We start from the raw sequence: 228,951 nt of genomic DNA on the forward strand, positions 1-228,951 counted from the left end.
CAGGTACAACTCGGCGCTGTTGAAGCGCAGCACGGTCTTCAGGCCGGTCACGCCATCCTGCCGCGCCAGATAACGGCCGGCAGGATCACCCGTGGCCCACAGATCGATCTGGCCATTGAGCAGCTTTTTAGCGTTGTCCTGATCGCGCAGCACTACTACCGGTTTGAGGCCTTGCTTGGTGAGTGTCTCGGCAATCGCATCCCCTTTGTAGGCGCCGATCTTGTATTTGCGCGCGTCGTTGAGGGTGTCAAGTGTGATCTTGCTGTCAGCCTTGGCCAGCAGGATCCAGTCATCCGGGCCGATCGGGCCGACCCATTTGAACAGTCTTTCGCGATCGGGCAGGCGCGCCATGACGAAGGCGCCGTAACCGGGATTTTCCAGGGCGAGTTTGTAGACACGCTCCCAGGGGAAACGCAGGGTCAGGCTGTAAGTGAGGCCGGCGCGCTGGAACATCTCGCGAACGATGTCAGTGGCAATGCCGTTGATGTTGTCGCCCTGGGCGAAATTCTTGCCGTTCTTCGCCATGTTGTACGGCGGGAAGTTTTCGGTAAGCAGCACCAGGTCGGTGTCGGGACCGTTTTCGGCGCGAGCATTGCTGATCAACAACAATGAGGCGCTGGCGAGAACAACAAGCAGGCGTTTGATCATGTCGGGCTACCGGAATCCATGGCGTGCCCAAGAGTGCCTTGGGCGCGCCATGCTGTCCACTGGCCTGTACGCTTTAGCGCATGACGATGCCGCGATGCGACATGTAGGCCTTGGCTTCCTGCACGGTGTATTCGCCGAAGTGGAAAATACTTGCCGCCAGCACCGCACTGGCATGGCCTTCGAGAATGCCGTCGGCCAGATGCTGCAAATTGCCGACGCCACCGGAAGCGATCACCGGAATGCCCAGCGCGTCGCTGATGGCGCGGGTCACGCCGAGGTCAAAGCCGTTTTTCATGCCGTCCTGATCCATGCTGGTCAGCAGGATCTCGCCGGCACCGAGGCCTTCCATTTTCTTCGCCCACTCGACCGCGTCGAGGCCGGTTGGCTTGCGCCCGCCGTGGGTGAAGATTTCCCAGCGCGGGGTTTCGCCGGGGCCGGAGACTCTCTTGGCGTCGATGGCGACGACGATGCACTGCGAGCCGAAATGCTGCGCGGCTTCGCCAACGAACTCCGGGTTGAACACCGCAGCGGTGTTGATCGACACCTTGTCTGCGCCGGCATTGAGCAGATTGCGGATGTCCTGCACGGTACGCACGCCACCGCCGACGGTCAGCGGAATGAACACCTGGCTGGCCATGCGCTCGACGGTATGCAGCGTGGTGTCACGGCCATCGACGCTGGCGGTGATGTCGAGAAAGGTAATCTCGTCGGCGCCCTGCTCGTCGTAGCGACGGGCGATTTCCACCGGGTCACCGGCGTCGCGGATGTTCTCGAACTTCACACCTTTGACGACCCGGCCGTTGTCCACGTCCAGGCAAGGGATGATGCGCTTGGCTAACGCCATAAGACTTAATCTCCGATTAAGAAGCTTCAAGCTTCAAGCTGCAAGAAAGGGCGGATTGCGGTCGCGCTTCTAACTTGCAGCTCGCAGCTTGTAACTTGAAGCTGCTTTTATCTGGCCGCGTAGCCATCACAAAAAGCTTGAGCCTCTGCAACATCCAAAGTGCCCTCATAGATCGCGCGGCCCGTGATCGCGCCGATGATGCCCGGTGCCTTGGCGTCGAGCAGCGACTTGATGTCACCCAGGTTATGGATGCCGCCGGAAGCGATCACCGGAATCCTGGTGGCAGCGGCCAGCGCAGCGGTGAACGGTACGTTGCAGCCCTGCATCATGCCGTCTTTGGCGATGTCGGTATAAACGATCGAGGACACGCCGTCGGCTTCGAACTGCTTGGCCAGGTCAATGACCTGCACGGTGCTGATCTCAGCCCAACCGTCGGTGGCGACGAAACCGTCTTTCGCATCCAGGCCGACAATGATCTTGCCCGGAAACGCACGGCAGGCTTCAGCAACGAACGCCGGATCTTTCACGGCTTTGGTGCCGATGATCACGTAGCTCACGCCCGCCTTGACGTAATGCTCGATGGTTTCCAGCGAACGGATGCCGCCACCGATCTGGATCGGCAGGGTCGGGTAGCGCTTGGCGATCGCGGTGACCACTTCGCCGTTGACCGGCTGGCCTTCGAACGCGCCGTTCAGGTCGACCAGATGCAGACGACGGCAACCGCCCTCCACCCACTTGGCAGCCATGCGCACCGGGTCATCGGAGAACACCGTGGAATCTTCCATGCGGCCCTGGCGCAGACGTACGCAGGCACCGTCCTTGAGATCGATAGCGGGGATAATCAGCATGCTTTTTCCTTCGTCAAAAGAGCGGCAAGCTGCAAGCCATAAGCTGCAAGCGCGCACGCGCGTCTATCTCTTGCAGCTTGCAGCTTGACGCTTGCCGCTGCTCTTAATTTTTTTCGAGCGCCCACAGGTCGCTTTCGATGCTTTCAAACCGCTCCTTGAGGTGGGTCTGCACATCGAAAATCGCCCTGTTGTAATAGTGCGGAGCAATTTCGCGGGTAAACAGCTCAAGAATTTCCGCCGCCTCGAACGAACCCAGATCCAGTTCGAAACGGTCTTCCATGAACCGCTGAATCTTGCGATTGGCCTCGCTCTCCTGCTCGGGAGTGAGGGTCAGAATCGGCGGTTTGGACTTCTTGACAGCCATTTACCAGCGACCGTCCCACGCAGCGAAGTTCTGCAGCAATTGCAGGCCGTGGGTATGGCTTTTCTCCGGGTGGAACTGCACGGCGAAACGCGAGCCATCGGCCAGCGCTGCGGCGAAGTCGACGCCGTAATGACCGCTGCCCACCACCTGCCGCGCATTGGCGGCGGCGATGTAGTAGCTGTGCACGAAGTAGAATCGCGCCAGATCCGGGATGTCATGCCACAGCGGGTGACTGATGGTCTGCTTCACCTCGTTCCAGCCCATGTGCGGGACTTTCAGGTGCTCGCCGTCTTCGTGCAGATCCTTGCCGAAGAACTTCACCGCGCCCGGAAACAGGCCGATGCAGTCAACGCCTTCGTTCTCTTCGCTGCTGTCGAGCAAGGCTTGCATGCCGACGCAGATGCCGAGGAACGGCCGATCCTGGCTGACCTCACGGACCAGCGAATCGAAGCCGAGGCGACGGATCTCCGCCATGCAATCGCGAATCGCGCCAACGCCCGGGAAGACCACGCGGTCGGCTTCGCGAATCACGTTCGCGTCGCTGGTAATCAGCACCTTGCCGGCGCCGACGTGCTCAAGCGCTTTGGCAACCGAGTGCAGGTTGCCCATGCCGTAGTCGATAACTGCAACCGTCTGCATTACAGAACGCCTTTGGTCGACGGCATTTGCCCGGCCATGCGTTCGTCCAGCTCGACGGCCATGCGCAGCGCGCGGCCGAAAGCCTTGAACACGGTTTCGATCTGGTGGTGAGTGTTGGTGCCGCGCAGGTTGTCGATGTGCACGCTGACCAGCGCGTGGTTGACGAAGCCCTGGAAAAACTCTTGGAACAGGTCAACGTCGAAACCGCCGACGGTGGCACGGGTGTACGGCACGTGCATCTGCAGGCCCGGGCGACCGGAGAAATCGATTACCACACGCGACAGTGCTTCATCGAGCGGCACGTAGGCATGGCCGTAGCGACGGATGCCTTTCTTGTCGCCGATGGCTTTGGCAAAGGCCTGGCCGAGGGTGATACCGACGTCTTCCACCGTATGGTGGTCGTCGATATGCAGATCGCCCTTGCATTCGATATCCAGGTCGATCAACCCGTGACGGGCGATCTGATCCAGCATGTGCTCAAGAAAAGGTACACCGATATCGAATCGGGCCTTTCCGGTGCCATCAAGGTTGATCGAGGCTTTGATCTGGGTTTCCAGAGTGTCGCGCTCGACAGACGCCTTACGTTCGGCCATCACCAGCTCCGCAAAATCATTGGGCGAAAAAGGCAGCCATTATAGGCACGCAGGAGGCAAACAGAAACACGAGAGGTGAGATGCCTGACGGATAGAACGCCCGGCTGTCGCGGGTAGACATGTCCATACAAGCGAGAAGGGATGATGATCGCTCCCACGCCCTGCGTGGGAGTGCAGCCCCGGACGCTCCGCGTTCGCTTCAAATGTGACGCAGAGCGTCACGGGAGGCATTCCCACGCAGAGCGTGGGAACGATCAAATGTAAATGACCTTAGTGAAACAGTACCGCCGTCTTCTGCAGGGTCACCCACACACCCCACGCCAACGGAATACCCACCACCAGCCATGCCGCGATCGCCAGAGGCTTGGTGCCCGGCGCCGCTTTCCACTCCAGAACGGTGCTGGCATCGGCACCCTTGTCGTGGCCCAGCGCCTGTTCGGCAGCCAGTTCGGCGTCGGTCATGAAGTACTTGTCGGCCACCGGGCGCACCATCAGGTTGCACAGGAAGCCCAGCACCAGCAGGCCGGCGAGGATGTACAGAGTGATGTCGTAAGCAGCGGCGCGTTCAACGCCGATGCTCAACTGATATTCACGCAGGTAGTTCACCAGCACCGGACCGAGCACGCCGGCAGCAGCCCAGGCAGTCAGCAGACGACCGTGGATCGCGCCAACCATCTGCGTGCCGAACAGGTCGGCCAGATACGCCGGAACGGTGGCGAAACCACCGCCGTACATCGACAGGATGATGCAGAACGCCGCCACGAACAGCGCAACGTTGCCCAGATGGCCCATGTTCGGAATCAGCGCGTACAGGGCAAAACCCAGCGCGAAGAACACGAAGTAGGTGTTCTTGCGGCCCAGGTAGTCCGAGAACGAGGCCCAGAAGAAGCGACCACCGATGTTGAACAGGCTCAGCAGACCGGTGAAGCCCGCTGCGATTGCCGCGATCGAGGCCAGTTGGCCAGCGTCGAGTTGACCGAACGGCACATCGACGCCCAGCAGTTTGCCGCCGAACACTTCCTGCAACAGTGGCGAAGCCATGCCGAGGATACCGATACCCGCCGACACGTTCAGGCACAGCACCAGCCATACCAGACGGAATTGCGGAGTTTTCCACGCTACATTCACGTGAACGTGACGGTTGGTGATCATCGCGTTGGAAGCTTTCTTCGCCGGAGCGGTCCAGCCTTCAGGTTTCCAGCCGGTTGGCGGCACGCGGTAGGACAGTGCGCCACCGATCATGAACACGAAGTAAATGGCCGCCATGGCCACAAAGCTCTGCCATACGCCCACGCCTTCCGGCGAAGCGAAGTGGCTCATCAGTGCAGTCGCCAATGGTGCGCCGACCATCGCGCCGCCACCGAAGCCCATGATCGCCATGCCGGTCGCCATACCGCGCTTGTCCGGGAACCATTTGATCAGGGTCGACACCGGCGAGATATAGCCCAGGCCCAGACCGATACCGCCGATCACGCCGGAGCCGATCCACATCAGCCAGATCTGGTGGGTATAGATACCCAGCGCGGAAATCAGCAGACCGCCACACCAGCACAAGGCCGATACAACGCCAGCCTTGCGTGGACCGGCGTGTTCCAGCCAGCCGCCCCAGATCGCTGCCGAGCAGCCGAGGAAGATGAAGAACAGCGTGTAGATCCAGCCGAGCATGGAGATCGGCCAGTCGCAGTTCGACGAAAATACCTGTGCGATGAAGCTCATGTCCGGCGCGCAAGCCACCGGCGCGGTAACGCCGAGTGCCTTGGACAGCGGCAACCAGAACACCGAGAAGCCGTAGGCCATGCCGATGCACAGGTGAATGGCCAAAGCGGCCGGTGGAACCAGCCAGCGGTTGAAACCGGGCTTGGCGATGATGCGTTCCTTGGACAGGAACGCAGGCTGGTCGGCTTTGAGGCCGTCCGCCGTGATGCTCGTGCTCATTGTGTATCCCCCAATTGTTAGTATGGTTCGCCAGCCACTGCTCACCCTCGGCCTTATGCACGCAGGCATGACCGTTTTTTAGGTGAAGCTCCTTGAAGGCGCGACGTTAAGTCGCAGACGGGCGGACGAACTGGCGAAGGTTACCATTCTCAGGTGACAGAAAAACCAAACTGATATCACCTTTTTTCAAGTCATCTGTTCTCGTACGACTCGGGAAGCCGCGAACCCCGCGTCTGCAAAGGCACCACGACGTTTGCTACTTGTCCCATTTGTGCGTGCGAAAAATTACCTGTCGCGTTGGAATGGCTGAACCGCCGGTGAACCAAGCGCAGAAAATGGCATCGCAAATGGGGGCCGAATTGCGCTGTCTGGTGCCCGCCGGGCATCCTCAAGCGCAGGGACCAATGGCAAAGTTGCAGGTACCGCTACCGACCCTCGGCGGATGACGCCACACCGAACCGGGTGCTCGCAGCGCTATACTCCCCGGCCATATGACCAATTCGACTAACTACAAGGACTCGCCCATGAAAGCGTTCGGCAAAATCCTGGGTCTGGTACTTCTCGGGCTGTTGCTGATCATTGTGGCGGCAGGTTTTGCCCTGACCCACCTCTTCGATCCCAACGACTACAAAGACGAGATCCGCCAGATAGCCCGCGACAAGGCCCACATCGAGCTGACGCTCAATGGCGATATCGGCTGGAGCCTGTTCCCGTGGCTCGGCCTGGAATTGCACGAGGCCAGCGTCGCCACCCTGGCCAAGCCTGCCGAACCGTTTGCCGACTTGCAGATGCTCGGCCTGTCCGTGCGCGTGCTGCCGCTGTTGCGCCGCGAAGTGCAGATGAGCGACGTGCGCGTCGAGGGCCTCAACCTGCGTCTGAACCGTGACAAGAACGGCCACGGCAACTGGGAAGACATCGGCAAAGTCCCAGCGGCGCCCGGCAGCACTGCGCCCGCCGCACCGGGCGCGACCGCCAGCGAGCCGACCGTCGCCGTGGAAAAACCGGCACAGCCGATCCGCCTCGACATCGATAGCCTGACCGTGAACAACGCCCGCGTTGAATACACCGATGAGCTGACCGGCAAGCAGTTCAGTGCCGAAAGCATTCAACTGAGCACCGGTCCGGTACACGATTCGACCAATATCCCGGTGAAAGCCACCGCGTTCCTCGGCACCAACCAACCGGTGCTGCGCGTGCGCACCGAGCTCAACGGCGAGCTGCGCTTCGAGCGCGCCCTGCAGCGCTACAAGTTCGAGGACCTGAAGCTGACCGGCGAGCTCGCTGGCGATCCGCTGCAAGGCAAGACCATGACCTTCTCCGCTCAGGGCCAGTTATTGCTGGACAAGGCAGCGAACGTCGCCGAATGGACCGGCATCAAGATCTCCGCCAACCAGTTGCGCGCCCTGGGCGAGCTGAAAGCCAACGACCTCGACAAGACGCCACAGATCAGCGGCGGCATTTCCATTGCCCAGTTCGATCTGGCGAAATTCGTCGACAGCATCGGTCAGACACTGCCGGCGATGGGCGAAGGCAGCCTGAGCAAGGTCGAACTGGTCAGCCGCGTTGCGGCCACCCCAACCAGCCTGTCGTTCGACAACATCAACCTGAAACTCGATGACAGCAGCTTCAGCGGCCGCATCGCCGTCGAGGACTTCGCCAAACAGTCGCTGCGCGCGATTCTCAAGGCCGACACGTTCAACGTCGACCGCTACCTGCCACCGAAATCGGCTCAGGCCAATAGCGCGACGCAGACGCGTCAGGCCGAAGTCGCCAGCACTGAGGCCGGTGCCGTCGCAGGCACCACGCCGCTGCCGGACAAACCGAGCAAGACCGCCTGGAGCACCGAGCGTCTGCTGCCGGTCGAACGCCTGGCCAAACTCGACGTGGACGCCGACCTGACCTTCGGCCAACTGACCCTCGACAAACTGCCGATCCAGAACGCCGCGCTCAAAGCCACCGGCCAGGGCGGCCTGCTGACGCTGGCTAACCTGAGCGGTGATCTGTACAACGGCGGCTTCGTCGCCAACGGCACTCTCGACGTGCGCCCGAGCGCGCCGGTGCTGAACCTGCAGACCCGGCTCAATCGCGTCCCGGCGGAAAAAATCATCGAAAGCCAAGGCAAGAATCCGCCGGTCAAAGGTCTGGTAACGCTGACCAGCAGCCTCACCGGCAGCGGCAACAGCCAGCAGGCGCTGATCGATACGCTCAACGGCAACGCCAGTTTCGTCATCAACAATGGTGTGCTGCTCAACGCCAACCTTGAACAGCAATTGTGCAAAGGCATCGCCACCCTCAACCGCAAATCCCTCAGCGGCGAGCCACGGGGCAAGGACACGCCGTTCGAGGAGCTCAAGGGCAACCTGACCGTACACAACGGCGTCGCCAGCAACCCGGACCTGAAAGTGCGCATTCCCGGCATGACCGTCAACGGTGACGGCGACATCGACCTGCGCGTTTTGGGTATGGATTACCGCGTCGGCATCATCGTCGAGGGCGACACCAGCGCCATGCCCGACCCGGCCTGTCAGGTCGGCGAGAAGTTCGTCGGCATCGAGTGGCCGCTGCGCTGCCGTGGCCCGCTGGAACTGGGCGCCAAGGCCTGCCGCATCGACAATGACCGTCTCGGTCAGGTCGCCAGCAAGATGGCCGGCAACAAGCTCAGCGAGAAAATCGACGAAAAACTGGGCGACAAAGTCAGCCCGGAACTGAAAAACGCGTTGAAGGGGCTGTTCAAGCGATGACAGCGGAGCAGTTTTCCACGGCGGTGCTGGAGTGGTTCGACCGACATGGCCGCCACGATTTGCCGTGGCAGCAGGACATCAATCCGTACCGGGTCTGGGTATCCGAGATCATGTTGCAGCAGACTCAGGTCAGCACCGTGCTCAATTACTTCGAGCGCTTCATGGCAGCCCTGCCGACGGTCGAAGCGCTGGCCGCAGCGCCGGAAGACGAGGTGCTGCACCTGTGGACCGGGCTGGGTTATTACACTCGCGCTCGCAATCTGCAGAAGACCGCGAAGATTGTCGTCAGCCAGTACGCTGGCGAATTCCCGCGTGACGTGGAAAAACTCACCGAGCTGCCAGGCATCGGCCTGTCCACCGCCGGCGCGATCGCCAGCATCAGCATGGGCCTGCGCGCGCCGATCCTCGACGGCAACGTCAAACGTGTGCTCGCGCGCTTCACCGCGCAAGAGGGCTACCCCGGCGAACCGAAGGTCGCCAAGCAGCTATGGGCCAACGCCGAGCGCTTCACCCCGCACGATCGGGTCAACGCCTACACCCAGGCGATGATGGATCTCGGCGCCACACTCTGCACGCGCAGCAAGCCGAGCTGCCTGCTGTGTCCGCTCAAGCGTGGCTGTGAAGCGCACATGCTTGGCCTGGAAACCCGCTACCCGATTCCCAAGCCACGCAAAGCCATCCCGCAGAAACGCACGCTGATGCCAATGCTCGCCAACGGCGAAGGTGCGATTCTGCTTTACCGCCGCCCGTCGACGGGACTGTGGGGCGGTTTGTGGAGCCTGCCAGAACTGGATGATCTGGAAGATCTGCAGCATCTGGCCGATCAGCACTCGCTGACCATGGGCCAGCAGCAGGCGCTGCCGAGCCTCGTCCATACGTTCAGCCATTTCCAGTTGTCCATCGAACCGTGGCTGGTTCAGGTGCAGGAAGCCAGCCATCACGTGGCCGAGGCCGACTGGCTCTGGTATAACCTCGCCACCCCGCCGCGCCTGGGCCTTGCTGCCCCGGTCAAGACCTTGCTCGAACGCGCGGCCGCCGTCTTGAATGCAGGAGAATCGCCATGACCCGCACCGTAATGTGCCGCAAGTACAAAGAAGAACTGCCCGCGCTGGAACGCGCCCCGTTCCCGGGTGCCAAGGGCCAGGATATTTTCGACCACGTCTCGGCGAAGGCCTGGGCCGACTGGCAGAAACACCAGACCCTGCTGATCAACGAAAAGCGCCTGAACATGATGAACCCCGAAGATCGCAAATTCCTTCAGGGCGAAATGGACAAGTACTTCTCCGGCGAGGAATACGCCAAGGCCGAAGGCTACGTGCCGCCATCCGAATAACCCGGGGTTTTCGTAAGCGACGGAATTAATTTAAGAAATTTTCAAAAAGTCGTTGACGTAAATCCGAAAAACCCTTTTAATGCGCCCCGTTGCCCAGATAGCTCAGTCGGTAGAGCAGGGGATTGAAAATCCCCGTGTCGGCGGTTCGATTCCGTCTCTGGGCACCAAATACCGAAAACCCTGAATCGCAAGATTCAGGGTTTTTTTATGTCCGGGATTTGATGAACACTGCTTACCCCTTACGGAAAAGGGCCATCACTCGATGAATCAGAAACGAACCCGCGTCCTCCTGCCCCATCCCCCGCCGTATCGGCAAAGCCGCTTGAGTTATTGGCTGACCGTCCTCGCCGGTGTGCTGATTGCCATTGCCGTCTGCCTTTCAATCTACATGCTGATCGAAAGCTGGATCAGCGGCTCCATTACCACCAACAATCGTGGGCCGCGCAGCACCTACACCTTGGCACTGCAACCTCGGCGATACTGGTTCGAGTTCGTTTGGCAGAGCTTCTGGACGGCATTCATGCTGGCCATTGGTGTGTTTGGGTTGTGGATTTATCGCAAAGGGCGAGGTCGTGAGCAGAGGCCGAAGGGCAAGCGCTCGCGATGATGCGATTGACTGGGCAAAAGTACGAAATGGACTACGGACATTTACCCCGTTACGCGCCTTCCGGCGGCAGCGTCCTGCAACGCCAATCCCGCGTTTCCTTCCGAACTCGCAGGTTCGCCCGACATACCTGCGTCGCCATTCCCGGCATGCTTGCGCCTCTGTTTCCAGAATGCGGAAGACCCGATGAGCCAGCTAAAACCTGCTGAAACCCAAGACCCGAAAATCGATTCACTGCTGGGCGAACTGGGCGACCTGATTCGCCAGGCGCGGCAAAAAGTGCTACGCGCGGTCGACACGATCCAAGTGCAGACCTGTTGGCAAATCGGCCGGCATATCGTCGAATTCGAACAAAAAGGCGCTCAGCGTGCGGGTTACGGAAAACAACTGATTGCCCTGTTGGCAAAGGATCTGACTGGGCAGTTCGGGAAAGGGTTCGACGAAACCAACTTGTGGAAGATGCGCCTGTTTTATCAAAAATTTTCAATTCGAGACGCACTGCGTCCCGAATTGAGCTGGACCCACTACCGCCGCCTGCTACGCGTCGAAAGCGAGAAAGCGCGCCTGTGGTACATGAACGAATGCGCCGACCTCAACTGGTCAAGCCGTGCCCTTGATCGTCAGATCCTGACGCTCTACTACGAGCGCCTGCTGATGAGTCAGGACAAAGCCGAGGTGGTCGAGGAAGCCACGACCAACATCGACGCGATGAAATGCAATCCGCGGGAATTCATTCGCGACCCAGTCATGCTCGAATTTCTCGGCCTGCCCTCGGCAGGCAAAGTCAGGGAAAGCGGCCTCGAACAAGCCCTGATCGACCACTTGCAAAGCTTTCTGCTTGAACTTGGCAAAGGCTTTTCCTTTGTTGCCCGCCAACAACGCATCAGCACTGATGGCGTCGACCTCTATATCGACCTGGTCTTCTACAACTACCTGCTCAAGTGCTTCGTGATCATCGACCTGAAACGCGGCAAGCTCAGTGCTCGCGATGTCGGGCAGATGGACATGTATGTGCGCATGTATGACGAGCTCAAACGCAGCGAGGGTGACAAGCCAACCGTCGGCATCATTCTCAGCGCGGAGAGCAATGACTCGGTGGCGCGCTACTCCATGCTCAAAGGCAATGAGCAACTGTTCGCCAGCAGCTACAAGACCATACTGCCGAGCGAAGAAGAGTTACGTGCCGAACTCAACCGCGAACAGGCGTTGATCGAAGAACGCATGCTCACTCAATCCGAATGAACCGGCCGGATTGTTCTTGATCAGCGCGGCGACTAAGGTGGGCAGCTAACCACCGAGGTCAAGCGCCATGGGCAGTCAGCCCCCATTTGAGTTGGAAGACGCAGAGTTGAGCCAACCAGTTTCGACTGCAGCTGAAGACACGTCCTTCAAGGAAACTGCCGACGACGGCTACGCACTCGGCGGCTTCACCTGGCGCCATAGTTCGCACGATCCACAGCGCTCGGTGGTCATCATCAACGCCGCCACCTCCGTGCGCTGTCGCCATTACTCAAGGTTCGCAGCCTATCTGTTCAGTCACGGCTTCGACGTGATGACCTACGACTACCGGGGCATTGGCGAATCACGCCGCGAATCGATCAAAGGGCTACGTGCCACGTGGAGCGACTGGGGCGCGCTGGATTTCGAAGCGATGCTCAAACGGGCGCAGCGGGAGTTTCCCGGTCAGCCAATCGATGTAGTCGCCCATAGTTTCGGCGGCTGCGCGGCAGGCCTGGCAGCGTCGGGCACGGTCATCCGACGGCTGGTTACCGTCGGTGCGCAGTTCGCTTACTGGCGCGATTACGCCCCCGAACAGCGCTGGCGGATGTTCGGCAAGTGGCATGTGGTCATGCCTTTGATGGCGCTGCTCTGCGGCTATTTTCCAGGCAAACGGCTAGGTTGGCTGGAGGACACGCCAACCGGCGTGGTCCGCGACTGGAGCATGCCCACCGCACATTACGAGCAACGCCCAAGCGGTCGCGCGCTGATGAAAAAAACAGGCGCCCTGCCCTTCGCCGACGTCCGCGCGCAGACCCTCGCAATCAGCCTCGCCGATGATCCTTACGGCACAATCCCTGCGATCGAACGCCTGCTCGGCTACTTCAGCAACGCGACAAAAACTCACCTGCGCATCGCGCCGCAGGACATCGGCGAACAACAAGTCGGACATTTCGGCTTTTTTCGCAGCGCATACCAAGCCACACTATGGCCCATCGCTCTGACCTGGCTGCAGAACGGCGCGCTGGCCCCCGACACACCCGGCCGGCAAGTCCCGCGCAGTTGAGCCCTTCTCCACGCACGACGGAACACTCCATGGCCTCCGCCAACAAGCAGCAAAAACGCGCCACCCGAGCCAAAGCCAAGGCCAAGCAGAACCGCACCAAACGCGCCGAAGCGCCGGTCGAGCTGGACCCGAACGATGACCGCATCGATTTCGAATCGGTGGACCTGACCGAACTGTTCAAGAAAATGATCGACGCCGAGAAGATCAGCCAGCAAGCCATGTGCAGCGCGTTCCTCGAAGACCCGCTGCTGGAACTGGTGTACGAGCAGGAAGGCGAAGAAGGCGCGATGGATTTCATCCTCGCCGCGCTGATCGAGTATCGCCAGTGGTCGCAGGAAACCGACGAGGCTGGCGCACTGGCGTGGATCGAATCCCCGGCATTCCAGGCTGACTATGTAGCGGCATCCGACGCGATCGCGGCACAAACCCAACAGAAGAACTGAGCTCCCATGGCATCCCTGAACAAGCAACAGAAACGCGCCAAACGCGCCAAGGCCAAAGCCAAGCAAATCCGCATGGTCGGGCGCAAACCGCTGGATCAGGACGAAGACCTCGGCCACCTCGCCGAGCCGATTCCGGAATACACCCTGGCGATGTTCAGCAAAATGCGCGACGCCGAAGCCGTCAGCCGCAACGAAATGTTGCTGACCCTGCTGCGCGAACTGGCCTTCATCATCGTCGACCATCCTGAACTGCTCGACATGGAAAACGCCGACAACGAAGGCATGGCCGCCACCCACCTCGCCGCCGACATGCTCATCGACTACCGCATGTGGGCCGACGGCATGACCATCGAACAGGCCCAGGCCTGGCTGAGCGAGCCGCAGTTCATCACCGATTTCGGGGTGGCGCTGGATGCTTATGGGAAGTCGGTAGACACCCAGGAAGACAAGAGCGAATAAGCCCTTCTCAGAAACCAAAACGGCCGCTAGTCACCCTGACAGCGGCCGTTTTCACATCACGCGTTGCGACTCAGTTCAACACCACCGCACCACGCTTTTCCATCTTGCGACGACGCGACACCAGCAGACCGGCAGCCACCACCATCAGGCTCAGCAGACCGGTGGCGAGGATTTCCACGCGGTGGGCTTCCTGGAACAGCATGATGGTCAGCGCGGCGACGATGAAGATGATCACCGCCCAGGTCAGCCCGGGGAACAGCCACATGCTGAAGACGATTTTCTCGCCGCGCGCCATGCGCTGCTTGCGCATGCGCAGTTGCGAGAAGGCGATCACCAGGTACACCAGCAGGGCGATGGCGCCAGAGCTGGCCAGCAGGAATTCGAACACCGCGGCCGGAGCGACATAGTTGGCGAAGGTGCAGAGGAACGCTGCGCCGGTCGACAGCATCACCGCCCAGTAAGGCGTGCCGCTCTTGTTGGTGCGGGTCGACATGGCCGGGGCGTCGCCACGCTTGCCGAGCGAGAACAGCATGCGCGAGGAGGTGTACAGCGCCGAGTTCAGGCAACTGGTCACCGCGACCAGCACGACGATATCGACAATCATCTTGGCGTTGGGAATGCCCATGCGCTCAAGCACTGTCTGATAGGAACCGAGGTTGGCCAGGGTAGGATCGTTCCACGGCACCAGCGCCACCACGATGAAAATCGAAACCAGATAGAACAGACCGATCCGCCAGATCACCGAGTTGGTCGCCTTGGAGATCTGCTTGCCTGGGTCCTTCGATTCCGCCGCCGCGATGGTGACGATCTCGGTGCCCATGAACGAGAACATGGTGGTCAGGATCGCGCCCAGTACAGCGCCCATGCCGTTGGGCAGGAAGCCACCGCTGTCGAACAGATGCGACACACCGCTGACCTGACTGGTCGGCAGGAAGCCAAAAATCGCCGCCAGACCGAGGCCGATGAAGCCGATGATCGCCAGCACCTTGATCAGGGCGAACCAGAACTCGAACTCGCCGTAATTCTTCACGCTGAACAGGTTGGTCACGGTCAGCAGCAGGGTGATGACCAGCGCGAAAGCCCAGATATCCACGCCCGGGAACCATGCGTGCAGAATCGTTGCGGCGGCGTTGGCTTCCAGCGGAATCACCAGCACCCAGAACCACCAGTACAACCAGCCGATGGTGAAACCGGCCCAGTGACCGATCGCGCGGTCAGCGTAAGTCGAAAACGAACCGGTGTCCGGCGAAGCCACGGCCATTTCGCCGAGCATGCGCATCACCAACACAACCAGAGTACCGGCGGCGGCGTAAGCCAGCAGCACGGCCGGGCCAGCGGCAGCGATGGCGTGGCCGGAGCCGACGAACAGACCGGCGCCGATCACACCGGCGATCGACAACATGGTCACATGACGCGGTTTGAGCCCCTGTTCGAGGCCTGTGGAGCTTGGGGTACTGCTCATAGAGACTACCTTTGCAAGGAAAGCGAGTGCATCCGGCGCGTCTGAAAATTCTTTCTCGTAAAAAGAATCCAACGGCCTGTTCCTTATTTTGCACGCAATATTTGCGCCAAAATGTTTCAGGTCCTTGAGTGCCGGGGGCCCCGGCATCCGATGCAAGTCCTTGAGTTTAATGGCTATTCGCCAGAACGTTACCCGGCGACTCACTTTCAAGACGAATCCGCGCACCAGAAACACACAGAAAAAGTGTGCGACGCACAGAAAAAGGGCGAATAAGGAACGTTCGGCCGGATAGCGCTTCCAACACCCCGTCAAAGCTGGCAACATCGCGCCTTTTTTTACGCGGCACCCACGGGTTTGCACGATCAAACACCCGTTCGGTTGTTGATGGGGCGACAGTCTGCTGCGCCGATGCGACAACCCGCCACATGCCACCCGTTTACCGCTCGTAGCGCTGTTGGCTGCCATTGAAACGCTATGCTAGCTTGGCCGCCTCGCCAGGAAGGCCCGCCAACAGCAGGAGCGCAACATATATGAGGAACGCACATGGCTGAGGCCACGCCCGCGCTTGAAATCCGCAACTTGCACAAACGCTACGGACAGCTGGAGGTGCTCAAAGGCATCTCGCTGACCGCCCGCGACGGCGACGTGATCTCGATCCTCGGCTCTTCCGGTTCCGGCAAGTCCACGTTCCTGCGTTGCATCAACCTGTTGGAAAACCCGCACCAGGGCCAGATCCTGGTGGCCGGTGAAGAACTCAAGCTCAAAGCCGCGAAGAACGGCGAATTGGTCGCTGCTGACGGCAAGCAGATCAATCGCCTGCGCTCGGAGATTGGTTTTGTATTTCAAAACTTTAATCTGTGGCCGCACATGAGCGTGCTCGACAACGTCATCGAAGCCCCGCGCCGCGTGCTCGGCCAGAGCAAGGCCGAGGCCATCGAAGTCGCCGAAGCGTTGCTGGCCAAGGTCGGCATCGCTGACAAGCGCCACGCCTACCCGGCGCAATTGTCCGGTGGTCAGCAACAACGCGCCGCCATCGCCCGCACGCTGGCGATGCAACCGAAGGTGATCCTGTTCGACGAACCCACCTCCGCCCTTGACCCGGAAATGGTTCAGGAAGTACTTAGTGTCATCCGCGCATTGGCCGAAGAAGGCCGCACTATGCTGCTCGTGACCCACGAAATGGGCTTCGCCCGCCAGGTTTCCAGCGAAGTGGTGTTCCTTCATCAGGGCCTTATAGAAGAGCAAGGATCGCCACAGCAGGTGTTTGATAACCCGCTTTCGGCGCGCTGCAAACAATTCATGTCCAGCAACCGCTAACGGAGCAACATGCATGCAGAATTTCAAAAAGGTCTTCCTGGCTGCCGCCGTCACCTTGGCGTTCAGCGCAGGTGCCATGGCTGAGACCCTGAAAATGGGCATCGAAGCGGCCTATCCGCCGTTCAACAACAAAGACGCCAGCGGCCAGGTTGTCGGCTTCGACAAGGAAATCGGCGACGCCCTGTGCGCGAAGATGAAAGTCGAGTGCACCGTCGTGACGTCCGACTGGGACGGCATCATCCCGGCCCTGAATGCGAAGAAGTTCGACTTCCTGATCTCCTCGCTGTCGATCACCGACGAGCGCAAGGGCGCGGTGGACTTCACCGACCCGTACTACTCGAACAAGCTGCAGTTCATTGCACCGAAAAACGTCGATTTCAAAACCGACAAGGACTCGCTCAAAGGCAAGAAGATCGGTACCCAGCGCGCGACGCTGGCCGGCACCTGGCTGGAAGACACCTACGGCGATGACATCTCGGTCAGCCTCTACGACACCCAGGAAAACGCCTACCTCGACCTGACCTCGGGTCGTGTCGACGCCATCCTCGCCGACAAGTACGCCAACTATGACTGGCTGAAAACCGACGCCGGCAAGAGCTACGAGTTCAAGGGCGACCCGGTAGTGGAAAGCGACAAGATCGGCATCGCCGTGCGCAAGGGTGATCCTCTGCGCGAGAAGCTGAACGCCGCACTGAAGGAAATCGTCGCTGACGGTACCTATAAGAAAATCAACGACAAGTACTTCCCGTTCAGCATCTATTGATCTGACCTGTGGGACTGGCGCTGTGACCAAGCGGCGCCGGCTCCCGACTTTGCCTGCCGCAATTTGAACAGAAACCCATGATTATCGACCTCTACGGATTCGGCCCGGCGCTCGCCGCTGGCGCGCTGATGACCGTCCAACTGGCTCTTACGGCCTTGTGCCTGGGCCTGGTGCTCGGCCTGCTCGGCGCCTTGGCCAAGACTTCCCCGTACAAGCCGCTGCAATGGCTTGGCGGCACTTATTCGACGCTGGTCCGTGGCGTCCCGGAATTGCTCTGGGTGCTGTTGATCTACTTCGGTACGGTCAACCTGATGCGCGCCCTCGGTGAGTATTTCGGCAACCCCGACCTGCAACTCAATGCATTTGCCGCCGGTGTGATCGCACTGGGCCTGTGCTTCGGCGCCTACGCCACGGAAGTGTTTCGCGGCGCGATCCTCGCCATTCCCAAGGGCCATCGTGAGGCCGGCCAGGCCCTGGGCCTGTCGAAATGGCGGATCTTCACCCGCCTGATCATGCCGCAGATGTGGCGCATCGCCCTGCCCGGGCTGGGCAATCTGTTCATGATTTTGATGAAAGATACCGCGCTTGTTTCCGTGATCGGCCTGGAAGAAATCATGCGTCACGCGCAAATCGGCGTGACCGTGTCGAAACAGCCGTTCACCTTCTATATGGTCGCGGCCGTCATGTATCTGGGCCTGACGGTACTGGCGATGACCGGCATGCACTTTCTGGAAAAACGCGCCGCTCGCGGCTTTGCGAGGAGCGCGCAATGAACTGGGAAGTCATTATCAAGTGGCTGCCGAAACTGGCGCAGGGCGCGACCCTGACGCTGGAACTGGTCGCCATTGCGGTCATCGCCGGCCTGCTGCTCGCCATTCCGCTGGGCATCGCGCGGTCTTCGAAGCGCTGGTACGTGCGCTCGCTGCCTTACGCCTACATCTTCTTTTTCCGCGGTACACCGTTACTGGTGCAGCTGTTTCTGGTCTATTACGGCCTGGCGCAGTTCGACGCGGTGCGTGAAAGCGCATTGTGGCCGTACCTGCGCGATCCGTTCTGGTGTGCAACCGTGACCATGACGCTGCATACGGCGGCGTACATCGCTGAAATCCTGCGCGGCGCGATTCAGGCAATTCCACCCGGTGAAATCGAAGCCGCCCGTGCCTTGGGCATGTCCCGGCCCAAAGCGATGTTCTACATCATCCTGCCTCGTGCAGCACGGATCGGCCTGCCGGCCTACAGCAACGAAGTGATCCTGATGCTCAAGGCCAGTGCCCTGGCCAGCACGGTGACCCTGCTGGAACTGACCGGCATGGCGCGCACGATCATCGCGCGCACTTATCTGCCGGTTGAGATCTTCTTTGCCGCGGGCGTGTTATATCTGGTCATGGCTTACGTGCTGGTTCGCGGCTTCAAGCTGCTGGAGCGCTGGCTGCGCGTCGATGCCTGCCAAGGCCGCTGATACTTCCCACGTGCTGACGGGCGAGGCCCTACTCGCCCGCTTCCGCGCGCTGGATGCTTTTTTGATCAAGCATCAGGCGCTTTGGAAACCTCGTCCGTTTACGCATCTTTCGCTTCCTTGGGAAACGTCCTACCCCGAGTTGTCTTCGTGGCTACGCGGGCGGTCACTGGGCGACGCAGAGAACGCTCATAACCAGCCTGCTGATCTTGCCGATGCGCCTGAGCCGTTCGCGTCATTGGCAAAGTTATCGGCAAAATTGAGTGCGGTCGGTTCGCTGCCGGGGCATGCGCTTGAAACCGCCGGCCACCGCTTGAATGTCGATGTGCCGGGGCGCAAATGGCAACAGATCGAGGCGTTTGCCAGCCGTTTGGCTTTTTCATCGCAGCCGACGCATTGGCTGGACTGGTGTTCGGGCAAAGGTCATCTGGGCCGGCGGTTGCTCAACGCAGGACAGCAACTGACGTGTGTCGAGTACGATCCTGCGTTGGTTGCCAGCGGTCAGGCACTGAGTCGGCGCCACCATTTGCATGCTCTGCACATCGAACAGGACGCGCTGGCGGCCGACGCATCCGCCGTGTTGAACGCTGCGCACACCCCCGTCGCGCTCCACGCTTGCGGCGATCTGCATGTCCGCTTGATGCAACTGGCCAGCGCGACCGGGTGCCAGCAGATGGCGATTGCGCCGTGTTGCTACAACCGCACCGTCCACAGCGAATATCAGGCACTGTCCTCCAACGGCCTGCGATCTTGCCTACGGGTATCGCGGGAAGATCTGGCACTGCCGATGAGCGAAACCGTCACCGCCGGTGCACGAGTCCGACGCCAGCGCGACACGTCCATGGCGCGACGACTGGCCTTCGACTTGCTGCAACGGCAGTTGCGTGGCGTTGACGAATACTTGCCCACCCCGTCATTGCCGAGCGCCTGGCTGGATAAACCGTTCGCTGACTACTGCCGCGATCTCGCCGCTCTCAAAGACTTATCCACAACCGGCTCGACGGATTGGGAGCATTTGGAAACCGCCGGTTGGCAACGTCTGGCCGAAGCTCGCAACCTGGAATTGCTGCGCGGGCTATTCCGCCGGCCACTGGAGCTTTGGCTGAATCTGGATCGCGCGCTTTTTCTGGTCGAGCAAGGCTATGCCGTGCGTCTGGGCACATTCTGCGAAACGGCGCTGACGCCGCGTAATCTGCTGCTTTTGGCCGAGCGCGGATAACAGCCCGCCAACCTGTGGATAACTCTGTTGATGAAATTTACGCGGATCCAATATCACCGCCTGTTTCGGCCCTTGTGCTGCTCTGGTCATTTTTTGTTCACATAGATTAAAAACCGGCAAAACAGCGATTTGCATACAAAATGGAGAATGCCTGCTAAAAAACCGGACTAAGTCGGTGACCAAGGCTTCCCGTTGTGCATAAGCCGCCAATCAAACGGCATAACCGCCGAATACCGGGCATCCAAAGTGAATAATTGCGAGCATCCGCCAGCCTTGCTATACAAAGCCTCACCGCCTCGCCGGCACATGCCTGAACAATAAAAAATCGACCGACAGGAAGCGACCGTGACGTTCATCTCCTATGCACAGAACTTCGAAGACGTCCGCCTGTGGCGCGCGCTCAAGCAGTTCGAACACGGATTCTACATCGACGTCGGCGCCAACGACCCGAACCACGACTCGGTCACCAAAGCGTTCTACGATCATGGATGGCACGGAATCAACGTCGAACCGATGCAGGATTATTACGACGCGCTCTGCCAGCAACGCCCGCGCGACACCACCGTGCAATGCATCGCCAGCGACCAGCCCGGCGCCGTAACCTTCTACGGCATCCCGGACACCGGCCTGTCCACCGCCGACCCCGTCGTTGCCCAACAACGCAAAGACCTCGGCATGACCGTGCAGAGCTTTACGGTCGAGGCCCGCACACTCACCTCGCTCTGCGAACAACACGCCCCCGACCGCCCAATCCACTTCCTCAAGATCGACGTCGAAGGCCACGAAGAAACCGTCCTGCGCGGCATGGACTTCAACCGCTTCCGCCCCTGGATCATCCTCATCGAAACCCCATGGCTGCGCGATCACACCTGGGAACACCTGGTCACCGATGCCGGCTACCAATCAATCCTGTTCGATGGCCTCAACACCTGGTTCCTCGCCAACGAACACCTCAACCTCAAACCCGCGTTCGACATCCCGCCCTGCAACCTCGACAACTTCCAGCTCTGCCGCGGCCACGCCCTTGCGCATCCACTCAGCCCCGACGAGCCCGACACCGCCAGACAACTCGCCGACGCCCTGCATCGCGCCGAACAGGTTGAAAGCCAACTGCATGCACTGCAAAACAGCCGCACAGTGCGAGCACTGCGGAAGCTGCGAAACGTACTGCGCAGAGCGTGATATGCGGCAACGCAAAAATAGTCTGAATTCAGGGGTTTACAGGATCTTCCCAATCGCTATAATCGTCGCCCACACGCCGGTATAGCTCAGTTGGTAGAGCAACTGACTTGTAATCAGTAGGTCCCGGGTTCGACTCCTGGTGCCGGCACCATATAAATCAAAGGCTTGCAGCGATGCAGGCCTTTGTTTTTTGCGCTACACGTAACATCGCACGTAACACCAGTGTTTTCGAGACGGCATGTTAGGGATTGACATCAGGTGACGCTATGAAATGGCGAGTTTTCGACTGGAAGTTTATCCTCACCCTTGCCGTGGCGATTCTCGGCATTGTTGTGCCGTTGGTTTGGCAGTCCGACCTGTCCTCTAAGAGTATGGAGCTACGCCTGAGCTCAAGTACCTCACTTGAACCGGCGTCGAAAATTTTGGATTTGCAGGTCGTGTTAGACGGCAAAAAGCTAGAATCTCCTTACTCCTCATCTCTGGAGCTTGTTAATACAGGATCCAAGACTGTGTTGAGCTCCGACTTCGACAAGCCTATTGAAATCCTTATCGGTGATGGCGCAAAGCTAGTCACAGCGCGGATCACAGACACCACTCCCCACGACATTCCTGCAGAAATAACCCTATCGGGGAATGTAATACGGATTGCGCCGCACCTTTCTAATCCCAAGGACTCCATCTCCCTTAGCATCATCACCTCAGGTGAGAAGCCTGTTTACAGCGCCCGGGCACGGATAGCGGGCATTCAACATATTTCCTTTGCAGACCTGACTCTCCCCAAGCCGATCTACATTCGATACCTGAAGCCAGTCTTGAACGGGGTGGCCGGGTGGGGACTTTTGTGCCTGACAGTACTGTTTAGCCTCGTCCACTTCGAAAGGCCAACGTTCGGAGTACCCAAGGTTGTATCCCTTTTCGTAGGACTAGTTTCGTATTTTAGTGCAATGCAACTGGTGGGAAACGCCGTGGGCGAGTTGGTTTTGCGGAATCAATGGGGAATTTTTGTTGCAATCGCGGTTATATCAACCGCAACGGCTGTAGCGACCTGCCTGTTTCTACTTCGGCGCTGGACTCGCCAAGTACGCAGAATTCTCCTGGCTGCTAGCCCAGAGTTGGCAGACTCAAACCCCTCACCTGATCAACGTTGAAGCTCGCGGCTAAGGCTCGATCCGTGCCAATAGCGCTGTGTGATAGCTCAAATTTTTAGAGTCATTGCAATGTTAGCGGGTATGACGAAACGCCCCCTATGCGAGGCGAAAAAAAATAAGGTTGACCCCTCAAAAGCTTGTCAGTTTTGTCAGATTTCTATTCAACTACTCTCTATCCCTTATGATCAAAGGCTTTCAGCGCTTTTCATTAGTGTCAGAACCGTGTCAGTGACCCGTCAAAACCTGACAAAAGAGCAGTGTCAGTTTCAGTAATTTTAAACCATTGATTTATAAGGATTTTATTTTTCTTATGGCAGATCTGACACAAACATCCATCCTCAGTGTCAGAGCTGAAGCCCAGTAAATACGGGGTCTCCAGAGGATCAGCTGACGGATATCCATGATCTGACAGGGTTTTGAGGGTCAACCTAAATAAACTTCAACGAGGTGTCTCGAAGCTATCCTTCCAAATGCCCTAGCGCACACTGATCGAGAAGAATAAACATGCGTAATACAGCATCCCGAGCAGCACTACCTATCATTGAAATCATCAAGAAAAGCGCGGCTTGGGAGGTTCATTGGGATTACCAAGAAGCCCCCGAAAGCTCAATCCTATTCCAACGCGGCGAATACCTGCGCGGCTACATCGACGGCACCATGGACGACCTGGGCATTCATCCCGACAGTGTGTGCTGTGCCAGCGGACAAACCGGGACCGTAAAGAAGCTCAACGAAGACCAGGCTGTGAGGTTGCGCGATGCTTTGAACCGCGTGCTGATCCCGATAGTCACCAGGGAGTTCACGCGCCTTCAGAACATGAGCGACCTGCCCCACCTCAGAATGGTTGAGGCTGAGGAGGCATGAAACCCTATGAAACGCTGCGGCCCATCGGTAACCCTTGCTCCGCTGGGCTTGCAGTGAATTCGATCTCCCCCGCGCACAACAAATCTCCGCCTGAGAAAGAACGTCCGCGTTTTCGAAAACACACATAAATCCACGTTTTAAATATTTCCGCCCAATGAAACCGGGCACTCCAGCGTTATCCCTTTCCGGCGTGCCTATTACGTAGCTGTGCAACCGCACTGCATTTCCCTTCAAAGCTTTGCATCCTGTGAAATAGCCGATCGCCTGCAGAGCCCCACGGCCAGCCTGGGCTGCAGGTTTGTTAGTACTACATCCGCATTTGCACAAAAAAAGGACACAAGGCCCGTTGGCGGGAGGGGGATAAGTGCTTTTTGAGATGTTTTTTACGCGCGGCGGGAGTTTTACGGCTCAATCGGTCGACCGGCTCGATGAATCCCACTCCGTCAGTCGCCGCGCAGATGTGGAGCGCTTTGCCTGCCGATATACTGTTTGCATATACAGTATATCGACAAGGTAGGTATATCCGATGAATAGAGAATCTGCTGAAGCCATAGCTCCGGAGCCACACGGAGTTGCGCAATGGCGGGTGATGCTGCGCGATGAAGTGGCGCTGCTTGCGATGCCCGGCGCCCACCACAAAGCATTGCTCAAGCAAGCGCATGCCCTGCACCAGGGCCGTTTCATTGATGCTGACGAACTGAGTGATTTGCTTGAGTTAGCGGACGCGGCATTGGCCTATGCGGTGGAATCGCTACTAGACCTCGACGCCGACGATTAGGGGGGCAGCATGCAAGTACTGGTCACGCCTATGCGCCTACGTGGTGTCGCCCTAGATCCGAAGGAGCGGCGCCGCTATCGCGCGATCCGGGGTAATGTCATGGTCAACTCCACTAACTGCCATGAATTAGGCCGGGCAGCAAATGTAGCCCGCGTTGACATAGGAATGCCACTCGATCCAGATCCCCTGCCCCCCCTGCTCGACGCTACCCTAGCAGGGATGGCAGTAACCGGTTTCGTGTTGAGTGGAATTGAGTACATCGACGGCTGCGCCTATGCGCAATCTTGGTGGTGCCGACTGGAATAACGCAGACTTAAGGAAATGGGGGCAATGCCCCCAACTTCATTCTTCTTCAGCTTGCCATTCCGCGATACCCGCGATATGGCAAAGGAGCGAAAATGCTTTGAGGCTATTTATCTCACTGGCGTAGTGGATATCGATGCCATGTAAGGTGGTGTTCCTGTTTAGGCCGGTATAAGAATTGTCAATCCGGAGTTTTTGCCCCCAACCAATTGGAAGATCTCCGCTCAGTTGCGCCCAAATTGCATCGTCCGAAAGGTTTAGCCAGTGTTCCCCAGTGGGTATTAGCGCTCTTTGCTGTCTGGCGTATTTTGTTATGGGCGATTTTCTTTCGCTGAATAATTCGCTGAAAGTTATATCCCGCAGTATCCCCTCGGCTTGGGAAAAAAATACCGGAACAGATAGCGCATACTCTCCCCTTTCATGTGCAGCGCCGGCAGGAGCAATTGCAAACGCTCTTGCGGGAAACATAGATACAACTTTGTTGAGTAAGTAAGGAAAAAGCTCTCTGTATTTTTCCGCATAGGCCGCTTCTATCACCTCTTGGCGTTTGTCAGCCTCTACACCGTCAGTTACAAAGGATAATTCCTCGTAGGATCGAAAATCCATCAATACGCTCGCAAACCAGCTGTATGATGCGGCTTCCGCAAGATTGGATGAAAGTGCTGGATATTTCTCGGCGCGTATCTCATTGGCGCGCTTCATATGGCTGAAGGTTTCAGTTAAAAAAGACATTCCGCTTAAATCGGGGGGGAGGAATTGCTGGCTAATTTTGCTGATCTTATCTTGAAAATCTTTGATGGAATCGGACAGTGCTTCCAACGCTGGAATTCTAAACTGCGAATAAATGGAGTACTCTTTTTTTGATTTTTCAAGCACTTCGAAGGCTAACTCTTCTTCAGGGCTTTTGAGGGACTGTAGTTCCTTCGAGTCTTTTTCCATATTTTCCAGCTCCGTTCAGGTTTCCACGGAAACCAAAGTTACTTGTCACATTGTTATAGCTTTAAGATTGGTGAAAAGCAAAGCTGAATGTTTTGCACCGGCGGTGAAGGCTGCTGCGTCTGCTGGCGAAGGCGAAGGGCCGGGCAAATGTGTATGGGCGGCTAATTGCGCATTCATCTTCTCGACAATCTCTAGCAAATCGCACAACACTTTCAAAACATTGAGATCGGTGGAGCCTAGCCACGTTTTGGGCGACTCAAAGCGTTGACTTCTTCCCGAAACACTCCTTTTCAAACCTTCAATCCGTTCCTGCATATCGCCGCCCACCGTGGCGTTGTGCTTTTGCCCCACAACCAGATTCAGATCCCGGCCGGTTGCCTGGTGCAGATCATCCACTGCCGCCAGACTCGCGGTTCCGCCCGACAGAAGTTTGAGCGCGCCCAGGGCTTCGATCTTCTTGATGCCACCCACTGACTCAGTCGAATGATCGTCCACTGTCCTGGTGTGATTCTGGAAGGCCTCGGTGTTGTCCAGGGCTTCAACTTCGCGCTCGATCGCCTTGTCCTGGATCTTCCCATCCGTCTGACGAAACCAGTTGCCATCGGCGTCGACGCGCTGCTGACAGGCTTCGCTGTGTTGCCATACCTGATCACCTTTTGGTACGCGCGGCAGGCTCAGACCGTGTGGCAGGATCTGCGTGATGAACGGCTTGTGTGGCAGGCCGTAGGCGAAGCTGATCACGACGGTGGTGCCCTCTTCCGGAAAGCCAAACATGCCAGCTTCTTGTCCACCCATCGGCGCCGGCAATGGCAGGCCGGTGAGAATCGGCAGATCCGGGTCGGGCTCGCCATCGGCGAGCAGCACTTCGACATCGACGCCGAAGCGCGGCCGGAAGTCGTCACACAGCCCGGGCGCGGCCGGCGCATCCGGTACCGCGACCACGCGGCCAAAACGCGGCAGGTGGTAGCCACCGCTCAGCTCGGGAAATTGGCGCGCTACGCTGCGCTTTATTGCGTCGTCCATTTGATCGCCATTTGATTGCCGGCAAGGGTCACGCTGGTGACCCGCTCGCCCTGGTTGATGGTTGCACCTGGTCGAAGCCCTGGAAGGGGCGCGATCATCGCGCTCTGATTGCCTTGGTAGCCGTCGAAGAGTTCGACGGGCAGTTGCAGCGCAGCGCGGGTCCCGAAAAAGCTGTCGGCCCAACTGCCCACAAACACTTCGCCGTCTCCCTGCTGCTGCCAGATGAAGTCCGGAACGTTGAACACGCTGGCCAGGCTATCCATGGCCAGATAGCCCGCTGCCAGGCTGTAGAAATACGGTGCCTTGACCTTGGCATAAGCCGCGTCCGGAACTCGAAAGCCCAGCCCGGTTTTGTCGCTGATCTCGGCCAACACCGCCTGCAGGTCGACGTGACGCAGATTCAGCGGCATAGGGTTGGCCAAGATCGCGGACAGCTCCCGACAGGCCACCAATTGCTGCGTGCTGTTGGCGGCCGTGGATCGCTCAACGTAGCCAAGAAAATGCCGCTGCAGCGTGCGCTCGTTGTAGCCGATATCCAGTGTCACCAGCCCTGTCAGCGGCGCGCCCGCGTTGACCGTGAACGTCGCTCGGCCGGGGCTTTTGATGTCCAGACGTACTTCGTCTTTGATCAACGGGTAAACTTGGCCAGCGATCGTCAGAACCTTATGCAGCTTCATGCTTGCGGCGCCAGGTAGTCATCGAGCTTCTTAAGCGTCTTTTCAAAACCACTCAGCTCCTGATCGGAACCGGCGGCATTGGCCGACCCTCCCACCGCCTGGCCAGGCGCTGACTGTGCGCTTACACCATTGGCGGCACGGCGTTGCTCCACCTTTTCCGGGTTAGAAGCCTTCTCTGACAACGTGAACTGGACCAACCAGGCGGCTTGCGTGTCGGCCTCACGAGCACTTACGCCGTCCGAGAACTGCACCTCGCGAATGCCAAACGCGGCGGCGGTGTCATTCACGATGCGGTACATCTTGAGCTGGCCACCGCCGGCAGTCGCTTCCGCAAGGCGCATGAGCGTGCGCAACTGCGCGCTATCGACAAAGGGGATCATCAGCGTCACGGCCAAGGTCTTCGGTTTGAAACCCTTGTGTGCGGTGTCGGTGTTACTGGTTTGCCCTGACATGTCATCGGCTTCGATACGAAGATTGGCTGTGATCTTGAGGTTCTTGCCCATGACCTGCTCGCCGTCGAGTAATAGCGTCATAGGCCGACCAGCTCCCGGACAAAGCTCAAGCCTTCCAGCGAACCAACCAGCAACACACCTGCAGACAGCACCCATTCGTGCCCTGGGGCTTCGCCCTCGAGGAGCGATCGACGCAGCTCGTTGACGTCACCTGGACCAACGAGCCGCGCACGCATGCTGCTGTCGGCAGATCCGCCGGCAAGCAATGCTTTCAGAGCATCCAGTTGCTCGTCGCGGCCTTGCTGCTGAGCAGCCTTGCGCGTGGCCAGCGCTGCCAAGTCACTCATTGGCGAGCTGTCGGCCGCATAGCTCTCCAGAACTGCCAACTGACCGGACATCGTCTGCTTCGCCGCCTTCAACAACGTGCAGCGCTCGAGCGGCAGCGATCGCCAGAGCGGCAAAGGGCCGGAACTGGGAATGTCCCATTTCTCAGTTTCCAAGGTCGCCAAGTGCCCGGCCCGACGTTCGGCGCGCACCAGGTCGGGAATGGGCATCAGCGTATTGAAGCGAGAAAGCGTCGCTGCCAACTGGGCAAAGCTCGTGCTGACAAACATCAGTGAAAGCGCGTACTGCTGTCCGGATGGACGCCCGACGTCAGAACCATCAATCAGTTTGCCCGCCAGCTGCTGCAGCAGGTTCGGTGCAGACAGAAAGCGCTGGTTGCCGCGTCCTTGACCAATACCGCTTTGAAACGGTGTCACCACCAGGCACGCGGGCGCCTCTCCCATTTGCTCGGCCAATGCAGCGCGGCCGGCTGCAATGGCATTTTTTGCAGCACCGCCGACCGGGCCCGGGTTGGTGCTGGCCATGCCGTCGAGACTCGCCAGACGTTGCGCCGTGCTGGCCAGCTCGGCGCCGGCCAGATCCTTCGCGGCGGTAAGCTCGCCCATCCATTGCGTGGCTTGCTCGGGCCAGCGCATCGTCACCGGCGACCATGTCATAGCCCGGGTTCCTCCCAGGTCACAGCTTCAATGGTCGCGGTATCGCCAGCGGCCAATGCTTGGTCAAGGCGAGCTTTCAGCGTGTTCGCCTGCTGCAGTCGAGAGAGTCGGAACTGGTTAAAGTCATTGCCCAATTGCCGTACCTGAGCGGCGCTGTGCTGCTGGAATTCTTTTGTGCCGGCGGCACCTCGGCAGGGGTAAACGCTGCCGCCCTCGCCCTGCATCACGCTGATGAGATACAGCTGATCATCAATCGCGCTGTCGTACTGATGTGCCGTCCCCAAGGCCGAGGAGGTGAAACCGCCAGTGATGCTCAGCTCACACGCCCGGTTGATTTCGGCGGTTTTGCGAGCATGAAGATAAGCGGCGCTCTGTACCCATTTCCCGTCTTGCCAGTGGTGTGCCGGTGACGGCTTGGGAGTGTCTGCCAGCCCTTCAGGCAGCGGACCAAGTGCCGTGTGTTGCACCTGACCGCCATCGTCAGTCCGATAGACCAGTCCCCTGTGGTCAGCCATCTGCACGACTGCACCGTCGATCAGAGCCCATACAAAGCCTTCGGCTGGCTCTTTCAGTTCAGCAGGTAACTCGATGGCATTGCTTGGCATCTGCATCCCCAAGCCCGGGATCTCCGCCAGAACAGCAGGTCCCTCAAGGGCTCCAGCGATGTCATAAAGGTAAATAGCTCCCACGTCGGACTCCTTCAAATGAGTTTGATACGGCCGGGATAGGCAATGTTGGTCGGCCGGGTTTCGTTCGAGGTTCGAACGACTCGCGAGGCATCAAAGGTAAAAATATCGGTGCCATAACTGGTCGGCCCCGTCCAATAACCACTGCCAGAAGTGCCGACGGCGAACGCGCCGTAGCCGGTTTGTAGCGACGTGCCGGTCTCGGCGATGCCACCGGTGATGTTTTGCATGGTGTCGACCTGAGAGGAACCAGGTGGACGCCCGTAGTCCATCCCTTTGGCTTCGTCGAGCACTCGAATGAACTGCGCACGCGCCTCAGGACCACGAAAAGTAGAGACCCCGTCCCCCGTCGTCCATCCGCCTTCGTAGCCATACCGATTCGCTTCAAGCGACAACAAACTCGAGAGCGCAGCGTGGTCCCATAACCAAGGCCACTCGGCACGGTTGAACAACCCGCCGTTGAGGGGTCCATAGCCCCCAGGCATAAATAATGTGGTTGACTCGAATACAACACGTCCCAAGGTGGTCGGATCGTGCCGGCCTACCGGCCACCAATAACCCGCGCCGTCACTGCGCAAATGCCACCAGTCGCCGCCGCCCATCAGCACCAGGAAGCGATAGCCCTCAGGATTCAGATGAGTGTGGAATTTGATGCGGTTGTTTCCGGAGGCCTGGACCACAACGCGGTTGCCGGAGTTGTCAGCCCGACGCACGATAAAATCGACGACACCCAATTCAGCATTCGAAACAGGCAGTGTGATCGTTCTGGCATCGGCGCCGGCGTCCACGATGACCAGCCCACGCTCGGCAGCGGTCAACACTCTGTTGGCCGCCGTGTGGGTCACTTGCACGCAGATCGACTTCCACAACCGCGCGACAGCCTTGGAGGTGGCCAAGCTTTCGCTGTCATCCAGTACCAGGCTGTCGCTTTTCGCGTTGGGCAGGCTGCCCAGGTCCACGTCGTCTTTGGTGGTCGCTCTGGCGCGCAAATCCGGATAGTCACCGACACGCGCCGCGAAGTGAGTCACCAGCGGGCCGGTGATCGGCTCCACAGGGCGACGATCAATCACGGAATTGGTATTTGGCAGATCTGCAATCGGAACGCAGTAATGCCGAACGCCGGCGCTGTCGGTGTAATCAGCCCGACTTTCACCGAACACGACAGAACATTGCGCGATGACGTCGCTCAGTTCTCGCTGCAGCGCGATGTCCAGCCAGACCGTAGTCGGGAACCCCGGAGGCACGATCGGCGTAGCACCTGATCGGACCAGACGGATACCTTCAATGTACGCGCCGCCGGGTTTGAGCTGATAGGTGCCGCCGACTTTCTCCACCTGCAGCGCGCTTCCGAAGAAACACGCACGACCGAAGGTATCGCGATTGCTCAGCCGCTCACGCTCATCGATGCCGACCAGGCGCACAGTGAAGTCGTGCTGCCAGGTGCTGGCATCGATGGTGATCCCGGTCAGCGCTTGGGCGCCGTCGAACGCGACGAGAAAGTTACGGGTGAGGTTGTTGCCGATCTGCAACGGCGGAATGTTGCGGCGCTTGATCTGCAGCGGCACGTAGGACACCGCGAACAGCACACCTTCGTCTGTTTCAAGGCCGATCCAGTTGAAATCCCAGTCGCCGACGTCAGACCCGATCTGCGAGCTGTAGACGACCTGGTTCGGATTCACATAGCCGGCATGCTCCTTCGGGATGTCGTAGGCATAGACGATCTGGTTCGCCACCGGCTTGGGGGCAGCGCGGTCGACAGGACCGTTAACGTCCAGATTCGGGACATGGGCGTAGATGAACCGCACAACCTTTAGCGGTTGCAACGCCGCATGTTTCTGCGCGATCAGGCTTTCGCCGGCAAGGGTAATACTGGCTCCCATTGAGGGCGCTCCTAAAGGCTGGCGACCAGGGTCTGCTGGTCATCGTTGAAATCGACCAGGGCGATACCGAACGGCACCGGCGTAATGGTCACGAAGTCGTAACGGCGGCAGGTGCGGCCGTACTGTTGAATCAGCACCCGAAGCAACTCGGGGTTTTGCGACAGTTGGGTGTCGGAGAATCGCAGCAGCACCACGTCCCAATCCCGATCGGGCATGCGCTCCTCGATCTCGACATAACCGACGCCGAGGCGCTGCAGGATGCGTTTCATGCCGGCGGTGCTGCCGGCGTCCACGGCATTGATAAAGGCGTATTTCACGCGCAAGCGGTAAAGCGCCTCTGGCTCCCCCTTGAAGCGGGTGATGTCGCGCTGCCAAGCGAGCAGGTCGAGCATGGTCAGATGGCAGGTGTCAGCATCCATCTGCATCAACGGCCAGTGCAGCCAGCCCTCGACCTTTTCCCACCAGCTCTGGGCCGCGTTCTTGAGCTTGGTCAACTCGGTACCGGCCAGCCAGAATTTCAGATCGAGCTTAATCATTGCTCAGCACCTGCAGGCTCTGGATCCGAGGGATGTTCAGCTCTGAAATGATGTCGTCATTATCGAAGTGCAACGACTCAATGCCAGGGAACTGCTGGTGCAGTTCTTCTCCCAGACGACTGAAGGAAAATCGCGACTGTGGATAAGTCAGAGTCGGCTGGTAATCGCCGGTCGTGCTCTCGCGAAACGCAGCACGAATGAACAGTGCAGTTTCCTCGCGCAGGGTTTCACGCTGGGCGACGGTCAAGGTCGAGCGCGGCCAGAGCGTGATACGCACGTCGTGCTGCGTTTCGGGCATGACCATCACCAGCAGATCGTCACCGTGGCCATGGTTGCCCAGGTCGCGAATGTGAGCATTGATCTGAGCCAGATAGGTCGCCGCCGGCACGTCCGCATCGAACAACACAAATGCATTCGCGCTGCCGGGGCCACGCGGGGCGCCGTGTTCGAAATAGACGCCGTCCGGCCGCACGCCCGGGAAGGCGGAAATCATCGCTCGATACACTGCATCGGTGTGCCATTGGTTGACCGCTGAAAACTGGTTGCGCACGCGCAGGCGCAGCTCGTCGTTGGGTTCTTTGTCCGCGCCTGGCGTCGTCAGCCAGCCGTCAGCGTTGACGACCTGGGCAATACCTGGAATCGGGACCGGCAACACGGCGTAATACCCAGGTGCCAGATTGAAACCACTGCCGACGTCCACCGCTTCGACCGGGATTAGCAGCTGCATCATTCCGTCAGTGAAGGTGCCGACCGCCGTGGTGATCAGTTGATACACATGACCATTGATCGCGGCCGACTGCACAACGGTGCCTTTTGCGACCTCGAGGGCGCCGCCCGGCGCTACGCGAGTGAACAGCAAAAAACCCGTGGCCTTGCTCGCACCCTTGCGCTCGACGTTCACGCCCCAAGCCAGCATATCGAGCCAAGCATCGACGGCGGTTTTCACAAAGAAGTTCGGCAGAACCGTGGCGATCAGAAAGTCCAGGATCCAGATCACCGGCTTGGTCACCAGGGCGGTGACCACGCGCCAAAACGGGGACCAGGTACTGGTGTTGCTCAGTTTGCTGCCCTGGGCGACTACCTCAGCCTCCCACGCTCGGCGTAGGCCATCCTCCGTAGTCGGAATGCCGGCGTCTGCCAACGCTTTTTTGAAATCTACGTCGCTCACAGCGTTACCTCGATCGTGCCGAACTTCAGGGTGGTAGCCGTTACCAGGAACTGCCCTGGCTCCAGCTGGGTGATCAGCGCGGTACCGGGTACCAGGCGTTCGTCCGCTTCCACCAACAGCTCCAACTGCTGAATGCAATCGCGCTGTCTAAGCCGATCGCGCTCGGCGACCAACGTCACCAGCAAGCCGCTGTCGCGGATCATGTGCGCGATGTCCTGGGCGATGCTGGCTCGGTCATCGATCAGTTGCGGCTGGCGGGAGAGATCCAGAACCAGGTCGTTGTCGTGGATCAGCAGGTCGATGTATTCGCTCATCCCGGTACCGCCATGCTCATCATGTTTTCCAGCTCCAGCGGGGTCATCGCTTTGGCAGTGTTGATGTTCAGCGTCTCCACATGAGTGCCCTTGTTCTGGCTGCTGCTGTTGTTGTTCTGAATGCTGGTCAGCAACCCACCGGGCGGCACGGCATTGGGCCGCACCGGCGACATGCTTGGGATGGCCGCGTTAATTGTCTGCTGGGCTTTCTGTGCTGCTGCGGACGCGTCCGCGTTGTTGACGCCGATATCGGTACCCGGCACCTCCGGCATGGCGCCGAACTTTGTCTCGATGTCGACGCCTGGGATCTTGTTCAGCATCTCGATCAGGCTGTTGATCGCCTTGTGAAAGATCGCGACGATGCCGTCCCACGCGGCCTTGGCCATGCCGCTCCAGCCGCCCATCGAGGCAAACCACTCGGACAGCGCGGTGAGCTGGTCGCTGACCCATTTGAACGCTTCGCTGTTCATCAGCGCGGCCGTCCACTCGTCCCAATACACAACGGCGGCGACCACAGCCGCGATCAGGGCCATGACGCCAATGACGAGCCACACGACCGGGTTGGCCAACATGGCCGCGTTGACGAGCCAGATCGCGCCTTGCCACAGCATCATCGCGCCGCGAATCAAAGCCATCGTGGTGTAAAGGATGGTGAGGCCGGCGACATACAGCGCGATGACCGCCACCTGCAGGAGGAAGCCGCCCACGGCTCGAAGATTGAGCAGTTGCACCACTTTCCACACGGTGACCATGGCGAGCCACGCCATACGGCAGGCACCGACGGCAAAGGTCAGCAATGACATGGCAGCGATGAGCGCCAGAATCGTCAGTGACACAATGCCGATCACGCGGGTGATATTCGGGAACATCTGAGTCCAGCGGGTCATGGTGCCGGCAATGCCCGAAAGCTTGGCCATCAGCGGCGTCAGGATCGGGATCAGCGCCTGACCGAAAGCAATGCGCAACGCTTCGACCGCTGCCGCAAATTGTTGCCACGGGTCCACCATGGCTTTGGCCATGTTCTCGGCGTCCTCGAGGCCGCGCACCTTGCCCAGCTTATCCATGCCGTTGCGCAGGCGATCGGTGTCCTTGGCCAAAGACGTGATGACCTGCGCGCCCTCACCGCCAAACGCCTCCATCAGTTTGGTGTTGGCCGACGCACTGGTCAGATCGCCGAGCTTGCCCTGCAGCTTTTCCATGATCTGCAGCATGGGCAACGCCTTGCCGTTGGAGTCGGTGAACTTCATTCCCATTTTTTCGGAGGCGGCGCCCAGGTTCTCGAAGAACGCCTTGTAACGGCCGCCGGCATCGCCGCCTTCCATGGTGCTGCTCAGCGAGCCAATCACCGCGAACTGCTCGGCGATGTCCACGCCGGCGGCGGTAGCGATCGAGCCGACTTCCTTGAAGGCGTCCTTGAGCTGGGCGCCATCGGTTCGGAACAGCTGCACCGCCAACGCGGTCTGGCCGCCAAGCTTTTCAACCCATTCACCTTTGCCCATGGCATCGGCCTGGCCTTTGAACAGGTTGTACATCGTGCCCACGTAGGCACCCATCGTCTCGGCGTCGGATTTGGTCGCCTTGGCCAGCAGGTTGCTGGTGTTGGTGAAGGTGGCCAACTGGCTGCCAGTCAGGCCCTTGATAGCGCCCTCGATGGTGTACGCCGATGAGACAAAGTCCCGGGCGTTCTCGCCATAGTTCACCGAGAAATCCAGGGCCTTCTGATTCAGAGATGTCAGCGCGTCCTCGGCCACGCCCAAGGATTTGACCTCGCCCAGGGCGCGGTTCATTTCCAGCGCTGGCTGCAGCGATTCGTTGATACCGACGAAAGCGCCCGTCACACCGGCCAAGCCCATGCCCATCGTTTTGATGTTCTTTTCGCTTTGGTCGGTTAGTTCGGAAAAGCCCATCTTCACCTTGCCCAGTGGTGCGGTGACCTTGTCGGTCAGGGCCAGGATGAAGTCCAGGCGGGCGCTACGGTCGGCCATGTGTGTCCTATCCGTTCAGCGCATGGGCAATGCCGTTGGCCACGGCAAATTCCATGCGCTTCCAATGTTCGTCTTCCAGCCACTTGGCCGTGCCCATGTTTTCGATGCTGGGCTCGGCACCAGGTAGCCAACGGTTGGTCAGGGCCATCAACTGGCCCAGACCGTCCTCGGTCAGGCGGTCAGCGTGCTCAAGGGCTTTTTTACGATGATCTCGACGTCAGGGGCGTACTCCTCGAGGAGCGCGCCGGCGATCTGCATCGTCATCACCGGGTTGGCCATCAGCTCGCGCAGTTCAGCCTTCTGCGCCGGCAGCACGGTGCTGCTCAGCAGGTTGAAAGACGGCGCCACCTTGTTGTTGGCGGTCATGGCGTTGAAATACTTGGTGACGTCCTGGGGCGAGAGGGTGAAAGCGAATTCTTTGTCGCCGACTTCCAGGGTGATGTCGCGGGATTGCATCTGGCTCATGTTCGTGTCCGTTGTAGTGGTGGGTTGAAGGGGTGAATCAAGTCAGCGCAGGCACACCTGGCCGACGTAGTCCTGCAGGCCCAGGATCATTTGCTTGCTGAGGGCAAGCTGATCTCTGAGGGCGAAATAATCCGATCGAGCGTCTGCTGCGAGTTCGGCGGCGCCTGCATCAGCCACGCCGCCGGCGCCGGTGGCGTTTGGCGTGTTGGTGCTGCAGGTGGCGTTGAAGAGCAACCGCCGACGGCCATCGGCAACATCAAGGCGCAGAGTGTCGATTTGAGCGCGTGCATCGGTCAGTTCCTTAGTGCGGTGACGGTCGATGCCGTCGCGCGCGGCGATCATTTCGCCGCTGATTCGGGCGGCTTCCCGCAGACCGCTGGCTTCGTACTCGGCGGCGTCGCGTTCCGCGCGGGCGGTGTCGCGCTGGCCTTCGAGGATCTGGAAGCCCACGAATGCAGCCAGGCACACCAGCAGCGGGAACAGGATCTCGCGGAGCATCACAGGCCCTCCGCGCACATTGCCGCTTCCGCTCGCCGGCGAGCGTGCAGCCCAGGTACAAATTGCTTGCGGCCGTGGGCATCGGTGACCGACGACCAAACAGGTGTTTTGCCATCTGACGCCCAGGCCAGCGCCTTGCAGCCTTCGGCAATGCGGCCCGTATTGATCAGGCCGACAGCACGACTGGCGCAGGTGCTGGGCACGCCGAAGTTGTGGCTGTGGCTGCTCAAGGCGTCGAAGGTCGATTGTCCGACCGCCGGATTGCTCAGGCAGTCAGCCAGAGCCAGCTGGCCCATCTCGACCACCAGCTGCTCCACCTCGGCGCAACGTACCGACGACCAGTAGTCACCTACGACCAGCGGGTAAGGGCTGGTGTAACGAGTGATGCCCTTGCAGACGGTCGGCAGACCTCGGGCCAGTTTGTCGGCGTAGACAACGTTCTGACCGTTGCCTTCCCACTTGCCGAGGAATGCAAGCAGGGGCGCGCTGGCCAGCACAAGCGCGCCGGCGGCGATCTTGTTGCGCAGGCTCATGGGAACAGGATCCGCAGGAGAGCAGGACCGACCATCTGCGCAACTACGCCCAGTACGGTCAGCACAGCGAGCATCCGGGTGACCTTGATACCGATGTCGGACACGGTCGCGGTCAGCTCACGCTGGCCGTCGTTCAAATCCGAGAGCTGGACGGCCATGTGTTCAAACTCGCCCTCCAACCGCGTGACACGCGTCGGCACAGTTTCATGGCGCTCCTCGAGGTCACCTACACGGTGCTCAAGCACGGCGAAGCGACTTTCCAAACTGGTTTTGGGCTTGGCGCGAAGGGTCATCGGCGCTGTCCTTGTTCGGCGAGGGATTGGCACGGCACACAGCGGGTCATGCCGCCCAGCGCTTGGCGTTTTTCCGGGATTGGTTGGTCGCAGTCTTCACAGTGGGTCAGGCTGGGCCCGATCGGCCGCGTGCGGGCCAGCTGGGCGGCGATCGCCTGTTCGCGCTGGCGTTGCTCCAGGGCTTGGGCGCGGTCGAACGGGCAAACCATCAGCGCAGACCCTCGATCTCGGCCGCAGCCAGGTATGGAACGCCGTTGACGCGGATGAAGTCTGGACTGGTGACCTCGAACGGCACCTTGTGCTTGGACTTCTCGCCGCCTTTCGGGTCGACACTGAGCAGGCTGGACACCTTCAACTTGCAGCCGAAGGCCTCGATGCGCAGCTCTTCCTCGCCGGCCTTGGCGAAGAACACCGAGTCGAAAGGCTCCAGCTGCCGGAAGCTGCCCGCAGAGCGTGCAGCCTCGATCAGCAGGTTGAAGTTGCTGGTGTCGAATTCGAACTCGCCGCTGGCTGCCACGTCGCCATCGACGTGGCCATTCGGGACGCCACGGGTTTGCGCCACGGCGGTGTTGTCGGTGATATCCAGGGTGCAGCTTTCGACATGCACCTGCAGATCGCCGAGGTTGATGTCGAAATTTTTACCGCCAATACGGGACATAGGGGGTTACTCCGAATCGTCGCTGGAAAGATCCAGGGCAATGTTCGCGGTCAGGTCTTTCGGGCAGTTGAGCGGCCGGATCTTGATGTAGATCTCAACCTTGGTTTTGCTGGTCCAGGTCAGGACGATGTCGCCGTCTTTCGGGGACTCGATCTCACCCGGGAACACTTCGCCGGCGAAGGTTGTAGACTTGGCCATCTGGCGCAGCGGTTTCATGAACGCGCTGATCGCAGCGGCCACGCTGTTGGGCGTGTTGTTCAGCCGGCGATCACCGACACGGCGAATCAACAACGGGCGGACTTGGCGAGCCGCCTTGTCGGCCAATCGCAGGTGCTCGACCACTTGAAAGTCACTGGCCGGCGCATCGAGCATGTTGCCGTCGCCCCAGAACACGCCTGGGTAATCGGGGTAGGTTTGGGACACAGAGAAGCGAGCCTTATCCAGCTCGGCGCGGATCGCAGACGGTAGCGGCACCCCATCCTTGTCGACAGGGATCGGGCCGAGCCCCAACACAGCGCCGGAGGCCACTCGCATGGGGCTGTCGGCGATGCTCACAGCGGCGTTGGCCAGTCGACCAGCCAACACGCCCAAGTCATTGCCGTGAAGTTGCGGCACCACCAGGACACGCGGCGCCGCCAAGTCGGCCGTGATCGTCTTCTGCTCGATCAGGTATTCAGCCCACGCCTGTTGAGCGGCAATGCCGGCACTCGCCGCCATGACGAAAGCACGGCGGCCAAAGGTGTTGTTCAGCGCGATCGCCGCGTTATGCATGAGCGACAGCTGCGCGCCCTGCGTTACCGGCTTGGTGATAACCACCGCTTCCACCGAGAACCCTTTTTGCTGGGCGTTTTCCAGCGCTTCGCACCACTCACCGTCTGCTGCGATCGGAGCGGCCAGGCACGCCCAGCGATCGCCGCCATTCAAGCGCGCAGCGGTGATCTGGGTTTTCAGGTCGCTGGAGGGAATTCCCAGCGCGTTGTCCAGGTCGCTGTCAGTGTTGAGAGCGAGCACCTGACCGACGTTTTTGGCGGCGGTGCCGATGAAAAGGAAATAGCGTTCGATCTCGGTCACGGCACCTTGGCCGAGATTGAGGTTGTTAACGCTGACTTTGCCGAGTGCCATGCAGTGCCTCGCTAGCGGGGTGAATTAAGAATTTGTTGGAGCACCTGGTTCAGCAGCAAGCCGGTGTCTCGTTCAGTGCTGACGCCGATGAACTGGCGCTTGGGCAAGGTGATTTCCCAGCTCTGCGCGCCGCTGCCTTCGGCTTTTTCGTCGTCCAAGATGCGGATCAGCAGCCCCGCTTTGGCGTAGTTCACATGCTCCTGAATCCAAGCCACGGACGGCCTGGTCAGCGACTTCTTGCCCTCCTGACGAACCTTGAAACCCAGACGACGCAAACGCTTTGCCTGCTTTTCAGTCGCTGCCAGGCCATCCGGCACCTTGTTCCATCGCTTCATCTGCGCGGCGGTGCGGCGCTCACTGACGCCGTTGTGCTGCTGGGCTGCGACCCAACTGGTCAGGGCGTTCTTCCAACCCAGCACCGCTTCGTCGGGGCTCACGCGGGTGACCTGCATCAGCTTGGCCAGACCCGCCTCCATCTTTTTCTTGCCCTTGCCAGAGCCCTTGCGCGCTTCGAACGGCGACCCGTCCAGGTTCTGCTGATCGCGTACGCGTTTGCGGCTCATCGATCGCACGCGCTTGGAGACGTTGTTCAGCAATCGCCGGCGCAGCTGGGGCGGAAGACTCAGCAGCGCCAACTGCTCACGCACGCCCAGGTAACCCCGGGCATCGAGCTCGAAAGTGCTACGCCCGGCCACGGCTCGACACTTCGCCGTGTTCGGCGATCCACAGGTCAAACGGGACAAACGACCAGGTCTTGCCGTAAGCCTCGATTTCGCCTTCTGGATCCTCTGCCAGGTACTGCGGCTCGATGAACTCCAGGGCGATGTCGACGTCGGCCAGATCGCTGTCGAGCATGGTGATGTCGAACTTCGCTGCCGGCAGTTCGTCGCGATCCTGATCGTTGTTCTCCAGCCAGCTGCCGACCAGTGCCATCAGGCGCCCCGGGTGATCGGCGAAACGCTCCAGCGCGATCGTGGCGCTGTAGCGCATGTCACCCATGCGCATGCCGCCGACGTCGGGTTTCCAGATCAGCTCGAGGTTCACCTGGTCAGTCCAGCTGTCCAGCTGCTCGGGCTCGACCAGGCGGCGCTCGATCAGATGCGTCGTCAAAGCGCGGAGTTTGATCACAGGAGTGCCGCCGTGATGCGGCTACGGCCCTGCAGCGATCGAACTGCTTGCTGGCTGAACTCCAGGAACGTTTCCTTGCGCTCTGGCGCTTCCTTACCCAGGCTCTCGGCACTTTCGCGTCGAATGACCGAGGCAAACTCCGGCAGCAAGCTGGCCTTGGCACGGCAATACACGGCGCGCTTGTACGTCTCAGCTTGAAAGGTGCGCTCCGGCAGGACCGTGGTGTCTGCAGATTCAACGCGTGACACTCCAGCGGCCTGCCAGCGCGCTTTTAAACTGCCCAAGTCACGATTGACCTGGGCCATGGCCGTAGCCAGGTTGATGACCAGCATCTCTACCAGGTGCTCCGCCGGCAGGCGGTACCCCTTCTGAAACTCGGTCACGGAAAGGTCCGGCCAAAAGCCGTCGTTCTCGATCGCCTGTTCCACAAAGGTGGTGGGTTTCCCGGAAAAGCTCATTGCTGGCCACTCGAATAGGGCGGGGAGCCTGTTTTCAGTGGGACGGTCCATAAATGGGCGGCTCACTTCCACAGGTCCCCGCTGGGGGGGTAGTCGATTATTCGGAAGCCGGGTTAGCGGCCGCTTTTTTGGTCAGGGCCTTGCGGACCTTTTCGATGCGTGTGTCATTGCCCGCCTGGGCATACAGCTCGGTCGAACGCTCCAAGTGCTTCAGCGCGATCTCCAGATCGCCAGCCTCGATGGCGCGCATACCGATCAACTTGTGGTACTTGCTCGGGATCTGCTCCGTCAGGTTCCACTTGCCGTCGACCAGCGGGAGCAGGTCAGAGAGGTAGGGTTCTGGACTGCGGTTTGCCTTGTATTCGGCATAGGCCCACTCGCACACAGCGTCAGCCACGAAGGTCGGGATATCGCGACGTTTGAAGCGCTCCGGCATTTCCTGCCCTTGCTCGATCAGGAAGTCCGCCAGTTCCAGGGCGTCATCGAACTGGGCGGTGTCGAACAGCCAGACCATGACTTGCACTGCAACGCGATTGGGGAAATTCAGCCCCGACTCGCAGTAGCGCTGAACGTATTCCTGGTACTTGGGCAGCAACTCCTCGCGCTTCAGCGCCTGGCGACCGGCGAGACCGTTGATGGCACTGATGCGCGCCAAATCCTGATCCAACGCCGCTTCCTGCAGCATCAAATGCTTGCGAGCATTCGCGGGACTGCTCAGCGCGTCGGCCGGTGTGTACGCAATGACCGAGCTCGACAGAGCGGCGGCGGCAGCGGTTACACCCAAAGCCAACGTGCGACGCTTGTGCGCCAGGGCCAGGCTCACGCCACAAGCTCCACGTTCTCGGTCAGCGCGATCTTCTCCAGTTGCTCGATCACGTAACCTTCGTTGCGGCTGTTGTAGTCCTCGACGCGGGAGCGTTTCGGGTTGTCGACCGCCTGCTTGCGCCAGCTGGAGTCCTGGAAGTAGATCGACAAGTTATCCCAGCTGGTGACCAGCACGGCGTTGACCGGGAAGTTCGGCACGCTGAACGAAGGCAAACCGCCGTAGGTCGCGATGACCTGCAGGTTTTCGATTCGCTCTTTCTCGGTCGGGGTGTCGCCCTGCTTGGTGTACAGCTTGGCCTTGTCAGCGGCCAACAGGTCGGAACCGATGATCGCCACCAGGTCGCCGTCCTCGCGCAGGATCTCGTCGACCATTTGCTTGGTGTCATGCACCAGGGCATCGAGATTGGCGTAGTCGCCGCCGGCGCCGAGCGTGACCTTGCCGGCGGCAGCGCCTTCTTTGAGCACTTGCTGCGGGGCCTGCTCACGCAGTTGCTGCAGCCAGCCCTTGTTCACATCCTGCAGCTTGGGGTTCGCCGCCAAATCGGTTTGGGTTGCCGCGTGCGTCCCGTGAAAACCAATCACGATACGGTCCTGAGCGATGCGCTTTTGCACAGCACCCGAATAGCGATCCTGGAAATCCGGAAACTTCGCCCAGGCGTCGATCTTGGCGTACGGCAGACCCACATCGGACTGGGTGTCGCTCAGTTCGTAGGTGGTGTTTTCCAGCGCCGAAGCATCCTTCGCTTCGCGATCGGTCGTCTTGGTGTTGGTTCGGCCGGTCACCGGGCCGTTGACACCGATGAACACCTTCTCACCCTTGATCTCGCTGACCGGAACAACGTTGATTCGCTCCAGGAAGTCGGCCTTGGCGGTGATCGAATCGTTCAGCTCTTGCGCGATCGACGGTTCAACGCTGAAGGTCTTACTGGCGCGTTCAATGCCGTAAGTTTCCGCCATCGCTTCCTGCAGATCGGCATATTGCTTGGCGCCCTTGGCGCTCAGTGGCTGGCCCATGTCAGAGCACCCGCTTTTTGGCAGTGGTTACAGGACCGGGGTTGCGTGGCAGCTGACGGCCGGTTGGGGTGTTCTGCAGCGCGGAGAACTGCTTTTGCAGTTTTTCCAGACTGGCCAAAACAGCCTTGTTGCCGGAATTGCGACTGAGGTTCTTTTCTTCCTCAGCGGTAGCAATGATCACGTCGACAGCGCTTTGCACATCGTCGACAGGCTCCTGCTCGATCTCGGGCACTACTTCAGCGAAACCGTCGACGAGTGCCTGCAGACCAGCAGTCACGATCAACTGCTGCTCAATCAGGGCTTGAATAGCCTTGGCTGTAGCTTCATCCATTGGGGGTTTGCTCTCTGTGAGGGATGGCGGGTTTGCGGGGATTTCTTCGATACCGAAGCGCTTGAACAACCCCGTAAACGCGGTGATCAGCTTCTGCAGTTCGCCTTGCGGCTGGCTGTCACGTAGGGAACCCAACTCAACCGAGGCGGCGTAATACGCGGTCTGGTTGGTTTTTCGGGAAAAGTAGAGTTCCTGGGTGCCGAGGCTGGCTGGCTCGTCAGTGACGGCCAGACCGGTCAGGTAGGCTTTCCCGCTGCCGGCGAAATTCGGGGTGATCTCGATGCTGGTGAACAGTTTCTGGCCCTGGTCATTCAGGTACAGCAACCGATCGTTCGGCTTGAGCTGGGCTTCAAGGGCAATCTGCCCTTCTTCCAGGTCATCGCCCTCTTCCACGAGACGCACCGCGTAAACGGTGCCGTGTGAACCGCTCCAGCGTTCGTGGTCGCACCAGATCACAGCCGTGTATTTGGACGGCTTGTAGGTCTCGGCGATATCGCGCAGTTCCTGGGGAAGGATCTCGCGACCATCGGCGGTGGTGCCGCTGGTGGCGACACGTTTCCAGAATGAAACAAGGGAACGGGGCATGGGCGATGACTGCGCTCAATCGGTGGTTTGAGCCGCCAAGATATGGAGCAAAACGCCCCCTAACAAACGGTTCAATTGCGCGTTTCTCCTAGATGACGAATCTAGGTTTATCGCAGAATTTAACCCCGCGTTTTCGCTGTTTTCGCCGCATAGACTGCGGCCCATGTACTACTCGACCGAAGTTAAAGAAGCCGCCAAACGCCTGTTTCTGCGCCGCTGTAAGGCCAAGGAAATTCAGGCGCAACTCAACCTGCCCAACATCCGGATCGTCTACTACTGGATCCGCCAGGGTGGGTGGGAGGACATGCTGTCGGACGAGGAACCGCTGACCGCTGTTGGCCGGCGTATCACCTTGCTGCTGGACAAGGTCGGCAGCCTTTCCAAGGACGATCTAAACGAACTCGACCGGCTGACCGCCGTGCGTGAACGACTGCTAAAGCAAGCGGCCAAACCGGCACCGGCGGCGGCATCGATCGGAGACGATCCGGGCGGCGCCTCGGAACCTCGCCAGCGACCTCGTGGCGAACGTTCCGGGCGTGGCGAAGACAGGGGCAAGAAGAAAGAGAAGAAGGCCAAGAACGACATCAGCGGGCTGACCGAAGTCGACTTCCTGGATAAGTTCATCAGCAAAATGTACCGCTACCAGCAGGAGCTGTTCGCGGCCAAGCAGAACCCGCTGACCTGCCGGATCCGTAACATCCTCAAAAGCCGGCAGGTGGGCCTGACCTACTACTTCGCCGGCGAAGCGTTCATGGACGCGGTACTGAGCGGCGACAACCAGGTGTTCCTGTCCGCCAGCCGATCGCAATCCGAGATCTTCCGCAGCTACATCATCCAGTTCGCCAAGCAATGGTTCGACATTGAGCTGACCGGCAACCCGATCGTGCTGAGCAACGGTGCCGAACTGCGCTTTCTCAGCACCAACAGCAGCACCGCCCAGGGCTACCACGGTCACGTCTACGTCGACGAATATTTCTGGATTCGCGACTTCGAAAAACTCAGCACTGTGGCCAGCGCCATGGGCACCCACAAAAAATGGCGCAAGACCTATTTCTCGACGCCCAGCGCTGTGTCGCATCAGGCGTACCCGTTCTGGACCGGCGAAGAATTCCGCAACAGCAAGCGCGGGAAAAAAATCGGCGGCACCTGGCCGATCGAGGCGGCGTACACGCAGGGCGCGTTGTGTCCGGATGGTCAGTGGCGCAAGACGATCACCATTCAGGATGCGATCGACGGCGGCTGTGATCTGTTCGACCTCGAGCAGCTGCAGCTCGAGTACGACGAGGACAAATTCCAGCAGCTCTTTTACTGCAAGTTCATCGACAGCACGCAGAGCGCGTTCGGCCTCAAGGATCTGGAGCGCTGCTACTCCGACCTGTCGTTGTGGGAGGACTACAAGCCTGACGAGGACAGACCATTCGGCAACAGCCCGGTCTGGCTGGGTTACGACCCAAGCCGGACCCGCGACGACGCGACGTGCGTTGTCATCGCCCCGCCGCTCGAGCCTGGCGCGAAATTCAGGATCCTGGAGAAGCACAGCTGGCGTGGCCACTCGTTCACCTACCAGGCCGCTCAGGTCAAGAAGCTGACCGAGCGCTTCAACGTCCAGCACATCGGCATCGATGTCACCGGCGTGGGCTACGGCGTATTCGACCTGGTACGCGACTTCTACGCGAAAGCAACGCCGATCCATTACAGCCTCGAGGCGAAGAACGCCCTTGTGCTCAAAGCGCAGGACACGATCCAAGGCAGCCGTATTGAGTGGGATGCCGGCTGGACCGATATCGCCCAGGCGTTCCTGACCATCAAGCGCGGCACCACCAACAGCGGCCAGGTCACCTACAGCGCTTCGCGCACCGACGCGACCGGCCACGCCGACATCGCGTGGGCAGTCATGCACGCCCTGGCCAACGAACCTTTGAACACCAACAAGCGGCGTCGTAGCCGCTACGTCACGAGTGGAAACAATGCCCAAGCATCGACGCAGAAATCGCCCGGTCAACCAGCAGGCGCAACAGCAACAGCCCATGCGGGCGTTTACGTTCGGCGAACCCGAGCAGGTGCTGTCGGGCAACATCGGCGAGTACCTGGGCGTGTTTCTCAGCGACGACGGCGAGATTTACAAGCCGCCGGTGTCGCGGCCGGGTCTGGCCAAACTGTTGCGCGCCAACGCGCACCACGGCGCCATTCCCAAGTTCAAGCGCAACCTGCTGTTGCGTGAGCTGATTCCCTCGGCCGGCTGCAGCGCTCGCACGATGGGCTGTGCTGGGCTGGATTACATGGTGTTCGGCGAAGCCTTCTTCTACCGCGATACCAACGCCTTCGGCCAAGTTCTGGAGCTGCAGCACTTGGCAGCGATCAACATGCGGATCAAGGTCGACGGTGGCTTTCGGATGCTGCTGCCCGACAACAAGTTCATGGACTTCGACCAGGACGAGATCGAGCACGTCCTGGACTACGACGTGGAACAGAACATCTACGGTGTGCCGGACTATCTCGGCGGCATGCAGGCGCTGCTGCTCAACGAAGCTGCCACTCTGTTTCGCCGGCGCTACTACAGCAACGGGGCACACGCCGGTTACATCTTCTACACCAACGACCCAGATCTGACCGAGGAGGACGAGGACAATCTGCGCGCGCAGATCAGCTCCAGCAAGGGCGTGGGCAACTTCCGATCGATGTTCGTCAACATTCCCAACGGCAAAGAGAACGCGATTCAGATCATCCCTGTGGGGGATTTTCAGGCCAAAGACGAGCTGGAAAAAGTGAAGAACATCACCCGCAATGACGTGATCGCTGCCTGGCGTATGAACCCCGCGCTTGCCGGCATCATTCCGGAAAACAGCGGTGGTTTTGGCGACATCGAAAAGATTGACCGGGTTTACACCAGCAACGAGATCCGGCCGATCTGTCAGCTGTTCAATCAGGTCAACGAAACTTTACGACCAGATAGGCGAATCAACTGGCGAGAAGCAATCGAGCCAGTTGATTCTCCCGCATCCGTTGCCTAGCTAAGAGATTGCCACTACAAAATATGGCAAACTGATGGCGATTGGCTTCCTTGGGGAGGGACACAATGAGAGTTGAATGCAAATGCGGGCATAGAGGGCGGATCGCTTCACGGGAGAAGCTATCCACGGAGTTCGCGAAGCTTTACTGCCAATGCCTGGACGCGAAATGCGGGCACACGTGGGTCGCGAATCTCACGTTTTCGCATACGTTAAGCCCATCGGCGCAGTCATTCGAAAGGATGTTGTTTGATCACTTGAGGGATATGCCCAGGGCAAAACAGCGGGAGCTGTTCGAGCAGCTTGGGTCACAGGCGGTGGCGTAATCACGAACCGCCGACGGATAGTGACGGCGGTCTCTTACAAGGGACGGTTAACGGTCGCTAGCAGCGGCTTCTGGTTTGGTGGCTAACACCTCAGAAAGCCGGCGTAACTGATGTTGCTCATGTTCGCTCAACGATCGGTAAAGGCCGATCAGGCGCCGCTCCATCTGGGTTAACCCAAGCCACTCGAATTCACTGAAACCTACACCCAGGCTGTCTTTTTTCGTGCGATCCAACATGCGTACTACTCCATAAAGTGCATTGCTGAATCGACGTTATCGGGGCGGAAGCTAGCAATGATACTGGGGAGCGACGAATGTCCTGTTTGCAGTATTGCTGTTTACTTCTGACCCCGGGCGGCGTCATCGGCCATCGCCTGCAGGAAACGGCGAATTGCCTCTTGGTCGAAGGGCGTGATGCTCCTGTACTGACTGATCAACTTTTCTTCTTCTGGAGAAAACAGCTGACCCAGTGGCGTGGAGCGCCTGCCAGTCAGTACAAATGCAGCATCTACGCCGCACTTTTCCAACGCCGCCACGTAGCGAAGGTCGAGCGAATTCGCGCCCTGCTCATAGTTTTTCTGCGTCCCTCGGCTTACACCAAGTAGCACCCCAAACTCTGTTTGATTCAGGCCTAGGCGCTCGCGCTCTTCCCTTAGGCGTTCACCTACTTGATCCGCAATGAGCATTTTTTTATTCACCACCATTGACTTGGTCATTTTTTTGACCAAGAATCACCACAGACAAACGCAAACAAACACAACTGAACAGAGTGCGCACTATGCCCGCCACAGTTACGCCGGAGCAAGCCCGAGAGGCTTTGGATCGCAGAGGAATGAGCATTGCGGAATTCAGCCGAAAGAATGGACTGAACAAAAATTTAGTCAGCGACCTTTTGAACGGTCGGATCAAAGGTCGCCGTGGGGAGGCACATCGCGCCGCGGTGTTGCTGGGTATCAAAGACGGCGTGATTGAACAGTAATGGCACCGGGCCAGAGGGAAAAGCAGAACATGAAAAGCGCAGTTCTAAAAACTCGGCGTCAGGTAGTCAGCGCGATAATCTGCGCCTATCCAGGCGGGCGCGAATGCGCCGCCGCTCGAATAGGCTTATCGCTCAAAAAGTTCGACAACCACGCCTATGAAAACAACAACAGCCGTCCGCTGACCGATGCTCAGATCCACCAGCTCGAGCTCGAGGCCACCACAACGTTTTTGCCTGAGTACATTGCTGCGATGTATGGCGGCATGTTCGTCCCGGTTGTTGAGCCCGAAACACTCGACAACGTCGAAATGTACGCACGCTGCGTGCACGCCGCAGCCAAGAAAGGCACCGTCGACCACCTCATTGCCGAGGCATTGAAGGACGGCATCATCAGCGAAGCGGAAGCGGATGCGATTCTCCACGCGGACTCTCTGCACCTTGCAGCCAGGCACGCAGAGGTTCTGGCGGTCATCCAACTGCACGCGTCGAAAGCGGGTAAATTCCAATGACTCAGATGCCTGCAGTACAGGAATATCAGGACGTTCTCAAAGCTGCCGCCCTTGTGTTTTTGGAGCGTCATCACTGCGAGCACCTCGGCGACGATCAACAGTTGTTTGATCGCACCGTCCAGCATCTGGTCAGCGACTACGACGTGCTGACACAGACGGCTGAAAAACTGGTGCATCTGGCCTGCAGCGATATGACCGCTGTCCGCGATCGACAACGTCTGGACATCGTCAGCAGTACATCGACCCACACAGTCATCATCGACCCGGCCACCGGCAATGTCTGGGCCGTACCTGTCAGCTTGATCTACGAACGCATCCTCAACGCACCGGACAACGGTCGTTTCCGCGTAGCCGCACCGTAACTCCCAACCAATAAATCCGCCTGCCCCACCCCGTGGGTTTGGGTGAGCTGCGCCCGAAATTGAGGTTTGACGATGGAAAACGCCATGAACATCAACGCAAAACTGACGCCCGACCAGGCTCAAGCGCTCTTGGCCAACCTGCGCGAGCAATACCGTCTCAGCCTCAATGACCTTTGGTACGCAGACGAGTACCGCCTGATTCCCGATGGCCTGCGCCACGGATCGATCCTAGCCAACAGCCCAGTAATGGCCGCTCAGAAACACCTGATCGGCGCTCTCACCCAAAGCCTCGGCCTCAGCCTTAAAGCAGCGAAAAAATCATGATGAATGAAGACATCCGAACTCAAGTACTTCAGCGGCTGGAAGACGACTTCGGCCTGAAGTTACGTGTAGGCACAAACTACATGCGAGGCGGCGTTTGCCCTGCCTGCAACAAGAAAGAGCTGTATGCGCGCCACGACAAGCCGTGGCAGATCCGCTGTGGTCGCCCGGAGCGGTGCGGCCATATCGAGCACGTCAAAGAACTCTATGAGGACCTGTTCGAGGATTGGAGCAAGCGAGCGCCAGCAACGGACAACGATCCTACCGTAACGGCCCGTGCGTATTTGGAATTCGCCCGAGGCTTGAACACCGGAAACATGACCGGTTGGTTCACCCAGGAAAACCACGTCAACCACGAAACAAACGAGTCCAGCGCCACAATTCGATTTACCCTGCCGAACGGTGGCTACTGGGAACGTCTGATCGATCGCCCTTCCCGCTTCGGCAAGATGAAGGCTCGCTTCAAGCCCAAATACAGCGCCCAGGGTGAATGGTGGTGCCCGCCGAGTGTGGACCTGGCCACCGTCAAAGAGCTGTGGATAGTCGAGGGCATCTTTGACGCCATTGCCCTAGTGCAAAACACCGTCGACGCGGTGTCAGCCATGTCGAGCGTGAATTTCCCGATCGAAGCTTTGAAGCACCTGGTCGAGCAGCGGCCGGGCAATCTTCCCACTCTGGTTTGGGCCCTAGATAACGAACCAACCGCACGTGGCTATCTGCTGCGCTGGGTGAAACAGGCCCGCGAGATGGGCTTCACATGCAAGGGTGCGCTCATTCCCCAGCGGGATAAGAAAGTCGACTGGAACGATCTACATCAACGCTGGCAGTTTGAAGAAGAAGGCAAGGCCCGCAACGACAAGCGCAAGCGTGATTTGGATGCCGCACGCCATGAAGGTGACCTGCTGTTGGCTCCCTCGCCGAAAGAGAAGGCGCTACTGATGTACACCTGGGAAGAAGGATTCCCGGAGTTCGCTTTTGATTTCGGCAACCAGACCTACTGGGCCAAGTTCGACCTGTCGAAGCTCGAAGAGGAACAGAAAGCGCTGGCAACCAGCGAAGACCACGAAGACCAGCAGCTCAACGACAAGGCTGCCCGCCGCAAGGTGCTGCAGAACGTTTGCAGCCTGAAGCTTTTGGCTAACTGCCGCTTTGAGGCGCTGTACAAGCAGGTGAACGACGTCACCAACGAGGCGTGGTTTTACTTCCAGGTGTTGGGTATCCACGACGATCAGGGCGAGAATTACACCTTCACTCCAAAACAGATCTCCTCGAGCAGCGAGTTTAAGACCCGTCTGATGTATTCCGGCGCAACTTGGCTCGGCACTCAGAAGCACTTGGACCAGATCATCATTCGGCAGACCGAACGCCTGAAAACCGTCGAGACCATCGACTTTCTGGGCTATAGCCGTGATCACAGGGCGTACATCTTCAATGACATCGCCATTCACGGCGGATCTATCTACAAGGCCAACGACGAGGACTATTTCGAGTTCGGCAAGCAGCGCGTCAAATGCCTCATGAAGTCGGTAAGGCTCAAGATGGCCTTGGACAGCAAGGGCTATCGCGAAGACTGGCTGCCGAACCTCTGGACCGTTTTCGGCGAGAACGGAATTCTGGCCCTCACCTACTGGTTCGGTTCGCTGTTCGCCGAGCAGATCAGGGCAGAGCATGAGAGCTTTCCGTTTCTGGAAATGTCGGGCGAACCCGATTCGGGCAAAACCACGCTGATCAAATTCATCTGGAAGCTCTTCGGGCGGATCTATGAGGGCTTCGACCCGGCCAAAAGTTCGTTCTCAGGCTTGAGCCGGGCGATGGGCCAAGTGGCCAACCTCCCATTGGTACTCCTCGAGGCAGACCGAAACACCAACGAGGACAATACCAAGGCGTTCGAGTGGGACCAGTTCAAGGACTTCTATGGCGGCGGCACCCTGCGTACTCGAGGCGTCAAGTCAAACAGCAACGACACCTACGAGCCGCCGTTTCGTGCATCCATCGTGATCGCTCAGAACGCGATCGTCACCGGCCACGAAGCGATTATCAGTCGGATCGTCCGGCTGCCATTTCTCAAGCCAGTGATTACCGATGCGAGTCGCAAAGCTGCTGATGCCATCGTCCAGACCGAACTGGAACACGTCAGCCACTTCATGGTGAAGGCAATGCGCGCTGAACAGCAGGTGCTCAAGCGCTTCGCGGAGCTGTATCCCAAGTACCGTGCCGAGCTTTGGGCGACCCGTAACCTGGCGTCCGATCGAGTCATCAAGAACCACAGCATGATGCTGGCCTTGCTGGATTGCCTGCAGCTTGTCATCGCGATCCCGGACCACATGATCCAGGCCTGTCGCAAGTACCTTCTGAAAGCAGCCAACGAGCGCCAGGCGGCGATCAGCACCGATCCGAAGGAAGTGAACGAGTTCTGGCAGGTATTTGATTACCTGGAGTCGCTGCCTTCTGCGCCGATGGTCAACCACAGCAAAAAGGCCGGCGTGATTGCCATCAACCTCAACCAGTTCGCCGAGGTCGCCCTGGAACACCGCCAGCGCATCCCAGATCTGGCGGTGTTGCGACGCCTCCTCAAAGACTGCCGTGCTCACCAATGCCTGGATACTCAGAAACGAGTGGAAAGCGCGATCCGTGCCCGGCAGCAAGACATGGCTCCTACCGCCCACATCCCCTCCACCATGCGCTGCTTCATTTTCCGGGAGTAACCGCCATGCAGATTCAGGTGATCAACGATCAGGATCGAGACATCGCAATCGCTGAGATACGCCGGCTGAATGCGGCTATGGAGCAGTTTGGGGAGGAAAGCCGGACGGTTTACGCCGAGGCCTATGCCCTATGCGGGCTGGTAGTTGCTTTGGAGGTCCGGGCCAGCCGTGGCCATCGGGAGATTCTCGTCCTGGACTGCACAACTGCGCAGATCCGAGTCGTTCTGGAATGGCAGACCTTGGACGAAGTCGGGGAGTTTGAGGATTTGGTAATTCACCTGGTGCGGAAGGCTTGAAGCTGGCCGCCAGAAACAATCCCGGCAATAGCTGGCAATGAGTTGGTGTCGAGAGGTTGCAGCCCCTCGACACCGACCACCACTGAGGGCAACACGATGAAAGCACAGCACTGCAGCGGCAGCGACTTAAAGCCTAACACACAGGGCAGCGTCGACCCCCAAGCCGCCCGACACCTAATGGCAATTCGAATAGTCGGCACAGCGTTATTCGATTACCAGGTTACCAAGACTGACGAAGCGCGAATCCGCCTTGAGTGCTTGGCCACCTTCGCGAAGCAGCAGGGCGATATTGATGCAGCCGAAGCCGCCATTGTCGCCCATTTACTGGCCAGCAACGCGTCACCGGGGGCCAGCATATGAGTGATGGCAAAACACTTCGGGAGCGGCCAGCGGTGGCCAGTAAACGATTGGATCTGCGACATCTGCGGCAACGCCCGATCTACCCGTAAACATCAAAAATGCAGCCGTGTTCGTCAGCATCGAAAGACTGAGGAATGGGCCGCTCTAATGGCCGAGAAGGCTGCAATCAGAAAAGCAAAGGAACGCCGTTATGTTTAAACACCGTGAGCAAGCAACACCAGAATCATACCCAGTGGTTTCTACTACGCTTTCAGCGGAACCCGCCTCTACACTGGTCTGTCATCAGGCGCGGGAACACGCAGGTTCGAGGGTTGTACCGTGAGCCAAGCAACAACAGGTGTTTTGACCTTTCAAGACCTGCAGCACATCACCGGTTATCAGCGTCGATCCGATGTTGAGCGCTCGCTGATCGCCCAGGGTGTGCGCTTGTTCCGTGGCCGAACTGGCCCGTGGACAACGCTTGACCTGATTAATCACGCCGGCGGCGTCACGTCGGCCAGCGCTGAAAGGTACGACACCGACATATTATGAGGCGAGCGAGGAAGCGTAAGCACAACCCCCATATCCCTGCCCATATCGATCAGGCCGCCCTCCCAGCGGCCGTTTACTTCGACCATCGCGACAGTGGTGTCTGGTACACCCTTCATCGGGACGAGACCGGAAAGCAGCGCCGCCAAAACGTGGCGCCCGCAGACGTGTCGCTGGCAGAACTCCATCAAATCATGGACGAGGCGTCCAACGTCGATCGAGGAACGCTGCGCTACGTGTGCGAACAGTTCCACCTGAGCGACCGTTACAAAAAGCTCGCTCCCAAAACCCACGACGATTACTGCTACTCCCGCGATGTTCTGCTAAACATTCCCACCAAATTGGGCAAGCCACTGGGCGATCTCACCGTGAGAAAATTCACCGCCGCCCTGGTGCAACGCATTGTCGATCGGATCGCAGACGAGGGCACGCCCTCAAAGGCAGCGCACGCACTGCGTTATCTGCGCCGCGTCCTACAGTGGGGACGCAATCGGGGTTTCCTTGAAGTGAACCCAGCCCTGGGCATCGAAGCGCCCATAGAACGTAAACAACGACGGTTGCCACGGTTGAACGTTATGGACGTACTCATCGATCGCGCAACGGCGCGTGGACGTTTGGCACGTAACGAGCCTGGCGGTTGTCCCGAATACCTGGCCAGCGTGATGGAGCTGGCCTACCTTTGCCGACTTCGCGGCATCGAGGTCGTAACGCTCACGGATGCGAACGAGCTGCAGGAAGGGATTCTGACCAATCGGCGCAAGGGCAGTCGGGACAACATCGTCCGATGGACGCCGCGACTGCGCACCGTTTGGGAAAGCGCGAAGGCTTTGCGCGCAAGGGTTTGGGAACGCCGTAAAACGCCTATCCCGATCGCGGCGTCAAAGCGCTTTATCATCGTGGCCAGCCACGGTGGCCCGCTTCGAAAAACAAGCCTAGACACCGCTTGGCAACGCTTTATCACTTTGGCGATCGCGGACGGAAACATCGATCCGGAGGATCGTTTCGCGCTGCACGATCTGAAACGGCGCGGCATCACTGACACGATCGGAACCAGGGCAGAGAAACAGGAAGCGAGTGGCCACCGTGACGCGAAGATGATGGATGTCTACGATCACAGTGTTCCAATCGTTTCGCCCTCGGCTGATTAGTAGCGTCTTTCCGTACGAGCTTACCGGTTGGTGGAGTGGGCGGGAAGGATCGGCTACATTCGTACGACTGAGCCGGAGGACGTATGGAATGTTTAATTTGCGGAGCATCGGCACGGATGCTTCAACCGACCTCCCACGGGACACTTTTCGAATGTGTTGAATGTGGCAGCTACGTCGTCAGCAAGGAGGTTGTGAAAGACAGCGAAGGACATGGAAAGGTCATAGCCGTTCAAACGACGCGCCTATGGCTCGTTAGCCAAAGGCTAGTCAGCAGCCACGATCCGGTGATTGATGGGAGTACCGTTCGCTGGGAGAAATGATCGAACACCAAGCTTTGGCGAGAGTATTTGCGGGGGCTCAGCACACGTAACAAGCGCTGCGGAGCCCATCGGATACGCGGCTTTTCACGTAATCGCACGTAACAAGAAACGTCGTAACGCATTGTTTTTACTGTTTAAAGCACCTTCCTTGTAATCAGTAGGTCCCGGGTTCGACTCCTGGTGCCGGCACCATACAAAACGAAGCCCCTGCAGAAATGCAGGGGCTTTGTTGTTTCTGGGGTTTTTATTATTTGGCACGCCCCGTTTCTATAAATGAGTTCTGCCCACTCAGTCGAAGCTAACTGTCCTGTCGCAAGCAGTTTTCTGCCTTTATGCTAAATTATGAAATAGCAATAATTATGGCGTATCCATAAAAAGGTGTAATCGCATGAGTAGCATTTTTCAGCGTCCAGAACTGGCCGAGTCCATGGCAAATCAGCTTCTTAACCCGGGAGTGCTCGACGAAGGCCTGCGCTCAGGCTTGTTTCTATCAGGCTTGCGCCGAACAGGTAAAACGACGTTCCTGAGGAATGACCTCATCCCGGCCCTTGAGGAAGCGGGTGCTTTGGTCATCTACGTTGACTTGTGGAGTGACACCCTCGCCAACCCAGCCACGCTCGTGCACAACGCCATTAAAAAAACCCTGAAAGATCTGCAAACGCCGGGTTCCTCGGTTCTGGAAACATTCAGACGCGTCAGCAATGTCGAAATCGGCGCCGCAGGATTCAAGTTCAGCTTCAAACTCGACAGCATTGGCAGCCCCCACGGACCGACACTGGCGCAAGCACTCACAGAAGTCGTGGATCAAGCAAAGACAGATCTGGTATTGATCATCGATGAAGTGCAACACGCCATTTCTTCCGATGACGGCAACCAGTTATTGCTGGCGCTCAAAGCCGCTCGAGACGCAATCAACCCACGCCCACATACACCAGGCTATTTTCTGTTCATCGGGACCGGCTCCCACAGGGCGCAAGTCAGCGAACTGACCGCCAAACGCAACCACGCCTTCTCCGGCGCCACGTCAGCCGCCTACCCGTTGCTGAAAGGCGATTACGTTGAATTCCTGCTCAACCGACTCGCAATGACAGTGAAAAAGGAGAAGCTGCCTTCCCTCGAAGTCGCCATCGATGCGTTCGATACCTTGGGAAACAGACCTGAAGAGATGCTCAAAGCCCTGCGCCAACTTTTGCAGCAAGACGGCGAGCCCGATATTTTCCTACCCGTAATAGCCAGCACATTACGCTCGGCGGCCGCGAGTATTGAGCTGGAAAAAGTTGAGCAACTGGGCAGTCTGGCTCAAGCAATCTTTAACAAAATCGCCTCAACGGAAGGCGATGCTCGCGGGATATTTTCCACTGACGCAGCGGCTGAATATTCAAAATCAGTAGGGCGAGAAGTGCGTGTCGAAGAGATTCAACCGGTGGTGATCGCGCTGGTTGCCGAAAACATCATCATGCGACGCGGGCACGGGATTTATGCGATCACAGATCAGTTTGTTCAAGAGATCTGGCTGGAAGAGCGGGCTCTGATTGAGGGGAGTTAGGTTGCGGGCTCGTCCACATTGTCGTGGTTCGCGCCAATTACGATTGGCGCCCTGCGACTCGCGCGATCAGAGCGATATGATGGAGGCACATGATCGACGCACCAAAAACAAAGGGGTGAGTTTCCCAAAACACCAACGAGTAACTTCAACCAAATAGCATCTTCTGCCAATGGCCCTCACCCACAATGGCAATCGACGCTCCCGCCTCACGCAGCTCGACGGCCTTCATGATCTTCGTTCCATAAGTGCTATGGCGCCACTGCTCGTTACCCACGCTACCAACCACCAGGTAATGCACCTTTTTACTTATGCTGCCCCCAATCAGGCCGCCGCGCTCTTCGACCAGCGCCTGGCAATCCTTACGCGGCCCAAAGGCCATGACGCCGGTAAAGACGAACATTCGGCCGTCCCAAACCAGATCGGGGACTGGTGAATTGAAAGGAAGATCCGTAGGAGTAACGGCAGCAGTACCGCCATCCTTCGGTCTCTCAATGCCCACGCCAGAGAAACTACGCAGAATGTTCAGCAGCTCTTGCGACTCATCCATGTCTAGAGCATTGTCCTGAAGCATGCACGCTAAACGCGAATACAGCAGGTTGATCACCGGATCGTTCAAATGCGCGAGATTGTCCTCCAACCACTGCTTTAGAAAAACCGCCTCAGTGATGTTCACGATACCGTCGGCTGTAATCCCAGCGGCCAACCCGACCAAAGCATCGGCGGCGCGACGATCGATACGGGATCGGTGGAAAAATTGGCTGTCCTCGAACTCATGGTGTAGATCCATTACGCGCTTTCCTTGAATAGTGCACTGGCTCGATACCGAAGCATATGCAAGCAAGTTGATGTGGTATTCAAAGCTAGCATCACTGGGCGCAGATACCGCTTTCGAAACAAGAAAAGATAGGTCTGCCCCGCTCCTGCTTGCCCTACAAAGCGAAGCTCCTACGGAAATGCAGAGGCTTTGTTAATTCTCGGGTGCGGATACTTCACCCATCTTATCTGGCGTGCCGACTGGTGGTGAAAGGGTCCCTTCGGTGACGCGTGCAGCTTTTCCAGCATTCATTTGCCGTACAGAGTCCAGCAAATCCTGCTGAAATTGTTCCTTCTCACGATCCATCGTTTATCCCTCTTACAAGTCGCTTTGGAAGGTTGCCGCCGAGCCGCTGAACTCTGCCTGTTTATCAGTAGCGAAGGCTCGAAAACGACGCAGATACCGCGTCATATTTAGACGCTGCGCGCTGAACCGCCTCATAGGGTGATCTTTCTAACGTTCAATGCTGAACTACGCCGCCTCCACCGATAAAGAAATCCGCCGCCCTAACTGCTGCAATGCGCGCTCGACATTCTCGATTTTGGAGTGGTGCAGGAAATCAACTAGTCGATCGACCTGGGGCCGTTGCACGCCGAGACGACGCGCCAGTTCGGCTTTGCTGACACCTGACTCCAATAGCGTATTCCAAAGCGCAACTTTAGCGGCAGTCAGTGCAGGGAGGCGCAACACAACATCGTTTTCCGGCTCTCCTGTGTGAGCAGTTGGGATCAACCGGCGATCATCCACATAGATGGAAAATGCCGTCTCAATCGCATCGATGGCGGTAGCCAATGCCTCCCCCAGAGTGTCGCCGACAGCGTGCATCTCTGGAATAGCAGCACAAGTCAGCCAGACGCTGCCCGGCTCTTCGTGAACATCCAAGGTGTATTCGAACATCACGCTTCCTCTCATGGGTACAGCTGGGCCTCAATCCTTTAGGCCCAGCTGTTTTATTATCGTTTTTCTCAACCCTTCGCCCATTTCCTTGGCTCCGTGATCGGGAAACACAGTTGATTTGCCATTCAAGGAAACCTTGAAATGGCTGCCCTTGCCGGCTTGGAACTCAACGCCATGGGCTTTCAACCATCGCCGAAACTCGCTGTACTTCATGTGCATCACTCGCTGTTTCGGTAGAGCGAATGTGCAACATATCTGATGCATGCGCAACAAAATTGTTGCACGTGTAAATAACCGCTCAAGGCCAGCACTCGGCCATGATTGCGCACTTGCTCGTGTCGAGCTACCGTCAATCCCGTCGCTGCCAATTCAGCGACCGGGCCTGAGAACCCGCGTAAGATGCAGGCGCACCAGCGCCCCAACCCACGATTGCCGGCGCTTTTTTGTGTCCGTCTTAACGTGCAATGGCGGCTGTGCGTGGGAGACCTTCGGGTCTGCCGGGTTCCTGTATCTCCGGTTTCTCAGCCTGCGCATAGCTGCCACCCTTTCGCCTGAGAACGAAATGGCAGCTCTCATTTGAAACAGGGAGTTTCACAGATGAATGCCATCGATCCATCCGCCATCCGCCGTTTCGCGAACCCGCTCACTTCGCTTCACTTTCGTTCAAACGGTGAAGCGAAATGACCAATCTCCTCGATCTGAAATTACCCGGCCTCACGCATTTTTCCTTTCAGTCCAACCAGGCGATGTTCCGTACCAACCGAGGCGTACCGGTGGTTGCCGCTCTGTCACATGCCTCGCACTTGCTCCACATTTCAAAGCTTCTCACTGCGGACTCCACGATTTCTCGAGATCCTGATCTCCACGCCTACGCCTCGCAGTATTTGCAGGAGTTGAGCAAGGCGCTGATCGATGATGTTGTGAAGGTGCTGGATGCGCCGCCAGTCAGCCATTGACGTAAATCGTCCCACTAAGCCCTCTCGTCAATGCGAGGGCTTTTGGGCTCAAACCCGATTAATCTCAAACACAATCGAAATCTTGCGCTCGCTCGCACTCCACACATACCGCAAATGCTTCCCCTGCTTCGGAATCGAAACCGCCGGCGGCCGAAGCGCTGCAACACACTCATGCCCAGCCAATCGCACGCTGTTATAGAGCAAGCCCCACGATTCAGCGTCGCGCAGTTGCCGCGCGAATGCCTGCGAAGGGCCATAAGCTTCCGGGTCAGGCTGATGCAGGCTTTCAAAGCCATGGCGAACATCATGTAGCGGCTTAACCACTCGATTGACGTAAGTACGCATGGTCAATTCAAGATCGGCTTCCTGAGTCGCAGCAAGGAAACGCTCCTGATGAAAACAGGTCTCGGCAATCGCCGCTGCCTGGCTGCTCGCGGCGTAGTAGACGCCGAAGGTGCCGTCGCTGAAACGGCTGCGTTTGCCGACGTGGGTGAAGGCGGCCATCACCGGGCTGGAGCCGGGGCCGGACAGTCGATCTTCAGGGCGTACGCGGGCGAGTACGCCGGCCTGTTCGATCAGGCGATCGTTGGTCAGCGCTTCGATGGCGTAGGCGATTTCGAGGTCTTCGGGGTCGAGCACGTCTTCGAACAGGGCAATCGGCGGGAAGCTGCTGTTGACAATGCGATACGCCCGCGGCCATGGCACATCGACCAGCGCCGGGGTTTTCAACCGCGCACTCCGTCGAGGTAGCGGCGCACGTCGGCGATGTCGATCACCCTCCCCGCCAGCATGTAATCCAGCGCCGTTTGGCCATTGAACGGTGCTGCGGTGTTCGGGCTGCTGACCCAGGTGTAGGCGCGTTCGCGGCTGTTGCTGAAGATGATGCTCAACGCCTTGTGAATGCCCATCAGGTACGAGATGCGCTCAAGGGTGTCGTGAGGTAAACGGATGTTGGGCGGCAGGTGCTTGTATTTGTAGAACGTGGTGTTGCCGACGCCGCCAAGTAAGGTGCGTTGCTGCTCGGCGCTGCAGCCCCAGTGCTCCATGAGATTGAAGAAAAACTTCAGCGCAACGCGGCCGGCTTCGGGGGCGTCGAGTTGTTCGCGTGGGTTTAACGCAGTAGATGAAGTTGGCATTTGGCCGCCTCCAGAGAAATCATCATGCCTTGAGGTTAGTACATATCTGTACATTTACTCAAAACTAATACACTTAGGAACAACCGTGCAGAGTGAAAAATCCATACTGCTTGCACACATTTTTTGATCTCCATCACCCCCATCCCAGCAAAAACCCCGATCCTCTGTCAGCCTCCAGCCATCGGCGGGGAAATCAATTCGCTACCAAGTCCGCGACAACTATGCTCAGGTACGGGAATATAGCCAGCATATGGCGCCGGTTCAGTCGTCTCGTAAACAACAATACCAGCCCACTTCAGAGGGCATTACCCATGGATAGCAGAACCTTACGCAACCTGATGCGCATCGTGCAGACTGGCTCGCTGTCGGCTGCAGCCGAGCATTCGTGCCTGACCGTGCAGGCATTGGCCGCACAGTTGAACAAGGTCGAAGAGCAGTTCGGTTTCCGCTTGTTTCGCCGTTCCAACAAGGGACTGACGCTGACGCCGCAAGGCACGGAGCTCACGCCCTACATCGACAAAGTGTTGATCGCCACGCGACAGATGGAAGAAAAGGTCGAGGCGCTGAAGGTGCCCGGGCAGCGGACGTTGAAGGTGGCGTTGAACAACACCCTGTCGCCTGATTTCAACCGACGCATGATCGGACGCCTGATCGAGGTGTTTCCGGATTATCAGATGGAGTTCAGCTACGCCGAGTCGATGGAAAATCTGAGTAAGCTGAAGAACGAAGATTTCGACCTCGCCGTGCTGATCGGTCCGCAGCGCCCGGGCTTGCCGAGCATTGTGCTGCCGGACGTGCAGGTTCAGGTGGTTGGTGCGCATTGTGGGCAGGAAAACGATCCGCTGACGTTGCTGGGCAACAAGTTTCAGGTGCGTCCTGCGGAAGATTGTCCATATTCCCACAGCTTTTTGCGCTTTCTCGACGCCGGGCTGGGCAATCACGAGAACGGTCAGCGCATGGTCTATTCCTGCAGCGAAACCCTGACGCTGTCGTTGATCACGCAGATGGACGCGGTGGGTATGGTCTCGCGTGAGGCCGCGCAGAAACACGGCCTGACGATATTCCCCGGCTTCGAGGATTTCCTCGAAGTGCGCCTGGCGGTGAACAATCCTGAATTGTCCCACCAGGCCCTGAACGATGTCGTCGATATGCCGCTACATGAACGAGCCGAGCGCAATGTACGCAGCCGTCCCCACCGCCACACTGAGAAAGAGGTTTTTGCTGAAATACGCACATAGCAACGTCGGAATCGCGGCATAGAATTCCGGGCGATCGAGCTGTATCTGCCGGTCCTTGATCAACAAGGGGGTCAGGCTGATCGCGGCGACGATCGCCACCGGCAAGTATTCCAGTGCCCGCGCGATAAATGGCGGCCAATGTTCGGTGTTGATTTGCAGCGGCAGTGCCCGTGGCAGGAACGTCACGGCCATCATCAGCACCACCACCAGAATCAGGAACGTTTGGTCAGGCATACACCCACTCCGCAGCCCACAAACGTGGCGATAAATACGTTGAAGGGCGAACTGCCGATCAGGCTCAGCGCGCCCATGCAGATCACGGCGGCAGCAGCGGCGATCAGTTTGTTGCGCGTGTTGCACAGCGACACCAGCACGTAGAGCATCATCGCCGTCAGCGCGTAGTCGAGCTGATACTTGATCAAGTGCGCCGCGTACTGCGCGCAGACCGCGCCGAGCAAACCTCCGAGCACCCACGAGGTGTGGCAGAACAGGTTGAAACCGATCAGATAACGCACGTTGACCGGTGCGCCGGTACCGAGCTTGACGCTGTGGAAAGCGAAGGACTCATCGGTCAGGCCACCGGCGTAAGCCCAACGCTCCATGCGGCTCAAACCCAGCGCGCGCAGGGCCTTGGCCATGTACACCGACATCAGCATGTGCCGCGCATTGATCAGGAAAGTGGTCAGCACAATGGTGGTCAGTGATGCGCCGCTGGAGATCAGCGCCAGCGCGGCGAATTGCGAAGCGCCGGCATAGACAAACAAGCACATCGCCACCGGCAGCCACATCGGCAGGCCGGCGTTGACCGCCATCAACCCGAAGACAAACGACACGGTGAAATACCCGGCGACCACCGGGCTGGCTTCGGCAAACGTGCGCGACGGCTGATGAGTCGCCATCAGCGGTGCGCTGCCGGACCTTTCATTCATAGATCCCTCTCAAATGTCCGTTCGCCGTGAGGCTCGCAAAAACCCTGGGCAGTCCAGAATCGCTTGCCCGCGAGGTTAGCATCGTCGACGAACAGAAACATCCGCAGCACCCCGACCCGCTTCATGTCGGACGATGCAGCTTCGACAAGGCGCTGTCCCACGCCTTGGCTGCGGTAGCGCGGGCTGACCGCCAGATGGTTGATCGTGCCACGACTGCCGAGCATGCCACCAAGCACCGCGCCGACGATTTCACCCTCCACATCGAACGCCAGATACGCCGTGGTGGTTTTCTGGATCAACACGCCACGCAGGCATTTGGCGTCCTGCCATTCGCAGAACGACACTTCGTCGAACTGGCGGAAGAAGCGCTCCATGCGTTGCGCATCCTTGGCGGTGGCGCGGCGCAGGACCACTGGCGTCGAGCACTCGACGCCGTCGATTGGGGTGATCTGATTAGCGAACAATGTCGAAAGCGGTCCCGGGCCGCGAGAAGGAAATCGCCAGAATCTGACGGTACGCCATGGCATGGGTGTGGGTGTTGCGCGCCGGGGTCACGTAATGGCGCATGTCGCGATCGAGGAAGTAGGTGGTGTCGAGAATTTCCTCGTAGGTGGTCGCCGCCAATTGATGCTCGTGGATGTCGTACAAACGGCTCTCCGCGCCATCGACGTTATTACGCCCCCAGAAGTGCACGCCGCTGAACGGATAGCCGTCGCAGTGAATGCCTTCAGGCGTGATTTCCAACTGTTTACCGGGTTTGATTTCGATGCGGATCTGATGGATCTGGCACTGCCAGATCTCATCGTGCAACTCTTCCGGCAATACACTTTTGTACACTTCGAAATCAGTGTCGATCAGGCTGCGCATCACCGGGGAAGAGATCACTTCTTCGGAAAAATCCTGAAAGTGCCGTACCACGCCACCGACGTAAGCGTTGTTCTCTTTCGATTGCACATAAGCGCGATGCTCAAGTTGCTTGAGCTCACGGGTTTTCGGGTTGTATTCAAAGTCGCTGTAACGACGGTAACGCATGCCGGCCTCGGCCTGACCGTAGTAGCTGTCAGGCTCCATGTTTTCCCAACTTTTGGTCAGTCTGACGAAGTCGGCAAAATGACCGTAGAGATTGAAGTCACCACCCTGGACGTTGACAAACTTGTCGCGCCGTAGCGATTCGCCCACTTCTCTGTTCAAAACGATCATTACCCAATTCTCCGCTGCGTTGAACGCCCTAATCTATTAGGTGGAGAATTTGCGTCCATGAGAAAGAATTTCAGGCATTTGAAGCACTGCTTGAAACGAAATCTGCAGCGCCTGAAAAACAACTTTTACATGACAAAAACATCGGTTATTTCCGGTTTCCGCTGAAAAACCGTCGAAAAAAAACCCCGAACGAATCGGGGTTTTCTCATTTTCCTTACAACGTATCGATCATCAGAAGATGTTGATCGGATAGTCCACGAATACCCGCAGCTCGTTACCGCTGACGTTGTATTCGCTGGATTTCTGCGATACGCGCAGGATCGAGCTGCGCAACTTCACGCTCAGGTCTTTGGCCGGGCCACTTTGCACGACGTACTTGAACTGGTTGAAGATCTCGCGCTCGGTACCGCCTTCGCTGGTGGAGGTGGTGATGTTATCGCCACGCACGTAAGCGAAGTTGTAGCTCAGACCCGGAACGCCGAATGCGCCGAAGTCCAGGCCGTAGCCCAGTTGCCAGCTGCGTTCGTCTTCGGCGTTAAAATCCGACCAGTAGGAGTTGGCCAGGTAGATGGTGTTACCACCGTCACCGACACGACCCTGATCTTTCTGATAACCGCCGTAGGCATAACCCAGGTTGCTGTCACCGGTGGAACGCTGATGCGCCACGGTGAACGAGTGCGGGCCGGTGGCGAAAGTGGCTGCCAGGCTCCAGATCTTGTTGTCGTCACCGGTTACACCGTTTTCGCGGACATAGGAATTGTCCAGCTTGGTGCGGTAGCCGTTGAAGTCCAGGGTCAGGGACTGATCCTTGTTGAACGGGATCACGTAGTTGGCGTTCACGTACTGTTTCTTCAAGACGTCTTCAACGTCGGACGCGTACAGCGCGCCTTTGAAGTGTTCGGTGAACTGATAGCTACCGCCCAACACGTTGATCGCCTTCAGACCGCCGCTGTCACGACCTTCATCGCTCTTGCGCGACTCGGCGGTGAAACGACCGGCGTTCAGTTCCAGGCCTTGGATTTCACGGGAAGTGATCAACGTACCGGTATAGCTTTCCGGCAGCAGACGCACGTTGTCGTAACTCAGCACCGGCAGGGCCGGCATCTGGTCGCCGTAGGTCAACACGGTGTTGGAAACACGGAATTTGACCGCTGCGCCGCCCTTGGCGATGTCGTGGTTCGCGCGACCGTCGTTTTCCTGTCTGAAGAAGTCGATGCCTTGCGCGCCGGTGCGGCCTTTGCCGCCGTCCAGACGCAGCGCGTACAGACCAAAGGCGTCAACACCGACACCTACGGTGCCTTGGGTGAAACCGGAAGAGAACGTTCCGATTGCCGCCTGGCCCCATTCGGCTTTGTCCGGGCGACCGTCTTTGTAATCACGATTGATGTAGGCGTTGCGCAACAGCACTTTGAGGCTGCTGTCTTCAACGAAACCCTTGGATTCGGCCTGGTCGTTAGCCATGGCCTGTGTAGCACTCAACATCCCCAGTGCGATCAGGCTGATTCGCTTGTTCAACATTTTGTTTTCCTTATTACGGGTTGAAACGCGCTGTGTCGAACGGCTGAAACGGCGCTTTTGCACTCTTGTATTCACCCCGAAACAAAAAGACCCGCCGACGCAAACGTCATGGCGGGCCTGCTCCTTGTTTTGAGTCATGGCGGTTAGCCACAGGCGTTGGGCCGAATCGTAGCCGCGCCCTGAACAGTGTGTCAATTTCAAGAATCGTCTTTAAATAGGCGAAAAACGTCTAAGAAACGTAAATTCTTAGCTGGGCGATTGCAAAAAAATGAAGTTAAGCAGGGAGTTTTGGTCTGTGTGCGAGCCTGCTCGCGAAAGCGGTGGCCAGTCAACAAGGCAGTGACAGTGCTGACGCCTTCGCGAGCAGGCTCGCTCCCACATTGAACCGAAGTGCACTAATGTCAGTGCAAAAAAAAGCGCCGCCATCCCGGCAGCGCTTTTTGATCAATCCATGTTGAATCTATCCTTCCATCACATCCCATAACGCTTCCAGTTCAGCATCGCTGAACAGGCCAGCGGGGTAGCGCTCGATCATCATCCGGCGCGGATCAGGTTGTCTGATCTGACGCGTTCCATTGGACTTCAACCAGTGCGCAACCAGCTGGAGCGATTCGCCGTTAACGGCCATGGGATGCACAGTCCGCTCGCTGACTACGTTCACTTCGGCGTTCATTTCAGCGCTCTCTCCCCGTTCATGAGCGGCTACGTTATCCAAGGTTTGTGACAGAACTGTTGAAGTTCCCCTCCCTCCCTAGTGCACCAGAAGCAATACAAGAGGTATGCCAAGGCGCGCAGATTCCCGACCAGCGCGCATGAAAAAGCCCGCGGTCCTGATGGGCCGCGGGCTTGCTTTCATGCCTGGCGAGCTAAACGTTGTGTCGCTGTTTTGCTAACCGACTCAAGCTGTTACGACTCAACTCACTCTTTGTGCGGCGCTGGCTGCTGTTGGGTAAGGCAGTGAATATTGCCGCCGCCCAGTAACAATTCGCGGCCCGGCACCATCACCACTTCATGCTGCGGGAACAGCTTCTGCAGGATTTCCCTGGCCGGCGCGTCCATCGGGTCGTCGAAGCTCGGCGCGATGATTCCGCCGTTGACGATCAGGAAGTTCACGTAGGAACCGGCCAGGCGCACGGATGGATTGCGCTCCTGCGAACCGTCCACCGCATCGACTCCGGAGCATTCTTCTTCGGTCGCATACAGCGGCCCCGGAATCGGCATTTTGTGCACCGTGAACGGGCGGCCCTTGGCGTCGGTGCTGTTTTGCAGCACTTGCATTGCGGCCTGGCAGCGCGGGTAGTTCGGATCCTGCGGATCATCGGTCCATGCCAGCAGCACTTCGCCCGGACGCACATAGCAGCAGAAGTTATCCACATGGCCGTCGGTTTCATCGTTGAACAAGCCATCTGGCAACCAGATGATCTTGTCCACCGACAGGTTGTCACGGAGCACCGCTTCGATTTCTTCGCGGCTCAGGTGCGGATTGCGATTGCGGTTGAGCAGGCACTCTTCGGTGGTAATCAGCGTGCCTTCGCCGTCGACGTGTATCGAACCGCCTTCAAGCACGAAACCTTCGGTGCGGTAGCGCGGGCTGCGTTCGAGTTCGAGAATCTTGCCACCGACCTGCGAATCACGGTTCCACGGCGCATACAGGCCGCCATCGAAACCGCCCCAGGCATTGAAATCCCAGTTCACACCGCGCACTTCGCCATGGTTGTTGATGACGAAGGTCGGGCCGCTGTCGCGAACCCAGGCGTCGTCGCTGGACATTTCCACCACGCGGATATTCGGCACGTCGAGGCGCGCGCGGGCGTTTTCGTATTGGCCGGCGGAGACGGCAACGGTCACCGGCTCGAAGCGGGCGATGGCTTTGGCCACTGCGGCGTGCGCGGCCTGCGCCGGTTTGCCGCCCAGACGCCAGTTGTCCGGGCGCTCGGGCCAGATCATCCAAGTCTGGGTTTGTGGCGCCCACTCGGCCGGCATGTAGAAGCCGTCGGCGCGCGGGGTACTTTTCAATGTGGTCATCAGGACTCCAGGGAACCGTCGAGGGTTTTCAACGCGCCGTACAGATTCGGCCGGCGGTCACGGAATGAACCCCACGCGCTGCGAATATGTTCCAGCTCGTCGAGGTTGAACGTGTGCACAAGAATACCTTCTTCGGTTTTATTCAGCTCCTGCACTTTTTCGCCGAACTGGTTGGCGATGAACGACGAGCCGTAAAAGGTGATGTCATAGCCGTCCTGCTCTTCGTTGCCGATGCGGTTGCTGGCGATCAGCGGCATCAGATTGGCGCCGGCATGGCCCTGCTGCACCCGCTGCCAGTGATCGCGTGAAGAAATGGTCTTGTCGTGGGGCTCGCTGCCAATCGCGGTCGGATAAAAAAGGATTTCCGCACCTTGCAGCGCCATGCTGCGTGCCGCTTCCGGGAACCACTGGTCCCAGCAGATGCCGACGCCGATTTTCGCGTATCGGGTGTTCCATACCTTGAAGCCAGTGTCCCCCGGGTTGAAGTAATACTTCTCGTGATAGCCCGGGCCGTCGGGGATGTGGCTCTTACGATAAATCCCGAGGTTGCTGCCATCGGCGTCGATAATCGCGATGCTGTTGAAGCGCGCACGCCCCGCCAGTTCGTAGAAGCTGATCGGCAGCACCACCTGCAGCTCCTTGGCGATTTTCTGGAAATGCTTGATGGCGACGTTGTCTTCCACCGTCGTTGCCAGTTGCAGGTAATCCGGATTGGGCTTCTGGCAGAAATACGGCGCCTCGAACAGTTCCTGGATGAGGATGATCTGCGCGCCTTTGCCGGCGGCTTCGCGGACCAGTCTTTCAGCGGTTTCGAGGTTGGCTTCCAAGTCCCACGAACAGGCCATCTGCGTGGCGGCGACGGTAACGATACGGCTCATGAATCATCTCCGGGCTAGTGCTTTGACGGTCGAAGAATTCAACCGAAAAGAAAACGCGCGCACCGGACAAGAGATCGCCATGCCGGGGCAATGGCGACTTTATAACCGATAAATATCGGCTTTAAAAGCTATAATACGGGGACCTCTCATTTTAAACGCTAAATAAGCCGATACAAATCGAACTTAAAACCGAAAAAAAAATGTGGGAGCGAGCCTGCTAGCGAATGCGCTGTGTCAGTCACCGCATGTGGCGGCTGATACACAGCTTTCGCGAGCAGGCTCGCTCCCACAGGGAATGTGCCTTGCTTACAGGCCTTCGCTCAACACCCGGTCCAGCATATCGACAAAGAAATCCACACTCTGGCGCGACGTCACCATCGGTGGCTTGATCTTGAGGATGTTCAAGTCATCGCCGGTCGGCTGCATGAAAATCCCCAGCTCACGCAGCCGATCACACAGCCACGCAGTCTCGGCGGTTGCGGGTTCCAGCGTCTCGCGATTGCGGATCAGTTCCAGCCCGAGGTAGAAACCGGAGCCGTGCACCGCGCCGACCAGCGGATGTTTATCGATCAACGCCTCAAGGCGCTCTTTGAAGTGGGCGCCGACCACCTGGGCGTTTTCCCAGAGCTTTTCTTCGTCCATCACATCGAGCACCGCCATGCCGATCTGGCAACTGACCGGACTGCCGCCCGCCGATGAGAAGAAATAACCCTCGGCCTCCAGCGCCTCGGCGATTTCCCGGCGAGTGATCACCGCGCCCAGTGGCTGGCCGTTACCCATGCCTTTGGCCATGGTGATGATGTCCGGCACCACGCCCTGCTCTTCGAAGCCCCAGAAAAAATGGCCCATGCGCCCGTAACCGACCTGCACTTCGTCAGCGATGCACACCCCGCCCTGCGCGCGGACCCTTTCATACACCTGCGGCAAATAGCCCGGCGGTAAAGAAATCCCCCCGGCATTGCCGTAGACCGGCTCGCAGATGAAACCCGCCAGTTGGCGCTTCTGCTCGGCGAGTTTCTGCAGATGATGTTCGACGCTGCGCACGTAATCCGGCGCTGAGTCGACGCCACGGAATTCGCCACGATAAGTGTTCGGCGCCGGCACTGGGTGCACCCAGTCCGGGCGACTTTCCAGCGCCTTCGGGTTGTCGGCAATTGACGTCGATACCGCATCGGCACCGACCGTCCAGCCGTGATACGCCTCGAGCACGCTGATCATGTCGCGCCCGCCGCTGAAGGCCCAGGCCAGACGAATCGCCAGGTCATTGGCCTCGCTGCCGCTGTTGACCAGAAACACCCGATCCATGCCCTTTGGCGCCAGTTTCAGCAAGCGTTCGGAAAACTCGGCGACTGCCGCATAGTTGAAGCGCGAATTGGTATTGAGCAACGACCACTGCCGTGCTGCGACCGCCGCCATCCGAGGGTGACCATGACCGAGCACGGCGACGTTGTTGAGCATGTCCAGATACGAACGGCCGTGCATGTCGATCAGGTGGTTGCGCCAGCCGCGTTCAATGCGCGGCGGGTCGACGTAATAGTGTTTTTGCGTGCGGGCAAAACTGGCGTCGCGGCGCTCGAGCAGCGTTTTCGCGTCCAGCTCCGGCTCGGCGTCGCAGGCCAACCCGAGCAAGGTCGCCGGTGACGGACACAACGCCTGCCAGGCCGGCGCACGGGACGGCGTGCAAAACAGCGGCGCGTCGAGTTCTGCTTCTCGGCACAACTGCACCAGCAGCGGCCCCGTGACCGCACCGAGTTTCTGGCCTCGATCCACTGCCGCGCCATGGTCAAGAACTGGCGTCACGCCCCACAGGCAAACGCTGAACTGTGGGCCATCGAGTTGCAGCGCACCGTTTGCCGCTTGCTTCAGAACGCCGGCGAACGGCGTTTGCACTTCGGCTCCAGCCGGCACACGCAATTCGACATGCAACGGGAACGTATCCGGCTCAGTCGCGCTGTCCGGCCGAGTACGTGACAAGCGGTACTGACCATAACGCGTCGCCGCCAGCCCATGCACCGCTGCGGCTTCGGTCAGCAAGCGCTGATCGATGCCCGGCTGCTCCCAATTGCCCGCCTCGAAGTGCGGACTCAACACGCCCAGATCGATCAGCGCAAATTCGCGCCCGACCAGTCCGGGCAACAGCGGCGCAAATTCTGCGTGTTCGTTCCTCGGTAAGGTCTGGCCCACGGCAGTGAGAATCGCCGCCTCCATCAGCGCCAATGGCACCGAAGTCGCGACGCGGAAGATCTCCCACTCATGATTGAGATTGTCGCGGCTGTAGGTGTTGCCCGGATCGATGCTGACCTGCTGCTCGCCACTGAGCACCAGCACCGCCGCTCGCGCGACGATCAACGGCCAGAGCGCTTGCAGTTCTGCATAGTGCAACGGATTGACCGCGTGATAAGCCTTGATCGCCGGCAGGATGACAAACGGATCGCCATCGGCGTGATGCAGCAATGCCGCGCAGGTCACCGACAGATCGGTGATACGCCAGGTGCGCACCAGATCACCGAAATCGATCACGCCCTGCAACTGCCAATGCCGCTGGGCATCCCGCGCCCAGACGACGTTGTCATCGGTGATATCCATGTGAATCGCCTGCACCGGCAGTTTGTCCAGCAACGGCTGCAAACGGCGCTCGGCCTGATCGGCAGCTGTGCTAATCACCGTACGCTGCTGCTCATCCTTGATCACTGGCAACAGATGACTGATCAACGCGCTGGCGTGACGCGCGTCCCACTGCAATGTGCGCTCAAGGCCCGGATGATCGAAACCTTCCAGGGCCAGATCCATCTCGCCACAGAGCCGGCCAAACCCGGCGACCACGTCCTGGCCAAGATGATCGAAATCGGTCAACGGCTGCCCGTCGATGTATTCCAGCAATCGCACATGAACCGCTTCGCCATTGGCTTGCAGCGACAACAGGTCTTCACCATTATTGGCGGCGATCACCTGCGGCACCTTGATCGCCGAGTGCTCGGCCAGGTATTTGAGACCTGCGTGCTGGGCTTGCAGCTCCACCAGCGCGTAATCGCCACGACAGATTTTCAACACGAAGCGCCCACGCGCACTGTCAACGCGATAATTCAGATCCTGCTGGCTGCCCAGCGCCTGCAACGTGCCGCTGAGCCCGTAATGCTCGGCCAGCCATTGCAGCGCCTGCGCCTCTGAAACCTGCGGAGCGGGCAAACTGGCGCGATGAATCAACGTGGCGAGCGGCATGAGACGACCCCTGAAGTATTATTAGGCGCTTATATCGCCATTGCGTTGCTCGATACGCAACCCCCGTCCGACATTGACTACGGTATTTGCATCGGTACTCGCACCCGGTAGCACTTTGCGCAAGAATACCGGCCGTTCGCCTCGAATCTATGGAAATACTCATGAATGTAATCACCACCGACCTACCCGGTGTTCTGATCATCGAACCGAAGGTGTTTGGTGACGAGCGCGGTTTTTTCTACGAGAGTTTCAATGCCAAGGCGTTTCTGGAAGCAACCAGCCTGGATGTGCAATTTGTGCAGGACAACCATTCGCGCTCACAAAGAGGCGTATTGCGTGGCTTGCATTACCAGTTGCAGCAAACCCAGGGAAAACTGGTGCGCGTGACCGCCGGTGAGGTGCTCGATGTTGCTGTGGACATCCGCCGCAGCTCGGCGAACTTTGGTAAATGGGTGGCCGTGCGGCTGTCCGACGAGAACCATCGGCAGATGTGGGTACCCGAGGGTTTTGCCCATGGCTTTGTAGTGCTGAGCGATTACGCCGATTTTCTCTACAAGACCACCGATTACTACTCCCCGTCAGACGAACGCGCCATTCGCTGGGACGACCCGGCAATTGGCATCGACTGGCAACTGGACGAAGCACCGACGCTATCGGCCAAGGATCAGGCGGCCGCGCTGCTCAAGGACGCTGACGTCTTCGCCTGAGGCCGGGCATAATGCGCCAGTTACCTCAGGCGCATCCGGCTCATGAAACCATCGCTTCCCCGCAGACCCCGCTGGCGCAGCCTCGCGCTGTTGGCCCTGTGCCTGGCGCCACTGCTGTGGCCGTTGGAACATCTTGCCGAACGCTATTACCGCAGCGAGCTCGCCGGGCAGAATCGCCAGACCCTCGATCTGTACGTCGCCAACCTGCTCGGCACCCTTCATCGCTATGAAGTGTTGCCGCAGATTCTCGGCGATCTGCCGGCCCTGCGCGCGGTGCTCGGTGCGCCGGATGACGGCGTCACCCAAGGCAACGCCAATCGCCTGCTGAACAACATCGCCGCGCAGACCGGCGCTGAAGTCATGTACCTGATGGACACGTCCGGCCAGACGCTGGCGGCGTCGAACTGGGACAAACGCGACAGCTTCGTCGGCCGCAATTTCGCCTTCCGCCCGTATTTCAGTGAAGCCATGGCCGGGCGCCTCGGACGCTTCTTCGGCCTCGGCACCACGTCGGCCAAACGCGGATACTTCTTCGCCGCGGCTGTGCGCAACGGCGAGAAAATCATCGGTGTGCTGGTCATCAAGGTCGACCTCGACCACACCGAAAGCCTGTGGGGCAAGACGCCGGAACAACTGCTGGTGACCGACCATAACGGCGTGGTCATCCTGACGTCGCGCCCGGAATGGCGTTTTCGCGCCACCCGTGAGCTGAGTGAAACCGAGCGCGCTGCAATCACCGCGATCCAGCCCTACCCGACCCGCGAACCCCGGCCGCTTAACCTGAGCGCCGACGCCTGGCTGACGCAGACCCACGACATCGCCGAAACCGGCTGGAGCGTCAGCATCCTCGCCCCGCGTACACTGATCGATCGCCCGGTGCGCACGGTGGTCGCGATCGGCGGTGCCACACTGTTGGTGGTCATGTTGCTGGTGGGTTTGATGATGCAGCGCCGCCGCCATTATCTAGAGCGCATCGCCTTCGAGGCCAAGGCACGCCGCGAGTTGGAGGGCCGCGTCGCCGAACGGACCAGCGATCTGGAAGGCCTCAACCGCCGTTTGAAGCAGGAAGTGCTTGAGCGCGAGCACGCCCAGCAGGAGCTGGTGCGCGCTCAGGACGATCTGGTTCAGGCCGGCAAACTGTCGGCGCTGGGGACCATGTCGGCGAGCATCAGTCACGAACTCAATCAACCGCTGGCGGCGATTCGCAGCTATGCGGAAAACGCCGAAGTGCTGCTCGATCATCAGCGCACCGAGGATGCGCGCGGCAACCTCAAGCTGATCAGCGAACTGACCGGGCGCATGGCCTCGATCATCGCCCATCTGCGCGCCTTCGCTCGGCGCGATCGCCACGCACCGGAAAGCGTCGCTCTGCAACCGGCGCTGGACGATGCGCTGGCATTACTCGCCAAACGTCGGCGCAGCATGGAAGTCGAATTGATCCGCGACTTGCCCGCCGCCACGCTGTGGGTCGAGGCAGGCGAAACCCGTTTGCGCCAAGTGCTGGGCAATCTGCTGGCCAATGCTCTCGATGCCCTGACCGAAAAAGGTCCGCCGCGCAAATTGTGGCTGAGTGCCGAAGCCACCGCCGACGGCGTCAATCTGTACATTCGCGACAACGGTCCCGGGTTCTGCATGGAAGCCCTTGGCCGCGCCAGCGAGCCCTTTTACACCACCAAGACCCGCACCCAGGGTCTGGGCCTGGGGCTGGCGATTTGTGAAACGCTGATGCGCGCCTTTGGTGGCGAGCTGTCGTTCGCCAACCACAAGCAAGGCGGCGCCCTGATCACCCTGCGCCTGCGCGCCGGCGCGCCCGGAGTCAGCCTGCAACCGTCCGAGGACCGAAGTGCATGACCATCGACAATCGCATCCAGGTAGTGTTGATCGACGACGATCCGCACCTGCGCCAAGCCCTCGGCCAAACGCTGGATCTGGCCGGCCTGAAAATCCTGCCGCTGTCCGAAGCCAAGGGCCTGGCCGCGCAACTTGAGCGTGACTGGCCCGGCGTGGTGGTCAGCGACATCCGTATGCCGGGCATGGACGGCCTCGAACTGTTGAGCGAGTTGCATGCACAGGATCCGGAGCTGCCGGTGCTGCTGATCACCGGCCATGGCGACGTACCGCTGGCGGTGCAGGCGATGCGCGCCGGTGCTTACGATTTTCTGGAAAAACCCTTTGCCAGCGATGCGCTGCTCGACAGCGTCCGTCGCGCCCTCTCGCTACGGCGTCTGGTGCTGGACAACCGCAGCCTGCGTCTGGCCTTGAGCGACCGCAACGAACTGAGCGCGCGACTGGTCGGCCATTCGACGCCAATGCTGCGCCTGCGTGAGCAGATCGGTGCGCTGGCGGCGACCAAGGCCGATGTGCTGATCCTCGGCGAAACCGGTGCCGGCAAAGAAGTCGTGGCCCGCGCGCTGCACGACTTGTCGAGCCGCCGCAACGGTCCGTTCGTGGCGATCAACGCCGGCGCCCTGGCGGAGTCGGTGGTGGAAAGCGAGCTGTTCGGTCACGAACCCGGCGCCTTCACCGGCGCGCAGAAACGCCGCATCGGCAAATTCGAATTCGCCAACGGCGGCACGCTGTTTCTCGACGAAATCGAAAGCATGAGCATGGACGTGCAAGTGAAACTGCTGCGCATGCTGCAGGAGCGGGTCGTCGAACGTCTGGGCGGCAATCAGTTGATCCCACTGGACATCCGCGTCATCGCCGCGACCAAGGAAGACCTGCGTCAGGCGGCGGATCAGGGACGCTTCCGCGCCGACTTGTATTACCGCCTCAACGTCGCGCCGCTGCGCATCCCGCCGCTGCGCGAAAGGGGCGAAGACGCACTGGTGCTGTTCCAGCACTACGCCGATGAAGCCAGCGCCCGCCACGGCTTGCCCCCCCACGAACTGCAACCGGCACACCGCGCCTTGCTGCTGCGCCACACCTGGCCGGGCAACGTGCGCGAACTGCAAAATGCTGCCGAACGCTTCGCCCTTGGGCTTGAGCTGGCACTGGACAACAGCGCTGATGGCAGCGGCGGCACGCCTGTCGAAGTGGTCAGTGGCGGCCTCAGCGAGCAAGTGGAAAACTTCGAGAAATCGCTGATCGCCGCCGAATTGGCGCGCTCGCACAGCTCGGTGCGCAGCCTTGCCGAAGCCTTGGGCATTCCGCGCAAGACCCTGCATGACAAACTGCGCAAACACGGTCTGAATTTCGGCGACAGCAGCCACGGGGAAGACAACGAATGAGCAGCGTAAGCGCATACCTGCAAACGGTGCTGCATCACGACATTCCGCTGACTGCCGAGATGGGACTTGAAGTTCTCGAATGGCGGGATCAGCAACTGCGCCTGCACCTGCCGCTCGCGCCCAACGTCAATCACAAGAGCACCATGTTTGGCGGCAGCCTGTACTGTGGCGCGGTGCTGGCCGGTTGGGGCTGGTTGCATCTGCGGTTGAAGGAAGAAGGGATTACCGACGGACACATCGTCATTCAGGAAGGGCAGATCAGTTATCCGCTGCCGGTAACCGGGGACGCCGTGGCTATTTGCCCGGCGCCGGATGCGGCGATTTGGAAACGCTTTGTGGCGATGTATCGGCGTTATGGGCGAGCTCGGTTGACGCTGGATACGCGGATCCTGAATGCGGGAAGTGAGGACGTTGCGGTGAGATTTACCGGCCAGTACGTTTTGCACCGTTGAAGATCAAAAGCCCCCTCACCCTAGCCCTCTCCCGAGGGAGAGGGAACCGATACGGAGGTGCTGCAGATTTACGTCGACCTGAAACCGCTTCGCCGAATCCACAATCGACTCGACTCTCCAGGTCCATGCATAGCGCCAGACAACTCGGTCGGCTCCCTCTCCTGGGGGAGAGGGCTGGGGTGAGGGGGATTCCGGATCAGAACATTAACCTCGGGCCAACTCCAACAACCGAGCTCGCCACGCAGCCTTCGCCGGCAGCGCCAGAAAGAACTCGTTCAACAGCGATTCCCGCGCCGGATAACAAAACGCTTCACCGCGCAGATCGAGCACTTCGCCACCAGCCCCTTCCAGCACGCCCTGCGCTGCCGCCGTGTCCCACTGCGAAGTCGGCGCCAGGCGTGGATAGCAATCGGCAGCACCTTCGGCCAATAGACAGAACTTCAAGGAACTGCCGATATTGGCCAGTTGCAGCTCACCGAGACTGGCGCTCAACCCGGCCAGCAAACGCTCTTGCTCGGGACTGGAATGTCGACGGCTGGCGACCACGGTAAACCCCTCGCCCGGTGCAGGCACATCGCGCACCTGAATCGCCGTCGGCGTACCACTCTTGTCGCCACGCCAGGCACCGAGTCCGGCACCGCCGACGTAAAAGCGACCGTTGGTCGGCATCGTCACCACGCCAAACACCACCCGGCCATTTTCAATCAGCGCGATGTTCACGGTGAATTCCTCACTGCCACTGATGAATTCCTTGGTACCGTCCAGCGGATCCACCAGCCACCAGCGCTGCCAACTGGCGCGCACGCTCTGCGGGATATCGGCGTCCTCTTCCGAGAGCACCGGAATGCTCGGATCCAGCGCCGTCAGCCCGGCGACGATAAGATGATGCGCAGCCAGATCGGCGGCCGTCACCGGCGAATCATCGGACTTGGCGGTGACTTCAACGCCGGCGCGCCAGAACGGCAGAATTGCCTCGCCAGCCTGTAAAGCCAACTCAATTACCGGTGCCATCAGCGGATGGGGAAAATTCATCGAGGTCTCACTCATAGCTGAACATCCCGCGCTGGCGCAGCAGATCACGGGTCAAATACAGCGCCGCCAATGCGCGGCCTTCGGTAAATTGCGGATTCAGCGCCAGCGCCGACAATTCGCGCAGGTTGACCCTGTCGACCCGCATCGGCTCCGGTTCATCGCCTTCCAGCCGTTCTTCGTAGAGATCGGTGGCCAGCACCACTTGGATCTTCTGGCTCATGTAACCGGGTGACAGCGACAGTTCGGTCAAATGTTCAAGTTGGCGCGCGCCATAACCGGCTTCTTCCTTGAGCTCCCGCTCGGCCGCCGCCAGCACGTCTTCGCCCGGCTCAATCAAGCCTTTGGGCAGAGACAATTCGTACTCGTCGGTGCCGCCGCAATATTCCTCGATCAACACCGCGTGTTCGGCATCAAGCATCGCGACGATCATCACCGCGCCGTAGCCCGCACCCTTGCCGACCAGACGCTCATAGGTGCGCTCCACGCCATTGGAAAATCGCAGCTTGAGTTCTTCGACGCGAAACAGGCGACTGGTGGCGACAATCTCGCGGGCAAGTACGGTGGGTTTCTGGCGCATGCAAAGCTCCTTGGCGTGAACGCGCTACTATAACGCGGCTTTCCCGATTGTTTGCGTCGGATATCCTTTCACCGTTCGAGACGTTGCCATGCCTTCTTTACCGTGGTCCGACATCGATACCGTTCTGCTCGACATGGACGGCACGCTGCTGGATCTGCACTTCGACAACCACTTCTGGCTCGAGCACCTGCCCCAGCGCTACGCCGAACTGCACGGCATCAGCCGGGCCATGGCCGAGCTGGAATTGCAGCCGCTGTTCGAACGCCACGCCGGCCAGTTGCAGTGGTACTGCCTGGATTTCTGGAGCGCGGAACTGAAACTGTCGGTGCGCGAACTGAAACAGGAAACCGCCCACTTGATCGCCCTGCGCACGGATGCCGACACCTTTCTCGACGCGATCAAACGCGCCGGCAAACGGGTGATCATGATCACCAATGCGCACCGCGATTCGCTGTCGTTGAAACTGGAACGGATCGAACTCGCACCATACTTCGAGCGGCTGATCAGCTCGCACGACTATGGTTATCCCAAGGAGAACCCGCAGTTCTGGGATGCCTTGCAAGCGGACATCGGGTTTGATCCAGCGCGCAGCCTGTTTATCGACGACACCTTGCCGATCCTGCGCAGTGCGCGGGATTTTGGCGTAGCGCATCTGCTCGCGGTGAAAGAACCGGACAGCCGCAAAGGGCCCAAGGACACGGCCGAGTTTGCCGCAGTCGAGGACTACCGCGATTTGATTGCAGGACTCTGACCCCTGTAGGAGCTGCCGCAGGCTGCGATCTTTTGATTTGCTTTTTTTAAAGTCAAAGTCAAAAGATCGTCCGATCGCGGCCGGAGCCTTCGGCAGCGCCTACATGGACAGCGCGTTATTTTGGAATGCGCAGCTTTTGCCCCGGATAAATCTTGTTCACATCCTTGAGCATCGGTTTGTTGGCTTCGAAAATCTTCTCGTACTGGTTGGCATTGCCATAGACACGCAGGGAAATCGCACTGAGCGTGTCACCTGCCTTGACCTCGACAAATTCGGCAGCCACGACGACCGGTCCGGTCACCGTGATCTGATCATCGACACTGCCTACGCCCGCAATGTTGCCCACCGCGAGCAGAATCTTTTCCTTCTCTTCCTGGCTTGCCACCTCACCGGTGATTGTCACCTTGTCGCCATCCACGGTCGCCTGCACGTTGGGATTGCCCAGCCCGACCTTGCTGATATGTTCCTTCAACTGCTCGCTGGCATTGGCGTTTCCGGGAGTCAACAGATCAAGCAGTTTCTCACCGGCTTCTTTGACAAAACTCAAAAGGCTCATTGCATTCACTCCATGGAATAAAGGGTCAGTCGTCCAAGCCTAGACCACCCCAGCCAAACCCGGTTCCAGTCCGACCAATGACGCTGCCGCGCCGCAGGCGGTAGAATCGCCACACCCCGCCAACCGCCCGGAGCGAAGATGGACATCAAGCAGCTGAAATTCCTCATCGCCCTCGACGAAACCCGCCATTTCGGCCAGGCCGCCGCGCGCTGCCACATTACCCAGCCGACCCTGTCGATGCGTTTGCGCAGCCTCGAAGAAGAACTTGATCTGCCATTGGTCAACCGTGGCCAGCGCTTCGAAGGCTTCACCGCACCGGGCGAACGCGTGCTGGCGTGGGCGCGTACGGTGCTGGCGGCTTACGATGGCCTGCAGGCGGAAGCGGCGGCCTGTCGCGGCAACCTGATCGGTACGCTGCGCCTGGGTGTGGTGCCGCTGTCGAGTTTCGATCCGTTGCCGCTGATGCAACGTCTGCACGCGGCGCATCCGGAACTGCGCTTCGAGCTGTCGTCGCTGAGCTCGGAGCAGGTGCTCGAACACCTGGCGAACAACCGCATCGACATCGGCGTGTCGTATCTGGAACGTCTGGACAGCGAGCGCTTCGATTCGCTGGCCTTCAACGAAACGCGCATGGGCCTGCTCTACGACGAGCGCTCGTTCAGCTTCGGCGAAGCACCGCTGAGCTGGGAATCGCTGATCGAACTGCCGCTGTGCATGCTCACCAGCGGCATGCATTTTCGCCAGTCCATCGACCACAACTTCCACAGCCGTGGCCTGACGCCGCAACCGCTGCTGCAAACCGATGCCGTGCATCAATTGCTGCAAGCGGTCCACGGCGGTTTTTGCTGCGCGATCATGCCCCTCGACGGCGGCGCGGAAACCCTCGCCGATCATCTGCGTCTGCAACCGATCGAAAATGCCCACACCCTCGCGCCGCTGGGGCTGATCATGCGACGAGGGGCACCCCGCTCAGCGCTGGCGGAAGCCTGTTTCGCGCTCTATCAAAAATCACCAAACGACGCTTGATCGACGGCATCTATCGGTAGATCGGTAATAGCGATTAGACGCGACAACTTGCCGCGCCTAGTCTTGACCTAGATCAAACCGTCGGTGATGCCATGAACGCCAAGCGCCCAGCCTGCGCGGCGCCAGCAATCGAAACGCCCGCGCCTGCCGCCAGCCAGACCTACAGCTACAGCGATTTACCCCTTGAGGCATCGGCCAGCACCGCGCTGGCCGAGGAAGTCGCGTTGGCGATCGCCTACAACGGCATCAGCCAGGCAGTGATGCTGGTCACCCCGACCGACCTCGAAGATTTCATCGTCGGTTTCAGCCTCGGCAGCGGCATCATCGAAGACGCCAGCGATATCTACGATCTGCAACTGACGGGTGCAGGCTCGGCGCAATACGCGCAGGTGACCATCGCCAATCGCGCATTCTGGAACCTCAAGCAACAGCGTCGGCAGTTGGCCGGCACCAGCGGTTGCGGATTGTGCGGCGTCGAAGCGGTTGAACAGGCGTTGCCTGATCTCAAGGTATTGCCTGGCGCAGCCTTGCCACCGATCGAATGGCTCGACGGCTTGCGCCAGCGCATCGGCGCGTTCCAGCCGCTCGGCCAGCACTGCGGCGCGGTGCATGCGGCGGTGTTCATGAATGCCAGCGGTGACTTACTGCTCGGCCGCGAAGACATCGGCCGCCATAACGCGCTGGACAAGCTGATCGGCGGACTGATCCGCCAGAAGATATCCACAGAGGGCGGGCTGGCGATCGTCACCAGCCGTTGCAGCCTCGAATTGATCCAGAAAGTCTTGCGTGCCGGCATCCAGACCCTGGTCAGCCTGTCGGCACCCACCGGCCTGGCCGTGCAATGGGCCCGGCGCCACAACCTCAATCTCATCCACCTGCCGCAGAAAAGTGCGCCGCGGGTGTACAGCCCCGCGATGGAGAATCAAGCGTGAGCCAACATCATCAAGCCGACCAGAAACCTGTCCCGCGTTACAAGCCTTACAAAGGTGCCGCCGGCGGCTGGGGCGCCCTGATCAGTGTGGCCCAGGCGTGGCTGACCAGCGACAACGCCCTGAAAAACCTGCGCATGATGCTCAAGACCAACCAGAACGGCGGTTTCGACTGCCCGGGTTGCGCCTGGGGTGATTCGCCGGAAAGCGGCATGGTCAAGTTCTGTGAGAACGGCGCCAAAGCGGTGAACTGGGAAGCGACCAAGCGTCGCGTCGATGCGAAATTCTTCGCCAAGCACAGCGTCACTTCCCTGCTGGAACAAAGCGATTACTGGCTGGAATATCAGGGTCGCCTGACCGAGCCGATGGTCTACGACGCCGAGTCCGATCGCTACAAGCCGATCAGTTGGGAAGATGCCTTTGCCCTGATCGGCAAGCACCTGCGCAATCTGCCAAGCCCGGATCAGGCCGAGTTCTACACCTCGGGCCGCGCCAGCAATGAAGCGGCGTATCTGTATCAGCTGTTCGTGCGGGCTTACGGCACCAACAATTTCCCTGACTGCTCGAACATGTGCCACGAGGCCAGCGGCGTGGCGTTGGCGCAGAGTGTCGGGGTCGGCAAAGGCACCGTGACTTTCGACGACTTCGAGCACGCCGACGCGATTTTCGTCTGGGGCCAGAACCCCGGCACCAACCATCCGCGCATGCTCGAACCGTTGCGTGAAGCGGTGAAACGCGGCGCCCAAGTGGTATGCATCAACCCGCTGAAAGAGCGCGGTCTGGAGCGTTTCCAGCATCCCCAGCACCCGATCGAAATGCTCACCAACGGCGACAAGCCGACCAACACCGCGTACTTCCGCCCGGCACTCGGCGGCGACATGGCGGTGCTGCGCGGCATGGCCAAGTTCCTCCTGCAATGGGAACGCGATGCACAGAAGGCTGGCGAGCCGGCGGTGTTCGACCATGATTTTCTCAATGCCCACAGCGCCAACGTGCTGGAGTACCTCGCCATCGTCGACGACACCTCGTGGGAGCAGATCGTCGAGCAGTCCGGCCTGACGCTGGTCGAGATCGAGCAAGCCGCGCGCATGTACGCCAAAGGCAAGAACGTGATCATGTGCTGGGCCATGGGCATCACCCAGCACCGTCATTCGGTGCCGACCATCCAGGAAATCGCCAACCTGATGCTGCTGCGCGGCAACATCGGCAAACCGGGCGCCGGTCTGTGCCCGGTGCGCGGCCACAGCAATGTGCAGGGCGACCGCACCATGGGCATCAACGAGCGTCCGCCGGTGGCGTTCCTCGATTCGCTGGAGCGTCGCTTCCAGTTCAAGGTGCCGCGTCATAACGGTCACAACGTGGTCGAGGCAATCCATGCGATGGCCGAAGGTCGCGCCAAGGTGTTCATCGGCTTGGGCGGCAACTTTGCCCAGGCCACGCCGGACAGCTCGCGCACCTTCGAAGCGCTGCGCAACTGTGACCTGACCGTACAGATCAGCACCAAACTCAACCGCAGCCACCTCGCTCACGGTAAAGATGCGTTGATCCTGCCGTGCCTGGGCCGCACGGACATCGATATCCAGACCGAAGGGCCGCAAGCGGTCACCGTGGAAGACTCGTTCAGCATGGTCCACGCCTCCAACGGGCAACTGCAGCCGCTGTCGAACCAGATGCGCTCGGAGCCGTCGATCATCGCTGGCATCGCTGCCGCGACACTGGGCAGCCAACCGGTGGACTGGAACTGGCTGGTGGCCGATTACGGGCGCATTCGCGAACTGATCGCCGATACCATCCCGAACTTCAAGGACTTCAACGACAAGATCAAGAACCCGGGCGGTTTCTATCTGGGCAACTCCGCTGGCGCTCGCAAGTGGAACACGCCGTCGGGCCGTGCCAATTTCCGCGCGAACCAGTTGCCGAAGGATCTGGTCCACGAGCGCACCCGTGCCACTGGGCAAGTGCCGGATCTGATCCTGCAATCGATGCGTTCCCACGATCAGTACAACACGACGATCTATGGTCTCGACGACCGTTATCGCGGCGTGAAGGGCCAGCGTGACGTGCTGTTCGCCAACGAGGCCGACATCATTCGTCTGGGCTTCCGTCCGGGACAGAAGGCCGACATCGTGTCGATCTGGGACGATGGTCGTGAGCGCCGGGTGAAAGGTTTTACATTGTTGGCGTTCGATATTCCTGCGGGGCAGGCGGCGGCGTACTATCCGGAGGTCAATCCGCTGGTGCCGCTGGAAAGTACGGGCGATGGCAGCCACACGCCGACGTCGAAGTTCATTGCGATACGGTTGGAAGCGGCGAGTGAAACGGGGTTGATCATGGCTAAATCGGCCTGAAGGGGTGTCAGTACCGGCCTATTCGCGAGCAAGCTCGCTCCCACATTGGAATGCGTTTCAAATGTGGGAGCGAGCTTGCTCGCGAAGGCGCTGGGACATTCAATACATTTCTTCCTGCCTGCAAGTTTTGAACGTCCACAAAAAAAGGCCGTTTTTGCATAAAAACGGCCTGTCCGAAGTAGCTAAAGACCGGCGAAAATCGGTTAAGTTCCGGTGAAAAAACAGTAACTTGCAATCTTGTATACAAGTCGTGTTATTCGTCGGATTTCGATTGTCACGCCCATTGCAGAGCCTCAGGATCGGCGCCGTCATCCCTTTGAGGCTCATCCTCTATGAAGTTCTCCTCGATTCTCTTGTTGTCCCTTGGCCTGGTCAGTGGCTTCGCTTCTGCCGGAGGCACCACCGAAGCAGGTGTGGGCGGCGCATTGGGCGGGGTTCTTGGCTCGGTCGTCGGTCAATCGCTAGGCGGCAATACAGGTTCCACCATCGGCGCAGCCCTGGGCGGCGCGGGTGGTAGCGCAGTCGGCGCAGACAAACGCAGCCGCGGCGAAGCGGCCATCGGTGGTGCACTGGGTGCAGCCGGCGGTAACGTGGTTGGTCGCAGCCTCGGCGGCACCACCGGCAGCCTGATTGGCTCCGCCGCAGGTGGCGGCGCGGGCGGCGCGCTGGGTAACTACATGGGCAACAAGAGCGACGACGATGATCGTCGTTACGACCGTCGCCATGATGACCGTCGCTACTACCGCGACCGTGGTCATCCAGGTCGCGGCCATGCCTACGGCCACCGCAAGCATCACAAGTACTATCGCCACCACTAAGGCGAAGGCTTGAACGAAAATCGCAGCCCTTGTGGCTGCGATTTTTTTTGCGCCTTTAGATGACCAACTGCTCCAGAGCTCCGCGCAAACCGGCAGGAATCGGCACCGGCTGATTGCTCGCCCGATCGACAAACACATGCACGAATCGCCCCGCCGCACACGCCTCGCTTTCGCCGACCTTGAACACAGCCAGTTCGTATTGCACTGAACTGTTGCCCAGCTTGCCGACCCGCAGCCCGATCTCGATCAGATCCGGAAAAGCGATCGAGGCAAAATAATCGCAGGCCGAACTGACCACGAAACCCACCACCTCGCCGTCATGGATATCCAGGCCACCGACCTGGATCAGATAAGTGTTCACCGCTGTGTCGAAGAAGCTGTAGTAGGTGACGTTGTTGACGTGACCGTAGGCGTCGTTGTCGTGCCAGCGTGTGGTGATGGGCTGGAAGTGGGGGTAGTCGCAGCGTTGCGGTGTCGGGTTGGGCATTGATCAGGGATTCCTTCGGATTTTTCGGCGAGTCTAATTCAAACCGTGGCAGGCCCTTCGCGAGCAGGCTCGCTCCCACATTGGATCGCGCTCTTCTGTGGGAGCGAGCCTGCTCGCGAAAGTCAGCACAGCCGACCGGTGTCAACGCTCAGCAAACCCCTTCCCCTGCGCCGCCAGTTCGCCAATCAAGCGCGCCGGCTTCCACTGATCGCCCTGTCGCGTCTCCAGCGCCAGCAAGCGCTGATGAATGTCCGCCAGCCCTTGCTGATCCGCCCAGGCCATCGGCCCGCCCTTCTCCGCTGGAAAGCCATAGCCATTCAAGTACACCAGGTCGATGTCATGGGCTGAGCCGGCTATGCCTTCCTGCAGGATCTTCGCGCCTTCGTTAACCAGCGCCAGCACACAGCGCTCAAGGATTTCTTCAGGGCCGATGTCGCGACGCTGGAAACCCAGCTCCTCGCTGACCCGCAGCACCAGCGCATCCACTTCAGGATCATGCTCGGCCTGGCGGCTGCCCGGCTCATAGTGGTAGTAACCGTTACCGGACTTCTGCCCGAACCGGCCCAGTTCGCACAAGCGGTTATCCACCTGAACTTCCGGCGCATCCTGCCCTTTGCCAGCCAGTTCGCGGGCACGCCACTCCAGATCAATGCCAACCACGTCGTACATGCGAAACGGTCCCATGGCGAAACCGAAGCCCTGTAGCGCGGCATCCACCTGCTGTGGATACGCGCCTTCGAGGAGCATTTTGCGCGCTTCCAGTACATACGGATGCAGCATGCGGTTGCCGATAAAACCGTGACAGTTGCCCGACACCACGCTGACCTTGCCCATGCGCTTGCCGAGCGCCAGCGCTGCCTCCAGCGCCGCCGGCGATGTTTGCGCACCGCGCACGATTTCCAGCAGTTTCATGATATGGGCCGGGCTGAAGAAGTGCAGACCCAGCACCTGTTCCGGGCGCCGGGTTGCGGCGGCAATCGCGTCGATATCCAGCGCCGAGGTGTTGCTCGCCAGCAGAGCCTCGGGCTTGAGCAGTCCGTCGAGTTCGCGAAAGATCTTCTGTTTCAGCTCGAGGTTTTCGTACACCGCTTCGATCACCAGGTCGACATTGCGAATCGCCGCGTAATCCGCCGCCGCAGAGACGCGAACAATGCGCGCGTCCGCCTCGCCCTGATCGATGCGGCCCTGACGCACGTTGTGTGCATAGGTTTCGGCGACCGCTGTCAGCGCTTGCTCGAGCATCTGTGGATTGTTATCTACCCACTGCACGTTCACGCCAGCATTGGCCAGGCACATGACAATGCCACGGCCCATGGTGCCCGCGCCGATCACGGCAGCCTGCTGAATATCGAAGAGTGTCTGGCTCATGTTGTTCTCTTGTTGGCGATCCGAAGACAGATTCCAACCTTAGTCAGGCAACGGCGCTTTTTGAAGTTTATTAGCGTGATGATCGACATTCAGCGGATGGATGCAGCGCCCACAGACTCTCTGCTAATCGAGCAAGTGACTGTCCGCCCAATCGCGGACCTCTGCGTAGGGATACTCTTCCAACGTAGCAAAACCCGGTATCGCCCGCGCCTTGAGTTTGGTGAACAACGGCACGCTGATTCCGCACAGGAATCGCGTCAGGCGTTCGGCCGAGGGAACACCGCCTGTGTGCTGCTCATGCCTGTGGATAAATTCACCACACAGTTCTGCGAAGTTTTTATCCACAAGCGGCGGCAATGGCGGCGGCTCGGGCAACCGCGCGATCTGGCCGTAACATACCGAACAATGGCAGCAATGCTCAGGGGCATTGTGATCACCGAAATACTCGGCCAAGCGATAACCCAGGCAGCGTTCGGTGGCGAACAGGTCAAGCATGGCGTGAATCCGCGCCACTTCGGTCTGCTCGTGGCGAGTGAAGTACTCGTGCAGCTCAGCGCTCAGGGCATCGCTGTGAAAATCGCTGTGCAGCAGGCTGTAAACCTCGGTCATCTGCTTGCTTTCAAGCTCGACCCAGCCCTTTTCCTGGAAATAATCCAGCGCCGTCACCACCCGATTGCGCTCGGCCGAATACTGCGAGTACATCGCCTCGAAATTCACCGTGGCCCAAGTGCGTGCGCGAGTTGACGTCTGGATGATCGCCGCAACGAAATCCCTGCGCTCACCTTCGAAGCGCTGGAGCAGTGCTTCAGGCTCAAGCAGGTATTTGAAGCGGTACTCGGCGTAATAGGCGTAACGCGGTGCGATCAGACCTCGCAGTTCCAGCTGCACCAGCAAAGTCTTCAACGGCAACGAACGAATATTGCTCTGATCGGCCAGTGGCCCAAGCAGAAACTCCCACTGTCCTTCCGGTACCGAGGCTTTGAGCTCGTCGAGTACATAACGAATCCCGTCGCGTTCGGGCGTGTCGCCATAAACAAAATTTTCCAGCACGTTGAGGCTGTCGCGATTGGCCAGTACCAGGCAATCCGAAGGCTGCCCGTCACGCCCGGCGCGGCCGATCTCCTGACTATAGTTTTCGATGGATTTGGGCAGATCGAAATGCACCACGTTACGGATGTCGCTCTTGTCGATGCCCATGCCGAAAGCGATGGTGGCGACAATGCAGTTGGACTGCCCGGCCATGAAGCGGCGTTGAATGCCTTCACGCTGATCATGCGGCAAACCTGCGTGGTAAGCCTCGGCCTGGATTCCATTGCGTTGAAGGTGCTCGGCGATGTGCTCGGCGGTCTTCTGCAACGTCACGTAGACAATGCTCGGTTGCCCTGGGCGTTCGGTCATCCATTCGACCAGACGCCGGCGCTTGTCCTGACCGCGTACAGGCTCGACCAACAGGTTGAGGTTGGGCCGATAGAAACCGGTGGTGACCACATCGTCCGGAGCAATGGTGAATTTGGCCTGCATGTCGGCGATGACTTTCGGCGTGGCTGTGGCGGTTAGCAGCAGTGCCTGCGGGATGTTGAACTGACGCTGGTAGTCGGGCAGTTTCAGGTAATCCGGCCGAAAGTTGTGGCCCCATTCAGAAATGCAGTGCGCCTCGTCGACCACCAGTAACGAGATCGGCACCTGCTGCAGGAAATTGCGGAAGCGCTCATTTTTCAGGCGCTCGACGGAAATCATCAAAATCTTCAATTCACCCGAACGCGCACGGGCCATGACATCGCTGGCATCCTCGCGGCTCTGCGCCGAATCGATGCTTCCGGCCGAAATGCCGTGGCGCTTGAGAAACGCCAGTTGATCCTGCATCAACGCCAGCAACGGCGAAACCACCAAAGTCAGGTGTGGCAGTAAAAGTGCCGGCAGTTGGTAGCAAAGGGACTTGCCGGAGCCGGTGGGAAAGATCGCCGCCGCCGAACGCCCCGCCAGCACCGCGCTGACAGCGGCTTCCTGACCGGGTCGAAACTGGGGATAACCAAAAACCTGTTTCAGGGTGTCGTGCATTTGCTGTCACTCCTTTGACTGCTGCCATGTCCAAAGACTAGCGGGCGATTGCAGCGAGTCGAGAAAAGGTTGGAGGTAAAATCGATACCGAATAATACAGGGTATCAAGCGCAGACGAGGGTTCATCAGGTAGATGAAGTCTCCAGACAACTAAAAATTGTGGTAATAAAAATTTCATTACAGACCAAACAACAATGGATTTATTCAAACTACAAGAATCGAAACAACGAAAAACTTTATCAATCCAATCAACCCCAACTAGATTGCTTGCTCTTCCAAATAGAACGAGAGCAACAAAATGACAACTTTGACGATATTTTTCTGCGGCACCGGCTCCAACAAGTTTGATGACAAACATAAAAGCTTCTGGGATGGCGAAATCGTTTCTACGCTTGCTGCGCACCACAGCGGACGGGAATTTGCCGAGTGGATCGTCGTCGACGGCCCGGGCAGCGGCAATCTGCAAGCCGATGACCTGTTCACCAAGACCTCTGAATACGGCTTGTCCGGTACTCTGTTCGGTAAAGGCTGGGACGAAAACGTGCAACACGCCGTGAACATTATCAAAGGCAAATGCGACTGGCAGCGAAAACAACTGACTGAGACAGAATATAACCGCCTGAAAGCCGCAGGCATTCCGATTGACGATGTGAAAGTTGAAGGCTCCTGGTTCTGGCGCCAGTATAACTATGGCGATCGTAGTATTACCCAACAGAAATTACAGGAACAAATCATCAAGACTTTCCGCAAGGACGGCGTTATTCCGACACGAGTCAATCTGGTCGGCTGGAGCCGTGGCGGTATCAGTTGCCATATGCTCGCCAACGCAATGTTCAAGGACGCTGCACTCAAACATATTCCCGTGAATATCTTTGCGGTTGACCCGGTTCCGGGAATCGGCAACTTCCAGGAAAACCGCGTGAAACTCGAATCCAACGTCAAGGAATACATCGCCTTCTATGCCCGCGATGAGCGTTCGAAGGGCTTCAGCTGCGTGATTCCGCAAACCGCAACCGGCACAAAAACCTCGATCTATCCAATGGCCGGTCGCCACGCCACCCTCGCCGGCAACGCCACGGCACTCGGCGGCGAGCCGAGCAGCAGCAGCGATCTCAACGCGCTGATCGAACCCGGCCGTATCGTTCGCCATCTTGCCGAGACCTGCCTCAAGCGCTGGGGCGTGCCATTGAGCAAGACCCTTAACCTGAGCGATGCCGACCTGCTTCGTTTCACCGGCGCCATCGTCAGCGACGAAGCCCGCTACAAGAAGATGCACAGCCAGTCCTACACCTATTTCACCGAACTGGATAAAGGCGAGCGCTATGTCTCGCTGGGCAGCAAAGGCGTGCCGTTCTCGGCAGTCAAAGGCACGATTTACCGCCCGGCAACCGGACTGACCACGAGCCTGCTGGATATTTCCGGTTACCAGCATCTGCGTTGAAAGGGGTTGAAGCGACAGTAGTGACTGTCTGACACATTGTTCGTCCCGTTCCTACTTCACGCGATGCCTTGTCGGCTATCGCGAGCGGGTGGTGCGAACCTATAGTCGTGGTGTCGCTGCTTTGGTCAGCGACACCCACATCACCCACACCCTGTATCCGCTGACAGGTCGACTGCGACCTGCTGCAAGTCGCACAGACACAAATGCTCAACTGGAAAGCGCCGGCCTAAGCCGAGCAGCCTTATCACCGCCGATCTCTGTCGGCGATCAAGCACCAATCATCCTCATCAACACTTCAGCATTGCCTGAAAGTAAGTCACTGGCGTACATTGACCATGATTTTTATTGAGACTTCAGTCTTTACCCGCCGAGTAAGAGAGTTACTGGACGACGATGCCTACGCCACCTTTCAAACGCAATTGGTCGCAAACCCGTCTATTGGCGATGTAATCGAAGGAACCGGCGGGGTGCGCAAAGCACGAGTCGCCTCCAAAGGACATGGCAAACGGGGTGGCGCAAGGGTTATCTACTACCACTTCGTTTCAGCATCACAGATCGCGTTGTTGATGATTTATCCAAAAAACGAGCAGCAGGATCTTACCCCTGACGAACGGAAAGCACTGAAGGCCATGATTGGAAACTGGAGGTAACCATGAGCAAATTTTTTGATGAGCTGATGGAAAGCGTGCAGGAAATGGATGAGATTCTTCGGGGTGAAAAAAAGCCGTCCCGCGAATTCTATGTGGATGCATTACAGGTTAAACAGATTCGCAAAGCTACAGGAATGACGCAGGCAAAGTTCGCAGCCTTGATCGATGTTCAGTTGGGAACGTTACGTAATTGGGAGCAAGGTCGTCGTCAGCCGACGGGGCCGGCCAAAGCACTACTCAAGGCCATTCATAACGATCCTGTCCATGTACTGAGTGCACTGGCTGATTGACAGATAGCCAGGGCAAGCCAAGTCTTTGAGTCCAACCAAGCTGCATTTCAGATCGGAAATAAAAAACCGCCCCAAAGGGCGGTTTTTTATTCAGTGCAAACCATTACTTACAACTTCGGCCCAGCAGCCTTGATCGCGTCGCTCACTTCGAACTTCTTGAAGTTCTCGATGAACAGACCGGCCAATGCTTTCGCTGCCTCGTCGTATGCTGCCTTGTCAGCCCAGGTGTTGCGTGGGTTGAGCAGGTTGGTGTCGACGCCCGGAACGGCCAGTGGCACGTCGAGGTTGATGGTGTCGAGGTGTTCGGTGGCAGCACCGATCAGTGCGCCGCTCTGGATCGCTGCGATCACTGCGCGGGTGGTCGGGATGTTGAAGCGTTGGCCGACGCCGTAGCCGCCGCCGGTCCAGCCGGTGTTGACCAGGTAGACCTTGGAGCCGAAACCGCGAATGCGCTTGATCAGCAGTTCGGCGTATTCGCCAGCCGGACGCGGGAAGAACGGTGCGCCGAAGCAGGTGGAGAAGGTCGACTTGATGCCGCTGCCCGAACCCATTTCAGTCGAGCCCACCAGTGCGGTGTAGCCGGACAGGAAGTGGTAGGCCGCTTGCTCTTCATTGAGGATCGACACTGGCGGCAGCACGCCGGTCAGGTCGCAGGTCAGGAAAATCACCGCGTTTGGCTCGCCACCGAGGTTCTTCTCGGAACGCTTGGCAACGTGCTCCAGCGGGTAGGCGGCGCGACTGTTCTGGGTCAGGCTGACATCGGCGTAGTCGGCGTGCTTGGCGTCGTCGATAACGACGTTTTCCAGCACTGCGCCGTGCTTGATGGCTTTCCAGATGACCGGCTCGTTCTTCTCGGAGAGGTCGATGCACTTGGCATAGCAACCGCCTTCGATGTTGAACACCACGCCTTCGCCCCAGCCGTGTTCGTCGTCACCGATCAGGTAACGGCTTTCGTCCGCCGACAGGGTGGTTTTACCGGTGCCCGACAGACCGAAGAACAGGGTCACGTCGCCGTCTTCGCCGATGTTGGCAGCGCAGTGCATTGGCAGCACGTCAGCGGCCGGCAGCAGGAAGTTCTGCACCGAGAACATGGCTTTCTTCATCTCACCGGCGTAACGCATGCCAGCGATCAGCACTTTCTTCTGCGCGAAGTTGATGATCACGCAACCATCGGAGTTGGTGCCGTCACGCTCAGGCACGCACTCGAAGTTGGCGACGTTGAGCACTTGCCATTCTTCACGGCCAGCCGGGTTGTACTGGGCCGGATTGATGAACAGGCAACGACCGAACAGGTTCTGCCAGGCAGTCTGGGTGGTCATTTTCACGGCCAGGTAGTGATCTTCCGCCGCGCCTACATGGACGTGGGAAACGAAGTGCTCTTGCGCGTTGTTGAAAGCCTCGACGCGAGCCCACAGGGCATCGAACTTGTCGGCCGGGAACTTGCGGTTGATCGGGCCCCAGGCGATAGCGGCCTGGGTGGAAGGCTCTTCAACGATGAAACGGTCGACTGGCGAACGGCCGGTGCGGTGACCGGTGCGAACAACCAAGGCGCCGGTATCGGCAAGCTCGCCTTCACCGCGATTCAGGGCTTCTTTTACCAGATCATCAACACTCAGATCGGTGTACACGGCGTTATTGGCTTGCGTCATGAGGTTCCCCGTCGGCCAGTGGCCGAGTGTGCTCCAAACGTTTTGTAGTAGAAAGTCGTGCACTACTACCGCGAAAAAAGTGGGCCGGATTATGCCAGAAAAGCCCAAAAAGAGTAGGGTCCTCCCGTCGTAACGGCGATATTCCGTCATTGCGCAGTGAATTTACCTGCGCTGAACCGTTTTAGTGACGGGTATCTGACGGCGTATCGACGCCCGCGCCAGCGAACAATTGAGTGATATCAGCCGCGTCGAACAGGTACTGCTGATTGCAGAACTGGCAATCGATCTCGACTTTGCCACCCTGCTCGGCGGCCAGCGCCAGCGCATCCTCCAGCCCAAGACTGACCAGCGCATTGCCGGAGCGTTCCCGCGAGCAGCTGCAGCTGAAGCGCAGATGCTGCACATCGAACAGACGTACCTGCTCCTCGTGATACAGCCGATGCAGCACGGTTTCGTTGTCGAGGCTGAGCAGTTCATCGGCGCTCAGAGTGCTGGCCAACGCGGTGAGATGCTGCCAGCTAGCAGCGCGGTCCTCTTCGTCTTTCAAGCGATCGGCAGGGAGTTGTTGCAGCAGCATGCCGCGTGCACGACGACCATCGGCGAACAGCTTGAAGCGTGTGCCGACCTGCTGCGACATGACGAAATAGTTGGTGAAGCAATCGGACAGGGTTTCGCCGTCGAGATCGACAATGCCCTGATAGCGCTGGCCCACAGTCGGATCGACAGTCAGGGCCAGAACGCCGTTCGGCATCAGGTCGCTGAGGGTAGCGTCGGCCGCGATCTGCTCGGCGTCATAGCGCGCCAGGCCACGGATTTCGCGCTCGCTGGAGCACTCGATCATCAGCAGCGGAATCGGCCCTTCCGAGCGCGCCTGCAAAATCAACAGGCCATCGAACTTGAGCGTGCCGACCAGCAACGAAGCGGCCGCCATCAGTTCGCCGAGCAACTGTGCGACCGGCTCCGGGTACGGGTGTTTGGCGAGGACTTCGGCGTAGCTGCGCTCCAGCGCTACCAGTTCGCCGCGAGTGTCGCTGTCATCGAAGATGAAGCGTTGAGTGAAATCGGTATCCGCTAGGTCGGTCATAGGTCTGGGTATCTGAATGTGATGACAAAATGATTACAAAACGTGAAAATTTGCGCTTGCTGGCACTTTTTTTGGTGCCGGCGCTTTTTCGCCATGGGAGGCATTTTATGAACAATCCGGGTTTGTTCCAATCAAGGTGGAACCTCGGCCGGCTGGTTCTGTGTAACGTAGTGCCGTTGGCGCTACTGGCTTTCTGGTTATGGCCTACCGGTCAGATGCTGTGTGTGATTTTCGACGAGTGGCTGTTCCGCTCACTGAATGCACCGCTGGCCAGCAACCCGATATGGCTCCACATCTGGGCAATTGCAAGTCTGCGCCCGTTCGACATCGTCGTCGGACTGATTCTGCTGACGCTGCTGATCAAGGGCGACTGGGTCTTCAGGGCGATCGACGTGCGCCGCGCATTCTTCGGTTTTTTCTCCATCCTGCTGTTGATGGTGGTGATTCGCGCGCTGTTTTCCAAATTCGCCGACCATATGGGCTGGCAGCACAGCAGCCCGTCGATGGTGCTTGAGGGCGCCGTACACATCAGTGATTACTTTCCGCACCTGGAAAAAACCTGGGAGCTGAAGGATCGCTCGGGCCAGAGCTTCCCGGGTGATCACGCTTCGGTGCTGTTGATCTGGGCACTGTTCATGGGCGTGTTCAGCCGCACGGTCGGGCAATTTCTGACGGTCTGGGGTCTGGCAGTGTTGTTCATGCTGCCGCGTCTGGTGGCCGGCGCGCATTGGGGCCAGGACGATTACATCGGTGGCGTACTGCTGGCGGTATGGGCGTTGGGCTGGGGCTACTACACGCCGTTTGCCTTTCACGCCGCGAACTTCTGGTTGAAGCTGACCGCCCCGGTTTTCGCATTGCTGGCCAAGTTGCCGCTGGTGTCGCGGATGAGTGTGGTGCGTAGCGCCTGATTCCGCGTCGTAGTCGATTCGCAAGCATGCTCGCTGCCACAGACGACTCGATCAAATGTGGGAGCGAGCCCGCTCGCGAAGAGGCCGGCATAACGTTTCAATCTTCGTTGCTGCTACCGCGAAACTTGAACAAATCACGCCGCTGCTTTTTGCTCGGCTTGCCATCGGTGCTCACGCCCAACGACCCTGCCTTGCGCATCGCCGCAGCTGCTTCGCGCTTGGCGATACTCGCTTCGGTCTCGGCATACAGGGTCTGCGCCTCGGGTGCGCCCCGACGCACGATCGACAACGCCTCGACCCTCACCGTGCGCACTTCGAAGCCGGTGCGAATCTCGAACTCGTCACCGATGCGTGGTTCCTTGCCCGGTTTGCAGCGCTCGCCACGGCAATGCACCTTGCCACTTTCAATGGCTGCTTTGGCCAGCGCACGGGTCTTGTAGAAACGCGCCGCCCACAGCCATTTATCGAGACGGACCTTGTCGTCCTCTTCCTGCTTCTGTCCCATATGAATTCCTCGCTCAGCCAGTAGTCGGAACTGTACTACCGTTTCTGTCGGGCGCAAGAACTCGGCCCACCAGATAGACTGTGATCTTCGCCGCCTGACCGGCCTGGAGTGATCGAGTGACAAAATTTCCGACTTCATTGACCTCGCCAAAGGGCGGTTGCCAGGGCTGCCAGCAGAGCGAGCCGCTGGACTTCGATTTTGCCTTCGCCTACCAGCCGATCGTCGATCTGCGCGACCAATCGGTATTCGCCCATGAAGCGCTGGTGCGCGGTGTGGCCGGTGAGGGCGCGCTGTCCGTGTTAAATCAGGTTACAGAAGACAACCGCTACCGCTTCGACCAGCTCTGCCGGACTCGCGCCATCGAAGGCGCGGCCAGTCTTAATATGCAGACACACTTGTCGATCAACTTTTTGCCCAACGCCGTCTACCGTCCAGAGTTATGCATTCGCAGCACACTGGAGGCCGCACGAAAACACAACTTTCCGATCGACCGGCTGATTTTCGAAACCCTGGAAATCGAGCACGTAGATAATTATCGCCATTTGACCAATATTCTGCGTGAATACCGCGAATTCGGCTTCAAGACCGCCATCGACGATTTCGGTGCCGGTTATTCGGGGCTCAATCTGCTGGCTGATTTCCAACCGGACCTGATCAAACTCGACATGGCGCTGATCCGCGATATCGATCAAGACCGTGTCCGTCAGGTAATCGTGCGGGGGATTGTCACAATGTGTGCGGAGTTGAACGTTACAGTCATTGCCGAGGGCATCGAGAGCGCCGGGGAACGGGACTTCCTCGCGGACTGTGGAATATTTCTGATGCAGGGCTACTGGTTCGCCAAACCTGCTTTCAAAGCGTTGCCCCAGGTGCCAGACGAAGCCTGGAAGCGTTAACCCTTGGTTTTTTTCTTTGAAGACATTTGATCATTTGACCGTTGTCGGTCTGCGCGAGTGGGTAGCGCTCCCAGGCCTGGGAGTCGCCGGTTTGCGCGCAAAAATCGACACCGGCGCCAGCACCTCCAGTTTGCACGCCACCGATATCGAACCGTTCGAACGTGACGGCGAGAAATGGGTGCGTTTCACCGCGCACCTCGGCACGGTGGTACAGCTGCGTCACCGGCGCTGCGAAGCGCCGCTGGTCACGCGCAAAACCATCAAGAGCTCCAACGGCCATGCGCAGGTGCGCTACGTGATCAGTACCACGCTGGCTTTGGGCGATCGGGTCTGGCCAGTGGAATTCACTTTGGCCTGCCGCAAGTCCATGCGTTATCGCCTGTTGCTCGGTTCCAAAGCCCTGATCGATGGCCAACTGGTGGTCAATCCGGGCATCAAGTATGTACAAGACAAGCCGGTGTTCCCGGTATCTACCTCCTCCACAGGTGTTGCATGAAGATCGCTGTGCTGTCGCGTAATCCGCGTCTGTATTCCACCCGCCGTCTGGTCGAAGCCGGAATCGAGCGCGGGCATGAAATGGTGGTGATCGACACCTTGCGCGCCTACATGAACATTGCCAGCCACAAGCCGCAGATCCATTACCGCGGCAAACCGCTGGAAGGTTTTGATGCGGTGATCCCGCGGATCGGCGCGTCGGTGACGTTCTACGGCTGCGCGGTGTTGCGTCAGTTCGAAATGATGGGCGTGTTCCCGCTCAACGAGTCGGTGGCCATTGCCCGCTCGCGGGATAAATTGCGTTCCCTGCAGCTGCTGTCGCGGCGCGGAATCGGTTTGCCGGTCACCGGTTTTGCCCACTCGCCGGACGACATTCCCGATCTGATCGCCATGGTCAACGGCGCACCGCTGGTGATCAAGGTACTCGAAGGCACACAGGGCATCGGCGTGGTACTGTGCGAAACCGCGACGGCGGCAGAGTCGGTGATCGAAGCATTCATGGGCCTGAAGCAGAACATCATGGTTCAGGAATACATCAAGGAAGCCGGCGGCGCGGATATCCGCTGCTTCGTGGTCGGCGACAAGGTGATCGCGGCAATGAAGCGTCAGGCCAAGCCGGGCGAGTTTCGTTCCAACCTGCATCGCGGCGGCAGCGCCAGCCTGATCAAGATCACCCCGGAAGAACGCATGACCGCGTTGCGCGCGGCCAAGGTAATGGGCCTGGCAGTGGCGGGTGTGGATATCCTGCGCTCCAATCACGGGCCGCTGGTGATGGAAGTCAATTCGTCGCCGGGACTGGAAGGGATCGAGACCACCACCGGCAAGAATGTCGCCGGGATCATCATCGAGCATCTGGAAAAGAATGGCGGGCCGAATATGACCCGCACCAAGGGCAAGGGCTAGAAAAGCAGGTGCTAGCGGCAAGCTTCAAGCGGCAAGTGAACAGCGCTTTGCTTGCAACTTGCAACTTGCAACTTGCAACTTGCAACTTGCAGCTTGCAGCTGCTTCTAGACCGCATCTCGGGGCAACATCAATCCAAGCGGCAATCTCACCCGCGCCTCCAGTCCACCCCCGGACCGGTTGCGCAATTCGACATTGCCGCCATGCATCGCCGCAATCCTTTTCACGATCGCCAGTCCCAGCCCGGTACCTTTGCCACCGCGAGCCCGATCACCTCGGGTAAACGGGTTGAAGATTGCTTCAAGCTCGGACGGATCGATACCGGCGCCACGGTCCATCACACTCAGGACCACATACGGCGCGCTGGTATCTCCTGACACATAAGCCGCGACCTCAACACCCGTGCCGGCATGGTTCAAGGCGTTGCCGATCAGGTTATTAAGCAGGCGTTTCATCGATACTCGACGTAGCGGAAACGGCTGGATCGGTTCCAGGCGCAAACGTACCTTCTCTTCATTCTGGTTGTATGGCGCGGCAACTTCGCGCACCAGATCGCTGAGGTCGACTTCTTCTACAGACTCATCGCGACCGTCGCGGATGAACGCGAGGAACTGGTCGAGAATCGCATCCATGTCTTCGATGTCGCGAACCATGTCGTCGGTGAGGTCGGTGTGATCGCCCATCAGTTCCAGCGACAGGCGCAAGCGCGTCAGCGGTGTGCGCAAGTCATGGGAGACGCCGGCGAGCATCAGCTCACGCTCACGCCCGGCCTGTTCGACGTCCTCGGCCATCTGATTGAAGGCGCGGTAAACCTCGGTCATTTCGCTGGGCGTGTCGCTGATCGGCAGGCGCACGCTGCGGCCCTGGCCGAGTTGTCGCGCGGCATACACCAGACGCTTCAGCGGCTGGTTGAGCTGGCTGACGAAAATCCATGCCGACGCCGTCGATAGCAGGCCGATGGCGAGGAACCAGCCGAGCACGTTCCAGATTTTCTGGCCGCGCAGCGGATGCGGATACAGCGGTACTTTCAGCCAGCCATCGCCCAGGCTCGGCGCCCTCACCCATAATGCCGGCGGCGAGTGCATGCGCAAGCGCACCTCAGTGTCGGCCCCCAGTTCGGCCTGCATTTGGCGCTGATAGATTTCGCTGTACGGCCAGTGTTGTTCGCCTTCCGGCACACCGGCGCCAACCACGCGGATCAGGGTCGCGGCATCGGCGATTTTTGCGCGGTTTTCTTCGTCGGCGGCCCAATAGGCGCGCAGCGTCAGAGCGACGCCATGGCTGTATTGGCGATCCACCAGCACGTCCTCGTTCATCAACAGATAAACCAGGGTCAGCGCCTTGGAAAACAGCACGACGATCAGCACCAGCCAGAGGGTGCGGGAGAAAAAACTTTGGGGGAACCAGACGGGGGTTTTCATCTTTAACCGCTACACACTTGCAGGAGCGAGCAATGCTCGCATATTGCGGATTGCGAGTCTGTGGCAATGGCCGTGCGACCAGAGCCTTGCAGACCCGCTCCTACAAATCACCGATCACTTGGTGGCGGTGCCATCCGGTACGAACACGTAACCCACGCCCCAGACGGTCTGGATGTAACGCGGTTTCGACGGATCGGGTTCGATCATCCGGCGCAGACGCGAAATCTGAACGTCGATGGAACGCTCCAGCGCATCCCACTCACGGCCACGGGCGAGATTCATCAGCTTGTCACGGGTCAGTGGCTGACGAGCGTTCATCACCAGCGCCTTGAGTACCGCGAACTCACCGGTGGTGAGCATGTGCACTTCATCGCCACGCTTGAGTTCGCGGGTGGCCAGCGACAACACGTAATCACCGAAGGTGACGTTTTCGTCTTCGCTGCCCGGTGCGCCCGGTACCGGTGCGGCCTGACGGCGCAACACCGCTTTGACCCGCGCCATAAGCTCGTCCGGGTTGAACGGCTTGGCCAGGTAATCGTCGGCGCCCAGTTCAAGGCCCTTGATGCGGCTCAGCTCATCGCCCTTGGCGGTGAGCATGATGATCGGAATCTGGTTGTTCGCGCCGCGCAGGCGGCGGCACGCGGTCAGGCCGTCTTCGCCTGGCAGCATCAGGTCGAGGACGACCAGATTGAACACTTCACGCGCCAGCAGACGGTCCATCTGCTCGGTGTTCGGAACGGTACGGGCACGGTAGCCCTTGCTGACGAAGAAACGCTCCAGCAGGCTGCTCAGCCCCGGATCGTCATCAACGATTAGAATTTTTTCGCCTTCAGCCGTTTGTGCAGTGCTGCTCATTGGATGCTCCTTTTAGCTCGGCGCGCATTATGGCGTAGCTGCCGTTATACGCACCGTGTGCATTGTTAGCAGATTTTTCCTTCACTGCCAGAAAACTGGGGTTTATGCCTACAGGCTGCAACGCCCCCGAATGACAGAACGCTGGTTATAATGCGCGGCGTTTTGCGCCAGGCAACGTCTGAATCGTTACCGTAAGTGGCCGGTATTTTTTCCGGCCCTGTGCAGCAACTGTTCGATTTTACGGGTCAATGGGCTGCCTCTTGATCCAGGCAGCGGCAATCTACTAGCCGCTCAATCAGCCTCCAGGCCTTTATCTGCGTGCCTGAGAGCCTGCTTTCAAACTATGTCAGGTGGTTTTATGGACAGCATCAACAGCCGCATTGCCGAGGAACTCGGCGTACGCCCACAACAGGTCGAAGCGGCCGTCGCGCTACTCGATGAAGGTTCTACCGTTCCCTTCATCGCCCGTTACCGGAAAGAAGTCACCGGCAGCCTCGATGACACCCAGTTGCGTCATCTGGAAGAGCGCCTGCGCTACCTGCGAGAACTCGACGAACGGCGCATCAGCATCCTCGCCAGCATCGAAGAGCAAGGCAAACTCACTCCTGCCCTCGAGCGCGACATCAAGCTCGCCGACACCAAAACCCGTCTCGAAGACTTGTACCTGCCGTACAAGCAGAAGCGCCGCACCAAGGGCCAGATCGCCCTCGAGGCCGGCCTCGGCGAACTGGCCGACGGCTTGTTCAACGACCCGAACCTGTCGCCGGAAACCGAAGCCGCGCGCTTCGTCGACGCCGAAAAAGGCGTGGCCGATGTCAAGGCTGCACTGGAAGGCGCCAAGTACATCCTGATGGAGCGCTTCGCCGAGGACGCCAGCCTGCTGGAAAAGCTGCGCAATTTCCTCAAGCAGGAAGCGATCCTCAGTGCCCGCGTCATCGCCGGCAAGGAAGAGGAAGGCGCCAAATTCCGCGATTATTTCGAGCACGACGAGCCGCTGAAAAGCATGCCGTCGCACCGCGCCCTCGCCATTTTCCGCGGCCGCAATGAAGGCATTCTCAGCTCCGCGCTGAAAGTCGGCGATGAGCTGCCCGGCACCATGCACCCGTGCGAAGGCATGATCGGCCAGCAGTTCGGCATCCAGAACCAGAACCGCCCGGCGGACAAGTGGCTGGGCGAAGTGGTGCGCTGGACCTGGAAGGTCAAGCTCTACACCCACTTGGAAACCGACCTGCTGGGCGAGTTGCGCGACGGTGCCGAAACCGAAGCGATCAACGTCTTCGCGCACAACCTGCACGACCTGCTGCTGGCCGCTCCGGCCGGCCCGCGCGCGACCCTGGGCCTCGACCCGGGCCTGCGTACCGGCTGCAAGGTGGCCGTGGTCGACTCGACCGGCAAGCTGCTCGATCACGCCACGGTTTACCCGCATGTACCGCATAACAAGTGGGATCAGACCATCGCCATTCTCGCTGCGCTGTGCGCCAAACATTCGGTGGACCTGATCGCCATCGGCAATGGCACTGCCAGCCGTGAGACCGACAAGCTGGCGATCGAGCTGATCAAAAAATACCCAGCGATGAAAATGACCAAGGTCATGGTGTCCGAAGCCGGCGCCTCGGTGTACTCGGCCTCGGAACTGGCGGCCAAGGAATTCCCGGACCTCGACGTGTCGATCCGTGGCGCCGTGTCGATCGCCCGTCGCTTGCAGGATCCGCTGGCCGAACTGGTGAAAATCGATCCGAAATCCATTGGTGTCGGCCAATACCAGCACGACGTCTCGCAACTGAAACTGGCGCGCGGTCTGGATGCTGTGGTCGAGGATTGCGTGAACGCCGTGGGCGTGGATGTGAATACCGCCTCCGTGGCTTTGCTGGCACGGATCTCCGGGCTCAACGCAACGCTGGCGCAGAACATCGTTGCTCACCGTGACGAACATGGCGCATTCAAAACCCGTGCAGCACTGAAGAAAGTCGCGCGCCTGGGCGAAAAAACCTTCGAACAGGCCGCCGGTTTCTTGCGCGTAATGAACGGCGACAACCCGCTGGATTCCTCGGCGGTGCACCCGGAAGCCTATCCGCTGGTGCAGCGCATTGCCGCTGAAACCGACCGCGACATCCGCTCGCTGATCGGCGATGCCGCGTTTCTCAAGCGTCTGGATCCGAAGAAATTCACCGATGAAACCTTCGGTCTGCCCACCGTGACCGACATCCTGCAAGAACTGGAAAAACCCGGTCGCGATCCACGTCCGGAGTTCAAGACTGCCGAGTTCCAGGAAGGCGTCGAAGACCTCAAGGACCTGCAACTGGGGATGATCCTTGAAGGCGTGGTGACCAACGTTACGGCGTTCGGTGCGTTCGTTGACATCGGCGTGCATCAGGATGGTCTGGTGCACATCTCGGCGCTCTCGGAGAAGTTCATCAAGGACCCACGCGAAGCGGTCAAGGCCGGTGACGTGGTGAAAGTGAAGGTCATGGAAGTCGACATTCCGCGCAAACGCGTCGGCCTGTCGATGCGCATGAGCGACACGCCGGGCGAGAAGGTCGACGGCGCCCGTGGCTCGCGTCCGGGCTCGGCACCGCGCCAGTCTTCGGGCAACGCGCCACGCAAGGAAACTGCGACCGCCGCACCGGTGAACAACGCGATGGCCTCGCTGTTCGCCAACGCCAAGCAGTTGAAGAAACGCTGATGGACATGCCGGCCGGGCTCGTCGAGAGCGCGTTTTTCAAGCTGTTGGGCTGCCGCCTGCACAGCCTCGACACCGGGGTGGCGCAAGTCGCCCTGGTGCTTGAGCCCGAACTGCGCAACCGTGGCGGCAAATTGCACGGCGGCGCGCTGTTCAGCCTGGTCGACATTGCCATGGGCCTGGCTTGCTCCAGCAGCCATGGCTTCGATCAGCAGAGCGCGACCATCGAATGCAAGATCAACTACATCCGCGCCGTTTCCGAGGGCGAGGTGCTGTGCACGGCGCGGGTGATCCACCCGGGCCGGCGCACGCTGGTGGTCGAAGCCGAGGTGATGCAGGGCGACAAACTGGTCGCAAAAGCGCAAGGCACCTTCGCTGTCCTGTAGATGTTGCTCATCATTTTGAGTTAATTTCGGCGCAACGAATCCTGCAGGAGCTGCCGCAGGCTGCGATCTTTTGATCTTGGTGTTAAAAAACAAAATCAAAAGATCGCAGCCTTCGGCAGCTCCTACGGGTTATGTGTGCGGCTGACAGGCTAGAAAACCAGGCGATAACGCCAGTTTCAACTTCACCCTTGTAGACCGTCCTGCCCACCCCCATATTGGGGCGACTGACGCGTGAAGGAATCCAAATTGAGCGAACTTCTCAACCGCCGCCTGGCTCTGCTTGGCGAGCGCGCTAACCTCTCTCTGCTCAAGCAGTGCCTGCACGGTATCGAACGTGAATGCCTGCGCGTGACCAGTGAAGGTCGCCTGGCGCAAACGCCGCACCCCGAAGCCCTGGGTTCCGCGCTGACCAACGAACAGATCACCACCGACTACTCCGAGTCGCTGCTGGAATTCATCACGCCTGCCCTGCCGGATCCTGCCGACACGCTGGCGAGCCTGGACAAGATTCATCGTTTTGCCTACAGCAAACTCGGCAACGAGTACCTGTGGAGTCCATCGATGCCGTGCCCGTTGCCGGCCGAGGAAGACATCCCGATTGCCTATTACGGCACCTCTAACATCGGTCAGCTCAAATACGTCTATCGCAAGGGCCTGGCCCTGCGTTACGGCAAGACCATGCAATGCATTGCCGGGATTCACTACAACTTCTCCCTGCCGGAACAGCTTTGGCCATTGCTGCGCGAGGCCGAAGGTTTCGTCGGCACTGACCGCGATTTCCAGTCAGTGTCCTATATCGCCCTGATCCGCAACTTCCGTCGCTACAGCTGGCTGCTGATGTACCTGTTCGGTGCTTCGCCGGCGCTGGACGCCGGTTTCCTGCGCGGGCGTTCGCATCAGCTCGAACAACTCGATCCGGACACCCTCTATCTGCCGTACGCCACCAGCCTGCGCATGAGCGATCTCGGTTATCAGAGCAACGCCCAGGCCGGCCTGACACCGTGCTACAACGATCTGGCGAGCTATACCGACAGCCTGCGCGAAGCCGTGGCCACGCCGTACGCGCCGTATGTGGAAGTCGGCACGCACAAGGATGGCGAGTGGGTGCAGCTCAACACCAACATCCTGCAGATCGAAAACGAGTACTACTCCAACATCCGCCCGAAACGCGTGACCTACACCGGCGAGCGGCCGATCCAGGCGCTGATGGCGCGCGGCATTCAGTACGTCGAAGTGCGCTGCCTGGACATCAACCCGTTCCTGCCGATGGGCATCGATATCACCGAATCGCGCTTCATCGACGCCTTCCTGCTGTATTGCGCGCTGAACGACAGCCCGCTGCTGACCAACACTTCGTGCGGCAACGCCACCTCGAACTTCCTCAGCGTGGTCAAGGAAGGTCGCCGTCCGGGCCTGCAATTGCAGCGTGACGGTCAGCCGGTCGAGATGAAGCAGTGGGCGGCCGAGCTGCTTGAGCAGATTGCTCCGCTGGCGGCGATGCTTGATCAGAGCGTTGGCGGTGATGCCCACAGCAAGGCGCTGGATGCGCAACTGGCCAAGGTCAACGACCCGTCGTTGACGCCATCGGCGCAGGTGTTGGCCGCCATGGCCGAGCACAAGGAAAGCTTTGCGCAGTTCTCCCTGCGTCAGAGCCAGGCCCATGCCGAGTTCTTCCGCAGCGAGCCGTTGGCAGCTGACGAGCAAGCGAAGTTTGAAGAACTGGCGCGCGCGTCGCTGGCGCAGCAGACCGAGCTTGAGCAGAACGAAGTCGGCGATTTCGACGTGTTTGTTGGTGCGTATCAGGCGAGTATCCTCGCCATCAGCAACTGATATAGAAGGTCCTTTGATCGTTCCCACGCTCTGCGTGGGAATGCAGCCTGTGACGCTCCGCGTCGCTTTGGACGCAGAGCGTCCCTTGAGGCGTTACCACGCAGAGCGTGGGAACGATCAGTCAATGGCTCACATCCTCGCCTGTCTTAGATTTTTCCGCTCATAAGCTCATTCGAAAAAGTTATTTATTTTTGAATTCTTAGATCATTTAGTCTCCGTTCACGCCGACATTCGGTCGCCTGATCTGGAGCTCTCAATTGAAACTGAATTTCCCGCTTCGCCTGCTCGCCGCCGCCTCGCTGGCCGCTGCAAGCTTCCTGGCCCAGGCGGCCGACCTCACCGTTGCCTACCAGACTACCGTCGACCCGGCCAAAGTCGCTCAGGCCGACGGCGCCTACGAGAAAGCTACCAAGGCCGATATCAGCTGGCGCAAGTTCGATAACGGCGCCGACATTATCGCCGCCATCGCGTCCGGCGATGTGCAGATCGGCTACCTCGGTTCGAGTCCACTGACCGCCGCGATCACCCGCAAGGTACCGGTAGAAACCTTCCTGATTGCCACGCAGATCGGCGCCGCTGAAGCACTGGTCGCGCGCGACGGCTCCGGCATCAAGACTCCGCAGGATCTGATCGGCAAGAAAATCGCCGTGCCGTTCGTGTCCACCGGGCACTACAGCCTGCTCGCCGCGCTCAAGCACTGGAACATCGACCCGTCGAAAGTCACCGTGCTCAACCTCGCGCCGCCAGCGATCATCGCGGCGTGGAAGCGCGGCGACATCGACGCCACTTACGTGTGGGATCCGGCACTGGGCGTCGCCAAGGAAAACGGCAAAGTGCTGATCACCTCCGGCGAGTTGGCCAAGTTCGGCGCACCAACCTTCGATGCGTGGATCGTGCGCAAGGACTTCGCCGCCAAGCACCCGGAAATCGTCACCGCATTCGCCAAGGTCACCCTCGACGCCTACGCCGATTACCGCAAGGATCCGCAGGCCTGGCTGGCCAACCAGAGCAACGTCGACAAACTGGTCAAACTCTCCGGCGCCAAGGCCAGCGACATTCCATTGCTGCTGCAGGGCAACGTCTACCCATTGGCGGCGGATCAGGTGAGCGACCTCGGCGCGCCGACCACCAAAGCCATCACCGACACCGCCGCGTTCCTCAAGGAGCAAGGCAAGGTCGAAGCCGTGCTGCCGGACTACGCGCCGTACGTCAGCGCCAAATACATCACCAACTGATCGGGAGATAACAGCGATGGCCTTGCTACAGCTGGAGCGCATCAGCGCACAGTACCCGGGCAGCCCGGAGCCGGTGCTGGCGGATATTTCTCTGACCCTGGGGCCGCAGCAATTGCTGGTTGCCCTCGGCCCGTCCGGCAGTGGCAAGACTTCGCTGTTGAACCTGATTGCCGGTTTCGTCGAACCGAGCGCCGGACGCATCACTCTCGACAGCGTGCCGGTCAAAGGTCCGAGCGCCGAACGTGGCGTGGTGTTCCAGGATGACGCGTTACTGCCTTGGCAGGATGTATTGGCCAACGTCGCCTTCGGCCTCGAACTGGCCGGTGTCGCCAAGGACAAACGCGAACAGCGCGCCCGGGAAATGCTCGCGCTGGTCGATCTCGCCGGTTTCGAAGACCGGCGCATCTGGCAATTGTCCGGTGGCCAGAAACAACGCGTCGGCCTCGCCCGCGCCCTTGCCGCCGACCCGCGCGTGTTGCTGATGGACGAGCCGTTCGGTGCGCTTGATGCATTCACTCGCGAGCAGATGCAGGAGCTGTTGCTGCAAGTCTGGCAGCGCACTGCCAAACCGGTTTTTCTTATTACCCACGACATTGAAGAAGCGGTGTTCCTCGCCACGGACCTGATTCTGTTGGCACCGAATCCGGGGCAGATCGTTGAGCGGCTGCAATTGGATTTCGGTCATCGTTACGCCGCTGGCGAGTCGGCCCGTGCGATCAAATCCGATCCGCGTTTTATCGAAACCCGCGAGCACGTGCTGAGCAAAGTCTTCTCGCAACGCAGCGCCGTACCCCGGCAGGAGCGCGCATGAGCAGTTACGACGTTTCCGCTGCGGCGGTGAAAACACCTTCGGTGAGCATCCCGGTGCGCCGCAGCCTCAGCACTCGCTGGATCAGCCTGCTGACCCTGTTCGGCCTCTTGGCGATCTGGTGGGCGGTGACCGCGACCGGCCTGATCGAACCGTTGTTCTTGCCACCGCCTTCTGCCGTGCTGCAAAAGGGTTGGCTGCTGGCGACCTCGGGATACATGGATTCGACGCTGTGGCAGCACCTGGGCGCCAGCCTCAGCCGCATCGGTCTGGGCCTCGCTTTTGCGATTCTGACCGCCGTGCCGGTGGGCATTGCCATCGGCGCCAACCGCATCGCCCGTGGTGTCCTCGATCCGCTGATCGAGTTCTACCGCCCGATCCCGCCGCTGGCGTATCTGCCGCTGATCGTGATCTGGTGCGGGATCGGCGAGTTGTCGAAAGTGCTACTGATCTATCTGGCGATTTTCGCGCCGATTGCCATCGCCACTGCAACGGGTGTGCGTACCGTTGATCCGGCAAAACTGCGCGCGGCGCAGTCGTTGGGCGCAACGCGCCTGCAGTTGATTCGTCATGTAATTTTGCCGAGCGCTCTGCCGGACATTCTCACCGGCGTGCGCATTGGTCTGGGCGTCGGCTGGTCGACCCTGGTCGCCGCTGAACTGATCGCGGCCACCAGTGGCCTGGGTTTCATGGTGCAGTCGGCCGCGCAATTCCTGGTCACCGATGTGGTGGTGCTGGGAATTCTGGTCATCGCCCTGATCGCCTTCGCCATGGAAATGGGCTTGCGTGCCCTGCAGCGCAAACTCGTGCCATGGCATGGCCAGGCGCACTAAATCGCCTTGTGAAAATTCCCCTGCTCGCGAAAGCGTCAGATCAGTCACTGCACTGTCGCCTGACACTCTGCATTCGCGAGCAGGCTCGCTCCCACAAAAGCATGACACTCCGAATTCGAAGAGAACGACCATGAGCACCCTCAACATCACCCCGTTAAGCTCGGCCCTCGGTGCGCAGATCAGCGGCGTCGACATCAGCCAGCCGCTGAGCCTGGAGCACCGCGACGCCATCGAGCAGGCGTTGCTCAAATACCAGGTGCTGTTCTTTCGCAACCAGCCGATCGAGCCGGCACAGCAGGCACGCTTCGCGCATTATTTCGGCGACCTGCACATTCATCCGATCTACCCGAACGTGCCGGAACAACCGGAAGTGCTGATCCTCGACACCGCCGTCACCGACGTGCGCGACAACGCAATCTGGCACACCGACGTGACCTTCCTGCCGACGCCGGCAATGGGCGCGGTGCTCAGCGCCAAGTTGCTACCGGAGTTCGGTGGCGACACGCTGTGGGCCAGCGGGATTGCTGCGTATGAAGCGTTGTCGGCGCCGATGAAAAGCCTGCTCGAAGGCCTCACCGCCACCCACGATTTCACTCGTTCGTTTCCGCTCGAGCGCTACGGCAACACGCCTGAAGCGCTGGCGCAGTGGGAAGAGGCACGACGCAAGAATCCACCGCTGTCGCACCCGGTGATTCGCACCCATCCGGTCAGCGGACGGCGCTCGCTGTTCGTCAGTGAAGGGTTCACCTCGAAAATCAACGAGCTCTCGGAAACCGAGAGCGAGGCGATCCTGAAGTTTCTGTTCGCCCACGCGACCCGGCCGGAATTCACCATTCGCTGGCGCTGGCAGAAAGACGATATTGCCTTCTGGGACAACCGCGTGACGCAGCATTACGCGGTGGACGATTACCGCCCGGCGCGGCGGGTGATGCAGCGGGCGACAGTGTTGGGGGATGTGCCGTTCTTCAAGTGATAGCTGATGATCGTTCCCTCGCTCTGCGTGGGAATGCATCAACGGACGCTCCGCGTTCGGCTTTAGATGGGACGCGGAGCGTCCCGGGCGGCATTCCCACGCAGAGCGTGGGAACGATCCTCTCAGCGGCTTATTCGGCTGTCGAAGGCTTCTCCCAAAGATTGATCCCGCCCTCCTGGGCAAACCGGTCGATCTCCGCCAGCTCTTCAGCGCTGAAATCCAGATTCTTCAACGCCCCCACGTTCTCGATGATCTGCTCCGGCCGGCTCGCGCCGATCAACGCCGAGGTCACTCGTGGATCACGCAGCGTCCACGCCAGTGCCAGTTGCGCCAGACTCTGGCCGCGACGCTGGGCGATCTCGTTCAACGCTCGCACGTGAGCAATGTTTTCTTCGGACAAGTGCGAAGCCTGCAACGAACCGCCGCCCGGGCGATTGACTCGCGCATCCGCCGGCACGCCGTTGAGGTACTTGTCGGTAAGCAGACCTTGCGCCAGCGGAGTGAAAGCGATCACGCCCGTGCCGAGCTCATCGGTGGTATCGAGCAGATCCTTTTCCACCCAGCGATTGAGCAGGTTGTACGCCGGTTGATGGATCAACAGCGGCACCTTCCACTCTTTCAGCAGCGCGGCCATTTCGCGGGTTTTCACTCCGGAATAGGACGAGATGCCGATGTACAGCGCCTTGCCCTGCTGCACAGCGGTGGCGAGGGCGCTGGCGGTTTCTTCCAGCGGGGTGTCCGGGTCGAAGCGGTGCGAATAGAAGATATCCACATAGTCGAGGCCGAGGCGTTGCAGGCTCTGGTCGAGGCTGGCCAGCACGTATTTACGCGAACCGCCGCCCTGGCCGTAAGGGCCGGGCCACATGTCCCAACCGGCCTTGCTGGAGATGATCAGCTCGTCGCGATATTGCTTGAAGTCCTCGCGCAGCAGGCGACCGAAATTGATCTCGGCGCTGCCGTAGGGCGGGCCATAGTTGTTGGCCAGATCGAAATGGTTGATGCCCAGATCGAACGCCGTGCGCAGCAAGGCGCGCTGGGTGTCGATCGGTGTGCTGTCACCAAAGTTGTGCCACAGCCCCAGTGACAAGGCCGGCAGCACCAGACCGCTGCGGCCGACGCGGCGGTAAGGAATGGAGTCGTAGCGGTTTTCGGCAGCGGTGTAAGTCATCGAATCCTCTCTTGTCTGTCTTTTAGTCATCAGAAACCGGACACCTTTCTGGCGAGGGGATTTATCCCCGATGGGTGGCAAAGCCGCCCCAAAACCTGAAACCTAGGTGAATCAGGTGTACCGAGTGCGCTGGTTTTACGACTGCTTCGCAGCCGAACGGGGATGAATCCCCTCACCACAAAGGCCCCATCAATCATGCGAAGCGGTTTACCGGTCGGGCGAGCCCCAGGTTCTGCCGCAACGTGCGGCCTTCATATTCAGTTCTGAACAACCCGCCCAGCATACGCCCAAGCAGCGCGACGCCCACCTCGGGTTCGACCAATTGCTGAAACGTTTCACATTTTTTTGCCGAGATGTTATTGCCCAGCCTGAGCACGATAAAACCGCCAGCGCTGGAGATTGGCGTACTGGCGGCAACACGGATGCTGGAAAGCCTTGGGGTATTGCCGAGCGATGAAGTGCAGCGGCTGAATCTGCTGCGATGCCAAGTGATCGAGCGCGAAAGCACCTGACTGCGGGAGCGAGCAGGCTCGTTCCCACAGAATCTGCGTCATACCGACAATTCGCGCAGCGCAGCGGCCGCCAGAAATCCGGACCGGGAACGGTAGCGCCGGTCTCGACGGACAGTCTGGTCAATACGTTCCAGCAACTGCTCGGGCAATGTGGCATTGAAGCGCACTGATTTGCCGAAGTAAGGCGTGATGTCAAAGTCGACCACGCCCCAGATCCCGCCCGCGTAATCCGGGTTATCAAGATGGGCATCGATGTCGCGCACCTGTGGCAACGGCGCGCCATCGGCTACCAACCCTTCGTAGTGCAGCGCCAGTGCTTCCTGCGTGTTTTCAAAAGCTTCGGCTACCGTGGCGCCTGCGGAATAACACCCCGGTACGTCGGGGATAATCACGCCATAGTCTGAGTCGGCATCCTTGTGCAGAACGACCGGGAATTTCATAAAGGTGAACCCTTCCTCTGGCAAGTCCATGATGGGCGTTTCGTCTTCGGATACGGGTCTCATTTCAAACCCGCCTGTTTCAAAATGCTGTTGATCGTACCCTTGGGCAGATCCGAATCAGGATGCTTGATTGTCACCCTTCCCTGCTTGAACGAATGCTTGTACTGGTGGTGACTGCCTTTTACCGCGACCAGGCACCAACCATCGTCCTCGATCATCCTGATCATTTCCCGACTGCGCATGTCCTTCGCCCTTATCTACAGCAACAGCTACAACTCTAGGGGCTAAAGCGCGCAGCGATACACACCATACACACTTGGATAAATAATAGTCTGTTTTGTGATCATCACAGATGGACGGATCACCGGCGGGGCGCAAGATTGCGGTGGGCAGTGCGATATTCGGTGTACAGCGGGGCAATGGTGTTGTTCATGGTGCTGAGCGCCGAGGCGTAAAAAACAGTCTCGGCGCTCAGCCGTTGGATCAACGCACCAGATGCAGGAACTGCATGTGCCGTTCGTACTGGTCGAGGATGTCGTTGATGATCTGCTCTTTGGTGTAGCCGACCAGATCGTAGTCCTGACTGCCCTCGCTCAAGTGCACTTCGGCGCGGTAGTAGCGACGATTGTTGAGTTGCTTGGAACCCATGCCGCCGCGCGCGAACGATGGCGTGAAGTAGCCGCGCATCTGTACCTGATAGATGAACGGATGCTGCTCGCCGTGGCCGATTTCCAGGCTGACGTTGTCATGCGCCGGATCCGGCTGAGTGACCACGTGCAGGCCTTTTTCGACGAACACGGCGGTCACTTCCTCGATCGCCGGACGCACCGTGCTTTCCATGAAGCGGTACACCTCGTCGCGGGACGGGAAGTGCACGGCCTGACTCAGGCGCTGGCGCCAGCCGCCGGTGCCACGCCGCGAACCGGAGACCGGCGCCAGCGAATGCAGCTGCGCGATCTGCTTCTGCGATTCCAGATAGAACGCCTTGTGCAGGCCCCACATCATCAGCAGCAGAATCAACGAGAACGGCAACGAGGTCAGCACCACCGCCGACTTCAGCGCATCGATGCTGCCGGAGAACAGCAGCGCACTGGTGATCAGCGCGGTCATCGCGCCCCAGAACACCCGCAGCCATTTCGGCCCGTCTTCATCCGGGTTGCCGCCCTTCGCCGACAGGGTCGAGAGCACCACGGTGCCAGAGTCCGCAGACGTCACGAAGAACACGAAGCTGATGAACACCGTCACGGCGATGACGGTCTTGCTCCATGGGTAGGTTTCCAGCAGCAGATAAATGCTCATCGACGGATTGTCGATGGCCGACATGCCCAGCGCACTCATGCCGTGATTGAGCACCTGGTCCAAGGCGCTGTTGCCGAAGATCGACATCCACGCCAGGGTGAAACCGAGCGGGATCAACAGCACGCCGAAGACGAATTCACGGATAGTGCGGCCACGGGAGATCCGCGCGATGAACAGGCCCACGAACGGCGACCATGCAATCCACCAGGCCCAGTAGAACACGGTCCAGCCACCCAGCCAGTCACTCGGTTTGTCGTAGGCGTAGAGGTCGAAACTCTTCATCGGCAGGGCGCCGAGGTAGTCGCCGACGTTCTGGATCAGCGTGTTGAGCAGGTGCTGTGTCGGCCCGGCAAACAACACGAACAGCAGCAGCCCGCAGGCCAGCAGCATGTTGATGTCGGACATCACCCGCACGCCTTTATCGACACCGGAGACCGCAACGATGATCGCCGCGCCCATCATCAGCGTGATCAGGCCGACCTGAATCCACTGGGTGTGGGCGATGCCGAACAGATAATCCAGGCCCGAGTTGAGGTGCAACACGCCGAAGCCCATGTCGGCACCAAGACCGAACACCGTGGCGATGATGCCGAAGCCGTCCACCGCATAGCCGATCGGGCCGTTGATGCGTTTGCCGATCAGCGGATACAGCGCCGAACGCAGGGCCAGCGGCAGATTGTGCCGATAAGCGAAATAGGCCAGTGCCATGCCGACGAAGGCGAACACGCCCCAACCATGCAGGCCCCAGTGCAGAAACAGAATCTGCATGGCCTGGCGCGCCGCGTCCGCCGTGCCGGCCTCGCCTTGCGGCGGCTGCAGCATGTGGGTCAGCGGTTCGGAAACGCAGAAGAAAAACAGCGTGATGCTGATCCCGGCGGCGAACAGCATGCCGGCCCAGGACAGGTAACTGAATTCGGGCTCGTCGTGGTCGGCACCGAGTTTTATCTTGCCGTAGCCGGATAAGGCGGTGACCACCACGAAGACCAGATACAGGGTCATCGCGAGCATGTAGTACCAGCCGACCGTGTTGGCCGCCCAGTTTTGCGCTTCCAGCAACCAGGCGCCGGCCTGCTCAGGGATGGCGATGACGACAAGACCAAACAGCAGAATGACCGTCGCGGCGAAGTAGAACACCGGCGGATTCATGCGTACCAGACCGCTGGCGGGGGTAGACGATGCACTCATGAAAGGTGCACCTCGAAGGTTTGAAGCGTGGCTGAAATGATCGGACTCAGCAAAGGCAAGCCTCCTGTTGTGAGCGGGCAGCGAACCACCGGTTTAACTTGAATGAACGTTCAAGTTAAACATGAATGGGGTGGTAAGGACTAATCGCAGGGCTGGGCGGTAGGTTTCCTACAGCGCCCAAAGAGGGGTATGACGCGGGTTTGGAGAGATTCGTTCACTGATGAATTGGCTTAAGGCCACTACCTTGATCCGGCCTGGAAATCTCGCGAGCAGGCTCGCTCCCACATCTGAAACGCATTCCAATGTGGGAGCGAGCCTGCTCGCGAAGAGGCCCGATACAACAACACAGATTCAAGACTTACTTCTGCGTCCCGTCATCATGCTGCAGATTCGCCTGCGTCAGATTCGCCCCCGCCGGCACGCTACGTGTCAGCCAGACGTTGCCGCCAATGGTCGAGCCCTTGCCGATGGTGATCCGTCCGAGAATCGTCGCCCCGGCGTAAATCACCACGTCATCCTCAACGATCGGGTGACGCGGATGGCCCTTCTGCAATTGGCCGTCCTCATCCGCCGGGAAGCGCTTGGCCCCCAGGGTCACCGCCTGATAAATCCGCACTCGCTCACCAATGATCGCGGTTTCGCCAATCACTACACCGGTGCCGTGATCGATAAAGAAGCTGCGGCCGATCTGCGCGCCCGGGTGGATATCGATGCCGGTCGCCGAGTGCGCGATTTCCGCGCTGATCCGCGCCAGCAGCGGCAGCCCTGCACGGTATAAATGGTGCGCCAGGCGATGGTGAATCACCGCAAGAATGCCCGGATAGCACAGCAGCACTTCATCAACGCTGCGTGCCGCCGGGTCGCCGTGATAGGCCGCGAGCACATCGGTGTCGAGCAGCGTGCGCAGGCCCGGCAAGGCCAAGGCGAAATCCTGCACGATCTGGATGGCGCGGGTTTCGACTTCACTGTCGTCCTGCGCGCTGTGGCGGGCAACGTAACGCAACTCCAGGCGCGTCTGCGCCAGCAAGGCATTCAGCGCTACATCAAGCGTGTGGCCGACGTAGAAATCTTCACTTTCTTCACGCAGATCGACCGGCCCCAGACGCATCGGGAACAGCGCGCCACACAGCGCCTCGAGGATTTCCGCCATCGCCGCTCGCGATGGCAATTCGCGGCCGCCCTGCTCCCCTGAAGCCCGGCCATTCAGTGCGCGCCACTGATCCCGCGCGCTGCGCAGCTGGCTGACGATGGTCTGCAATTGCCAATGGCTGGAACGCTCGCTCACGGTAAAGACTCCTCACGGGCGGCCGGACTGTCTGGCCGCGTCATCGGCGCCTACTTTACGGCATGCCTTTGCCGACGAATTAAGAACCGATAGTGCTGGCCTCAGTCCATTTGGCTATAAGCGATTGGCGGTTGCCCGGGCAAAAACGCGTGCCTATAGTCCTTTCATTCTTCTGCGCCAGTACGAACCCATGATCAAACAACAGCTGCAACGCTTCCCCCGTCTCGAACTGCTGAGCCCCCCCACGCCGCTGGAAAAACTCGAACGCCTGTCCACCTGGCTCGGTCGCGAGGTGTACATCAAGCGCGATGACCTGACGCCGCTGGCGATGGGTGGCAACAAGCTGCGCAAACTCGAATACCTCGCCGCCGACGCGCTCGCGCAAGGTGCTGACACGCTGATCACTGCCGGTGCGCTGCAATCGAACCACGTGCGCCAGACCGCCGCACTGGCGGCGAAACTCGGCCTCGGTTGTGTGGCGCTGCTGGAAAACCCGCTGGGCACGGACGACGGAAATTACACCGGCAACGGCAACCGCTTGCTGCTCGATCTGTTCGACACCAAGGTCGAGCTGGTCGACAACCTCGATAATGCCGACGAACAACTGGCCGCACTGGCCGTGCGCCTGCGCAGCAACGGCAAGAAGCCGTATCTGGTGCCGATCGGCGGCTCCAACGCCCTTGGTGCTCTGGGTTATGTGCGCGCCGGTCTGGAACTGGCCGAGCAGATCAAGGACACCGGACTTGAATTCGCCGCGGTGGTTTTGGCCTCGGGCAGTGCCGGCACTCACAGCGGTCTGGCATTGGCATCGAGCGAAGTGCTGCCGCAACTGCCGGTGATCGGCGTGACCGTTTCGCGCAGTGAAGAAGATCAGCGCCCGAAGGTGCAGGGTTTGGCCGAACGCACGGCAGAGCTGCTGGGCGTCGAGTTGCCGGCCAGCTTCAAGGTCGAGCTGTGGGACGAATATTTCGCCCCGCGTTATGGCGAGCCGAATGCCGGAACGCTGGCGGCGGTGAAACTGTTGGCCGCACAGGAAGGTCTGTTGCTTGACCCGGTCTACACCGGCAAGGCCATGGCCGGTCTGCTCGACGGGATCGGCCGGCAGCGCTTCGATGACGGCCCGATCATCTTCCTGCACACCGGTGGCGCGCCGGCGTTGTTTGCCTACAAGGATTTTCTGACAAGATGATCACTCCAGATTGCAGATACCTGTGGCGAGGGGATTTATCCCCGTTGGGTCGCGGAGCGGCCCTTGCTTTCGCAGGAGAGTACAACGCCGCAGAACTTTGCAACTTTGGTGCAGCCGAACGGGGATAAATCCCCTCGTCACAACTGGACGGGCATATTCCAAAAAACTCTAAAAGAAAAATAATCTAGTATTTTCAAGTCTAAAACAGACATCTTATAGTCTCGCCGCAGGCGAATTTCGGGCGAGACGCTTAAGCTGCTTTAAGGCAGGATAGCGCTGTCGTTCAAATCACCAATTTGCCTACATTCCTTAAGCGTCTTCCATAAGAAAACACAGGGGCTTGTCATGAATTTTTCCGCACTACGTCGCACTCTGCTGGTCGGTTCGCTGGGTCTTGCGCTGAGCGCCGGCCTGATTGGCCAGGCAGTGGCCGGTGAGCAGTTGCAACAGATCAAGGACAAAGGCGTTCTCAACGTCGGCCTGGAAGGCACTTATCCTCCGTTCAGCTTCGTCGACGAGAATGGCAAGCTGTCCGGTTTCGAAGTCGAGCTGTCCGAAGCGCTGGCGCAAAAACTCGGCGTCAAGGCCAAGATTCAGCCAACCAAATGGGACGGCATCCTCGCTGCCCTGGAATCCAAACGTCTGGATCTGGTGGTCAATCAAGTGACCATCTCTGACGAGCGCAAGAAGAAGTATGACTTCTCCGAACCGTACACTGTCTCCGGCATTCAGGCCCTCGTGCTGAAGAGCAAAGAGTCGGCGCTGAACATCAAGACTGCTGCTGACCTGTCGGGCAAGAAGGTCGGTGTTGGCCTGGGTACCAACTACGAGCAGTGGGTCCGCGCCAACGTGCCGGGTGCCGACGTGCGCACCTACGATGATGATCCGACCAAGTTCGCCGACCTCAACAACGGTCGTACCGATGCCATCCTGATCGACCGTCTGGCTGCGCTCGAATATGCCAAGAAAGCCCCGAAAACCGTGGCTGCCGGTGAGGCGTTCTCCCGTCAGGAATCCGGTATCGCCCTGCGCAAAGGCGAGCCGGAACTGCTGGCTGCGGTGAACAAGGCGCTCGACGAACTGCGTACCGACGGCACTCTTGAGAAACTGTCGAAGAAATACTTCAACGCAGACGTCACTAAATAATGGAAGAGGCTTTCCAACTCGCGCTGGATTCCGCGCCCTTTCTGTTAAAGGGCGCGTACTACACGGTAGTCCTCAGCCTTGGCGGGATGTTCTTCGGTCTGCTGCTGGGCTTCGGCCTCGCGCTGATGCGCCTGTCGCGCTTCAAATCAGTCAGTTGGCTGGCACGCATCTATGTGTCGTTCTTTCGTGGCACGCCGTTGCTGGTGCAGCTTTTCGTGATCTATTACGGCTTGCCGCAACTGGGCATGGAGCTTGATCCGCTGCCAGCAGCGCTGATCGGTTTCTCGCTGAACATGGCCGCCTACGCCTGTGAAATCCTCCGCGCTGCAATCGGTTCGATCGAACGTGGTCAGTGGGAAGCCGCCGCGAGTATCGGCATGACCCGCGCGCAGACCCTGCGCCGGGCCATCCTGCCGCAGGCGATGCGCACGGCTTTGCCGCCGCTGGGCAACAGCTTCATTTCGCTGGTCAAGGACACGGCGCTGGCCGCGACCATTCAGGTGCCGGAGCTGTTCCGTCAGGCGCAGCTGATTACCGCCCGGACTTTCGAAGTCTTCACCATGTATCTTGCCGCCGCACTGATCTACTGGATTCTGGCCACGGTGCTTTCGCACTTGCAGAACAAGTTGGAAGAGCGGGTCAATCGGCACGACCAGGAGTCCTGACGCGATGATTGTCGTGGAAAAACTGACCAAGCAATTCAAGGGTCAGGTCGTGCTCAACGGCATCGACCTTGAGGTAAAGGAAGGCGAAGTCGTCGCGATCATCGGCCCCAGCGGCTCGGGAAAAACGACGTTCCTGCGCTGCCTGAATTTCCTCGAAGAACCCACCAGCGGCCGGATCAAGGTCGGCGATATCGAAATCGATACCCGCCGCCCGCTGAACCAGCAGCAGAGCCTGGTGCGCAATCTGCGCCAGCACGTCGGCTTCGTGTTCCAGAACTTCAACCTGTTCCCCCATCGCACCGCCTTGGAAAACGTCATCGAAGGTCCGATCGTGGTCAAGAAGATGCCGCGCGACCAAGCAATTGCCCTGGGCAAAAAGCTGCTGACCAAAGTGGGGCTTGCCGGCAAGGAGGACGCTTATCCGCGTCGTCTCTCCGGTGGTCAGCAACAGCGCGTGGCGATCGCCCGGGCGCTGGCGATGGAGCCGGAAGTGATTCTGTTCGACGAACCGACCTCCGCCCTCGACCCGGAACTGGTCGGTGAAGTGCTGGCGACCATTCGCGGTCTTGCCGAAGAAAATCGCACCATGGTGATTGTCACCCATGAGATGGGTTTTGCCCGTGACGTGGCCAATCGCGTGGTGTTTTTCGACAAGGGCGTAATTGTTGAACAGGGTGAAGCCAAGGAACTGTTTGCCAACCCGAAAGAAGAACGCACCCAACAGTTTCTCAGCAAGTTTCTGAATCACGCCTGAGAACTTACTTTGCAAGACCTCTCAACTTCCACGGATGGAAGTCACCTCTCCCGTCATTTCAATTTTTCTACTTTGTTACTTGCGGGCGCAAATATTACATTGCGCAACGGTCACTCACATCCTCGATGTCGTCATATTTCCATACGTTTGCCCGCGAGCAAACCCTCACCAAACGCTGGGGAATAGGCGTTTATCTGTAGCTGGTTTCGCGCCAAAGCCTAGGCATAGTGCTTCGATGACGTAGGAGCTTTCTGATTAACTTGTAATTCACGGATTAACTAAGCCCCGCTATTGACACCCCTCTCCGCAGACTTTTATCTAGTCGGCAACCGGCGCCCCTTAGTTCAAAAAACCCGCACTAAAACCGAACAAATAGTTGTCGCTTTTATTGCCAGTTGATTCGCGCCTTTTGTTTTCCAGAAACGGATTTCGCTGCAAGACTTCAAGGAGAGAAACCGATGACCCGCACTTCGCACACCCCCGAACTTGCAGCGCCAACACTGGCATGCGCACAGAAGACCGGCATCAACCTGACAACAGCAGCTCACCTGTTGATCGATGTGCCGCCCTACCCTGGCATGGATGATGGTGATCTGATCGAACTGTTCTGGAACAAATGCTATGTCGCCTCAAAAGTCCTCGGCACGGCCGATGTCGGTAAGTCAGTCAGCCTGCGGGTGCCGGAAAGTTTCGTTGCCAACGGTACCGCGCGCATTCACTACCGCGTGATGCAGGTTGGCCAGGGTCCGGCGTTATCGCCAGCCACCCGTGTGCAGGTCAAACTCGATTGCCCCGGAGGCCAGCCAACTGCGCAGTGCGAAGACGAAAATCAGCAACTGGCGCCGGTGATCATCCCTGACACGATTCGCCGTCAGGGAGTAAATCCCAACCAGATCAAACGCGGCGTGCCGCTGACCATCGAGCCGTACCTGAACATGGCCGAGGACGATGCCATCACCCTGCGCTGGGGCGACGTGCGCATGGATCTGGCGCCCGTTACAGCAGCGGATGTCGGACTGCCGATTCAGGTCTGGGTACCACCGGCAGTCATCGTCGAAGCGGGCGAGGATCTGCGGCTGGACGTGACGTATTGCATCCTCGACCGGGTCGGCAACAACTCGCGCTGGGCGCCGCCGCGCACGTTGAAAATCGGTTGCGTGAATCCGTATGTGAAAGTCCCCTTGAAGCCCGAATTCAGGGCCGCTGAATCGCGCACCAAGTGAGACCTGCTCAGGATGGGAGGTCCGTTACCTCTCACCTGAAACTCACTAACCAATGCTGACACCCCCTTCTATACATATTCCTAAAAGTTAGTTTATTTAATTTTTATACACGCTTAGGGTATATGCACCGGACCACCGGACATTCTTTCAATCGTCGCACTTCGCGGCGTTTTTCATGAGATGTGAGGTAGGTATGGTCCGGAACACAATCACCCCAGTGCAGATCGCCAGGGCATTGCGTGCAGCCAGGGAGCGGCACTGATGTCCAGTCTGGCAGATGCGAATCTGCAGTCCGATCAGGACATCGCCCCGCTGTTGTTGCCCGCGCAAGTGTTGCGCAACGATGCTCAAGCCATCAAGGCCGCCCATGAGCTGGCGCAAGTCGCCCGCGTGCAGGCGGCCAAACGCGACCGCCAACGCAAACTGCCATGGTCGGAAATCGAACAGTTCACCCGCAGCGGCCTCGGCAGCATTGCGATCCCGCGTGAGTACGGCGGCCCGCAGGTTTCCTTCGTCACGCTGGCCGAAGTCTTCGCGATCATTTCCGCCGCCGACCCGGCGCTCGGGCAGATTCCGCAGAACCAGTTCGGCATCATCAATCTGGTGCTCGGCAGCGCCACCGAAGCGCAGAAAAAGCAATTGTTCCAGAGTGTTCTGGAAGGCTGGCGCATCGGTAATGCCGGCCCGGAACGCGGCACAAAAAATACTCTGCAACTGAAAGCGCGAATCACCGCCGACGGCGATGACTACGTGATCAACGGCCAGAAGTTCTACTCCACCGGCGCGCTGTTTGCGCATTGGGTCGCGGTGAAAGCGCTCAATGATGACGGCAAGCAAGTACTGGCCTTCGTCCGTCGCGGCACGCCGGGTTTGCGCATCGTCGATGACTGGTCGGGCTTCGGCCAGCGCACTACTGCCAGCGGCACGATCCTGCTGAACAACGTACGCGTCGAGTCGAGCCTGGTCATCGACAACTGGAAGATCAACGACAAGCCGAACACCCAAGGTGCAGTGTCGCAGCTGATTCAAGCGGCGATCGACGCCGGCATCGCCCGTGGTGCTATCGACGACGCCATCGACTTCGTCAAAACCCGCGCGCGGCCATGGATCGACGCCAAGGTCGAGCGCGCCAGCGATGACCTCTACGTGATCGCCGATATCGGCAAATTGAAAATCGAACTGCACGCCGCCGAAGCGCTGCTGCGCAAGGCAGGGCAAGTGCTCGATCAGGTCCACGCCGCACCGCTGACTGCCGAAGCCGCCGCCCGCGCTTCGATCGCCGTGGCCGAAGCAAAAGTGCTGACCACCGAGATTTCGCTGCTGGCCAGCGAAAAGCTCTTCGAACTGGCCGGCAGCCGCGCGACCCTCGCCGAATTCAATCTCGACCGTCACTGGCGCAACGCCCGCGTGCACACCCTGCACGACCCGGTGCGCTGGAAGTATCACGCGGTCGGCGCCTATCGCCTCAACGGCACTTTACCGGCTCGCCATTCCTGGATCTGAGACGACCAGACATCTGGAGGAAAAACATGACGCTTTCCCATCACGTCGCGGTCATCACCAGCGATGAGCAAGCCCTGATCGTTGCCAGCGATCTGGCCGAAGACTTCAAACGCGACAGCGCGATCCGCGACCGCGAACGCCGCCTGCCATTGGCAGAGCTGGAAGTGTTTTCCCGCTCCGGCCTGTGGGGCATCAGCGTGCCGAAAGAATACGGCGGCGCGGGCGTATCCAATGTCACCCTGGCCAAAGTCATCGCGCTGATCGCCCAGGCCGACGGCTCGCTCGGGCAGATTCCGCAGAACCATTTCTACGCACTGGAAGTGCTGCGCGTGAATGGCAGCGACGAACAGAAACAGCGGCTGTACGCCGAGGTGCTCGCAGGCCAACGCTTCGGCAATGCGCTGGCGGAACTGGGCACCAAAACCGCTCACGACCGCGTCACTAGTCTCAAACGCGACGGCGCTGGTTATCGCATCAACGGTCGCAAGTTCTACTCGACCGGGGCGATTTACGCGCAGCGCATTCCAACGTCGGTGGTCGATGAAAACGGCGTACAGCAACTGGCCTTCGTCCCGCGCGAAAGCAAGGGCCTGACGGTGATCGACGACTGGAGCGGCTTCGGCCAGCGCACCACCGGCAGCGGCTCGGTAGTGTTCGAAGATGTGTATGTAGCGGCGGAAGACGTGATGCCGTTCCAGAGCGCTTTCGAGCGCCCGACCCCGGTCGGCCCGCTGGCGCAGATTCTCCACGCCGCCATCGACACCGGCATCGCCCGCGCCGCTTACGAAGACGCCCTGCATTTCGTGCGCAGCAAGACCCGCCCATGGATCGATTCCGGCAACGACAAAGCCACCGAAGACCCGCTGACGTTGAAAAGCTTCGGCCACCTGAGCATCCGCCTGCATGCCACCGAAGCCTTGCTCGAACGTGCCGGCGAATTTCTTGATGCCGCGCAAGCCGAAACCAACGCCGAAACCGTCGCCGCCGCCTCGATCGCGGTCGCCGAAGCGCGAGCGATCAGCACAGAAATCTCCCTCGCCGCTGGCAGCACGCTGTTCGAACTCGCCGGCAGCCAGGCCACCCTGAGCGAGCACGGCCTCGACCGCCACTGGCGCAACGCTCGCGTGCACACCCTGCACGACCCGGTGCGCTGGAAATATCACGCAGTAGGCAATTACTACCTCAACAATGAAAACCCTCCGCTGCGGGGGACGATCTGATGAGCGCTGCGAAAAAGAAGATTCTGCTCAACGCGTTCAACATGAACTGCATCGGCCATATCAATCATGGCCTGTGGACGCATCCGCGCGACACCTCGACCCGCTACAACACGATCGAGTACTGGACCGAACTGGCGCAGTTGCTTGAGCGCGGTCTGTTCGATGGCTTGTTCATCGCTGATATCGTCGGCGTCTACGACGTCTACCAGAACTCGGTGGACGTCACGCTGAAAGAGTCAATTCAGTTGCCGGTCAACGATCCGCTGCTGCTGGTTTCAGCAATGGCCGCTGTCACCAAAAACCTCGGCTTTGGCCTGACGGCCAATCTCACTTACGAACCGCCGTATCTGTTCGCCCGGCGCATGTCGACGCTCGATCATCTGAGTCGCGGACGAGTCGGCTGGAACATCGTCACCGGATACCTGGACAGCGCCGCCAAGGCCATGGGTCTGCGCGAACAGGTCGAACATGACCGCCGCTACGACCAGGCCGAAGAGTATCTGCAGGTGTTGTACAAGCTTTGGGAAGGCAGTTGGGAGAACGACGCGGTGCTCAACGACCGCGAGCGGCGCATCTATGCGCAACCGGAAAAAGTGCACAAGGTCGAGCACCAGGGCGAGTTCTATCAGGTCGAGGGCTACCACCTCTGCGAACCTTCGCCACAGCGTACGCCGGTGCTGTTTCAAGCCGGCAGTTCCGACCGCGGCTTGATATTCGCCGGGCGTCATGCCGAGTGCGTATTCATCAGTGGCCAGAACAAACCGTCGACCAAAGTACAGGTCGACAAGGTCCGCGCCAGTGCCGTCGAGGCCGGGCGTAACCCTGAAGACATCAAGGTGTTCATGGGCCTCAACGTCATCGTCGGCGCCACTGAAGAGGCGGCGTGGGCCAAGCATGCCGAGTACCTCAGCTACGCCAGTGCCGAGGCCGGCGTGGCGCATTTTTCCGCCTCCACCGGCATCGACTTTGCCCAGTACGAAATCGATGAGCCGATCCAGTACGTGAAGAGCAACGCCATTCAATCGGCAACGAAAAACCTGCAGAACAACGACTGGACCCGACGCAAATTGCTTGACCAGCACGCCCTCGGTGGCCGTTACATCACCGTGGTTGGCTCGCCCGAGCAAGTGGCGAATGAGCTGGAAGCGTGGATCGCCGAAACCGGTCTGGACGGCTTCAACCTGACCCGCATCGTTACCCCGGAAAGCTATGTCGATTTCATCGAACTGGTGATTCCCGAACTGCAGCGACGCGGCTCGTACAAGACCGCATATGACGGCGGCACGCTGCGCGAGAAGCTGTTTCACGCTGGGCCACAGCTGCCTGAGCAACACAGTGGATCTTCGTACAGGCATCAGAAGCTTCGCGAGCAGGCTCGCTCCCACATTTGAAATGCGTACCCCTGTGGGAGCGAGCCTGCTCGCGAAGAGGCCCTCCCCGGCACCACAAACTCATGCACTGACTGGAAAAACCATCATGACCAAAAAAATCCTGTCCCACCCAGTCAAAGCACTGGCCCTGGCCTTCGGCCTGTTCAGCTCGGCAGTGTTCGCTGCCGATGCGCCGCTGAAAATCGGCACCACTGCCGCGTTTGCGATTCCGCTGGAAGCCGCCGTCGATGAGGCCTCCAAACAGGGCTTGAAAGTCGAGCTGGTGGAATTCACCGACTGGATCGCGCCCAACGTCAGCCTCGCCGCTGGCGACATCGACGTGAATTACTTCCAGCACATTCCGTTTCTGGAAAACGCCAAGGCCGCCTCCGGTTTCGACCTGGTGCCGTTCGCCCCGGGAATCATCAACAACGTCGGTCTGTATTCGAAGAAATACAAAAGCTTCGATGAACTGCCCGAAGGCGCCAGCGTGGCCATCGCCAATGACCCGATCAACAGCGGTCGCGGTCTGCAATTGCTCGCCAAGGCCGGGTTGATCACCCTGAAACCGGGCGTCGGCTACAAAGCCACCGAGGACGATATCGTCGCCAATCCGAAGAAGATCAAGATCCTGCAGGTCGAAGCCGTGCAGCTGGTGCGCGCCTATGACGACGCCGATCTGGTCCAGGGTTATCCAGCTTATATTCGCTTGGCGAAGACCTTCGATGCCGGCTCGGCGCTGCTGTTTGACGGTCTCGATCACAAGGAATACGTGATCCAGTTCGTCATCCAGCCGAAGAGCAAAACCGACCCGCGCCTGATCAAGTTCGTCGACATCTATCAGCATTCGCCGGCCGTTCGCGCGGCACTGGACAAGGCCCACGGCAAGCTCTATCAGGCCGGTTGGGAGAGCTGAGCATGACTGCGGCGATCCAACGGCGACTGGAGCTTCCAGAGCCACACACTGCTGAAAAAACCGAGCTGCATCCCGGGTTGAATCGCGCTCACGTACGCTTTATTGGCGTGGGCAAAACCTACAACGGTCGGCAAGGTCCGGTCGCGGCTTTGCAGGGCATCGACCTGGCGATTCAGCGTGGTGAAGTGTTTGGCATCATCGGCCGCAGCGGCGCCGGCAAGTCGTCGTTGATTCGTACGATCAATCGCTTGGAACAGCCAACGTCGGGGCGGGTGTTGATCGATCAGGTCGATATCGGCGAGTTCGATGAAAACCGCCTCGTCGCTCTGCGCCGGCGTATCGGCATGATCTTCCAGCACTTCAATCTGATGTCGGCCAAGACCGTCTGGCAGAACGTCGAGTTGCCGCTGAAAGTCGCCGGCGTGCCCAAGGAACAGCGCGACAACAAGGTTCGCGAACTGCTCGAACTGGTCGGCCTGCAAGGCAAGCACAAGGCGTACCCGGCGCAACTCTCCGGCGGACAGAAACAGCGTGTCGGCATCGCCCGCGCGCTGGTGCATGACCCAGACATCCTGCTCTGCGATGAAGCGACATCGGCGCTCGACCCGGAAACCACGCAGTCGATCCTCGGCCTGCTGCGCGAGATCAACAAACGCCTGGGCCTGACCATTGTGCTGATCACTCACGAAATGGCGGTGATTCGCGAGATCTGCGATCGCGTCGTCGTGCTCGAACACGGCCATGTGGTCGAGCAAGGCCCGGTGTGGCAAGTGTTCGGCAATCCGCAACACGCAGTCAGCCAGACCCTGCTCGCACCGCTGCAACACGCCTTGCCGGAAGAATTGCAAAGCCGTTTGCAGGCGCAATCCACGGCGTCAGATGCCGCTGTGGTGTTGCGTTTGCAGTTCACCGGCAGTGCCGCTGATGAGCCGGATCTGGCCGCATTGTTTGCGGCGTTGGGTGGCCGAGTGAAGCTGCTTCAGGGCGGCGTGGAAAGGATTCAGGGGCATGCGCTGGGGCAGCTTTTACTGGCCGTCAGCGGCTCGGCGTTCAGCGCCGAGCAATTGCTCGAACGCGCCGGGCAATGGGCGCAACGAGTGGAGGTATTGGGCTATGTGGTTTGATCGCTTGCTGCAGGGTTTTATCGACACCTTCCTGATGGTGGGCGTGTCGTCGCTGATCGCGCTGCTGGTGGGGATTCCCATGGCGGTGATTCTGGTCACCAGCGACAAGGGCGGGATCTACGAAGCGCCGCTGTTGAACCGTGCGCTGGGCGCCTTCGTCAATCTGTTCCGCTCGATCCCGTTCCTGATTCTGATGGTCGCGCTGATTCCGTTCACCCGCCTGATCGTCGGCACCACCTACGGCGTGTGGGCCGCGGTGGTTCCGCTGACAATCGCCGCAACACCCTTCTTCGCGCGGATCGCCGAAGTGAGTTTGCGTGAGGTCGATCATGGCCTGATCGAAGCCGCGCAGGCCATGGGCTGCCGGCGCTGGCATATCGTCTGGCATGTGCTGTTGCCCGAGGCGCTGCCGGGAATTGTCGGGGGTTTCACCATTACGCTGGTGACAATGATCAATTCGTCGGCGATGGCTGGCGCGATTGGTGCCGGTGGGTTGGGGGATATCGCTTATCGCTACGGCTATCAGCGTTTCGACAGCCAGATCATGTTGACGGTGATTGTCTTGCTGGTGGCGTTGGTGGCGGTGATTCAGTTGGGTGGCGACAGGCTGGCGCGAGGGCTGAATAAGCGCTAAGGTCGATAGCGGCAGGTGGCCATCAACCAGCCCCATGTGATCGCACTATTTTCGGCATCGCCCTTAGTGAAAATCAGATGTCTCCTACACGGTTTTTAGCGTTTCGCCAGCCCGAACCACGCGGGTTTGCAGGACGATTCCTAGAATAATTTGCCTGCTTGTACCCGAAATATCCGGTAGCTAATCTCCGGTCGTCACTGTTTTGCGGTGACCGGATTCAGTTGTCCGGATTCGCTGGGCGTACAGTCAGGCCTGACCTCGGCAGAGGCTTTAGCTGTCCGATGTTGGCTGTGTGCAGGGCACTTTCGGGTGCATCGATAACCGGCGGCCGGCGACTGATCTGCGTGCAGCCGCCGTCCTGCTCGTTTAGTCGCGAAATGGTTGGCTCCCACTTGATGTCAGGAGTTTACCCATGGAAAAAAATCTCACCGATCCGCCACTCAGCCTTACTTCCAGCAAGCGGTTCACCGAGGATTTGCTCAAGGATCGCTCTGCATTGTGCCGCGCCGTTGACTCGCATCTGGCCGGCACTCAGGTCACGTTGGCGGGACAGAAACGCGTCTACAGCATCAGCGAAGATGTGACGCTGGAGGACGCCCAATTATATGTCGCCGACCTGTTGCGCTGCGCATCGGTGACCGTCCATCAATGCGGTGACCAGCTCGGGGGCGCGGATCGGGCCATGGTGTTCTCGGTCTGGCACCTGCTGGAAATGGCCAAGGCGATGATGGACCGTTCGATCGATTGCCTGGGGGCGAAGCAGCACTGACGCCCCGGCACCCATCGCCGCCTGCGCTGGCGCCAGCGCAGGCGGCGTTTTTTTGCCGGTGAAAAAGCTTATAGTCCGACCTCACATTGCCAATACAGCATCGATCATGAAGCAGACGCCCAGCGACCTCGAACAGATCACCGCCACTACCCTCGGTCACTACAACTCGGTGGCCGAGGATTTCCGTGAAGGCACTCGCGACCACGATGTCAGCCAGAACATCGGGGCCCTGCTACGGCACATTCACGGTGAAGCGCCTTTCACGATTCTTGATTTCGGCTGCGGGCCGGGCCGGGATTTGCAAACCTTCACGCGCATGGGCCACGTCGCGATCGGCCTCGATGGCTCACAGGAATTCGCGCGCATGGCCCGCGAGGACAGCGGTTGCGAAGTCTGGCAGCAGGACTTTCTCAAGCTTGATCTGCCGGCCGAGCGCTTCGACGGGGTCTTTGCCAATGCGGTGCTGTTTCATGTGCCGTTGCAGGTGTTGCCGCAAGTGCTACGGCAACTGCACGGCACCTTGAAACCAGGTGGCGTGCTGTTCAGTTCCAATCCGCGCGGGGACAACCGTGAAGGCTGGAACGGGCCGCGATACGGCTCGTATCACGATCTGGAAGCCTGGCGCGGGTTGCTGACGGCGGCAGGTTTTGTCGAACTTGAGCATTACTACCGCCCCGCCGGGTTGCCGCGTGAGCAGCAGCCATGGCTGGCGAGCGTGTGGCGTCGAGTTGATTGAAGATCAAAAGATCGCAGCCTTCGGCAGCTCCTACGCTGGAATGCGTTTCCCTGTAGGGGCTGCCGTTGGCTGCGATCTCTGGTTCTTGCTTCAGGAAGATTCTTTTTCAGGCTCGCGAATCTTGTACCAGGCCACATACAGCGCCGGCAGAAACAGCAGCGTCAACAGCGTCGCCACCACGATGCCGCCAATCATTGCGTAGGCCATCGGCCCCCAGAACACTTCGCGGGCAATCGGGATCATGCCCATGCTCGCCGCCGCTGCGGTCAGCAGGATCGGCCGGCGTCGGTGTTCGGTGGCTTCGACCACCGCGTCCCATGGCGCGTAGCCTTTCTGCTCGAACTCATCAATCTGCGTCACCAGAATCACCGAGTTGCGGATGATGATACCGATCAGCGCGAGAATCCCGAGGATCGCCACAAAGCCCATCGGCGTGCCGGTCGGCACCAGCGCCAGGACCACGCCGATCAGCCCCAGCGGCGCGACACTGGCGACCAGGAACATCTTCTGCACGCTGTGCAACTGGATCATCAGGAACGTCGCCATGAGGAACAGCATCAGCGGCAGCACCTTGGCAATCGGCCCCTGGGCCTTGCCGCTTTCCTCGACCGTACCGCCGGTGGCGACCTTGTAGCCGACCGGCAGTTTCGAGGCAAAAGCATCGATTGAGGGCTTGAGCAGTTTCACCAGATCGGTCGGCTGAATCTCGTCGCGCACCGAGGCCTTGATGGTGATGGTCGGCAAGCGATCGCGACGCCACACCAGCGGCTGCTCCAGTTCATAGCGCACGGTGGCGAACGCCAGCAGCGGAATCGAGGTGCCGCTCGGCGTAACGATCTGCAGGTTCTGCAGGGTTTCCGGGGTGCCGCGTTCGGAGTCCACCGCGCGACCGACCACATTGATGAGGTAGATGTCGTCATCGACCTGGGTCAACGGCGAACCGCTGACAATGCTGTTCATCAAATTCGCCACGTCTTCGGAGGACAACCCGAGTTGCCGCGCCTTGTCCTGAGCGATGTCGATGCGCAGGACTTTGCCGGGCTCGTTCCAGTCGTAAATGATCTCGCCGATGTGCGGGTTCTTGTCCAGCTCGGTTGCCAGATCGATGGCGTGTTTGCGTACCTGATCGACATCTTTGCCGCTGACCCGATACTGAATCGGACGCCCCACTGGCGGGCCCATTTCCAGGGCCTGCACGTAGCTGCCGATGCCGACGAAGTCTTTGTGCAGGCGCTCGCGCAAGCGCTGACTCAGGGCCTCGCGGGCTTCGAAATCCTTACTGACGATCACCAGTTGCGCGTAGTACGGGTTTTGCAATTGCTGGTCCAGCGGCAGGTAGAAACGGATCGCGCCCTGACCGATATAGGTGCTCCAGCGCACGATGTCCGGATCGCCCTTGAGGGTCGCTTCGAGCTTGTCCACCGCTTTGCGGGTTTCATCGATCGAGGCGTTTTGTGGCAGGTTCAGGTCGACCAGGATTTCCGGGCGGTCGGATGCCGGGAAGAACTGGTTCTGCACGAAACGCATGCAGAACACCGCCAGCACGAACAACAGCACGGTGACGCCGATCGCCCACCAGCGATTGCGCATGGCCCATAGAAGCCCGCCGTTGAACGCCCGGCCGACGCGACCCGGCTCGGCGTCATGGGCCTTCACCTTGTCGCTGAGGATGTGTACGCCAATCACCGGCGCGAAGAACACCGCCACCACCCACGAGACGATCATCGCCACGGCGATCACTGCAAACAGCGTGAAGGTGTATTCACCCGCCGAACTGGCGTTGAGGCCGATAGGCACGAAACCGGCGACGGTCACCAGCGTACCGGTGAGCATCGGGAACGCCGTCGAGGTGTAGGCGAACGTCGCCGCCTGCTCCTTGCTCTCGCCCATTTCCAGGCGCGTAACCATCATTTCCACGGTGATCATCGCGTCGTCCACCAGCAGACCGAGGGCGATGATCAGCGCGCCGAGGGAAATCCGCTGCATGGTGATGCCGCTGTATTCCATGAACACAAAGACCATCGCCAGCACCAGCGGAATCGAGCAGGCCACCACCAGACCAGCGCGCACGCCGAGGCTGATGAAACTCACCACCAGCACGATGATGACCGCTTCGAACAGCGCGCTGGTGAAACCGCCGACGGCCTCTTCCACCACCACCGCCTGATCGGAAACCGTATGCACACCGACCCCAACCGGCAAGTCAGCGGTGAGCTGGTCGATGCGCTCGTGCAGTGCTTTGCCGAATTCCTGAACGTTGCCGCCCTTCTGCATGGCAATCGCCAGGCCGATTGCCGGTTTGCCGTCGAAACGGAATTCCGGCGTCGCCGGGTCGACGTAGCCACGGCTGATGTCAGCAATGTCGGCGAGGCGATAGAAACGGTCATTGAGTTTGAGATTGACCTCAGCCAGGTCTTTCTCCGAAGCGAATTGCCCCGATGTGCGCACGGAAATCCGTTCAGGTCCCGCCTCGATCACCCCGGCCGGGGTCACGGCGTTCTGCGATTGCAGGCTCTGCACCACCTGACGCTGATCGATGCCCAGCGCGGCCAGTTTGCGGGTGGAGAAATTCAGGTAAATCGTTTCGTCCTGCTGGCCGACCATTTCGATCTTGCCCAGCCCCGGCACGTTGCGGATTTCTGCGCGCGCCTGCTCCACATAATCGCGCAACTGGCGCATGGTCAGGCCGTCGGCGGTGAAGGCGTAGACCGAGCCGTACACGTCGCCGAATTCATCGTTGAATCCCGGCCCCTGAATGCCCTGGGGAAACTGGCCGCGAATGTCGTCGATCTTCTTGCGCACCTGGTACCAGATTTCCGGGATGTCCTTGGCGCTGGTGGTGTCGCGCAGATACACGTACACCGTCGATTCGCCGGGGCGCGTGTAGCTTTTCACGTAGTCGAGGGAATCGAGCTCTTCGAGTTTTTTCTCGATGCGGTCGGTGACCTGCTTGAGGGTTTCTTCCTGGGTCGCGCCCGGCCATTTGGTCTGGATCACCATGGTTTTGATGGTGAACGACGGGTCTTCTTCGCGGCCCAGATTGAAGTAGGAGAAAACACCCATCAGCAACCCGACAAACATCAGGTACCACACGAAAGACTGGTGCTTGAGGGCCCATTCGGAGAGGTTGAAAGAGCCTTTCATTGACTGTCCTCGTCAAGTTTTACCGATTGTCCGGGTTTGAGACTGTTGACGCCGGCGCTGACCACGCGCTCGCCGTTTTGCACACCGCCGGCCAGCACCACGCTGTTGTCGCCACGGCTGACCACGCTGACGTCGCGGGGGTTTACGGTTTTGTTCTGCGTGTCGATCACCCAGATTCGGGTTTTGCCATCGACTTCCTGCAACGCAGTCAGCGGCAGTTCGATGCGCGGCTTGATTGCCGAGCTGAGGGTCACGCTAATCGCGGTGCCGAGGCGGAAACCGTCCGGCGTATCCGACAGGGTCAGGCGTGCGCGGCGGGTGCGCGTGGCGCTTTGAGCCTGGGGTTCGATCTCGCGGATGATTGCCGTGGTGTTGATGCTCGGGTCGAGTTGCGCAGCCACCGAGAACACCACGTCGCTGGGCAACTGATCGACCAGGGTATCGGGCAAATCGATCACCGCTTCCTTGATGTCCGGTTGCGCCAGCGTCACCACTTGTTGCCCGGCCGTCACCACTTGCCCGGCCTCGGCGTTCCACGCGGTGACCACGGCTTTGTGATCAGAGCGTAGCTCGGTGTAGCTCAACTGATCCTTGCTCTGGCTGACCGCTGCACGGGCCTGATCGAGCGAAGCCTGGGTGGTTTTCAGGTCCGTGTTGGCAACGTCCAGTTGCGCCTGCGCACCGACGCCGCGATCAAACAGCGCTTGCTGCCGACGTGCATTGGCCTGGGCGTTGATCAGTTGCGCCTGGATCCTCGCCAGATCGCCCTGGGCCGAACGCAACTGGTTCTGCTGATCGGACGGATCGAGGGTGGCGAGCAGGGTGCCCTTCTGCACCTCGGCGCCGACATCGACGTTACGGCTGGCGATGCGTCCGCCGACGCGGAAACCGGTGTTGCTTTCATAGCGCGCCTGAATGCTCCCCGCAAAGCGCCCGAGGCTTTCTTCATTCAGCGCTTTGACCGTGACCGACAGCACCGGCCGTACCGGTTCCGGCGGCGTTTCCTTTTCCGAGCAGGCGCCCAGCAGCAGCGCCATGCACAACAGTCCCAGGCGCTTCATGGCTGCGCTCCCGGCTGCAGATCCTTGTAGGTGTTTTCGGCAATCTCGACTTTCATGCCGGGGTGCAGCAACTGACCGCCAGCGACGATGACTTTCTCACCGCCCTTGAGGCCTTCGCTGATGATCACTTTGCCGGTCAGGTAACGACCGACCGTGACGGTATGCAACTGCGCCTCACCCTTGTCATCGACCAGCCACACCGCCGGGTCGCTGATGTTTTTCGTCAGCGCCGACCAGGGCAATTCCACCGCCGATTTGCCGGTGCCCTTGGCGGTGGCACTGACCACCGAACCGAGCTGCATGCCCGGCGGCAGCTTGTCGAGGCTGACCTTGACCTGCACGGTGCCCGATTGCGCCGACACCGATGGCGTGATCTCACGCACGGTGCCGGTGGTTTTGATCTCGGGGTTGTCGAGCAGGCTGACCACGATCGAGCGATCGGACGGCCGCTCGGCCAGCAGCGATTCGTAGACATTGAACACCGCGTCGCGGTCGCCGTCGCGGGCGAGGCTGAAAATCGGCGCGGTGGCCTGCACCACCTGGCCGACTTCGGCCTGGCGTTCGGTGATCACGCCCGGCGCATCGGCGATCAGCGAGGTGTAGCTGAGCTGGTCCCTGGCGTTGGCCAATTGCGCCTGCGCCGCGCTCAATGCGCTCTGGCTGCTGCGTAGCGCCGCTTGCGCCGAATCGTATTCGCTCTGGCTGGTGTAGCCCTTGGGCAAGAGTTTTTGCTGACGCACGAAAGCGGCCGCCGCTTGTTTTACGCGGGCCTGTTCAGCGACGACCTGGGCTTGAGCGGAATCGACGTTGGTTTGCAGATCTTTCGGATCGAGTTTGGCCAGCACCTGTTTGGCGGTTACGCGGTCGCCGACATCGACCATGCGCTGGATGATCTTGCCGCCGACGCGGAACGACAATTGCGTCTGCACTCGCGCCTGCACATCACCGGTAAGGGTCACCGCGGCGGCGTAGTTGGCCGGCTCGACCTCTTGGACAAAAACCCGCGGCAGGTATTCCTGAGCAGGTTTCTTGTCGCCGCAAGCGGTGAGCAAAGTGAACAGACTCAGCATGACCGCTGTTTTCATTCCGGGACTTGCCATGCAGACTCCTTCCTGTGTACGAACGTGCAAGTGACGATACGACTGTGAGCTTAGAACAGGGTTCAACGTTCGCCTGAGCGATCACAACATTTCCGTGTGGAAGCTGCCGAAGAGAGGGAATTCCATGCTTCATACCTTGGCCGTGGCCAATTACCGCTCGATCAACAAACTGGTGATTCCGCTCGGGCGCCTGAACCTGATTACCGGGCCCAACGGCAGCGGCAAGTCCAACCTCTACCGCGCCTTGCGCCTGCTGGCCGAAACCGCGCAGGGCGGCGTGGTCAACGCGTTAGCGCGTGAAGGCGGGCTGGACTCCACGTTCTGGGCCGGACCGGAAACCATCAGTCGACGCATGCGCAACGGTGAGGTGGCGATCGAGCCGACCGTGCGCCATGGCGTGAAAAGGTTGCGCCTGGGATTCGCCGGCGAGAACTTCAGCTACGCCATCGGCCTGGGCCTGCCGGAGCCGAGCACTTCATGCTTTGCCCTCGACCCGGAAATCAAGCGTGAGTGCATCTGGGCCGGCCCGGTGTTTCGCCCGGCGAGCCTGCTGGTCGACCGCAACGGCCCGATGATCCGCGCCCGCGAAGGTCGCGCGTGGGATGTGCTGGCGCAACACACGCCGAACTTCGACAGCCTGTTCGATCAGGTCGGCAATCTGCGCAGCTCGCCGGAAGTGTTCCAGATGCGCGAATTCATCCGGCGCTGGCGCTTTTATGATCACTTTCGCAGCGATGCCGACGCGCCGGTGCGTCAGCCGCAACTGGGCACACGCACCCCCGTGCTGCACCACGACGGCCGCGATCTGGCGGCAGCCTTGCAAACGATTATCGAGATTGGCGATCCGCAAGCACTCACCGCAGCGGTCAGCGATGCCTTTCCCGGCGCGCGCCTGAACATTGCGCCGTTGGCCGGCGGCCGTTTCGCTATCGAGTTTTATCAGGAAGGCTTGTTGCGACCGCTGTCAGCGGCAGAACTGTCGGACGGCACCTTGCGTTATCTGCTGCTGATCGCCGCCCTGCTGACCCCACGACCGCCATCGCTGATGGTGCTCAACGAACCGGAAACCAGCCTGCACCCGGACCTGCTGCCGGCGCTGGCACGGCTGATCATCCGCGCTTCGGAGCAGTGTCAGGTGTGGGTGGTGTCGCACGCGCGGCGATTGATCTCGGCGTTGCAGGAAGACCCGGAATGCAATTGCATCGTGCTGGAGAAGACGCTGGGGCAGACCGGCATTGTCGGGCAGCGGGTGCTGGATGAGCCGGCGTGGCATTGGCCAGACTAGCCCATTCGATCGTTCCCACGCCCTGCGTGGGAACGATCAACAGGCAATCACCCCTGCCACTTGCCCCCTTCAACAATCACACTCTCAGGGCGGGTGTCATCGCTCAGCTCTTTGCGCACATATTGGTCATACAGCTTGAGCAGGTATTTCTCCTCGCCCAATTTGGCCAGCTCGCTGTTGACCCAGTCACGCAACTCGAGATTGCCCTTTTTCACGGCCGGCGCAATCGGCGCCTCGGCTCCGAGCTTTTCTTCAAGCACGCGATACCCCGGGTTCTGCTTGGCCCAGCTGAACAGCACCAGATTGTCCTGCGCATAGGCATCGCCACGACCATTGGCCAAGGCTTGCAGCGACTCGGAGTTCTTTTCGAACTTGAGCAGTTTCCAGTCCGGATGGTTTTTGGTCAGCCAGATATCCGCGGTGGTGCCGGTGGTGACAATCGTGGTGCGCGTCGCCAGATCATTGAGTTTCTTCACCGAACTGCCCTGCGGCACCAGTGCCTGCACGGCGACCTTGAGGTTCGGGTTGGTGAATTCCACCGCTTCCTTGCGCTCCGGGGTGACGGTCATGTTGGCGAGGATCAGGTCGACCTTGTCGCTCTGCAAAAACGGAATGCGACTGGCCGGCTCGACGGCAACAAACTCGACCTTGTTTTCATCGCCGAGCAGATCTTTGGCGAAGCGCCGGCCAATGTCGGTGTCGAAGCCAACGTAGCGCCCGGCCTCATCGACGAAACCGAACGGGGGCTTGTCGGTAAATACACCAACGATCAATTTGTCGCGGGCCTTGATCTTGTCCAGATAACCGGCGGGTGCGGCGCTTTCGCTGGCGACCTTCGGCTTTGGTGGCTCTTCGGTTTTACCGCAACCGGCAAGCAAGGCGAGGCTAAGCAGGGGCAATAACAAAGCGGCAGTTTTCATAGCAGTTCCAGTTCCTTTTTCGGATTCGTTTCTGGCGATGTGGCAACGAAGGAGAACTTCTCCAGAAACTGCTGCGCGCGTGCGGTTTGCGGGTTCGTAAAGAAAATCTCGGGTGGGGACTGTTCGAGGATGCGTCCGGCATCCATGAACACGATGCGGTCGGCCACCGCGCGGGCGAAGGCCATTTCGTGGGTGACGATCAATAAGGTCATGCCTTCGCGGGCCAGACCCTGAATGACTTGCAGTACTTCCTTGACCATTTCCGGGTCGAGGGCGGCGGTGACTTCGTCGAAGAGCATGACGCGGGGGTTCATGCACAGCGACCGAACAATGGCGATGCGTTGCTGCTGGCCGCCGGAGAGCTGACGCGGAAAGGCATCGCGCTTGTCCAGCAGGCCGACACGCTCAAGCAAGGCTTCGGCCTGCTGTTGTGCTTCGCGACGCTGGCGCTTCTGCACCTTGAGCGGGCCGAGCAGCAGATTGTCCAGGACGCTCATGTGCGGGAACAGGTGATAGCTCTGGAAGACCATGCCGATCTGCTGACGGATTTCGCGCCAGTCAGTGGCCTTGTCCAACAGCTCTCGGTCGAGGAATTTCAGGCTGCCGCTGTGGGCCTCTTCCAGACCATTGAGGCAACGCAGCAAAGTACTTTTGCCGCAACCGCTGGGTCCGAGAATGACCACCACTTCGCCGCTCTGTACTTGCAGATCGACGCCATTGAGCACCTGCTGGGCGCCATAGAATTTGTTGAAACCGTGAAACTCGATCAGTGCACTCATGCTTGCGTCCAGCGTCGCTCCAGCACGCGCGAAGCGGCCGAGAGCGGGTAGCAAATGAAAAAGAAAAACAGGAACAGCGCACCGTAAATCAGTACTGATTCGTAGGTGCGCTCGATGATCTGTTGGCCGACCTTGATCACATCGACGACGCCGATCAGCACCGCCAGCGAACTGGTCTTGATGATCCGCGTGTAGACGTTGATGGTCGGCGGCGTCATGCGCTTGAGTGCTTGCGGCAGCAGCACGTAGCCATACAGTTGCGCTGCATTGAGGCCGATCGACAGCCCCGCTTCACGCTGTCCGCGCGGCAACGAATGCAGCGCACCACGCGCTACCTCGCCAACCTCGCTGGCGCCCCACAGCGACAGCACCAGCACCGCGCACCAGAAACTTGGCAGGCTGAGTCCAAAGAAAATCGGCAGACCGAAGAACAGCAGGTACAACCAGACCAGTACCGGTATCGCCCGGAACAGCTCCAGATAGATGCGCAAAATCGCGTTCAGCCACGTTACGTTCAACGTGCGCAGGACACCGTAGAGCACACCGCCGACGGTGCTGATGGCGATGCTCAGAAATGAGATCGACAAGGTCTGACCGGCGCCTTTCGCCAGTTGCGGCAACGACACCCAAAGCAATTCAAGACCCGAACTGGCCATGCTGGAGCCTCCTTTCCAGACGGCTGAGCAACAGCGATAGCGGCAAGAACAGCAGCACGCAGATCAGCGTCAGCACGGCGAGCATTTCGTAGGTTTTGTAGTAGAGCGCGATATAGCTCTTGGTGGTGTAGAGGATTTCCGGCACCGCTACCGCCGAGACCACGGTGGTTTCCTTGAGCAGGAAAATGAAATTGGCGAACAGCGACGGCAAGCTGAGGATCCCCGCCTGCGGCAGGATCACGTAGCGCAGCAACTGGCCGTGAGACAGGCCAATCGACCGTCCGGATTCCAGTTGCGCCTGGGGTACCGCATCGACGCCGGCGCGCAGCACTTCGGTGAGATAGGCGCCGCCAAGGAAAGTCATGGTGATGATTGCCGCAGTGAAACCGGAAACCTGGATCGCCACTGCCGGCAACGCGAAGTAGACGAAGAACAGCTGAATCAGCAACGGCGTGTTGCGCGCCAGCTCTACATAAAGGCCGACCATTTTCTGTAGGTATGGCGTGCGAAACACCAGAATCGTCGCGTTGAGCAGCGCGACCAGCAGCGAAGTGCCGATGGCGATCAGTCCGACCTGCAGCGTCACGCCGACGGCTTTAAGAAAGGCCGGCAGAGTGCTGAGGATAAAGGCGTAGTCGAAAGTCATGAAGCGTCCTGACGCCGCAGGGTAAGCGGCGGTGATGCAATCCATGGACAGCGGGTACCTGTCCGGCAGGCACTGACTTTATAGGTATAAAAACAAGAATTTAAATACCGTTAAAGCATATTGATATCACCCAAAAAACTATCCTGTGGGTTTGCCGGGAAGGAATAAGACGGCTATTTTTCTTTGCGCTGTAGGACGGATCTTTTTTTCACGAAAGACCTCCAAGGAACCGCAGCTTTTGGCCAGACTCTCCGGCCCATTCATCACAAGGAAGAAAGACATGGACGTAAAACTGCCGCAGCGGCTGGATCCGCAGGACATCGTGAAATTGCTCAGGGCGTTGCGCCGGGCGTTGAAAGCGCAGGTGGCCTGAGGTAACGGCAAGATTGATGGTTCCCACGCTCCGCGTGGGAATGCAGCCCGGGACGCTCCGCGTCCCATTAAGGGCCGAACGCGGAGCGTCCGATGAGGCATTCCCACGCAGAGCGTGGGAACGATCTTTTCAACGGCTTGAAACGCACGCACAAAAACGCCGATGCCCATCACTGGCCATCGGCGTTTTTACCTTTGAAGCAGGTTCACTCAAGTCAGATCAGAATGCCGGCAGCACCGCGCCGCTGTACTTCTTCTCGATGAACGCTTTGACTTCCGGGCTGGTCAGGGCCTTGGCCAGTTTCTGGATCGCGTCGCTGTTCTTGTTGTCCTCACGGGCCACCAGGAAGTTCACGTACGGCGAGTCGGCGCCTTCGATCACCAGCGCATCCTTGGTCGGGTTCAGCTTGGCTTCCAGCGCGTAGTTGGTGTTGATCATGTCCAGATCAACTTCTTTCAGCACGCGCGGCAGCAGGGCCGATTCCAGTTCCTTGAACTTGAAGTTGTGCGGGTTCTTGGCGATGTCTTTCGGCGTTGCCAGAGCGTTCTTCGGATCTTTCAGTTCGATCAGGCCGGCCTTTTGCAGCAGGATCAGGGCGCGGCCGCTGTTGCTGCCTTCGTTGGGGATGGCGATGGTCGCGCCGTCCGGCAGTTCAGCCAGAGTCTTGTACTTGCTCGAGTAGCCACCGAACGGTTCAACGTGAACGCCCTGCACGGTCACCAGATACTTCGCCTTGTCGTCCTTGTATTTACCCTGGTTGAAGCTGTCCAGATACGGCTTGGTCTGGAAGTAGTTGGCGTCCAGACGCTTCTCGCCAACCTGTACGTTCGGCTGCACGTAGTCGGTGAAGACTTTGATTTCCAGATCCACGCCTTCTTTGGCCAGGGTCGGCTTGATCAGCTCGAGGATTTCGGCGTGAGGCACCGGCGTTGCGGCAACCACCAGTTTCTCGCCGGCGTTGGCGAAAGAAGCCGTGAGCGCAGCCGCCAATGCGGTAAACAACAGAACCTTTTTCATGCAGTGTCCTTATCGAAAATCACGGTCGTCATCGACGACGGCATTAATACGTGTGCCAGTGAAGTGATATCGCTGGCGTGAGGCGGACAATACCCGGATTTTTTATTCCCGGACAATAACGTTTATTCAGCTTCATATTCCATTTTGTTCATGTTGAGGAAAACGGCTCACACCGCCTCGCTCAACTGAATCAGCCATTCTTTCAATGCCTTACGCTCTGCACCGCTGCCGCCGATGTGCGTCTGCCTTACCAGACGTTCGATCTGAACCTGCGGCGCAGACGCGTCGGGCAGGTTCAGGTGTTCCGGCAGAATCTCGTCACCGGTGCTGACCAGCAGGGCGAAGTGAATGACGTTTTCCAGCTCGCGGGTGTTGCCAGGCCAGCTGTGCTGTTCGAGTACATGCTGCGCGGCTTCGCTGATCAGCGGCACGGGCAGGTCGAGACGCTGGCTGTAGATGCCAAGGAAATACTCGGCCAGCGAGAGGATGTCGCCGGTGCGCGCGCGCAACGCCGGCAACTCCAGATGACCCTCGCTGAGGTAGTGATAGAGCCGCTCGTGGAATTTTCCGGCATCCACGGCCTGGGCCAGATCAATACTGGTTGCGGCGACCAGGCGCACATCCACCGGGCTTGGCTGATGCGCTCCGACACGGGTGACTTCGTGGTTTTCCAGCGCGGCGAGCAATTTGATCTGGATCGGCAGCGGCAGGTCGCCGATCTCATCCAGGTACAAGGTGCCGCCGTTGGCCGAACCGAACCAGCCGGCGCGGCTGCTGGCCGAACCGCTGTAGCTGCCGGCGGCGTAGCCGAACAGTTCGGCGTCGGCGTAGGTCGGGCTGATCGCGCCGCAGTTCACCGAAACGAACAGACCGCTGCGGTCACTGGCGCGATGGATATGCCGGGCGAGCAGCTCTTTACCGGTGCCCGTCTCACCGCGAATCAACACTGAAATCGAACGCGGTGCCAGTTGCTCGAGTTCTTCGCGCAATTGCCGTGAACGCGGATCGACAAATACCAGCGCCTTGGCGCGAATGCTCAGGGGGCTTTTTTCCGCATCGGGAAAGGTCAGCAAGGGCTGACCGAAAGTTTCGAAACTCATGGCAGGCTCCCGCCCAAAACCGCCAGCCGACGGGGGCGTTGAATAAAAAGGTCAGGCGCGACGGCGGGCGTGGTGTTCCAAGCGGTTTTGCAGGCGATAGAGGTAGGCAAACCCCTGCTCCCAGCGCTGATGCCCGGACTTGACGTTGATGTGCCCGGCCCCGGCAAGAATCCCCGCCTCCGCGCCCCAGTTGCGCGCCAGTTCCAATGCGCGCGGCGCGCTGACGGCGGCGTCGTTGTCGGAACTGACCACTTGACTGGGGAATGGCAACAGATCCGTCGGAATCGGTGCGAAGTTGCGCAGTGCCGGCGCGCAGGCAGGACGCTCGACGTCGGCCGGCGCGACCAGCAACGCCCCGCGCACCTGACGCAGGTATTGCAGCGGCGCAGTTGCCGCCCAGTGAGCAACGGTGATGCAGCCCAGGCTGTGAGCGATGAGGATCACCGGTGTGCTGTCGGCGGCAATCGCTTCGGCGAGCGCGGCGACCCAGTCCTCACGGCGCGGCGTCAGCCAATCGGCCTGCTCGACCCGCGCGCTGTTCGGCAGGCTGTTCTGCCAATGGCTTTGCCAATGATCTTCTGGCGATCCCTGCCAGCCCGGCACAATCAGGTAACGGATTGATTCATTGCGCATGGGGAAGCTCTCCTGCGGCGTGTCTGTTCCGGGTCGAGTATAAGGATGAGAGTTATATTCGTTAAGGAATAAGAAGCTATTTATTAATACCCATAATGCATATGAGGCGCGAATCCTGTGGGAGCGAGCCTGCTCGCGAATGCGGTGCATCAGTCGACGCTGATGTTGTGGAGAATGCCGCCTTCGCGAGCAGGCTCGCTCCCACATTGGAGAGTGTCGTGGGCAAAAAACGAATAAAAAAAGGGCCGCACCCTGCCAAGGAGACGGCCCCGGAAAAACGAAAATCTGTCACCGCGCGGTGATCACCGACAATTTGGTAATCCCTGCCCGTTCGATCGAAGCCATGGCTCGCGCCACTTCGCCGTAATTCACCCCGTCATCGGCCTGCAATTGCACGCGCACTTCCGGGTCCTTGGCCTTGGCCGACTTGAGGTTGAATTCCAGCAAGTCCGGCTGAATCTCGTCCTTGTTGATAAACAGCTTGCCGGCGCCGTCGATGCTCACCACCAGTGGATCCTTCTGCTCGACCGGCGCCACCGCTTCAGTCTTCGGCAGGTTGATCGGTATCGCATTGGTCAGCAGCGGCGCGGTGACGATAAACACCACCAGCAGCACCAGCATCACATCCACCAGCGGCGTCACGTTGATCTCGCTGAGCACCTCATCCGTGTCTTGCGTGGAGAAGGCCATATCAGGACGCCTCCTTCACTTTTGCTGCGTTGCCGGGCGCTGCCACCTTGTGCGCGGTCGGGTGGATCAGCACGCGGAACGCGCTCTTCTGCGCCAGGCTGTAAAAGTCGTGGGCAAAATCGTCGAGATCCGCCGCCGTCAGTTTCAGACGGCGCAAAAAGTAGTTGTAAACCAGCACCGCCGGCACCGCGACGGCGATCCCCACGCCAGTCGCGACGAGTGCCGCACCGATCGGGCCGGCCACTGTCTCCAGGCTTGCCGAACCGGCAGCGCTGATGCCTTTCAAGGCCTCCATGATTCCCCATACCGTGCCGAACAGACCAATGAACGGCGAGGTGCTGCCGATACTCGCGACAACCGCCAGACCGGTTTCCAGCGAACGCCGTTCGCGGACGATCTGCTGGCGCAAGGCACGCTCAAGGCGATCCTGATGATTGATCGCCTGGCTCAGATCGTTGGCCTGCGGCGCCTCGCCCACCTGGATCGCCGCGTAACCGGCCTGCGCCACCCGCGCTGCGGCGCCGGGCTGGGTTTCGCTCAACTCGGCGGCGGCATCCAGGCTCGACGCCGCCCAGAAGCGTTTATGAAAGCGCCGATCCTGCGCCTTCAAACGACCGAACTGCACGGCCTTGAGCAACGCCAGGCCCCAGGTGGCGACGGAAAAAACCACCAGCAGCCAGATCACCGCGCTTTCGATGGATTCCAGTGGAGATGCCAGTAACGTCATGATGTGTTCCCTCGTGTAAACATTTCGCGCGAATTTGGTTTCGGTTTAATGAATCTTGAAATCGATAGGCACGCTGACCCAGCCGTCCTGGGCGACATCACCCTGCTTGGCCGGGACGAAGCTCCAGCGCTTCACAGCGTTGAGCGCGGCGTCGTCGAGCTGCTGGCGGCCACTGCTTTTGGCAATCTGAATCTCGCCCGGTTTGCCGCTGGCCAACACATGCACGCGCAACAACACCGTGCCTTCCCAACCGCGACGCTGAGCCAGCGACGGATATTCCGGAGCCGGGTTTTTCAGATACGCAGCGTTAGCTGAAGCCGGCGTAACGGGCGCCGGTGCTGGTGGCGCAGGAGGCGCTGGCGCGGCGACCGGGGCTGCCGGTTTCGCTGGCGCAGGCGGTTGCTCTACTGCCTTCGGCGCCGGTTTGGGCGGCGGTTTCACCACTGGTTTGGGTTTGGCGATCGGCTTGGGCGGCGGCGGTTTTACCGCCAATTCCTCTTCCACCGGCGCTGGCGGTTCGACCACCGGTGCCGGTGGTGGCGGCGCAACAACCGGCGGCGCTGGCGGAGCCGGACGCGAAAACTCGATGGTCATCGGCGGAATTTCCGGCGGCACGACCGGCAGCACCGGCGTCGGTTTCTGGCTGACCCAGTAAATCACCGCGCCATGCACCAACAGCGCGAGCACACCGAGCAGAAGGGTTTCGCGCCGACTCAGAATACCCTTGGGCGCTCGCTGCAAACGCAACTGCCCCAACGGCACCCGGTGCGGCCGGCCAAGATCGACCAGTTCGCCACTCGGCGTATGCCGCCACAGCAAATCCCCTGCGCTGGCGGCGGTCTGGACATTGCCCATTGTTCAACTCCCTGCGGTCTCTTTCGTTCTACAAGCCAAAGCGATCAACCCGCCCTTCTTGAAGCCCCCACGGCGTAGTCGATGGGGTTAATCATTGGGCTTGCACGCTTATCACTGAAAGTAATCTTTGACGTTATGCATAGGCCTTCAAGGAATAAGCAAATCGCCCGTTTTCACCGAAGCCGCGCGCCACAAGGGCTGCAGCGATCGACGAAAAATCGCATGCTTTTACGGCATGAAAAGTATTCGTTCACGGCATTCATCCGCGCTCGGTTAACGACTGGCATTGGTTTGCTGGACGCCTACGGCAGGCGCGATCACTGCAGTTTCCGAGCGCGGCGTACCGGCCGGCACCCAGTCGTAGCTCACCGGCAGCGCTCGGTACACCCAATTGCTGATCGCGTCCCCACCCGGCGCTTTGCCCAGATACGGACTGACGTATTCCCAAACGTTTTCACCGTTGGCGGTTACCTGGAAAAACCGCCCGTTCATGCCTTCGTCGATCAAGGTGTTGCCGTTGGGCAAACGCCGCGCGCTGCTGATGAACGAGCTGTAGAACGCCCAGCCTGGCTGCTTCGAATTGGCCGCGCTGTACTGCCAGACGATCTGGTTTTTCTGCGGGTCGATTTCCAGCACCCGTGAACCGGATATCAAGCCAAGGGTGACGTTCGGATAGCCCGCCGAACCCTGGTTATCGAACACCAGCAGATTGCCGGCGCCAGGCAGTCCGGCGGGGATGATGTGTGCGTCGTGCTGACCGACGAACTGATCGACCGGGCGCGGCAGTTTCTGCGCGGTTTTCGGATTGATCAGCGGCAGGTTCGGCCCCAGCCGCCAGACCACTTTGCCGCTGGTTTTATCGATGATGGCGATGAAGTTGGCGTTGCGTGAATCGATCAACAGATTGTCCGGGCTGAAGCGCTTGTCACCGGCGTCGAACCACTTGTTCGGCCCAACCAGACTGAGATTGTTGATGTGCAGGTAATCCGGGTTGTCACTGGCGCGCACCAGTTTCAACTGCTCGGCGCTGAAGCCGAATTCGCCCAGATGTTCCGAGGCCAGCCACTGCCATTTCACTGCGCCGTCGGGGCTGACTTCGTAGATCACATCGTCGATGACTTCGGGCGCCTTGAAGCCGTTGACCTTGTGCACCTTGTTCGCCAGCACCACGGTGTTGCCATTGCTCAAGCGACGCTGATCGTGATGCTGCTGCGCCGCGCCATCGGGCGCTTTGTCGCCCCACTGCCAGACGACTTTGCCGTCCCAGTCGAGTTCGCCGACGCTCTGATTGCCCAGGCCATTGCCTGCCGAGCCGAGCTTGCCGGGATCCTTGTCACTCAATTGCAGCAGTACGTGGCCGCGTTTACCGCCGACCAATTGCGGGTCGATGATGGCTGAAGGGAAACCGGCCTGCGCCCAGGCTTTCACTTCGTTGCCGTTCATGTCGATCAGGTGCGTCCGCTTGTCGGCGCCGCTGAAGATCACGTACTGGTTGAACGCCCTGTCCGGGTCATAACGAGTGACGCCGGTCGGGTACACGCTGGGCGCGGCGAAGGCGCTGCTGCTCAGGACTGCGCCGGATAACAGCAGAGGTAAAGCGCTTTTGATGGGCAACATGGTGCAGCTCCTTGAAAGCTCAATCAGAAGTCGTAGCGACCGGTAACGCCGAGGGTCCGTGGCGTGCCGAGCAGGCCTTCATAGCCGCCGTTGCCGCCGGTCCACAAGGTCGTGTAGTAGGTCTTGTCGAAGGCGTTCTTCAGCCACAGCGAGACATCCCACTGGCCCTGATTGAAATCGCCGCGCAGGCCAGTGGAGAGGTTGACCACCGCGTAACTGGGGATCTGCCCATAATCGGAATCCTCCACCGTGCCTACCGCTTTTGAGCGGAACGCATAGCTGCCGGTGACGTAGGGTTCGAAGCCGTTAGCCAGATTCCATTTGTATTCGCCGTTGGCGTTGCCGATCCATTTCGACGCGCCGACGACTTGATGGCCGCTGAGGTCGCAGGAGGCCGGTGCGCCTGGGGCCTGGCTGACTTCCGGCGGGCACGGCGCATCCTTGTACGAGAGGTAGCTGACATCGTTGTACGAGCCGTTGAAGTTCAGCGTCAGGCCACGCAGCGGCACCACGGTGCTTTCGAACTCGATGCCGCGCGAGCGCACGGAACCGGCGTTGGTCAGGTATTGCACGCGGTTGGCGGCGTCATAGGCGTTGGTCTGGTAGGCGTTGACCTGGGTCCAGAACACGTTGGCGTTGAGTTGCAGGCGGCGGTCCCAAAGGGTGCTTTTGAAACCGAGTTCGGCGTTGTTCGCTCGCTCGGTGCCGATCAATAGCGAGTCGGCGCCAGCGGTAGGCGCTGAGCCGACCGCGAGGTTGACCCCGCCGGATTTTTCGCCGTGGGACAGCGTGGCGTAACCGAGCACGTCATCGGTGATTCGATAGCTCAGGTTGAGCAGTCCGGAGGGGCTGGAGCTGTACTGATTCAAGTCTCCGGAATCGTAGGCGCCGGCACGCCCGCGGCGCGCAGTGGCTGCCGCGCCCGCCACGGCCACACCGCCGAGCGGCGCGTTGCGGCTGACCGAGGCGTTTTTCTCTTCGTAGGTGCCACGCACCCCGGCGGTGAAATCCAGACGCTCGCTGAGGTGCCAGGTGCCTTGGGCAAACAGGGCGAAACTGTCGGTCTTGATATGGCCCTTGCCGACGCTGGTGACGTTGGCCAGGGCCCCGGCCGGCGTGCCGTTCCAGATGTCCGCTTGCGGGCCGTAATAGGCGAAGGATTTGTTGTCCAGGTCCGAGCCGAAATAGTAGGCACCGACCACGTAATCGAAGAACTCGCCCTTGGGCGAGGCCAGGCGAAATTCCTGCGAGTACTGTTTGTCTTCCACCGACACGCCGGCGTTGTAACTGGCCGGCACGTTGAGGCCGTCGTCGTTGCGCGGGGTGAAATTCCAGAAGCGGTACGAGCTGACCGACGTCAGGGTAAAGTCGCTCGGCAACGTCCAATTGGCCTCCACCGAAGTGCCGCCCTGATGCACGGTTACGTGTTGGTCGTTGTCGAGATTGACCTTGCGGTGCCGACCGTTGACCAGCGTCGCCCCGGCCGCGCTGGCCCGCGATTCATACAGATTGACGCCGTTGATGGTCGGCCCGGTGTTGTAGAGCACGCGGGTGCCGGCGCTGGAATCTTCTTCGTTGTAATCGCCGATCCAGCGCAGACTGAAATCTTCATTGGGCTTGAACAACAGCTGCGCGCGAAAGCCCTCGCGCGAACCACCGTTGAGGTCGTGGCCGTCGTATTCGTTCTTGATGTCGCCGTCGCTGCGCGTGCGATAAGCGGAAAAGCGCCCGGCCAGTTGGTCATTGAGCGGCCCGGAAATCGTGCCCTTGGTCTGGAAGTAACCGTCCTCGCCGACCGAGGTTTCGATGCTGCGCTCCGGCGTGAATGACGGTGCGCGGGTACTGATGTTGATGACCCCGGCGGTGGTGTTCTTGCCGAACAGCGTGCCCTGCGGCCCACGCAGGACTTCGAGCTGCTCGATGTCCATCAGATCGAACACCGCCATCCCCGGACGGCCCAGATAAACGTTGTCGATGTACAGGCCAACGCTGCCTTCCAGGCCATCACTGGCCGGGTTGTTGCCCAGGCCACGGATGGACACGCTGGACTGGCGCGCATGCATATAGGCGACGTTGACGCTGGGCACCAGTTGCTGCAAATCCTGAATCCGATAGACCCGCTGCGTCTCCAGATTCTGCCCGCTGACCACGCTCATTGGCGTCGGCACATCTTGCGAGCTTTCTTCGCGGCGGCGGGTGGTGACGGTCACGGTTTCCAGCTGCGAACCATTGGCCGCCGCTGTGCCTGCGGGGACAGGCGGAGGGGTTTCGGCTTCGGCGGCATAGCCGTGAGTCCAGCTGGCGCTGCCTGCCAGCAACAGCGCCAAAGGCAGGCGTTTGAGCCGTCGGGGAGATGGGGGTAACGCGAGATTCAACGGACTCATGGCGCGGCTCCTGGTTAAAAAACACACAGACATCTTCACTGCTGCATATTCTTTTCAGTTATTTATTTATGGATTTACAAATATTTACTGCATAAGAGATTGCCTTTATAAGGAGTCGACCTAATGCATATCCAATGCATTTCCCGGATATTTTTTATGTGAAAAATGCATATCGACTTGCGCCAATTGCGTCACTTCATCGCTCTGGTTGAGCAACGCAGCTTCGTCGCCGGCGCGCAGGCGGTGAACCTGTCGCAGTCGGCGTTCAGCCGCAGCATCCAAGCCCTGGAACACAGCGTCGGCTGCCAGTTGGTCGATCGTGGACGCAAGGAATTGCCGCCGACCAAACAGGGCCAGGTGCTGCTCGAACATGCGCGGCGCCTGGTCAGCGGTGCGCAGCAGATGGCTAATGAGATCAGCCAGTTCAATGGCCTCGAAGCCGGGGAATTACGCTTTGGTTGCGGGCCGGCGCCAGCCGCCGGATTGATCCCGCGCGCGATCGGCGCCTTCATTGGTCGCTACCCGAAAGCGCGGGTGCAGTTTCAGGTCGATGACTGGCAGAGCCTGAGCAAACGCCTGCTCAGCGAAGAGTTCGAATTCTTCGTCGCCGATACCAGGCAATTCGAGGCGGATCCGGATTACCAGACCCACCGCCTGCGAGCGCGCAAATGGCATTTCTGCTGCCGCGCCGGGCATCCGTTGACGGCGTTCGCACGCATCACCGCTGAGCAGTTGCTGAGTTATCCACTGGCGGTCAGCATCCGTCCGCCGAACCTGCGCAAGGTCATCGTCGACCTCAGCGGTCGTCCGGATTTCACCCCGAATGTGGAATGCGAAAACGGCTCGAGTCTGTTGAGTGTGGTGTTGCGCTCGGAGGCGATCGGAATTGTCGGCGCGTATTCCGATGCGCTGCATCTGGCCAAGGGTGAGCTGGTCTGTTTGAAGATCGAAGGCCTGGCCGATGATCTGGAGGAGCTGTACACCCGCTATGGCATTGTCAGCCGCGCCGGGTATCGGTTGTCGCCACTGGCCGAAGCGATGATCGAGCAGATCAAGGCGATTGATGCGCTGGATGAAGAGGTGTGTTCGCTGGAGAATTTTGCTGTCTGAGCTGGCCCCTTCGCGAGCAGGCTCGCTCCCACAGGAATACGCATTTCAAATGTGGGAGCGAGCCTGCTCGCGAAGAGGCTGATGCAATCCCTGCATGATCTTCATTCCCCAAATGCACTTGCCGAACCCCCCTACCGACAGCGAAAACCCTCACCTGTCCCACTGACCGGTGAACCCCATGCCTACCCCATCCAACCCCGTGCGCAACGTGTTGTACATCATGTGCGATCAACTGCGCCGCGATTACCTGTCCTGCTACGGACACCCGCATCTGCACACGCCAAACATCGATCGCCTCGCTGCCCAAGGCGTGCGTTTCAGCCGCGCCTACACCCAAGGCACGATCTGCGGCCCATCGCGAATGTCGGCCTACACCGGGCGCTATGTCAGCAGCCATCAAGTGGCCTGGAACGCCGTGCCGTTGCCGCTGGATGAATTGACGATCGGCGATTACCTGCGACCTCACGGCATCCGCACCGCGCTGGTCGGCAAGACCCATGCGACGGCCAATGTCGACGCCTTGCAGCGCCTGGCGATCAACCCGGAAAGCGCGCAAACCGAGTTGCTCAATGAGGTCGGCTTCGAACCGTACCTGCGCCACGACGGTATCTACCCCGACGATCCGTCATTCGACGACAAGCGCGAATCCGCGCCCTATACCCAATACCTGCGCGCGCAGGGCTTCGATGGCAAGAATCCCTGGCACGACTGGGCGAATGCCGCCGAAGGCGAGAACGGTGAAATCCTCAGCGGCTGGAAAATGCGTCATGCGAATTTGCCAGCACGAATTCCCGAGCAACACTCAGAGACTGTCTACACTACAAATCGCGCCATCGACTTCATCGCTGAGCAAGGCGAGAAACCCTGGTGTTTACACCTCTCGTACATCAAACCCCACTGGCCCTACATCGTACCGGCGCCATACCACGCTTTGTACAGTACGAAATCGATCCTGAAACCGGTCCGCGCGACGCCCTCTGAGGCCAGCAAACACCCCGTATACACTGCCTTTCGTCAACATGAGGAAAGCCTCAACTTCGCCCGCGATTCAGTACGGTTGAATGTAATCCCCACCTACATGGGCCTGATCAGGCAAGTGGATGATCAGTTGGGGCGGCTGTTCGATTTTCTGCAGGGCAATGGGCGTTGGGATGACACGCTGATTATGTTCACCAGCGATCACGGCGACTTCCTTGGCGATCATTGGCTGGGCGAGAAGGAGTTTTTGCTCGAGCAGGCGGTAGGCGTGCCGTTGATCGTGCGCGATCCTCGAGCGGCGGCGGATGTCACGCGTGGCACTGTCGATGATCGACTGGCGGAAACCATCGATGCATTGCCGACGTTTCTTCAAGCGCTTGGATTACCGAGTGCGGAACATCGACTGGAAGGACGCTCATTGATCCCGTTGCTGCACGGGGAAACTCCCGATTGGCGCCGCTATGCAATCAGCGAATACGACTACGCCTTTCAGGCCCCGGCGCGTGAACGACTGGGCCAGCCGATCGACCGTTGCCGCATGACCATGGTGCGTAGCGAGCGCTGGAAATACCTGGCGTACGACGACTTTCGACCGCAGCTGTTTGATCTGTTGAATGATCCGCAGGAGCTGAATGACCTGGGTGACGACCCGACGTACGCAGCGGTGCGCGAGGAGCATGCGGGGTATCTGTTTGAATGGGTACGCGGACTGAAGCGGCGGACCACGATCAGCCATGAGGAGATCGATTCGCGCGGGCAGCGGTTTCGTTATGGAGAGCCGGAGACCGAGAAGGTCGTTCAGATCGGAGTGTGGTAGCTGTGATCAAATGATCGTTCCCAAGCTCCGCGTGGGAATGCAGCCCGGGACGCTCCGCGTCCCAAAACCGGACGCAGAGCGTCCGTTGAGGCATTCCCACGCAGAGCGTGGGAACGATCAATGTGGGAGCGAGCCTGCTCGCGAAGAGGCCCGGTCAGACGCCGACGATATCAGAACCTTTGATGGTCTGACTCCGCTGCCCACTCACCCCCACCGGCACTTCGCCTTTGAGCGTCACCCGGCGCACCACCCGATCCTGGGTGCCGTAATCATCAATCGCGTAATGCTGCGTCGAGCGGTTGTCCCAGATCGCCACATCACCGGCCTGCCAGCGCCAGCGCACGGTGTTTTCCTGGCGGATCACATGGCTCTGCAGCAAGCCGAACAGGTGCGCCGAATCCGCCTGCGAATAACCCTTGATGCGTTTGACGAAATGCCCCAGCAGCAAGCTTTTCTCGCCGCTGATCGGGTGCACGCGCACCACCGGATGCTCGGTCTCGTAAACGGTCGAGGTGAAGACTTTGCGGTAGCGCTCCAGCTTCTCTGCCGAGACGTCCGGCTTCGCACCGGCGTAGTCGTACTCGTTGCTGTGCACCGCGGTGAGTTTGTCGGCGAGTTCACGCAGCTCGCTCGGCAAGCCGCTGTATGCCGTTGCGGTATTGGCCCAGAGCGTATCGCCGCCGAAGGCCGGGGCGACCACCGAGCGCAGGATCGAGGCTTTTGGGTACGCGTCGACGAAAGTCACGTCGGTGTGCCAGGAGTTGGCGCGCTGACCTTCGGCTCCGTCCAGCTCGAGCAGGTAACGGGTGCCTTCGCGCGATGGCACGGTCGGGTGCGCCACCGGCTCGCCGAGCAGATGGGCGAAGGCTTCCTGACGCTGATCGTCGAGCTGCGTCTGCTCGCGGAAGAACAGCACTTTGTATTCGACCAAGGCTTGCTGGATCGCTTCGACCGTGGCGGCGTCCAGCTCACCGGACAGGTGCACGCCGCGGATTTCGGCGCCGATACGACCGGCTACCGGGTGAATTTCCAGCGCGTGAGAAACAGGTTTTACGGCAAGTGCGGCATTGCTCATGGGAAGACCCTCATCGACGGTTTGCGGTTTTGGCGGCAGCGAAACAACGCTCTATATATATTCCATTTACATCTAACAGATTTTCACATGCTTCGTTGACGGAATAAGAGCTTGCATTTAAAACCTCAAACAACCCTCGTCGCAAATGCCTTCGAGCTATTTTTAGGATGCCGGAAAAGCATATGGATCTTCGCCAGTTGCGCTACTTCATCGCCCTCAACGAACACCGAAGTTTTGTCCGTGCGGCCGACGCCATGGGCATCACTCAACCGGCGTTCAGCCGCAGTATTCAGGGGCTGGAGCAGGAGTTCGGTTGCGTGTTGGTTGATCGCGGCAACAAGGATCTGCGCCCGACGCCCGAGGGCCAAGTGGTGCTGCAACATGCCTTGAGCCTGGTGCAGGGCGCAGCGTTGCTCAACGCTGAAGTGACGCAAATGACCAAGCTCGACGCCGGCGAAGTGCACTTCGGCTGCGGGCCGGCGCCGGCGGTGAAACTGGTGCCGGACGCGGTGGCGCAATTCATCAATGCGCACCCGAAAGTGCGCACCTGTTTCCAGGTGGATAACTGGGAAAAACTCAGCCGCGCGCTGAGCCGCGAAGAGATCGAATTCTTCATCGCCGACATCCGCCATTTCGAGTCCGATCCGAATTTCCAGACGCAACCGCTGACGCCCAAGCGCGGGGTATTTTTCTGCCGGCCAGGGCATCCGTTGCTGGCCAAGGAAAGCCTGTCGACCAACGACATGTTCGACTACCCGCTGGCCGCCACACTGATCCCGCCGGGCATTCGCAAGCTGCTGGCGAACCTCAGCGGGCGCATCGATTTTTCGCCGACCATCGAGACCGAGCACTTTCCGGCGCTGGTCAAAGTGGTGCTGCAATCCAACGCGATCGGCGTCGGCACGGAGGAAGCGTTTGTCGAGGATGTCGCCAAGGGTTCGCTCGCGCTGCTGCACTGGCGCAACCTGCCGCAGAACCTTGAAAGCATGAACGCCCGCTGCGGCATCGTCAGCCGTACCGGGTTTCGGCTGTCGCCGGCGGCGAGGGCCATGATCGAGACGTTGGTCGCGGTGGATCGGCAGGACGTCAGCGTCGCAGTCTGAACCTTTTCGTGAGCAGGCTCGCTCCCACATTTGGATATGAACCCGGTTCCAGTGTGGGAGCGAGCCTGCTCGCGAAGCGGTCAGTGCAGACGCTGGAGGTCTAAAGCCTGGCAGCAGAAAGCTCTGGCGCCACCCAATCACTGACCTTGAACGGCTTGCGAATCAGCTTCTGCTGCGCCGCCAGGTCGACCTTGTCCTGCAGGCCGCTCAAGAACACCGGGTCCAGCGTCGACGGGAAAATTTCGCTCAAATTCTGATCCTTCAGATCCTGAGCAAGAATCACCGGCGGATAACTGGCCAGCCCCGACACCAACTGCACATAGGCTTCTTTGTTGCTGTCCTGAGTCAGCCACTCGACTGCTTGCTGCTGTGCCTTAAGCAGTTTCGCAATGACCTCAGGATGGGCGTCGACAAATTTGCCATTACCCAGCAACACCGCCTGCACGCTGCCAGCGCCGCCGAGGCCCTTGGTGTTGAGCGGCAACTCCGCCAGGCCTTTGGCTTGCAAGGCACTCAGCGCGGAGCTGCCCCACGAGGCATCGATCTGCTTGGCCGCGAGTGCCGAGACTGCTGCGTTGAAGTCCAGGTTGATGACCTTCACGTCCTTCTCGCTGAGGCCCTGACTGGCCAGCGCCGCATCGAACGACAGCTGCGTCGCCGTACCGCGGAAGATCGCCACACGCTTGCCCTTGAGATCCTGCAGGGTCTTGATCCCCGAGCCCGGCACCACGCCGAGGTATTGCTTGACCCCGCGCGCCGTAGCGCTGAGCAGGCGCGTGTCCAGACCGTTGGACTTGCCAATGATCGCGGCGAGGTCGCCGAGATAGGCCAGATCGACCTGGCCATTGGCAAACGCCTCGTTGATCACCGGCCCGGCGCCCTTGAAGAAACTCCACTGGATCTTGATGCCCTGCTCGGCGAAGGCCTTCTCAAAGATCTGCTGATCGCGAAGCACATCGACGATGCCGCCGCCGCTGTGTTGAGTGCCGGCGCTGAGGTCGGGCACGGCGATGCGGATTTCCTTGAGCTCCTCGGCTTGGGCGCTGAGCGTGAGAAAGCCTGCAAGCGCCGGGGCGGCCAGCAGGCTGATGATTCGTTTGAAGGGAAGGTTCATGGGCACGGCTCCTTGATCGCTGAGGAGCCGAAAGTAGGCTGAATGCGCACCTTCACTTAAATACTATAAATTCACATTTTTATATCCATATGAACTAAGCGAGCGTGCGTGCGGCTTGCAGCGCTATATGCATTAACAGCATCGAAAATATTCTTCGAATGCATTGGATGCGCGTAAGCAGGCAAGCCTTAAATGGATTCGCTTATCTCCCGATAGCCACTAACCCAGTCTTGTTAGATCAGTTTCATATATGACGAAACCCAATATGGGAGCGAGCCTGCTCGCGAAGAGGCCATGCCAGCCGCCATCAATGCTGACTGAAACAGCCATTTCGCGAGCAGGCTCGCTCCCACATGAAAAGCGGTTCGCCATGCAACCCGACAACGGAGGTCACCCATGGCCCGTCAATCTCTGCTCAGCCTGCCGCTGGCCGCGCCGCCGCTGAAAAGCCGCCGCTCCTGGCCAAGTCTGAACCAACGTCTGCTGCCCTGGTTATTGCCCGTCAGCCTGTTCGTCCTATGGTGGCTGGCCGCGCGCAATCAGTGGATGAGCGAGCAGATCCTGCCGGCGCCATCACTGGTGTGGAGCAGCGCTGTGGAACTGGCGCAAGGCGAGTTGTGGAGTCATATGTGGATCAGCCTGCAACGGTTGTTCTGGGGCTTGTTGGCAGGCGTTTCGACCGGTGCGGTGCTTGGCGCCGCGCTGGGTTTCAGCCGACGTCTGGAGCGCCTGGTTTTTCCGACATTCGCCGGGTTGGCGCAGGTGCCGACGCTGGCGTGGATTCCGCTGTTCATGGTGTTCTTCGGCATCGGTGAAGTGCTGAAACTGGTGGTACTGATCAAGGCCATTGTGGTGCCGGTGACTTTGCACACACTGGTCGGCGTGCGCGATGCGCAACCGAAACTGCGCGAAGCCGCCGCCGTGTTGCGCCTGCCGCCGCGTCTGTTGATTCGGCGCCTGGTGCTTCCCGCTGCGCTGCCGGCGTTCATGGCCGGTGTACGGCTGGCCCTGGCCGCTGGCTGGACCTCGTTGCTGGCGGTCGAGCTGCTGGCCTCCAGTGAAGGCATCGGTTACCTGATGGTCTGGGCGCGACAGTTGTTCATGCTCGACATCGTGTTCGTGTGCATTGTGGTCATCGGTCTGATCGGCGTGGCGATGGATCGCGGCATTGGTCTGCTCGACCGCAAACTGGTGCACTGGCCGCACCCGGCCACCGCACACATTACTCGCGGCCCGCGCTATCAGGGCTGGCAGCGCCTGCAACCGTGGCTGCTGCCGCTGGGCTTGTTGGCGCTTTGGCAAATGGCCAATGATCAGCAATGGGTCGACGCGAATATTCTGGTCAGCCCGGCGGCTGTGCTGAGCACGGCATGGGATGGACTGCTCGACGGCACGCTGGTCCACGGCATGGCGCTGAGCCTGAGCCGCACCCTCGGCGGCTTGCTGATCGGTGGCGGCCTCGGCTTCGCCTTGGGCCTGCTGCTCGGCCTGTCGCGTCTCAGTGAGCGGTTGCTCGGCCCGACACTCGCCGCATTGCGGCAGATTGCGATTTTCGCCTGGGTTCCGCTGCTCACCGCGTGGTTCGGTCTCGGCGAACTGGCCAAGTGGGTGTTCGTCGCCCTCGCCGCATTCTTCCCGCTGTTCATTGCTACCCAGCGCAGCGTCGCCAACCTGTCGCCGCAACTCAACGAAGCCGCGCAAGTGCTGCGCCTGCGCCTCGGCCAGCGCCTGCGTCGACTGGCGCTACCGGGCGCTGCGCCGGGGATTTTCGCCGGGCTGCGATTGAGCCTCATCTACGCCTGGCTCGGCACCATCGGCGCTGAATATTTCATGCCGTCCAATGGCGGCATCGGCAGTCAGATGATCGGCGCGCAGCAGCTGCTGCGCATGGATCTGATCATGGCCGGCATGCTGCTGGTCGGCCTCACCGGCGCCCTGCTCAACCTGATCGGCCAACGCCTGGAAATTCGCGCGACCCGCTGGAGACACGCATGAACGCACCGATTGTCAGCTTCAATCACGTAGGCAAATCCTTCGCCGTCAAGGGCTTCGAACTGGAGGCGATTCGCGAATTCAACCTCGACATCGCCGAGGGCGAATTCGTCGCCATCGTCGGATCCAGCGGCTGCGGCAAATCCACTTTGCTGCGTTTGCTGGTCGGCCTCGACACCGAGTTTCGCGGGCACATCAGTGTCGATGGCAAGGCCGTCAGCGGCATCGGCGGCGAGCGCGGTATCGTCTTTCAGGAACATCGTCTGTTTCCGTGGCTGACAGTCGCCGACAACATCGGCCTGGGCCTGGTCAATGAACCGCTGAGCGGAGCGCAGAAACAACAGCGCATCAAGGATTTCATCGAGCTGGTCGGCCTCAGCGATTTCACCGAGGCCTATCCGCATCAGCTTTCTGGCGGCATGGCGCAGCGCGTGGCAATTGCTCGTGGCCTCGTCGCCAGTCCGCGAATCCTGCTGCTCGACGAACCTTTCGGTGCCCTCGACGCACTGACCCGCCAGCAAATGCAGGACGAGCTGTTGGCAATCCGAGAACGGGCAAAGATCACCACGATTCTGGTCACCCATGATGTCGAGGAAGCGATTTTTCTCGCTGACCGCGTGGTGGTGATGGAGCCGCGTCCGGGGCGGATCAAGCAAGTGGTCGACATCGCCCTGCCGCACCCGCGCCAGCGCAGCAGTTACGACTTCCATCAGCTGCGTGAAGAACTGCTGCACGAGTTGACCAGTGACGACCATTACCAACCGAGCGCAGCGGTGCAGATCCGCGATCTGCCGCTGACGTTCATTGCCTGCTGAACAGGAGTTTCGCGATGCCGCAACGTTCCAACTTTCTGGTGATACTGGCCGACGACCTAGGCTTTTCCGACATCGGTGCGTTCGGCGGCGAAATCGCCACGCCGAACCTCGATGCGCTGGCCAACAACGGCCTGCGCCTGACCGATTTCCACACCGCACCGACCTGCTCGCCGACGCGTTCGATGCTGCTGACCGGCACCGATCACCACATCGCCGGCATCGGCACCATGGCCGAAGCATTGACCCCGGAACTGATCGGCAAACCCGGATACGAGGGCTACCTCAACGACCGCGTCGTCGCTCTGCCCGAGCTGCTGCGCGAGGCCGGTTACCAAACCTTGATGAGCGGCAAATGGCATCTCGGCCTGAAGGCCGAACTGGCGCCCCATGCGCGTGGTTTCGAGCGTTCGTTTTCACTGTTGCCGGGCGCTGCCAACCACTATGGTTTCGAGCCGACCTACGATGAGCAAACACCGGGCCTGCTGAAATCCACCCCGGCGCTGTACATCGAGGACGATCAGTTTGTTGACAAGTTGCCGAAAGATTTCTACTCCTCCGACGCGTTCGGCGACAAGCTGCTGCAGTACCTCAAGGAACGCGATCAGACCCGGCCGTTCTTCGCTTACCTGCCCTTCTCCGCGCCGCACTGGCCGCTGCAGGCACCGGCCGGGATCGTCGCGAAGTACCGTGGCCGCTATGACGCCGGGCCCGAGGTGCTGCGCCTCGAACGCCTGGAAAAGCTCAAGGCGCTGGGCCTGATCGAAGCAGACGTCGAGCCGCATCCACTAATACAACTCAGCACACAATGGGACGCGTTGAGCGATGAACAAAAGCAAATTTCCGCACGCGCCATGGAGGTCTACGCGGCGATGGTCGAGCGCATGGACTGGAACATCGGCCGGGTCGTCGATTACCTGCGCCAGCAGGGCCAGCTCGACAACACGTTCATCCTGTTCATGTCCGACAACGGTGCCGAAGGCGCGCTGCTGGAAGCGTTCCCCAAGTTCGGCCCGGAGCTGATGACCTACCTCAACCAGCATTACGACAACAGTCTCGACAACATCGGCCGGGCCAATTCCTACGTCTGGTACGGGCCGAATTGGGCGCAAGTGGCGACCGCGCCGTCGCGCTTGTTCAAGGCATTCACCACCGAGGGCGGGATTCGCGTGCCGGCCCTGCTGCACTATCCGCAATTGCCGCTCAAAGGGCAGATCAGCCATGGTTTCGGCACAGTGATGGACATCACCCCGACCATTCTCGATCTGGCTGGCGTGCGGCATCCGGGCAAACAGTGGAAAGGCAAAGCCGTGGCGCCACTGCGCGGTAAATCATGGCTGGGCTTTTTGTCCGGCGAGACCGCGCAGGTGCATGACCAGCATACGGTCACCGGTTGGGAATTGTTCGGACGTCGGGCGATTCGTCAGGGGTCGTGGAAAGCGGTGTGGATCCCCGGGCCGGTGGGGCCAGCGACCTGGCAACTTTATGATCTGGCGAATGATCCGGGGGAGATTCATGATCTGGCGTTGAGTCAGCCGCAGAAACTCACTGACTTGATCGGGCATTGGCAGCGGTATGTGGAAGAGACCGGAGTGATCCTCAGTGCTTCGCCGTTTCAGCCGGATTGATAGGGTCTGACAGATCGTATTCGCGAGCAGGCTCGCTCCCACAGGAAACCGGATTCCAACTGTGGGAGCGAGCCTGCTCGCGAAGGGGCCTTTGAGCACAACCCATCAAGCCCGGGCTGAACTCACCTCTTCATGCACCATTCCAGCCGGACGCACAAACCGGTTCGCCCGGCCAAACGTGCCGAAATCATTAAAGCGCACGCCCATCTCGCGCATCACCTTGTGCGCCACCGGCACGGTCATCTGACGAATGTAAAACGGCTCCTTGACCACGAAGTGATGAATCCCGTGACTGCTGCCGAAGTTGAAGCAGAACGCTTGCAACGGCCACAGCCACCACGGGTTCAGCACCTGGCATTGCTGCAGCACATTGCCCGGTTCGACGTCGCCGTAGTAATGCATGTTCGAGCTGATGAAGTGCAGGCAAAAAGTGCGCAACACATTCGGGCCGATGATCACCACGGCGGCGATATCGATCACCTGCATCACCGAAAGCGTGGTGGCCGACCACTCGATGGGCGAGCCGAGCAAATGCGCGATGCCATTGGCCGCGTGAAAGCCGAGAAACACATACCATGCGCCCCAATGCAGCAGCGCCAGCGGTGCGTAGACCTTGAGCACGCGTTTGCCGATGCTCCACTTGTGTGCCCAGGTCTTGGCGCGGAGCAGGCGGATAAACGCCGACATGACGTTATCGCCAACCATCAGCAGACGGGCAAACCCCCACGGCTCGCCGTTGGTGATTGCGCGCTCTTCCATGTCGGCTTCAGTGCCGGACACCTTGTGATGGTTGAGGTGCAGATGACGACGGATCCACGGATTGATCGTGCTCGGCCGCGCCAGCCAGACCAGGCCCATCATCAGGTTGTGCGGCACGCGTTGTTTGCGGAAGTACATGCTGTGGATCAAGTCATGTTCCAGCTCATGGGTCAGCGAGGCGAAAAAAGCATTGAGCAGCAGGCACACCCACCAAGCCATATGGCCAGTGATGTAAAGCGCCGCCGTACCGATCATCCCGGCCAGCGCAAACGCCAGAATCCCCGCACCGAGGGCATCCTGGTGCCGAAGAATCGGGTAGCGCTCACGCAATTCCCCTCCTTTTGCCAGCACCACCTGGCGAATATATGCCGAACGCTGCGCCGCATTCAGTCGTTCAGGGCTTGCAGAAGTACCGTCCATGCTTCCATCCTCGGGTCTAAGATGAATGCATCGTGCCTTGCCGGGGTTCGATCCGCGCTAGCCAAGAACGCCAACCTGTTGACCGGACGCGCCAATCCGCATGAAGGAACCGACCTCCCTCGCCAGCTGGACCCGCGCCTTGCGCAAACAACTCGATGCGCTCGGGCTGGACAGCCTTGCCTTGTGCCAACAGGCCGGGCTCGACCCAGCGCTGATGGACGACCCCAACGCACGCTATCCGCTGTCCGGTACCACGCGCCTGTGGGCGCTCGCCGTTGAAGCCAGCGGCGACCCGGCGCTGGGCTTGCGCGTGTCGCGCTTCGTCAGCCCGACCACGTTCCACGCGCTCGGTTATGCACTGGTGGCGAGCGGCAGCTTGCGCGAGGTGTTCGAGCGCATCGTGCGCTATCACCCGGTGGTCAGCGATGCGCTGGAACTGGAGCTGAGCCGCAGCGAAGACCGCTATCAATTCCGCCTGAAAATTCCGCCCGGCAACCCGGCGCCGGCCGTCGAAGCCATCGACGCCTTCGCGGCGATCTACGTGCGCACCTGCCGCAATCGCCTCGGCCGTGACTACGCACCATTGGCGGTGTACTTGCGCCGCCCCGAACCGAGCGATGCCCAGCAATGGCACAAAGTCTTCCGCGCGCCGGTGCATTTTTGCGCCACCGAAGACCGCCTGGAATTCGCCCTCAGCGACTTCGACAGCCACCTCGATGACGCCAACCCGGAACTGGCCGAACACAACGAAGCCGTACTCAAACGCACCCTCGCCCAGCTCAAGCCGCTGACCTGGGAGCGCAAGGTGCGCGATGCCATTGAAGAACAATTGCCCGAAGGCGAACCCAGCGCCGAACGCATTGCCCAGGCCTTGCACCTGAGCCTGCGCAGCCTGCAACGGCATCTGGCGGATGAAGGTTGCCGTTTCGACACGCTGCTCAACGAAAGCCGTGAAAATCTCGCGCTGTTGCACCTGCGTGACCCGCAGTGTTCGTTGAGCGAGGTGAGTTATCTGCTGGGCTTCGCCGACACCAGCAGCTTCAGCCGCGCGTTCAAGCGCTGGACGGGAATGACGCCGGGGCAGTTTCGCGATGGGTTGCGTTGAGTTTCAACTGGTGAGCAGGCTGCGCGCCAGACCCGCAGACCATTGTTCGATCATCGCAGCGCCCACCTCAGCGAAGGCAGGATGATTGGCGCTGTACTCCGCCATTTCATCCATCGCTTCCCGTACACCGTGCGCGACCATTTGCAGCAACTGGTTGCAACGCGCTTCACTCAGATTGCAGGCCGTACGGCCAAACTTCGTTAGCATTTTATGCTTGGGCCACGCCTTCGAACCGCCCAACAGCAGTGCCATGCTATCGCTCTTGATGTACACCGACGTGGTGATGATGTCGTACGCCGGAGCCAGCCTGACCAATGAGTGTTCGCCACAATCGTCATACAGCACGCCAAAATTTTTCAAATGAGCATCGCCGTTTTTCAATACCGCTGATAAGGCGACAATCTTGAAGAAAGCTTCCAATGCATCCTTAAGCAACGAGGGCGAAACAAACGCCTTGATCTGCCGTGCGACTCCTTCGTAAGAACCATCGTATTTGGCCTTCGACGGCCAGCCGTTGAGCACGCAAAAGTCTTCGAAACCGAGGTATCCGGTCTCGCTCAAGTCAAAACGCTCGATGACGAGAAATTTGCCATGCTCGCTGAGTTCGAAATGCGGCACGTCGAGGCCACAAAGTTGCGCAGCGCGCATGCAGAAATATTCGTTGGTTGCCAGCTCGGGATACTCTTCGGCACGGAAGGCTTTGACCAGATGAGTCGAGCCTCGATGCGTCAGTCGGTCTATTGCAGCGGAACTGTCACGCACCAACACTTTGGGCTGCACGCCTGAAACCCCGGAATACTGCCCGTAGGTCTGCAAAAGATCCTCGAACAATCCTTGCGCACCGTCATGAACCAATAACTCAGCGAGCGAGGTTTCAGGTGGACGATCAGTTGTCGATGCGCTCGCGATCGAAAGACGCCCGAGTTGATGCGGGCCGACGATGCCCAGCAAAGCGAAGTCATCGAAGCCGCGCACGGCTTTGCTGAACCGCCGCATCAACTCATCGCGCAACGCACCCTCAGGCAGGTTCATCTCGAATATCGGATGGATGCCGCGTTCACAACCATAACTTTCCAGGCGTGTGGGCATGGTCAGCGAAACGGCATTTTCATCAATCGCATCGTTCCGATAGCTGAACACGCTGTCGACACCTGCGTGCCCGCGCCCCAATCTTCCAACCTCATGGCCGCCGACGCAGACCTGCAAGCGGTCCAATGCCTCAGTCATGGAAGTTCACCTTGCGCAGCGTGTCGAGTGTCGGACGTCGAGAGGCGCGGGGGATTGCGGCCAATTCGTAGCCGAATCCGTTAAGAATCGCTTCGACTTTGCGCAAACCGATTTCCGAGATTGTGTTGTTTTCAATCCCCGAGATTGTTGCACGGCTCATGCCGTACTGCTGTGCCAAAGCCTGTTGCGACATTTTTTGAGCCTTGCGCAAGCTTCTGATCAATGCGCCAATCTTTTCCATAACCGCCTCTGATGCATTGCTTACGATGCAAACGATGCTTTAACCGAAATAATGCATCTTAAATGATGCAATTCGCGAAGCTTAGCGTAGATGGCCAATCATCGCTAACGCCTTAGCACCGCATCACAAACCCCAACTCAAACACCGTCCCCGCCACATCACTACTCACCCGCACCTGCCCGCCGTGCAACTGCATGATCGACTGCACGATCGCCAACCCCAGCCCACCCGAATCTCCCGGCTCCGCACGTGAAGGATCGACGCGGTAGAAACGGTCGAACAGTCTGCCCAGATGCTCAGGCGCGATGAGCGGGCCGTGGTTGTGCACTTGCAGCCAGCACATATCCGGTTCATCGCGGCGTTGCAGGCTGATCAGGGTGCCGGGGTCAGCATGGCGTACGGCGTTGGCCAACAGGTTGCCGAGGGCGCGTTGCAGCAGTTGCTGGTCGGCGAGCAACTCGCCGTGCATGCGGTTTTCAAGTCGAAGGCCGCGGTCATCGGCCAGGGCTTCGAAGTAATCGCAGAGTTCGTCGCCGACGTTGCGCAAATCCAGTGTGTGCAGATTGAGCGCGCGTTCGGCCTGTTCGGCGCGGGCGAGGAACATCAGGTTCTCGGCCATGCGCTTGAGCCGTTCGAACTCTTCCATGTTCGAGGCCAGCACTTCCTGATAGTCGGCCGTGCTGCGCGGGTGGTTCAGGGCCTGGCCGTTGCTGGCGAGCAAGGTGTGCAGCGGCGTGCGGATTTCGTGGGCGAGGTCGGCGGAGAATTGCGACAGGCGCTGCACGCTGTCGTCCAGCCGCGCGAGCATGGTGTTGAGCGCGTGCACCGGCTCGCGCAGTTCGCTCGGCGTGCCCTCGATGGGCAGGCGTCGATCGAGGCTGCGCAGATCGATGCTGCGCACCGCTTCGCTCAACTGACGCAAAGGTTGCAGTCCCCGACGCAGCAACAACAGGCCCAGCGCAAACGCGAGCAACGCGCCGAGGCCGACGGACAGATACAGACGCAGGCGATAACTGCCGAGCATCTGCTCGCGCTCGCTGAGCACTTTGCCGGCGATCACCGTCAGGGTTTCACCGTTGGGACCCTGCGCCTGGCCGGACAGCAGGGCCAGCTCGGCGCCGTCACTGGCCTGCCAGCTGAGCACGTCACGGCGCTGCGGCATTTGCTCTCGCGCTAATGCATTGAGCGCCGGCAATTCACGTTGGCGCGGGTTGATCGCGATCACGCTGGAGCCGTCGGCCCGGCGCACCAGCAACAGACTGTCGAGATTGCCGAGCATGTTCTGATACAACCGGGGCCGTGCCTGCAGGGCGTCGAGGCTGTCGCTGTCGGCGAGCAAGGCGCGCACTTGTTCTAGGCGCCCGAGCAGGGCCATGTCGTCCCGAAAGGCCAGTTCCGAGGCCAGCGAGCGGTAGAGAAACACGCCGATTGCGCTCAGCACCAGCGCGCAGACCATGGCGAAGGCCAGCGCCAATCGCCAGGCGATCGACTTACTCCACATCGTCCGGCGCTTCCAGTTGATAACCGACGCCGCGCACGGTGTGGATAAGTTTCGGCATGTACGGGTCGTCGACCTTGGCGCGCAGGCGACGCACGGCGACTTCGACCATGTTGGTGTCGCTGTCGAAATTCAGGTTCCACACCTGCGAAGCGATCAGCGTGCGCGAGAGCACTTCGCCCTGGCGGCTGGCGAGCAACTGCAACAGGGCGAACTCTTTGTTGGTCAGGGCAATGCGCTGGCCGCCGCGACTGACCCGGCGGCGCAGCACGTCGATTTCCAGATCGGCGATGGTGTACGACTCGGCTTCGCGCATCGGCCCACGTCGCAGCAGCGTGCGCACGCGCGCGAGCAACTCGGCGAAGGCGAAGGGTTTGAGCAGGTAGTCGTCGGCGCCCAGCTCAAGACCACGCACGCGGTCTTCGATGGCGTCCTTGGCGGTGAGAAACAGCACCGGTGTGGCGCCGCGCTGGCGGATCAGTTGCAACAATTGCCAGCCGTTCAGACCCGGGAGCATCACGTCGAGGATGATCAGGTCGTATTCCTGCTGCTCGATAAAATAGCGGCCGTCGAGGCCATTGAGCGCCACATCCACGGCGAAACCCGACTCGCCCAGGCCCTTGGCGAGGAAATTGGCGGTTTTGGCTTCATCTTCTACGACCAGCAAACGCATGGCACACCTCGATTGATCAGGCACACAGGCTAGGCGTGTTCGGCGCCGTTGCCCATTACAAACTTGTAATCCGCCTGACGGGGTTCTGACGAAGTGCGCCGGTTAAGGTGCAGACCTTCTCAATCGGAGCCTGCACATGACCGTCAAATACCTTGTCGCCAGCCTGATCCTCGGCCTCAGCGGCGTTGCCAGCGCCACGCCAGAACTGCCGCGCCACGCCGATCTCGACCTGAAAACCGCACGCTGGCTGGCGGACAAGGCGATGAGCAGCTGCACCGGCACGGTGTCGGTACTCGACCGTGGCGGCAACCTGCTGGTGACGCTGCGTGGTGACGGCGTTGGCCCGCACAACACCGCCGCCAGCCAGCGCAAGGCCTACACCGCGCTGTCGACCAAGACGCCGACGCGGCTGTTCGCCGAGCGCGCCCGCAGCAACCCGGAAACCGCCAACCTCAACACCCTCAATGAATTGCTCTTGCTCGGCGGCGGCATTCCGCTGTTCGCCGGCAGCGAACTGGTCGGCGCCATGGGCGTGGCCGGTTCCGGCGGCGGTGAGCAAGACGAAAACTGCGCCCGCGCCGCCGCCGACAAGGCCGGCCTGACCATCACCCGTTCCCACTAAGGAGATCCACCATGACCACCCTGCGCATGACCCTCGCCGCGCTCGGCCTGAGCGCTGTTTCCAGCCTGGCGCTGGCCGCCGGCAATCCGCTGAGCGTGCACGTGCTCAATCTGGAAAACGGCCTGCCGTCACCGGGCATCAACGTCACCCTGGAAAAACACGTCGGCGAAAACTGGCAGCCACTGGCTCAAGGCACCACTAACGAGCAAGGGCGGATCGCCGAACTGTTCCCGGCCAAACAGCCATTCGAAGCCGGTGAATACCGCGTGGTGTTCAAGACCGGCGAGTATTACCAGAAGATCAAGCATGAGACGTTCTTCCCGGAAATTCCGGTGATCTTCCAGGTCAAGCAGACTGATCAGCACTACCACATCCCGCTGCTGCTGAGCCCGTACGGTTTCTCGACCTATCGCGGGTCGTAAGATAAACACAGATCCTTTGTTGGAACTGGTCTCTGTGGCGAGGGGATTTATCCCCGTTGGACTGCGCAGCGGTCCCATTTTTTCAGGGCCGCTGCGCGCCCCAGCGGGGATAAATCCCCTCGCCACAGGTGCCAGTTCCGACATTGGATCGGTTTCAGTTTTCAGATCGTGGCCAGGGCACGCAGTCTTGCGGCATCGAGGATTTCGATTTCGCCGTAAGCCAACCCGATAATCCCCTGCCCCTGCAGATCCTTAAGGATCTGATTAGTGGTCTGCCGCGACAGCGACAGCATCGCCGCCAACTGCTCCTGCGGCAGTTGCAGCACCCGACGCGGTGCGTCGAGTTCGCCGTAGCCTTCGGCGATCATCAGCAAGCGATGCGCCAGACGTGCCGGGGCTGGCAGCAGGCTCAGCTGTTCGAGGTTGATGAAGGCCAGGCGCAATTTGTGGCTCATCAACAGCGCCAGATGCCGCCAGTACTCCGGCTGTTCGTCGAGCAATTTGAACATCGTCGCCTGCGGGATATTCAGCAAGGTACACGGCCCGACCGCATAGGCGTCATGGGTGCGTGGCTGACCATCGAACAGGCAGATTTCGCCGAACCAGTGCGGCGCCTCCACCAGACTCAGCAACGCCTCCTTGCCCTGCTCGCTCACCGCGCCGATACGCACTGTGCCATCGAGCACTGCATACAGACCGCACGGCGCATCGCCGCGCTGGAACAGCCGTTGCCCCGCCGTCAGCCGCCGCTCTCGGGCCAATGCCAGCAGGCTATCCTGAAAAGATCCAGGCAGATGGCTGAACCACTGACCGCTGAGCAACCGTGCACGAATTTGCATAACCACTCCTGGAGTGTCGCCTGCCCGACAGAACGAATGCGGATCCCGAGGGACGATGCATTCAACCCCACTGGAGGAACAACAATGAAAAGCCTCGTCGACCACCTCAGTCAATACGCCGCCTACCACCGCGACCCGCGCAACATCGCCAGCCACTTCATCGGCATTCCGCTGATCGTGGTGGCGGTGGCTGTCCTGCTGTCACGGCCGCAATGGACGCTGAGCGGGTTATGGATATCTCCAGCGGTTGTGGTGGCGCTGGCTTCGGCTTGGTTTTACCTGCGTCTGGAGTTGAAGCTCGGCGTGTTGATGACCGTGCTGATGGGGCTGTCGGTGTGGGCCGGGCATGCACTGGCGCAGCAGAGCACTATGGTCTGGCTGAGCAGCGGCCTGGCGATGTTCGTGATCGGCTGGGTAATCCAGTTTGTCGGGCATCACTATGAAGGGCGCAAACCGGCGTTCGTCGATGACATCAGCGGGCTGATAGTCGGGCCGTTGTTTGTCGTGGCCGAGCTGGCGTTTCTGCTCGGGCTGCGGCAGGAATTGAAACAAGAGATCGAGTTGCGGGCGGGGGTGGTACGGGTCAATCCGAATCGCGCTGCTGTATAGATCGCATTCGCGAGCAGGCTCGCTCCCACATTTGGAATAAGTTTTCCCTGTGGGAGCGAGCCTGCTCGCGAAGCTTTTGCCTTTAAATATTGGCGACTTTCTGCCAGACCTTCGGCTTGAAGAACAACGTCTCGCCCTTGGCCAGGCCGATCAGGCTGTCGTGATCCTTGACCACTTCCGCTTCGATCAGATCGGTTTGCCCTTCCACCTTCAGCGTCACTCGCGTCGTCGCGCCCAGCGGGCGGATATCGCGCACTTCAGCGGCATGGTGATCTTCCAGCTCATGCCTGGACAACGACACCTCATGCGGTCGGAACAGCACGTGATTGTCGTCGCTGAGCAGCAATCGGTTCGAGTCGCCGAGGAAGTGATAAACGAAGTCGCTGGCCGGGTTTTCGTAGACGTCGCCCGGTGAGCCGATCTGCTCGATCACGCCTTTGTTCATCACCACGATGCGGTCGGCGACTTCCATCGCTTCTTCCTGGTCGTGGGTCACGAACACCGAAGTCAGGTTGATGTCTTCGTGCAGCCGCGCCAACCAGCGGCGCAGTTCCTTGCGCACCTTGGCGTCGAGGGCGCCGAACGGTTCATCCAGCAGCAGCACTTTCGGCTCCACCGCCAAAGCACGGGCCAGGGCGATACGCTGACGCTGGCCACCGGATAACTGCTCCGGGTAGCGATCCGACAGCCAGTCCAGTTGCACCATATTCAGCAGTTCGTGAACCTTGGTGGCGATCTGGCTTTCGCTCGGGCGCTGGTTTTTCGGTTTCATGCGCAGGCCGAACGCGACGTTGTCGAACACCGTCATATGGCGGAACAAGGCGTAGTGCTGAAACACGAAACCGACGTTGCGATCACGCACGTCGTGGCCGGAGACGTCTTCACCGTGGAAGACGATGTTGCCCTGATCCGGGGTTTCCAGACCGGCAATGATCCGCAGCAAAGTGGTTTTGCCACAGCCCGAAGGCCCCAGCAGCGCCACCAGCTCGCCGCTCTGGATGTCCAGGCTGATGTTGTCCAGCGCTTTGAACGCGTTGAAATTCTTGCTGACGTTACGCACTTCGATCGACATGAATTATTCCTCCGCGGCGCTGGCGCGCAGGCGGTTGATACGGTTTTCGCTCCACTGCTTGAGCAGCAGGATGAAGAGCGCCAGGATCAGCAACAGGCTCGCCACGGCGAACGCGGCCACGTGGTTGTATTCGTTGTAGAGGATCTCGACGTGCAGCGGCAAGGTGTTGGTCACCCCGCGAATGTGCCCGGAAACCACCGACACCGCACCGAATTCACCCATGGCCCGCGCCGTACACAGCACCACGCCGTAAATCAGGCCCCACTTGATGTTGGGCACGGTGACGTGCCAGAACATCTGCCAGCCATTGGCCCCGAGCAGGCGCGCCGCCTCTTCTTCCTGGGTGCCTTGTTCCTGCATCAGCGGAATCAGCTCACGGGCCACGAACGGCACGGTGACGAAAATCGTCGCCAGCACAATGCCCGGCAGGGCGAAGACGATCTGGATGTCGTGATCCTGCAACCACGGCCCGAACAGGCCCTGCGCGCCGAACATCAGCACGTAGACCAGACCGGCAATCACCGGCGACACCGAGAACGGCAGGTCGATCAGCGTCACCAGCATGCTCTTGCCACGAAACGAGTATTTGCTCACGCACCACGCCGCGCTGACGCCGAACACCAGGTTCAGCGGCACCGAGATCAGCACCGCGAACACGGTGAGTTTCAGTGCCGACAGTGCGTCCGGTTCAAAGATCGCGGTGAAGAACGCACAGAGGCCATTCTTCAAACCCTGCGATACGACGATGAACAACGGCAGCAGCAGAAACAGGAAAAAGATCAGCCAGCCAAGACCGATCAGGATTCTGCGTGAAGTGGCACTGCCACGCCGCGCAGCGTTGGCCGAGGACGCGGCCGCAATAGACGATTGGGACATGTTCGCGCCTCCTTATGGGGTTTCGATGCGCCGCTGCAGCAAGTTGATCAGCAGCAACAGGACGAAGGAAACCACCAGCATCAGCACGCCGATGGAGGTGGCGCCGGTGTAATCGTACTGGTCGAGTTTGACCATGATCAGCAGCGGCAGGATTTCGGTTTTCATCGGCATGTTGCCGGCGATGAAAATCACCGAACCGTACTCGCCGACACCACGCGCAAACGCCAGGGCGAAACCGGTCAGCCAGGCAGGCAGCAGCGCTGGCAGCAGAATGTGCCGGAACACCTGCAACGGCTTGGCACCGAGGCAGGCGGCCGCTTCTTCGACTTCACGGGGAATATCGGCCAGCACCGGCTGCACCGTGCGCACCACGAAGGGCAAGGTCACGAAGGTCAGCGCGAGGGTAATGCCCAGCGGCGTGTAGGCAATCTTGAAACCGAGGTCGGCGGCGAACTGGCCGACCAGCCCGGTCGGCGTGTACAGCGCCGTCAGCGCGATACCGGCCACGGCGGTGGGCAGGGCAAATGGCAGATCGATCATCGCGTCGATCACCTTGCGCCCGGGGAAGGTGTAGCGCACCAGCACCCACGCCAGCAACGTGCCGATGATGCCGTTGATGATCGCCGCACACAGCGCGGTACCGAAGCTCAGCTTCAACGCCGCCAGCACCCGCGGTGCGGAGATGATCGTCCAGAACTGATCCCAGGTGAGTTGCGCGGCGTGGACGAACATCGCCGCCAGCGGGATAAGCACAATCAGACTGAGGTACACCAAGGTGTAACCCAGCGTCAGCCCGAAGCCGGGTATGACGGGGGAGATACGACGCGACATAAAAGTCCCTGGTTAAAAGCATTCCGCTGAACGCATCAATGTGGGAGCGAGCTTGCTCGCGAAGAGGGAGTATCAATCAACTCGAGGTCGTCTGACACTGCGCTTTCGCGAGCAGGCTCGCTCCCACATTTTCCGCGCCTGGCTTCAGGCTAGATGTGTGGCTGAAGTCAGATTACTGCGCCTGATAAATCTGGTCGAACACGCCGCCGTCGTTGAAGAATTTCGGCTGCGCGGATTTCCAGCCGCCGAAGTCCTTGTCGATGGTCACCAGCTCCAGTTTCGGGAACTGCTGGGCGTACTTGGCCGCTACGTCCTTGTCACGTGGACGATAGAAGTTCTTCGCGGCGATTTCCTGGCCGGCCGGGCTGTACAGGTGCTTGAGGTAGGCTTCGGCGATCTGCGCGTTGCCCTTCTTTTCGGCATTCTTGTCGACCACCGCCACGGGTGGTTCGGCGAGGATCGACAGCGACGGCACGACGATGTCGAACTTGTCCGCACCGCCGTCCTCTTTCAGCGCCAGGAACGCTTCGTTTTCCCAGGCCAGCAATACGTCGCCCTGACCGTTGTTGACGAAGGTGATGGTCGAACCACGGGCGCCGGTGTCGAGGATCGGCACATGCTTGAACAGGGTTTGTACGTATTGCTTGGCCTTGGCTTCGTCACCGCCGTTGGCTTTCAGGCCATAGGCCCATGCGGCGAGGAAGTTCCAGCGCGCGCCACCCGAGGTTTTCGGGTTCGGCGTGATCACCGAAACGTCGTTCTTGACCAGATCGCCCCAGTCCTTGATGCCTTTCGGGTTGCCCTTGCGCACCAGAAAGACAATGGTCGAGGTGTACGGCGTGCTCGCTTCCGGCAGACGCTTCTGCCAGTCGGCCGGCAGGCTCTTGCCGAGCTTGGCGATTTCGTCGATGTCACCGGCCAGGGCCAGGGTCACCACGTCAGCACGCAGACCGTCAATCACCGCACGGCCCTGCTTGCCCGAACCGCCATGGGATTGCTGGATTTTCACCGTGTCGCCGGCATGATCCTGCTGCCAGAACTTGATGAATTCGGCGTTGTATTCCTGATACAGCTCGCGCGTCGGGTCATACGACACGTTGAGCAGCTCGTAATCCTTGGCAACAGCGGAACCGGCAAACACGGCGCTGGCCAGCGCGGCCAGAGCGTAACGGCGAATCGACGACATGGTGAAAGCTCCTGAAATTCCTGGTGGTGGCTTTTTCTTGTGTATTGCTGGAATCGGTCCCGCTTCAAAGATCGCCGCCTTCGCCAGCTCCTGCACACAGCCCCCTGTAGGAGCCGCCGAAGGCTGCAATCTTTTGATCTCAGCCCGGTTGTTTACCGGGTTGCTGCAAACGGAATTTCTCTTTGCGTTCGATCTGTACGACCTGCGCGTTGTGCACAGTGATTTCCACCGCGCCGAACCGCAGATCGCGCAGGGCGCTCTGGATTTCACGCAAGATGGTGCTTTCGTCCTGACCGTCAACGCTGCGAAGGGATGCGCTCATGGTGCTGCTCCTTTGAAGGGGTTTTGCCTGGCAGTGGGCGGCACTGCGTTCGGCGTGGGAGCAATATAAGAGAGGCACGGATATTCTTAAAAAGACTATTTAAGAATGTTTATATAACCAGAAAATAATAGGAGGAAGGGCAAGGGGTTTGCGCTGATTTGAACTCGTCAAGAGAACTTGTGGCGAGGGGATTTATCCCCGTTGGACTGCGTAGCAGTCCCATTTCTTGGGGCCGCTACGCGACCCAACGGGGATAAATCCCCTCACCACAAGGTCGGTGATAGCCAGATAGGTCTTTTCAGCCAATCCATGGCGTTTTCGCCCAATCAAGCCGATCCGCAGACACCGGCCGCCCAAACCAGTAGCCCTGCCCCAGATCGCATTCTTGCGCCAACAGAAATGTTGCCTGCTCAACCTGCTCGATCCCCTCGGCGTGCACCTGCATGCCCATGCTCCGCGCCAGCGCGATGATCACCCGGACAATCGCCACGTCATCTTCGTCCCACGGCAACCCAGCGACGAAGCCTTGATCGATCTTGAGTTTCTGCACAGGAAGACGCTTGAGCCGCAGCAGCGACGAATAGCCGGTGCCAAAATCATCGATGGCCAGGCGCACGCCGAGTTCGCGCAAGCGATGCATCTGTTCCAGCGCCACTTCCGGATCGTCCATCACCGCGCTTTCGGTGACTTCCAGTTCCAGATACGCCGGATCCAGCCCGGTGTCTTGCAGCACCTGCGCCACCTGCTGGTACAACTCGCGCCGGGCAAACAGCCGCGACGAAACATTCACCGCGACGAACGCCAGCACCACGCCGCTCTGCTGCCATTGGCACATCTGCCGGCACGCCTGCTGCATCACCCAGGCATCGATGTCGGCGATCAGCCCGGTGCGCTCGGCAATCGGAATGAATTCCGCCGGCGACACCAGCCCGCGCTGCGGATGCTGCCAGCGCACCAGTGCCTCGACGCCGATCAGACGGCTGCTGTGCAAGTCATGCACCGGTTGGTAGTAAACGCGCAGCTCGTCCTGCTCCAGTGCGCGGCGCAGCTCGAAGGCGATTTCGACCCGTTGCTGGGCATGGGCGGTCAGCTCTTCGGTATACAGCGCGTAGCCATTGCGCCCGCTGCTTTTGGCCTTGAACAGCGCACTGTCGGCATTGCGCAACAACTGCTCGGCACTCAAGGCATCGCTGGGAAACAGGCTGATGCCGATGCTGGCGTTGATGAACAGTTGATTGCCATCAATCAGCAGCGGCTCTTTCAACGCATCCAGAATCCGTTGCGCCAATGCCGCCGCCTGCGCAGGCTGTGGACAACTTTCCGCGAGCACCGCGAACTCATCGCCGCCCAACCGTGCGAGGGTGATGCCGGGGCCGAACAGTGCCTGCAAACGCGTCGCTACGGCTTTGAGCAAGCGGTCGCCGACGTTATGCCCGAGGCTATCGTTGATCAGCTTGAAGTGATCCAGATCGAGCATCAGCAGCGCGCAGCCACGCTTGTGCGTCTGCGCCGACGCCAGCGCCTGCTCGGCGCGGTCGCTGAACAGCAGGCGATTGGGCAGATCGGTCAACGGATCGTGATGCGCCAGGTGTTTGAGCTCGGACTCGGAATCTTTGATTGCGCTGATGTCGGAGAACACCGCCACGTAATGGCTGAGCCGGCCGAAATCATCGTGAATCACCCGGATGGTCTGCCACTGAGGATAAATCTCGCCGGTCTTGCGCCGGTTCCAGATCTCGCCGCTCCATTCACCTTCGGCCTCGAGGGTGGCGAACATCGCCTGATAGAAGCCCGGCGGATGATGGCCAGACTTGAACAGGCTGGGCTGCTGGCCAATCACTTCATCGCGCCGATAACCGGTGATCTCGATAAAGGCGCGGTTGACGTGAACGATCAGGCCCCGGTGATCGGTAACCAGCACGCCTTCGCGGGTGCAATCGAACACAGCGGCCGCCTGACGCAGACGCTCACGGTCGGTGTGGCGCTCGCGCAGGCGGGCACCGATGCCGAGAAACCGACCCAGCCGCGCCCGCGCGAGGAAAATCAGCGCGGCGCTGACCCCGGCCAGCAGGTAACCGTTGATCAGTTGCCAGTGGGCCAGCGCACTGGAGTCATCGAAGAATTTGCTTAATAAGTGATCAGAAACCTGCAGCCATAGGGCGGCCAGTACCAGGTAGAGCAGCGCTGCACGCAAGGCATCGCGGTAAGTCGCAGACATTCGGTCGTCCATGTCCCTACAAAAAGGTTGGAATTATAGGTGAAGAAACATTCAGCGACTTCTTATCTGAAAGGGCGACTGGTTTTATCTGTGTGCTTAGTGATAATGCAACGGCTGTTTTTATCTTTATCGAGGGCCCTATAGCCTATGTGGTACGAAGGTTTTCTTGGCTTGTCGGCCTGGTCACTGGTCGCGGTCACCCTGTTGATGACCCATGTGACGATTGTTGCCGTCACGGTCTATCTGCACCGTTACTCGGCCCACCGCTCGCTCGAGCTGAATGCGGGTCTCAAGCACTTTTTCCGTTTCTGGCTGTGGCTGACCACGGCGCAGAACACCCGCGAGTGGACCGCCATCCACCGCAAACACCACGCCAAATGCGAAACCGAGGATGACCCGCACAGCCCGTTCATCAAGGGCCTGTCCACGGTGCTGCGCACCGGTGCCGAGCTGTACCGCAGCGAAGCGCAGAACCCGGAAACCCTGCGCATCTACGGCAAGAACTGCCCGGAAGACTGGATCGAACGCAACGTCTACAGCCGCTATCCGCTGCTGGGCGTGGCGATCATGGGCGTGATCGACCTGCTGCTGTTCGGCACCATCGGCATCACCATCTGGGCCATCCAGATGATGTGGATTCCAGTGTGGGCCGCGGGCGTGATCAACGGTCTGGGCCATGCCGTCGGCTACCGCAACTTCGAATGCCGTGACGCGGCCACCAATCTGGTGCCGTGGGGCATCCTGATCGGCGGCGAAGAACTGCACAACAACCATCACACCTACCCCAACTCGGCCAAGCTGTCGGTCAAGAAGTGGGAATTCGATCTCGGCTGGGCATGGATCAAAGTGTTCTGCTTCCTGCGTCTGGCCAAGGTGCAGCGGGTCGCACCGATTGCCCACCGCGTCGAAGGCAAGGGCAGCCTGGACATGGACACCGCCATGGCGATCCTGAACAACCGTTTCCAGATCATGGCCCAGTACCGCAAATTGGTAATCGGCCCACTGGTCAAACAAGAGCTGGCCAAGGTCGATCATTCGGTGCGGCACCAGTTCCACCGGGCCAAACGCCTGCTGTCTCGGGAAACCAGCCTGCTGGAAGACCGTCATCACTTGCGCATTCAAACCATGCTCGAACACAGCCAGGCGCTGAAAGTGATTTACGAAAAGCGCCTGGCGCTGCAGCAGATCTGGGTCAAGACCAGCTCCAATGGCCACGACATGCTCGCCGCTATCAAGGAATGGATTCACGAGGCCGAGGCGAGTGGCATCCAGTCGTTGCGTGATTTTGCCGATCAGCTGAAAACCTACTCGCTGCGTCCTGCGGCGGTCTGACCTGCACTGAGGCTGTGATCTGAAAGAAATCGCAGCCTCGTTGCACTCGGCAGCTCCTACGGCTCACCGCCCGGCGGGACTCGGTACTGGCCGGGAACTTCGCCGAAAATCCCCTATCTCAATGACACTTCGCCATCCCGGCGGGTTGTCCTGTGGCCGTCGTCGACATTGCGGCGCGCCCTTTGAGATTTGTGCCGATGGTCAACAACAACCAGAAAGACACATCCTTCACCCAATGGCCCGAGGCCGCGCAAACGCTGATGGCGCTGATGCACGCGCAAGGCGAAGTTGCGCGCCTGAGCGAGCGCGAACAGTTGATCAGTTCGCTGCTGGTCAGCGTCAACGCCGTGCTCTGGGCCTTCAACTGGGAAACCCGCCAGGTGTTGTACGTCAGTCCGGCCTATGAACGGATCTTTGGCCGTTCCGCCGCGCTTCTGCTGGCTGACTACAACCAGTGGCGCGACAGCATTTACCCCGATGATCTGGAGTACGCCGAACAAAGCCTGGCCGAAGTCCTGCACCGAGGTGCGGTGGAAGATCGCGAGTACCGCATCATTGCCGCCGACGGCCAGGTGCGCTGGCTCAGCGACAAATGCTTTATCAATCGCCAGGACGAGCCCGGGCAGCCGGTGATCATCGTCGGCATCGCCGAAGACATCACCGACAAAAAGCACATGGAAACCGAGCTGCAACGCTTGGCCACCACCGATGTGCTGACGCAAAGCAGCAACCGCCGTCACTTCTTCGAATGCGCCCACCGCGAGTTCGCCGAGGCCCGCCGCCAAGGCACACCGCTGGCCTTCCTGCTGCTGGACATCGACGATTTCAAAGTAATTAACGACAGCTACGGCCACCCCGAGGGCGACAACGTGCTGCAGCGAATCGCCGAATGCGGCCGCGGCTCATTGCGCCGCGGTGACCTGTTCGGACGAATTGGCGGTGAGGAGTTCGCCGCGGTGTTCCCCGGCTGTGCACCGGAAATGGCGGTGCAAGTGGCGGAGCGCCTGCAGCAGGAGATCCAGCGACTGCGCTTCAACCATGACGGCCAAGCATTCAGCATCACCGTGAGCCAGGGCCTGACCAACCTCACCGACGAAGACAAGAGCCTGGACAGCCTGTTCGCCCGCGCGGATGCCGCGATGTATGAGGCGAAACGGCAGGGCAAGAACCGGATTATTGCGGCCTGATCCGTATTTTATGGCTGCCGCAATTTCTGTGGGAGCGGGCTTGCCCGCGATGAGGCCTGCACCTTCAACAAAAATGTTGCCTGCGCTGGCGCCTTCGCGAGCAGGCTCGCTCCCACATGGGAATGTGATGATCTGTCATTTGCGCATCCGCAGCAACTCCGGCAGCCCGATCTTGAGCAACCGCGCCGTCCGGCTCTTCGCCAGTTCCTCAACGCCTTCATGCTCGGTCAGCTGCGCCATCTGCGCCGCCATGTTCATCACCAATGCCTCGCGGGAATACACGCCGCCGCCCAACTGATAGACCGAAGCAATCAACTCGCGCAACTCTAGCGGCAGACGCCAGCGGGTGCGCAACGCCGAGCCATAAGAAGCGCCAAACTTCGCCAGCGCTTCACCGACCTCCTCCAGCTCGTCCAGCTCGCCGCCGGCCTGCTGCCATTCCTGCAGGCAGCGCAGCAGCGCCAGATCGCCGAGCCGATGCAACATGCCCGCGCAGTAGCAGCGCTCTTGGTCCAGATCGAGCAAGCGCGCCAGCGTCCGCGCATATTCCGCCGTGTGCAGTGACAGCCCCCAATAACGCTCAGCATAATCTGCCAGGCACGCATTGCTGAGCCGGGCGCTGCGTTTCAGCGCCAGCCCGAGGATCAGGTTCATGCTTTGCCCGGTGCCGAGTCGATGCAGCGCCTGAGCGAGGGTCTGCACGGGCGCTCCGTGATGCTGCGCAGCGCTGTTGGCAGCCGCGATCAGCACGGCGGTAATCTGCGGATCGGTGCGCACTTCCTGTTCCAGCAGCTTCAGATCCAGCCCCTCGGGATTGAGGCTACGCTTGACCGCCACTTGCACGTCAGTCATCAGCGGCGCGCCATCGGCCTGCTCACGACGCCGCTCAAGGAACACCGACAGGGTCATGCCCGGTGCCAGCGCTGGCACTTCGCAAACCACTGCTTCGCCAGCGTTGAGCAGCAACCCCTGCAAACGCTCGGTCAGGCCTTCCATGTTCAACGGTTTGGTCAGGTACGCCGTCGGCGCCAGCGGAATCGCTTCGCGCACGCTGGCGCTGTCGTTACGGCTGCTCATCAAAATGAACGGCAGCGGCGGATTGCGTTTGCGCTGACGCACGCTGCGCAGCACATGCAGTCCATCGATGCCGGGCAGTTCCCAATCAACGATGGCCAGGTCATAAGGCACCTCGCCAAGCAACGACATTGCCTGCTGGCCATCGGCGCAAAGATCCAGCCGCGCGTCACAGCGCACGTTGAGCAGCACTTGTTTGAGCAGGTCGCGGGACCAGGGGTCGGCCTCGGCAATCAACACTTGAGGTACGGCGGGTAAATCAACGGCAGTCATGCGCGCTCTCCTTGCAATGCCTGAACCTTAGCCAATGCTGGCGATTCGATACAGCGCAAACAGGTCCGATGTGTTTCTACAGGCATAAAAAAACCCGCCGAAGCGGGTTTTTGTCGAGCAGGTCACACCAATGGATCAGAGCTCGGAGAAGCACTCTTCGATGATCGCCAGGCCTTTGTCCAGTTGCTCATCCGGCGACGTCAGCGGAACCAGCACGCGCAGCACGTTACCGTAAGTGCCGCAGGACAGCAGGATCAGGCCCTTGTCACGCGCCTTGGCCACCACGGCAGCCACGGCAGTCGGGTTCGGCTTGTGGCTGTCGCCGTTTTCGAACAGCTCGACCGCGATCATCGCGCCCAGCGCACGCACTTCACCGATCACCGGGTACTTGGCCTGAATGGCCTTAAGGCCCGTGACCAGTCGCTCGCCGACAGCCTTGCAGCGGTCCAGCAGTTGCTCTTCTTCGAACACTTCCATCACTGCCAGTGCAGCGGCGCAAGCGATCGGGCTACCGGCGTAGGTGCCGCCCAGGCCGCCCGGAGCGATGGCGTCCATGTATTCGGCCTTGCCGCACACGCCGGCCAGCGGGAAGCCGCCAGCGATGGACTTGGCGAAGGTGGTCAGGTCGGCGGCAACGCCCATCTGTTCCATGGCGAAGAAGGTGCCGGTGCGGCCAGCGCCGGTCTGCACTTCGTCAGCGATCAGGAGGATGCCGTGCTGGTCGCACAGCGCGCGCAGACGCTTCATGAATTCCTTCGGCGCAACGTAGAAACCACCTTCGCCCTGCACCGGCTCGATGATGATCGCAGCGATGTCTTTCGGCTCGGCGTCGTTCTTGAAGATGCGCTCGATGGAAGCGATCGAATCGTCGATGCTCACGCCGTGCAGTTCGTTCGGGTACAGCGCGCGAAAGATGCCGCCTGGCATCAGGCCCATGCCCGCCGAATACGGCACGACTTTACCGGTCAGACCCAGGGTCATCATGGTGCGGCCGTGGTAAGCGCCGGTGAAAGCGATCACGCCGGCGCGGCCAGTGGCGGCACGGGCGATTTTCACGGCGTTTTCCACGGCTTCGGAACCGGTGGTAACCAGCAGGGTTTTCTTGGAGAAATCACCCGGCACCTTGGCGTTGATTTTTTCGCACAGCTCAACGTACGGCTCGTAAGCCAGCACCTGGAAGCAGGTGTGGGTCAGCTTGTTCAGCTGTTCGGTCACGGCGGCGATGATTTTCGGGTGCACATGGCCGGTGTTCAGTACAGCGATACCGCCGGCGAAGTCGATGAACTCACGACCTTCAACGTCGGTTACGGTGGCGTTCTTTGCCGACTCGGCGAAGATCGGGTGAATCTGGCCGACACCACGAGGTACGGCATTGGTACGGCGGGCCATCAGTTCAGCGTTAGTCTTGCTCATTACAGTCCTCATTCGCCGCTCATCGGGCGGCGTGGTTCAAGGATGAAGCGGGAGGAATCAGCGGTGGCAGCATGCGATGATCGACTGCCACGGCGTTCCCGGCCGCAGAGAAATTTTCTGTTTGAAACCACGCAAAGGGACAGCGCTCTCGTGCCCTTTGCGTTTGCAGCGATCCCTTACTCGGCTCAGATGCCCAGGCAGAGGTATTTGATTTCCAGGTAATCCTCGATGCCGTACTTGGAGCCTTCACGGCCCAGACCCGAGGCCTTGATGCCGCCGAACGGCGCGACTTCGTTGGAGATCAGCCCGGTGTTGACGCCGACCATGCCGTATTCCAGCGCTTCGGCGACACGGAACACACGGCCTAGGTCACGTGCATAGAAATACGAGGCCAGACCGAATTCGGTGTCGTTGGACATGGCGATCACTTCGGCTTCGTCTTTGAAGCGGAACAGCGGCGCCAGCGGACCGAAGGTTTCTTCCTTGGCCACGGCCGCGTTTTTCGGCACGTTGGTCAGGATGGTCGGCTCGAAGAAGTTGCCTTCCATCGCCTTGCCGCCAGCCAGTACGGTGGCGCCTTTGCTTACGGCATCAGCGATGTGTTCCTGAACCTTGGCCACGGCTTTCTCGTCGATCAGCGGGCCGGTGGTGGTGCCGTCTTCCAGACCGTTGCCGATCTTCAGTTTGGCCACCGCCACTTTCAGCTTCTCGGCGAACGCATCGTAGACCGCGTCCTGAATGTACAAGCGGTTGGCGCAGACGCAGGTCTGGCCGTTGTTGCGGTACTTGGAGATGATCGCGCCTTCGACGGCCTTATCCAGGTCGGCGTCATCGAACACGATGAACGGCGCATTGCCGCCCAGTTCCAGCGAGACTTTCTTGATGTCCTTGGCGCATTCGGCCATTAGCTGGCGACCGATCTCGGTCGAGCCGGTGAAGGACAGTTTGCGCACGATCGGGTTGCTGGTCAGCTCGCTGCCGATGTCGCCGGCGCTGCCGGACACTACGCTGAACACGCCCGCCGGAATGCCCGCGCGCTGAGCCAGTTCGGCCAGGGCGAAAGCGGAGAAAGGAGTTTGCGAAGCCGGCTTGAGCACCATGGTGCAACCGGCAGCCAGCGCTGGGCCGGCTTTACGGGTGATCATTGCCGCCGGGAAGTTCCACGGGGTGATCGCGGCGGTGACGCCGATCGGCTGCTTGATCACGATCAGGCGCTTGTCCGGCTGATGACCCGGAATCACGTCACCGTAGATGCGCTTGGCTTCTTCGGCGAACCACTCGATGAACGATGCGGCGTAAACGATTTCGCCCTTGGCTTCGGCCAGCGGCTTGCCCTGCTCAAGGGTCATCAGGCGCGCGAGGTCGTCCTGGTTCTCGATCATCAGTTCGAACCAGCGACGCAGCTTGCCGGCACGCTCTTTGGCGGTCAGTGCACGCCAGGCCGGCAGCGCCTTGTCGGCGGCCTCGATGGCACGGCGGGTTTCAGCGGCGCCCATCTTCGGCACGGTGCCGAGGATTTCGCCAGTGGCCGGGTTGTTGACCTTGATCGTCTGACCGTTGTCGGCATCGACCCAAGCGCCATCGATGAAGGCTTGCTGGCGGAACAACTGGGTGTCTTTAAGCTGCATGTCGGCTTTCCTTAACAGCACCGCGGCCTGCGCGGAGCAAATTATGATTGTAGAAAGGCGCCTCGCAAGGCTGCCGTCAGGGAAATCAGTGAGCGGATTGTGGCGCATCTACAGTGCACGACCGGGCGCACCTGCGCTGCAACATCCCGCCAAAGAGCGTTTGAAATCTCAAACGGATCGTAGGTTCAAAGGGGGTAAAGGACAATAGGTCGTTCGAAAAAAAGAACAAAAATGGCGCTTTTCAGATCAACGTATCGAAAATCCGTGCCGCAGGAAAAACCTTAGATCAACCCCGGCAAAGCGCCAAGCGAGGGTTTTGCAGGACGTTACCGCTTTAAGGAATGCAGCGATTTCGCGCCGACACGCACACTGACAAAACCCGCCAAACCCGGCATGGACGCCCCGAGCCGACCTAGGTATGATGTCGCCCGCTGCACCAGTAGCTCAGCTGGATAGAGTACTGCCCTCCGAAGGCAGGGGTCGTGGGTTCGAATCCCGCCTGGTGCACCATGAATCAAACGAGAAAGCCCCGGACTGTGATGGTCCGGGGCTTTTTTGTGGGCGATGACAAGATCGCTGGAAGGCCGTCACTCCGTCGTCCAGTCAAACTCGTCATATTCATCGTCGTCATCCCCCTCCTCCTCAGCTTCGTCAAACACCTCGTCGTCTTCAACGAGGTCTTCTTCCGGCTGATTCAGCAGAAATTCCTTACGTGTCTCGGTTACTGCACGCCGCATTTGTTCGCCCTTTTCCGGGCAGTTGAGTAGCTGGGCGATGCGGTCGATTTTTGCTGCCACGGTGTCCTCCAGCGCATTGGCAATGGCTCGATAGTGCGCGTTTTCGCGGGGCAATGCCAAATGGCTGGGGAATCAGAGCAGTCAGCCGCCCGTGAGCGGCCGAAAACCTCAGCGGTGATAGCGCCGCACCGCGCTGCTGTTGCGCAGCACATGGCCTTTGATCTTTTCCATCAGCTCGGCACGGGTCAGGCCGGCAGGCAGGGCGTCCGGGGCGAGGTCGAGGGCGTAGATCTGGATGATGTAGTGATGCGCGCTGTCGCCCACTGGCGGGCATGGGCCCATGTAGTGGGTGTTGCCTTTGCTGTTGGTGCCGCCGACGCCTTCGAGGGCGGATTTGGCGCCGACGCCGGCCGCGATCTGGTGGGTGGTGGGTTTGATGCCGTAGTGAATCCAGTGATCGACGCCCAGACCCTTCTGGCCATCCGGGTCGTGCATGACGATGGCGTAGCTCTGGGTACCGGCCGGGCCGGCGTTCCAGCTCAGCGCCGGCGACTGGTTTTTGCCGCCGCAGCCGGGTGCGTCGCTAGCCGCTGCCGAGGTGAACAGGCGGTTATCCGACACGCCGGGGATGCTCAGGGTGAAGCGCTCCTGGGCTTGCGCCGGGAACTGCACGCAGAGGGTCACGGCGATGGCCGCCAGCCATGGGTTGAGAGAGGTCAATCGGGTCATTCCGGGAGCACCTTGTGCAATGAGGCCGTCGTCGGCCCGCAAACTATAGCCGTACCGTTCATGCCTTGGCAGTAGCAAATGGCTGAACCTCACGCCGCAGCACCAACTCACAAGAAAAAGCCTGCGAGGAAGCCAAGATGTCCCTGCACCGTGTCGCCCGTTTTACCGATGTCCCGCAAGACCGTGGCCTGCAAGTCGAAATCGGCGACTGCAAGATTGTCCTGCTGCGTGCCAACGGCGAGTTGCGGGCGTTTCAGGGACTTTGCCCGCATGCAGGTGCGCCGTTGGCCGAAGGCGCGTTGTGCCACGGCAGGTTGATCTGCCCGTGGCACAAAGCCGCGTACCGGGCCGAGGACGGTGGCCTGTGCGAGCCGCCGTCGCTGGACAGTCTCAAGCGCTATCCGCTGGAGTTGCGCGGCGATGACGTCTGGGTCGATGACCAGCCCCTGCCCGATCCGCACACCCCGCCCGCCGACGATCCAAGAACATTCGTGGTGGTCGGCGCCGGGGCGGCGGGCACGGCTTGCGCAGCGGCCCTGCGCGAGAAAGGTTTCGGCGGGCGCATTGTGCTGGTCGACGGCGAACCGGATGCCGGCTACGACCGCACGGTGTTGAGCAAATTTGTTCTCGCCGGGGAGATGGCGCCGAAAGAAGTCCCGCCCCTGCGCGATGCAGCGTTCTATGAAGCGCAACGCATCGAACGCGTGCAAGGCGAAGTCAGCGCAGTCGACGCCCAGGGCAAAACGCTTCATCTGAACAACGGTGGCATCCTGCGCTACGACGCCGCCGTGCTCGCCACCGGTGGCGCGCCCAACCCGCTGAAACTGCCCGGCGCCGAGCTGGCCAATGTCTTCGTCCTGCGCTCCAAGGTCCAGGCCGAACAGATTATCAACGCCGCGCAACCGGGTCAGCGCGCGGTGATCATCGGTGACAGCTTCATCGCCCTTGAATGCGCATCCGCCCTGCGCGAGTACGGCCTCGATGTCACAGTTCTCGCTCGCCACGCAATCCCGTTCGCCAAGCAATTCGGCGACGCCGTGGGCAAAGCGATTCGCGCGTTGCACGAAGAGCACGGGGTGAAGTTCATCAGCGAGCACGAGGCGAGTGAGATCTTTGGCGAAAAAAAGGTCGAGGGCGTGCTGCTCGACAACGGTCTGCGTCTGGCGGCGGATCTGGTTCTCGCCGGCGTTGGTGTTCACCCGGCCACTGAGCCGTTCGAATCACTGCCCAGCGCAGAAGACCAATCGTTGCGCGTCGATGGCGGCATGCGCGTGACTGATGGCTTGTGGGCCATCGGCGATATCGCGACGTTTCCGCTGAGCGGCCAGCCAACCCGCATCGAGCATTGGCGCCTGGCCCAGCAACACGCGCGCATCGCCGCCGCCAACATGCTCGGTGGCGAGGAGCATTATCTGGATGTGCCGTTCTTCTGGACTTACCACTTCGGCAAGAACTACGACTATCTCGGACACGCGCAAGAATGGGACGAGGTCGAGTTCAGCGGCGAGCCGGAGAAGCCGCCATTCATTGGCCTGTTCGCAAAAGACGGCATCGTTGTTGCGGCGGTGGCCTGCGACAAGCAACGCGCGATGGCCCTGCTGGCCGAGCGGATGAAGCAACCGTTGCGGATGAAAGAGGCGTGGACGCTGATTCAGGCCTGACACCGGTCCGGAGCTGCGTTGGAGCTGACGAGTGCAACGAGGCTGCGATCTCTTGATCTTGTTTTTACATAAGCAAAATCAAAAGATCGCAGCCTTCGGCAGCTCCTACAGTGAAGATCAGGTCAGGCGGTTAACCGGCTCGCGATTGCCATCTTCTTCGGCATGCAGAAAGATCACCCGCTGTTGCTCCAGCGGCGCCGGCAAGGCCTGCTGTTGTACCGGCCAGAAATGCGTTTCGACGTGGCTGATGTCGCCGTCCTGGTCGTTGTGGATGGTCATGACCCCGGGCGTGCGCAGTTTCTGGAAACGCTCCTCGCACAGCTTGAAGCTTTTGCTCAGCCCTTCATCACCAATCACCGGCGAGGGCAAACGGCGCTGGGCGAAGCTGCGGCTTTTGCTTTGCTGGTACCGCGCCCAACCAATCAGGATCACCGCGTTGACCAGCGCCACCCACATATAAACCTGCAGAGTGCCCAAGGCATCGAATGCCGAGTGCTCGATACGCGGGCCGCCGGTGGTTTCGATCAACGGCCATAAGCCGCGTATCAACAGGAACAACAGACCAACCCAGGCCAGCACCGTGAGGATGACGTCGATCACCACCAGAAAGGGCCGTTGGCGAGTCCGGATAATTTTCATTTGATGACTTCCTCCTGGTCGTCGCCCAGCGGTTTGATACCCCGATCAGGACTGACCCAGCGCGCGCGTTTTTTGTGTTGGCTGAACAACACCTTGGGGAAACTGACCAGGGTGGTCAGCAGACTGACGAGCCAGAACACCAGCGGATACCAGACCACCCAGAACATGGTCTTGCCCAGACCCGGTTCATAGCGCCGATCGATGATGATGCTGACAGCGAACTGCACCAGGCAGACGAACGCCAGCAACAGACCGGTGAAGGCCGGCGGCATCAGGTGATCGACGGCGATCGCGTCGGGCATGACCATGAACTTGCCCATGCCCCAGAAAATCACCGACAGCAGGAAAGTGAAGGCCCAACCGGTGGACAGGCAGTATTCGAACAGCAGCGGCCACAGGTAGCGATGGCGGTACTGCCAGATGCCGCGAATGTTCTTGAACAGCACTTCGGCGCCGCCCTGAGCCCAGCGCAGACGCTGCTTCCACAGGCCGCCGAGGGTTTCCGGCATGAGAATCCAGCACAGCGCACGCGGTTCGTAGAAGATGCTCCAGTGATCGAGTTGCAGCTTCCAGCTGATGTCGATGTCTTCGGTGATCATGTCCGGGCTCCAGTAGCCGACCCGGTTCAGCGCAGTACGACGGAACGCGACGATCACACCGGAGACGGTAAAGATGCGCCCGAATACCCGCTGCGTACGCTTGATCAGACCGATGATCGAGGAGAACTCGCCGACCTGCACCCGCCCGATCAAGGTCGAACGTGTGCGGATGCGCGGGTTGCCGGTCACCGCGCCAAGACGCGCGTTATCCAGCATCGGCGCGACCAGATAGGCCGCCGTGTTCGGCGCCAGCAAGGCGTCGCCATCGATGCACACCAGATACTCGCTGCGCGCAGCGATCGCACCCATGCGCAGGGCCACAGCCTTGCCCTGGTTTTCCGCCAGATGCAGGACCCGCAAACGAGGATCTTCCTTGGCCAGTGCGTCGAGCACTTCAGCCGTGTTGTCCTTTGAGCCGTCATTGATCGCGATCACTTCAATGTTCGGGTAGTGCTGGGCCAGTGCCGCGTGAATCGTATCGGCCGCATTATCGCCTTCGTTGTAGCAAGGGATCAGGATCGAAATCAGTGGCTCGCCTTCCAGTGGCGGCGGCAGCGTGTCGTCCTGCCACGGCCAGTGGCGCTCCCAGTGCAGCCAGAAATACAGACCGCCAGCGATCCACAACCCGGACATGAACAGCGGGTAGAAGAACACGAACGACATCAGGAACTGGCCGGTCACCACGAAGATCAGCCCCAGCGGAACGCCTAGGACAATCGCCAGAACAAGCAGGGCTAACAGTCTATCCAGCATGTTATGGATTCCATTTGTTGGAGAGTGCAGGCCTTACGGTTTTCAGGTCTGGCAGGTTGTCGAGGAAGTTGTCCGGGTAGTAACCGAAACTGGTCGCGCCCTGACGCTTGAGCCGGCCCATCCAGTCCGCCAGATGCACGGCATCGATATCGGCCTGATCCTTCTGGTTCCAGTCGCGCGCCTGCAATTCGAACACCGTGCGGTTGAGCGCGCCGGGACGTTTTTTCACCGTGGCGACCAGTTCTTCCAGCCACGGGCCGGACTCGGCCAACGTCTGTTTTTCCATCAACGGCATGGCCATCGGCGCCGTCCAGTCGTAGGTAGCGAGGAAGTCATCGAGGTTCTGTGCGAACCACGCTTCGCTGTCGGGATTGAGCATCGGCTCGGCGAAGATATTGCGCGCGGTCAGCACCTGCGGGCCACGAATCGCACGGACCTTGGCGGTGAGTTCGTTGGTGAAGTCGATCAGGTAGCGGCTCTTGAAACGCGTCCAGCGCTGCATCGCCGCCGGGTCGTCGCGCAGTGTGGCAATCGAACCCGGCAAGCCTTGTGCGGCGTAGGCCTTCAACGCGTCTGGAGTGGCATCTTCGAAATCCGACAGCACCGCGTCGTCATGGTAAAGAACGCCATCGATCGAGGTCAGACTCGCCAGGTCTTCGTAGATTTCCCCGATGATCCTGCGCACCTCGGGATTGAACGGTGACAGGCGTTTGTACTGCTTCGGATCGACCGATGTGGTACCGGTTTTCGGGTCCCAGCGGGTCACGCGCGGCAGCTTCGAATCCAGCTCGAAACTCAGCACTGGCATCCACGCATAGACCTTCACATGAGCGCGGGTACGCAGTTGCCAGGCGACGCGGTCGAAGAGGTCGGCGCGCACGGGCAAGTGGCGGTTGGGGAAGTACAGCGAGTGCACCAGACCATCGCCCTTGGGGTCGGCAAAAGCTTGCAGAAACACCGTAGTGGGGCCCAGGTCAGAAATGCGCTGCACCAGTTTGCCGAGGTTGATGTCCTGTTGCGCCGGGTCCGGATCGTAGACGTTATCCAGATCGACATGCACCACGCGCATCGCCAACTCTTCCTGCACGCCGACGATGCTGTTGGCAAAATGCTCGCCGTCAGGATCGGACGTCACGAGAAAGCGCGGTCCGCTCATCAGGTTGTCGAGGGTGTCGAGACCGTCGTCCAGCGTCAGGGCCATTTCATAGCCCTCGTCCCCCACCACGCTCAGCGACGTGCCGTCAGCGGCACCGTACGGCCAGACCCAGACTCGCGGTTTGTAGCCAGTGACCTTGCGGATCTTCTCCGAAATAGTCTTCACGTCGGTACGAATGCGTGCCTGGAAGTCGGCTTCGGATTCGTAGCGCTTGGTGACGGGGTCATAGCGCCGCGTCGCCGCCGCCGGCTGCAGGTTGCCCTGCGGGTTGGCAAGGATGCCCTTGTGGCTGGCGTCTGTATGGGCGGCGATTTCCACCAGCCCCGATCGGGAAATCTCGCGCACCTGCTCCCAGGTCAGAAAGTCCGAACGCTTGCGCGGCGTGCCGGCAAAGTCCACGGGCTGATTCAGCGGTGTGTCGATCCAGGTGCCGACCGGCGCCAGCAAGGCGTGCCAGTTGTAGGCGCGCAACACCGGCAGCACGCGGGTATAGAAACTGGCGTAACCGTCATCGAAGCTGAGCAGCACCGCTTTCGCCGGCAGCTCGGGGCCACCCTTGCGCGCGGCCATGATCTGGTCGACGGTCACTGGTTTGTAGCCGTTTTCACGCAGCCAGGCGAGCTGCTCGATCATGCGCTCGGTGCGCACCGCCACCACGGCCTGATCGGGATCACGGTCTTCAACGTCGTGGTAGGCAATGCCGAGCACATGATTTTTCGGCCACGGTTTTTCACTGGCCGCGACCGGGCGCTCGGAGGGCGGCGCGAAGGCCGGGGCTTGCTGGGCGCAGGCGCTGATCAGCAGCGCTCCCAGCAGAAGGATGAAACGCGAGATAAAAGGCATCTTCAAACTCTTCTAGAAGCGGAAAGTGAGGTCGACGAGCAGACGCAGATCAGTTTCCCGATCACCGTCATAAGGCCGGTTGATCACACTGAACATGCCGCCCACATCGAACACGTCGTTCCAGGCGTACCGTTGGCCATAACCGAGCAACGCCATACCGCCGGTGCCGTGATCGCGTTGGCTGTAGGTGCCGGCGCCGGCCTGGAATTGCTGGCTCCAGGAAGTTTCGTAGCGGTGGTAGAGCACGTGGTTGATGTTGACCAGCGGCATCACGCTGAAGTCCGACTTCGGGTTGAAGTACGGCACGTCGTCAGATTTCGAGTTGTGGCTGGTGCCGACTTCCAGACCGGCGTCGACCTGGATGTTCGGCGCGCTGTAGAGACCTTCGCGCCCGGTGACCAACGCTTCGACACGGTTGTTGCCATCGCTGAAATGCGACGGGCTGACCGACACGCGCCACTCGCGGCTTTCGTTGGCGCGCCAGCGCAAGAACGCACTGCCGCCGTTGGCTTTGATGTCGCTGTTGAGCGCGCGCAGCGGCGTTTCCGCCGAGAGGTATTCGAGGCTGCCGCCGTATTGCCAGTGATCGTTGATGTCGCGGGCAATCGCCAGGCGCGCGCCCTGTTTGTCACCGAAGCCGTAATCGTGATTCGACACCTCGGCTTCGAGGGTCATGTCACGGGTGCGCCGCTCCAGGCCGACACGCTGGAAGCGATGGTGACCGGTGCCTTCGGCGAAATCGCCGGTGGCATAACCGGCGCCGGCAAACACGCGCCAGTCTTCATTGATCGGCGGGCTGTACAGCGTGCTCTGGATACCGAAATCACGGCTGCCGCTGACCGCACCGGCGTCGCCACTGCCGCCACCGTTGGCTTTGCCGCCGTAGGCTTCGACGCGCAGTTCGGCCATGTCATGCACTTCCCGTTCGCGGGCCAGACGCTGCACCTGACGGTTGTCCGGATAGCGCGCGACCACATCGTCGACCAGCGCATCGTTCTGCCGCCACTCCTGCAATTCCATTGCGGTGCGCGCCTGAGCGACCTCCAGACCGGCATCGCGCGGTGCCGCGCTCTCGGCTTCCTTGAGTTGGCTTTCCGCGCGGCGTGGCCATTGGCGGGCGAGGTAGAGATCGGCCTGGGCCAGACGCAAGCCAAGGTTGCCCGGTGCCTGCTCGACCAGAGTCTGCAGGCGCTCCTCGCCGTGGGGCAGGTCGGAACCGTAGGTGCCGGCCTGCGCCGCGAGCTGCTGCGCGTCCATCCATTCGTCGTTAGGGTTGCCGATCGGCAAGCCCTTGAGCTCGACGCGCGGTCGCTGGGCTTTCGCTGCGTCTTCGGCGACCTTGCGCGCCTCATCGGCGCGGTCGCTTTCCAGCAGCGAGTAGTACAGCGCAGTGGTGTCTTCGAGGCGATCACCGACATCGGCGTCCGGCGCCGAAAGCACCTGGCGATACAGATCGGTAGCAATCTCAGGCTCGCGCTGATCCAGATAAGACGCCGCTACCCAGCGCAGGGCGTAGGTCGGAATCTCCACGCCTTCGGCTTGCAGTTTCTGGTATTCGCTGATCACGTCGGCGGTGCGCGCGCGGGCCTTGAGCGCGCCCATGCGGTCGATGCGCCAGCGCGTCACGTCGTCGTGGGCAGTGGCGTCGGGCGTCCAGGTCGCGAGCAATTTGTCGTAATCGGCCAGCGCGCGATCGGCGATAACGTAGCGTTCCTTTTCATTGCGGGTGGCCAGTTCGGCGAGGCGCACGCGTTCGGCGGCGAGATCGCCTTCGAGACGGCGCAAAGTCACCGGATCAATCAGACCGGGACGTTGACTGGCCAGACGCAGCGCCGGTTCAGGCAGACGGGCCTTTTGCAGGGCGACCACGTACTCGCGGGCCACTTCCGGTTTGTTGCCGGCGCGGATGAAGGCCTGATCGAATTCGAACAATGCGTCGTACTGTTTGCCGGCGCGACCGAGTGCGTAGCCCAAGGCGAGACGGCGTGACGGATCGTCGGGTTTGGCGGCGACCAACGCCTGCGCGCGAGTGACGGCCTGATCGGGTTTGCCGGCATCGGCCTGGGTCAGCGCCAGGCCCAATTGCAGGTCGGCGTTGTCCGGCTCCAGCGCCAGCGCCTTGTTGTAGACCTGAGTGGCCTGATCCCAGCGCTTGAGGTTGCGATAGGCACGCGCGGCGGCGGTCAGCGCCTGCACCGGCAGAACGCGGTCGCGGCCTTGGGTTTCATAGACTTTGACCACTTCGGCATCAAGACCGGCCCAACTGGCGATTTGCAGGTGATCGCTGACCTGACCGTCGCTGGCCTGGCCCGGCGGCACCTGACGCAACACCGTCAGCGCAGGCGTGTAGTGCCCGGCACGGGCATCGCGCACCATTTCGTCGTAGGGTGTGTCGGCCAACGCCAACAGCGGCCAGAGCAACTGGCTGCAGAGGGCGAATCGGAACAAAGGGCGCAAACCACGATGTAATACAGGGCCATCAATACGCGGCATTTGTCAGCATCCTTACATGGCCAGCCGGGTCGCAATGCCCTCCTTGCCCATTCGTAACGGTGGCCGACAAAACAGCCTTCGGCCAAGCTTGGTGAGGCAGTCTGCACGCAAGCGTAGTCGAATTTTCACAACGCAATAATTGTTCAGAATCGGCCCGCCTGTACAAAAAACGTACAGCAAAACGCCCGGCGCCTGTTCACACAGGGGTCGGGCGTCTGGAGGGCGCGCGGTTGGGTTTATTGCTCTTGGGTGACGCCGGCAAACTTGCTCATGAGGAAGCCAATGAATTGCTCAACGGACATCTTCTGGCCGTTGAATTCGACCTGATTGGCCGCGTAATGCAGTTTGGTCACTACGTTGGTGCCATCGACGACAGCCAATTGCGAGCCGACCGCCATGCCGGCGAACATGTCCGCCGCTTCCCTGGACTGATCGACGATGGCTTTGGCGTCAGTCTGGCCATCGAGTTGCGCCTGCACGCTGAGCAGATCGACCAGCATCGGCTTGGACACCTGAATGTTCAGGTCGAGCAGCGCGATCAGTTGCTTGCCGAGCTGATCCGGCGGCAGATCCATCGATTGCGGCTTGGTCAGGTCGATCACCAGATTGGCGCGACTTTCACCATTGGCGGTGTTGAACGACAGGTTTTCCAGCGCCAGTTGCGGGCCGGCCGCCAGCAGCTTCTGCAGATCGGCTTTGACCTGGGCGTTTTCCGCATCGGTCAGATTCAGCTCCGGTGCCGGCAACCCCTGGGCGGCGGCTTCGGCAGCGGCTTTTTCGTATGGTTGCAACTTGGTCTGGTAGATCTGCATCAGCGACATGGTCGACGGAATATCGAGATTCTTCAGGCTCATGGCCATGGCAGCCGAACCGACTTTTTTGTCGTTGAGCGTCACTTCGCCGATTTTGTAGTCGGCACGCCCCGAGGCGTTGCTGCCGCTTTCTTCGGTGCGGTTCTTCATTTCGAAGTTCTTCACGCCCAGCACCATCGGCTTGGCGCCGAAAGTGGTTTTACTGCTGGTCACTTCCAGGGTGTTTTCCCCGGTGTAGTAGCCGTAGCTGCTCTTGGCGAGGTTGCTGGCCAGGGTCAGGCCATTGAGCTCGACCTGCACCGGCGCCTGGTCTTCCGACACGGTGACCAGTTTCAGATTGTCCATGTAACCGTCGGCCTTGACCTTCTGCGCCTGGGCGCTGGCGGCGATGTCCATGCTCAGCCCGGAAAACTTCAGGCTCGACTGCTCATCCAGCGCGGTTTCGAACGGCACCAGGTTCAGGGTGCTGGTGGTCGATTCGTCGTAGCCGATGTTAGTCACGCCCTTGAGCGGCGCGGCGCCGTTGGCGGCGGCGAACCATTTTTCCGTGGACGGGCTCTTTTCCAGTTCATAGTTGCTGGTGGCCATGACCGGCAGCCACTTCAGCGACACCAGACGCGAGAACGGCAGCGGGCCGTGTTCGATGTGGTCAACGAACAGCAACTCGACCGGCGCGTCACCGAACATCTCGCCTTCGCCCTTGAGGCGATAGTGCGCGATGCTGGTGAAGGTGTGGCGTTCCAGCGATACCAGTTCCAGCGACGCGGTGCCGTTGGAGCCGGCCATGGCGGTCTGCAACTCTTTGTTGGCGTTGGTCACGGCGTTGTTCAGTACGCCTTCGATCTTGGTCCCGGTGTACCAGGCCCCGCCTGCGCTGATCGCGCCGATGGCAACAACAATTCCGAGAAGCACGCCTGCTGATTTATTCATGAATGACCTGATCGGTTTCCGTGGCTGTGGATGAAGTCGTCTTCCTTGAACCCGGGATCGGGTCGCGGCTCGACTGTGCGCAATTAAGCGGTGGAGATTAGCACCGGGCGCGGGCGACGGCCCAATGTTTAAAGGTTAAAGAGTGTCTATGGACACTTGGGAGAGCAAAAAGATCGCGGCCTTCGGCAGCTCCTACATTTGGAATGCGATTCTCCTGTAGGAGCTGCCGAAGGCTGCGATCTTTTGATTTCAGGAATACTGGACTTCGATTTCATCCAGTTGATGATCAAAACTCTTCAGCCGCGCCGTCCAGGTATACACCAGCACTTCGAAGTCACGATCGATCACCGCTCCGCCGGTGGTATCCGCCCGGACATCGCAGAAATCCAGCTGATAGCGCTCGCGGGCCATGGCCGTGGCGACGTCGGACAGCTCGCGTGCGTTGTTCAGCCAGTGCCAGCCGTCATCGGCGATCTGCTTGTCGAGTTCCAGGCATTGCTTCTTTGTATCTCGACTAACGCTCCGTCAGGAGCGATAGTTCTCGACTGATCATCGAGGGAGGGACTTGGAAGCCGCGCAGCTCCTTAGGCTTTTTGCCTGTGACGTAGATCGTGCTCCAGCCCTCCACACTCACTCGTACAGTTCGCACGGTATCTTGGGCCCGCCTGCGGCGAGAGCCCGCATTCGCAAGGTTGGACAGAGTGACGTGATGATCGCAACAGGGAACAAGTGGAGAAACGATCATGTCCGGTTTCGTTGGCGTCGACATCGCAAAGAACACCTTTGATATCGCTACACACCAGCCCAACGGCAAGCACAAAACCAAGGCCAAGCTGGCCAACGATCCAAAGGGCTTTAAAGAGTTTGAGGCGTGGCTAGAAAAAAACGCCGAGCGTTCGGCCCTGATCGTGATGGAAGCCACGAGCGTTTACCACTTGGAACTCGCGGAGTTCGTTTACAACAAAGGCTTCCGGGTCTGCGTCGTGAACCCGGCTACGACCAAAGCGTACGCTGACAGCGAACTGCGCCGCATCAAGACTGATAAAAGTGATGCCAAACTGATCGCCGACTTTGCCCGGGAAAAAGATCAAAAACTTCACCCATGGGCGCCTGAGCCGCTGAAATACCGCCAGTTGAAAGCAATGGTGCGCCGCTTGGATGACCTTCAGGAAATGGAACAAATGGAGCTTAATCGTCTGGACGTTTCCGACGAAAAGGTCAAAGACTCGATCAACTCCGTTCTGCGCCATATTGAAAAAGAGATCGTAGAAACGCACAAGGCGATCAAAAAACACATCGATGACGACCCGGATATGCGTCAGATGCGGGATCTCATCGTCACCATCGACGGCATCGGACAAAAAACGCTTGAACGATTGCTGGCCGAACTGGGTGACTTGCGCAAATACAGTGATCCTCGCCAACTGGTCGCTGCTGCAGGGCTCAATCCAAAGCTGCAGGAATCAGGAAAGCTCAAAGGTCATACCCTGATCTCAAGAGTAGGGTCGGCACGGCTGCGTGCAGGCCTCTACATGCCTGGCATGGTGGCGCTGAAACACAATAAGGCGATCAAGGCGATGAAAGAACGCCTGGAGGCCAACGGCAAGGCCCCCAAGCAGATCATCTGCGCAGCAATGCGCAAGCTGCTGCACTTCGTTTACGGAGTGCTCAAGTCTGGACTGCCATATGACCCGAAACTTGCGCTTGCCCGGTGAGGCTCAAGACGGTATCTACATTTGGAATGCGATTCTCCTGTAGGAGCTGCCGAAGGCTGCGATCTTTTGATTTCAGGAATACTGGACTTCGATTTCATCCAGTTGATGATCAAAACTCTTCAGCCGCGCCGTCCAGGTATACACCAGCACTTCGAAGTCACGATCGATCACCGCTCCGCCGGTGGTATCCGCCCGGACATCGCAGAAATCCAGCTGATAGCGCTCGCGGGCCATGGCCGTGGCGACGTCGGACAGCTCGCGTGCGTTGTTCAGCCAGTGCCAGCCGTCATCGGCGATCTGCTTGTCGAGTTCCAGGCATTGCTTCTTCAGGGCTTCGAGGCTTTTTTCCAGCGGCGTGCCGGTGAGCTCGCCCATGACTTCGGCGAAGGTTCGCCCGGGCTGCCAGTAGCTGCCCCAGAAATAGCGGTCGAACACGGTTTCGACCCGGCGCAGGGCGACTTTGGTGTCCCAGATCAGCACGAGCATCTTGCCCCGTTCGAGCTGACGCTTCTTGACCCGTTGCAGTTGAATCGAGGTCCACGCGACGACGACGATCGCCATCACCGCGATCAGCGCAACGGCGCTGTCGAGGAAAATCATCGCCGTATCGATCTGGTGGGCCAGCATGATCCCGTAGAAATACGTGGCCGAGAGCAGCACCAGTGCCACCAGAGCGCACCAGAAGCCGAGAGCGTAAGGGTTTTTCATTATTGTTTCCCCTGGGCCAGCACTAGCAATGTGCATTGCAGGAGCGCTTGGCATGGGGCGCCCCTCCAACACTTCAAAGCATAGCAACGGCCTCAGGGTTTGCTGACGCTCGAGGTGTTCGTTCGTCCGCTTTCCCAGCCACCGCCCAGGGCGAGGAACAAATCGATCTGGCTCATTGCGACCTGGGTGTTGGCGGCGGCCAGTTGCGCGGTGACATCGGTGTAGGTACGGGTTGCTTGCAGGTCGGCAAGGAACGACTCGCGGCCGGCCTGGAAGAAGCGGTGCGTCTGCTCGGCGGCGAGCTTGGCCGACTGCTCGGCTTCGGCCAGCGCATCGCGGCGTTGCAGCAGCGCGCTGTACTGGGCCAGACCGGTCTGCGTTTCGCGGATGGCGTTGAGCACCACGCCGTCGAAATGCGCCAGCGCGCCTTGAGTGTTGGCCTCGGCTTCACGAATGCGCGCACGGGCGCCGTTGGTCGGTACTTTCCAGCTCAGCGACGGGCCAAAGCCCCAGCGGTTGGTCGACGGGTCGCCAAGGTCATCAATGATGCCGACGGTGCCGATGGTCGCGCCGATACTGATGTCCGGGTACAGCTCGCCAGTGGCGATACCGATGCCGGCGGTTGCCGCCGCAAGACGCCGCTCGGCCTGACGAATATCCGGACGGCGCTTGAGCAGCGCAGCGCCGTCACCGACCGGCACCAGTTGGGCGATTTTCGGCAGCTCGGCGCAACTGGCCGTGCCCGCCGGCAACTGTTCGACGGGTTTGGCCAGCAGCATCGACAGACGGAACAGCCCGGCCTGACGCGCCGCTTCATAGCGCGGCAAGTCGGCGCGCAGGGATTTGAATTGGGTCTGCGAACGGGTGACCTGAGTCTCGTCGCCCCGCCCGGCGTCACGCAGACGCTGGATCAGCGTGGTGCTTTGCGATTGCAGATCGAGGGAGTGCTCGGCGATCTCGCGTTCTTCGTTGGCGGCGCAGACCTGGGTGTAAGCACGAACCACGTCCGCCACCAAGGTGATACGCGCAGTGTCGGCTGCGGCCTGTGTCGCATCGGCATTGGCTTTGGCCGCTTCGATGCCGCGTTGCAAGGTGCCCCACAGGTCGAACTGGTACGAAGCGCTGATACCGATATCGGCGATATTGGCCACCGGGACTTTTTCCGGCAGCAGGAACGCCTGACCGGATTCCTGCAGGCGTTGGGCGCCCATTTTCACCCCGCCGCTCCAGCCACCAGCGGCCTCGGCTTCATCCACCTGAGCGCGCGCCCGCGACAGGTTCGCCGCCGCTACACGCAAGTCGGTGTTGGACGCCATGGCCTGCTGCACCAGTTGATCGAGGCGCGGGTCTTTATACAGTCGCCACCAGTCGGTCGGCACCGGCGCCGAGACCACCGGTTTGCCGGCGACTGCCAGCTCACCCTGAATGTCCTTGCGCTGCACCGCCGCGTCGGCGGGCACCTGATAATCCGGACCGACCATCTGACAGGCCGAGAGCATCACGCCCAACCCGGCGATCAACCAGGCCCTGCTCATGGCTGCGACTCCTGCGCCTGATCGTCGATGATCGACACGGTGGCGGTACGCCCGGCGATCATGCGGAAGTCGGCCGGTACATCATCGAAAGCGATACGCACCGGAATCCGCTGCGCCAGGCGCACCCAACTGAACGCCGGATTGACGTTGGGCAGCAGGTTGCTGCCGCTGGTGCGGTCGCGATCTTCGATGCCGGCGACGATGCTTTCGACATGCCCGCGCAATCGCGCGCTGTCGCCGATCACGCGGATATCCACCGATTGCCCAACATGAATACCGTCAAGTTTGGTTTCTTCGAAATAGCCGTCGATGTGGAAGGAGTTGCTGTCGACCACCGACAACACCGGACGCCCGGCGGTGACGAACTCCTGCGGACGCGGCGCGCGGTCATTGACGTAACCGTCGACCGGGCTGCGGATTACCGAGCGATCGAGGTTGAGCTGTGCACTGTCGACCGCTACCAACGCTTCGGCCAGCGCCGATTGCGCTCGCGCCACCCGCGACTGGCTTTCTTCCAGTTGCTCGGCCGGCACCAGATTGCCGAGGCCACGGTTACGCTTGGCTTCACGCTGGGCCTGGGCGAGGGTTTCTTCGCGATCGGCAACGGCGGCCTTGGCTTGGCGCAGGGCCAGTTTGAAGCGGTCCTGATCGATGCTGAACAGCACCTGGCCGCGCTTGATCAACTGGTTGTCCTTTACCTCGACCTGCTGGATCAACCCGGACACGTCCGGGGCGATCTGGATGATGTCGGCGCGAATGTGGCCGTCACGGGTCCATGGCGCGAACATGTAATACATCACCATGCGCCAGACGAGGACAACGGCAAAAGTCACGATCAGCAAGGTCAGGACCACACGACCGATGGTCAGAAACGGTTTTTTCATGTCATCAGGTATCGACTGAGTGAGTCCACGCCGTACAGCAGCACGGCGTAGAGCGCCACGTTGAACAATGCCCGGTGCCAGACCAGACGGTAAAAGTGCAGGCGTTGCAGCACGCCATGCACCAACAAAAACAGCACGTAAGTAATGCCCATCAGCACCAGCAGGGTCGGCAGGAAAATGCCGCTGATATCCAGATCACCGATCATAGGGGCGCTCCATCGGGCAGCGGTTCTTCGGGTTCAGCGCTGGAGACGAACTCAACGCCGGGCAGCAAGGCCAGACGCAGACCGCTCAGAGCGTGCAACAGGTGTCGACGGGTTTCATCGTCGCCCTCGCCGTTCAGCGCACGGCGGGTACGATCAAGTGTCATCAGCAGACCGCTCGGTGCCGGCAAGCGTTCGTCGGCTTTGAGGCAGGCGCGAAAATACTCGCCGACCTCGCCCACCACCTGTCGCAACAGGGCGTTTGGCACGCCGGTGACGCGCGGGGTGTAGGCAAGCAGATCGAGCATGTTCAGACCGACACGTACTTCACGCATGGCAATGCCGGTGTCCTGACCGGTCAAGGCCAGACGCGGCAGGTGCTGCATCAGCCGATCAAGCAACTGCACGCCCAAATGACGATGCTCGGCGAGGCTGGCCGGTTCGGTCATGCTGACGATGTCTTTCCAGCTGAACCGGGTCAGACGCTTGGCCGCCAGCTCGGCACCGAACGGTCGCGCCACCAGCGTCCAGATGAAAGCGAACAACAGCCCCAGCGGCCCGGCGAGGTTGGAGTTGGCAAAGGCAAAAAAGTCAGCGTCGTAGGCGCCCTGAATACTGATGAACGAGGAAGTGTTGACCAGCGTCAGCAGCATGCCGAGGTAGAAACGCGGCTGCACCGTCAGCGTGCCGATGCAAATGAACGGCACGGCGAACGCCAGCACCAGCATCGGGAAATCATGCAGGTTGGGCAGAATCAGAAATAGATAAAGGCTGGCGAACAGCACTGACATCCCGGTCCAGAAAAAGAACCGGTAAATCTGCGGCGCCGGATCGTCCATCGAGGCGAAGAAGCTGCACGCCACCGCCGCCAGAATCACTGCGCTGCCGCCATCCGGCCAGCCGAGCAGGATCCACAGCACCGAAGCGACGATGATCGCCAGAATGGTCGAGGTCACCGAGTACAGCATCAGCCCGCGATCGATGAACGGCGTCAAGCGGCCGAGGCGCCAGTGCCGATAGACCGCACGCCAGCTGTCCTGGCGCTCGCACAGGATCGCATCCTGCAGGCTGCGGCAGTCCTGCCATAGATCGATGAATTCACCGAGGCGGTAGATCGCGTTGGAGAACAGCAACTGTTTGCGGTCCTCCAGTGCTTCGGCGCTCGGTTGCAGCGCGTCGAGTTGATCGCGCAGTGCTTGCCAGCGCTCGAGATTGGCGTCTGCGTGGCCCAACCACTCACGGGTCGACGTCAGCAACGGCTGGAATTTTTCCACCAGTTCCGGCGTGCGACGTTCGAGTGCGTACAGCGAATCCTCAAGGGCATCAATCACCGGCAACAGATGAATCATCCGCCCGCGCAGTTCCTTGGTATTACGCACGGTCTGTGGCCGCGCGCCTTCGTGAGGCAACTGGCCGATCATCAATTCGAGGCTGTTGAAATTGGCGACCATCGCCATGCGCAGCGCGGTGACTTCTTCCGGCTGCACATCGCGGCTGAGAAACTTCAGGCTGTAGCTCGTCGTATCGGCGAACCACTTGCTTACCGCATCGTTGAACACCGGCGCCAGCCGACGCGGCCAGAACATCGCACCGACCACCGCAGCGACGGCGATGCCAAGGAAAATCTCTTCGGTACGCGCCTCGGCCACGTCCCACACCGCCAGCGGATTATCCACCACGGGCAGGGCAATCAGCGGCAAGGTGTAGCCGGCCAGCATCAGCGCATAGCTGTTGGCGGTGCGCAGATGCAGGGACATGAACAGCAGAATGCCGGTCCACAACGCGATCACCACCACCAGCACATAGGGACTCTGTACGAACATCGGCACGAAGAGCACCGCCGCCGCCGCGCCCAGGAAAGTGCCCGCCGCGCGGTACAGCGCTTTGGAACTGGTCGGGCCGAGAAACGGGCTGGAGACGATGTACACCGTGGCCATCGCCCAATACGGACGCGGCATTTGCATGAGCAAGGCGATGTACAGCGCAATCATCGACGCTGCAAAAGTACGAACCCCGTAAAACCAGTCACGGGCCGGCGGCATGCCAGTGAAAAAACCGTTCAAGAATTGACCACCACAGGCGAACTCGCCGCCTCAAAAGCCCTCAGTACCCGAAGCGTAGCTTCCAGATCGCTGCGCTCGATGCCTTCCAGCACTTCGTGGCGCAAGCGCACCAGCTCGGCTTCGACCGCTTGCACCAGCTCGCGGCCGGTATCGGTCAGGCTCAGGCACTTGGCGCGGCGATCCTGGGCATCTTCGGTGCGACAGACGTAACCGGCATGGCACAGCTGATCGAGCAAGCGCACCAGCGAAGGACTTTCCATCCCCGCAGCCTGGGCGACTTGCACCTGGCGCACGCCTTCGCCCAAGCGGCCGATCATCAACAAAGGCACGGCGCAGGCTTCGGAAATTCCGTAGTTGACCAGCGTGGTCTGGCAGATCTTCCGCCAATGCCGGGCGGCCACCACCATGGCGCTGCTGATGTTCATCTGGAGACTGTCGAGGGAATCGGACACGGGATAACGGATACTGTTAGTTTGCTAACTATCAATATCGCATTGGAGGGGAATTTCAGTCAAGTTTTGAAACAAATCTCCCCACGCTTGGCCGAGGCGTACCACGAGTTGGATGTGTAATTTTTCGAAGAAAAAATCTAATGCGACGGACAAAACGAAATTTTTTTTACAGAAAGGAGGTTTTTTTTACATCTGAGCCTTTTCGCGCATTTTTTTTACATGCTGCGCCTCATGCCAGACGATACATCAACTAATCCCACACTTTGGTGGCCCAGTCCGGTCACTCAAGAATCTCATCGACAAACATCGGCCACTTGAATAAAGCGGGGGCTCGTTCAACGGTTCCTGGCAGTATCGTAAACACTGCTGCGTTCGCGCTTGCCAACCGCTAGCACGGAAACTACGACTCGTTCGTCGATGACTTGGTAAACCAATCGATACCCCGAGGCTTTGAGTTTGATTTTGTAGCAGTCGGGCATGCTGTGGAGGGCGTCAGCCGGGATTCTGGGAAGCTTCAGCCTCTCACCCAGCTTCTTTTTGAACTGCTCCCGCAACGTATGACCCAGCTTGTTCCACTCTTTGTGCGCAGACGGCAGAAACTCAAGCTTATAAGTCATCCAGGCTTACCGAAATGGGCGTTTCGTGGAGGCGCGAACGAACGATGTCAGCCAGCTCAAGATCATCAAGCCGCTCCATCATCGCTTCGTAAACTTCGGCCGGCACCATATAACCCATGACGCGATTGTGGTTGAGGACAGCGACGGCCCCCCCATGTGCACCGTTCAGCACGGCAGTAGGATTTTTCTTCAGTTCAGAGACACTGACAGCCATATCGGCGAGAACGCTTTGCATAATAAGAACCTCAAATTAGGACGTGATTTTGGTCTATTTATGCCATGTGGACAACTGTGGCGTTCAACGAGGATACAACTTCGCGATGATCACCCCACCCGCCCCTTACGCAACATCACATTCAACTGATCCACCACTTCCGCCCAATCCGCATCGTCGAGAATCTCCTCGCGCAGAAACTGCGCCTGACCTGTTGTCCAGAAAAACGCGTCAGCCAGATGCAATTCCGGCTTGAGCGGCGAATGGCTGGCGATGAATTGGTCGATGCCGGTCGGATCGTCATCAAGGCCGAGTTGTTTGAACAGGGCCGGTAGACTGTGCTGCGGATTTTCCATGATGCAACTCCTCTGCAATTCAGGTCCGGCGTTAGGCCGTTCGCTGCAATGGAGTTGATCATAGCTGTCGCGGCGGGTTCAGGGTCTGGCGACGTCAGGTGAGCCTGCGGCCAGTTGCGCTGCCGGATAGACCGACTGCCATCCGCCGCCCAGCGCCTTGTACAAACCGACCATCGCCCGGGAAACGCCGGTCGAGCTTTCCACCCATTGTTCCTGCGTGGCGAGCAAGGCGCTTTGCACGGTGAGGACGTTGACGAAATCGACCACGCCTTCGACGTATTGCTGTTGCGCGGTGCGCAAGGCGATCTGGTTCTGGCGCACGGCTTCGGCGAGGCTGTCACGACGGCGCTGACTGGCGTTGTAGGCGGTCAGTTGATCATCGATTTCATGCCAGGCGCGCAGCACGGTTTGCTGGTAGGCGATGGCTGCTTCCTGCTGCTGAGCTTCACGCAATTGCAGCATCCCGCGCAGGCGACCGCCGTCGAATAACGGCAGGCTGAATTGCGGGCCGATGCCGAAGGCACGCGAGCCCCATGAACCGAAATCGCTCAGCTGCATGGCCTGTGAACCGAGGTTGCCGGACAGGGTAATGCGCGGATAGAAATCGCCCTTGGCCACGCCGATGTTGGCGGTGGCGGCGTGCAGACGCGCTTCGGCCTGGCGGATATCCGGACGACGTTCGGCCAATTGCGACGGCAGACCGATGGCGACTTGCAGTGGCGACTGCGGCACTGCCGCGTCTGTGGATAACGCTTGAGCGAGGGCCTGCGGTGGTTCGCCCATCAACAGACTGATCGCGTTGATCAGTTGCGACTGACGCTGCTCCAGCGCTGGCAGGCGTGCTTCGATGGCGGCGACTTGCGCGGCGGCTTCGGCGACTTCGAGATCGGTCGCCACGCCATCGGCCAGCCGCAGCTGCGAAAGCTTCAGGCTGTGCCGGGCGACGTCGAGGTTCTGCTCGGTGACGGCACGGGTGTTCTGCACCCCGCGCAGCTGAATGTAGTTTTGCGCGGTGTCGGCGAGTACTGTCAGCAGCACACCACGACGATCATTTTCCGCCACTTCGAGATTGGCATCGGCGGCTTCAGTTTCACGGCGCACGCGCCCCCAGAAGTCCAGCTCCCATGAGGCGGAGAAACCGGCATCCCACAGGTTGAAGGCCTCGTCGCCGTTATTGCCCGATGGATCGTTCAAGCCTTTGCCACTGTTGCGTTTGCGCCCGTAACTGCCGGTAGCAGAGCTGTTCGGATAACGCTCGGCGGTGATCACCTGGCGCGCGGCGCGGCTTTGTTGCAGGCGGCTGCTGGCCAGTTGCAGGTCGAGGTTGCTGTTCAGCGCGCGCTGGGTAAGCGCGGACAGCTGCGGGTCGTGGAAGGTTTCCCACCAGCGTTCGTTCAAGGGTGCGCTGACGGCCTGGCTTGGCGCGGATTGACTCGGTTTGGCCCAGTCGGCAGGCTGAGGGGCTTCGGGTTTCTGGAAGTCTGGGCCGACGGTGCACGCGCTGAGGCTGACTGCAAGCAAGGCACTCAGAGTGAGTTGCTGCCAATGCCCCCGTCGCTGGCAAGCCAGCTCCCACAAAGATTGTGCAGGTTGTGCAAAATGGTTCAGCCTGCCAATGCCCCCTGTGGGAGCTGGCTTGCCAGCGATGAGGCCAGCCGATTCAACACCGATCATCGCTGCGTCACCTCGCGCCCGGACGCCTTTGAGCTGGCGGTATCAATACTCGCCTCGACCGACATCCCCACCCGCAACCGCTCGGCCAGTGGCTGGCCCGGCTCCAGCACGATCTTCACCGGAATCCGCTGCACAACCTTGGTGAAGTTGCCCGTCGCGTTGTCCGGTTTCACCGCCGCAAAGGTCACGCCAGTTGCCGGCGCAATGCTCTCGACGCGGCCGGTCAGGGCTTCGCCGCCGAGACTGTCCACTCGGACTTGCACATCCTGCCCGGGCTGCACATCGGTCAACTGGGTTTCCTGAAAATTGGCCACCACATAGGCCTGCTGCAATGGCACCACCGCCAACAGTTTGCTGCCCGGCGTGACGTAAGCCCCGACACGCACCGCACGCTCGCCGATCATGCCGTCCTGCGGCGCGGTGATGCGCGTGTAGGACAAGTTGAAACTGGCAATCTCCAGCGCCGCATGCGCGTGTTTCAGATTGCCTTCGGCGGCGTTGCGCTGGGCGGTGAGAATCTCGACCTGCTTGCGTTCGGCCGCCAGTTTCGCGGTCGCGGTGTCGAGGCGCGCCGACGCCTGATCGATGCGCGTGCGCGCCTGCTGCGCGTTCTGCACGGTGCCGGCGCCGACACCGGCGAGGTGGTTGTAGCGGTTCAGTTCCTGTTGCGCGAAGGCCATTTCCGCTTTGGCCGAGACCACTGCGGCCTGCGCTTGAGCAATCAGCGAAGCCTGACGCTCCAGGGTCGCGTTGGCGTTCTGCAACTGCGCACGCGCGACCAGGGTTTGCGCATCCGCTGCTTCCGCCGCTGCGCGCAAATCACGGTCATCGATCAGCGCCAGCAACTGCCCGGCCTTGACCTGTTGGTTGTCTTCGACCAGCACCTGCTTGATGAACCCGGCCACGCGCGGCACCACCAGCGTGTAGTCGGCCGAGACAAACGCGTCATTGGTGGTTTGCTCGGTGCGGTGGCCGAAAAGCCCGGGCATCGCCAGGTACACCAGCACGCCCACCGCCAGCGCGGCAGCCACGGCCACCGCGAGTTTTTGCTTGGATTGAGTCATAAAAAACCTTCAGTTTCAGTGCAGCAATCAGGACGGCGCGCGCGGCGGATAAATCCGCGTCGGCAGCCAGAAAATCAGCAGAATCAACGCCACGGCGACGCCAGCCATGCACAGGTACAAATCGGACGAAGTCAGCACCACGGCCTGCTCGTGCAAGCGGTGGGCGAGGCCCGGATCGCTGTGATCGGCCAGCGGCGAATTGCCGAGGCTGTCGACCAACATGCTCGAATGAAAATGCAGGCGCGATGTGGTCAGCGCTTCGATGACGCCGGTGGCAACCACCGCGGCCAGGCCTTTGACGGTGTTGAACCACGCCGACGCGAACGGCCCTTCCATCGGCGTGATACTACCGGTCGACAACATCAACAGCGGCAACACCGCCATCGGCTGGCCGAAAATCTGCAGCCATTGCAGCACGTAGAAATCGTCGCGAATCCACGCCGAAGTCAGGTGCGAACCGCCCAGGCAGGACAGCGCAAGCATGCTCAGACCAATGCCGAGCACCCAGCGGCAATCGACCCAGCGCAAATTGCACAGCGCGGCCACCAGCGGCAGCGCGATCAATTGCGGCAGCGCGGCAATGAGCATGATCGGCGCGGTTTGCGCCGGACGATAGCCCTGCACCTGGGCCAGATAACTCGACGGAATCAGCACCACCGCCAGCAGCACGATCAGCACCCCTGCAAGGGTGATCAGGGCGAACAACAGGTTGCGGATGCCGAGCATCTGCAGTTTGAAAAACGGAATCGGCTGCGACCATTCATTGATCATAAAAGCCACCAGCAGCAGCGAACCGGCACCGAGTAATCCACAGATCAGATTCGACTCGAACCAGTCCAGTCGATTGCCCTGCAACAGACCGATCACCAGCATGCAGATCGCCGGAAAGCCCAGCAGCAGGCCTTTCCAGTTGAACGCCCTGAGACGTTCCAGCCGCAGCGGATCCTGCGGCAAGCCGTAGGCAACGGCGGCCATGGCGATCAGGCACGGCACGATGATCTGCCAGAAGGTCCATTGCCAGCCGACGTATTCAGTCCACAGACCGGCCAGCGGCGTGCCGAGTCCCGGGCCGAAAGTCGCGGTCAGTGCGTAGCCGGCCAGTCCGTACAGTTTGATGTTCGCCGGGAGGAAGCGCAGCGCAACGGTCATCAACATCGGCGGCAATGCGCCGCCCGCGAGGCCTTGGAGGATGCGCATCAGCAGCAGACTTTCGTAGCTCGGGGCGAACGGGCACAGCACGCCGAGCAAGGTAAACAGACCGATCGCGCAGAGGGTGAAGCGACGCAGCGAGAAGGTCACCGAGCACCATGGCGCGAAAGCCATGGCCGCGACCGACGTGGCGGTGTAGCTGGCGACCAGCCAGGTGCCTTCGTCGTAACCGATGTGCAGCGCACCGCGAATATCGGCGAGTGCGACTTTGGTGACCATCTCGTTGAGGCCCGAGACCAGCACGGCCAACAGCACGCCGACCAGACCAATGATGATCCGCGCCCCGAACACCGGTGGCGCAGCCGCCGTCGCCGGGCTGGTCGCGGCGAGAGGCGCCGTGACCGTCAGGGATGTCATGAATGAAAACTCCGGGGGTGAAAATACCGGAGCATTTTAGTGGGGCTTGATGCTGACGAAAATTGACTTATCGGCAGGTTATAAGTGCATCTGGTGCAGCAATGAACTCCCTGTGGGAGCGAGCTTGCTCGCGAAGGCGTCGTGCCAGCCAACTTCATCTGTGACTGATCTACCGCTTTCGCGAGCAAGCTCGCTCCCACAAGGTTTTGTGTCGGTCCGAAGGCTAGGGCTGTGCCGCCAGCCACGTTTCATCGCAGCAGGTCTTGAGGGTTTCGCGCAGCCAGCGGTGGGCCGGGTCCTTGTCGAAACGCGGGTGCCAGGCCTGGGTCAGCATCAGCATGGGCAGTGGAATCGGCAGGTCGAATGAACGCAGTTTCAGGCCCAGCCGCCGCACGCTGAGCAGGGCTTCTTTGGGCACCGGCAGGATCAGGTCGGAGTCGGGCAAGGCAAACATCGCAGCATGGAAACTTGGCGCGATCACCGCGACCCGGCGCTCCAGCCCCAACGCATTCAACGCCGTGTCGATCGGGCCGCGAGCGATACCACGCCGCGACATGCTGATGTGGGAAAAACCGGCGTAGCGCTCGGCAGTGATTTCGCCATCGAGCAACGGATGATTTTCGCGCACCAGGCCGACGAAATGGGTGGAAAACAGGTTCTGCACCTTCACTTCTGGCGTGAGCGGACGGGTGTTGCTGACGCTCAGATCGATGCGTCCTTCGCGCAGCGCCTCATCGTCGCCATCGCCTTCCGGGACGAAGCGCAATTCGCAATGCGGGGCGAGTTGGTCGAGGGTGTCGAACAGCTTGCCGCCGTAAACGCCGACGAAGAAATCATTGGCGCGAATGCTGAAGCGTCGACGCAAGCTACCCAGCTCGACGCTGTCGGCGGAGCGAAACAGCAGCGCCGCCTGCTCGACCACATCGCGCACCTGTTCGCGCAGCTCGAGAGCCTTGGGTGTCGGCACCAGGCCACGCCCGGCGCGCACCAGAATCGGATCGCCGATGGCTTCGCGGATCCGCGTCAGCGTCCGACTCATGGCCGCCGGGCTGAGGTTCATCCGCCGTGCCGCACCGACCACACTGCCCTCGTCGAGCAAGGCATCGAGAGCGACCAGAAGGTTCATGTCCGGGAGTTGCATGCTGAGCACTCTTGGCTGATCTGGATTGATCTATGCGCAATGCTAACAAACATCCTTAAAGAGCGGCGGTGCCGAAGCGGACGCCATCGCTGGCAAGCCAGCTCCCACACTGGTTGAGGGAACTCACAGAATTTTTGACCTGCCGCAAAACCTGTGGGAGCTGGCTTGCCAGCGATCGGGCCAGCCCTGCCACCACAGGACTCAGCGTTGCATTCCCCAGCGCTTGACGGTCACGCGCTCAAGGGTGGCAAACACCAGATTCTCCACCAGCAAGCCAATCAGGATCACCACCGCCAACCCGGCGAATACCTTGTCGGTGTACAGCTCATTGCGATTCTGGAAGATGTACCAGCCCAGCCCGCCCTTGCCACTGGTTGCGCCAAACACCAATTCGGCTGCGATCAAGGTGCGCCAGGCGAACGCCCAGCCAATTTTCAAACCGGCGAGAATCGACGGCAGTGCCGCCGGGATCAGGATGAACAAGACCAGGCGCAATCCCCTGAGGCCATAGTTACGCCCGGCCATGCGCAGCGTCTCGGACACACCGAGAAATCCGGCATAGGTGTTCAGCGCCAGCGCCCACAGCACCGAATGCACCAGCACGAAAATCAGACTGTTCTGGCCCAAGCCAAACCAGAGCAGCGCCAACGGCAGCAGGGCAATCGCCGGCAACGGGTTGAACATCGAAGTCATCGTGCTGAGCAGATCACGTCCCAACTGGGTCGAGACCGCCAATGTCGTCAGGGCGAACGCGAGGACGATGCCGATCAGGTAGCCCTTGATCAGCACCACCAGCGAGATCCACACCTTGGCCAGCAGCTCACCACTGAGCAGCCCGTCGAACAGGGCCTGCGCGGTTTGCAGAAAACTCGGCAGCATCAGGTCGTTGTTCTGAATCCGCGCGACCACTTCCCAGATGATCGCCAGCACGATCAGGATCAGGCTTTTACGCAGCCAGCCCTGTTGCCACAGGCGCGTGCCAAGCGGCAATTCGCGCTCGACCGGCACGGCGGTCAGCGGCTCGAGCACGGTTTCGAATTCTTCACGCACGGATGATGAATGGCTCATCGGGTAGTCCTCCTGGCCGCTCAATAGGCGATGCGAATGTCGTTGAAGTGGTGATCACGTTCGGTCTCCGGCGCCTGGCCCTCATCGAACAGCAGACGATGAATGCGCCGCGCCGATTCCTGAAACGCCACGCCGCCGAGGCTGTGCAGGTCGTATTGATGGCTGTGCACTTCGGCGCGCACCCGCCCCGGATGCGGCGACAGCAAGAGGATGCGATTGCCGACCACCAAGGCTTCTTCGATCGAATGAGTGACGAACAGCAGGGTGAAACGAACCTCTTCCCAGAGCAGCAGCAATTCCTCCTGCATCTTGCGGCGAGTCAACGCATCGAGTGCAGCGAAGGGTTCGTCCATCAAGAGGATTTTCGGTTGCATGGCCAAGGCCCGGGCGATCGCCACCCGCGCTTTCATCCCGCCGGACAAGGTGTGTGGATAGGCGTCGGCGAATGCTGCGAGGCCGACCTTTTCCAGATAATGCAACGCACGCTCTTCGGCGTCTTTCTTGTTCAAGGTGCGCGAGGCGAGCAGCGGGAACATCACGTTCTGCTTCACGGTTTTCCATGGCGGCAACTGATCGAATTCCTGAAACACCACAATGCGGTCCGGCCCCGGCGCATCGATCCGCTGCCCCTGCAGACTAATCTCGCCTTCGCAGGGCTGGATGAACCCGGCGACGGCTTTGAGCAGGGTCGATTTACCGCACCCGGACGGGCCGAGCAAAACGAAACGATCAGCCGGGTCGACGGCGAAACTGACTTGGTGGGTGGCGCGCACCACGCGTTGCGGCGTGCGGTATTCGAGGCTGACGTGATCGACGGCCAGCAACGCTTCGCTGCGGGCGATCGGGTTGCTGGCCGCGTGGCCTGGCAAAGGGGCGTTCATGGTCGATCTCCGGCAAATCAGAAAGGCGCGTCGCCCTGGATAGTCGTGCGATACAGCTTGCGGCGCAGATGCGCAGGGCAGCCGGCGGCGAGGTGGATCAGCGAACGGTTGTCCCAGAACACCAGATCGTGCGGTTCCCACTGATGGCGGTAGATGTTTTGCGGCAGCACGCTGTGAGCGAAGAGTTCGCCGAGCAACTGGCGGCTCTCGTCTTCCGGCAGACCGACGATGCGCGTGGTGAAGCCTTCGCTGACGAACAAGGCCTTGCGGCCGTTTTCCGGATGGGTGCGCACCACCGGATGCACTACTTCAGCGACCTGAGCCAACTGTTCTGGGGTCAGGGTCGGGCGCCAGTTGCCTTCGAATTTGGTTTCACTGTAGCGCGCTGTGTAGGAATGCGCGGCAGAGCGTCCTTCGACCGCAGTGCGCAACGCAGCGGGCAAATCGTCCCAGGCTTTGTGCATGTCGGCAAACAGCGTGTCGCCGCCCTCGGCGGGCAGCTCCTGAGCGTGCAGCATCGAGCCGAGGCTCGGCAGCTCTTTATAGGAAAGATCGGAATGCCAGAACTTGCCGGCATCACCGAGACCGATGTTCTGGCCATTCTCGATGATGTTGGAAACGATGAGAATTTCCGGGTGGTTGGCCAGCAGGAATTGCTTGAGCACATGGATCTGCAACACGCCGAAGCGGCGGCTGAAATCGATTTGCTGTTGCGGGGTGATCTGCTGATCGCGAAAGACCACGACATGGTGATCCAGGTGCGCGCGGTGAATGCGCGCGAAGTCCTGATCATTGATCGGCCGGCTGAGGTCGAGGCCAACGATCTCGGCGCCGACGGCACCGCTGAAGGGACGAATTTCGAAGATTTGCGGCGCGGCAATTGCGGCGCTTTCGGTGGCAGTAGCGGCGGACATCAATCATCTCCCACGCACGGCGCGCTCACGGACGCGCTCGTCGATCAGACACTCACGCTGGATTGCGTGTCGGTTCAGGTCGTGCGGCGCGCCGATTGGTCGGCAGGTACGCAGGCGGGTGACTTTATAGCTATAAGAATTGGAAATTAAATACCGTTAATGAATAACGATATGGCGATTGGTGAGGGGGTGGGTGACCATTTTTGTCACTTACCGACGGATATGTAGCGCTTCGGAAGACGCCTTCGCGAGCAAGCCCGCTCCCACAGGGTTCGCATATGGACTCCAGATATTTGTTGAAAACAGATAACTGTGGGAGCTGGCTTGCCAGCGATGAGGCCAGCGAGGCCACTGGGGATCAACGCTCGTGCAACGCTTCAGCCCGTGCGCGGATGATCGGCTTGAGCAAATAGCTCAACACCGATTTCTTGCCAGTGATGATATCCACCGAAGCGACCATCCCCGGAATGATTAGCAGTGGCTTTTCATCCGTGCCCAAGTGGCTGCGCTCGGTGCGCACTTTGATCACGTAGTAAGTGGTTTTCTTGTCTTCGTCGGTGATGGTGTCGGCGCCGATCTGCTCCAGCTGCGCCTTCAGCCCGCCGTAGATGGTGTAGTCATACGCGGTGAATTTGACGATCGCTTCCTGCCCCGGATGCAGAAAGGCAATGTCCTGGGGGCGGATCTTCGCTTCGACCAGCAGGGTGTCGTCCAGCGGCACGATTTCGACCATGTCGCTGCCCGGCTGGATCACGCCGCCAATGGTGTTGACCAGCAATTTATTGACAATGCCCCGCACGGGCGAGGTAACCAGCGTACGGCTGACGCGGTCTTCCAGGGCTTTGCCGGTGGCCTGGGCCTTGTTCAGATCGGTGCGCGCTTCGTTGAGCTGGGTCAGCGCTTCGCTGCGGAATTTGCCACGGGTTTCGTCGATCTTGCGCTGCACTTCCTTGATCGCCGATTCCGCGCGCGGAATGGCCAACGTGGTCGCATCGAGCTGGCCACGGGTTTCCACTTCGGCACGCTTGAGGCGCAACACTTCCACCGGCGAGACCGCGCCCTGCGCCACCAGCGGCTCGGACATGTTGATTTCCTGACGCTGCAAGCCGAGTTGCTGACGGTACTGCGCCTGCTTGGAGCTGAACTCACGCAGCTCTTGCTGACGCTGGATCAACTGCTCCTGCAAGCCGCCGATTTCATCGTGTAACTGCTGACGGCGGCTGATGTACAGCGACTCTTCGCTTTTCGCTTGGCCCGGCACGGCTTTGAGCACGTCCTCGGGGAAATTCAGCGGACGGTCATCGACTTCCGCGCTCAAACGCTCGACCCGCAGCAACATCGACAGGCGATCGGCCTCGGTTTCGCCGACGTTGGAGGCAAAACGTGTGTCATCGAGACGAATCAGCGGCGCGCCGGCCTCGACGATCTGGCCTTCCTTGACGAACAGCTCGGAGACGATACCGCCCTCCAGGTTCTGGATTTTCTGGATCTTCGACGACGGAATCGCCTTGCCGTCGCCCTTGGTCACTTCGTCGATCACGGCGAAGTTGGCCCAGAGCATGAGGAATACGAAGAAGCCGATGATCGCCCAGATGGTCAGGCGCACGACGCGCGGGGCGTCTTCGATCAGCGCCTTGTTGACCTCCGGCAGCGGCTGGCCCTGCAGCGAGGCAGAGCCCTTGAAGTAGCGACGGATCGACTCCTTGACACCGGACTTAAGCAACACTGATCTGCCCCTTCTTCAACGCTTCCATCACGGCGGCTTTCGGGCCGTCGGCGAGAATCTGCCCGCGATCGATCACCAGCAGGCGATCGACCAGCGACAACAGCGATGCCCGGTGCGTGACCAGCACCACGGTCTTGTTTTCAATCACTGCTGCGAGGCGTTGCTTGAGGCGTTCTTCGCCGGTGTTGTCCATCGCACTGGTTGGCTCATCCATCAACAGAATCGGCGGATTGAGCAACAGCGCCCGAGCCAGGGCGACGTTCTGCCGTTGGCCGCCGGAAAGGTTCTGCCCGCGCTCACCGACTTGCAGCTCGTAGCCTTGCGGGTGCAGACGGGCGAATTCGTGGACGCCGGCCAGTTCGGCGGCTTGCAGCACCAGCTCGTCTTCGACATAACGCGCGCCGGACACCAGGTTGTCACGCAGGGTACCGGACAGCAGTTGAATGTCCTGCGGCACGTAGCCGATGTTGTAGCGCAGTTCGCTGACATCGATCTGGCGGATGTCCACGCCGTCGACCAGCAAGGCACCGTCGTCCGGTTGGTAGAGGCCGACCAGCAGTTTAGCCAGCGAACTCTTGCCCGAACCGCTGCGGCCGATGATGCCGATTTTTTCGCCGGGACGGATGACCAGGTTAATGTTCTTCAGCGCCGGGTTCTGCTGGTCCGGGTAGGTGAAGCTGAGTTGGCGGCATTCAATAGCACCCTGCAAGACCTTGCGGCTCAGCGGACGCTCTTCGAAATTGCGCTCCTGAGGCAGCTCCATCATCTGGTCGACCGAGGTCATGGTCACCCGCGCCTGTTGATAGCGCGTGAGCAGACCGGACAGCGACGCCAGCGGGCTCAGCGCGCGACCACTGAGCATGTAACAGGCGATCAGCCCGCCCATGCTCAGGTTGCCGGCGATGATCTGGTACACGCCGAAGACGATCATGATCACCCCGGCCAGTTGCTGGATCAGCAAGGTGATGTTCATCGCCAGACCGGAGAGCATTTTCACTCGCAGCTCGAGACGGCTGAGGGTGCCGATGGTCTGCTCCCATTGATACTGGCGCTCGCTTTCGGCGTTGTTGACCTTGACCGCGTCCAGCCCGGCGAGGGTTTCGATCAGGCTCGACTGGCGCTCGGCGCCCAGCGCCATGGTGCGCTCCATGGTCGCGATCAGCGGCTTCTGCAAGGCGTAGCCGATCAGCAGGGCAATCGGGAAGGCCAGCACCGGAATCCATACCAGATGCCCGCCGAGAATGGCGATGACGATGAAAATCAGAATGGTAAACGGCAGGTCGATCAGACTGGTCAGGGTCAGCGAGGCGAGGAAGTCGCGCAGGCTCTGAAACTCGTGGATGTTCTGCGCAAAACTGCCGACCCGCGCCGGGCGGTATTTCATCGCCATGCCGACGATGCGCTCGAACAGCGTGGCGGAGATGATCAGGTCGGTTTTCTTCCCGGCCAGATCCAGGCACAGGCTGCGCAGGCTCTTGAGGATCAGGTCGAAGATGTAAGCTCCGGTGATACCGAGCGCCAGCACCCACAGGGTTGCTTCGGCCTGGTTCGGTACCACGCGGTCGTAGACGTTCATCACGAACAGCGGCGCGGCCATGGCGATGATGTTGATCAGGAAACTGGCGGCGATCGCATCGGCGTACAGCCAGCGCGAACGCTTGAGGGTGTCACGGAACCACGAGCGTGCACGCGGGATCAGCGTGCCGTGGTTGACGTCGAATTTGTGCTGCGGCTGGGCGAAGAACACTTTGCCGGTGTAATCGTCGCTCAGCAGTTCACGGCTGACCACCGACTCGCCGCCGTCGCTTTCGCTGAGCAGCACGCGTGCTTCGTCGTCGCCCTGCCAGCCGAGCAGGACGGCACTGCGGCCATCCTTGAGCAGCAACAGCGCGGGCATGGCGATCGCCGGAATTTCTTCTAGCTTGCGCTGCAACACCCGACCCTGCAGGCCGGCGCGAGCCGCTGCGCGCGGCAGCAACTCGATACTCAAACGTTGTTTGGGCAGCGGCAGGCCGGTGGTCAGCATCGCCGCGCTGGCGGGCTTCTGGTGGAGCATGCACAGGGCGAGCAGACCATCCAGCAACGGATCGTCATGCAACGCGCGCGGATCATGGCTGAGTTGAACTCGACTGACTTCTGATTCCACGCTCGACACTCTTTAACAGTTGAAAGGGATAACTCAGTTCATCCCAGGCAGCTGGACCTTGGGCTTCACGTCGTTCTGCACAACGGATGCCAACGGCGCGACCACTCCCTGGCTTTTGAGCAATTGGCCCATGGTCGCCTTGATTCGATACTGAGTAAATAACTGAATGTTCTTGATTTCCGCCAGACGCCGCGAAGCAGTGAACAGTTCGTTTTCGCTGTCGAGCAAGTCCAGCAGAGTGCGTTCACCGAGACTGAATTGACGCTGGTAAGCGGTGCGCACCGAAGTGCTGTGATCGACGTATTGCTGAGCGATCGGTACCTGAGCGTTGGCGTTGTTCAGCGCGTTCCAGGCCAGGCCGAGCTCTTCGTTCAACTGCCGCAGGGCGTTGTTGCGGATGTCCAGCGCCTGGTTGGCCAGGTACGACTTGGATTCCAGATCGGCTTTGTTGCTGCCACCGGAATACAGGTTGAAACGCATGCGCAGCATGGCCTGCCATTCGTTGTTGTGGCCATTCTGGCCATCGAGATCGTTGTCGGCGGTACGCCCCAGCTCAGCGTCGAAGCGCGGGTAGAAGGTCGATTTGGCGGTGGCGAACTGCTTCTCGGCAGCGGCGATGTCCGACTCGGCGGAACGCAGGATCGGGCTGTTTTCCAGCATTTGCGCGCGGGCTTCATTGAGGTTGGCCGGCATCATCGCCATGAACGGCGCCGGACGCTCGAGCTGGTCGGGCATCTGGCCGACAGCGCTGAGGAAGTTGGTTTCCGCGTCGGCGAGGTTGGTCTGTTCGGTGATCAGGTTGTTGCGGGCTTGCGCCATACGGGCTTCGGCCTGATCAAGATCGGCACCGCTGCCGACGCCGCGCTGGGTGCGCAATTGGATCTGGTCGTAGATACGCTGGTGGCTCTTGAGGTTTTCCTCGGCCAGGCGGACGAATTCGCGACGCGTCAGCACATCCAGATAGACCTGGGCGACGGTCAGCGCGGTGCGCTCGGAAGTGCCCAGCAACGAGTAAGCACGGGAGCTGACGTTGGCTTGTTGACGCGCAACTTCGTTGGACGTCGCAAAACCGTCAAAAACCATTTGGGAGAGACGTAAACTTGACTCACTGCGGTTCAACGTTTCCCAGTGATTGCCGCCACCGTTGGCTCGGGTGGTCACGCTATCAGTACCTTCACGGCCATAACCGCCCAGCAGATCGACCTTGGGCAGGTATCCCCCTTTCGCAGCCTTCAATTGATAATCCGCCGCCAAACGACTGTTGACCCCTGCCTGAATCTCCGGATGGACATCCAGCGCCTGTTGCATGGCTTCTGGTAAGGATTGTGCTTGTACAAAAGAGGCGGCGAGAGCGAAGGGAGCGGCAAGGAGCAAAAGCGAACGCATGGTTGGAATTTTCCCGGAACTTCTTGTCTTGAATCACAGCAAAAACGTGGCGCTGCGTCGGATGATGGCAACCCGAAAGACCGTATGTCGGAAAGTCCAAAAAAGGAACTGGATGACAGGCTGAAGGACAGGTCGCCGCGGAAATATCAATGTGACATTAGTGGGGCGATTGTTTAGGATGGCTCCCATAAGGTCAATAGTTTGGCATAAAGTTAATCGCGATAATTTATAGCCAGATTATTGACGGAAATCCAGCGTCAATAAGTTATCCATTTATAGAAAGTACGTCCAGACTGAAGTGGCGCCGACGCCCGTCAGGCCCATGGAAGTCAACTGAATGTGACACCCCGGAGAGTCTTCAATGAGCAGTGTTGTTGCCGTCGTCAAAAGCATTGTCGGTCAGGTTTTCGTGGTGTCCCCAGAGGGCGTGCGTCGCGTACTCGTTGAAGGCGATCGCCTGTATGTCGGCGACCAGATCGATACCGGTCTGTCCGGCGCGGTGTCGCTGGAACTGGCCGATGGCCGCATGCTCGATCTGGGCCGCGACACCCAGTGGAGTGCCAGCTCGCCTGACTCCAGCACTGACCTGGCCGAAGCCACGGCGCAGGCTGCGCCTTCTGTAGAAGAACTGCAGCAAGCCATTGCCGCTGGTGTCGACCCGACCACCGCACTTGAATCCACTGCGGCCGGCCCGACCGCCGCAGGTACCGGTGGCGCCGCCGGTGGTGGTCACAGTTTTGTCATGCTCGACGCCACCGCTGGCCGCGTCGATCCGACCATTGGCTTTCCGACGGCGGGCATCAATTCTGCCGGCCAAGTCGCGCAGGACACCACCGGCGGCCTGACCACCGACACCACCACCAACGCGCTGCGTGACTCGACCCTGAGCCTCAGCGCCACGCCGACCATCACCGAAGCCGGCGGCGTGCTGGTGTACACCGCGACCCTGACCCAGGCGCCGCTGACCGACCTGACCATCACCCTGTCCAATGGCGCAGTGATCGTCATCCCGGCCGGCGCCACCACCGGCACCGTAAACGTGCCGCTGGCGCCGAACGACACGGTCTACAACGACCCGACCCAAATCGACGTGACCGTCACCGGCACCAGCGGCGGCAACGGAATTACCGTGACCCCGCCGACCGTCCCGGCGACCACGCAAGTGACTGACACCGTCGACACCACCACTGTTACATTGACGGCTGGCTCAAGCGTGACTGAGGGCGGTCAGATTACCTATACGGCGACGTTGACCAACCCGGCACAAACCCCGGTAACCGTCACCCTGTCGAACGGTTCGACCATTACCATCGGCGCGGGCCAGACTACCGGCACCGTCAACGTGACGACGCCGGCCAATGACGTCTATAACAATGGCAGCACTGTCAGCACCAGCATCACTGGCGCTACCGGTGGCAACTTTGAAAACCTGGTGCCGAACCCGACGCCAGTCGTTACCACGATCACCGATTCGGTCGACAACACCGGCCTGACGTTGACCGCGACCAACAACATTATTGAAGGCGGTCAGATCACCTACACCGCAACCCTGACCAACCCGGCGCAAACCCCGGTAACCGTCACCCTGTCGAACGGTTCGACCATCACCATTGCGGCTGGCGAAACCGTTGGCACCATGAACGTGCCGACGCCGGCCAATGACGTCTACAACAATGGCAGCACTGTCAGCACCACCATCACTGGCGCTACCGGTGGCAACTTCGAAAATCTGGTGCCGAACCCGACGCCAGCCGTTACCACCATCACAGATTCGGTCGACAACACCGGCCTGACCCTGACCGCGACCAACAACATCGTTGAAGGCGGTCAGATCACTTACACCGCGACCTTGACCAACCCGGCGCAAACCCCGGTAACCGTCACCCTGTCGAACGGCTCGACCATCACCATTGCGGCCGGCGAGACCGTTGGCACCGTCAACGTGCCGACTGCGGCCAATGACGTATACAACAATGGCAGCACCGTCAGCACAACGATCACTGGCGCTACCGGTGGCAATTTCGAAAACCTAGTGCCAAACACCACGCCAGCCGTTACCACGATCACTGATTCGGTCGACAACACCGGCCTGACGTTGACCGCGACCAACAACATTATTGAAGGCGGTCAGATCACCTACACCGCAACCCTGACCAACCCGGCACAAACCCCGGTAACCGTCACCCTGTCGAACGGTTCGACCATCACTATTGCTGCGGGCGAAACCGTTGGCACCGTGAACGTGCCGACTGCGGCCAACGACGTTTACAACAACGGCAGCACCGTCAGCACCACGATCACTGGCGCTACCGGTGGCAACTTTGAAAACCTGGTGCCAAACACCACGCCAGCCGTTACCACGATCACTGATTCGGTTGATAACACCGGCCTGACCCTCACTGCGACCAACAATATCGTCGAAGGCGGTCAGATCACCTACACCGCAACCCTGACCAACCCGGCGCAAACCCCGGTAACGGTCACCCTGTCGAACGGCTCGACCATCACCATTGCGGCCGGCGAGACCGTTGGCACCGTCAACGTGCCGACTGCGGCCAATGACGTTTACAACAATGGCAGCACCGTCAGCACAACGATCACTGGCGCTACCGGTGGCAATTTCGAAAACCTGGTGCCGAACGCGACGCCAGCGGTCACCACGATTACCGATTCGGTCGACAGCACCGGCCTGACCCTGACCGCGACCAACAACATCGTTGAAGGCGGTCAGATCACCTACACCGCGACCTTGACCAACCCAGCGCAAACCCCGGTAACCGTCACCCTGTCGAACGGCTCGACCATCACCATTGCGGCCGGCGAGACCGTTGGCACCGTCAACGTGCCGACTGCGGCCAATGACGTATACAACAATGGCAGCACCGTCAGCACAACGATCACTGGCGCTACCGGTGGTAATTTCGAAAACCTGGTGCCGAACGCGACGCCTGCGGTCACCACGATTACCGATTCGGTCGACAACACCGGCCTGACCCTGACCGCGACCAACAACATCGTTGAAGGCGGTCAGATCACTTACACCGCGACCTTGACCAACCCGGCGCAAACCCCGGTAACCGTCACCCTGTCGAACGGCTCGACCATCACCATTGCGGCTGGCGAAACCGTTGGCACCGTCAACGTGCCGACTGCGGCCAATGACGTGTACAACAATGGCAGCACCGTCAGCACAACGATCACTGGCGCTACCGGTGGTAATTTCGAAAACCTGGTGCCGAACACCACGCCTGCGGTGACCACCATCACCGACTCGATCGATGACACCGGACTGAGCCTCAGCGCCAGCGGTTCCGTGGCCGAAGGCGGCCAGATCACTTACACCGCGACGCTGACAAACGCAGCTGGCTCGCCAGTGACCGTGACCTTGTCGAACGGCGCTGTGATCACCATCAAAGCAGGCGAAACCACCGGCACAGCAACCGTTGCTGCACCGTCCGATGACGTCTATAAAGATGCCGGTTCCGTGCAGGCGACGATCACCAGCGCTACCGGTGGCAATTTCGAGAACCTGGTTCCAAGCACTGCGCCAGCCGTGACAACAGTCACCGACACCATCGACACTTCGACGGTCAAGCTGACCGCCGATACTTCGGTCGCTGAAGGCGGCACCGTGACTTACACCGCCACGGTTGGCGCTCCGGTCACCGGCTCGCCTGTGGTCGTGACTCTGGCTAACGGTCAGAACATCACCATCGCTGTCGGCCAGACCACTGGCTCCGTGACCTACACCGCGCCGAACGATGCCTTGACCGGCAACGCTCCGCTGACCAACTCGATCACTGGCGTAAGCGGTGGCAACTACGAAGATCTGGTGGCGGACAAAACTCCAGTGTCGACCTCCGTCACCGACGTTGCCGACACCACCAATCTGTCGCTGAGCGCGACCGCTTCCGTGGCTGAAGGCGGCCAGATTACTTACACCGCGACTTTGACCAATGCTGCTGGCTCGCCAGTGACGGTAACCTTGTCAAACGGCGCCGTCATCACCATCAAGGCAGGCGAAACCAGCGGTAATGTGACCTTCCCGGCTCCGTCCGACGACGTCTACAAAGACGCCGGTTCCGTGCAGGCCACAATCACCAGTGCCACCGGCGGCAACTTCGAGAACCTCGTCCCGAGCACCACCCCAGCGGTCACTCAAGTCACCGACACCATCGATACTTCGACGGTCAAACTGACCGCCGACACCTCGGTCGCTGAAGGCGGCACCGTCACCTACACCGCCACTGTCGGCGCACCCGTCACCGGCACGCCGGTTGTCGTGACCCTGGCCAACGGCCAGAACATCACCATCGCCGTCGGCCAGACCACCGGCAGCGTTACCGCCCCGGTATCGAATGACGTGCAGATCGGTCACGCACCGCTGACCAACTCGATCACCAACGTCAGCGGCGGCAACTACGAAAATCTAATCGCCGACAAGACTCCGGTCAGCACCACCGTGACCGACACCGTCGACACCACCAGCGTTGCGCTGACTGCCACCGGCAATGTCAACGAAGGCGGGCAGATCACCTACACCGCGACGCTGAGCAATCCGGCCGGTACGCCTGTGACCGTGAATCTGAGCAACGGCTCGGTCATCACCATTGAAGCCGGCAAGACCACCGGCACCGTGACCGTTCCGGCGCCGGCCGATGACGTCTACAAAGACGCCGGCAAAGTCGAAGTGACGATCAAGGACGCCACCGGTGGCAACTTCGAAAGCCTGGTACCCAACCCGACGCCGGCGGTGACCAATGTTGCCGACACGGTCAACACCACGCACCTGACCCTCAGCGCGGAAAGCTACGTGCTCGAAGGCTCTTCGATCACTTACACCGCAACGTTGACCAACGCCGCGCAGACGCCGGTAACCGTCAACCTGAGCAATGGCCAGACCATTACCATCGAAGCCGGCAAGACCAGCGGTTCGGTGACGATTGCCGCACCGAGCGATGACGTCTACAAGGACGTCAGCAAGCTCACCGTAACCATGACCGACGCCAGCGGCGGTAACTTCGAAAAACTCGACGTCAGCAAGACCCCGGTCAGCACGACGGTCAACGACACGGTCGACACAACCGCACTGACCCTGACCGCCAGCGATACCGTCAGCGAAGGTGGCCAGATCACCTACACCGCGACCTTGAGCAACCCGGCCGGCACTGCGATGACCGTGACCCTGGCCAACGGCGCGGTGATCAACATCGCGGCCGGTGCTACCAGCGGCTCGGTGAATTTCCCGGCGCCCGCCAACACCCCGTACATCGATGGCAGCAACGTGCGGACGGCGATCGCCAGCCACAGCGGCGGCAATTTCGAGCGCGTCGAGGCCGATCGTTCGGCTGTGGTGACCAAAGTCACCGACGCCGTCGACACCACCAACATCAGCCTCAGCGCCAGCGGTTCCGTGGCCGAAGGCGGCTCGATCGTCTACACGGCGACCCTGAGCAATCCGGCCGGCACCGCCATGAGCGTGACCCTGAGCAACGGCGCGGTAATCAACATTGCCAAGGGTGCGAGCACTGGCACTGCGACCGTCGCCGCGCCTGGCGATGACGTGTACAAGGACGCCGGCAAGGTCGATGCGAGCATCACCAAAACCAGCGGCGGTAATTTTGAAAATCTGCTGATCGACAAGACTCCTGCGGTAACTGATGTCACCGACACCGTCGACACCAGCACTGTTTCGCTGACTGCCAGCGCCAGCGCGGTAGAAGGCGGCGTGGTTGTCTACACCGCGTCGGTGACCGCACCGGTCACTGGCTCGCCAGTGCTGGTGACCCTGTCCAACGGCCAGACCATCACCATTCCGGTTGGCGCCAGCAGTGCCAGCGTCAACTTCACCGCGCCGAACGATGCACAGGCCGGCGGCAACACCCTGAGCGTGAAAATCGACGGCGCCAGCGGTGGCAATTACGAAAATCTCGTGGCTGACCAGACCCCGGCGGTGACCTCGGTGACTGACGTCGCCGACACCACCAACCTGTCGCTGTCCGCGACCGGCTCTGTGGCCGAGGGCGGTTCGATTGTCTACACCGCGACTCTGAGCAACCCGGCCGGCACGCCGGTCACCGTGAATCTGAGCAACGGCGCGGTGATCACTATCGAGGCCGGCAAAACCAGCGGCACCGTCACCGTTCCGGCACCTGCCGATGACGTCTACAAAGACGCCGGAAAAGTTGAAGTCACAATCAAGGATGCCACCGGCGGCAACTTTGAAAACCTGGTGCCGAGCACCACGCCAGCGGTTACTGATGTCACCGACACCGTCGACACCTCGACGGTCAAACTGACCGCCACCGAAACCGCGGCCGAAGGTGGCACCGTCACCTACACCGCCACCGTGGGCGCTCCGGTTACCGGTTCGCCTGTGGTCGTGACCCTGGCCAACGGTCAGAACATCACCATCGAAGTCGGCAAGACCAGCGGCAGCGTGAGCACTACCGCGCCGAACGACGTCCTCGCCGGCCACGCGCCGCTGACCAACTCGATCACCAACGTCAGCGGCGGTAACTTCGAAAACCTTGTTGCCGACCAGACCCCGGTCAGCACCACCGTGACCGACACCGTCGACACCACCAACCTGTCGCTCAGCGCGACCGGCGCGGTGAACGAAGGCGGCCAGATTACCTACACCGCAACCCTGAGCAACGCCGCCGGCACACCGGTCACCGTGACTCTTTCGAACGGTGCGACCATCCTCATCGAGGCCGGCAAAACCAGCGGCAGCGTGACGGTCGATGCTCCGAAAGACGACGTCTACAAAGACGCCGGCAGCGTTGAAGCGACCATCCAGAGCGCAACCGGCGGCAACTTCGAAAACCTCGTCACCAGCAAAGAGCCGGTGGTGACCACGGTCAACGACACCATCGACACTTCCACCGTGTCGCTGAGCGCAACCGCGAACGTTGCCGAAGGCGAAACCGTGGTCTACACCGCCACCGTGGGCGCGCCAGTGACCGGTTCGCCGGTGGTCGTGAGCCTTTCCAACGGCCAGACCATCACCATCGCTGTTGGCGAAACCACCGGCAGCGTCAACTACGTCGCGCCGAACAGCCCGCTGGCGGGCGGCAGCTCGCTGAGCGTAACCATCGACGGCGCCACCGGTGGCAACTACGAAAAACTCGTGGTCGACGGCAAGCCCGCCGACACCGTGGTATCGGACACCACCGACACCACCAACCTGAACCTGACCGCCAGCGATTCGGTCGCCGAAGGCGGCCAGATTACCTACACCGCAACGCTGACCAACCCGGCCGGCACACCGGTGACTGTGACCCTGTCGAACGGCGCCACGATCACCATCGACGCGGGTAAAACTACCGGCACCGTGACCGTCGACGCACCGAAAGACGACGTCTATAAAGATGCCGGTAAAGTAGAAGTGACCATCGAGGGTGCGACCGGCGGCAACTTCGAGAACCTTGTTCCGAGCGCGGTTCCAGCGGTGACGAATGTCACCGATACCATCGACACTTCGACGGTCAAACTGACCGCCGATACTTCGGTGGCTGAGGGCGGCACTGTCACCTACACCGCCACCGTCGGCGCTCCGGTTACCGGCTCACCAGTTGTCGTTACGCTTGCCAACGGTCAGACCATCACCATCGGCGTCGGCCAGACCACTGGCACTGCAACTGCTGTTGCTGCGAACGATGCGTTGGCCGGTAATGCTCCGATCACCAACTCGATCACTGGCGTGACCGGTGGCAATTTCGAAGATCTGGTGGCGGATAAAACTCCGGTAGCGACCGCAGTTACCGATGTTGCCGACACTACAAATCTGTCCTTGAGCGCCAGCAACTCGGTGGCTGAAGGTGGCCAGATTACGTACACCGCGACATTGACCAACGCCGCTGGTTCGCCTGTAACCGTGACTTTGTCGAACGGCGCCGTGATCACCATCAAGGCTGGCGAAACCACCGGCACCGCAACCGTTCCAGCACCGTCGGATAACATCTATAAAGACGCCGGTTCCGTACAGGCGACGATCACCAGCGCTACCGGTGGCAACTTCGAGAACCTGGTACCGAGCACTGCTCCAGCCGTGACGACTGTCACCGACACCATCGATACCTCGACCGTCAAACTGACTGCTGATACTTCGGTGGCTGAAGGCGGCACCGTGACTTACACCGCCACCGTCGGCGCGCCAGTCACCGGCTCGCCTGTGGTTGTGACTCTGGCCAATGGTCAGAACATCACTATCGCTGTTGGCCAGACTTCCGGGACTGCGACTTTCACCGCGCCGAATGATGCGTTGGCTGGTAATGCTCCACTGACCAACTCGATCACTGGCGTGACCGGCGGCAACTTCGAAGATCTGGTGGCGGACAAAACACCTGTCTCGACTTCTGTCACCGACGTTGCCGACACCACTAACCTGTCGCTGAGTGCGACCGGTTCCGTGGCCGAAGGTGGTTCGATTGTTTACACCGCTACACTGACCAACGCCGCTGGCTCGCCAGTGACCGTGACCCTGTCGAACGGTGCGGTGATCACCATCAAAGCGGGCGAAACCACCGGCACCGCAACCGTTCCTGCACCGTCCGATGACGTCTACAAAGACGCCGGTTCCGTCCAGTCGACGATCACCAGTGCCACCGGTGGTAACTTCGAAAATCTCGTGCCGAGCACCACTCCAGCGATCACTCAGGTCACTGACACCATCGACACTTCGACCGTCAAACTGACTGCTGATGCTTCGGTGGCTGAAGGCGGCACCGTGACTTACACCGCCACCGTTGGTGCTCCGGTTACCGGCTCACCAGTTGTGGTAACTCTGGCCAACGGCCAGACCATCACCATCGGCGTCGGTCAGACCACTGGCACTGCAACCGCTGTTGCTTCGAACGATGCACTGACCGGCCACGCGCCGATCACCAACGCGATCACCAACGTAACCGGCGGCAATTTCGAAAATCTGGTGGCGGATAAAACTCCGGTTTCGACTTCTGTCACTGACGTTGCCGACACCACTAACCTGTCGCTGAGTGCGACTGGCTCCGTGGCCGAAGGTGGGCAGATTACTTACACCGCGACACTGACCAACGCCGCCGGCTCACCAGTAACCGTGACCCTGTCGAACGGTGCCGTGATCACCATCAAGGCTGGCGAAACCACCGGTACTGCCACCGTTCCGGCACCGTCCGATGACGTCTACAAAGACGCCGGTTCCGTCCAGGCGACGATCACCAGCGCTACCGGTGGCAACTTCGAGAACCTTGTTCCGAGCACTGCTCCGGCCGTAACGACGGTTACCGACACCATCGACACCTCGACGGTCAAACTGACCGCCGATACTTCGGTGGCTGAAGGCGGCACCGTGACTTACACCGCCACCGTCGGCGCACCGGTTACCGGCTCGCCGGTCGTCGTGACTTTGGCCAACGGCCAGACAATCACCATCGGCGTCGGTCAGACCACTGGCACTGCTACCGCTGTTGCTGCGAACGATGCGCTGACCGGCAACGCGCCGATCACCAACTCGATCACTAACGTAACCGGCGGCAATTTCGAAAATCTGGTGGCGGATAAAACGCCTGTATCGACCGCAGTTACGGATGTTGCCGATACAACCAACCTGTCCCTGAGCGCCAGCAATTCGGTGGCTGAAGGTGGCCAAATCACCTACACCGCGACACTGACCAACGCCGCAGGCTCGCCTGTGACCGTCACCTTGTCGAACGGCGCTGTGATCACCATCAAGGCCGGTGAAACCACTGGCACCGCCACCGTTCCGGCACCGTCCGATGACGTCTACAAAGATGCCGGCTCGGTGCAGGCAACGATTAAAACCGCGACCGGTGGCAACTTCGAGAACCTCGTTCCGAGCACTACGCCAGCGATCACCCAAGTCACCGACACCATCGACACTTCGACGGTCAAACTGACCGCCGATACTTCGGTGGCTGAAGGCGGCACCGTGACTTACACCGCCACCGTCGGCGCACCGGTTACCGGCTCGCCGGTCGTCGTGACTCTGGCCAACGGCCAGACCATCACCATCGGCGTCGGTCAGACCACTGGCACTGCAACCGCTGTTGCTTCGAACGATGCACTGACCGGCCACGCGCCGATCACCAACGCGATCACCAACGTCAGCGGCGGCAACTTCGAAAATCTGGTGGCGGACAAAACGCCTGTATCGACCGCAGTTACGGATGTTGCCGACACAACCAACCTGTCCCTGAGCGCCAGCAATTCGGTGGCTGAAGGTGGCCAGATTACGTACACCGCGACATTGACCAACGCCGCTGGTTCGCCAGTGACAGTCACCTTGTCGAACGGCGCCGTGATCACCATCAAGGCCGGTGAAACCACTGGCACCGCAACCGTTCCAGCACCGTCCGATGACGTCTACAAAGATGCCGGCTCGGTGCAGGCAACGATTAAAACCGCTACCGGTGGCAACTTCGAGAACCTGGTACCAAGCACTACGCCAGCGGTTACCCAGGTCACCGACACCATCGATACTTCGACAGTCAAACTGACCGCCGATACCTCGGTGGCCGAAGGCGGTACCGTGACTTACACCGCAACCGTGGGCGCACCGGTTACCGGCTCGCCAGTGGTGGTCACTTTGGCCAACGGCCAGACCATCACCATCGGCGTCGGTCAGACCACTGGCACTGCAACCGCTGTTGCTCAGAACGATGCGCTGACCGGCAACGCGCCGATCACCAACTCGATCACTAACGTAACCGGCGGCAATTTCGAAAATCTGGTGGCGGATAAAACGCCTGTATCGACCGCAGTTACGGATGTTGCCGACACAACCAACCTGTCCCTGAGCGCCAGCAATTCGGTGGCTGAAGGTGGCCAGATTACGTACACCGCGACCCTGACCAACGCCGCTGGCTCGCCAGTGACCGTGACCCTGTCGAACGGTGCAGTGATCACCATCAAGGCTGGCGAAACCACCGGCACCGCAACCATTGCGGCACCGTCCGATGACGTCTACAAAGATGCCGGTTCCGTGCAGGCGACGATCACCAGCGCCACCGGTGGCAATTTCGAGAACCTTGTTCCGAGCACAGCTCCGGCCGTCACGACGGTCACCGACACCATCGACACTTCGACCGTCAAACTGACGGCCGATACTTCGGTAGCCGAAGGCGGCACCGTGACTTACACCGCCACCGTCGGCGCGCCGGTAACCGGTTCGCCTGTCGTGGTGACTCTGACTAACGGCCAGACCATCACCATCGGCGTCGGTCAGACCACTGGCACTGCAACCGCTGTTGCTTCGAACGATGCACTGACCGGCCACGCGCCGATCACCAATGCGATCACCAACGTCAGCGGCGGCAATTTCGAAAACCTCGTCGCCGATAAGACCCCAGTCAGCACCACCGTGACTGACACCGTCGACACCACCAATCTGACCTTGAGCGCCACCAATTCGGTTGCCGAGGGTGGCCAGATCACCTACACCGCGACATTGACCAACGCCGCTGGTTCGCCAGTGACCGTGACCTTGTCGAACGGCGCCGTCATCACCATCAAGGCTGGCGAAACCACCGGCACCGCAACCGTTGCGGCACCGTCCGATGACGTCTACAAAGATGCCGGTTCCGTGCAGGCGACGATCACCAGCGCTACCGGTGGCAACTTCGAAAACCTTGTTCCGAGCACTGCTCCGGCCGTCACGACGGTTACCGACACCATCGATACCTCGACCGTCAAACTGACCGCCGATACTTCGGTGGCTGAAGGCGGTACGGTGACTTACACCGCCAAGGTCGGTGCGCCAGTTACCGGTTCGCCGGTCGTCGTGACTTTGGCCAACGGCCAGACCATCACCATCGGCGTCGGTCAGACCACTGGCACTGCAACCGCTGTTGCTCAGAACGATGCGCTGACCGGCAACGCGCCGATCACCAACTCGATCACTAACGTAACCGGCGGCAATTTCGAAAATCTGGTGGCGGATAAAACGCCTGTATCGACCGCAGTTACGGATGTTGCCGATACAACCAACCTGTCCCTGAGCGCCAGCAATTCGGTGTCTGAAGGTGGCCAGATAACCTACACCGCGACATTGACCAACGCCGCTGGCTCGCCTGTAACCGTGACCTTGTCGAACGGCGCCGTGATCACCATCAAGGCCGGTGAAACCACTGGCACCGCAACCGTTCCAGCACCGTCCGATGACGTCTACAAAGATGCCGGCTCGGTGCAGGCAACGATTAAAACCGCGACCGGTGGCAACTTCGAGAACCTCGTTCCGAGCACTACGCCAGCGGTTACCCAGGTCACCGACACCATCGACACCTCGACCGTCAAACTGACCGCCGATACTTCGGTAGCCGAAGGCGGTACCGTGACTTACACCGCAACCGTGGGCGCACCGGTTACCGGCTCGCCAGTGGTGGTCACTTTGGCCAACGGCCAGACCATCACCATCGGCGTCGGTCAGACCACTGGCACTGCAACCGCTGTTGCTTCGAACGATGCACTTACCGGCCACGCGCCGATCACCAACGCGATCACCAACGTCAGCGGCGGCAACTTCGAAAATCTGGTTGCGGACAACACTCCGGTTTCGACTTCTGTCACCGACGTTACCGACACTACAAATCTGTCCTTGAGCGCCAGCAACTCGGTGGCTGAAGGTGGCCAGATTACGTACACCGCGACATTGACCAACGCCGCTGGTTCGCCAGTGACAGTCACCTTGTCGAACGGCGCCGTGATCACCATCAAGGCCGGTGAAACCACTGGCACCGCAACCGTTCCAGCACCGTCCGATGACGTCTACAAAGATGCCGGCTCGGTGCAGGCAACGATTAAAACCGCTACCGGTGGCAACTTCGAGAACCTGGTACCAAGCACTACGCCAGCGGTTACTCAGGTCACTGACACCATCGACACTTCGACCGTCAAATTGACCGCCGATACCTCGGTGGCCGAAGGCGGCACCGTGACTTACACCGCAACCGTGGGCGCACCGGTTACCGGCTCGCCAGTGGTGGTCACTTTGGCCAACGGCCAGACCATCACCATCGGCGTCGGTCAGACCACTGGCACTGCAACCGCTGTTGCTTCGAACGATGCACTGACCGGCCACGCGCCGATCACCAACGCGATCACCAACGTCAGCGGCGGCAACTTCGAAAATCTGGTTGCGGACAAAACTCCGGTTTCGACCGCAGTTACCGATGTTGCCGACACTACTAACCTGTCGCTGAGTGCGACTGGCTCCGTGGCCGAAGGTGGTCAGATCACTTACACCGCGACACTGACCAACGCCGCTGGCTCACCAGTGACCGTGACCCTGTCGAACGGCGCCGTGATCACCATCAAGGCTGGCGAAACCACCGGCACCGTGAACGTGGCAGCCCCGTCCGACGACGTCTACAAAGACGCCGGTTCCGTACAGGCGACGATCACCAGCGCTACCGGTGGCAACTTCGAGAGCCTGGTACCAAGCACTACGCCAGCGGTTACTCAGGTCACTGACACCATCGACACCTCGACCGTCAAACTGACCGCCGATACTTCGGTAGCCGAAGGCGGTACCGTGACTTACACCGCAACCGTCGGCGCGCCAGTTACCGGTTCGCCTGTCGTGGTGACTCTGACTAACGGCCAGACCATCACCATCGGCGTCGGTCAGACTACTGGCACGGCAACCGCTGTTGCCTCGAATGATGCACTGACCGGCCACGCGCCGATCACCAATACGATCACCAACGTCAGCGGCGGCAATTTCGAAAACCTCGTCGCCGATAAGACCCCAGTCAGCACCACCGTGACTGACACCGTCGACACCACTAACCTTTCGCTGAGTGCGACTGGTTCCGTGGCCGAAGGTGGCCAGATCACTTACACCGCGACCCTGACCAACGCCGCTGGCTCGCCTGTGACCGTGACCCTGTCGAACGGCGCCGTGATCACCATCAAGGCCGGTGAAACCACTGGCACCGCCACCGTTCCGGCACCATCCGACGACGTCTATAAAGATGCCGGTTCCGTGCAGGCAACCATCAGCAAAGCCACTGGCGGCAACTTCGAAAACCTGGTGACCAGCAGCACGCCTGCCGTGACCAGTGTTACGGACACCATCGACACCACCACCGTAAAACTGAGCGCAACCGCCACAGCGGCAGAAGGCGGCAATGTCGTCTACACCGCAACCGTCGGCGCCCCCGTCACCGGTTCGCCAGTTGTCGTAACGTTGGCCAACGGCCAGAACATCACGATCGCGGTCGGCCAGACCACCGGCACCGTAACGGCCATCGCACCGAACGATGCGCTGACCGGCAACGCGCCGATCACCAATTCGATCACTAACGTAACCGGCGGCAATTTCGAAAATCTGGTGGCGGACAAAACGCCAGTCAGCACCACCGTGACCGACACCGTCGACACCACCAGCCTGTCGCTGTCGGCAACAAACTCGGTGGCTGAAGGTGGCCAGATCACTTACACCGCGACCTTGACCAACGCCGCTGGCTCGCCAGTGACCGTAACCTTGTCTAATGGTGCCGTGATCACCATCAAGGCAGGCGAAACCACCGGCACCGTGAACGTTCCAGCGCCAGCTGACGACGTCTACAAAGACGCCGGCACCGTGCAGGCGACCATCAGCAGCGCCACCGGAGGCAGCTTCGAAAAACTGGTACCGAGCACCACGCCAGCGGTGACCAGCGTCACCGACACCGTCGACACCACCACCGTCAGCATCACCGGCAGCAGTTCGGTGACCGAAGGCCAGACCGCCAGCTATACCGTCAGCCTCAATCACCCGGCGCAGACCGAAGTGACCCTGAAAATCGTCTACAGCGGCACCGCCGCCGACGGTTCGGACTTCACTGGCGTGTACACCGTGAAGATCCCGGCGGGCGCCAGCAGCGCGCAGTTCAACGTCGCCACCCTCGATGACAAGATCACCGAAGGCACCGAGAACTTCGTGGTCAAGATCGATTCGGCTACCGGTGGCAACTTCGAGAACCTCGCGGTCAGCAGCACCAATGGCAGCGTCAGCACCTCGATCATCGATAACGATGCACCTCCGGTACTCGATCTGGATGCCAACAACTCCAGCGGTGCGACCGGTGCCGATTACAAAGTGACGTTCACCGAGAACACCCCGGGCGCCGGCGTGTCGATCGCTGACACCGACATCAGCATCACCGACCCGGACAGCACGATGCTGACCGGGGCCACCGTGGTGCTGACCAACCGTCAGGACGGCGATGCGCTGAATCTGGGCAACAGCGTCAATGGCATCACCATCAATGCCAACAGCACCAACGGCACGGTGACCCTGACCCTCTCGGGTAACGCGACCCTGGCCGACTACATGCAGGCCATCAAGAACATCAGCTTCACCAACAGCAGCGAAAACCCGAGCACCGTGCCACGCATCATCACCGTGACGGTGACCGATGGCGGCAACTACTCGAACACCGCGACGACCACGGTCAACGTGGTGGCGGTCAACGATGCACCGGTCGCCGCGCCGAGCAATGTCACCGGCACTGAAGACACGCCGCTGGTACTCGGCTGGTCGACCTTTGGCGTCAGCGATGTCGACAGCCCGGCGAGCAGCCTCGGAATCAAGATCACGCAGCTGCCGGGCGAGGGCAAACTGCAGTATCTGGACGGTTCTACCTGGAAGGATGTGGCCAACAACCAGACCTTCAGCAAGGCTGACATCGACGCTGGCAAGCTGCGTTTCCTGCCGGATGCCAACGAGTCGGGCAGCAACGGTTACGGCGGCACCGGTCTGGGCAACAATCAGGCGGATTACGCACAGATCAAGTTCCAGCCTACCGACGGCCAGGCGCTGGGCAGCACCGGCACAGTGAAGATCGACATCACGCCAGTGGCGGATGCGCCGACCGTAGCCGTGGCTGACAACAGTGTGAAATCCACCGGCCTGATCAAGGAAGTCTGGACCGGTCTGTCGGGCCTGGGCACCGACGGCAGCGGCGCGAACTCGACCACTCTGAAAAGTGTGATCGATGCGGCCGGCAAGCCGAACTCCAGCGGTAACATCACCAATGTGCAGTCCGATGGCAGCGTCGCGGCCGGTACGGCTTCGAAGACCTCTGGCCTGATCTATCTGGAAGCCGGCAAGACCTACAGCTTCAGCGGCGTGGCCGATGACAGCCTGCTGATCACCATCGGCGGCAAGAACGTGGCTTCCGGTACCTGGGGCGCGGGCGGTGCGATCAATGGTTCGTTCACCCCGACCACCAGCGGTTACTACACACTCAACATCTACCATCACAACCAGAGCGGCCCGGGCAGCTACGACGTCAACCTGTCGGTCAACGGCGGCACGCCGATCGATCTGAGCAACGCCGGCGTGCCGATCTACACCGGTGTGCAGGACCTGATCAACTCGGGCGTGACCGTCTCCGATCTGCACGGCACTAATGGCGAAGGCTATTACGACGGCTACAAGCTCAACACCGGCGCCGAAGGCACCACGGTGAAACTGTCGGCGATCAGCACCGCGCTGACCGACACCGACGGCTCGGAAACCCTGAGCGTGAAAATCAGCGGCGCGCCGGTCGGCTCGGTGCTCAGCGATGGCGCGGGTCATACCTTCACCGTTACCGCGAACAATGGCGAAGCCAACGTCACCGGCTGGAACCTCGGCTCTCTGACCGTGACTCCGCCGACCTACTACAACGGCCAGTTCAACCTGACCGTGACTTCGACGTCCACCGAACAGGTCGGCGGCTCGGCAAGCAGCAGCGCGACCATTCCGGTCACGGTAGTGCCTGCGGTGTACAACGCGGTCACCGCCACCTCGGGTGACGACAACGTCACCGGCACCGACGCCAACGACATCATCGTCGCAGACATCGGCGGCCTGACCGTGGTCCCGGGCACCAATTACAACATCGCATTCATGGTCGACAGCTCGGGCAGCATGAGCGCCTCGTCGCTGAACGCTGCGAAAGACTCGCTGACCTCGGTGTTCAACAGCCTCAAGCAAAGTCTGGGCGGCAGCAATTCGGGCACGGTGAATATCTTCCTGGTGGACTTCGATACCCAGGTCAACAAGTCGGTGTCGGTGAATCTCAACGACCCGAATGCGCTGGCGCAACTCAAAGCCGTGCTGGATTCGATGGGCTCCGGTGGCGGCACTAACTACGAGGACGTGTTCAAGACCACGGCCAACTGGTTCCAGAGTGCCGACGCGGTGGCCAACAGCGGCGCGAAAAACCTGACGTACTTCATCACTGATGGCCAGCCGACCTATTACCAGACCGGCGAGCAAACCAATCCGACGCTGTATGGCAATGTGAAGCTCGACGACGTGGTGAAAACCAGCAACTACAAGCCGGGCGACACCTTCAGCACCTACATCGACAACACTCACGCATTGACGATCAACAGTGCCGGCACCGTGACTCTGCAGACCTACAGTTCGTGGTGGGGCTGGAGCAGCAGCAATCTGGGCACCATTCACGCTCAGGGTGACGGCACTTACGAGCTGTCGAACCTGGCCGGTACCGGTAACAGCACCAACTCGTCGACCACCAGCAACTCGACCAGCGGCTTTGCCTTGTTGAGCGGATTGTCGAACGTCGAAGCCATTGGCCTGAACAACGACGTCAGCCTCAACGACCTCAAGCCGTACGACTCGGACAAAACGCCGCAAACCAACATCGATCCGAAGGATCTGGCCAACTCGATCATCGGCCATACCGAAGCGACGATGCCAGGTAACGACACCGTCAACGGCGGCGAAGGCAACGACATCCTGTTCGGCGATCTGGTCAGCTTCAACGGCATTGCCGGCGAGGGTTACCAGGCGATGCAGGCGTTCGTCGCCAAGGAAACCGGCGTCGATGTCAGCAAAGTCAGCACTAGCAACGTGCACCAGTACATCACCGAGCACTATCAGGCGTTCGATGTGTCCGGTGCGCACGATGGCAACGACACGCTGCTGGGTGGCGCAGGCAATGACATCCTGTTCGGCTCGGGTGGCACCGACCTGCTCGACGGCGGCAAAGGCAATGACATCCTGCTCGGCGGCACTGGCAACGACACGCTGATTGGCGGTCAGGGCAACGACATCCTGATTGGCGGTTCCGGTGGCGACACCTTCGTCTGGAAATCGGGCGACACCGGTAACGACGTGATCAAGGATTTCAAAGCCAGCGAAGGCGACCGCATCGACCTGCGCGACCTGTTGCAGGGCGAAACCGGCAGCACGATCGACAACTTCCTGAAGATCACCACGGTCGATGGCACGTCGTCGCTGCAAGTCAGCTCGGCGGGCAAATTCAACTCGGGCGATGCCGCTGCGGCCACGCCGGACGTGACGATCAAACTGGAAGGCAACAACTGGGCGAGCGCCAACCTGCACAACCTGATTGCCGGCAGCGATCCGACCATCAAGGTCGACCACAACAACAGCTGAGGCTGAAACCAAAACGGCCGCCTCCTGTGAGGCGGCCGTCGCGTTTGCGGGCGATGCAGCGGTGACGATTTGATCGTCGCCCCGCATACTGGCGCGCAGTTGGCTATGCTG

Annotated in this window: 207 protein-coding genes, 3 tRNA genes and 3 pseudogenes (1 of these 213 only partly in view); 88 read left to right on the forward strand and 125 right to left on the reverse strand. The window is 60.0% G+C overall.

The annotated features are described in order from the left end of the window. The 7 genes from ACMYUN_RS12925 to ACMYUN_RS12955 all read right to left on the reverse strand — a co-directional run. Positions 1–648, reverse strand: the 5' portion of a protein-coding gene (locus tag ACMYUN_RS12925) for a substrate-binding periplasmic protein (protein WP_415763898.1). The gene continues 108 nt to the left of window position 1, outside the view; the window shows 648 of its 756 coding nt (coding positions 1–648); it begins with the start codon at positions 646–648; the stop codon falls past the left edge of the window. A gap of 73 nt (positions 649–721) precedes the next feature. Then, positions 722–1,492, reverse strand: a complete 771-nt coding sequence (gene hisF / locus ACMYUN_RS12930; RefSeq protein WP_415763899.1) for an imidazole glycerol phosphate synthase subunit HisF — start codon at positions 1,490–1,492, stop codon at positions 722–724. 107 nt (positions 1,493–1,599) lie between these two features. Continuing rightward, positions 1,600–2,340, reverse strand: coding sequence for a 1-(5-phosphoribosyl)-5-[(5-phosphoribosylamino)methylideneamino]imidazole-4-carboxamide isomerase (gene hisA, locus ACMYUN_RS12935; protein WP_415763900.1), 741 nt, complete (start codon positions 2,338–2,340; stop codon positions 1,600–1,602). Between the two features lie 103 nt (positions 2,341–2,443). Next, on the reverse strand, positions 2,444–2,704 hold the full coding sequence (locus ACMYUN_RS12940) for a DUF2164 domain-containing protein (RefSeq protein ID WP_011332018.1): 261 nt from the start codon (positions 2,702–2,704) through the stop codon (positions 2,444–2,446). Next, positions 2,705–3,343 (reverse strand): imidazole glycerol phosphate synthase subunit HisH, encoded by a 639-nt coding sequence (hisH, locus tag ACMYUN_RS12945; RefSeq protein WP_039756584.1) that lies wholly within the window; start codon positions 3,341–3,343, stop codon positions 2,705–2,707. After that, positions 3,343–3,936 (reverse strand): imidazoleglycerol-phosphate dehydratase HisB, encoded by a 594-nt coding sequence (gene hisB, locus ACMYUN_RS12950; protein WP_016772125.1) that lies wholly within the window; start codon positions 3,934–3,936, stop codon positions 3,343–3,345. Before hisB ends, hisH begins: the two co-directional genes overlap by 1 nt. A gap of 270 nt (positions 3,937–4,206) precedes the next feature. Further along, positions 4,207–5,871: an OFA family MFS transporter gene (locus tag ACMYUN_RS12955; RefSeq protein WP_016772126.1), complete on the reverse strand. Its 1,665-nt coding sequence runs from the start codon at positions 5,869–5,871 to the stop codon at positions 4,207–4,209. 524 nt (positions 5,872–6,395) lie between these two features. On the opposite strand from ACMYUN_RS12955, the gene ACMYUN_RS12960 reads away from it, so the two are divergent. The 9 genes from ACMYUN_RS12960 (at position 6,396) to ACMYUN_RS13000 (ending at position 13,735) form a co-directional block, all read left to right on the forward strand. Beyond that, positions 6,396–8,612, forward strand: a complete 2,217-nt coding sequence (locus ACMYUN_RS12960; RefSeq protein WP_415763901.1) for an AsmA family protein — start codon at positions 6,396–6,398, stop codon at positions 8,610–8,612. Beyond that, the gene (mutY, locus tag ACMYUN_RS12965; protein ID WP_039756580.1) at positions 8,609–9,676 is read left to right on the forward strand and encodes an A/G-specific adenine glycosylase; all 1,068 of its coding nucleotides are present in this window, start codon (positions 8,609–8,611) and stop codon (positions 9,674–9,676) included. The genes ACMYUN_RS12960 and mutY overlap by 4 nt, the downstream gene beginning before the upstream one ends. Further along, positions 9,673–9,945, forward strand: a complete 273-nt coding sequence (locus ACMYUN_RS12970; RefSeq protein WP_415763902.1) for an oxidative damage protection protein — start codon at positions 9,673–9,675, stop codon at positions 9,943–9,945. The genes mutY and ACMYUN_RS12970 overlap by 4 nt, the downstream gene beginning before the upstream one ends. A gap of 91 nt (positions 9,946–10,036) precedes the next feature. After that, positions 10,037–10,112 (forward strand) — tRNA-Phe (locus tag ACMYUN_RS12975). A 95-nt stretch (positions 10,113–10,207) separates the two neighbouring features. Beyond that, positions 10,208–10,552, forward strand: coding sequence for a hypothetical protein (locus ACMYUN_RS12980; protein ID WP_415763903.1), 345 nt, complete (start codon positions 10,208–10,210; stop codon positions 10,550–10,552). A gap of 183 nt (positions 10,553–10,735) precedes the next feature. After that, the gene (locus tag ACMYUN_RS12985) at positions 10,736–11,791 is read left to right on the forward strand and encodes a PDDEXK nuclease domain-containing protein (RefSeq protein WP_310404261.1); all 1,056 of its coding nucleotides are present in this window, start codon (positions 10,736–10,738) and stop codon (positions 11,789–11,791) included. A gap of 106 nt (positions 11,792–11,897) precedes the next feature. Next, positions 11,898–12,833 carry an alpha/beta fold hydrolase gene (locus ACMYUN_RS12990; protein WP_415763904.1) on the forward strand — a complete coding sequence of 312 codons (936 nt, stop codon included), beginning with the start codon at positions 11,898–11,900 and terminating at the stop codon, positions 12,831–12,833. 29 nt (positions 12,834–12,862) lie between these two features. Then, positions 12,863–13,276, forward strand: a complete 414-nt coding sequence (locus tag ACMYUN_RS12995; RefSeq protein WP_236168218.1) for a hypothetical protein — start codon at positions 12,863–12,865, stop codon at positions 13,274–13,276. Positions 13,277–13,282: 6 nt separating this feature from the next. After that, positions 13,283–13,735 carry a hypothetical protein gene (locus ACMYUN_RS13000; protein WP_129998312.1) on the forward strand — a complete coding sequence of 151 codons (453 nt, stop codon included), beginning with the start codon at positions 13,283–13,285 and terminating at the stop codon, positions 13,733–13,735. A 70-nt stretch (positions 13,736–13,805) separates the two neighbouring features. Here the strand turns inward: ACMYUN_RS13000 and gabP are convergent, their stop codons facing one another. Beyond that, on the reverse strand, positions 13,806–15,197 hold the full coding sequence (gene gabP, locus ACMYUN_RS13005; protein ID WP_129998313.1) for a GABA permease: 1,392 nt from the start codon (positions 15,195–15,197) through the stop codon (positions 13,806–13,808). A gap of 543 nt (positions 15,198–15,740) precedes the next feature. On the opposite strand from gabP, the gene ACMYUN_RS13010 reads away from it, so the two are divergent. The 11 genes from ACMYUN_RS13010 (at position 15,741) to ACMYUN_RS13060 (ending at position 24,230) form a co-directional block, all read left to right on the forward strand. After that, positions 15,741–16,514, forward strand: a complete 774-nt coding sequence (locus tag ACMYUN_RS13010) for an ABC transporter ATP-binding protein (RefSeq protein WP_024011209.1) — start codon at positions 15,741–15,743, stop codon at positions 16,512–16,514. A gap of 13 nt (positions 16,515–16,527) precedes the next feature. Further along, positions 16,528–17,277 carry an ABC transporter substrate-binding protein gene (locus tag ACMYUN_RS13015; protein ID WP_039756562.1) on the forward strand — a complete coding sequence of 250 codons (750 nt, stop codon included), beginning with the start codon at positions 16,528–16,530 and terminating at the stop codon, positions 17,275–17,277. Between the two features lie 77 nt (positions 17,278–17,354). Next, positions 17,355–18,050 (forward strand): ABC transporter permease, encoded by a 696-nt coding sequence (locus ACMYUN_RS13020; RefSeq protein ID WP_090288376.1) that lies wholly within the window; start codon positions 17,355–17,357, stop codon positions 18,048–18,050. Continuing rightward, on the forward strand, positions 18,047–18,736 hold the full coding sequence (locus ACMYUN_RS13025) for an ABC transporter permease (protein ID WP_415763905.1): 690 nt from the start codon (positions 18,047–18,049) through the stop codon (positions 18,734–18,736). Before ACMYUN_RS13020 ends, ACMYUN_RS13025 begins: the two co-directional genes overlap by 4 nt. After that, on the forward strand, positions 18,717–19,952 hold the full coding sequence (locus ACMYUN_RS13030) for a methyltransferase (RefSeq protein WP_415763906.1): 1,236 nt from the start codon (positions 18,717–18,719) through the stop codon (positions 19,950–19,952). The genes ACMYUN_RS13025 and ACMYUN_RS13030 overlap by 20 nt, the downstream gene beginning before the upstream one ends. 345 nt (positions 19,953–20,297) lie before the next feature. Continuing rightward, a complete protein-coding gene (locus ACMYUN_RS13035) occupies positions 20,298–21,134 on the forward strand; it encodes an FkbM family methyltransferase (RefSeq protein WP_415763907.1) in 837 nt (278 codons plus the stop codon). A gap of 75 nt (positions 21,135–21,209) precedes the next feature. Then, a tRNA-Thr gene (locus ACMYUN_RS13040) sits at positions 21,210–21,285 on the forward strand. 115 nt (positions 21,286–21,400) lie between these two features. Beyond that, the gene (locus ACMYUN_RS13045; RefSeq protein WP_415763908.1) at positions 21,401–22,282 is read left to right on the forward strand and encodes a hypothetical protein; all 882 of its coding nucleotides are present in this window, start codon (positions 21,401–21,403) and stop codon (positions 22,280–22,282) included. 504 nt (positions 22,283–22,786) lie between these two features. Then, the gene (locus tag ACMYUN_RS13050) at positions 22,787–23,146 is read left to right on the forward strand and encodes a hypothetical protein (RefSeq protein ID WP_415763909.1); all 360 of its coding nucleotides are present in this window, start codon (positions 22,787–22,789) and stop codon (positions 23,144–23,146) included. Between the two features lie 526 nt (positions 23,147–23,672). Continuing rightward, entirely contained in the window at positions 23,673–23,924 is a 252-nt protein-coding gene (locus ACMYUN_RS13055; RefSeq protein ID WP_415763910.1) for a hypothetical protein, read from the forward strand. Positions 23,925–23,933: 9 nt separating this feature from the next. Then, on the forward strand, positions 23,934–24,230 hold the full coding sequence (locus ACMYUN_RS13060; RefSeq protein WP_415763911.1) for a hypothetical protein: 297 nt from the start codon (positions 23,934–23,936) through the stop codon (positions 24,228–24,230). A 36-nt stretch (positions 24,231–24,266) separates the two neighbouring features. On the opposite strand, the gene ACMYUN_RS13065 is transcribed toward ACMYUN_RS13060, so the two are convergent. The 25 genes from ACMYUN_RS13065 to ACMYUN_RS13185 form a co-directional block, all read right to left on the reverse strand. After that, a complete protein-coding gene (locus tag ACMYUN_RS13065) occupies positions 24,267–25,166 on the reverse strand; it encodes a hypothetical protein (protein WP_415763912.1) in 900 nt (299 codons plus the stop codon). A 45-nt stretch (positions 25,167–25,211) separates the two neighbouring features. Then, a complete protein-coding gene (locus ACMYUN_RS13070; protein ID WP_415763913.1) occupies positions 25,212–26,189 on the reverse strand; it encodes a hypothetical protein in 978 nt (325 codons plus the stop codon). Beyond that, entirely contained in the window at positions 26,174–26,866 is a 693-nt protein-coding gene (locus tag ACMYUN_RS13075) for a hypothetical protein (protein WP_415763914.1), read from the reverse strand. Before ACMYUN_RS13075 ends, ACMYUN_RS13070 begins: the two co-directional genes overlap by 16 nt. Beyond that, entirely contained in the window at positions 26,863–27,399 is a 537-nt protein-coding gene (locus tag ACMYUN_RS13080; RefSeq protein ID WP_415763915.1) for a DNA-binding protein, read from the reverse strand. Before ACMYUN_RS13080 ends, ACMYUN_RS13075 begins: the two co-directional genes overlap by 4 nt. Further along, positions 27,396–28,319 carry a hypothetical protein gene (locus ACMYUN_RS13085; RefSeq protein ID WP_415763916.1) on the reverse strand — a complete coding sequence of 308 codons (924 nt, stop codon included), beginning with the start codon at positions 28,317–28,319 and terminating at the stop codon, positions 27,396–27,398. Before ACMYUN_RS13085 ends, ACMYUN_RS13080 begins: the two co-directional genes overlap by 4 nt. Next, positions 28,316–29,008: a hypothetical protein gene (locus ACMYUN_RS13090; protein ID WP_415763917.1), complete on the reverse strand. Its 693-nt coding sequence runs from the start codon at positions 29,006–29,008 to the stop codon at positions 28,316–28,318. The genes ACMYUN_RS13085 and ACMYUN_RS13090 overlap by 4 nt, the downstream gene beginning before the upstream one ends. A gap of 11 nt (positions 29,009–29,019) precedes the next feature. Beyond that, entirely contained in the window at positions 29,020–30,885 is a 1,866-nt protein-coding gene (locus tag ACMYUN_RS13095; protein WP_415763918.1) for a phage tail protein, read from the reverse strand. An 11-nt stretch (positions 30,886–30,896) separates the two neighbouring features. Further along, positions 30,897–31,421 carry a phage tail protein gene (locus tag ACMYUN_RS13100; RefSeq protein ID WP_123462068.1) on the reverse strand — a complete coding sequence of 175 codons (525 nt, stop codon included), beginning with the start codon at positions 31,419–31,421 and terminating at the stop codon, positions 30,897–30,899. Then, positions 31,414–32,589 carry a baseplate J/gp47 family protein gene (locus ACMYUN_RS13105; RefSeq protein ID WP_415763919.1) on the reverse strand — a complete coding sequence of 392 codons (1,176 nt, stop codon included), beginning with the start codon at positions 32,587–32,589 and terminating at the stop codon, positions 31,414–31,416. Before ACMYUN_RS13105 ends, ACMYUN_RS13100 begins: the two co-directional genes overlap by 8 nt. Then, on the reverse strand, positions 32,586–32,903 hold the full coding sequence (locus ACMYUN_RS13110; RefSeq protein WP_123462064.1) for a DUF2590 family protein: 318 nt from the start codon (positions 32,901–32,903) through the stop codon (positions 32,586–32,588). The genes ACMYUN_RS13105 and ACMYUN_RS13110 overlap by 4 nt, the downstream gene beginning before the upstream one ends. Then, positions 32,900–34,888 carry a phage tail tape measure protein gene (locus ACMYUN_RS13115; protein WP_415763920.1) on the reverse strand — a complete coding sequence of 663 codons (1,989 nt, stop codon included), beginning with the start codon at positions 34,886–34,888 and terminating at the stop codon, positions 32,900–32,902. The genes ACMYUN_RS13110 and ACMYUN_RS13115 overlap by 4 nt, the downstream gene beginning before the upstream one ends. 7 nt (positions 34,889–34,895) lie before the next feature. Beyond that, positions 34,896–35,036 (reverse strand): DUF6890 family protein, encoded by a 141-nt coding sequence (locus ACMYUN_RS13120; protein WP_018929247.1) that lies wholly within the window; start codon positions 35,034–35,036, stop codon positions 34,896–34,898. A 23-nt stretch (positions 35,037–35,059) separates the two neighbouring features. Continuing rightward, positions 35,060–35,353 (reverse strand): putative phage tail assembly chaperone, encoded by a 294-nt coding sequence (locus tag ACMYUN_RS13125; protein ID WP_415763921.1) that lies wholly within the window; start codon positions 35,351–35,353, stop codon positions 35,060–35,062. A 42-nt stretch (positions 35,354–35,395) separates the two neighbouring features. After that, positions 35,396–35,851: a lysis system i-spanin subunit Rz gene (locus ACMYUN_RS13130; protein ID WP_415763922.1), complete on the reverse strand. Its 456-nt coding sequence runs from the start codon at positions 35,849–35,851 to the stop codon at positions 35,396–35,398. After that, the gene (locus ACMYUN_RS13135) at positions 35,851–36,384 is read right to left on the reverse strand and encodes a lysozyme (protein ID WP_415763923.1); all 534 of its coding nucleotides are present in this window, start codon (positions 36,382–36,384) and stop codon (positions 35,851–35,853) included. The genes ACMYUN_RS13130 and ACMYUN_RS13135 overlap by 1 nt, the downstream gene beginning before the upstream one ends. Next, a complete protein-coding gene (locus tag ACMYUN_RS13140; protein ID WP_415763924.1) occupies positions 36,381–36,677 on the reverse strand; it encodes a hypothetical protein in 297 nt (98 codons plus the stop codon). The genes ACMYUN_RS13135 and ACMYUN_RS13140 overlap by 4 nt, the downstream gene beginning before the upstream one ends. Further along, positions 36,674–36,886: a TraR/DksA family transcriptional regulator gene (locus ACMYUN_RS13145; RefSeq protein WP_415763925.1), complete on the reverse strand. Its 213-nt coding sequence runs from the start codon at positions 36,884–36,886 to the stop codon at positions 36,674–36,676. The genes ACMYUN_RS13140 and ACMYUN_RS13145 overlap by 4 nt, the downstream gene beginning before the upstream one ends. Next, positions 36,886–37,335: a DUF2597 family protein gene (locus ACMYUN_RS13150; protein ID WP_105339661.1), complete on the reverse strand. Its 450-nt coding sequence runs from the start codon at positions 37,333–37,335 to the stop codon at positions 36,886–36,888. The genes ACMYUN_RS13145 and ACMYUN_RS13150 overlap by 1 nt, the downstream gene beginning before the upstream one ends. Positions 37,336–37,341: 6 nt before the next feature. Next, positions 37,342–38,457, reverse strand: a complete 1,116-nt coding sequence (locus ACMYUN_RS13155; protein WP_415763926.1) for a DUF2586 domain-containing protein — start codon at positions 38,455–38,457, stop codon at positions 37,342–37,344. Between the two features lie 11 nt (positions 38,458–38,468). Next, positions 38,469–39,152, reverse strand: coding sequence for a phage virion morphogenesis protein (locus ACMYUN_RS13160; protein WP_052966994.1), 684 nt, complete (start codon positions 39,150–39,152; stop codon positions 38,469–38,471). Then, the gene (locus ACMYUN_RS13165) at positions 39,139–39,585 is read right to left on the reverse strand and encodes a phage tail protein (RefSeq protein WP_415763927.1); all 447 of its coding nucleotides are present in this window, start codon (positions 39,583–39,585) and stop codon (positions 39,139–39,141) included. The genes ACMYUN_RS13160 and ACMYUN_RS13165 overlap by 14 nt, the downstream gene beginning before the upstream one ends. Next, positions 39,582–40,043, reverse strand: a complete 462-nt coding sequence (locus tag ACMYUN_RS13170; protein WP_415763972.1) for a head completion/stabilization protein — start codon at positions 40,041–40,043, stop codon at positions 39,582–39,584. Before ACMYUN_RS13170 ends, ACMYUN_RS13165 begins: the two co-directional genes overlap by 4 nt. A gap of 97 nt (positions 40,044–40,140) precedes the next feature. Continuing rightward, positions 40,141–40,866: a phage terminase small subunit gene (gpM, locus tag ACMYUN_RS13175; protein WP_415763928.1), complete on the reverse strand. Its 726-nt coding sequence runs from the start codon at positions 40,864–40,866 to the stop codon at positions 40,141–40,143. Continuing rightward, positions 40,863–41,882, reverse strand: coding sequence for a phage major capsid protein, P2 family (locus ACMYUN_RS13180; RefSeq protein WP_401202363.1), 1,020 nt, complete (start codon positions 41,880–41,882; stop codon positions 40,863–40,865). The genes gpM and ACMYUN_RS13180 overlap by 4 nt, the downstream gene beginning before the upstream one ends. Before the next feature lies 1 nt (position 41,883). Continuing rightward, the gene (locus tag ACMYUN_RS13185; RefSeq protein ID WP_415763929.1) at positions 41,884–42,798 is read right to left on the reverse strand and encodes a GPO family capsid scaffolding protein; all 915 of its coding nucleotides are present in this window, start codon (positions 42,796–42,798) and stop codon (positions 41,884–41,886) included. Positions 42,799–42,961: 163 nt separating this feature from the next. On the opposite strand from ACMYUN_RS13185, the gene ACMYUN_RS13190 reads away from it, so the two are divergent. From ACMYUN_RS13190 to ACMYUN_RS13200, 3 genes are all read left to right on the forward strand, one after another. Continuing rightward, positions 42,962–45,019 carry a terminase large subunit domain-containing protein gene (locus ACMYUN_RS13190; RefSeq protein ID WP_415763930.1) on the forward strand — a complete coding sequence of 686 codons (2,058 nt, stop codon included), beginning with the start codon at positions 42,962–42,964 and terminating at the stop codon, positions 45,017–45,019. Then, entirely contained in the window at positions 44,958–45,809 is an 852-nt protein-coding gene (locus ACMYUN_RS13195) for a phage portal protein (RefSeq protein WP_415763931.1), read from the forward strand. Before ACMYUN_RS13190 ends, ACMYUN_RS13195 begins: the two co-directional genes overlap by 62 nt. Before the next feature lie 65 nt (positions 45,810–45,874). Next, positions 45,875–46,132 (forward strand): ogr/Delta-like zinc finger family protein, encoded by a 258-nt coding sequence (locus ACMYUN_RS13200; protein ID WP_008084736.1) that lies wholly within the window; start codon positions 45,875–45,877, stop codon positions 46,130–46,132. Positions 46,133–46,179: 47 nt separating this feature from the next. On the opposite strand, the gene ACMYUN_RS13205 is transcribed toward ACMYUN_RS13200, so the two are convergent. Both ACMYUN_RS13205 and ACMYUN_RS13210 read right to left on the reverse strand, forming a co-directional pair. After that, the gene (locus ACMYUN_RS13205) at positions 46,180–46,368 is read right to left on the reverse strand and encodes a hypothetical protein (protein ID WP_415763932.1); all 189 of its coding nucleotides are present in this window, start codon (positions 46,366–46,368) and stop codon (positions 46,180–46,182) included. 101 nt (positions 46,369–46,469) lie between these two features. Continuing rightward, positions 46,470–46,817: a helix-turn-helix domain-containing protein gene (locus tag ACMYUN_RS13210; RefSeq protein ID WP_310404613.1), complete on the reverse strand. Its 348-nt coding sequence runs from the start codon at positions 46,815–46,817 to the stop codon at positions 46,470–46,472. Positions 46,818–46,909: 92 nt separating this feature from the next. Between ACMYUN_RS13210 and ACMYUN_RS13215 the strand changes: the two genes are divergently transcribed. From ACMYUN_RS13215 to ACMYUN_RS13255, 9 genes are all read left to right on the forward strand, one after another. Then, a complete protein-coding gene (locus tag ACMYUN_RS13215; RefSeq protein WP_150730522.1) occupies positions 46,910–47,110 on the forward strand; it encodes a DNA-binding protein in 201 nt (66 codons plus the stop codon). Positions 47,111–47,139: 29 nt separating this feature from the next. After that, positions 47,140–47,619, forward strand: coding sequence for a YmfL family putative regulatory protein (locus ACMYUN_RS13220; RefSeq protein ID WP_415763933.1), 480 nt, complete (start codon positions 47,140–47,142; stop codon positions 47,617–47,619). Further along, the gene (locus ACMYUN_RS13225) at positions 47,616–47,981 is read left to right on the forward strand and encodes a hypothetical protein (RefSeq protein ID WP_415763934.1); all 366 of its coding nucleotides are present in this window, start codon (positions 47,616–47,618) and stop codon (positions 47,979–47,981) included. The genes ACMYUN_RS13220 and ACMYUN_RS13225 overlap by 4 nt, the downstream gene beginning before the upstream one ends. 72 nt (positions 47,982–48,053) lie before the next feature. Next, on the forward strand, positions 48,054–48,305 hold the full coding sequence (locus ACMYUN_RS13230; protein ID WP_415763935.1) for a hypothetical protein: 252 nt from the start codon (positions 48,054–48,056) through the stop codon (positions 48,303–48,305). Next, positions 48,305–51,007 carry a toprim domain-containing protein gene (locus tag ACMYUN_RS13235; RefSeq protein WP_415763973.1) on the forward strand — a complete coding sequence of 901 codons (2,703 nt, stop codon included), beginning with the start codon at positions 48,305–48,307 and terminating at the stop codon, positions 51,005–51,007. Before ACMYUN_RS13230 ends, ACMYUN_RS13235 begins: the two co-directional genes overlap by 1 nt. A 5-nt stretch (positions 51,008–51,012) precedes the next feature. Then, the gene (locus ACMYUN_RS13240) at positions 51,013–51,303 is read left to right on the forward strand and encodes a hypothetical protein (RefSeq protein ID WP_415763936.1); all 291 of its coding nucleotides are present in this window, start codon (positions 51,013–51,015) and stop codon (positions 51,301–51,303) included. Positions 51,304–51,981: 678 nt separating this feature from the next. Next, on the forward strand, positions 51,982–52,194 hold the full coding sequence (locus ACMYUN_RS13245) for a DUF4224 domain-containing protein (RefSeq protein WP_080769328.1): 213 nt from the start codon (positions 51,982–51,984) through the stop codon (positions 52,192–52,194). After that, positions 52,191–53,339: a site-specific integrase gene (gene xerC / locus ACMYUN_RS13250; RefSeq protein ID WP_415763937.1), complete on the forward strand. Its 1,149-nt coding sequence runs from the start codon at positions 52,191–52,193 to the stop codon at positions 53,337–53,339. Before ACMYUN_RS13245 ends, xerC begins: the two co-directional genes overlap by 4 nt. 708 nt (positions 53,340–54,047) lie before the next feature. Continuing rightward, positions 54,048–55,205: an AAA family ATPase gene (locus ACMYUN_RS13255; RefSeq protein WP_415763938.1), complete on the forward strand. Its 1,158-nt coding sequence runs from the start codon at positions 54,048–54,050 to the stop codon at positions 55,203–55,205. Between the two features lie 145 nt (positions 55,206–55,350). Here the strand turns inward: ACMYUN_RS13255 and ACMYUN_RS13260 are convergent, their stop codons facing one another. The 4 genes and pseudogenes from ACMYUN_RS13260 to ACMYUN_RS13275 form a co-directional block, all read right to left on the reverse strand. Beyond that, the gene (locus ACMYUN_RS13260; RefSeq protein ID WP_415763939.1) at positions 55,351–55,992 is read right to left on the reverse strand and encodes a BRCT domain-containing protein; all 642 of its coding nucleotides are present in this window, start codon (positions 55,990–55,992) and stop codon (positions 55,351–55,353) included. A gap of 204 nt (positions 55,993–56,196) precedes the next feature. Further along, positions 56,197–56,325, reverse strand: a pseudogene (locus ACMYUN_RS13265) (transcriptional regulator); the annotation flags it as partial. A 165-nt stretch (positions 56,326–56,490) separates the two neighbouring features. Continuing rightward, positions 56,491–56,916, reverse strand: a complete 426-nt coding sequence (locus tag ACMYUN_RS13270; RefSeq protein ID WP_415763940.1) for a type II toxin-antitoxin system HicB family antitoxin — start codon at positions 56,914–56,916, stop codon at positions 56,491–56,493. 30 nt (positions 56,917–56,946) lie between these two features. After that, a complete protein-coding gene (locus tag ACMYUN_RS13275) occupies positions 56,947–57,129 on the reverse strand; it encodes a type II toxin-antitoxin system HicA family toxin (protein ID WP_039757027.1) in 183 nt (60 codons plus the stop codon). Between the two features lie 467 nt (positions 57,130–57,596). Here ACMYUN_RS13275 and ACMYUN_RS13280 point away from each other — a divergent pair, with 467 nt between their 5' ends. Then, positions 57,597–57,872, forward strand: coding sequence for a DUF3077 domain-containing protein (locus tag ACMYUN_RS13280; protein ID WP_039756474.1), 276 nt, complete (start codon positions 57,597–57,599; stop codon positions 57,870–57,872). A 48-nt stretch (positions 57,873–57,920) separates the two neighbouring features. On the opposite strand, the gene ACMYUN_RS13285 is transcribed toward ACMYUN_RS13280, so the two are convergent. Next, positions 57,921–58,586, reverse strand: coding sequence for an RES family NAD+ phosphorylase (locus tag ACMYUN_RS13285; RefSeq protein ID WP_152641525.1), 666 nt, complete (start codon positions 58,584–58,586; stop codon positions 57,921–57,923). Between the two features lie 11 nt (positions 58,587–58,597). Further along, positions 58,598–59,008 carry an MbcA/ParS/Xre antitoxin family protein gene (locus ACMYUN_RS13290; protein ID WP_039756470.1) on the reverse strand — a complete coding sequence of 137 codons (411 nt, stop codon included), beginning with the start codon at positions 59,006–59,008 and terminating at the stop codon, positions 58,598–58,600. A gap of 311 nt (positions 59,009–59,319) precedes the next feature. Here ACMYUN_RS13290 and ACMYUN_RS13295 point away from each other — a divergent pair, with 311 nt between their 5' ends. Then, positions 59,320–60,246, forward strand: coding sequence for a LysR family transcriptional regulator (locus tag ACMYUN_RS13295; protein WP_039756469.1), 927 nt, complete (start codon positions 59,320–59,322; stop codon positions 60,244–60,246). Here ACMYUN_RS13295 and ACMYUN_RS13300 read toward each other — a convergent pair. The 9 genes from ACMYUN_RS13300 to ACMYUN_RS13340 form a co-directional block, all read right to left on the reverse strand. Beyond that, a complete protein-coding gene (locus ACMYUN_RS13300) occupies positions 60,163–60,480 on the reverse strand; it encodes an AzlD domain-containing protein (RefSeq protein WP_039756468.1) in 318 nt (105 codons plus the stop codon). The genes ACMYUN_RS13295 and ACMYUN_RS13300 overlap by 84 nt on opposite strands. After that, the gene (locus ACMYUN_RS13305; RefSeq protein WP_039756466.1) at positions 60,459–61,175 is read right to left on the reverse strand and encodes an AzlC family ABC transporter permease; all 717 of its coding nucleotides are present in this window, start codon (positions 61,173–61,175) and stop codon (positions 60,459–60,461) included. Before ACMYUN_RS13305 ends, ACMYUN_RS13300 begins: the two co-directional genes overlap by 22 nt. Then, positions 61,172–61,549: a GNAT family N-acetyltransferase gene (locus ACMYUN_RS13310; RefSeq protein ID WP_003220700.1), complete on the reverse strand. Its 378-nt coding sequence runs from the start codon at positions 61,547–61,549 to the stop codon at positions 61,172–61,174. Before ACMYUN_RS13310 ends, ACMYUN_RS13305 begins: the two co-directional genes overlap by 4 nt. 79 nt (positions 61,550–61,628) lie before the next feature. Further along, positions 61,629–62,375: a 2OG-Fe dioxygenase family protein gene (locus ACMYUN_RS13315; RefSeq protein WP_039756465.1), complete on the reverse strand. Its 747-nt coding sequence runs from the start codon at positions 62,373–62,375 to the stop codon at positions 61,629–61,631. Positions 62,376–62,606: 231 nt separating this feature from the next. Continuing rightward, the gene (locus ACMYUN_RS13320) at positions 62,607–63,893 is read right to left on the reverse strand and encodes an OprD family porin (protein WP_415763941.1); all 1,287 of its coding nucleotides are present in this window, start codon (positions 63,891–63,893) and stop codon (positions 62,607–62,609) included. A 460-nt stretch (positions 63,894–64,353) separates the two neighbouring features. Beyond that, positions 64,354–64,566, reverse strand: a complete 213-nt coding sequence (locus tag ACMYUN_RS13325; protein ID WP_415763942.1) for a hypothetical protein — start codon at positions 64,564–64,566, stop codon at positions 64,354–64,356. A gap of 245 nt (positions 64,567–64,811) precedes the next feature. Then, positions 64,812–65,918, reverse strand: coding sequence for an agmatine deiminase (gene aguA, locus ACMYUN_RS13330; RefSeq protein ID WP_415763943.1), 1,107 nt, complete (start codon positions 65,916–65,918; stop codon positions 64,812–64,814). Beyond that, positions 65,918–66,796, reverse strand: coding sequence for an N-carbamoylputrescine amidase (gene aguB, locus ACMYUN_RS13335; RefSeq protein WP_129998332.1), 879 nt, complete (start codon positions 66,794–66,796; stop codon positions 65,918–65,920). Before aguB ends, aguA begins: the two co-directional genes overlap by 1 nt. Before the next feature lie 306 nt (positions 66,797–67,102). Then, positions 67,103–70,015: an aminotransferase gene (locus tag ACMYUN_RS13340; protein ID WP_415760854.1), complete on the reverse strand. Its 2,913-nt coding sequence runs from the start codon at positions 70,013–70,015 to the stop codon at positions 67,103–67,105. A gap of 161 nt (positions 70,016–70,176) precedes the next feature. Between ACMYUN_RS13340 and rfbC the strand changes: the two genes are divergently transcribed. The 4 genes from rfbC to ACMYUN_RS13360 are packed head-to-tail and all read left to right on the forward strand — an operon-like array spanning position 70,177 to position 74,404. Next, positions 70,177–70,722, forward strand: a complete 546-nt coding sequence (gene rfbC / locus ACMYUN_RS13345; RefSeq protein ID WP_039756457.1) for a dTDP-4-dehydrorhamnose 3,5-epimerase — start codon at positions 70,177–70,179, stop codon at positions 70,720–70,722. A gap of 42 nt (positions 70,723–70,764) precedes the next feature. Further along, complete coding sequence (locus ACMYUN_RS13350) at positions 70,765–72,573, forward strand: sensor histidine kinase (RefSeq protein WP_415760855.1); 1,809 nt, start codon at positions 70,765–70,767, stop codon at positions 72,571–72,573. Continuing rightward, complete coding sequence (locus ACMYUN_RS13355; protein ID WP_310404395.1) at positions 72,570–73,952, forward strand: sigma-54-dependent transcriptional regulator; 1,383 nt, start codon at positions 72,570–72,572, stop codon at positions 73,950–73,952. The genes ACMYUN_RS13350 and ACMYUN_RS13355 overlap by 4 nt, the downstream gene beginning before the upstream one ends. Continuing rightward, complete coding sequence (locus tag ACMYUN_RS13360) at positions 73,949–74,404, forward strand: thioesterase domain-containing protein (protein ID WP_129998337.1); 456 nt, start codon at positions 73,949–73,951, stop codon at positions 74,402–74,404. The genes ACMYUN_RS13355 and ACMYUN_RS13360 overlap by 4 nt, the downstream gene beginning before the upstream one ends. Before the next feature lie 204 nt (positions 74,405–74,608). Here ACMYUN_RS13360 and cysQ read toward each other — a convergent pair whose 3' ends face one another. Both cysQ and nudE read right to left on the reverse strand, forming a co-directional pair. After that, on the reverse strand, positions 74,609–75,436 hold the full coding sequence (gene cysQ, locus ACMYUN_RS13365) for a 3'(2'),5'-bisphosphate nucleotidase CysQ (RefSeq protein WP_415763974.1): 828 nt from the start codon (positions 75,434–75,436) through the stop codon (positions 74,609–74,611). Positions 75,437–75,443: 7 nt separating this feature from the next. Continuing rightward, positions 75,444–76,013, reverse strand: coding sequence for an ADP compounds hydrolase NudE (gene nudE, locus ACMYUN_RS13370; protein WP_039756454.1), 570 nt, complete (start codon positions 76,011–76,013; stop codon positions 75,444–75,446). A gap of 88 nt (positions 76,014–76,101) precedes the next feature. Between nudE and yrfG the strand changes: the two genes are divergently transcribed. Beyond that, positions 76,102–76,764, forward strand: coding sequence for a GMP/IMP nucleotidase (gene yrfG / locus ACMYUN_RS13375; RefSeq protein WP_415760856.1), 663 nt, complete (start codon positions 76,102–76,104; stop codon positions 76,762–76,764). 115 nt (positions 76,765–76,879) lie between these two features. Here yrfG and lysM read toward each other — a convergent pair whose 3' ends face one another. Then, positions 76,880–77,320, reverse strand: a complete 441-nt coding sequence (lysM, locus tag ACMYUN_RS13380; RefSeq protein WP_129998339.1) for a peptidoglycan-binding protein LysM — start codon at positions 77,318–77,320, stop codon at positions 76,880–76,882. Between the two features lie 138 nt (positions 77,321–77,458). On the opposite strand from lysM, the gene ACMYUN_RS13385 reads away from it, so the two are divergent. From ACMYUN_RS13385 to ACMYUN_RS13400, 4 genes are all read left to right on the forward strand, one after another. After that, positions 77,459–78,346, forward strand: a complete 888-nt coding sequence (locus tag ACMYUN_RS13385; protein WP_039756453.1) for a LysR family transcriptional regulator — start codon at positions 77,459–77,461, stop codon at positions 78,344–78,346. 92 nt (positions 78,347–78,438) lie between these two features. Further along, positions 78,439–79,278: a formate dehydrogenase accessory sulfurtransferase FdhD gene (gene fdhD, locus ACMYUN_RS13390; RefSeq protein ID WP_039756451.1), complete on the forward strand. Its 840-nt coding sequence runs from the start codon at positions 78,439–78,441 to the stop codon at positions 79,276–79,278. Next, entirely contained in the window at positions 79,275–81,623 is a 2,349-nt protein-coding gene (locus tag ACMYUN_RS13395) for an FdhF/YdeP family oxidoreductase (RefSeq protein ID WP_039756450.1), read from the forward strand. The genes fdhD and ACMYUN_RS13395 overlap by 4 nt, the downstream gene beginning before the upstream one ends. 332 nt (positions 81,624–81,955) lie before the next feature. Further along, positions 81,956–82,441: a glycine zipper domain-containing protein gene (locus ACMYUN_RS13400; RefSeq protein ID WP_039756448.1), complete on the forward strand. Its 486-nt coding sequence runs from the start codon at positions 81,956–81,958 to the stop codon at positions 82,439–82,441. A 55-nt stretch (positions 82,442–82,496) separates the two neighbouring features. Here the strand turns inward: ACMYUN_RS13400 and ACMYUN_RS13405 are convergent, their stop codons facing one another. The 3 genes from ACMYUN_RS13405 to ACMYUN_RS13415 form a co-directional block, all read right to left on the reverse strand. Then, a complete protein-coding gene (locus tag ACMYUN_RS13405; RefSeq protein ID WP_039756446.1) occupies positions 82,497–82,928 on the reverse strand; it encodes an acyl-CoA thioesterase in 432 nt (143 codons plus the stop codon). 141 nt (positions 82,929–83,069) lie between these two features. Continuing rightward, positions 83,070–84,296 carry a 3-hydroxyacyl-CoA dehydrogenase NAD-binding domain-containing protein gene (locus tag ACMYUN_RS13410; protein ID WP_415760857.1) on the reverse strand — a complete coding sequence of 409 codons (1,227 nt, stop codon included), beginning with the start codon at positions 84,294–84,296 and terminating at the stop codon, positions 83,070–83,072. Positions 84,297–84,419: 123 nt separating this feature from the next. Further along, on the reverse strand, positions 84,420–86,354 hold the full coding sequence (locus tag ACMYUN_RS13415) for an ATP-dependent DNA helicase RecQ (RefSeq protein WP_415760858.1): 1,935 nt from the start codon (positions 86,352–86,354) through the stop codon (positions 84,420–84,422). A 298-nt stretch (positions 86,355–86,652) separates the two neighbouring features. On the opposite strand from ACMYUN_RS13415, the gene ACMYUN_RS13420 reads away from it, so the two are divergent. The 3 genes from ACMYUN_RS13420 to nadS all read left to right on the forward strand — a co-directional run bounded on the left by ACMYUN_RS13420 (position 86,653) and on the right by nadS (position 88,735). After that, on the forward strand, positions 86,653–87,795 hold the full coding sequence (locus tag ACMYUN_RS13420) for a hypothetical protein (RefSeq protein WP_415760859.1): 1,143 nt from the start codon (positions 86,653–86,655) through the stop codon (positions 87,793–87,795). Positions 87,796–88,130: 335 nt separating this feature from the next. Then, entirely contained in the window at positions 88,131–88,445 is a 315-nt protein-coding gene (locus ACMYUN_RS13425) for a type II toxin-antitoxin system RelE/ParE family toxin (protein ID WP_310404416.1), read from the forward strand. Between the two features lie 2 nt (positions 88,446–88,447). After that, entirely contained in the window at positions 88,448–88,735 is a 288-nt protein-coding gene (nadS, locus tag ACMYUN_RS13430; protein WP_016772178.1) for a NadS family protein, read from the forward strand. A 107-nt stretch (positions 88,736–88,842) separates the two neighbouring features. On the opposite strand, the gene ACMYUN_RS13435 is transcribed toward nadS, so the two are convergent. Then, entirely contained in the window at positions 88,843–90,384 is a 1,542-nt protein-coding gene (locus tag ACMYUN_RS13435; RefSeq protein ID WP_016772179.1) for a phosphoenolpyruvate carboxykinase, read from the reverse strand. Positions 90,385–90,565: 181 nt separating this feature from the next. Then, positions 90,566–91,468 (reverse strand): Hsp33 family molecular chaperone HslO, encoded by a 903-nt coding sequence (gene hslO / locus ACMYUN_RS13440; protein WP_129998342.1) that lies wholly within the window; start codon positions 91,466–91,468, stop codon positions 90,566–90,568. Between the two features lie 107 nt (positions 91,469–91,575). Here hslO and ACMYUN_RS13445 point away from each other — a divergent pair, with 107 nt between their 5' ends. Continuing rightward, on the forward strand, positions 91,576–92,376 hold the full coding sequence (locus ACMYUN_RS13445) for a phosphatase PAP2 family protein (RefSeq protein ID WP_039756437.1): 801 nt from the start codon (positions 91,576–91,578) through the stop codon (positions 92,374–92,376). A gap of 97 nt (positions 92,377–92,473) precedes the next feature. Here ACMYUN_RS13445 and ACMYUN_RS13450 read toward each other — a convergent pair whose 3' ends face one another. After that, positions 92,474–92,881 (reverse strand): RNA-binding S4 domain-containing protein, encoded by a 408-nt coding sequence (locus ACMYUN_RS13450; RefSeq protein WP_039756436.1) that lies wholly within the window; start codon positions 92,879–92,881, stop codon positions 92,474–92,476. 116 nt (positions 92,882–92,997) lie between these two features. On the opposite strand from ACMYUN_RS13450, the gene ACMYUN_RS13455 reads away from it, so the two are divergent. From ACMYUN_RS13455 to rimK, 3 genes are all read left to right on the forward strand, one after another. Beyond that, complete coding sequence (locus tag ACMYUN_RS13455) at positions 92,998–93,777, forward strand: EAL domain-containing protein (RefSeq protein WP_310404423.1); 780 nt, start codon at positions 92,998–93,000, stop codon at positions 93,775–93,777. 76 nt (positions 93,778–93,853) lie between these two features. Further along, a complete protein-coding gene (locus ACMYUN_RS13460) occupies positions 93,854–94,273 on the forward strand; it encodes an ATP-dependent zinc protease (protein ID WP_231982547.1) in 420 nt (139 codons plus the stop codon). Then, entirely contained in the window at positions 94,270–95,175 is a 906-nt protein-coding gene (gene rimK / locus ACMYUN_RS13465; protein WP_024011184.1) for a 30S ribosomal protein S6--L-glutamate ligase, read from the forward strand. Before ACMYUN_RS13460 ends, rimK begins: the two co-directional genes overlap by 4 nt. A 105-nt stretch (positions 95,176–95,280) precedes the next feature. Here the strand turns inward: rimK and ACMYUN_RS13470 are convergent, their stop codons facing one another. Together ACMYUN_RS13470 and ompR are read right to left on the reverse strand one after the other, a co-directional pair. Next, positions 95,281–96,594, reverse strand: coding sequence for an ATP-binding protein (locus ACMYUN_RS13470; RefSeq protein ID WP_016770645.1), 1,314 nt, complete (start codon positions 96,592–96,594; stop codon positions 95,281–95,283). A 114-nt stretch (positions 96,595–96,708) separates the two neighbouring features. Further along, on the reverse strand, positions 96,709–97,449 hold the full coding sequence (gene ompR / locus ACMYUN_RS13475) for a two-component system response regulator OmpR (RefSeq protein ID WP_039756430.1): 741 nt from the start codon (positions 97,447–97,449) through the stop codon (positions 96,709–96,711). 358 nt (positions 97,450–97,807) lie between these two features. On the opposite strand from ompR, the gene ACMYUN_RS13480 reads away from it, so the two are divergent. From ACMYUN_RS13480 to tauD, 7 genes are all read left to right on the forward strand, one after another. Next, entirely contained in the window at positions 97,808–100,132 is a 2,325-nt protein-coding gene (locus ACMYUN_RS13480) for a Tex family protein (RefSeq protein ID WP_039756429.1), read from the forward strand. After that, positions 100,132–100,515: a PaaI family thioesterase gene (locus tag ACMYUN_RS13485; RefSeq protein WP_052269051.1), complete on the forward strand. Its 384-nt coding sequence runs from the start codon at positions 100,132–100,134 to the stop codon at positions 100,513–100,515. Before ACMYUN_RS13480 ends, ACMYUN_RS13485 begins: the two co-directional genes overlap by 1 nt. 246 nt (positions 100,516–100,761) lie before the next feature. Continuing rightward, complete coding sequence (gene gshA, locus ACMYUN_RS13490) at positions 100,762–102,345, forward strand: glutamate--cysteine ligase (protein ID WP_039756427.1); 1,584 nt, start codon at positions 100,762–100,764, stop codon at positions 102,343–102,345. Positions 102,346–102,602: 257 nt separating this feature from the next. Next, the gene (gene tauA, locus ACMYUN_RS13495) at positions 102,603–103,580 is read left to right on the forward strand and encodes a taurine ABC transporter substrate-binding protein (protein ID WP_039756425.1); all 978 of its coding nucleotides are present in this window, start codon (positions 102,603–102,605) and stop codon (positions 103,578–103,580) included. Between the two features lie 16 nt (positions 103,581–103,596). After that, positions 103,597–104,391, forward strand: a complete 795-nt coding sequence (tauB, locus tag ACMYUN_RS13500; RefSeq protein ID WP_310404437.1) for a taurine ABC transporter ATP-binding subunit — start codon at positions 103,597–103,599, stop codon at positions 104,389–104,391. Then, positions 104,388–105,221: a taurine ABC transporter permease TauC gene (tauC, locus tag ACMYUN_RS13505; protein WP_415760860.1), complete on the forward strand. Its 834-nt coding sequence runs from the start codon at positions 104,388–104,390 to the stop codon at positions 105,219–105,221. Before tauB ends, tauC begins: the two co-directional genes overlap by 4 nt. 130 nt (positions 105,222–105,351) lie before the next feature. After that, the gene (gene tauD, locus ACMYUN_RS13510) at positions 105,352–106,194 is read left to right on the forward strand and encodes a taurine dioxygenase (RefSeq protein ID WP_039756420.1); all 843 of its coding nucleotides are present in this window, start codon (positions 105,352–105,354) and stop codon (positions 106,192–106,194) included. A 130-nt stretch (positions 106,195–106,324) separates the two neighbouring features. Here tauD and mgrA read toward each other — a convergent pair whose 3' ends face one another. Further along, positions 106,325–107,362, reverse strand: coding sequence for an L-glyceraldehyde 3-phosphate reductase (mgrA, locus tag ACMYUN_RS13515; protein WP_039756418.1), 1,038 nt, complete (start codon positions 107,360–107,362; stop codon positions 106,325–106,327). A gap of 344 nt (positions 107,363–107,706) precedes the next feature. On the opposite strand from mgrA, the pseudogene ACMYUN_RS13520 reads away from it, so the two are divergent. Then, positions 107,707–107,874, forward strand: a pseudogene (locus ACMYUN_RS13520) (substrate-binding domain-containing protein); the annotation flags it as partial. A gap of 38 nt (positions 107,875–107,912) precedes the next feature. Here the strand turns inward: ACMYUN_RS13520 and ACMYUN_RS13525 are convergent. From ACMYUN_RS13525 to epsC, 4 genes are all read right to left on the reverse strand, one after another. Then, positions 107,913–108,314, reverse strand: coding sequence for a type II toxin-antitoxin system HicB family antitoxin (locus ACMYUN_RS13525; RefSeq protein WP_039756416.1), 402 nt, complete (start codon positions 108,312–108,314; stop codon positions 107,913–107,915). Positions 108,315–108,373: 59 nt separating this feature from the next. After that, positions 108,374–108,556, reverse strand: a complete 183-nt coding sequence (locus tag ACMYUN_RS13530) for a type II toxin-antitoxin system HicA family toxin (protein WP_415760861.1) — start codon at positions 108,554–108,556, stop codon at positions 108,374–108,376. A 241-nt stretch (positions 108,557–108,797) separates the two neighbouring features. Then, positions 108,798–110,759, reverse strand: a complete 1,962-nt coding sequence (betT, locus tag ACMYUN_RS13535) for a choline transporter BetT (protein WP_160768576.1) — start codon at positions 110,757–110,759, stop codon at positions 108,798–108,800. A 397-nt stretch (positions 110,760–111,156) separates the two neighbouring features. After that, a complete protein-coding gene (epsC, locus tag ACMYUN_RS13540) occupies positions 111,157–112,083 on the reverse strand; it encodes a serine O-acetyltransferase EpsC (protein ID WP_016772197.1) in 927 nt (308 codons plus the stop codon). 190 nt (positions 112,084–112,273) lie between these two features. Here epsC and ACMYUN_RS13545 point away from each other — a divergent pair, with 190 nt between their 5' ends. The 13 genes from ACMYUN_RS13545 (at position 112,274) to ACMYUN_RS13605 (ending at position 125,332) form a co-directional block, all read left to right on the forward strand. After that, entirely contained in the window at positions 112,274–113,272 is a 999-nt protein-coding gene (locus ACMYUN_RS13545; RefSeq protein WP_415760862.1) for a D-cysteine desulfhydrase, read from the forward strand. Positions 113,273–113,617: 345 nt separating this feature from the next. After that, entirely contained in the window at positions 113,618–114,418 is an 801-nt protein-coding gene (gene tcyJ / locus ACMYUN_RS13550; RefSeq protein ID WP_129998348.1) for a cystine ABC transporter substrate-binding protein, read from the forward strand. Then, a complete protein-coding gene (tcyL, locus tag ACMYUN_RS13555) occupies positions 114,418–115,083 on the forward strand; it encodes a cystine ABC transporter permease (RefSeq protein WP_016772200.1) in 666 nt (221 codons plus the stop codon). The genes tcyJ and tcyL overlap by 1 nt, the downstream gene beginning before the upstream one ends. Positions 115,084–115,087: 4 nt before the next feature. After that, complete coding sequence (gene tcyN / locus ACMYUN_RS13560; protein ID WP_415760863.1) at positions 115,088–115,837, forward strand: L-cystine ABC transporter ATP-binding protein TcyN; 750 nt, start codon at positions 115,088–115,090, stop codon at positions 115,835–115,837. Positions 115,838–116,295: 458 nt separating this feature from the next. Beyond that, complete coding sequence (locus tag ACMYUN_RS13565) at positions 116,296–117,060, forward strand: hypothetical protein (protein ID WP_415760864.1); 765 nt, start codon at positions 116,296–116,298, stop codon at positions 117,058–117,060. Between the two features lie 261 nt (positions 117,061–117,321). Beyond that, entirely contained in the window at positions 117,322–118,563 is a 1,242-nt protein-coding gene (locus ACMYUN_RS13570) for an SfnB family sulfur acquisition oxidoreductase (RefSeq protein WP_415760865.1), read from the forward strand. Between the two features lie 26 nt (positions 118,564–118,589). Beyond that, on the forward strand, positions 118,590–119,783 hold the full coding sequence (locus ACMYUN_RS13575) for an SfnB family sulfur acquisition oxidoreductase (protein WP_415760866.1): 1,194 nt from the start codon (positions 118,590–118,592) through the stop codon (positions 119,781–119,783). Next, positions 119,783–121,174, forward strand: coding sequence for an LLM class flavin-dependent oxidoreductase (locus tag ACMYUN_RS13580; RefSeq protein WP_415760867.1), 1,392 nt, complete (start codon positions 119,783–119,785; stop codon positions 121,172–121,174). Before ACMYUN_RS13575 ends, ACMYUN_RS13580 begins: the two co-directional genes overlap by 1 nt. A gap of 85 nt (positions 121,175–121,259) precedes the next feature. After that, on the forward strand, positions 121,260–122,069 hold the full coding sequence (locus tag ACMYUN_RS13585; RefSeq protein ID WP_415760868.1) for a MetQ/NlpA family ABC transporter substrate-binding protein: 810 nt from the start codon (positions 121,260–121,262) through the stop codon (positions 122,067–122,069). Positions 122,070–122,071: 2 nt separating this feature from the next. Then, positions 122,072–123,193, forward strand: coding sequence for a methionine ABC transporter ATP-binding protein (locus ACMYUN_RS13590; RefSeq protein WP_415760869.1), 1,122 nt, complete (start codon positions 122,072–122,074; stop codon positions 123,191–123,193). Beyond that, on the forward strand, positions 123,183–123,827 hold the full coding sequence (locus ACMYUN_RS13595) for a methionine ABC transporter permease (protein ID WP_039756400.1): 645 nt from the start codon (positions 123,183–123,185) through the stop codon (positions 123,825–123,827). Before ACMYUN_RS13590 ends, ACMYUN_RS13595 begins: the two co-directional genes overlap by 11 nt. 412 nt (positions 123,828–124,239) lie before the next feature. Beyond that, positions 124,240–124,596: a DUF6124 family protein gene (locus ACMYUN_RS13600; protein WP_039756398.1), complete on the forward strand. Its 357-nt coding sequence runs from the start codon at positions 124,240–124,242 to the stop codon at positions 124,594–124,596. A 106-nt stretch (positions 124,597–124,702) separates the two neighbouring features. Beyond that, positions 124,703–125,332, forward strand: a complete 630-nt coding sequence (locus ACMYUN_RS13605) for a class I SAM-dependent methyltransferase (RefSeq protein ID WP_415760870.1) — start codon at positions 124,703–124,705, stop codon at positions 125,330–125,332. 90 nt (positions 125,333–125,422) lie between these two features. Here ACMYUN_RS13605 and ACMYUN_RS13610 read toward each other — a convergent pair whose 3' ends face one another. Genes ACMYUN_RS13610 through ACMYUN_RS13620 form a run of 3 tightly spaced genes read right to left on the reverse strand, consistent with a single transcriptional unit; the run spans position 125,423 to position 130,637 of the window. Then, positions 125,423–128,476 (reverse strand): efflux RND transporter permease subunit, encoded by a 3,054-nt coding sequence (locus tag ACMYUN_RS13610; RefSeq protein ID WP_415760871.1) that lies wholly within the window; start codon positions 128,474–128,476, stop codon positions 125,423–125,425. Then, positions 128,473–129,537: an efflux RND transporter periplasmic adaptor subunit gene (locus ACMYUN_RS13615; RefSeq protein WP_039756393.1), complete on the reverse strand. Its 1,065-nt coding sequence runs from the start codon at positions 129,535–129,537 to the stop codon at positions 128,473–128,475. The genes ACMYUN_RS13610 and ACMYUN_RS13615 overlap by 4 nt, the downstream gene beginning before the upstream one ends. After that, on the reverse strand, positions 129,534–130,637 hold the full coding sequence (locus tag ACMYUN_RS13620; RefSeq protein ID WP_039756391.1) for an efflux RND transporter periplasmic adaptor subunit: 1,104 nt from the start codon (positions 130,635–130,637) through the stop codon (positions 129,534–129,536). The genes ACMYUN_RS13615 and ACMYUN_RS13620 overlap by 4 nt, the downstream gene beginning before the upstream one ends. Positions 130,638–130,761: 124 nt before the next feature. On the opposite strand from ACMYUN_RS13620, the gene ACMYUN_RS13625 reads away from it, so the two are divergent. Beyond that, a complete protein-coding gene (locus ACMYUN_RS13625) occupies positions 130,762–131,922 on the forward strand; it encodes an AAA family ATPase (protein ID WP_415760872.1) in 1,161 nt (386 codons plus the stop codon). A gap of 47 nt (positions 131,923–131,969) precedes the next feature. Here the strand turns inward: ACMYUN_RS13625 and ACMYUN_RS13630 are convergent, their stop codons facing one another. The 12 genes from ACMYUN_RS13630 to ACMYUN_RS13685 form a co-directional block, all read right to left on the reverse strand. Further along, a complete protein-coding gene (locus ACMYUN_RS13630) occupies positions 131,970–132,842 on the reverse strand; it encodes a transporter substrate-binding domain-containing protein (RefSeq protein ID WP_415760873.1) in 873 nt (290 codons plus the stop codon). Then, entirely contained in the window at positions 132,839–133,621 is a 783-nt protein-coding gene (locus tag ACMYUN_RS13635) for an amino acid ABC transporter ATP-binding protein (protein WP_415760874.1), read from the reverse strand. Before ACMYUN_RS13635 ends, ACMYUN_RS13630 begins: the two co-directional genes overlap by 4 nt. Next, on the reverse strand, positions 133,618–134,277 hold the full coding sequence (locus ACMYUN_RS13640) for an amino acid ABC transporter permease (protein WP_039756385.1): 660 nt from the start codon (positions 134,275–134,277) through the stop codon (positions 133,618–133,620). Before ACMYUN_RS13640 ends, ACMYUN_RS13635 begins: the two co-directional genes overlap by 4 nt. Further along, complete coding sequence (locus tag ACMYUN_RS13645) at positions 134,258–134,923, reverse strand: amino acid ABC transporter permease (RefSeq protein WP_415760875.1); 666 nt, start codon at positions 134,921–134,923, stop codon at positions 134,258–134,260. Before ACMYUN_RS13645 ends, ACMYUN_RS13640 begins: the two co-directional genes overlap by 20 nt. Positions 134,924–135,515: 592 nt before the next feature. Then, the gene (locus ACMYUN_RS13650; protein WP_039756381.1) at positions 135,516–136,313 is read right to left on the reverse strand and encodes a MetQ/NlpA family ABC transporter substrate-binding protein; all 798 of its coding nucleotides are present in this window, start codon (positions 136,311–136,313) and stop codon (positions 135,516–135,518) included. A gap of 167 nt (positions 136,314–136,480) precedes the next feature. Next, positions 136,481–137,413, reverse strand: a complete 933-nt coding sequence (locus ACMYUN_RS13655) for a sigma 54-interacting transcriptional regulator (RefSeq protein ID WP_415760876.1) — start codon at positions 137,411–137,413, stop codon at positions 136,481–136,483. Positions 137,414–137,464: 51 nt separating this feature from the next. Further along, complete coding sequence (locus ACMYUN_RS13660; RefSeq protein ID WP_007918704.1) at positions 137,465–138,046, reverse strand: alpha/beta hydrolase; 582 nt, start codon at positions 138,044–138,046, stop codon at positions 137,465–137,467. 288 nt (positions 138,047–138,334) lie between these two features. After that, on the reverse strand, positions 138,335–138,736 hold the full coding sequence (locus tag ACMYUN_RS13665; RefSeq protein WP_007972930.1) for an ExbD/TolR family protein: 402 nt from the start codon (positions 138,734–138,736) through the stop codon (positions 138,335–138,337). Between the two features lies 1 nt (position 138,737). Beyond that, on the reverse strand, positions 138,738–139,463 hold the full coding sequence (locus ACMYUN_RS13670) for a MotA/TolQ/ExbB proton channel family protein (RefSeq protein WP_129998361.1): 726 nt from the start codon (positions 139,461–139,463) through the stop codon (positions 138,738–138,740). 45 nt (positions 139,464–139,508) lie between these two features. Next, positions 139,509–140,318 carry an energy transducer TonB gene (locus tag ACMYUN_RS13675; RefSeq protein WP_415760877.1) on the reverse strand — a complete coding sequence of 270 codons (810 nt, stop codon included), beginning with the start codon at positions 140,316–140,318 and terminating at the stop codon, positions 139,509–139,511. 273 nt (positions 140,319–140,591) lie between these two features. Next, positions 140,592–141,935, reverse strand: coding sequence for an aryl-sulfate sulfotransferase (locus tag ACMYUN_RS13680; RefSeq protein WP_039756375.1), 1,344 nt, complete (start codon positions 141,933–141,935; stop codon positions 140,592–140,594). A gap of 23 nt (positions 141,936–141,958) precedes the next feature. After that, positions 141,959–144,319, reverse strand: coding sequence for a TonB-dependent receptor (locus ACMYUN_RS13685; RefSeq protein ID WP_415760878.1), 2,361 nt, complete (start codon positions 144,317–144,319; stop codon positions 141,959–141,961). Positions 144,320–144,484: 165 nt separating this feature from the next. On the opposite strand from ACMYUN_RS13685, the gene ACMYUN_RS13690 reads away from it, so the two are divergent. Together ACMYUN_RS13690 and ACMYUN_RS13695 are read left to right on the forward strand one after the other, a co-directional pair. After that, complete coding sequence (locus ACMYUN_RS13690) at positions 144,485–145,429, forward strand: LysR family transcriptional regulator (RefSeq protein ID WP_129998364.1); 945 nt, start codon at positions 144,485–144,487, stop codon at positions 145,427–145,429. Between the two features lie 178 nt (positions 145,430–145,607). Beyond that, positions 145,608–147,224, forward strand: a complete 1,617-nt coding sequence (locus ACMYUN_RS13695) for an alkaline phosphatase family protein (RefSeq protein WP_415760879.1) — start codon at positions 145,608–145,610, stop codon at positions 147,222–147,224. Between the two features lie 154 nt (positions 147,225–147,378). On the opposite strand, the gene ACMYUN_RS13700 is transcribed toward ACMYUN_RS13695, so the two are convergent. Next, positions 147,379–148,299, reverse strand: a complete 921-nt coding sequence (locus ACMYUN_RS13700; RefSeq protein ID WP_039756365.1) for a TauD/TfdA dioxygenase family protein — start codon at positions 148,297–148,299, stop codon at positions 147,379–147,381. Positions 148,300–148,481: 182 nt separating this feature from the next. Between ACMYUN_RS13700 and ACMYUN_RS13705 the strand changes: the two genes are divergently transcribed. Then, positions 148,482–149,402, forward strand: a complete 921-nt coding sequence (locus ACMYUN_RS13705; RefSeq protein ID WP_415760880.1) for a LysR family transcriptional regulator — start codon at positions 148,482–148,484, stop codon at positions 149,400–149,402. Between the two features lie 100 nt (positions 149,403–149,502). On the opposite strand, the gene ACMYUN_RS13710 is transcribed toward ACMYUN_RS13705, so the two are convergent. Then, entirely contained in the window at positions 149,503–150,516 is a 1,014-nt protein-coding gene (locus ACMYUN_RS13710; RefSeq protein ID WP_415760881.1) for an ABC transporter substrate-binding protein, read from the reverse strand. Between the two features lie 396 nt (positions 150,517–150,912). On the opposite strand from ACMYUN_RS13710, the gene ACMYUN_RS13715 reads away from it, so the two are divergent. Genes ACMYUN_RS13715 through ACMYUN_RS13725 form a run of 3 tightly spaced genes read left to right on the forward strand, consistent with a single transcriptional unit; the run spans position 150,913 to position 154,948 of the window. After that, positions 150,913–152,511 (forward strand): ABC transporter permease, encoded by a 1,599-nt coding sequence (locus tag ACMYUN_RS13715; protein ID WP_415760882.1) that lies wholly within the window; start codon positions 150,913–150,915, stop codon positions 152,509–152,511. Continuing rightward, positions 152,508–153,323: an ABC transporter ATP-binding protein gene (locus tag ACMYUN_RS13720; RefSeq protein ID WP_415760883.1), complete on the forward strand. Its 816-nt coding sequence runs from the start codon at positions 152,508–152,510 to the stop codon at positions 153,321–153,323. Before ACMYUN_RS13715 ends, ACMYUN_RS13720 begins: the two co-directional genes overlap by 4 nt. Positions 153,324–153,337: 14 nt before the next feature. After that, positions 153,338–154,948, forward strand: a complete 1,611-nt coding sequence (locus ACMYUN_RS13725) for an arylsulfatase (RefSeq protein ID WP_415760884.1) — start codon at positions 153,338–153,340, stop codon at positions 154,946–154,948. Positions 154,949–155,053: 105 nt separating this feature from the next. Here ACMYUN_RS13725 and ACMYUN_RS13730 read toward each other — a convergent pair whose 3' ends face one another. Beyond that, complete coding sequence (locus ACMYUN_RS13730) at positions 155,054–156,127, reverse strand: fatty acid desaturase (protein ID WP_415760885.1); 1,074 nt, start codon at positions 156,125–156,127, stop codon at positions 155,054–155,056. Between the two features lie 100 nt (positions 156,128–156,227). Here ACMYUN_RS13730 and ACMYUN_RS13735 point away from each other — a divergent pair, with 100 nt between their 5' ends. Continuing rightward, the gene (locus ACMYUN_RS13735; RefSeq protein ID WP_400554714.1) at positions 156,228–157,232 is read left to right on the forward strand and encodes an AraC family transcriptional regulator; all 1,005 of its coding nucleotides are present in this window, start codon (positions 156,228–156,230) and stop codon (positions 157,230–157,232) included. Between the two features lie 3 nt (positions 157,233–157,235). Here ACMYUN_RS13735 and ACMYUN_RS13740 read toward each other — a convergent pair whose 3' ends face one another. The 4 genes from ACMYUN_RS13740 to ACMYUN_RS13755 all read right to left on the reverse strand — a co-directional run bounded on the left by ACMYUN_RS13740 (position 157,236) and on the right by ACMYUN_RS13755 (position 160,871). Then, complete coding sequence (locus ACMYUN_RS13740; RefSeq protein WP_039756349.1) at positions 157,236–158,459, reverse strand: type II toxin-antitoxin system HipA family toxin; 1,224 nt, start codon at positions 158,457–158,459, stop codon at positions 157,236–157,238. Continuing rightward, positions 158,452–158,700, reverse strand: coding sequence for a helix-turn-helix domain-containing protein (locus ACMYUN_RS13745; protein WP_039756347.1), 249 nt, complete (start codon positions 158,698–158,700; stop codon positions 158,452–158,454). Before ACMYUN_RS13745 ends, ACMYUN_RS13740 begins: the two co-directional genes overlap by 8 nt. Positions 158,701–158,812: 112 nt before the next feature. Continuing rightward, complete coding sequence (locus ACMYUN_RS13750; RefSeq protein ID WP_415760886.1) at positions 158,813–160,201, reverse strand: heavy metal sensor histidine kinase; 1,389 nt, start codon at positions 160,199–160,201, stop codon at positions 158,813–158,815. Continuing rightward, positions 160,191–160,871, reverse strand: coding sequence for a heavy metal response regulator transcription factor (locus ACMYUN_RS13755; RefSeq protein ID WP_039756344.1), 681 nt, complete (start codon positions 160,869–160,871; stop codon positions 160,191–160,193). The genes ACMYUN_RS13750 and ACMYUN_RS13755 overlap by 11 nt, the downstream gene beginning before the upstream one ends. Before the next feature lie 136 nt (positions 160,872–161,007). On the opposite strand from ACMYUN_RS13755, the gene ACMYUN_RS13760 reads away from it, so the two are divergent. Further along, positions 161,008–161,493, forward strand: a complete 486-nt coding sequence (locus ACMYUN_RS13760) for a GlcG/HbpS family heme-binding protein (RefSeq protein WP_415760887.1) — start codon at positions 161,008–161,010, stop codon at positions 161,491–161,493. A gap of 11 nt (positions 161,494–161,504) precedes the next feature. Then, on the forward strand, positions 161,505–161,915 hold the full coding sequence (gene uraH / locus ACMYUN_RS13765) for a hydroxyisourate hydrolase (RefSeq protein WP_042610175.1): 411 nt from the start codon (positions 161,505–161,507) through the stop codon (positions 161,913–161,915). 161 nt (positions 161,916–162,076) lie between these two features. Here the strand turns inward: uraH and ACMYUN_RS13770 are convergent, their stop codons facing one another. After that, the gene (locus ACMYUN_RS13770) at positions 162,077–162,754 is read right to left on the reverse strand and encodes a Crp/Fnr family transcriptional regulator (RefSeq protein WP_415760888.1); all 678 of its coding nucleotides are present in this window, start codon (positions 162,752–162,754) and stop codon (positions 162,077–162,079) included. Positions 162,755–162,838: 84 nt separating this feature from the next. Here ACMYUN_RS13770 and ACMYUN_RS13775 point away from each other — a divergent pair, with 84 nt between their 5' ends. Then, positions 162,839–163,363, forward strand: coding sequence for a DUF962 domain-containing protein (locus ACMYUN_RS13775; protein ID WP_415760889.1), 525 nt, complete (start codon positions 162,839–162,841; stop codon positions 163,361–163,363). Between the two features lie 82 nt (positions 163,364–163,445). Here the strand turns inward: ACMYUN_RS13775 and ACMYUN_RS13780 are convergent, their stop codons facing one another. The 6 genes from ACMYUN_RS13780 to dibA form a co-directional block, all read right to left on the reverse strand. Next, positions 163,446–164,435 carry a sulfate/molybdate ABC transporter ATP-binding protein gene (locus ACMYUN_RS13780; RefSeq protein WP_415760890.1) on the reverse strand — a complete coding sequence of 330 codons (990 nt, stop codon included), beginning with the start codon at positions 164,433–164,435 and terminating at the stop codon, positions 163,446–163,448. Between the two features lie 3 nt (positions 164,436–164,438). Then, entirely contained in the window at positions 164,439–165,311 is an 873-nt protein-coding gene (cysW, locus tag ACMYUN_RS13785; protein ID WP_415760891.1) for a sulfate ABC transporter permease subunit CysW, read from the reverse strand. 12 nt (positions 165,312–165,323) lie between these two features. After that, positions 165,324–166,142 carry a sulfate ABC transporter permease subunit CysT gene (gene cysT / locus ACMYUN_RS13790; protein WP_007952818.1) on the reverse strand — a complete coding sequence of 273 codons (819 nt, stop codon included), beginning with the start codon at positions 166,140–166,142 and terminating at the stop codon, positions 165,324–165,326. A gap of 172 nt (positions 166,143–166,314) precedes the next feature. Beyond that, a complete protein-coding gene (locus ACMYUN_RS13795) occupies positions 166,315–167,328 on the reverse strand; it encodes a sulfate ABC transporter substrate-binding protein (protein ID WP_039756333.1) in 1,014 nt (337 codons plus the stop codon). Between the two features lie 139 nt (positions 167,329–167,467). Further along, positions 167,468–167,650, reverse strand: a complete 183-nt coding sequence (gene oscA / locus ACMYUN_RS13800; protein WP_007917682.1) for a sulfur starvation response protein OscA — start codon at positions 167,648–167,650, stop codon at positions 167,468–167,470. A 298-nt stretch (positions 167,651–167,948) separates the two neighbouring features. Next, complete coding sequence (gene dibA, locus ACMYUN_RS13805) at positions 167,949–169,868, reverse strand: phosphodiesterase DibA (RefSeq protein WP_415760892.1); 1,920 nt, start codon at positions 169,866–169,868, stop codon at positions 167,949–167,951. A gap of 147 nt (positions 169,869–170,015) precedes the next feature. Here dibA and desA point away from each other — a divergent pair, with 147 nt between their 5' ends. Together desA and ACMYUN_RS13815 are read left to right on the forward strand one after the other, a co-directional pair. After that, positions 170,016–171,200: a delta-9 fatty acid desaturase DesA gene (desA, locus tag ACMYUN_RS13810; RefSeq protein ID WP_415760893.1), complete on the forward strand. Its 1,185-nt coding sequence runs from the start codon at positions 170,016–170,018 to the stop codon at positions 171,198–171,200. A 197-nt stretch (positions 171,201–171,397) separates the two neighbouring features. Further along, complete coding sequence (locus ACMYUN_RS13815; protein ID WP_122508376.1) at positions 171,398–172,387, forward strand: GGDEF domain-containing protein; 990 nt, start codon at positions 171,398–171,400, stop codon at positions 172,385–172,387. Between the two features lie 135 nt (positions 172,388–172,522). Here the strand turns inward: ACMYUN_RS13815 and ACMYUN_RS13820 are convergent, their stop codons facing one another. The 3 genes from ACMYUN_RS13820 to gabD form a co-directional block, all read right to left on the reverse strand. Next, entirely contained in the window at positions 172,523–173,734 is a 1,212-nt protein-coding gene (locus ACMYUN_RS13820) for an HDOD domain-containing protein (protein ID WP_415760894.1), read from the reverse strand. 135 nt (positions 173,735–173,869) lie between these two features. Continuing rightward, the gene (gabT, locus tag ACMYUN_RS13825; RefSeq protein WP_415760895.1) at positions 173,870–175,147 is read right to left on the reverse strand and encodes a 4-aminobutyrate--2-oxoglutarate transaminase; all 1,278 of its coding nucleotides are present in this window, start codon (positions 175,145–175,147) and stop codon (positions 173,870–173,872) included. 185 nt (positions 175,148–175,332) lie between these two features. Beyond that, on the reverse strand, positions 175,333–176,775 hold the full coding sequence (gabD, locus tag ACMYUN_RS13830) for an NADP-dependent succinate-semialdehyde dehydrogenase (RefSeq protein ID WP_024011131.1): 1,443 nt from the start codon (positions 176,773–176,775) through the stop codon (positions 175,333–175,335). A gap of 433 nt (positions 176,776–177,208) precedes the next feature. On the opposite strand from gabD, the gene ACMYUN_RS13835 reads away from it, so the two are divergent. Next, a tRNA-Arg gene (locus tag ACMYUN_RS13835) sits at positions 177,209–177,285 on the forward strand. Positions 177,286–177,362: 77 nt separating this feature from the next. Here ACMYUN_RS13835 and ACMYUN_RS13840 read toward each other — a convergent pair. Both ACMYUN_RS13840 and ACMYUN_RS13845 read right to left on the reverse strand, forming a co-directional pair. Beyond that, positions 177,363–177,632 carry a hypothetical protein gene (locus tag ACMYUN_RS13840; protein ID WP_080769327.1) on the reverse strand — a complete coding sequence of 90 codons (270 nt, stop codon included), beginning with the start codon at positions 177,630–177,632 and terminating at the stop codon, positions 177,363–177,365. Positions 177,633–177,680: 48 nt separating this feature from the next. Continuing rightward, positions 177,681–178,241, reverse strand: coding sequence for a YbhB/YbcL family Raf kinase inhibitor-like protein (locus ACMYUN_RS13845; protein WP_016772253.1), 561 nt, complete (start codon positions 178,239–178,241; stop codon positions 177,681–177,683). A 137-nt stretch (positions 178,242–178,378) separates the two neighbouring features. On the opposite strand from ACMYUN_RS13845, the gene ACMYUN_RS13850 reads away from it, so the two are divergent. Beyond that, positions 178,379–179,902: an FAD-dependent oxidoreductase gene (locus ACMYUN_RS13850; RefSeq protein WP_415760896.1), complete on the forward strand. Its 1,524-nt coding sequence runs from the start codon at positions 178,379–178,381 to the stop codon at positions 179,900–179,902. 117 nt (positions 179,903–180,019) lie between these two features. Here ACMYUN_RS13850 and pgaD read toward each other — a convergent pair whose 3' ends face one another. The 6 genes and pseudogenes from pgaD to ACMYUN_RS13880 form a co-directional block, all read right to left on the reverse strand. Beyond that, on the reverse strand, positions 180,020–180,541 hold the full coding sequence (gene pgaD / locus ACMYUN_RS13855; protein ID WP_415760897.1) for a poly-beta-1,6-N-acetyl-D-glucosamine biosynthesis protein PgaD: 522 nt from the start codon (positions 180,539–180,541) through the stop codon (positions 180,020–180,022). Then, entirely contained in the window at positions 180,538–181,893 is a 1,356-nt protein-coding gene (gene pgaC / locus ACMYUN_RS13860; RefSeq protein ID WP_415760898.1) for a poly-beta-1,6-N-acetyl-D-glucosamine synthase, read from the reverse strand. Before pgaC ends, pgaD begins: the two co-directional genes overlap by 4 nt. Position 181,894: 1 nt before the next feature. After that, the gene (pgaB, locus tag ACMYUN_RS13865; protein ID WP_415760899.1) at positions 181,895–183,892 is read right to left on the reverse strand and encodes a poly-beta-1,6-N-acetyl-D-glucosamine N-deacetylase PgaB; all 1,998 of its coding nucleotides are present in this window, start codon (positions 183,890–183,892) and stop codon (positions 181,895–181,897) included. Between the two features lie 12 nt (positions 183,893–183,904). Further along, positions 183,905–186,385 carry a poly-beta-1,6 N-acetyl-D-glucosamine export porin PgaA gene (pgaA, locus tag ACMYUN_RS13870; RefSeq protein ID WP_415760900.1) on the reverse strand — a complete coding sequence of 827 codons (2,481 nt, stop codon included), beginning with the start codon at positions 186,383–186,385 and terminating at the stop codon, positions 183,905–183,907. A gap of 236 nt (positions 186,386–186,621) precedes the next feature. After that, on the reverse strand, positions 186,622–188,127 hold the full coding sequence (locus tag ACMYUN_RS13875; RefSeq protein WP_415760901.1) for a YdgA family protein: 1,506 nt from the start codon (positions 188,125–188,127) through the stop codon (positions 186,622–186,624). 249 nt (positions 188,128–188,376) lie between these two features. After that, a pseudogene (locus ACMYUN_RS13880) lies at positions 188,377–188,631 on the reverse strand (NADH:ubiquinone oxidoreductase subunit N); the annotation flags it as partial. Between the two features lie 239 nt (positions 188,632–188,870). Here ACMYUN_RS13880 and ACMYUN_RS13885 point away from each other — a divergent pair. Then, positions 188,871–189,842 carry an IS110 family transposase gene (locus ACMYUN_RS13885; RefSeq protein ID WP_056786210.1) on the forward strand — a complete coding sequence of 324 codons (972 nt, stop codon included), beginning with the start codon at positions 188,871–188,873 and terminating at the stop codon, positions 189,840–189,842. Positions 189,843–189,914: 72 nt separating this feature from the next. On the opposite strand, the gene ACMYUN_RS13890 is transcribed toward ACMYUN_RS13885, so the two are convergent. From ACMYUN_RS13890 to ACMYUN_RS13980, 19 genes are all read right to left on the reverse strand, one after another. Next, positions 189,915–190,550: a hypothetical protein gene (locus ACMYUN_RS13890; protein WP_024011125.1), complete on the reverse strand. Its 636-nt coding sequence runs from the start codon at positions 190,548–190,550 to the stop codon at positions 189,915–189,917. A gap of 92 nt (positions 190,551–190,642) precedes the next feature. Next, complete coding sequence (locus tag ACMYUN_RS13895) at positions 190,643–192,085, reverse strand: efflux transporter outer membrane subunit (RefSeq protein WP_415760902.1); 1,443 nt, start codon at positions 192,083–192,085, stop codon at positions 190,643–190,645. Beyond that, positions 192,082–193,050: an efflux RND transporter periplasmic adaptor subunit gene (locus tag ACMYUN_RS13900; protein WP_415763975.1), complete on the reverse strand. Its 969-nt coding sequence runs from the start codon at positions 193,048–193,050 to the stop codon at positions 192,082–192,084. Before ACMYUN_RS13900 ends, ACMYUN_RS13895 begins: the two co-directional genes overlap by 4 nt. Next, complete coding sequence (locus tag ACMYUN_RS13905; RefSeq protein WP_016772264.1) at positions 192,966–193,175, reverse strand: DUF1656 domain-containing protein; 210 nt, start codon at positions 193,173–193,175, stop codon at positions 192,966–192,968. The genes ACMYUN_RS13900 and ACMYUN_RS13905 overlap by 85 nt, the downstream gene beginning before the upstream one ends. Then, entirely contained in the window at positions 193,172–195,235 is a 2,064-nt protein-coding gene (locus tag ACMYUN_RS13910; RefSeq protein WP_415760903.1) for an FUSC family protein, read from the reverse strand. The genes ACMYUN_RS13905 and ACMYUN_RS13910 overlap by 4 nt, the downstream gene beginning before the upstream one ends. Continuing rightward, complete coding sequence (locus ACMYUN_RS13915; RefSeq protein ID WP_016772266.1) at positions 195,232–195,660, reverse strand: MarR family winged helix-turn-helix transcriptional regulator; 429 nt, start codon at positions 195,658–195,660, stop codon at positions 195,232–195,234. Before ACMYUN_RS13915 ends, ACMYUN_RS13910 begins: the two co-directional genes overlap by 4 nt. Before the next feature lie 362 nt (positions 195,661–196,022). Beyond that, on the reverse strand, positions 196,023–196,304 hold the full coding sequence (locus ACMYUN_RS13920; protein WP_122751862.1) for a type II toxin-antitoxin system RelE family toxin: 282 nt from the start codon (positions 196,302–196,304) through the stop codon (positions 196,023–196,025). Next, entirely contained in the window at positions 196,294–196,539 is a 246-nt protein-coding gene (locus tag ACMYUN_RS13925; protein WP_041477418.1) for a type II toxin-antitoxin system Phd/YefM family antitoxin, read from the reverse strand. Before ACMYUN_RS13925 ends, ACMYUN_RS13920 begins: the two co-directional genes overlap by 11 nt. An 89-nt stretch (positions 196,540–196,628) precedes the next feature. After that, positions 196,629–196,874: a DUF2789 domain-containing protein gene (locus ACMYUN_RS13930; RefSeq protein WP_415760904.1), complete on the reverse strand. Its 246-nt coding sequence runs from the start codon at positions 196,872–196,874 to the stop codon at positions 196,629–196,631. A 78-nt stretch (positions 196,875–196,952) separates the two neighbouring features. Further along, positions 196,953–198,548: an efflux transporter outer membrane subunit gene (locus tag ACMYUN_RS13935; protein WP_415760905.1), complete on the reverse strand. Its 1,596-nt coding sequence runs from the start codon at positions 198,546–198,548 to the stop codon at positions 196,953–196,955. Next, complete coding sequence (locus tag ACMYUN_RS13940; RefSeq protein ID WP_415760906.1) at positions 198,545–199,612, reverse strand: HlyD family secretion protein; 1,068 nt, start codon at positions 199,610–199,612, stop codon at positions 198,545–198,547. Before ACMYUN_RS13940 ends, ACMYUN_RS13935 begins: the two co-directional genes overlap by 4 nt. A gap of 27 nt (positions 199,613–199,639) precedes the next feature. Beyond that, positions 199,640–201,178 carry an MFS transporter gene (locus ACMYUN_RS13945; protein ID WP_415760907.1) on the reverse strand — a complete coding sequence of 513 codons (1,539 nt, stop codon included), beginning with the start codon at positions 201,176–201,178 and terminating at the stop codon, positions 199,640–199,642. A gap of 223 nt (positions 201,179–201,401) precedes the next feature. Next, positions 201,402–202,319, reverse strand: a complete 918-nt coding sequence (locus ACMYUN_RS13950) for a LysR family transcriptional regulator (protein ID WP_129998394.1) — start codon at positions 202,317–202,319, stop codon at positions 201,402–201,404. Between the two features lie 201 nt (positions 202,320–202,520). After that, positions 202,521–203,387: an ABC transporter permease gene (locus tag ACMYUN_RS13955; RefSeq protein ID WP_212615001.1), complete on the reverse strand. Its 867-nt coding sequence runs from the start codon at positions 203,385–203,387 to the stop codon at positions 202,521–202,523. A 20-nt stretch (positions 203,388–203,407) separates the two neighbouring features. Next, positions 203,408–204,268: an ABC transporter ATP-binding protein gene (locus ACMYUN_RS13960; RefSeq protein WP_415760908.1), complete on the reverse strand. Its 861-nt coding sequence runs from the start codon at positions 204,266–204,268 to the stop codon at positions 203,408–203,410. Between the two features lie 17 nt (positions 204,269–204,285). Beyond that, positions 204,286–205,182, reverse strand: coding sequence for a TauD/TfdA dioxygenase family protein (locus ACMYUN_RS13965; protein WP_415760909.1), 897 nt, complete (start codon positions 205,180–205,182; stop codon positions 204,286–204,288). Positions 205,183–205,540: 358 nt separating this feature from the next. Continuing rightward, complete coding sequence (locus ACMYUN_RS13970; RefSeq protein ID WP_024011116.1) at positions 205,541–206,908, reverse strand: HlyD family type I secretion periplasmic adaptor subunit; 1,368 nt, start codon at positions 206,906–206,908, stop codon at positions 205,541–205,543. Next, on the reverse strand, positions 206,898–209,054 hold the full coding sequence (locus ACMYUN_RS13975) for a type I secretion system permease/ATPase (RefSeq protein ID WP_323163992.1): 2,157 nt from the start codon (positions 209,052–209,054) through the stop codon (positions 206,898–206,900). The genes ACMYUN_RS13970 and ACMYUN_RS13975 overlap by 11 nt, the downstream gene beginning before the upstream one ends. A gap of 33 nt (positions 209,055–209,087) precedes the next feature. Further along, complete coding sequence (locus ACMYUN_RS13980) at positions 209,088–210,440, reverse strand: TolC family outer membrane protein (protein ID WP_039756280.1); 1,353 nt, start codon at positions 210,438–210,440, stop codon at positions 209,088–209,090. A 361-nt stretch (positions 210,441–210,801) separates the two neighbouring features. Between ACMYUN_RS13980 and ACMYUN_RS13985 the strand changes: the two genes are divergently transcribed. Next, the gene (locus ACMYUN_RS13985) at positions 210,802–228,840 is read left to right on the forward strand and encodes a LapA family giant adhesin (protein ID WP_415760910.1); all 18,039 of its coding nucleotides are present in this window, start codon (positions 210,802–210,804) and stop codon (positions 228,838–228,840) included. Positions 228,841–228,951 lie beyond the last annotated feature (111 nt).

The organism is Pseudomonas sp. CP4, from assembly GCF_047758505.1.
Lineage (GTDB): Bacteria > Pseudomonadota > Gammaproteobacteria > Pseudomonadales > Pseudomonadaceae > Aquipseudomonas > Aquipseudomonas fluorescens_AO.

Excerpts from the sequence above, each read along its gene's own strand:
- hisF (WP_415763899.1), bottom strand. The coding sequence starts at position 1,492 with ATGGCGTTAGCCAAGCGCATCATCCCTTGCCTGGACGTGGACAACGGC.
- hisA (WP_415763900.1), bottom strand. The coding sequence starts at position 2,340 with ATGCTGATTATCCCCGCTATCGATCTCAAGGACGGTGCCTGCGTACGT.
- ACMYUN_RS12940 (WP_011332018.1), bottom strand. The coding sequence starts at position 2,704 with ATGGCTGTCAAGAAGTCCAAACCGCCGATTCTGACCCTCACTCCCGAG.
- hisH (WP_039756584.1), bottom strand. The coding sequence starts at position 3,343 with ATGCAGACGGTTGCAGTTATCGACTACGGCATGGGCAACCTGCACTCG.
- hisB (WP_016772125.1), bottom strand. The coding sequence starts at position 3,936 with ATGGCCGAACGTAAGGCGTCTGTCGAGCGCGACACTCTGGAAACCCAG.
- ACMYUN_RS12955 (WP_016772126.1), bottom strand. The coding sequence starts at position 5,871 with ATGAGCACGAGCATCACGGCGGACGGCCTCAAAGCCGACCAGCCTGCG.
- ACMYUN_RS12960 (WP_415763901.1), top strand. The coding sequence starts at position 6,396 with ATGAAAGCGTTCGGCAAAATCCTGGGTCTGGTACTTCTCGGGCTGTTG.
- mutY (WP_039756580.1), top strand. The coding sequence starts at position 8,609 with ATGACAGCGGAGCAGTTTTCCACGGCGGTGCTGGAGTGGTTCGACCGA.
- ACMYUN_RS12970 (WP_415763902.1), top strand. The coding sequence starts at position 9,673 with ATGACCCGCACCGTAATGTGCCGCAAGTACAAAGAAGAACTGCCCGCG.
- ACMYUN_RS12980 (WP_415763903.1), top strand. The coding sequence starts at position 10,208 with ATGAATCAGAAACGAACCCGCGTCCTCCTGCCCCATCCCCCGCCGTAT.
- ACMYUN_RS12985 (WP_310404261.1), top strand. The coding sequence starts at position 10,736 with ATGAGCCAGCTAAAACCTGCTGAAACCCAAGACCCGAAAATCGATTCA.
- ACMYUN_RS12995 (WP_236168218.1), top strand. The coding sequence starts at position 12,863 with ATGGCCTCCGCCAACAAGCAGCAAAAACGCGCCACCCGAGCCAAAGCC.
- ACMYUN_RS13000 (WP_129998312.1), top strand. The coding sequence starts at position 13,283 with ATGGCATCCCTGAACAAGCAACAGAAACGCGCCAAACGCGCCAAGGCC.
- gabP (WP_129998313.1), bottom strand. The coding sequence starts at position 15,197 with ATGAGCAGTACCCCAAGCTCCACAGGCCTCGAACAGGGGCTCAAACCG.
- ACMYUN_RS13010 (WP_024011209.1), top strand. The coding sequence starts at position 15,741 with ATGGCTGAGGCCACGCCCGCGCTTGAAATCCGCAACTTGCACAAACGC.
- ACMYUN_RS13015 (WP_039756562.1), top strand. The coding sequence starts at position 16,528 with ATGCAGAATTTCAAAAAGGTCTTCCTGGCTGCCGCCGTCACCTTGGCG.
- ACMYUN_RS13020 (WP_090288376.1), top strand. The coding sequence starts at position 17,355 with ATGATTATCGACCTCTACGGATTCGGCCCGGCGCTCGCCGCTGGCGCG.
- ACMYUN_RS13025 (WP_415763905.1), top strand. The coding sequence starts at position 18,047 with ATGAACTGGGAAGTCATTATCAAGTGGCTGCCGAAACTGGCGCAGGGC.
- ACMYUN_RS13030 (WP_415763906.1), top strand. The coding sequence starts at position 18,717 with ATGCCTGCCAAGGCCGCTGATACTTCCCACGTGCTGACGGGCGAGGCC.
- ACMYUN_RS13045 (WP_415763908.1), top strand. The coding sequence starts at position 21,401 with ATGAAATGGCGAGTTTTCGACTGGAAGTTTATCCTCACCCTTGCCGTG.
- ACMYUN_RS13050 (WP_415763909.1), top strand. The coding sequence starts at position 22,787 with ATGCGTAATACAGCATCCCGAGCAGCACTACCTATCATTGAAATCATC.
- ACMYUN_RS13055 (WP_415763910.1), top strand. The coding sequence starts at position 23,673 with ATGAATAGAGAATCTGCTGAAGCCATAGCTCCGGAGCCACACGGAGTT.
- ACMYUN_RS13060 (WP_415763911.1), top strand. The coding sequence starts at position 23,934 with ATGCAAGTACTGGTCACGCCTATGCGCCTACGTGGTGTCGCCCTAGAT.
- ACMYUN_RS13065 (WP_415763912.1), bottom strand. The coding sequence starts at position 25,166 with ATGGAAAAAGACTCGAAGGAACTACAGTCCCTCAAAAGCCCTGAAGAA.
- ACMYUN_RS13070 (WP_415763913.1), bottom strand. The coding sequence starts at position 26,189 with ATGGACGACGCAATAAAGCGCAGCGTAGCGCGCCAATTTCCCGAGCTG.
- ACMYUN_RS13075 (WP_415763914.1), bottom strand. The coding sequence starts at position 26,866 with ATGAAGCTGCATAAGGTTCTGACGATCGCTGGCCAAGTTTACCCGTTG.
- ACMYUN_RS13080 (WP_415763915.1), bottom strand. The coding sequence starts at position 27,399 with ATGACGCTATTACTCGACGGCGAGCAGGTCATGGGCAAGAACCTCAAG.
- ACMYUN_RS13085 (WP_415763916.1), bottom strand. The coding sequence starts at position 28,319 with ATGACATGGTCGCCGGTGACGATGCGCTGGCCCGAGCAAGCCACGCAA.
- ACMYUN_RS13095 (WP_415763918.1), bottom strand. The coding sequence starts at position 30,885 with ATGGGAGCCAGTATTACCCTTGCCGGCGAAAGCCTGATCGCGCAGAAA.
- ACMYUN_RS13100 (WP_123462068.1), bottom strand. The coding sequence starts at position 31,421 with ATGATTAAGCTCGATCTGAAATTCTGGCTGGCCGGTACCGAGTTGACC.
- ACMYUN_RS13110 (WP_123462064.1), bottom strand. The coding sequence starts at position 32,903 with ATGAGCGAATACATCGACCTGCTGATCCACGACAACGACCTGGTTCTG.
- ACMYUN_RS13115 (WP_415763920.1), bottom strand. The coding sequence starts at position 34,888 with ATGGCCGACCGTAGCGCCCGCCTGGACTTCATCCTGGCCCTGACCGAC.
- ACMYUN_RS13120 (WP_018929247.1), bottom strand. The coding sequence starts at position 35,036 with ATGGCCCTGACCAACCGTTGGCTACCTGGTGCCGAGCCCAGCATCGAA.
- ACMYUN_RS13125 (WP_415763921.1), bottom strand. The coding sequence starts at position 35,353 with ATGAGCCAGATGCAATCCCGCGACATCACCCTGGAAGTCGGCGACAAA.
- ACMYUN_RS13130 (WP_415763922.1), bottom strand. The coding sequence starts at position 35,851 with ATGCTCCGCGAGATCCTGTTCCCGCTGCTGGTGTGCCTGGCTGCATTC.
- ACMYUN_RS13135 (WP_415763923.1), bottom strand. The coding sequence starts at position 36,384 with ATGAGCCTGCGCAACAAGATCGCCGCCGGCGCGCTTGTGCTGGCCAGC.
- ACMYUN_RS13140 (WP_415763924.1), bottom strand. The coding sequence starts at position 36,677 with ATGACCCTTCGCGCCAAGCCCAAAACCAGTTTGGAAAGTCGCTTCGCC.
- ACMYUN_RS13145 (WP_415763925.1), bottom strand. The coding sequence starts at position 36,886 with ATGGTTTGCCCGTTCGACCGCGCCCAAGCCCTGGAGCAACGCCAGCGC.
- ACMYUN_RS13150 (WP_105339661.1), bottom strand. The coding sequence starts at position 37,335 with ATGTCCCGTATTGGCGGTAAAAATTTCGACATCAACCTCGGCGATCTG.
- ACMYUN_RS13155 (WP_415763926.1), bottom strand. The coding sequence starts at position 38,457 with ATGGCACTCGGCAAAGTCAGCGTTAACAACCTCAATCTCGGCCAAGGT.
- ACMYUN_RS13170 (WP_415763972.1), bottom strand. The coding sequence starts at position 40,043 with ATGAGCTTTTCCGGGAAACCCACCACCTTTGTGGAACAGGCGATCGAG.
- ACMYUN_RS13180 (WP_401202363.1), bottom strand. The coding sequence starts at position 41,882 with ATGGGCCAGCCACTGAGCGCCAAGGGCGCCAAGCAATATGCCGATCTG.
- ACMYUN_RS13185 (WP_415763929.1), bottom strand. The coding sequence starts at position 42,798 with ATGCCCCGTTCCCTTGTTTCATTCTGGAAACGTGTCGCCACCAGCGGC.
- ACMYUN_RS13190 (WP_415763930.1), top strand. The coding sequence starts at position 42,962 with ATGTACTACTCGACCGAAGTTAAAGAAGCCGCCAAACGCCTGTTTCTG.
- ACMYUN_RS13200 (WP_008084736.1), top strand. The coding sequence starts at position 45,875 with ATGAGAGTTGAATGCAAATGCGGGCATAGAGGGCGGATCGCTTCACGG.
- ACMYUN_RS13205 (WP_415763932.1), bottom strand. The coding sequence starts at position 46,368 with ATGTTGGATCGCACGAAAAAAGACAGCCTGGGTGTAGGTTTCAGTGAA.
- ACMYUN_RS13210 (WP_310404613.1), bottom strand. The coding sequence starts at position 46,817 with ATGCTCATTGCGGATCAAGTAGGTGAACGCCTAAGGGAAGAGCGCGAG.
- ACMYUN_RS13215 (WP_150730522.1), top strand. The coding sequence starts at position 46,910 with ATGCCCGCCACAGTTACGCCGGAGCAAGCCCGAGAGGCTTTGGATCGC.
- ACMYUN_RS13220 (WP_415763933.1), top strand. The coding sequence starts at position 47,140 with ATGAAAAGCGCAGTTCTAAAAACTCGGCGTCAGGTAGTCAGCGCGATA.
- ACMYUN_RS13225 (WP_415763934.1), top strand. The coding sequence starts at position 47,616 with ATGACTCAGATGCCTGCAGTACAGGAATATCAGGACGTTCTCAAAGCT.
- ACMYUN_RS13230 (WP_415763935.1), top strand. The coding sequence starts at position 48,054 with ATGGAAAACGCCATGAACATCAACGCAAAACTGACGCCCGACCAGGCT.
- ACMYUN_RS13235 (WP_415763973.1), top strand. The coding sequence starts at position 48,305 with ATGAATGAAGACATCCGAACTCAAGTACTTCAGCGGCTGGAAGACGAC.
- ACMYUN_RS13240 (WP_415763936.1), top strand. The coding sequence starts at position 51,013 with ATGCAGATTCAGGTGATCAACGATCAGGATCGAGACATCGCAATCGCT.
- xerC (WP_415763937.1), top strand. The coding sequence starts at position 52,191 with ATGAGGCGAGCGAGGAAGCGTAAGCACAACCCCCATATCCCTGCCCAT.
- ACMYUN_RS13255 (WP_415763938.1), top strand. The coding sequence starts at position 54,048 with ATGAGTAGCATTTTTCAGCGTCCAGAACTGGCCGAGTCCATGGCAAAT.
- ACMYUN_RS13260 (WP_415763939.1), bottom strand. The coding sequence starts at position 55,992 with ATGGATCTACACCATGAGTTCGAGGACAGCCAATTTTTCCACCGATCC.
- ACMYUN_RS13270 (WP_415763940.1), bottom strand. The coding sequence starts at position 56,916 with ATGTTCGAATACACCTTGGATGTTCACGAAGAGCCGGGCAGCGTCTGG.
- ACMYUN_RS13275 (WP_039757027.1), bottom strand. The coding sequence starts at position 57,129 with ATGAAGTACAGCGAGTTTCGGCGATGGTTGAAAGCCCATGGCGTTGAG.
- ACMYUN_RS13280 (WP_039756474.1), top strand. The coding sequence starts at position 57,597 with ATGACCAATCTCCTCGATCTGAAATTACCCGGCCTCACGCATTTTTCC.
- ACMYUN_RS13290 (WP_039756470.1), bottom strand. The coding sequence starts at position 59,008 with ATGCCAACTTCATCTACTGCGTTAAACCCACGCGAACAACTCGACGCC.
- ACMYUN_RS13295 (WP_039756469.1), top strand. The coding sequence starts at position 59,320 with ATGGATAGCAGAACCTTACGCAACCTGATGCGCATCGTGCAGACTGGC.
- ACMYUN_RS13300 (WP_039756468.1), bottom strand. The coding sequence starts at position 60,480 with ATGCCTGACCAAACGTTCCTGATTCTGGTGGTGGTGCTGATGATGGCC.
- ACMYUN_RS13305 (WP_039756466.1), bottom strand. The coding sequence starts at position 61,175 with ATGAATGAAAGGTCCGGCAGCGCACCGCTGATGGCGACTCATCAGCCG.
- ACMYUN_RS13310 (WP_003220700.1), bottom strand. The coding sequence starts at position 61,549 with ATGGAGCGCTTCTTCCGCCAGTTCGACGAAGTGTCGTTCTGCGAATGG.
- ACMYUN_RS13315 (WP_039756465.1), bottom strand. The coding sequence starts at position 62,375 with ATGATCGTTTTGAACAGAGAAGTGGGCGAATCGCTACGGCGCGACAAG.
- ACMYUN_RS13320 (WP_415763941.1), bottom strand. The coding sequence starts at position 63,893 with ATGTTGAACAAGCGAATCAGCCTGATCGCACTGGGGATGTTGAGTGCT.
- ACMYUN_RS13325 (WP_415763942.1), bottom strand. The coding sequence starts at position 64,566 with ATGAACGCCGAAGTGAACGTAGTCAGCGAGCGGACTGTGCATCCCATG.
- aguA (WP_415763943.1), bottom strand. The coding sequence starts at position 65,918 with ATGACCACATTGAAAAGTACCCCGCGCGCCGACGGCTTCTACATGCCG.
- aguB (WP_129998332.1), bottom strand. The coding sequence starts at position 66,796 with ATGAGCCGTATCGTTACCGTCGCCGCCACGCAGATGGCCTGTTCGTGG.
- ACMYUN_RS13340 (WP_415760854.1), bottom strand. The coding sequence starts at position 70,015 with ATGCCGCTCGCCACGTTGATTCATCGCGCCAGTTTGCCCGCTCCGCAG.
- rfbC (WP_039756457.1), top strand. The coding sequence starts at position 70,177 with ATGAATGTAATCACCACCGACCTACCCGGTGTTCTGATCATCGAACCG.
- ACMYUN_RS13350 (WP_415760855.1), top strand. The coding sequence starts at position 70,765 with ATGAAACCATCGCTTCCCCGCAGACCCCGCTGGCGCAGCCTCGCGCTG.
- ACMYUN_RS13355 (WP_310404395.1), top strand. The coding sequence starts at position 72,570 with ATGACCATCGACAATCGCATCCAGGTAGTGTTGATCGACGACGATCCG.
- ACMYUN_RS13360 (WP_129998337.1), top strand. The coding sequence starts at position 73,949 with ATGAGCAGCGTAAGCGCATACCTGCAAACGGTGCTGCATCACGACATT.
- cysQ (WP_415763974.1), bottom strand. The coding sequence starts at position 75,436 with ATGAATTTTCCCCATCCGCTGATGGCACCGGTAATTGAGTTGGCTTTA.
- nudE (WP_039756454.1), bottom strand. The coding sequence starts at position 76,013 with ATGCGCCAGAAACCCACCGTACTTGCCCGCGAGATTGTCGCCACCAGT.
- yrfG (WP_415760856.1), top strand. The coding sequence starts at position 76,102 with ATGCCTTCTTTACCGTGGTCCGACATCGATACCGTTCTGCTCGACATG.
- lysM (WP_129998339.1), bottom strand. The coding sequence starts at position 77,320 with ATGAGCCTTTTGAGTTTTGTCAAAGAAGCCGGTGAGAAACTGCTTGAT.
- ACMYUN_RS13385 (WP_039756453.1), top strand. The coding sequence starts at position 77,459 with ATGGACATCAAGCAGCTGAAATTCCTCATCGCCCTCGACGAAACCCGC.
- fdhD (WP_039756451.1), top strand. The coding sequence starts at position 78,439 with ATGAACGCCAAGCGCCCAGCCTGCGCGGCGCCAGCAATCGAAACGCCC.
- ACMYUN_RS13400 (WP_039756448.1), top strand. The coding sequence starts at position 81,956 with ATGAAGTTCTCCTCGATTCTCTTGTTGTCCCTTGGCCTGGTCAGTGGC.
- ACMYUN_RS13405 (WP_039756446.1), bottom strand. The coding sequence starts at position 82,928 with ATGCCCAACCCGACACCGCAACGCTGCGACTACCCCCACTTCCAGCCC.
- ACMYUN_RS13410 (WP_415760857.1), bottom strand. The coding sequence starts at position 84,296 with ATGAGCCAGACACTCTTCGATATTCAGCAGGCTGCCGTGATCGGCGCG.
- ACMYUN_RS13415 (WP_415760858.1), bottom strand. The coding sequence starts at position 86,354 with ATGCACGACACCCTGAAACAGGTTTTTGGTTATCCCCAGTTTCGACCC.
- ACMYUN_RS13420 (WP_415760859.1), top strand. The coding sequence starts at position 86,653 with ATGACAACTTTGACGATATTTTTCTGCGGCACCGGCTCCAACAAGTTT.
- ACMYUN_RS13425 (WP_310404416.1), top strand. The coding sequence starts at position 88,131 with ATGATTTTTATTGAGACTTCAGTCTTTACCCGCCGAGTAAGAGAGTTA.
- nadS (WP_016772178.1), top strand. The coding sequence starts at position 88,448 with ATGAGCAAATTTTTTGATGAGCTGATGGAAAGCGTGCAGGAAATGGAT.
- ACMYUN_RS13435 (WP_016772179.1), bottom strand. The coding sequence starts at position 90,384 with ATGACGCAAGCCAATAACGCCGTGTACACCGATCTGAGTGTTGATGAT.
- hslO (WP_129998342.1), bottom strand. The coding sequence starts at position 91,468 with ATGACCGACCTAGCGGATACCGATTTCACTCAACGCTTCATCTTCGAT.
- ACMYUN_RS13445 (WP_039756437.1), top strand. The coding sequence starts at position 91,576 with ATGAACAATCCGGGTTTGTTCCAATCAAGGTGGAACCTCGGCCGGCTG.
- ACMYUN_RS13450 (WP_039756436.1), bottom strand. The coding sequence starts at position 92,881 with ATGGGACAGAAGCAGGAAGAGGACGACAAGGTCCGTCTCGATAAATGG.
- rimK (WP_024011184.1), top strand. The coding sequence starts at position 94,270 with ATGAAGATCGCTGTGCTGTCGCGTAATCCGCGTCTGTATTCCACCCGC.
- ACMYUN_RS13470 (WP_016770645.1), bottom strand. The coding sequence starts at position 96,594 with ATGAAAACCCCCGTCTGGTTCCCCCAAAGTTTTTTCTCCCGCACCCTC.
- ompR (WP_039756430.1), bottom strand. The coding sequence starts at position 97,449 with ATGAGCAGCACTGCACAAACGGCTGAAGGCGAAAAAATTCTAATCGTT.
- ACMYUN_RS13480 (WP_039756429.1), top strand. The coding sequence starts at position 97,808 with ATGGACAGCATCAACAGCCGCATTGCCGAGGAACTCGGCGTACGCCCA.
- ACMYUN_RS13485 (WP_052269051.1), top strand. The coding sequence starts at position 100,132 with ATGGACATGCCGGCCGGGCTCGTCGAGAGCGCGTTTTTCAAGCTGTTG.
- tauB (WP_310404437.1), top strand. The coding sequence starts at position 103,597 with ATGGCCTTGCTACAGCTGGAGCGCATCAGCGCACAGTACCCGGGCAGC.
- tauC (WP_415760860.1), top strand. The coding sequence starts at position 104,388 with ATGAGCAGTTACGACGTTTCCGCTGCGGCGGTGAAAACACCTTCGGTG.
- tauD (WP_039756420.1), top strand. The coding sequence starts at position 105,352 with ATGAGCACCCTCAACATCACCCCGTTAAGCTCGGCCCTCGGTGCGCAG.
- mgrA (WP_039756418.1), bottom strand. The coding sequence starts at position 107,362 with ATGACTTACACCGCTGCCGAAAACCGCTACGACTCCATTCCTTACCGC.
- ACMYUN_RS13525 (WP_039756416.1), bottom strand. The coding sequence starts at position 108,314 with ATGAAATTCCCGGTCGTTCTGCACAAGGATGCCGACTCAGACTATGGC.
- ACMYUN_RS13530 (WP_415760861.1), bottom strand. The coding sequence starts at position 108,556 with ATGCGCAGTCGGGAAATGATCAGGATGATCGAGGACGATGGTTGGTGC.
- betT (WP_160768576.1), bottom strand. The coding sequence starts at position 110,759 with ATGAATCCGCCGGTGTTCTACTTCGCCGCGACGGTCATTCTGCTGTTT.
- ACMYUN_RS13545 (WP_415760862.1), top strand. The coding sequence starts at position 112,274 with ATGATCAAACAACAGCTGCAACGCTTCCCCCGTCTCGAACTGCTGAGC.
- tcyJ (WP_129998348.1), top strand. The coding sequence starts at position 113,618 with ATGAATTTTTCCGCACTACGTCGCACTCTGCTGGTCGGTTCGCTGGGT.
- tcyL (WP_016772200.1), top strand. The coding sequence starts at position 114,418 with ATGGAAGAGGCTTTCCAACTCGCGCTGGATTCCGCGCCCTTTCTGTTA.
- tcyN (WP_415760863.1), top strand. The coding sequence starts at position 115,088 with ATGATTGTCGTGGAAAAACTGACCAAGCAATTCAAGGGTCAGGTCGTG.
- ACMYUN_RS13565 (WP_415760864.1), top strand. The coding sequence starts at position 116,296 with ATGACCCGCACTTCGCACACCCCCGAACTTGCAGCGCCAACACTGGCA.
- ACMYUN_RS13570 (WP_415760865.1), top strand. The coding sequence starts at position 117,322 with ATGTCCAGTCTGGCAGATGCGAATCTGCAGTCCGATCAGGACATCGCC.
- ACMYUN_RS13575 (WP_415760866.1), top strand. The coding sequence starts at position 118,590 with ATGACGCTTTCCCATCACGTCGCGGTCATCACCAGCGATGAGCAAGCC.
- ACMYUN_RS13580 (WP_415760867.1), top strand. The coding sequence starts at position 119,783 with ATGAGCGCTGCGAAAAAGAAGATTCTGCTCAACGCGTTCAACATGAAC.
- ACMYUN_RS13585 (WP_415760868.1), top strand. The coding sequence starts at position 121,260 with ATGACCAAAAAAATCCTGTCCCACCCAGTCAAAGCACTGGCCCTGGCC.
- ACMYUN_RS13590 (WP_415760869.1), top strand. The coding sequence starts at position 122,072 with ATGACTGCGGCGATCCAACGGCGACTGGAGCTTCCAGAGCCACACACT.
- ACMYUN_RS13595 (WP_039756400.1), top strand. The coding sequence starts at position 123,183 with ATGTGGTTTGATCGCTTGCTGCAGGGTTTTATCGACACCTTCCTGATG.
- ACMYUN_RS13600 (WP_039756398.1), top strand. The coding sequence starts at position 124,240 with ATGGAAAAAAATCTCACCGATCCGCCACTCAGCCTTACTTCCAGCAAG.
- ACMYUN_RS13605 (WP_415760870.1), top strand. The coding sequence starts at position 124,703 with ATGAAGCAGACGCCCAGCGACCTCGAACAGATCACCGCCACTACCCTC.
- ACMYUN_RS13610 (WP_415760871.1), bottom strand. The coding sequence starts at position 128,476 with ATGAAAGGCTCTTTCAACCTCTCCGAATGGGCCCTCAAGCACCAGTCT.
- ACMYUN_RS13615 (WP_039756393.1), bottom strand. The coding sequence starts at position 129,537 with ATGAAGCGCCTGGGACTGTTGTGCATGGCGCTGCTGCTGGGCGCCTGC.
- ACMYUN_RS13620 (WP_039756391.1), bottom strand. The coding sequence starts at position 130,637 with ATGGCAAGTCCCGGAATGAAAACAGCGGTCATGCTGAGTCTGTTCACT.
- ACMYUN_RS13625 (WP_415760872.1), top strand. The coding sequence starts at position 130,762 with ATGCTTCATACCTTGGCCGTGGCCAATTACCGCTCGATCAACAAACTG.
- ACMYUN_RS13630 (WP_415760873.1), bottom strand. The coding sequence starts at position 132,842 with ATGAAAACTGCCGCTTTGTTATTGCCCCTGCTTAGCCTCGCCTTGCTT.
- ACMYUN_RS13635 (WP_415760874.1), bottom strand. The coding sequence starts at position 133,621 with ATGAGTGCACTGATCGAGTTTCACGGTTTCAACAAATTCTATGGCGCC.
- ACMYUN_RS13640 (WP_039756385.1), bottom strand. The coding sequence starts at position 134,277 with ATGGCCAGTTCGGGTCTTGAATTGCTTTGGGTGTCGTTGCCGCAACTG.
- ACMYUN_RS13645 (WP_415760875.1), bottom strand. The coding sequence starts at position 134,923 with ATGACTTTCGACTACGCCTTTATCCTCAGCACTCTGCCGGCCTTTCTT.
- ACMYUN_RS13650 (WP_039756381.1), bottom strand. The coding sequence starts at position 136,313 with ATGAAAAAGGTTCTGTTGTTTACCGCATTGGCGGCTGCGCTCACGGCT.
- ACMYUN_RS13655 (WP_415760876.1), bottom strand. The coding sequence starts at position 137,413 with ATGAGTTTCGAAACTTTCGGTCAGCCCTTGCTGACCTTTCCCGATGCG.
- ACMYUN_RS13660 (WP_007918704.1), bottom strand. The coding sequence starts at position 138,046 with ATGCGCAATGAATCAATCCGTTACCTGATTGTGCCGGGCTGGCAGGGA.
- ACMYUN_RS13665 (WP_007972930.1), bottom strand. The coding sequence starts at position 138,736 with ATGGCCTTCTCCACGCAAGACACGGATGAGGTGCTCAGCGAGATCAAC.
- ACMYUN_RS13670 (WP_129998361.1), bottom strand. The coding sequence starts at position 139,463 with ATGACGTTACTGGCATCTCCACTGGAATCCATCGAAAGCGCGGTGATC.
- ACMYUN_RS13675 (WP_415760877.1), bottom strand. The coding sequence starts at position 140,318 with ATGGGCAATGTCCAGACCGCCGCCAGCGCAGGGGATTTGCTGTGGCGG.
- ACMYUN_RS13680 (WP_039756375.1), bottom strand. The coding sequence starts at position 141,935 with ATGTTGCCCATCAAAAGCGCTTTACCTCTGCTGTTATCCGGCGCAGTC.
- ACMYUN_RS13685 (WP_415760878.1), bottom strand. The coding sequence starts at position 144,319 with ATGAGTCCGTTGAATCTCGCGTTACCCCCATCTCCCCGACGGCTCAAA.
- ACMYUN_RS13690 (WP_129998364.1), top strand. The coding sequence starts at position 144,485 with ATGCATATCGACTTGCGCCAATTGCGTCACTTCATCGCTCTGGTTGAG.
- ACMYUN_RS13695 (WP_415760879.1), top strand. The coding sequence starts at position 145,608 with ATGCCTACCCCATCCAACCCCGTGCGCAACGTGTTGTACATCATGTGC.
- ACMYUN_RS13700 (WP_039756365.1), bottom strand. The coding sequence starts at position 148,299 with ATGAGCAATGCCGCACTTGCCGTAAAACCTGTTTCTCACGCGCTGGAA.
- ACMYUN_RS13705 (WP_415760880.1), top strand. The coding sequence starts at position 148,482 with ATGGATCTTCGCCAGTTGCGCTACTTCATCGCCCTCAACGAACACCGA.
- ACMYUN_RS13710 (WP_415760881.1), bottom strand. The coding sequence starts at position 150,516 with ATGAACCTTCCCTTCAAACGAATCATCAGCCTGCTGGCCGCCCCGGCG.
- ACMYUN_RS13715 (WP_415760882.1), top strand. The coding sequence starts at position 150,913 with ATGGCCCGTCAATCTCTGCTCAGCCTGCCGCTGGCCGCGCCGCCGCTG.
- ACMYUN_RS13720 (WP_415760883.1), top strand. The coding sequence starts at position 152,508 with ATGAACGCACCGATTGTCAGCTTCAATCACGTAGGCAAATCCTTCGCC.
- ACMYUN_RS13725 (WP_415760884.1), top strand. The coding sequence starts at position 153,338 with ATGCCGCAACGTTCCAACTTTCTGGTGATACTGGCCGACGACCTAGGC.
- ACMYUN_RS13730 (WP_415760885.1), bottom strand. The coding sequence starts at position 156,127 with ATGGACGGTACTTCTGCAAGCCCTGAACGACTGAATGCGGCGCAGCGT.
- ACMYUN_RS13735 (WP_400554714.1), top strand. The coding sequence starts at position 156,228 with ATGAAGGAACCGACCTCCCTCGCCAGCTGGACCCGCGCCTTGCGCAAA.
- ACMYUN_RS13740 (WP_039756349.1), bottom strand. The coding sequence starts at position 158,459 with ATGACTGAGGCATTGGACCGCTTGCAGGTCTGCGTCGGCGGCCATGAG.
- ACMYUN_RS13745 (WP_039756347.1), bottom strand. The coding sequence starts at position 158,700 with ATGGAAAAGATTGGCGCATTGATCAGAAGCTTGCGCAAGGCTCAAAAA.
- ACMYUN_RS13750 (WP_415760886.1), bottom strand. The coding sequence starts at position 160,201 with ATGTGGAGTAAGTCGATCGCCTGGCGATTGGCGCTGGCCTTCGCCATG.
- ACMYUN_RS13755 (WP_039756344.1), bottom strand. The coding sequence starts at position 160,871 with ATGCGTTTGCTGGTCGTAGAAGATGAAGCCAAAACCGCCAATTTCCTC.
- ACMYUN_RS13760 (WP_415760887.1), top strand. The coding sequence starts at position 161,008 with ATGACCGTCAAATACCTTGTCGCCAGCCTGATCCTCGGCCTCAGCGGC.
- uraH (WP_042610175.1), top strand. The coding sequence starts at position 161,505 with ATGACCACCCTGCGCATGACCCTCGCCGCGCTCGGCCTGAGCGCTGTT.
- ACMYUN_RS13770 (WP_415760888.1), bottom strand. The coding sequence starts at position 162,754 with ATGCAAATTCGTGCACGGTTGCTCAGCGGTCAGTGGTTCAGCCATCTG.
- ACMYUN_RS13775 (WP_415760889.1), top strand. The coding sequence starts at position 162,839 with ATGAAAAGCCTCGTCGACCACCTCAGTCAATACGCCGCCTACCACCGC.
- ACMYUN_RS13780 (WP_415760890.1), bottom strand. The coding sequence starts at position 164,435 with ATGTCGATCGAAGTGCGTAACGTCAGCAAGAATTTCAACGCGTTCAAA.
- cysW (WP_415760891.1), bottom strand. The coding sequence starts at position 165,311 with ATGTCCCAATCGTCTATTGCGGCCGCGTCCTCGGCCAACGCTGCGCGG.
- cysT (WP_007952818.1), bottom strand. The coding sequence starts at position 166,142 with ATGTCGCGTCGTATCTCCCCCGTCATACCCGGCTTCGGGCTGACGCTG.
- ACMYUN_RS13795 (WP_039756333.1), bottom strand. The coding sequence starts at position 167,328 with ATGTCGTCGATTCGCCGTTACGCTCTGGCCGCGCTGGCCAGCGCCGTG.
- oscA (WP_007917682.1), bottom strand. The coding sequence starts at position 167,650 with ATGAGCGCATCCCTTCGCAGCGTTGACGGTCAGGACGAAAGCACCATC.
- dibA (WP_415760892.1), bottom strand. The coding sequence starts at position 169,868 with ATGTCTGCGACTTACCGCGATGCCTTGCGTGCAGCGCTGCTCTACCTG.
- desA (WP_415760893.1), top strand. The coding sequence starts at position 170,016 with ATGTGGTACGAAGGTTTTCTTGGCTTGTCGGCCTGGTCACTGGTCGCG.
- ACMYUN_RS13815 (WP_122508376.1), top strand. The coding sequence starts at position 171,398 with ATGGTCAACAACAACCAGAAAGACACATCCTTCACCCAATGGCCCGAG.
- ACMYUN_RS13820 (WP_415760894.1), bottom strand. The coding sequence starts at position 173,734 with ATGACTGCCGTTGATTTACCCGCCGTACCTCAAGTGTTGATTGCCGAG.
- gabT (WP_415760895.1), bottom strand. The coding sequence starts at position 175,147 with ATGAGCAAGACTAACGCTGAACTGATGGCCCGCCGTACCAATGCCGTA.
- gabD (WP_024011131.1), bottom strand. The coding sequence starts at position 176,775 with ATGCAGCTTAAAGACACCCAGTTGTTCCGCCAGCAAGCCTTCATCGAT.
- ACMYUN_RS13845 (WP_016772253.1), bottom strand. The coding sequence starts at position 178,241 with ATGACCCGATTGACCTCTCTCAACCCATGGCTGGCGGCCATCGCCGTG.
- ACMYUN_RS13850 (WP_415760896.1), top strand. The coding sequence starts at position 178,379 with ATGTCCCTGCACCGTGTCGCCCGTTTTACCGATGTCCCGCAAGACCGT.
- pgaD (WP_415760897.1), bottom strand. The coding sequence starts at position 180,541 with ATGAAAATTATCCGGACTCGCCAACGGCCCTTTCTGGTGGTGATCGAC.
- pgaC (WP_415760898.1), bottom strand. The coding sequence starts at position 181,893 with ATGCTGGATAGACTGTTAGCCCTGCTTGTTCTGGCGATTGTCCTAGGC.
- pgaB (WP_415760899.1), bottom strand. The coding sequence starts at position 183,892 with ATGCCTTTTATCTCGCGTTTCATCCTTCTGCTGGGAGCGCTGCTGATC.
- pgaA (WP_415760900.1), bottom strand. The coding sequence starts at position 186,385 with ATGCCGCGTATTGATGGCCCTGTATTACATCGTGGTTTGCGCCCTTTG.
- ACMYUN_RS13875 (WP_415760901.1), bottom strand. The coding sequence starts at position 188,127 with ATGAATAAATCAGCAGGCGTGCTTCTCGGAATTGTTGTTGCCATCGGC.
- ACMYUN_RS13885 (WP_056786210.1), top strand. The coding sequence starts at position 188,871 with ATGTCCGGTTTCGTTGGCGTCGACATCGCAAAGAACACCTTTGATATC.
- ACMYUN_RS13890 (WP_024011125.1), bottom strand. The coding sequence starts at position 190,550 with ATGAAAAACCCTTACGCTCTCGGCTTCTGGTGCGCTCTGGTGGCACTG.
- ACMYUN_RS13895 (WP_415760902.1), bottom strand. The coding sequence starts at position 192,085 with ATGAGCAGGGCCTGGTTGATCGCCGGGTTGGGCGTGATGCTCTCGGCC.
- ACMYUN_RS13905 (WP_016772264.1), bottom strand. The coding sequence starts at position 193,175 with ATGATCGGTGATCTGGATATCAGCGGCATTTTCCTGCCGACCCTGCTG.
- ACMYUN_RS13915 (WP_016772266.1), bottom strand. The coding sequence starts at position 195,660 with ATGAACATCAGCAGCGCCATGGTGGTGGCCGCCCGGCATTGGCGGAAG.
- ACMYUN_RS13920 (WP_122751862.1), bottom strand. The coding sequence starts at position 196,304 with ATGACTTATAAGCTTGAGTTTCTGCCGTCTGCGCACAAAGAGTGGAAC.
- ACMYUN_RS13925 (WP_041477418.1), bottom strand. The coding sequence starts at position 196,539 with ATGCAAAGCGTTCTCGCCGATATGGCTGTCAGTGTCTCTGAACTGAAG.
- ACMYUN_RS13930 (WP_415760904.1), bottom strand. The coding sequence starts at position 196,874 with ATGGAAAATCCGCAGCACAGTCTACCGGCCCTGTTCAAACAACTCGGC.
- ACMYUN_RS13935 (WP_415760905.1), bottom strand. The coding sequence starts at position 198,548 with ATGATCGGTGTTGAATCGGCTGGCCTCATCGCTGGCAAGCCAGCTCCC.
- ACMYUN_RS13940 (WP_415760906.1), bottom strand. The coding sequence starts at position 199,612 with ATGACTCAATCCAAGCAAAAACTCGCGGTGGCCGTGGCTGCCGCGCTG.
- ACMYUN_RS13945 (WP_415760907.1), bottom strand. The coding sequence starts at position 201,178 with ATGACATCCCTGACGGTCACGGCGCCTCTCGCCGCGACCAGCCCGGCG.
- ACMYUN_RS13950 (WP_129998394.1), bottom strand. The coding sequence starts at position 202,319 with ATGCAACTCCCGGACATGAACCTTCTGGTCGCTCTCGATGCCTTGCTC.
- ACMYUN_RS13955 (WP_212615001.1), bottom strand. The coding sequence starts at position 203,387 with ATGAGCCATTCATCATCCGTGCGTGAAGAATTCGAAACCGTGCTCGAG.
- ACMYUN_RS13960 (WP_415760908.1), bottom strand. The coding sequence starts at position 204,268 with ATGAACGCCCCTTTGCCAGGCCACGCGGCCAGCAACCCGATCGCCCGC.
- ACMYUN_RS13965 (WP_415760909.1), bottom strand. The coding sequence starts at position 205,182 with ATGTCCGCCGCTACTGCCACCGAAAGCGCCGCAATTGCCGCGCCGCAA.
- ACMYUN_RS13980 (WP_039756280.1), bottom strand. The coding sequence starts at position 210,440 with ATGCGTTCGCTTTTGCTCCTTGCCGCTCCCTTCGCTCTCGCCGCCTCT.
- ACMYUN_RS13985 (WP_415760910.1), top strand. The coding sequence starts at position 210,802 with ATGAGCAGTGTTGTTGCCGTCGTCAAAAGCATTGTCGGTCAGGTTTTC.